Raw genomic sequence first — 226,442 nt, 5'->3', positions numbered from 1 at the left:
CAGCGACATCGCCGCCGCGCGGCGTGAGGCCGCATCGGGGGCATCGATGATCGCCTCGACATCAAGATCCAGGTCGCGCGGCCCCCAGGCGTAGAACAGCACCACGATGCCGAATACCAGACTGGCCAGCCCGAACATCGTCCCGTCGAGCGCGTACTGGAACAGCCCGATCAGCAACAGCGGCGGCGCCAGCGCAAGGACGACGCCCCAATGTCCGCTCCAGAAGCTGCCCTCCTCGAAGCGCTCGTCCAGCCAGCGCAGCCAGTCGCCGAACCAGCCATAGGCACGCAGCGAGGCAGCCAACGGCTGCGCCAGGTGCCCGAGCACGAGCGCGACAACGGTAGCGATCAGGGTGGTCGACATCAGGCAGAGCTCCGGCGCTGCAATTCGGGCATGCAGCGATTCTATCCTGTGCGGCGTGAGCACCGCGATTCCCGAGCCATGCCGGGCCCCGTCAATGCACTCCCATACCCCCATTCGCGCCTGCGGCACGAATCGCCCCCTACTCAGGGGGACGTTTACCAAGCCCTGCTTGGTAAACCCCAGAACCTGCTGCGCAGGTGCCGGGCCCCGTCAATGCACTCCCATACCCCCATTCGCGCCTGCGGCACGAATCGCCCCCTACTCAGGGGGCTTGGCGCCCTCACTTTCGTTGTTCGTGAGCCATTGGTCGATGAGCCAGCGCGAGATCGAGATCGGTGTCGACAACAACAGGTCGGCGCCCTCGGTCTGGCCCACGGCCTCACGGCGGGCGGCTTCGCGGATCTCGTCGGCGGTGAACCAGCGCGCGGCTTCCAACTCCTCGCCGACCTGGGGCTCGACCGGATCGGCCTCTGCGACGAAGCCAAGCATCAGCGTGCCCGGGAACGGCCATGGCTGTGAGGCCAGGTAACGACAATGGCGAATGCGCAGGCCGGTCTCCTCCTCGACTTCGCGCGCGACCGCCTGCTCCAGCGACTCGCCCGGCTCGACGAAGCCGGCGATCACCGAATGCCGGCCCGGCGGCCAGTCGCGCTGGCGGCCAAGCAACAGGCGCTCGCCGTCGCTCACAGCGACGATCACCGCGGGATCGGTGCGCGGATAGTGTTCCAGGCCGCAGCCGCCACAGCGGCGCAGCCAGCCGCCGCGCTCGACACTCATCTCCGCTCCGCAGGCCCCGCAGAACCGGTGACGCCGGTGCCAGTGCTGCATCGCCCGTGCCTGCGCGAACACCGCCGCTTCCTGCAGCGGCCACAATGCGGCCGCCGAACGCAGGTCGAGCGTGCCCGGGGCTGCATACGCGACAAGTTCGGCATCGAGCGAGAACCAGGCACGGCCATCCGCAGCCAGGCCGAGGAAGGTGGCCAGACCACTGCCGCCGGTGCCGCGGCTCAGTTCCGCACCACGCGGCGCAGCCGGTTGGCCATCGGCATCGGCCAACGCGCGGCCCGAGGCATCAAGCAGCAACACGCATGCTTCCGCCCACAGCCGGTCGAGGGCGGAGTTATCGCCACGCAGGCGATCGGCACGGTCAAGCGCGGCCGCAGGCAACTCGCCCGGCGCGGTGGGAATGAAGGCGAACGGGGATTGATCGGTCATCGGGCGGCGGTCGACGGGAGCTGCAGCGCCCCATTGTCGCCGATGCGGCGTTTGCCCTCACTTCCTTCTCCCGCGCGTGGGAGAAGGTCTGGGGCGGCGAGGGCAACACCTGGTCTTCTCTCACGTGAGGGGGAGCTCGCCTTCAGCGAAGGCATGGACGCTGCCGCTTGCGTTCGATCGCCGGTTCTCGCCGCCACTTCTCACCGCCACCTGGCTGTCCCGCCGCGACCTGCCGGCCTTGACGGCGAATGTCCCCCGGCCGCCGCCCGTGGCGGCGGCCTCCTCCTTGATTTCGCCGCCAAGGCCGGCAGGCCACGGCGGATCGCACGGTTACGCTGGAAAGCGAAGCAAGCCCTCCCCGGGATTCCGCTTCCAGGACCACCGGACATGTCGGAACGCCGGGGCGAAGGCCCTTGGGTGCGAAATAAAGGAGGAGGCGCCGGCCCTGGCCGGTGCCGGGGGACATTCGCACCCAAGGGCCTTCGCCCCCGGCGCCCCGGTCATCCAACAGACCCGGCGCTTTTCCCTCGATTGGGCGAACCAAAAAATCTCAGGCCGAGAACGAGGACCCGCAGCCGCAGGTGGTCTTGGCGTTCGGATTGCGGATCACGAACTGGGCGCCATGCAGACTCTCGGTGTAATCGACTTCGGCACCCATCAGGTACTGCAGGCTGAGCGGATCGACCAGCAGGGTCACGCCGTCGGTTTCCACCGCCAGGTCATCCTCGGCCTGGCTTTCGTCGAACTCGAAACCGTACTGGAAGCCCGAGCAGCCGCCGCCCTGGATGTACACACGCAGCTTGAGCGCGTCGTTGCCTTCTTCGGCGATCAGTTCGCGCACCTTGGCGGCGGCGGCCAAGGTGAAGCTCAGCGGCCGGTCGATCGACTGGTAGTCGGGGGTGGCCTCGGCCTTGGCGGTCGGGAGCGGGGTGATGTCCATGCGATCAGGATGGGGCGCGCGGCGGCTGTATTCAAGCGCGCTGGCGCGGAGGTTCAGCCCTTGTCGGAACGATCTGCGGCCTCGGCGCCGGTATTGCCGGCCGCCTCGCGGGTCGCATCGGCCCAGGTGAACGACTGCTCCACAGTGGCGCCGGAGCGCGACTGGAGTCGCGCTGTAACCCGTACCGGCTCGAAACCCTCGGGCAGGAACAGGTCGCCCTCGATCTGCTGGAAGTACTTGAACGAATATTCCAGCCCCGGCACGTCCTCACCCTGGCGCAGCGCGTCCCAATCGAGAATTTCGCGACGACCGTCCCGACTGCCCTCGACGGCCAGCGTCAGCTGCCCACTGCTGACCGCGCCGCGGTTGAGGTTCTGGGTCAGGGTCGAGGTGAAATGCCAGGCGGTATCGTTCTGCGCACGCATGCGGATGGCGTGCACGCTGAGACCGCGACGCTGCCCTGTGGCCCCGACCAGCCTCTCGTAGAAAGCGACATCGGCACGCAGGCCGGCGATCTCCTCGTCACGCTCCGACAGCGCGTTCTGCAGGTCGCGATTGGCGTCGCGGCTGATCTGATCGGAACGGGTCAGGGTCGCGACCCGCTGTTCGAAGTCCTCGACCGCCACCTGCAATCCGGCACGCGCCTTCTCACTGGCAGCCAGGCGGGCATGGATGTCCCCGGACTCCGGCGACAACAAACGCCACAGCCCCCATGCACCAAAGGCCAGTGACAGCAGGGTCAACGCGACCAGCGCCCCGGCCACGCGCCCACGCCAGCGGATCGGAATCAGGGGCGACAGGGGGATGCCGGCTTCGGATTCCGGCGGGACCGCCCCGGGGCGCGTGGAGTCGTTCATCGCTCCGATATAGAAGCGGCGAAGGATGGCGTCAACCGGCTCCGGGCAGGGCCGGCATGCGCGGTTCAGCTGACCAGCCGCATGCCGTGGTCGGCTCCGGGCAGGCCGGGACGGCTCAGGCTGCCTCGACAAACTCCTCGCGAAGAGGCGACGCGGTCTGCTCGGACAGGGTGCTGTCGGCATGGATCAGGCGGCCGGTCAGGGTCGAGCCGGCGCACATCTCCACAACCTTGTAATGGACATTGCCCTGTACCCGCGCCTTGGCGGCCAGCTCGACCCGATCGGCGGCGAACACATCGCCGGTCAGGGTGCCGTTGATCACCACCACGGGGGCATGCACCTCGCCCTCGATCGTGCCGCCCTCGGCCAGGGTCAGGGTCGCCTTCTCGCCCTGGTGGGCGATCACCTTGCCGATCACCTTGCCCTCGATGTACAGCCCGCCGCTGAACTCGAGGTCGCCGCGGAACACCACCTGCGGCCCGATCAGGGTGTCGACCTGGCCTTCGATATGGGCCGGTTTGTTCTTGAACATACTCATGATTCCCCATGTAGGACATTGGCCGTGCCGGCGGCACTGACCGCATTGGCAGACCTGCCGGGAGCAGCTCTGCCAGGAACAGGCCCACCGGAAGCGGACCTGCTGGAAACGGGCCTGCCGGAAACGGTATCGAGATCGGCATCCTGCCCTTGCCAAGCCACGGTCTGGTCGACCGAGCCCCCTGAGCCGCGCAGCCGTACCTTCACCCGTTGCGGGGTGAAACCGGCTGGCAGCATCACGCTACCGGCGAGCTGCTGGAAGTAACGGAACGAATACGGCTGCGCCGGTGCCCCCTTGGCCTGGTGCAGGGCATCCCAGTCCACCGAGGTGAGTTTGCCATTCTGCACGCCCTCGAGCGAAAACTGCAGCCGGCCTTCGCTGACCGCGCCGCGGTTGAGATTCTGGGTCAGCACGATCTCGTAGCGCCAGGTGCCACCGGCTTCACGGGTGAACTGGCTGGAATGGACATTCAGGCCCTTGCGCGGAGTGGTCGCGCCAACCAGGCGCTCGTAGAAGGCGACATCGCCGCGCAGCCCGGCGATCTCCTCCTCGCGCTCGGCCAGGCTGCGCTGGACCTGCTTGTTGGCGCTGCGGGTGATCTGGTCCGACTTCTCCAGGATCGCGGTGCGCTGCCGCAATGTCTCCAGCTCGCTGCGCTGCCGCTTGAGCACGCTGCGCGCCTCCGACAGTTCGCGGCTGACTTCAGGCAGCTGCGGCGCGGCGATATGCCTCGATCCGACCCAGGCCACCCCCAGCGACCCCAGCCAGACCAGAACCAGCACAGTCCACACCAGCGGCCGGCGATCCGGCCCCTGCTGGACGATGCGATAACGCGGTGGCGGTGTCTTCCCCGGTGAAAGGCTCATACAGGATGGCGACGGCACGCTCCCCGCGCGCCCGGTTTTATACTCGACTCCGGATTCTAGCCGGGACACGACGATGACAGATGCGCACCTGTTCGCAATTGGCGTGGTTCTGGCCTGGCTGGCAGGCATCCGTGCCTACCTGACGGTGTTCGGGGTCGGCCTGGCCGGTGCGCTGGGCTGGCTGGACCTGCCCGAGGCTTTGCAGGTCACCCAGTCGCCGTGGGTGCTGGGCGTGTCGGGCACGCTGGCGGTAGCGGAATTCTTCGCCGACAAGATCCCGGGTGTGGATTCGGGCTGGGACCTGCTGCAGACCCTGCTGCGGATTCCGGCCGGCGCCTTCCTCGCCGCCGCCACCCTGTCGTCCGACGGCCAGCTCGGCGCCGGCGCGCTGGCCACCGGGGCCGGGGTCGCACTGACCAGCCACGTACTCAAATCAGGCACCCGGGCGCTGCTCAACACCTCGCCCGAACCGGTCACCAACTGGACCGCTTCGGTCGGCGAGGACATCGCGGTGGTCGGCGCGCTGGCGTTGGTGTTCGCCTACCCGTGGCTGACCCTGACCGCCATCTTGCTGATCAGCCTTGGCATCGCGCTGGCGATCTGGTGGGTCTGGCGCAAGCTGTTCCGGCGCGCGCCGAAGCCAGCCTGATCAGCTCTCCATCTTCATGGCGAGGTAGTTCTGCTCGCCAACGCGCTCGATCAGGCTGAGCTGGGTCTCGATCCAGTCGACGTGCTCTTCCTCGGAGTCGAGGATGTCGGAGAACAGATCGCGGCTGACGAAGTCGGCGACCTTCTCGCAATGGGCGATCGCTTCGCGCAGCAGTGGCACCGCTTCCAGTTCCAGCGCGAGGTCGCAGTTCAGCACCTCGCGCGGGCTCTCACCGATGCGCAGCTTGCCCAGCGCCTGGAAGTTGGGCAGGCCGTCGAGAAAGAGGATGCGCTCCGACAGCTTGTCGGCGTGCTTCATCTCGTCAATCGACTCGTGGTACTCGTGCTCGGCGAGCTCCTTGAGTCCCCAGTTCTTCAGCATCTTGGCGTGCAGGAAGTACTGGTTGATCGCGGTCAGCTCGTTGTAGAGCGCCTTGTTGAGGAATTCGATGACCTTGGCGTCGCCTTTCATGGCCGTGCTCCGTGGGGGTTCAATGGCGGCACTCTAGCGCGTGACGCACAGCCATGACGGAACGCGAATCGGCCGCAGCCGCACTCGCGAATCAGTATCAGGAAGAAGTGCCAGTAAAAGGAGTGCGCGCCGGAACGGCGCAAGACGCTCAGGCTGCCTGTTGCAGCATCGGCAGCGGCAGTTCGCGGACCGGGCCATGGGCGTCGAGGATCTCGGCGGCGAGTTCCAGGCAACTGCCGCAGTTGGCACCGGCGCCGGTGCGCATGGTCAGCTCCGGCACGCTGCCGCAGCCGGCTTCGGCCGCCTCGCGGATGTCATGCTCGGTCACCCCATTGCAGATGCAGACGTACATAGGTGCGGAACGGCCCGTTCGCCACGCAGCCGGATCGGCTGCACGGATATTCCACTACGAATGAGAATGATTGTCAATCGTTGGCCGTATTCAGCCTGGAACCTCAACCCGATCCGCCGCGATCGTGCCCATGGGGTCGGCCATCGATACGGGCGCCGGGCTCGCGATTCCGCGGCCGCGGCCGGTTTCGACCGCGCTGCCAGCCGGCGATACGCGGGTCGGGTTCACGCACCGGCACCGCCTGGGTCCCCGCTATCTGGCGCGCGAACGGCGCAAGATGGTCCAGCGCGCGGGCATAGACGCCGCGCTTGAACATCACCACATGCTCGACCGGGTACCAGAAGTCGACCCAGCGCCAGTGGTCGAACTCGGGCGTGTCGGTCAGGTCCAGGCGCAGATCTGTTTCGCGTCCGACCAGCCGCAGCAGGAACCAGACCTGCTTCTGGCCGATGCAGACCAGCCGGTCGTTGCGGCGGATCGCCCGCTGCGGCAGTCGATAGCGAAGCCAGCCGGGGGTGGCGCCAAGCACTTCGACGTGCCCGGGCAGCAGGCCGGTCTCCTCGCGGAGTTCGCGATACATGGCCTCGATCGGGGTTTCGTCGCTGTTCATCCCGCCCTGCGGGAACTGCCAGCCGTCGCGGCGCACGCGGCGGGCCCAGAACAACCGGCCGTCGGGGCGCATCAGGATGATGCCTACATTGGGTCGATAGCCGTCCGGATCGATCACGATGCGGACTCCCGGAATTCATTTGACTTGCGTCACTGGCATCGACTCTGCCACGCCGCCGCCGGCACCACAAGCCGCCCTGCCGCGCACTTCACGATGATTGACAACATCCCCGATAACAGGAAAAATTCGCGGTTCGCCCCATGGCTATGTAGCTCAGCCGGTTAGAGCACGTCACTCATAATGACGGGGTCGGTGGTTCGAGTCCACCCATAGCCACCATCGCCCGACGACGCGGCGAAAGCCATGCGGCTACGAGCCCATCCAGCTAGAAGCATGCTCCGGCCCGCGGTCTCGCGGGCCTTGTCGTTTCCGGCCAAACTGTTTCGCGCAGCGTGACGGGCGCTTCGCCGATCCGAGGTTCCAGCCATGGACATCTTCAAGGTCTTCACGATCGAAGCCGCGCACCGCCTGCCCAACGTGCCGGAAGGTCACAAGTGCGCGCGCCTGCACGGGCATTCGTTCCGGGTCGAGATCCACCTGTCCGGCGAGTTGGACCCGACAGCCGGCTGGGTGATGGATTTCGCTGACGTGAAGCAGGCCTTCCAGCCGCTGTACGACCGGCTCGACCATCACTACCTCAATGACATCGAGGGCCTGGAGAACCCGACCAGCGAGCGTCTGGCGGTCTGGATCTGGGAACGGCTCAAGCCGGCCCTGCCACTGCTGAGCGAGGTCGTGGTGCACGAAACCTGCACCTCGGGCTGCCGCTACCGCGGCTGAGCGTCACACAACTCATTGATTCTTCAGCACTTTAGTGATCGAAGCTGAACGGCAATCCGACGGCCGCCTGCCGTTGTTGCATCGCAACAAAAAGGGGGATATGCTGCAACGCACAAACCGGCATCCCGTCGGTGTTCCCCCGAGCAGGAGTTCGTCATGTACCCGCAGTTCAATGAGCAGTTCATCGCCGCGACGCGCCAGTTCGCGGACACCGCCGCACAGATCAACCGCCTGACCCTCGAGAATGCCGAGGCCCTCTTCGGCCTGCAGCTGGCTGCGGTCGAGGAACGCGCCACCGCGACCTTCGCCTTCTTCGAAGAGGCCACCGAGGCCCGTGACTTCGACGGCCTCAAGGCCCTGTGGCCGAAGGGCGTGCAGGTTGCACGCGAGAACGTCGAGCGTGCAGTGAGCACCGGCCAGGAGGCCGTCGGCCGCACCCTGAAGACCAACGAGGCGATCGCCGAGCTGACCAAGGGCCAGTTCGAGTCGGCCGCCAAGACCGCGCAGGCCAACGTCGAGAAGGCCACCAAGGCAGCCGCCAAGGCCGCAAAGTAATAAAGCGACAAAGCGTACCGTTTCTCCAGGCGCACGGGCTCCCTCCCTCCGCCGCGTCTGGATCCAACCCGGCAGCTTCGGCTGCCGGGTTTTTTTATGGTTCTTCGCCTGATCGCGGAGATCGCCTTCAGCGAAGGCGTGGACGCTACCGTTTGCGTTCGACCGCCGGTACTCGCCGCTACCTGACTGTCCCGACGCGACCTGCCGGCCTTGACGGCGAATGTCCCCCGGCCGCCGCCCGTGGCGGCGGCCTCCTCCTTGATTTCGCCGTCAAGGCCGGCAGGCCACCTCGGGTCGCGCGGCCACGCTGGAACGCGAAGTCGGCCCTCCCCCCGGAAGTCCGCTTCCAGGACCATCATTCATGTCGGAACGCCGGGGGCGAAGGCCCTTGGGTGCGAAATCAAGGAGGAGGCGCCGGCCCTGGCCGGTGCCGGGGGACATTCGCATCCAAGGGCCTTCGCCCCCGGCGCTCCAGTCATCCAACAGATCCGGCGCTTTTCCCTCAATCAGGGGAAGAACTCTTCTTTATTGTCCGCGCACTACGTTTGCCTTTGCAGCATGTGTCTTTAGAGCCTGTTATTGGTTGCAGGATTGATCGCCGGCCGGTTCACCTCCACAATACTGGACCCATTGGTTCAGTAAACTAATGGGAGTGGGCGCCGTCCGGCATTGTCCGGACCATGGCGTCACCCCACCTGCTCCACCACTACCGGCGCCATCGCCGCGAGGCTTCCCCCATGCCGAAATATGCAGACAAGCGCCCCCCTTCCACGCGCAAGCGCATGATCCTGATGTTGATCGGCGCGATCGTCGTGTTCGGCGGCGTGTTTGCGGTCAAGGCGTTCTTCGCCGCGCAGACCAACAAGTTCTTCGACAACATGCCGCAGCCGGCGGTCGCGGTCAGCTCGGCCATCGTCCAGACCCAGCAGTGGAACGACGCGGGCGAATCCGTGGGTACCTTCGTCGCGGTCAATGGCACCGACGTCACCACCGAAGCCGGCGGCGTGATCCGCTCGCTCGAGTTCGACGCCGGACAACCGGTCAAGGCCGGCACGGTGCTGGTGCGGCTGAACACCGCCAACGAGGAAGCCACGCTGAAATCGCTGGAGGCGTCCGCCCGCCTGGCCGCCACGCAGCGCGACCGCTGGCAGCAGCTGGCCCGCGAGCAGTTGGTGTCGCGGGACGAGGCGCAGCAGCATGCCACCGCCGCAGCCACCGCACAGGCGCAGGCAGACGCGCAACGCGCGCTGATCGCACAAAAAACCATCCGTGCGCCGTTCTCCGGTGTGCTCGGCATCCGCAAGGTCAACCTGGGCCAGTACGTCTCGCCCGGCACGGCCATCGTCAGCCTGCAACAGCTGGACCCGATCTACCTCGATTTCAGCCTGCCGGAACAGCAGATGGGCAAGGTCAGGGAAGGCGGCAAGGTCCAGGCCACCGTCGACGCGTTGCCCGGCCAGGTGTTCGAGGGCGAGGTCACCGCGATCGAGCCGCTGGTCGATTCCAGCACCCGCAACTTCAAGGTGCAGGCCACGTTCCAGAACCCCGATGGCGCACTGCGTCCGGGCAGCTTCGCCAAAGTCGGCTTCTCCCTGGGCAGCGAGCGCGAGGTGATGGTGATCCCGCAGACCGCGGTCAGCTTCAACCCCTATGGCAACGCGGTGTTCGTGATCGACAGGACCCCGCGTGCGGAGGGCGAAAAGGACATGCAGGGCAATCCGCTGACCGGCGACAAGCTCACCGTGAGCCAGCGTTTCATCAAGACCGGCACGACCCGTGGCGACCTGATCGTGGTCACCGAGGGGCTGGAACCCGGCGATGAGGTCGTGACCAGCGGCCTGCTGAAGCTGCGCAACGATGCCGAAGTCACCCTCAACAACAAGGTGCAACCGGCTGCGGACGAGCAGCCACGTCCGGAGAACCGCTGATTTTCTGCCCGTCATCCCCGCGCAGGCGGGGATCCATGGACGTTGAACCCACCAACATCCAAGTCCATGGGCTCCCGCCTTCGCGGGAGCGACGAGCAGAAAGAGGCCTCACATCAGAATCCCACAGCGCCACCCCCACAAGGCCGCTCGCATGAAATTCACCGATATCTTCATCAACAAGCCGGTCCTGGCGATCGTCCTCAATCTGTTCATCCTGTTGTTCGGCCTGCGCGCCTACAGCGAGTTGAACGTGCGCCAGTACCCCGAGTTGCGCAACGCCGTGGTCACCGTCAACACCACCTACTTCGGTGCCGACGCCGACCTGATCGAAGGCTTCATCACCACGCCGCTGGAGCGCGAGATCGCCAGCGCCGAGGGCATCGATTACATGACCTCGACCAGCTCGGCCGGGGTCAGCTCGATCTCGGCCTACATCCGCCTGGACCAGGACCCGAACGAGGCGCTGACCCAGATCGCGGCCAAGGTCAACAAGATGCGTGGGCAGCTGCCGCCGGAATCCGAGGATCCCGTGATCGACCTGCAGCAGGGTCAGCAGATCGCGGCGATGTATCTGTCCTTCGCCAGCGAAACGCTCGACAACAACCAGATCACCGATTACCTGACCCGGGTGATCCAGCCCAAGCTGGTCACGGTGCCGGGCGTGCAGCGCGCCGACATCCTCGGCGCCGGCACGTTCGCGATGCGGGTGTGGCTCAAGCCTGACCGCATGACTGCACTCCAGGTCACCGCCAGCGACGTCTCCACCGCGCTGCAGTCGAACAACGTGCTGGCCGCGGTGGGTTCGACCAAGGGTCAGATGGTCGCGATCGACATGACCGCGCGCACCGACCTGCGCACGCCGGAGGAATTCCAGAAGCTGGTGATCCGCGAGCAGGACGGCGCGATCGTGCGCCTGGGCGACATCGCCGACGTGATGCTGGGATCGGAGAGCTACGGTACCTCGGTGCGCATGAACGGCGAGGCTGCGACCTTCGTCGGCGTCTTCGTGTCGCCGGACGCCAACTCGCTCGACGTGATCAAGGACGTGCGCACGCTGTGGGACGAGCAGATCATTCCGCAACTGCCGCAGGGCATCAAGGGCTCCGTCCCCTACGACAGTACCGAGTCGATCCAGGAAGCCATCGACGAGGTGGTGAGTACGATCGTGGAGGCGGTGATCATCGTGATCGTGGTGATCTTCCTGTTCCTGGGCTCGCTGCGCAGCGTGCTGATCCCGGCGATCGCGGTGCCGCTATCGCTGGTCGGCGCGCTGTTCCTGATGATGCTGATGGGCTTCACCATCAATCTGCTGACGCTGCTGGCAATGGTGCTGGCGATCGGCATCGTGGTCGATGACGCGATCATCGTGCTGGAGAACATCCACCGCCACATCGAGGAGGGCATGACGCCGCATGCCGCCGCGCTCAAGGGCGCGCGCGAGCTGGCCTGGCCGGTGGTCGCGATGACCACCACCCTGGTCGCGGTGTACATACCCATCGGCTTCCAGGGCGGTCTGACCGGCGTGCTGTTCACCGAGTTCGCCTTCACCCTGGCCGGCGCGGTGCTGCTGTCGGGCGTGATCGCGCTGACCCTGTCGCCGATGATGAGCGCGAAGATCCTCAAGGAGCACGATCCCGAACACCCGAAGGGCCGTCTCGAGGCCTGGCTGGACCAGAAGTTCGAGACGCTGCAACGCGCCTACCAGCGCAAGCTGCATGGCGCACTGGAAACCAAGTCGGTGATCGCCGTGTTCGGCGCCATCGTATTGGTGTCGTGCGGGTTCCTCTACGCCACCGCACCGAAGGAACCGGCGCCGGTCGAGGACGAGGGCTTCATTTTCTCGATCGCGATGGCGGACCCATACGCCACCCTCGACTACGTGGAGCGCTACACCGAGGAGATCACCGCGATCTCCAAGACCGTGCCGGAGGTCGACAATTACTTCCTGTTCAACGGCGGCTTCGGCAGCGGCGGCGGCGGCGCCAGCCCGTCGGCGATGGCCGGCTTCGTGCTCAAGCCCTGGAGCGAGCGCTCGCGCTCGACCAACCAGGTGCTGCAGCAGAGCCTGCAGCCGCAGATCAGCGAGGTCACCGGCCTGAACGTATTCGCGATGGTGCCACCCTCGCTGCCCAGCGCGGGCGGTGACGGCGGTGGCGAATTCGTGATCGGCGGCGTCGGCGACCTCAGCCAGTTGTCGGAACTGGCCGACGCGATCCTGCAGCGGGCGATGGAGAGCAAGCGCTTCATCTTCCTCGACAAGGACCTGAAGATCGACAAGCCGCGGATCGAGGTGGACATCGACCGCGACAAGGCGGCCTCGCTCGGCATCGACATGCGCACGCTCGCGGCCGACATGGCGGCGTTGCTGTCGGGCGGCTACACCAACCGCTTCGCGATGCAGAACCGCTCGTACCGGGTGATCCCGCAGGTGCAGCGCAGCGACCGCCTCAATGCCAGCGATCTGGAGAACTACTACACCCGCACCCGCGATGGTGAGCTGATCCCGCTGTCGACCGTGGTGACACTGAAGGAGAGCACGCAGCCGCAGTCGCTCAAGCGCTTCCAGCAGCTCAACGCGGTGGCGATCACCTTCGCCCCGCGCCCGGGCGTGAGCAAGGGCGAGGCGCTGGCGATCCTGGAGAAAGCCGCCAACGAAGTATTGCCGCAAGGCTACAGCGTCGACTACGCCGGCGAGTCGCGCCAGTTCAAGCAGGAAGGCTCGGCGATGCTGGTGACGATGGGGCTGGCGCTGATCATCATCTATCTGGTGCTGTCGGCGCAGTTCGAGAGTTTCCGCGATGCGCTGATCATGCTGTTGACCGTGCCGATGGCGATCTGCGGCGCATTGCTGACGCTCAACGTGCTGGCGCTGCTGTCGAACATCCTCGGTTTCTCCGGAATCGAGGCATTCCCGGGCATGAGCATCAACATCTACACCCAGGTCGGCCTGGTGACGCTGGTGGGCGTGATCTCCAAGCACGGCATCCTGATCGTGGAGTTCGCCAACAAGCTGCAGATCGAGCAGGGCCTGAGCAAGCGCGAGGCGATCGAGCAGGCCACCGGGATCCGCCTGCGCCCGGTGCTGATGACCACCGCCGCGCTGGTGTTCGCGATGTTCCCGCTGCTGCTCGCCAAGGGCCCGGGCGCTGCCTCGCGCTTCTCGATGGGTATGGTGATCGCCTCCGGCATGACCATCGGCACGCTGTTCACCCTGTTCGTGCTGCCGGCGTTCTACCTGTACCTGGCCCAGGACCATTCGGCGCAGCGGCACGGGGACGAGATCGAAGCGATTCCGGAACCGGTGACGTAACGATTCCGTAGCCCGGACAGGCAACACGACGAAGGCGGACGCAGCAATGCGTCCGCTTTTTTTGGTTCTTCGCCCAGTCGAGGGGAAAGCGCCGGACCTGCTGGATGACCGGGGCGCCGGGAGCGAAGGCCCTTGGATGCGAATGTCCCCCGGCACCGGCCAAGGCCGGCGCCTCCTCCTTGATTTCGCACCCAAGGGCCTTCACTCCCGGCGTTCGGACATGACTGGTGGCCCCAGAAGCGGAATCCCGGGAAGGGCCGGCTTCGCATTCCAGCCTCCGTAGCCCGGGTAAGGCAAAGCCGCACCCGGGATTCGGGCACACACGTCCCGGGTGCGGCTCCGCCTTGCCCGGGCTACCGTTATCGGTTATCGATCCAGCAGCGCCGACACGTCCAGCGGCACCTCGGCCAGCGTCTTTTCGGCCAGAATTCGCAGGTCGTCGAGGTGCGGCAGGCGCCCGAGACACGGCGCTTGCAGGCGACTCTGCAGCAACGCGAAGTTGTCGTCGGCCCGCGCCATTTCCGGGTCGATGCCGTTGGCGATCCAGCCGGCCAGGCGCAGGCCATCGGCCTCGATCGCGCGCGCGGTGAGTCGGGCATGATTGATACAGCCCAGCCGCAGGCCGACCACCAGCACCACCGGCAGGTCCAGCGCGCGCACCAGGTCGACCTGGTCCAACGTCGCCGACAGCGGCGCGGCCCAGCCGCCGACACCCTCGACCACCACGTGATCCGCACTTCGGGACAGACGCCCGAAGGCGGCAGCGATCGGATCCAGTGCGACCTCGACCCCGGCCGCACGCGCGGCCAATTCCGGCGCCAGCGGTTCGGGCAGCGCGAACGGGTTGACGTCGTCATAGCCCGGAACCGGATCGCTGGCTGCCTGAAGCAGCAACGCATCCTCGTTGCGCCAGCCGTCAACGGTCCGCTCGCAGCCGCTGGCCAGCGGCTTCATCCCGACCGCGCGCAGACCGCGCGCGCGCAGCGCGTGCAACAGGCAGGCGCTGGCCACGGACTTGCCGATACCGGTATCGGTGCCGGTGACATAAACGCCTTCGATCATGAAGCTCCCTTCTCCGATGCGTCGCGCTCGGCGAGGCGGGCATCTACCCGCCGCCCAACGCGGTAGCCATAAGCCGGCAGGATCACTGCCATCAGTCCGTAAGCCAACCCCGGCAGCGCCAGCCACCAGCCCTGACCTTCCGGCAGCAGCAGGGCAAGCACCATCGACAGCACAGCGCAGCCGATGTAGACCGCATGCACCACCACTTCCGAGCGCAGGATCAGTCGTTCGGCGGCATCCAGGCCCAATTCAGAAGCTTTCCGCAGGCCATGCCGGTTGAGTATCACAACCAACATCGCAAGCGTCGCAAAGCCCACGCCGTAGATCACGAAGATCAGGCGGAACTCGGCAAAACTCTCCACCCGGAACTCGCTCGGCGCCCAGCCCGCAGTCATGAAGTGCATCGCCGCCGACATCACCATCCGCAACGGGTACACATAGAACAGGGCCGTCGCGACCAGCGCCAGGCTCAGCACGACAACCCCGGTGTTCTCCAGCCCGAGCCGCCGGCAGAAGCGGTAATGGGCATGCCAGAACAGGGCCAGGATCGCGAACCCGGCAATGAAAGCCGGGAACCGGCGCAACGCCTCGTACAGTTCGGCGAAGGTTTCCGGCATCGCGCCGAAGGAAACCACCAGCAGGGTCACGGCAAAGGCAAAGGCCGCGTCGACGAAGGTCTCCACCCGCGTCACCGAGCTTCCACGCAGGCGGAACCCGTTGTCCACCGGCAGTTGGTGCAGGTCCATGGTCTCATCCCCCGGATCGGTTTCGACCGCACGAATGGTAAGCCTGAACGCGCCGCGGCGTACTGCTAGACTCCGGGGATGTTCGCCGCCACCGCCCTCACCGGCAGCAAGCCGGAACAGTATGCCCAACTCGCCGAGCAGGCCCGCGGCCTGGTCCATGGCGAGCACGACCGCATCGCCAATGCCGCCAATCTGGCCGCGCTGATGTTCAACAGTCTGCCGGACCTGAACTGGGTCGGCTTCTATTTCTTCGATGGCAACGAACTGGTGGTCGGCCCGTTCCAGGGCCTGCCGGCCTGCGTACGCATTCCGCTCGGCAAGGGGGTGTGCGGAGTGGCCGCGGCGAGCCGCGAAACCCAGCGCGTGGAAGATGTCGATGCCTTCCCCGGCCACATCGCCTGCGATGCCGCCTCACGCTCGGAGCTGGTGGTGCCGCTGGTCGACAATGATGGCGGCCTGATCGGCGTGCTCGACCTCGACAGTCCGTTGCGCGGCCGCTTCGATGCCGACGACCAGGCCGGGTTGGAAGCCATTGCCCGTATCTATATGGAACAAACCACGGGGAACGCACCGGCATGACTCTGCCCAAGCTCCGCAATATCGGCCCCAAGAGCGCGGCGTGGCTGCGCCAGGTCGGCCTGCACACGCGCGAGGAGCTGGAGGCGGCGGGGCCGGTGGAGGCCTACATGCGGATCAAGCGTGCCGGCTTCAAGCCGACCATGAACCTGCTGTACGCGATCGAGGGCGCGCTGTGCGACTGCCATTGGCAGGAGGTGCCCGAACCTCGGCGGCAACAACTGGTTGCCGAGGCCGAAGCCGCGATCGAGCAACTGCCGCCGCCGCGCTACAAGCCGGCCGCGGCACCGGTGCGCACGACGGTAATGACCGCCGATACGGTCGAGCCGCCGCCCCCGGGAGCAGTGGAGAGTGGAGAGGAGTGAGAAGCGAGTGGGGGAGAGCCTGCTTTTTCTCTCACTTCTTACTCCTCTCCACTCACTCCTCGCCTTTGGCGTAGACTACGCGCGCTTCGAGGTGACCCAGGGCCGACCGGCCCGGGTTGAAACGGGAAGCCGGTGACCTGCCGCGATCGACCACTGAATCGATCGGCGCGCAACATTCCGGCACTGCCCCCGCAACGGTAAGCAGGCAAGGTTTCCGACACGGGCCACCGTGCAGCGCGCGGGAAGGCGTCGGAAGCCGGGGCGTCCATCCGGCCGCCTGCCCTGCAAGTCCGGAGACCGGCCTCGTGGGCGGACCATGCCGATGACTGCACACCGGTCGCGGCAGGCCCATGACTGATTGCGATGCGGAGGGCATCGCGGCAGCGATGACGGCATGCTGCCGTCCGTCGACGCCTCGCTCCTCCCACGCGTAACCCGAACGCAATGCGTGGCCGCCAGGCCCGCGATGGAGAGAGCCCCCGATGTCCGCAAAGATCCTGTCCCTGGCCGTTGCCGCCGCGCTGGCTACCGCCGTATCGCCGGCCCGCGCCCAGAATGCGACCGACCTCGACGAGGTCACCGTCACTGCCAATCGCACCGCGATCAGCGTCAACGACGCACTGGTGCCGGTGGAGGTGATCGACCGCGAGGCGATCGAGCGCAGCCAGGCCCGCGACCTGCCCGATCTGCTGCGCGGCCGCGCCGGCATCACCATCGCCAACCAGGGCGGTGCCGGCAAGCTGAGCACGCTGTTCCTGCGCGGCGCCGAGTCCGACCACGTGCTGGTGCTCATCGACGGCATCCGCGTCGGTTCGCCGACCTCGGGCCTGGTCTCGTTCCAGGACCTGCCGCTGGCGATGATCGAGCGCATCGAGGTCGTGCGCGGCCCGCGTTCCAGCCTGTACGGCGCCGATGCGATCGGTGGGGTGATCCAGATCTTTACCCGCCGCGACCGCGAGGGCCTGCACATGCGGGGAAGTGCGACGGTCGGCAGCCACGACTATGCCCAAGGCACCGCCGGCCTCGGCGGCCGCAGCGGCAATGCCTGGTTCGGTCTCGACACCGCCTACACCAATACCGAAGGCTTCGACGCCTGCCGCGGCCGTGGCCCGGACCCGTCGGATCCGTTCGACTTCGGCGCCGGCTGTTTTGCCGACGAACCCGACGACGATGGCTACCGCAACCGCTCACTGTCGGCCCGCGCCGGTATCGACGCCACCGAGACCCTCTCGCTCGGTGTGCACGCGCTGCGCGCCGAGGGCCGCAACGAATACGACGGCAGCTTCCAGAACCTGTCCAAGATCACCCAGCAGGTGATCGGCGCCAACGCGCAATGGCAGCCGTCGGACGTGGCGGCGTTCAAGCTGGTCGTCGGCCGCAACAGCGATACTTCCGACAACTACAAGGACAGCAACCCCGCCGGCCGCTTCGACACCGACCGCGACAGCGCCACCGTGCAGGGCGACTTCACCTTCGCCCGTGACCAGATGCTGACTATCGGCTTCGACTGGCTGCGCGACCGCGTCGAGGGCAGCACCGAATATGCCGAGACCTCGCGCCGCAACCACGCCGGTTTCGTACAGTACCAAGGACGGTTCGGCGCACACTCGTTCGAGGCCAGCCTGCGCCGCGACGACAACGAGCAGTTCGATGGCCACACCACCGGCAGTGTGGCCTGGGGGATGGGCTTCGGCGACGGCTGGCGGATCACCGCCGGTTACGGCACCGCGTTCAAGGCACCGACCTTCAACGAACTGTACTTTCCGTTCTTCGGCAACCCCGACCTGAAGCCGGAAGAATCGAAGAGCTGGGAGCTGGGCCTGGCCCGGCGCGGGGACGCGATCAACTGGCGCATCGACGCATTCGACACCCGCGCCGACAACCTGATCGCCTACGACGCCGGCATCTTCCTGCCCAACAACATCGAAAGCGCACGCATGCGCGGTGCCGAGGTCGGCATGGACACCGAGCTGGCCGGCTGGGTCGTCAATGCCAGCGCCAGCTTCGTCGACACCGAGAATCGCGAAGGCTTCTTCGCCGGCAACAAACTGCCGCGCCGCGCCGACCACAACGCGCGCATCGACATCGATCGCGATTTCGGTGCCGTGCGCCTCGGCCTGACCGGCGTCGCCGAAGGCAGCCGCTACGACGATGTCGCCAACAGCACGCGCCTGGGCGGCTACGCGACCTTCGACCTGCGCGCCGAGTACGCCTTCCACCCCGACTGGACCCTGCAGGCCCGCGTCGCCAACCTGTTCGACCGCAAATACGAGACCGTGGCCTGGTACAACCAGCCCGGCCGCGAGTGGTTCCTGACCCTGCGCTACGCGCCGCAGTGAACCGGTCGCGTCCGCGGACACCATCGTCCACGGGTGCGGCAAGGCGGCTGCGTCGATGCAGGGCGCAGCGCCTCAGCCGTTGATCGGATGCCGGCGGCGGAACATCTTGTAGAGCTCCATCGCGAACAGCACGATGAGGGCGAGCGCACCCAGCTGCAGGCCCTCGGCGATGGTCATTGCCTGCAGCGAGAGCAGATCGCGCAGCGGCGGAATCGCGAGCACCGCGATCTGCAGCAGCTGGGTGCCGATCACGGCGGCGACCAGCAAGGGGTTGTGCCACAGCGGGATCCGAAATGCCGATTCGCTCTCGGAGCGGCAGTTGAAACAGTGTGCGTTCTCGCACCAGACCAGCAGCCACAACACTGCGCCTTGCGCGGCCACGTGCTCCATTCCGGTCGCCAGCGCGAAGTAATAGAACACGTAACCGATCGAGCCGATCACCGCCCCGCCCAGCAGCACTTGCTCGATCATCCGGCGATCGAACACCGGGGCATTGGCCGCGCGCGGGCGGCGCTGCAACACGTCAGCCTCACCCTTCTCGAATGCAAGCGCGACGTGTTGCATGCCGTTGGTGACCAGGTTCAGCCATAGCAGCTGCACTGCGGTCAGCGGCTGCGGCAGGCCGGTCAACGTGGCCACCAGCACCATCATGACCTCGGCCACGCCGGTGGAGATCGCCAGCGCGATCACCTTGCGCAGGTTGTCGTAGGCGATCCGCCCTTCCTCGATGCCGGAAACGATCGAGGCGAAGTTGTCATCGGCCAGGACCAGATCGGCGGCGTCGCGGGCGACATCAGTGCCGGCCTTGCCCATCGCCACGCCGATGTCGGCAGCATGCAGGGCGGGCGCATCGTTGACGCCATCGCCGGTGACCGCGACCACGTGCCCATCGCGACGCAGGGATTCGACGATCGCCAGCTTCTGCAGCGGCTCGGTACGGGCGAACACGCTGGCCCGGCTGGTTGCCGCATCGAACCCCTCGACGGGCAGCGCCGCCAGTTCGGCCCCGGTCACGACGGCATCCGGCGTCAGCTCCAGTCCGAGCTGGCCGGCAATGGCAGCCGCGGTGCGCGGATGGTCGCCGGTGACCATGACCACGCGGATGCCCGCGCTCTGCGCCGCGTGGACGGCACCGCGGGCCTCGGGCCGCAATGGATCGATCAGGCCGGCGAAGCCCAGCAGGCACAGTCCGCCCAGCCCGTCCTCATGTGCGTTCGCGACCCGGCCTTCGGCCACGGCGATCACCCGGTAGCCGGCACCGGACAGATATTCGACCGCCGTCTGCGCCGCGGGGGCGACATGCCCGCATAGCGAGAGGATGGTTTCCGGCGCCCCTTTGGCATACGCGACCAGCCCCTCCGCATCGGCGTGTATCGAGGCCGCGAAGCGCTTCTGCGGCTCATAGGGCACACGCGCGACGACCAGCGCAGGATCGTCGTCGTCCGGACACCAGCCGTGTGCCGCCGCGGCGTCGAGGAAGGCCAGGTCGACCGCATCGCCACTGACGCCCTCGCCGCTGCTGGCCGCACGTTCGCTGGCACGCGCGGCTGCGACCAGCAGCGACTTCGACGCGGCGGCATCTGGCGCGACCTCGCCGGCGCCGGCCACCCATAGCCGCTCGACCGTCAGCACGTTCTGGGTCAGCGTGCCGGTCTTGTCGGTCGCGATCAGGGTGCAGGCGCCGAGCCCCTCGACCGCCGGCAGATGCCGCACCATCACGTTGCGCAGGCTCATGCGATGGGTCGCGATCGACAGGGCTACGGTCATCGCCACCGGCAAGCCTTCCGGAATCGCGGATACCGCCAACGCCACCGCAAGCAGGAAAATGTCGCCGGCCGAAGCGCCGCGCATCAGTTCCAACGCGGTGATCAACGCGATCACCACTACTACCGCGACCACCACATGGCGGGTGAAGCGGGCCATGCGCCGGACCAGCGGAGGCGGTGCGTCGGGCCGCTCCAGTTCCGCCGCCAGCTGGCCGACCGTGGTCGAGTCGCCACTGGCCACCACCACTGCCAGGCCACGACCGACCTGGATCGTGGTTCCGGCATGCAGCATGGTCACGCGCTCGGGCAGCGGCGTCACGCTCTCCAGCATGGCATCGGCGTGCTTGAGCACCGCCGCCGATTCGCCGGTCAGCAGGCTTTCGTCGACGAGCAGGTTGCGTGCCTCGATCAGGCGCAGATCGGCCGCCACGCGTTCCCCGCTCTCGACCTGGACCACATCGCCCGGCACCAGCACTTCTGTCGGCAGCCGCTGCAGGCGGCCGTCGCGCCAGACGGCCACGGTGCCTTTGATCAATGCGCGCAACGCACGCGATCGCGTCTCCGCCCGCCATTCCTGGAAGCATCCGATGGCGGCATTGATCAGCAGCACGGCGAAGATGAAGACGGCATCGGCCATGTGCGACAACAGCAGCGAAACCAGGCCGGCCGCCAGCAACAGATAGATGAAGGGACTCCTGAACTGCGTCAGGAACACCTCCAGCACGGTCCGACTACGCCCTTCCGGCAACCGGTTCGGCCCGTGGCATGCCAACCGCGCCTCGGCGTCGGCCGCACTCAGGCCAGTCCGGGAACTGGACAGCCCTGCTAGAACGGCGTCCGTGCCCTGGCAATGGAATGGAGGTGTCTCGGGGGCCATCGGCTCGCGGCGATATCGACGGGAAGAGTGCCGCCACGTTAGATCCGCCGCTTGCGCGTGGAGTTGATCACGATCAATCGACCGGTTTCCCGGTATCCGCCAGCGGCGCGAGCGACACTTCCGGATGCGGGCCTGCGTTGATCCAGATCAAGCCCTTCGACCGCATACAGGGGTCCAATGACCGACATCAACCGATCCCACGAGCGGCTGGACGATGAAAGACCTGGTAATGCCCATGACCGGCAGCAACGGCGATGTGAACGCATTGGAAGCCGCCATTGCGCTTGCGTCGAGCGAGGGCGCACACCTGTCCGTCCTGGTCGCCCTGAAGCTGCCCATCCCGGATCCCTCTCCGGTCGGAATGGCGCAGGACAATGCCGTCCTGCAACTCCACGACGAGCTCAGGAACCAGGCCGAACTGAAAGCGGCGCGGATCCGGACCCGGCTGGACGAACTCCCGATCTTTGCCTCGGCGCAGGTGGTCGAATCGCTGGTCACCGAGCCGCCGGACGCCATCGCGTCGCATGCCCGCAACGCGGACCTGGTGGTGATGACGTCGGCCAACGGCAACGCCCATTCATCCGCCGTCATCCATTCCTACTTCGCCACACTGGTCATGAAGACCGGACGGCCGGTCCTGATGGTTCCCCCTCGCCTACTGATCCAGCCCCCTTTCCGGCGCGTCGTCATCGCCTGGCAGCCAACACGCGAAGCGGCCCGGGCGCTCCACGATGCGATGCCGCTGCTGGCACAGGCCAAGGCCATCGACGTCGTCATGGTGGAGTCGAGCGAAAGCGACCCGGAACTGCTGCCGGACACCGCCATCGCCAGCCATCTCGCCCGACACGGACTCAAGGTCGACCTCGTCCGTCTGCAGCGACCCGCACGTCATGAAACGGTGGAGACGGTCCTGCTCAGGCATGCCGCCCGCGTCGACGCGCAGTTGCTGGTCGCAGGCGGCTACGGCCATTCGCGCTTCCGCGAATGGGCCCTGGGTGGCACGACCCGCGGCCTGCTGTCGGCCATGCAGATTCCGATCCTGTTCTCCCACTGATCCCGGATCGACACACGCGAAGATCCTGATGCCGCACCCCGCCCTACTCATTCCGGAGAACCCACCATGTTCAAGGACATCCTGCTTCCGGTCGCGTCGGAAGACATCCACGAGTCGGCCATGCGCCGGGCGTGCGCGCTTGCTGCGGCCGACGACGGCCACGTCATCGCACTGGTGACGGTCAGTCTCGTTTCGCGGGCGCCATCCGCGTGGGCGTATCCGCCTGACGGAATCTTCGATTCGATCGATGAAACCGTGGCCGCCACGGAGCAGCGACTCACGAAGGCCGTCCAGCAGCGGCTGGCCCGCGAATCCGTCGCCCATGAAGTCCGGTTGTCGAAGTCGCGCTGGCTCGCGCCCGGCGAGATCTCCGCTTTCCATGCGCACCATGCCGACCTGGCAGTGATGGGCGTCGAGCGTCCCCTGCAGCCCGTCCAGCGGGCGCTTTTTGGCGACCTCCTGATCGCATCGGGCCGGCCGCTGCTGATGGTCCCGGATAGCGATGAGGGCCGGGCGTTCAACCATGTCGTCATCGCCTGGAAGTCCTCGCGCGAGGCCGCGCGCGCCGTGCACGATGCCTTGCCGTTGTTGCGGCGGGCGTCTTCGGTCGACGTGCTGATGGTCGAACGCGGCGACGGCAAGCGCGGCAGCGGCAATGGCGATGCCGAACGCCTGGACGCCTGCCTGATCGGACACCTCGAGCGTCACGGCATATCCGCCAGCCTGGTCCGGCGCCCGCGCGCACTCGGCTTCACCGGCGAAGCCATCCTCGGCCATGCCCTCGAAAGCCGGGCCGACCTCATCGTAGCCGGTGGCTACAGCCGCTCGCGGGCATTGGAGCGCGTATTCGGGGGCGTGACCCGGCATCTGCTCGAACAATCACCGATACCGGTGCTGTTCTCGCACTAGGGCAACGTCGGGAACCTTCGGATCGTTACGCCGGCCTCGGGCGCACGCTCACTTCAGCGTCTGATTGCGGTGTGGAGCATCTCCTGTGCAACGGGCACGCGCTCTTCGTGCGTCACCGTCACCGGCTGTTACAAACGGTTACGCGAACCACATCGTCGTGTGGAGCCGGCGGGCTAGCTTGTACCTGCCATTGGAGCCAGGACTGCCGCCATGCTGGACACGACCCCCGCTGTTGCCACTCTTCCACCTGCCGCGATCCATCACGGTCGGCTGGCCGGAATCCCCGCCGGAGCCGCCACCGATCTCGAAGGGCTGCTGGCCGGGCTGGCACCACAGCGGCGACGCTTGGAAGCCCGTGAATATCTGTTCCGCGCCGGGCAACCTCGCCACTCGCTGTTCTTCATCCATGCCGGCTTCTTCAAGACCTGCATACTCAGCGAGGACGGCCGCGAGAAGATCACCGGCTTCCGCATGCGCGGCGAGCTGCTCGGCATCGACTCGCTCGACATGCCCTGCTACACCTGCGACGCGGTCGCGCTCGACTTCGGCGAGGTATGGGAGCTCCCGACTGCCCGCCTGCACACCGACCTGCCCGAGTTCCACGAGCGGTTGACCGCGCTGCTGGCCAGCGAAATCCGCCGCGACTGGAGCTGGATGCTGGCCCTGGCCACCCTGAATGCGGAGCAGCGGGTGATCACCTTCCTGCTCGACCTGGCCAGCCGGCTCGAACGGCTGGGCTTCAGTGCGCGCGACCTGTTGCTGCGCATGACCCGCGCCGAACTCGGCAATTTTCTCGCCCTGCAACTGGAAACGGTGACCCGGGCGCTGTCACGGCTGCAGGCACAGGGATTGATCGACGTGCAGCGGCGCGCCGTCCGCATCGACGACGCCGATGGCCTGAGAAGGTTGCTGATGGAACCACGCTGAGGCCGGGACGCGGCTCAGCTGTCAGCTGCGCACGCCGTCGAGACTGCGGCGCAGGGCCTCGGCCAGGTCCTCGCGCCGGTAGGGCTTGCGCAACAGCTCGAACGCCTCGGCACCCGCTTCGGCCGCAGCATCCGCGTGGCCCGAGGTCAGCAGCACGGCCAGCTCCGGCCGGCGCCGGCGCGCAGCTTCCGCGAGCGCCCGTCCGTTCATGCCGGGCCCAAGCATCACATCACTGAAAAGCAGCGAGATCTGCGGATCCCGCGCCAACTGCTCCAGCGCCTCGCCCGCATTGCCAACCGCCAGCACCCGGTAGCCGAGCGACCCCACGAATGCCGCCGCGATGTCGCGCACGGCCGGCTCGTCCTCCACCACCAGCACGGTCTCGCCTTCTCCCGCAACGGTGCCGGGCGCCAACGGAGAGGGATCCACCTCCCCCCCGGGGATCGCGGATGGCAGATACAGTTCCACCCGGGTACCGCGGCCGGGCCGACTGTCGAGCCGCATGCTGCCGCCACTCTGTTCGACGAAGCCGTAGACCATGCTCAGGCCGAGCCCGCTGCCCCGGCCGGTCGGCTTGGTCGTGTAAAACGGCTCCACCGCCCGGGCCAGCGTCTCGGCCGACATGCCGTGGCCGGTGTCGGCGACGGTGAACACGATGTGGTGGCCGGCTCCCGGCCCGGTCACGGCCTGCCCCGGGATACCCGCACGCTGCCCGGCCGAGATGGCTATCTCGCCGCCTTCCGGCATCGCGTCGCGCGCGTTCAGCGCCAGGTTGAGCAGCGCCACGTCGAGCTGGGTCGGATCGGCGTAAACGGATGGCAGTCCCTCGGCGCATTCGATCCGGACCCTGATGCCGTCGCCCAGGGTCCGGCGGAGCATGTCGTCGAGCTCGTGCAACAACCGCGCAGGTTCGATCGCGCACGGGTTCAGCTGCTGCCGTCGCGCGAATGCCAGCAGCTTGCCGGTAAGCTCGCTGCCCCGGCCCACCGCCCGCAGGGCAGTGCCGATGAACCGGGTCGCTTCGGCATCGCCTTCGCAATGCATTTCCAGCAGTTGCAGGTTGCCCGACATCACGGTGAGCAGATTGTTGAAATCGTGCGCGATTCCACCGGTCAGCTGGCCGATCGCATCCAGACGCTGGACATGCGCGAGCTGCTCCTCCGAACGCCGCCGCTGGACCAGCGCGGCCACGATGTTGGCAACCGACTGCAACAGGTGCAGCGCATCGTGGTCGAAGTGCCCGGCATCGCACGACCACGCCATCAGGGCCCCCATCGGCCGGCCGCGGTCGAGCAGCGGCACGATGACGCCGCTGCCCTTGTCCTCGACCAGCGGCAGCGCACCGGGATCGTCCGCCAGGTCTTCGATGATCATCGGCCGACCCTCGACGATCCGCCGCCAGGCCTCCCGATCCTCGCTGATTCCGGTCGCGGCCGGGCCCAGTCCCGCCGCCGCGCCGACCTCGATTCCCCCCTCACCGCGAAGGAACAGCACCGCTACCGTGTCCACGGCGAGGGTTTCGGCCAGCAGCGCCGGCAACCGGTCGATCACATACGGATCGTCGATCGAGGCCAGCGCCTGCTGCCCGATGCGTGCGACCAGGGCGTCGTAGCGCGCACGGACCAGCGCCTGCCGGGCACGCTGGGTCTCGGAGATGTCGCGGACCGAAGCCAGGTAGCGCAGGCCCTCGTCGCTCTCCAGGGGGCTCAGGGCGATCTCGACCGGGAACGGCTCACCACTCCTGCGTTGCCCGGTCAGGGTCATGCCGCTGCCGCCCATGGGCCGCATCCGCGGCGCCTGCATGTAGGCGTTCCGATGCGAGCGATGCCGCTGGCGCGAGGCCTCGGGCATCAGCGTCTCCACCGGCAGCCCCGTCAGCCCCCCGGACGGATACCCGAACAGCCGTTCGGCCTGCCGGTTGGCAAGCAGGATGCGGCCGTCCTGGTCGACGACCACCAGCGCGTCGGGCACCATTTCGAACAGTTGGGGGAACATGTGCGCCTCGCCGGAGCGTGTTCGGAAGAGCGTGCCTAGAAGAGCATACTCAGAAGGGCCTGACCGGGGCGGCCAGCAGGTATCCTGCCCCGCGCACCGACTTGATGAGTTGTGGCCGGGCCGGGTCGGTCTCGATCTTGCGTCGCAGCCGGCCGATCTGCACGTCGATCGCGCGGTCGTACGGACCGGCATCATGACCGTGCAGCACGTTCATCAGCTGGTCGCGCGTCAGCACCTGGCCGGCGCGCTGCAGCAGCGCAAGCAACAGGTCGAATTCGCCGCTGGTCAGCTCGGTCTCCCCGCCATCGGAGCGAGTCAGGCGGCGGGCCCGGGCATCCAGTCGCCAGCCATCGAACTCGAAGCCGGGGCTGTCGCCGCCCTCTCCGGAAGGCCGTGCACGCCGCAGCACGGAACGGATGCGGGCCAGCAGCTCGCGCAGGTCGAACGGCTTGCTCACGTAGTCGTCCGCACCCAGCTCCAGGCCGATGATCCGCTCCACCGGTTCGCCGCGGCCGCTGACGATGATCACCGGCCCCTGCCATTGCCGGCGCAGGTCGCGCATCAGGTCGAGTCCGTCCTCGTCCGGCAATCCCAGATCGAGCAGCACCAGGTCGAAATCCGCCTCGCGCACGGCCTCGCGCAGCTGCCGGCCATCGTGGGCGGTGCGCACCGAAAGGCCCTGACCATCGAGGTAGCGCGACAACAGCGCGCCGATCTCGACATCGTCGTCCACCACCAGCACGTGTGGCCGTGCTCGACTGTTTCGGACAGATGATGTTCCCGATGCATTCATGATCCGCGGCTCTCTGGCGCCTCGACGCATGGTAACTGCCTTTCCCGGCTCCGGAACCGCGGGGCCGGAACGGGTGACGAGCGCGGACAAGGACTAAAATGGTTCTTCCAGCTGCCGTTCCGGCCTCGCCAATGTCCATGCCCGCCATGAATTCCAAGCACCGCAAGCCGCTCCCCGGCACGAAACTCGACTGGTTCGACGCCCGCGAGGCGATCGAGGCCATCCAGCCTGGCGCCTGGGACGGGCTCCCCTACACCTCGCGCGTCCACGCCGAGAACCTGGTCCGCCGTGCCGACCCGGAGAAGCTCGACGCCTACCTGACCCAGCTGATCGAGCGCCGCCGCGACCTCGACTTCCCGTGGTTCCCGGCACGCGTGGTCTGCCACGACATCCTCGGCCAGACCGCGCTGGTCGACCTCGCCGGCCTGCGCGACGCGATCGCCGACAAGGGCGGCGACCCGGCCCAGGTCAACCCGGTGGTGCCGACCCAGCTGATCGTCGACCATTCGCTCGCGGTCGAGGCGCCCGGCTTCGACAAGGAAGCGTTCGCGAAGAACCGCGCGATCGAGGATCGCCGCAACGCCGACCGCTTCGACTTCATCAACTGGACCAAGCTGGCGTTCCGCAACGTCGACGTGATCCCGCCCGGCAACGGGATCATGCACCAGATCAACCTGGAGAAGATGTCGCCGGTGGTCTACGTGGATCAAGCCGATAACGGCCGCGGCGTGGCTTTCCCCGATACCTGCGTCGGCACCGACAGCCACACCCCGCACGTCGACGCGCTCGGCGTGATCGCGGTCGGTGTCGGCGGGCTTGAAGCCGAGAACGTGATGCTCGGCCGCGCCTCGTGGATGCGGCTGCCGGACATCGTCGGCGTCGAGCTTTCCGGCAAGCCGGCGCCCGGCATCACCGCGACCGATGTCGTGCTCGCGCTGACCGAATTCCTGCGCCAGCAGAAGGTCGTGGGTGCCTACCTCGAGTTCCGTGGCGAGGGCGCCGCGGCGCTGACCGTCGGCGACCGCGCGACGATCTCCAACATGGCGCCCGAGTACGGCGCCACCGCGGCGATGTTCTTCATCGACGGCAACACCCTCGACTACCTGCGCCTGACCGGCCGCGACGAGGACCAGATCGCCCTGGTCGAAACCTATGCGAAGGCCGCCGGCCTGTGGGCCGACAGCCTCGCCAACGCCGAGTACGAGCGCACCCTGCACTTCGACCTGTCCACGGTCACCCGCAACATGGCCGGCCCGTCCAACCCGCATCGCCGCCTGCCGACCTCGGCACTGGCCGAACGCGGCATCGCCGGCCATCTCGATGCAGCGCGCGGGGAAGAAGCCGAAGGCAGATTGCCGGATGGCGCGGTGATCATCGCCGCGATCACCAGCTGCACGAATACCAGCAACCCGCGCAACGTGGTCGCCGCCGGCCTGCTTGCGCGCAACGCGAATGCAAAAGGGCTGATTCGCAAGCCGTGGGTCAAGACCTCGCTCGCGCCCGGCTCCAAGGCGGTGCAGCTGTACCTGGAGGACGCCGACCTGTTGCCGGAGCTTGAACAGCTCGGCTTCGGCATCGTCGGCTTCGCCTGCACCACCTGCAACGGCATGAGCGGCGCGCTCGACCCGAAGATCCAGCAGGAAGTCGTCGAACGCGACCTGTACGCGGTCGCCGTGCTGTCGGGCAATCGCAACTTCGACGGCCGCATCCACCCCTTCGCCAAGCAGGCCTTCCTCGCCTCGCCGCCACTGGTGATCGCCTACGCCATCGCCGGCACGGTGCGCTTCGACATCGAGAAGGACGTGCTCGGCTTCGATGCCGACGGCAATCCGGTCACGTTGAAGGACATCTGGCCGAGCGACGAGGAAATCGATGCGGTCATCGCCAAACACGTCAAGCCCGAGTTCTTCCGCCAGGTCTACGAACCGATGTTCAAGGTCCGCGTCGAACACACCGGCAGCGGCAACATCAGCCCGCTGTACGACTGGCGCCCGCAGAGCACCTACATCCGCCGTCCGCCGTACTGGGAAGGCGCGCTGGCCGGCGAGCGAGCGCTCAAGGGCATGCGCCCTCTGGCGGTGCTCGGCGACAACATCACCACCGACCACCTGTCGCCGTCGAACGCGATCCAGCTGGCAAGCGCCGCCGGCGAATACCTGGCGAAGATGGGCCTGCCGGAGGAGGACTTCAATTCCTACGCGACCCACCGCGGCGATCACCTGACCGCACAGCGCGCGACCTTCGCCAACCCGAAACTGGTCAACGAGATGGCGGTGGTCGATGGCGAGATCAAACAGGGCTCGCTGGCACGGCTGGAACCGGAAGGAGAAGTCATGCGCATGTGGGAGGCGATCGAGACCTACATGGCGCGCAAGCAGCCGCTGATCATCATCGCCGGCGCCGACTACGGCCAGGGCAGCTCGCGCGACTGGGCAGCCAAGGGTGTGCGCCTCGCCGGCGTGGAAGCGATCGTCGCCGAGGGATTCGAGCGCATCCATCGCACCAACCTGATCGGCATGGGCGTGCTGCCGCTGGAATTCGAGGCCGGCACCACACGCAGGACGCTGGCCATCGACGGCACCGAGACCTTCGATGTCATCGGCGAGCGCACCCCGCGCGCGAGGCTGACCCTGGTCATCCATCGCAAGGACGGCGCGACGGTCGAGGTGCCGGTCACCTGCCGCCTCGACACCGCCGAGGAAGTCTCGATCTACGAAGCCGGCGGCGTGCTGCAGCGCTTCGCCCAGGACTTCCTCGAATCGTCGAAGGCGGCCTGACATGGCGCATGCACCGCAGCACCCCGCTCCACAGATGCGCATCCCCGCCACCTACATGCGCGGCGGCACCTCCAAGGGCGTGTTCTTCAACCTCGACGACCTGCCGGCCGCGGCGCAGGTCCCCGGCGAGGCGCGGGACGCGCTGCTGATGCGGGTCATCGGCTCGCCCGACCCCTACGGCAAGCACACCGACGGCATGGGCGGGGCGACCTCGAGCACCAGCAAGTGCGTGATCATTTCGAAGGCCTCGGTGCCTGACCACGATGTCGATTATCTCTACGGCCAGGTGTCGATCGACACCGCCTTCGTCGACTGGAGCGGCAACTGCGGCAACCTGTCGTCGGCGGTCGGACCGTTCGCGATCGCCAATGGCCTGGTCGATCCGGCGCGCGTACCCGAGAACGGCATCTGCACGGTGCGGATCTGGCAGGCGAACATCGGCAAGACCATCATCGCCCACGTGCCGGTCGTCAACGGCGAGGTGCAGGAAACCGGCGACTTCGAACTGGACGGGGTGACCTTTCCCGCTGCCGAGATCGTGCTGGAGTTCGTCGATCCTGCGGATGAGGGCGGCGGCGCGATGTTTCCAACCGGCAATCTCGTCGACACCCTCGACGTGCCGGGCGTGGGCGCGTTCCAGGCGACGATGATCAACGCCGGCATCCCGACGATCTTCCTCGATGCCGCGGAACTCGGCTACGACGGCACCGAACTGCAACCGGCGATCAACGAAGACCCGGCCGCGCTGGCCCGGTTCGAGGCGATCCGCGCGCACGGCGCGGTGCGCATGGGCCTGATCGACAGCATCGAACAGGCCGCGACCCGCCAGCACACGCCCAAGGTCGCCTTCGTCGCCCTGCCGCGCGACTACGTCGCTTCCAGCGGCAAGCGCATCGCCGCGGGCGACATCGACCTCAACGTCCGCGCCCTGTCGATGGGCAAGCTGCACCACGCGATGATGGGCACCGCCAGCGTCGCGATCGCCACTGCGGCCGCGGTCCCGGGCACGCTGGTGAACCTCGCCGCAGGCGGCGGCGAACGCCAGTCGGTGAACTTCGGCCATCCGTCCGGCACCCTGCGCGTCGGCGCCGAGGCGCGCCAGGTCGACGGCCGCTGGACCGTCACCAAGGCGATCATGAGCCGCAGCGCGCGGGTGCTGATGGAAGGCTTTGTGCGGGTGCCGGGCGACGTGTTCTGAAGCGTCTCTCCCCGCAATCCGTCATCCCGGCGAAAGCCGGGATCCATTGTCAGCAACAAACTGGATCCTGGCTTTCGCCGGGATGACGAGCAAAGGCCAGCTCAAAGATTTTCTACTCCACTGTCACCGACTTGGCCAGATTGCGTGGCTTGTCGACGTCGGTGCCGCGCGCGAGCGCGGTGTGGTAGGCCAGCAGCTGCACCGGGATGGTGTGCACGATGGGGCTGAGCACGCCGACGTGGCGCGGGGTGCGGATCACATGCACGCCTTCGGACTCGCCGAAGTTGCTGTCCTGGTCGGCGAACACGAACAACTCGCCGCCGCGCGCGCGCACTTCCTGCATGTTCGACTTCACCTTCTCCAGCAGGCGGTCGTTCGGCGCGATCACCACCACCGGCATCTCCGCGTCGACCAGGGCCAGCGGGCCGTGTTTGAGCTCACCGGCCGGATAGGCCTCGGCGTGGATGTATGAGATTTCCTTGAGCTTGAGCGCACCTTCCAGCGCGATCGGATAGTGCAGGCCTCGGCCGAGGAACAGCGCGTTGGGCTTGCCGGCGAAGCGCTCGGCCCAGGCCATGATCTGCGGCTCGAGGTTCAACGCATGCTGCACGCTGCCCGGCAGCTGGCGCAGCTGGTCGAGATGGCCCGCCTCTTCATCGGCGCTGAGCCGGCCACGCAGCTTGGCAAGCACGACAGCGAGCTGGAACAGGACCGCGAGCTGGGTGGTGAAGGCCTTGGTCGAGGCGACGCCGATCTCGGCGCCGGCCCGGGTGTAGCAGACCAGCTCGCTGGCGCGCGGGATCGCGCTCTCGGGGACGTTGCAGATCGACAGCGTGTGCTCGTGCCCCAGCGACTTGGCGTACTTGAGCGCCTCCATCGTGTCGAGGGTTTCGCCGGACTGGGAAATCGTCACCACCAGGTGCCTGGGATCGGCGTAGGCGTCGCGGTAACGGTATTCGCTGGCGATCTCGACGCTGCACGGCAGGCCGGCGATAGCCTCGATCCAGTAGCGCGCGGTCAGGCCGGCGTAGTAGCTGGTGCCACAGGCGAGGATCTGCACGCCTTCGATGCCCTTGAGCACCGCCTCGGCGTTCCTGCCGAACAGCTCCGGCACGAAGCCACCGTCGATCACCGCCTCGATGGTGTCGCCGATCGCGCGCGGCTGCTCGTGGATCTCCTTCTGCATGAAGTGGCGGTACGGACCCAGCTCGAGCGAGGCCAGCGACACGTCCGAGAGATGTTCATCGCGCGCGATCTCGTTGTCCTGCGGATCGAACACGCGCACTCCTGCACGGGTGATCTCGGCAGTGTCGCCCTCCTCCAGGAAGATCACCCGACGGGTGGCCTGGATGATCGCCGACACGTCCGAGGCGATGAAGTTCTCGCCTTCGCCGAGGCCGACCAGCAACGGACAGCCCATCCGCGCGCAGACCATGCGATGGGGTTCCTTGCGGCTGACCACCGCCAGCGCATAGGCACCTTCCAGTTCCTTGACCACCTGCTGTACGGCCGCCAGCAGGTCGGCGCCGTTTTTGAGGTGGTGGTGGATCAGGTGGGCGATGACCTCGGTATCGGTCTGCGACTCGAATTCATAGCCCAGCGCGCGCAGCTTCTCGCGCTGCTCGTCGTGGTTCTCGATGATGCCGTTGTGCACCAGCGCCACGCCGTGGCTGATGTGCGGATGGGCATTGGCCTCGGTGACCCCGCCATGGGTCGCCCAGCGGGTGTGGCCGATGCCGAGCGTGGCGTGGAAACCCTCCGCCTCGGCTGCCCCGGCCATCTCGGCGACGCGGCCGGTGCGGCGCACGCGGCTGACCTCGTTGCCATCGACGACGGCGATGCCGGCGGAGTCGTAGCCCCGGTACTCAAGCCGCTTCAGCCCCTCGATCAGGACCGGTACCACGTCGCGATCGGCGATCGCGCCAACGATTCCACACATTGCGTGTACGACTCCGAGCCAAAGAGACATTATACCCTCCCCATCCCAGCGAGCCGGACGTCCGCAAATGTACGGCCGGACACAGGCGCGAAAGAAAAAACTTATACGTCAAATACTTATTTGTGGCACGAAACATGCATTAGAGGTTCTGGAAGGATGCAGATCCAGGCAAGCTGTCGTCACTCCAGCGGAACCGGGTATCCACTGCTTCATTAAGCCATTTCGAGATGGCACCACTGGATTCCCGCTTTCGTGGAAACAACGAACAAGACTGAGCTGTTCAGAACCTTCCGTAGAAGCCCCCCTTACGCCCCCAAAACCCAACGCCATGTCGATTCGCGATACTTCAGCCCAAGACGTGCATACGTCTCCTCCGCGCTCACGGCGTCTATTGCGTCGCTGGCTGCTGCCGGGCGTGGTCAGTGCGCTTGTCCTTATCGGCCTAGCCTGGGTCGTTTTCGGGTGGAGCGGGGCGGCACGCTCCGTCGATGCCACACGCCTGCGCATCGCCGAGGTAACGCGCGGCGATCTCGTTCGTGACATCAGCGCCGAAGGACGGGTCATCGCCGCCAACAGCCCTACCCTTTACGCCGTAGCCAGTGGCACGGTGGCACTAAAGGTGGTGGCAGGCGATGTCGTGAAACAAGGCCAGATACTGGCCGAGATCGACAGCCCGGAACTGCGTAGCAAGTTGGCGCAGGAAGAGTCCACCCTCGCCAGCCTGCAGGCCGAAGCGGATCGAACGGCGCTCGATGCACGCATTGCACGCGCCGAAGCACGCAAACTAGTCGAGCAGGCACAGGTCGAACGCACCGCTGCAGAGCGGGAGCTGCAGCGCTCCCAGCGCGCCTACGAGGCTGGCGTGGTGGCCGAGGTCGATTTCGCCAAGGCAAAGGACGCCCTCAAGAAGGCGGACATCGGCCTCGCATCCACGCGCGAGGACGCCAATCTACAAGGCCAGGGTGCGAATCTGGATGCGCGCAACAAACAGCTGTTGGCCGAACGCCAACACGCCGTCGTTACCGAGACGCGGCGTCAAGTCGACGCGCTCAGTCTGCGTTCGCCGTTCAATGGACAAGTCGGACAAATCCAGGTCGCGCAGCACAGCAACGTCGTCGCCAGCGCTCCAGTACTGTCAGTGGTCGATCTGGCACTGTTCGAGGTGGAGATCAAAGTACCGGAGAGCTTCGCCCGCGACCTGGGTATCGGCATGCCCGCTGAGATCCGCAGCGGTACCGAACTGTTTCCGGCTGAAGTGTCGGCGGTATCCGCCGAGGTGGTCAACGGCGAAGTCGCCGCCCGGCTGCGCTTCAGCGACCGCCAGCCCCCCGGCCTGCGACAGAACCAGCGTCTTTCGGCACGCATCCTTCTCGACACCCAGCGCGATGTGCTGATGGTGGAACGCGGCCCCTTCGTGGAACAGGGAGGTGGCCAGTACGCTTATGTTATTGACGGAAACTTCACCGTCAAGCGCCCGATCAGCATCGGCCGCAGCAGCGTCAGCGCTGTCGAGATCATCTCCGGCCTGAAAGCAGGCGACCGCGTCGTCGTGTTCGGGAGCGAGGCTTTTCAGAACGAACCCAAAGTACGCGTCTTTGGCTTATGACTTCCCTGTGTACTCACCACCCCGGCGTCCCACCGTTCGGCACCGCGGCTGAACCGTCCGCCCCCACCTACACATACTCCAATCTGCCCGGAGCCACTTCATGCTGAAAATGACAGGAATCTCCCAGATCTACCGCACTTCGGCCATCGAGACGCATGCGTTGCGAGGGGTGGACCTGCATGTCAGGAAAGGCGAGTTCGTCGCCATCACCGGGCCTTCCGGGTCAGGCAAGACCACCCTGCTCAACATCGCCGGACTGCTGGAGAACTACACGTCTGGCACCTACCTCTTCGACGGCCAGGATGTCAGTGGATTGTCCGATGGCGCCATGAGTCGCCTGCGCAACCGGAAGATCGGTTTCATTTTCCAGAGCTTCAATCTTATCCCGGACCTCAACTTGTTCGACAACGTAGCTGTGCCCTTGCGCTATAGAGGCATGTCGACAGCCGAGCGGAACCGTCGCGTCGAGGAATCACTACATAGTGTAGGTCTGGGATCCCGCATGAAGCATTACCCGTCCGAGCTCTCGGGCGGACAGCAACAGCGCGTTGCCATTGCGCGTGCCCTGGCAGGCGATCCGCTCTTGATTCTTGCCGACGAGCCGACGGGAAACCTGGACACGAGCATGGCGCGAAGCATCATCGAGATGCTCGAAAACATCAATCAACGTGGCACAACCATCATCATGGTCACCCATGATCCCGATCTGGCGGCGCGCGCGGCACGCAACGTACATATCGTCGACGGTATCGCGAGCGACTTCGATATCGAAACACCGGGCACCTCATTCCAGATCGTGGCCCGTGCCGAAACCCAACTGGTTACCTGATAACGCAAGGACATGCCGATGTTCGGTTACTACCTCAGAATGGCATTGCACAGTTTCGGCAGGAACCGACTGCTCACGCTGCTCATGGTGATGGCGATTGCGCTTGGAATCGGCGCCTGCATGTCCACAGTCACCATTCTTTACATCCTTTCCAAGGATCCCATCCCGACCAAGAGCTCCACCCTTTTCTACCCGCAGCTTGACGCTGCAGGGATGACCGGATACGTACCTGGTTCACCTCCACACGGACAACTCACGCGACACGACGCCGAAGCTCTCCTAAGGCATGAAGGAGGCCGACACAAGGCATTGATGACCAGCGGCATGGTCGCCGTAAAACCCGATAACGATCGCCTGGTGCCATCGTTTCAGGAGGCTCGCTACACCACCTCCGACTTCTTCGCCCTCTTTGACATTGCATTCCTGGAAGGAGGCCCTTGGAGCCAGGAGCAGGATGAGGAGCGAGCCCGCATCGCAGTGATCTCGAAGGAACTGAGCGATCGCATATTTGGAGGCGGAGGCGGCCTCGGCAAAACCGTAACCGTCAATGACACTTCCTTCCGCATCATCGGCGTCATCGAGCACTGGCGGCCTGTTCCCCAGTTCTACGATATGTATGTGCGCGATCTGTCCCATCAGGATCATATATTCATCCCTTTCCACACGGCGATGTCGCTGCAACTCCCCAGGATGGGAACCACATATTGTTGGGGCAGTGATGTCGAGGATCCCACAGAACCAAACGCACCCTGCGCCTGGATACAGTTCTGGGTTCAGCTCGATACCCGAGATGAAGTGGAGTCGTATCGCGCTTACCTCATGAACTACTCCCAACAGCAGCGCGAAGCCGGCCGTTTCGCCAGGCCGGTCAACATCCGGCTTCGTGACGTCAACGAATGGCTGGAGTTCAACCAAGTCATCCCGAAGGATGTTTGGCTGCAAGCCTGGGTCGCAGCCGGGTTTCTTCTGGTATGCCTGATCAATACAGCTGGCCTGCTACTTGCCAAGTTCTTGCGACGAAGCCCGGAAATTGGGCTCCGCCGCGCACTTGGAGCCTCCCGCAAGAGCATCTTCGTTCAACATCTGACGGAAGCAGCAACAATCGGCCTGGCAGGCAGCATCCCCGGACTTGCCTTGGCGGCGTTCGGTTTGTGGGTAATTCGACAGCTTCCCGGTGATCACGTCCAGGTTGCTCACTTGGACCCGGTCATGACAGCCGTCACTGTTGCGTTCGCGCTGACCGCCTCCGTACTGGCCGGCCTGCTTCCGGCATGGTGGGCAAGTCGGGCGCGGCCCGCCATTCAACTCAAGTCACCGTAGCGGCAACCGCGCCACCCTCGAACCAGGAAGCCAGTCCCGCCATGTCATTCCATCATGCCCTGTCCCTTCTCCGTCGCAGGAAAGCGTCCTCTGCGATCATAATCCTCGAAATTGCCATCAGCTGCGCAATCCTTTGCAATGCGGCATATATCATCGGGCTCAGGCTAGAACGCGCCTCCATACCTAGCGGGGTCGCCGAGCGGGAAGTTGTCCGTATCCAGCCGGTAGACCTGAAGGAAATGGAGAATCCGGACCAGATTACCCGGGCAGATATCGCCGCGTTACGCGCCATTCCAGGCGTGAGATCTGCCTCACTGACAAGCTTTGTTCCATTCGGACAGGCCGATGACGCCGTCCCGCTCAGACGAACCCCGGACCAGCAGGCTCCCACTCTGCAAGCCACTGCGTTCATCGGCGACACAGGCATCGCCGAGACTTTGGGACTGCGTCTCATAGCCGGACGGCTTTTCGACGAGAGCGATACTGTCGACTGGCCGCAACACCAGGAAACGAAACCGAGTCCGGGTGTTGCGTTGCTCACCCGAAGCGTCGCCGAACAGATGTTTCCCGAAGGGGATGCTGTTGGCAGGATTTTCTACATCTGGAGCAGCGATCCGGTGCGGGTTGTTGGTGTAGTTGAACACCTCAAGCGTGGGTACGTCGAAGGGAACCCCGCACTCTACGAGAACTCCGTTTTGCTTCCAATCCGTACTTCCTATAGCCGAATCTTCGGAAACTATGTGCTGCGCGCCGACCCTGGCCTGCGCACGGAGATACTGGACTCCGCGGCAAGGGCACTCATGTCCATCAACGGAAACCGAGCGTTTTTCAGCATCGATACATTCGAAGATATTCGCGACGAGTACTTCCGGAAAGATCTCGCCATGGCCTGGCTTCTGACTTCGATATGTTCCGCGCTGCTTGCTATGACCGCGTTCGGCATTGTCGGGATTGTCAGCTTTTGGGTACAGCAACGATTCCGCGAAATCGGCATCCTGCGCTCACTTGGTGCTGCCCGTACCGACATCATGAAGATGTTCCTGCTCGAAAGCTTCCTCCTGACCACGATAGGAATCGCAGTTGGCATGCTGCTGGCTTATGCCATCAATATTCGCCTGATGGACTACTACGAAATCGCGAGAATGCCGATTCACATTCTTCCGCTGGGCGCGACCATTCTTTGGTTACTCGGGGTGACCGCGGCGCTATATCCAGCAACGCGAGCAGCAATGATTCCGCCAGCAACCGCTACTCGTCTCGCCTGAGACAGGCGAAACTGCGCCTGATGATCAGCCCTCCCTGAGCCATATCATTTGAAGCTGTAAAGTCCGTCAACCACGAGGACGGACATGAAGAAGAGTCGCCGAGCAGATCATCAGGTTCATCAAGCAGGCGGATGCCCGCATGGCGGTGGCCGCGCTGTGCCGCCAGCACGGCTTCAGCCCGGCCAGCTTCTACCAGTGGCGGGCCAAATACGGCGGCATGGGGTAAAACGCCAGCCCCGCAATGCAAGCGCGAGGCAATCGGGCGCATGTGCGAGCGTACGTCGATCAGCGAGCGCCGGGCTTGCCGCCTTGCGGGGCTGCCCCGCGATGCTTTCCGCCACGCGCCGGCGCCCACGCCGGCGACGCAGGCGCTGTCGGCCAAGCTGATCGAACTGGCGCAGGCGCGCCGCCGCTTCGGCAATCGCTGCCTGCACGACCTGCTGCGCCCGGAGTTTCCCGCCGTGAACCACAGGAAGATCTACCACCTGTATTGCGAGGCGAAGATGAGCGTGCGTCGGCGCAAGAAGGCCAAGTTCCCGGTGGCGCAGCGGCGGAAGCTGTAGCCGGCGCGCTACCCGAATGAGGTGATCAGCATGGATTTCGTCTTCGATCAGTTGGCCAACGGCCGCCGCACCAAGTGCCTGACCGCCGCCGCCGATTACACCCACGAGTGCGTGGACATCGCGGTTGATCACGGCATCAGTGGCGCCTATGTGATGCCCGTGCCGGAGCAGATCGTCTGCTTCCGCGGCTATCCCCGTGCCGGTGAGCACGGACAATGGCCCCGAATTCACCAGTCGCGCCTTCATCGCTTGGGCGCACTAGCATGGCGTCGAACACATCCTGATCAAGCCTGGCAAACCCATGCAGAACGGCTACATCGAGAGCTTCAACGGCAAGTTCCGCGAAGAGTGCCTCAACGAGCACTAGTTCACGTCGCTGGCGCAGGCTCGCGAGGTCATCGTCGATTGGCGACGCGGCTACAACGAGGTTCGTCCGCACAGCAGCTGCGGCCGGATCCCACCGGCGCAGTTCGCCGCCAACCATCGCGCGCAAACCGACAACAACGCAGTACCCTTCAACCGTGACTTTGTCAGTAATCACTGGGTCTGTCTTCTGGCGCCCCTCAGCCCCTCAGCCCCTCATGCTGCACCAGCTATCTTGTGTGATAGCGCGACCGGCCTATTGAAGGAAACACCTGACGGCTCATCAAAAGACGAGTTGTCTCCTGAAGCAAGCGCCTCCAGCAATTCCACAAGCCCACGATTTCCCGGATATTGAAGACTACGGAATGTCGTCAGCAATCGCCGTTCAAGCTCACACTGGGCATACAGATGGAACTCAATCTCGACAGGCATTACCTCGCTGTCCTCCGACAGCACCATCTGTCCCCTGCCAGTGGCAAGCCATTCGTATGATACGCCACAACAACATGCCAGCTTGGCCATGTTCTCGCTGGTCGGACGGGGCCCTCCCAATCGCTCCCATTGTGCCACTGCGCTTCTAACTACTCCCACCTGCTTGGCCAATCGGCATTGCGACAAGCCGGCTCGCCGCCGCGCCATCCTGATCCTATCCGCGATTTTCACGCATCACCTTCTTCCTTGACCCCGATTCTATGGAAATTCCCACATAGTCTGATGTCTTGCTGAAGCCCCATTCCCGGCATCAAAAAGCTGGGCTGAAAGTTCCCGCGATGTGCTCCGGTGCCGCATAACTTCTACACACAGCCAAGGTCACAGTCAAATGACACTTGAACTCAACTTGACGGATCGCACCTTGGTGGAGGGTGCTAGAAACTTCGTTTCCGCAACCTTTCCCTCTACGCCCTCGTCGAAATCCCGCAGAATTCCCGCTTCCAGCAAGGCTGCAAGCTTCCCGCCCCTGCTGACAAGCTCATCATATGAGCCTTCCTCGATCAATCGCCCTCCGTCAAGCACGGCGACCCTGTCCGAAATCCGGATCGAATTCAGGCGATGCGTCACTATGATCGTGGTTATTCCCTCTCTTTTTCCCCACTCGATCACAGATGCCAATATCTTGTTCTCTATCGCATAGTCAACTCCAGATGTCGCCTCGTCCAGCAGGAGGATCTTTGGCTTGCGCAGGAAGGCGCGAGCGAGTGCGATCCGTTGTCTTTGTCCTCCGCTGAGCTTGACACCGCGATCGCCAACCTCGGTATCGTATCCTTCGTCAAGCTTCGCAACGAAATCATGTGCCTGCGCGAACCTGGCCGCACGCTCAACTTCCTTATCGTTTGCCTCCAAGTTGCCGTAACGTATGTTCTCCCGCACCGACCCGCTGAACAAAAATACGTCCTGAGACACCAGAGTTACTCGTTCCCGCAACCAGGCCAGCGGATACTCTCGGATATCGACTCCATCGATTCGAATCTGCCCGGCATTCACATCATATAGCCGCAGCAAAAGATGCAGGAGCGAGGACTTCCCGCAACCACTGTTTCCGACGAGAGCGACAACACTGCCACCACCCACCGTCATTCTCAAACCATCAATCACCTTGATGCCATTTGAGGTGTAACCAAACCCGACATCATCGAACTCGACTATTCCCGAACATGTACTTGCAACATCCGGCCGGGCTTCATCCGAAATTTTCGGCTCAATATCCAGAAGATCGAATACCCGTGATGATGCGCCTGCCGCTTGATTCAAGTCTGCATAAAGCTGGGCGAATGAAGCAAAACATCCGCTGATGTTCTGGACGTAAAACAAGAATGCCACCAGCTCGCCCGCCGAGATCTGTTCTGCCAACACCTGCATGCCGCCGAACCAGAAGATGGCAACGACAGCAAGGGACGTCGATACCGCCACCAGGCCGCGAAACCATGCGTCAGTACGTACCAGCAAGGTTCGCTCCTTCTGAAGCGCCTTGAGCGCAGCCTCATATTTGGCAACCTCGAAGTCGCGGCGCGACATCGACTTTACCAGCGGAATTCCAGAGATCGCTTCATGCGCGATGGCGTTCGACTCCGCATTGCGCAATTGCGCCTGACGCGATATTTCCTGAAAGAAAGTTCCGAACCGACGGGATAGCACGGTGGTGACCGGAGCCAGCAAAGTCACGATAAGCGCCAGCTTCCAGTTCAGGTAGACCATCACACCGGCAGACCCAACCAGCATAAGCCCCTGATTCAGCAAGCTTACCCCCGTGTCCGTCACCGCATGTCGAATCGATGCAGTGTCGGAGGTAAGTCTTGCCGTCAAGTCTCCGGCACGCTGGGAATGAAAGAATGCGAGATCCAGCTTCAGCAGGTTGGAAAGCAGCTTCTTTCTCAAGTCAAGGACGAGATACTCGCCAGTGCTGTCCAGAAGATAGTTGCCGGAGAACCCTACCACCGCGCCAAGCACGAACAATCCGAGCACGCAGATGGAGAACACGTGCAACAGGCGCTCGTCTCCGCTTCCAACCGCGGTATCCACGACCGCAGCGATACCGATCGGATACACCAGCGAGAACATGGTTCCAAGCAGAACCAGAACCACGCCCACCGTGATTCGACGTGTGTATGGCCGCGCATAAGCCGCTATGCGCAGCATCTGCGCTGGAAAACTCTTGCGTTGAGGTCTGCTCGAAGATTCGGGGGCACTCACTTCGCGCCCCCCTTTGCAATGTGAGTCTTTCGCCTTGTCCTCACACACTCCTCCATCAAACCACGACCAACTCGTCACCAGCATGCGTACCAGTCACAGCAGCACGCTCCACCTGCTGATATGGACCTGCTTCCAGCAGGTGATCAAGCATCAGCAGACGAGGCCCTCCTGCGAACAAACGCTGTAGAAAGATTCCAATGCCAGCAGATCCCCGGCCGAAATCACAGCATATTCTGTAGTGATCGCTACCTGCGAATGCGACCCCATTCTTTCGCTCTATCCGGTGTGGGATCAGGGCCTCCGCCAGATGGAATGCTGCGTTCCTGTAGTTTTCTTCGCCGAGGAGCTGATGCATATCGAGCATGAATTCTCCGAATCCAGCGATCCCCTCTACCTGCCACATCTTGTTCGTAAACCTCGAGGCTCCCGCCGTATGCGCGCACCTCTCGGCTATGCGCAGGAAGCGTTCCTCACCGGTAGCCCGGTAGTGCCGCAGGCACGCGCTCCCCACGCCGCTGGCGCCGAACCACGTATGCGGAGACTTGGCTTCCCCCGGTCTGGCATCGACGCGCGGCTGCCACAGAAGCTCCCCTCCCGACTCGATGCTGTGCGCGATCTCGAAATCCAGCGCATCGGATGCGTACTGAAGATATCGCTGATCGCCGGCCGCTTTGCCAAGATAGCTCAGAAACAACGCCACCCCGCTCTGGCCTTCTCCAAGCCCCAACAGGATGTCGCTCTCCGTTCTCCAGCAAACGCCTTCGGGTGTTCGAATGGAGGTCTCGATCAATCGATCGCCCACTTCGATTGCCCGCTCCAGATGGATAGGCGCATCCGTGGAAAGCCATAGATGTAGGCAGGCCAGTCCCCACCCGGCCGAACCGTAGAACAGACCCGGGGCATCGTGGATGCTCTCAAGAGCATGAGATGCTGCCATCAGATCTTCGGCCCGCTCCGTTCGCCCAGCCTCCACCAGGACAACCGCAACCCCCGCCAGCCCGGACAGCAACCCAGGCGGACAGGTCTTGACGTTTGCCCGCCGCTCGATCCAGTCCAGGCAGGTCGGCCCGACCCTTCCCCGAGCACGCTGCAGAAAGATAACTGGGCCAGCCGCCCCATGCTGCAGATTGACCGGGTTGGTCACGAACGCCTCGGCAGCGGTCGGCCACATCCTGTCATCCCTGTCCTGTACCGTGCTGTGCTCGATGTATGCACCTATCCCCTGCAGCAGACCGTCGAGCGACTCGCGCAGAGACTCTGCTGGCGGAGCAAACGCTTGCAGCTTCGTTCCAACATGGAACATAGATTCCGTCATCGATGGCACCGGGAGGGCATTCAGCGCGTCCGCGGCATCTTCCAGATTCCAGCGCTCCCCTGGGTCGGAAGCGGTCAAGCCTGCGACGATATCGTAGAGCCCAGGCGGAAATTTCAGCTCCTCGATGTTCTGCCGCAGCTTCTCGTACAACCCTTGACGATTCAACTCGAATCCGGGCGCACTGTAGGTCAGCATGTCCAGCAGCAGCACCCCGAAGGCATAATGATCGTCTGCAGGAACAGGGGTCTTGTTTGATATCTGATCGGCAGCCGCATAGCCGGGAGTCCAGCCATGCACCCACGGACCCTCATCGTCAATCTCGTGCGAGAATTCGAAGTCGATGAACTTGATCCCGCCGTCCCGGGTCACTAGAACGTTGTTCCTTGTAACATCACGCAGAACCACACCGGCTCGATGCACGGCCGATAGACCGGTAGCGATTCCGATCATGATCTCGCGCAGCTCCGAGAACGCCTCTCCCGGCGGCTTCCCCTCGCGCTCGAAATAGAAGTTCATGGAATGACCCCAGAGTGACTCCCCATCCACCTTTTCGGTGACGAGGAACCAGTTCTTCCATTCCTTGAATACGTCCACGAAACGCGGAACATAACCGGTCTCGGACAGCCTTTTGACGATCCTCGCTTCCTTCATGATCGCATCCGAATCGTCCTGGGCGTTCAGATCGAGGATGCTCATCCCACCTCGCTCTTCACGAATGACGACTTCATCGCCCGTCAACTGATCAATCGCTTCGTACACGCCGCCTATGGCGTTGAACTTGAGAGCAGCCGTTACTCGATAACGATCCTTTAGCAGTACACCATCCTCGCCCGGACCTTCCTCATCTTCTTCCACACCGAATGGATCCGTGATTCCCGGCGGGAGCCTGAAACCCGGCGCCCTGGAATCCGAATGCCAGGAACCGTCGGCAAGTCGGAAGCCTGATTCCTTGTTTCCATAGCGGTTGAGTCTGAACTCTCCGACATGCTCTCCATAGCGATAAAAAATGACGTTGCTGTCGCGATAGGGCTTGTCGGTCAACACGTAAGGGCCAGTGAAACTCCTCGTGCGCCGGTGCAGCGCATCCAGAAGCGATCTCATATCTCCCGCGTCGCGCGGATAGATAGTAACGAACTTGCCCGCCTGCACGCGCGACGCGTTCTTGTTGAACGTCAGCCTCAGCAGCCAAGGGTCGGAACAGAATTTGAATGCCGTCCCACTCTGTTCAAGCACCTCGGAAACAATTTCCAGTATCGCGCGCGCATCCTTTGTGGTGCTAGACACGTGGATCTTCCAACCGTGTGATATCGCCCGGTAGTCCTCCGGCGTGCAATGAGTCCAGAACCCATCGACGACGAGCTTCCAACCGCTGACAAGGCGTTTCCTGACGATGTCCAGATAGTCCGCTTTCGGCGCGTATCGGCTGATCGGCTCGTAGTGATCCCTATCGAGCAGCGTATGCATCATAAAGGGGTGATCATCGAAGTTCATTTGCTCCACCTTGTCCGTATCCAGTTCCCCTGCAGAGTCGGTACATATCGGACTGCACTCCCGAAGCAGCCCTCGCCTCAGACTCCATAAATGATGAATGGGCGCATTCGCGCCCATTCATCGAACCGCATCATTTCGCTCATTCGCGAACTGATGCCGCAGATCAGTTCTCGAGTTCCTGCTGCTGCATATTCGAGCTGGCCGACGACTGGCAGCTGTGCTTGGACAAGCATGCATCCAGCTCGGAACCGTTGGTCTTCAGTTGCTGCAGGGCGAGTACGTTCTTCATGCCTTGATCTCCTTAGGTGGATTGATTTCGTTCGTTAAAGAACTTCATTTCACTACCGATGCTCGAGTTTCATCGGCCAGCTGAATCTGCTCTTCATGATTCACATCGTCAATTTGCCCCGCGTCACACACAAGGCGAAATGCATGCCCTCATGTTCAAGAGCGCTGACATAGATGCGAGTACCCACACCCCACGAGACAAGAAGACCCGAACATCACTGTCAACCTGCCTCTCACCGGAATCACCCCTAATAAGACCCTTCTGATTGCACTCTTCTTGTGCCCCTCAATGCGGGGCGCTCTACGTACAGAGCTCTACCTTTTATGATCTGCCTCACGTTCAAGGACAGCAGTACTACACAGGCATTGCCAATATTTACTAACGTGTCATTCTTTATAACAATTCATCTCGGATCCACTGATACGCCCCATGGCTGTCGCGCCATGAAGACCGTCGCCACCATCTAACAAACCAACGGGCGCCGACGTGCTCGTCTCCATGGGTGACTGTACGATGCCCGCCTGAACTCTCGAATCCTTCTTGTCTCGATGCCAACCATTCTCGTTATAGATGACAACCCATCGGTCGCGATCGCACTGGAGGTGCTCTTCTCGCTCCACGGCATCCAGACCCTGCATGCGGAGAGCCCCTCGGAAGGGCTGGACATCCTGTCCCGTGCGTCGCCGGACCTGGTGATCCAGGATATGAACTTCCACGCGGACACCACGTCAGGCCATGAAGGCGAGACGCTTTTCAACGAAATCCGTACACGGCACCCGGGAATACCCATTGTATTGCTGACCGCGTGGACGCGCCTCGAATCTGCAGTCGAATTGATCAAGGCAGGCGCAACCGACTACATTGCCAAACCGTGGGATGATCATAAATTGATGATCACGTTAGGGAATCTTCTGGAGCTTTCAGCGAACCGGAGAGAGCTCCAGCGGCGGATTGCACGCGAACAGCACGATCGGGACGCTCTGGAGCGAGACCATGATCTATGTGGCATGGTATGGGCCGATGCGGCGAGCGAGCGTGTGCTTGCCATGGCAGTTCAGGTGGCACGCTCGAAACTACCTGTACTTGTAACAGGGCCGAATGGTGCCGGAAAAGAAAAAATCGCCGAGATCATTCACGCCAACTCCACGGCTCATTCTGGCCCGTTCGTCGCGCTCAACTGTGGCGCGCTGCCTGCGGATTTGATCGAAGCGGAGCTGTTCGGCGCTGATGCTGGCGCCTACACCGGAGCAAGCAGGGCACGCGAAGGCAAGTTCGAAGCAGCGGATGGAGGCACAATATTCCTGGATGAGATCGCCAACTTGTCGCTGGAGGGGCAAGCCAAGTTGTTGCGCGTGCTCGAAACCGGTCGTTTCGAACGACTTGGCTCCAATCGCGAAAAGCAGGTGCACGTGCGTGTGCTTAGCGCAACCAATGCCAACCTGTCTCTCCTGATCGAACAAGGCCGCTTTCGCGAAGACCTTTACTATCGTCTGAATGCAATCGAACTCAGGCTGCCATCGCTGGCCGAACGACCCGACGACATTTTGCCGCTGGCTCGCCATTTTCTCCCTCCCGGCAAGCTTCTGCTACGCTCCGCCGAGCAGGCCCTACTGCGCCACCGATGGCCCGGCAACGTTCGCGAGCTACGCAACGTGATGCAACGAGCAGCCCTTCTTTCGCCAACATGCCAGATCGACGCCAACGCACTCGGGATGCCAGCGCTCGACAGTTCCTCCGTGATCGCGCGAGAGCCTGACCGTTCGCAGATCCAGGCCGCTCTTGAACGTGCAGGAGGCGTGCTTGCACAAGCAGCCACTGAACTCGGACTGTCGCGCCAAGCGTTGTACCGTCGCATGGACAAGCTAGGGCTGCGGCGCAACTGATGCCCGTATCCCGGCTGCCGCTTGAGCTGTCGCTGACCCTTCTTGCGGCGTGCTTCATGATGGCGGTAGCGATCCTGGCGGGTTGGCTGACATCTTGGCTGTCGCCATGGAACGCTGCCCTGGCTGCGACTGGACTGACGCTGCCTTTTTTTATCTGGCGAATCCGGCGGTGGCACGCTCCGGTCCGCGCCCTCCTTCGTGCCCTGGCTGGTGCGGTCACAGCCTATCGGGACGGCGATTACAGCTTCGGTATTCGCTGGGCAGGGCGCGGCGAACTCGCCGACCTGGTAGACGCCCACAATCGCCTCGGCGATGCGTTGCGCGAGCAGCGCAACGCCCTCGTGCAACGCGAACTGCTGCTCGACACAATGGTGCACAACACGCCGGTGGCAATGATCCTGGTTGATCCGGCACGGCGCGTCGTCCACGCAAATCTCGCCGCACGCAAGATGCTCGGCGACGGACATCAGCTCGAAGGCCACGCGTTCGAGGATCTGGTCGCCCTTGCACCCGACGCCATGCGTGAGACGCTCGACCGCGGCGGCGACGGCATGTTCACGGTCGGTGACGAGGACAACGAGGACATCTACCACCTCTCGCGCCGGCAGTTCCGCCTCAACGGTCGCCGCCACGAACTGGTCATGCTGCGGCTGCTGACCGCCGAACTGCGCCGGCAGGAAGTGCAGACCTGGAAGAAGGTGATCCGGGTCATCAGTCATGAACTCAACAACTCGCTGGCGCCGATCGCCTCACTCGCCCATTCCGGCAGTGAGTTGCTGCGCCGCGGCCAGCTCGAGCGACTGCCGAACGCGCTGGCGACGATCGAGGAACGCGCGCGTCACCTCGAAGGCTTCATCCGCGACTACGCCCGCTTCGCCAAGCTGCCGGCACCACGTACCCAGCCGGTGCGATGGTCGCGCTTCGTCTCGCAGCTGCGCGACCAGGTCGAGTTTGTCGCCGAAGGCGTGCCGGACAACGGCCATGCCCGCTTCGATGCGGCCCAGCTCGAGCAGTGCCTGCTCAATCTGCTCAAGAACGCGCACGAATCCGGCTCACCTCCGCAGGACGTGAAGCTGTCGCTGCGCCGCCTGCCCGATGGCTGGCGAATCGACGTGCTCGATCGCGGCAACGGCATGAACGAGGCGGTGCTCGCCAACGCCCTGCTGCCGTTCTACTCGACCAAGCGCAACGGCACCGGCCTCGGCCTGGCGCTCGCACGCGAAATCGCCGAGGCCCACGGCGGCCGCATCGCCCTGCTCAACCGCGAGGGTGGCGGGCTGTGCGTGAGCATGGTGCTGCCGGATGCCGAATAGAGAGCCGTAGCCTGGGTAAGCGGAGTGCACCCGGGACGTTCCGACTTGTTGAGAAGGTCCCCGGGTGCGACCTTCGGCCTTACCCGGGCTACCCGATGAAGAGTAGAGAGGGAAAATGAGTGAGGAGTGAGAGAAGAGCAGGGACCCCGCGCCTCATGCTTCTACTCGTTTCTCACTTCTCCCCACTCCTTTCTCGCTTCACCGGCCGCTGCCAGCCATCGATGGTCTCCTGCCGCGCGCGAGCGACGGTCAGTTTGCCCTCGGGCGCGGGCCGGGTGATGACCGAGCCGGCAGCGATCGTCGCCTGTGCGCCAATCTCGACCGGCGCGACCAGCGAACTGTTGGAACCGATGAAGGCGCCATCGCCGATCCTGGTCTTCGACTTGTTCACGCCGTCGTAGTTGCAGGTGATCGTGCCGGCACCGATGTTGGCACCCGCACCGACCGTGGTGTCGCCGAGGTAGGTCAGGTGGTTGGCCTTGCTGCCGGTGCCGACGGTGGTGTTCTTGGTCTCGACGAAGTTGCCGATGCGCGCACCGTCGGCCAGCACCGTGCCCGGGCGCAGGCGCGCATACGGGCCGATCGCGGCAGCGCCTTCGACCAGAACGCCATCCAGGTCGCAATGCGCAAGCACCTGTGTACCCGCGCCGAGCCGCACGTCCTTGAGGCGACAGAACGGGCCGATGCGGACACCATCGCCCAGCTCGACCTCGCCCTCGAATACCACATCGACGTCGATCTCGACGTCGTGGCCGACCGTCACCGTGCCGCGGATGTCGCAGCGCGACGGATCGGCCAGGCGCGCGCCCTGTACGCACAGCGCGCGCGCGGCGCGCAGCTGGAACGCACGTTCGAGTTGGGCCAGCTGCCAAGGATCGTTGGCGCCTTCGACCTCGATCGGAGCATCGACGAACACCATCTCGGCCGCGTCGTATTCGCGTGCCGCGGTGCCGAACACGTCGGTCAGGTAGTACTCGCCCTGTGCGTTGTCCTTGCCCAGCTCCTGCAGCCAGCGCTTCAACGCGCCGGCATCGGCGACGAGGATACCGGTGTTGACGGTGCGGATCCCACGCTGCTCGGCATTGGCGTCCTTCTGCTCGACGATCGCGCCGACCTTGCCCTCCGCGTCGCGAACGATGCGGCCGTAACCGGTCGGATCGTCGAGTTCGGCAACCAGCACCGCCAGCGGATCGGACACCTCGAGCAGTCGCTGCAGGGTCGCGGTTGTGATCAGCGGCACATCGCCGTACAGCACCAGAACGCGGGCATCGTTCGGCACACCCGGCATGGCCTGCTGCACGGCATGGCCGGTGCCGAGGCGTTCGGCCTGCTCAGTCCAGCGCAGATCCTCCTGGTCGCCGAAGGCCTCGCGTACCTGCTCGCCACCATGCCCGTACACCACGTGGATGCCGGCCGGCTGAAGCGCGCGGGCGGTGTCGATCACATGCCCCAGCATCGGCTTGCCGGCGATCTTCTGCAGCACCTTGGGAACAGCGGACTTCATCCGCTTGCCCTCGCCGGCGGCGAGGATCACGACGTGGAGGGAATGGGTCATTGAACGGGTCCTTGCATCAATCTGGAAACGACAGCGGCTGATAGCATAGGCGGAATCGCCTTTCCGCCCCATATTCGGACCCGCAATCCCATGCAGTACACCTCTCGACGGATCGAAGCGGCACTGTTGTGGCTGGGCCCGGTGCTGCTTGCAGTCGGCTTTGTCAGTCATCGCTTGTGGACGCAATGGCCGTTCGGCCGCATGGGCGAGCTGCTGCTGATCGCGCTCGCCGGTCTGATCGGCTGGTTGTCACTCCTGCCCGTTCACCATGGGTGGGTTTCCGTCATTCTGCAGGCAGTCCCGCAGGTCATGTCCGAGCGCTCGGTGCTCGATCCCGACCACCCCCATTTCGCCGAGATCGGCAGTCGCGGATGTATCTCCGAGTGGTATTCGCCTGCATTGTCGACCGAGCTGAACATGTCGGTCGGCGAAGCGGAATGGTGGAGCCTGCCCAAGTGACCATGGTCTTGATGCGGCAAGGGTTCTGGTTCCTGCTGGTCGGTGGCGCGCTCGTCGTGGTCGATTCGCTGGTCACGATCGCGCTGAGCCGGGCCGGGATGTCGTTGGAAGCGGCCAACATCATCGGCCGGATCGCCGGCGCCCTGCTCGGCTTCTGGCTCAACGGAAAGATCACCTTCGCCAGCGGTGACCGCCGCCTGGGGCCCCGGCAGCTGATCCGCTTCATCATCGCCTGGCTGTTGCTGACCGCTGTCAGTACGCTGCTGGTCACGGGCATTGGCCACCACTTTGGGCTGAGCTCGGCCTGGCTGGCCAAGCCCGTGGTCGAAGCTTGCCTGGCCGTGGTCAGTTTCTTCACTTCGCGCCACTGGATCTATCGCCAGCCATGAGTCCTTCGCCCCGCATCGCCGCCGTGATTCCCTGTTGCCGGGTGCGTCATGCTGCTGATCGAGTCGATCGCGGCCTTCGGCCTTCGGCAATGGCTTGACTCTGCGGGTAGCGGCACGCCGGCCACCGCCGGCACGGTGATGCTGGCGGCGCTGCCTGTCATCCTCGGCGCGCAAATGCTGCTGTCATGGCTGAACTTCGATGTTTCTGCCGAGCCACGCCAGGCGATCCATCCGGTCCTGGGCGACCGCGAGACCCCATTTGCAGGTTCCGATTCCGGATAGGTACGTCGGGCCCCGGACTGGCCGGAAAGCAGAACGCCGGCACGAGGCCGGCGTTCACATGCAGTTGTGGCGCTGGAAGCGTCAGTGCTTCATGTTGCGGCGCAACCGCTCCAGTGCCTGCAACTGGGCCATCGCCTCGGCCAGCTTGGCCTGGGCTTCGGCCACGTCCATCTGCTCGCCGCGATTGGCCAGCACGCGCTCGGCCTCGTCCTTGGCCGCACGCACGGCAGCCTCGTCGATGTCCTCGGCGCGCACCGCGGTGTCGGCCAGCACGGTCACCACCTGCGGCTGCACCTCGAGGATGCCACCCGAGATCGCGAAGTCGAGCTGTTCGCCGTTGGGCAGGGTCACCACGACCTTGCCGGGCTTGAGGCGGGTGATCAGCGGCGCGTGGCGCGGCGCGATGCCGAGCTCGCCCATCTCGCCGGTGGCAACGACCATGCTGGCCTCACCGTGGAAGATCTCGTGCTCGGCGCTGACGATGTCGCAACGGATGGTGGTCATTTTTTGTCTCGCTTGGCTCGGTCGACGGGCTGGCTTATGCCTTCTCGACGATCTTCTTGCCCTTCTCCACCGCCTCGTCGATGGTGCCGACCATGTAGAACGCCTGCTCCGGCAGGTGGTCGTACTCGCCTTCCACGATCCCCTTGAAGCCGCGGATGGTGTCCTTCAGCGACACGTACTTGCCCGGCGAGCCGGTGAACACCTCGGCAACGTGGAACGGCTGGCTGAAGAAGCGCTCGATCTTGCGCGCGCGCGACACGGCCTGCTTGTCCTCTTCCGACAGCTCGTCCATGCCCAGGATCGCGATGATGTCCTTGAGCTCCTTGTACTTCTGCAGCGTCGCCTGGACCTTGCGCGCGACGTCGTAGTGCTCGCTGCCGATCACGTTCGGGTCGAGCTGGCGGCTGGTCGAATCCAGCGGATCGACCGCCGGGTAGATACCCAGCGAGGCGATGTTGCGGCTCAGCACGACGGTGGCGTCGAGGTGGGCGAAGGTGGTCGCCGGCGACGGGTCGGTCAGGTCGTCCGCGGGCACGTACACGGCCTGGATCGAGGTGATCGAGCCGGTCTTGGTCGAGGTGATGCGCTCCTGCAGCACGCCCATTTCCTCGGCCAGGGTCGGCTGGTAGCCCACCGCCGACGGCATGCGGCCCAGCAGCGCGGACACCTCGGTGCCGGCCAGGGTGTAACGGTAGATGTTGTCGACGAACAGCAGCACGTCCTTGCCCTTGCCGGACGCGTCCTTCTCGTCGCGGAAGTACTCGGCCATGGTCAGGCCGGTCAGCGCCACGCGCAGGCGGTTGCCCGGCGGCTCGTTCATCTGACCGTAGACCATCGCCACCTTGTCGAGGACGTTGGAGTCCTTCATCTCGTGGTAGAAGTCGTTGCCCTCGCGGGTACGCTCGCCCACGCCGGCGAACACGGACAGGCCCGAGTGCGCCTTGGCGATGTTGTTGATCAGTTCCATCATGTTGACGGTCTTGCCGACGCCGGCGCCGCCGAACAGGCCGACCTTGCCGCCCTTCGCGAACGGGCACATCAGGTCGATGACCTTGATGCCGGTCTCGAGCAGGTCGTTGGCCGAGGACTGCTCCTCGTAGGTCGGGGCCGAGCGGTGGATCTCCCATTCGGCGCTGGCCTCGACCGGGCCGGCCTCGTCGATCGGGCGGCCCAGCACGTCCATGATGCGGCCCAGGGTGCCGGCACCGACCGGCACCGAGATCGCCTTGCCGGTGTTGGTCGCGACCAGGTTGCGCTTGAGGCCGTCGGTCGAGCCGAGGGCGATCGTGCGCACCACGCCGTCACCGAGCTGCTGCTGCACTTCCAGCGTGATTTCGGTGTTGTCGACCTTCAGCGCGTCGTACACCTTCGGCACTTCGGCGCGCGGGAACTCGACGTCGACAACGGCACCGATGATCTGAACGATCTTGCCCTGACTCATGGTTGTTTCCTCGTAACTTTAAGCTTGCCTGCGGCCGCGACCTGCGTCCGCGTGATGGGGTTGGGATCAGACTGCCGCCGCGCCGCCGACGATTTCCGAGATTTCCTGGGTAATCGCCGCCTGCCGGGCCTTGTTGTAGACCAGCTGCAGGGTGTCGATCAGCTTGCTGGCGTTGTCCGATGCGGCCTTCATCGCGACCATGCGCGCGGCGTGCTCGGACGCCACGTTCTCCAGTACCGCCTGGTACACCAGCGACTCGATGTAACGGGTCAGCACGGTGTCGAGCACGTCGGCCGGAGCCGGCTCGTAGATGTAATCCCAGTCGTGCCTGGCGACCTGCTCTTCCGGCTTGGGCAGCGGCAGCAGCTGGTCGAAGGTCGCGCGCTGGGTCATCGTGTTGATGAAGTCGTTGTAGCAGACGAACACGCGCTCGAGGTTGCCGTCGCTGTAGCCGTCCAGCATCACCTTGACCACGCCGACGATCTGCTCCAGCTTCGGCTGGTCGCCCAGGTGGGTGACCGAGCCGACCATGTTGACCTTGAGCCGGCGGAAATACACCGAGGCTTTCTGGCCGATGGTCACCACGTCGATCTCGACGCCCTTGTCCTGCCACTCGCGGAACTCGCCCAGCAGCTTGCGGAACATGTTGTTGTTCAGGCCGCCGGCCAGGCCACGGTCGGAGGAGACGATCAGGTAACCGACCCGCTTGACCTCGGCACGCTCCTCGAGGAACGGATGCTGGTAGTCGGTATTGGCCTGGGCCAGGTGGCCGATCACCTGCTTCATCACCCGCGCATACGGGCGCGAGGCGCGCATCCGGTCCTGCGCCTTGCGGATCTTGGAGGCCGAGACCATCTCGAGCGCGCGCGTCACCTTGCGGGTGTTCTGCACGCTCTTGATCTTGGATTTGATTTCGCGTCCGCCTGCCATTTCGCTCGCTTCGCTCGCTTTGGGGGTTGGGGGCTAGGATCCAGGGGCTGGGGTCCGTCAGCTTTGGCCGTTACCAGCCCCTAGCTTCCAGCCCCCAGGCCTTCTTCACCAGGTACCCGTCGACTTGAACTCTTCGATGCCCTTCTTGAACGCGGCCTCGATATCGTCGTTCCAGTTGCCGGTCGAGTTGACCTGGTCGACCAGTTCGCCCTGGGTGTTGGCGAAGTGGGCGTGCAGGCCGTCTTCGAAGGCGCCAATCTTGTTGACCACGACGTCGTCGAGGTAGCCCTCGTTGACGGCATAGATCGACAGCGCCTGCATCGCGATCGACATCGGCTCGTACTGCCGCTGCTTCATCAGTTCGGTGACGCGCTGGCCGCGCTCGAGCTGCTTGCGGGTGGCTTCGTCCAGGTCCGAGGCGAACTGCGCGAACGCGGCCAGCTCACGGTACTGGGCGAGCGAGATGCGGATGCCGCCCGACAGCTTCTTGATGATCTTGGTCTGGGCCGAGCCGCCGACGCGCGACACCGAGATGCCGGCGTTCACGGCCGGGCGGATGCCGGCGTTGAACAGGTCGGTCTCGAGGAAGATCTGGCCATCGGTGATCGAGATCACGTTGGTCGGCACGAATGCGGACACGTCGCCGGCCTGGGTCTCGATGATCGGCAGCGCGGTCAGCGAACCGGTCTTGCCCTTGACCTCGCCGTTGGTGAACTTCTCGACGTAGTCGGTCGACACGCGCGCGGCGCGCTCGAGCAGGCGGCTGTGCAGGTAGAACACGTCGCCCGGGTATGCTTCGCGGCCCGGCGGGCGCTTGAGCAGCAGCGAGATCTGGCGGTAGGCCACGGCCTGCTTGGACAGGTCGTCGTACACGATCAGCGCATCTTCGCCGCGATCCATGAAGTACTCGCCCATGGTGCAGCCGGAGTAGGCACTGATGTACTGCATCGCGGCCGACTCGGAGGCGGTGGCGGCGACGACGATGGTGTGTGCCAGCGCGCCGTTCTCCTCCAGCTTGCGGACCACGTTCGCGACCGAGCTGGCCTTCTGGCCGATCGCGACGTAGATGCATTTGATGCCGGTGCCCTTCTGGTTGATGATCGCGTCGATCGCCAGCGCGGTCTTGCCGGTCTGACGGTCGCCGATGACCAGCTCACGCTGGCCGCGGCCGATCGGGATCATCGAGTCGACCGACTTGTAACCGGTCTGCACCGGCTGGTCGACGGACTTGCGCCAGATCACGCCCGGTGCGACGCGCTCCACCGGCGCGGTCAGCGAGGTGTTGACCGGACCCTTGCCGTCGATCGGCTCGCCCAGTGCGTTGACGACGCGGCCGAGCAGTTCGGGACCGACCGGCACTTCGAGGATGCGACCGGTGGTCTTGGCCACGTCGCCCTCGCGCAGGTGCTCGTAGTCGCCCAGGACCACGGCGCCGACCGAATCGCGCTCCAGGTTCAGGGCCAGTGCGTACGTGCTGTCGGGCAGCTCGATCATCTCGCCCTGCATCACGTCGGCCAGACCGTAGATGCGCACGATGCCGTCGGCCACCGAGGTGACGGTGCCTTCGTTGCGCGCCTCGGCGGTCAGCTTGACCTTCTCGATGCGGGTCTTGATCAGTTCGCTGATTTCGGACGGGTTGAGCTGGGTGGTTGCCATGGGTGGTTCCCTTGATCCGGCCAAAACCGGAGTGAATGCTTATGCGTGAATTCGGTTACTGCGTCAGCTGCGTCTGCAGACGCGCGAGCTTGCCCTTGAGCGAGCCGTCGATGACCACGTCGCCGGCATCGATCACCGCGCCGCCGAGCAGCGAGGCGTCGATCGCCGTCTCGACCTCGACCTCGCGACCGAAGCGCTTCTTCAGCGCGGCACGGATCGATTCGAGTTCGGTCGCGGGCAGTTCGCTGGCTGCGGTGACCTTGGCCTTGACCACGCGGTCGGCCTCGGCACGCAGGTCCTCGAACAGGCCGGCGATCTCCGGCAGCAGCGCCAGCCGGCGGTTGTCGGCGAGCAGGCCGAGGAAGCGGGTGAACGCTTCGTCGGCACCGTCGACCACCAGCAGGCCGGCGGCATCGGCCGCCGCCAGTTGCGGATGGCCAAGCAGACTGTGCACCTGCGGGTCGACGGCCACGCGCGCGGCGAACGCCAACGCCTGCGACCAGCCGGGCACGGTGCCGGCATCGCGCGCGGCAGCGTAGGCGGCGCGGGCGTAGGGACGGGCGATGGTGAGGGACTGTGTCATTCTGAAACGGCCTCGTGAATGCCATCGACGGTCGGCTTCGGCAACGCCCGGCCGCTTGCTGCGCAAACTGCTGCGGACGCCTGCCTCTGCATCCCCTGCATCATGGGCGAGCCACGCTGCAGCCCCCTCGATTCAAGGGGGCTGCGAAGAACCTGACGCATCGATCCGGCCATCATCAAATCTCGGCCGCGAGCTCGTCCAGCAACGCCTTGTGGACGTTGGGATCGATCTCGCGACGGATCAGCTTCTCGGCGCCGCTGACGGCCAGCACCGACACCTGCTTGCGCAGGTCCTCGCGGGCGCGGTTGGTGGAAGCGACGATCTCGTCCTCGGCCAGCGCCTTCTGGCGGGCCGCCTCGGTGATGGCTTCGCCCTTGGCCTGCTCGATGATCTGGTTGGCGCGCTGGTGCGCCTGTTCGATGATCTCGTTGGCCTTGGTACGGGCCGCGCGCAGCTCGGCGTCGACCTTCTCCTGGGCCTGGGCCAGGTGCTTCTGGCTCATGTCCGCCGCGGCGAGGCCCTCGGCGATCTTCTTCTGGCGCTCCTCGATGGCACTGAGCAGCGGCGGCCAGATCTTGGTCGCAATGATCCAGATCAGACCGGCAAAAGCCAGCGCCTGGGCGAATAGGGTCAGATTGATGCTCATACGTAAGGCTCTGCCAGATGGAATGGAGCGGACGGTACCGAGGGCACCGCCCCTTCATCTCCACACCGGGCACCCGTCTTCATGGGCACCCGGTGCGACGCTCGACGGTTATCAGCCGGCGATCCGGGCGGCTTCGCTCAGCAGCGCCGAGGCCAGCGGGTTGGTGAAGGCCAGCAGCAGTGCAACAGCGACGGTGATGATGAACGCGGCATCGATCAGGCCGGCGGTGATGAACATGCGGACCTGCAGGACCGGGATCAGCTCCGGCTGACGGGCGGCCGACTCAAGGAACTTGCCGGCCATGATGGCCAGGCCGAGACCGGCGCCGAGGGCGGCGAGGCCGATCATGATGCCGACGGCCAGAGCAGTCGAGGCCTGAACCGAAGCGAGGTGGGCAAGGATTTCCATGGTTGTCTCCGAACGGGTGCTTAAGGGTTGAAACGAGGAAGGGTTGAAACGGTAAGGACCTGGTAACCGGGGCTTGCGCCGAAGCGCTTAGTGGGCGTCTTCCGACAGGCTCAGGTAAACGATCGACAGCATCATGAAGATGAACGCCTGCAGCGGGATCACCAGCAGGTGGAACAGCATCCAGCCGAGGCCGAACACGCCGCCCGCGAGCGCACCGATGATGCCGGCGCCACCGAGTACCCAGATCAGCAGGAACACGATCTCGCCGCCGAACATGTTGCCGAACAGTCGCATCGCCAGCGAGATCGGTTTGCTCACCCACTCGACGATGTTGATGATCAGGTTGAACGGCATCATCCACTTGCCGAAGGGCGCGGTCAGGAACTCCTTGGTGAAGCCGCCGAAGCCCTTGGCGCGGATCGCGAAGAACAGCATCAGGAAGAACACGCTGATCGACATGCCCAGCGTCGCGTTGACGTCGGCGGTCGGGACCGGCTTCCAGTAGTGCACGCCGGCCAGTTCGAGCGGCTTGGCGATGAAGTCTGCCGGAATCATCTTCAGCAGGTTCATCATCAGGATCCAGAAGAACAGGGTGATCGCGATCGGCGTCACCAGCCGGCTCGGGCCGTGATAGGTGTCACGCGCCTGCTTGTCGACGAACTCCAGGCAGATCTCGACGAAGGCCTGCCACTTGCCCGGCACGCCGGAGGTGGCCTTGCGGGTCGCCGCCCAGAACGCGAACACGATCAGCAGGCCCATCAGGACCGCGGTGATCAGGGTGTCCAGGTGCAAGGTCCAGAAGCCACCCTCACCGACCGACGTGGTCAGGTTCTGCAGGTGGTGGTTGATGTACCCGGTGGGAGTCAGTTCGGCCTCGCCCGCCATCTATCCTGGATCCTGGTTAATGAAATGAATGAAGCAAAATCGGTTGGGTTGTCAGCGCCGGGACAGCGCCAGCATCTGCGCCACGAGGGCGGCAATCACACCGGCCAGCAACGGCACCGGTGGTAGTCCCCACACGGCCATGGCCAGCGGCACCACCACAAGCACCACCCCCCACTTGAGGATCACGCCGGCGAACCAGCGGATCACCACACCTGCCGCCGCCTGGACGCCGCCGCCGACCATCAGTCGTGCCGCGATCGCCCCGCCGACCAGCATGGCCGCCCCGCCAACCACCACCGCGAAGGCGTGCGGAACCCCCTGCAACAGGAACATCAGGGCCAGCAGCGCTGTTGTTCCGGCCTGCCAGACGGCCGTGCGGCGCGCCAGGCGATGGCCTGTATGCAAGGGGTCGTACACGCGGGACTCGATTGTGTTTGGACTAAAAGCGCCCGGGTGAGCCGCGAGAGTATAGATTGCGCCCTCCTTTCGGGCAACCGCCATCAGCGACGGACAGGCGGGACATCGGTCCGCTCATCTATCGATGAATCCTATCGAAGCAACAGGAATAATCACCTGGACATTGCTGCCAATTGACTTAATATTGAGAATCATTCTCATATAAAGCTGCAGACATGACCAAGACCCTGAGCTTTGCCGCGGTGCATTTCAGCGTCGCATTCGCGGTCGGCTACCTGATGACCGGCAGTGTCTGGGTCGGCGGCGCACTGGCGCTGGTCGAACCGGCCTGCAACACCGTCGCCTTCCACCTGCATGAGAGAGCATGGACGCGGATCGAGCGCCGCCGCGCGAAGGAAATCGACGATGGGCCATTGATGGTCTGAGCGGTTCGCCTGAATGCGGTTCGCCTGAATGCGGTTCGCCTGAATGCGGTTTGCCTGAATGCGGTCGGCGAACGGATCGCAGCGGGCGCGGAACTTCCGCCCGGTTCGCGCAGTCCGATCCTGCGAGTCCGCTGCGCCAACACCTTCCTCGTCAGAAGTGGCGGACCCGACGAAGCCCCGGTGGGACAGCCGGGGCTTCGGTTTGTCTGGCGGACCGTCCCCCACATGCGCGCGGCAGGCCTGATCGCGCCCGAGGGCGCTCCTACTTGCGTTTGGGGATGTAGAGGTCGGTGATCGTGCCCTCGTACACCTCGGCGCCCATCGCGACGCTTTCGCTCAGGGTCGGGTGCGGGTGGATGGTGTGGCCGATGTCGGCCGCCTCGCAGCCCATCTCGATCGCCAGCGCGATCTCGGAAATCAGATCGCCGGCATGCACGCCGACGATGCCGCCGCCGATGATGCGGTGGGTGGCTTCGTCGAACAGCAGCTTGGTGAAGCCCTCGGTACGGCCGATGCCGATCGCACGGCCACTGGCCGCCCACGGGAACTTGCCGACACCGACCTTCAGCCCCTTGGCCTTCGCCTCGGTCTCGGTGACGCCGACCCAGGCGATCTCCGGATCGGTGTAGGCCACCGACGGAATCACCCGCGCGACCCACTCTTTCTTCTCGCCGGCGGCGACTTCGGCCGCCAGCCTGCCCTCGTGGGTGGCCTTGTGCGCGAGCATCGGCTGGCCGACCAGGTCGCCGATCGCGAAGATGTGCGGCACGCTGGTGCGCATCTGCCGGTCGACCGGGATGAAGCCGCGCTCGGTGACCTGCACGCCGGCCTTGTCGGCGTCGATCTTGCCGCCGTTGGGCGCGCGTCCGACCGCGACCAGCACGCGGTCCCAGGTACCCGATTCCAGTGCCGGCTTCTGGCCTTCGCTGGCGCTCTCGAAACCGACGGTGATGCCCTTCTTCTCCGCCTTGACGGTCGCCGCCTTGGTCTTGAGATGAACCTGCACCCCCTGCTTCTTCAGCCGGTCGGCGAGCGGCTTGACCAGGTCCTTGTCGGCGCCCGGCATCAGCTGGTCCATGAACTCGACCACGGTCACTTCGCTGCCCAGCGCGCGGTACACGGTCGCCATCTCCAGGCCGATGATGCCGCCACCCACGACCAGCAGCTTCTTCGGCACCTCGGCCAGCTCGAGCGCATCGGTCGAATCCATCACCCGTGGGTCGTCCCACGGGAAGTTCGGCAGCTTCACCGCCTGCGAACCGGCGGCGATGATGCAGTGTTCGAAACGCAGCAACTGCGTCTTGCCGTCGCTGCCGGAAATCTCCAGCTCGTTCGCCGAGACGAACTTCGCCACGCCCTGCACGGTGCGCACCTTGCGCTGCTTGGCCATGCCGGCCAGGCCCTTGGTCAATTGCGCGACGACCTTGTCCTGCTTGAACCCGCGCAGTTTGTCGATGTCGATCTTCGGCTTGCCGAAGGCGACGCCGATGTCGGCCGAATGCGCGGCCTCGTCGATCAGCGCGGCGGCATGCAGCAAGGCCTTGGACGGGATGCAGCCAACGTTGAGGCACACGCCGCCCAGACTGTCGTAACGCTCGACCAGCACGGTGTCGAGGCCGAGATCGGCGGCACGGAACGCGGCGGTGTAGCCGCCCGGGCCAGCGCCGATCACGACCATGCGGCATTCGATGTCGGCCTTGCGGCCGCTGGCGGCGGCCGCCTGCGGTGCCGGCGTGGCATCTTGGCTCCTCTCTCCGCCTGCAGGGGAGGTCGGCGGCGAGGCGGCCTTGCCCTCGCCCGCCTCGCTACGATCGTCGGCCGAGGCCCCAGCCGAAGGGGGTGCGCCGCCTTCCGCTTCGGCCGCTTCCAGGATCGCGATCACCGCGCCCTCGGACACCTCGTCACCGAGCTTGACCTTGAGCGCCTTGACCACGCCGGCGGCCGGCGACGGCACTTCCATCGTCGCCTTGTCCGATTCCAGCGTGACCAGTCCCTGGTCGGCCGCGACGGTGTCACCGACCGCGACCAGCAGCTCGATCACCGGTACGCCATCGAAATCGCCGATATCCGGGACCTTGACTTCAACTTCTCGTGCCATTGCAGCTTCTCCAATCGTGCAGGCGATCAACGGTCGCGCGCATCGGTTTCTGAATCGGTATCGGGTTCGGCAGGGGTACCGCCCTGGACCACGTCACGCATGGCGTCGTTGGCCGAGGGCGCGGCACGGTCCGACGGCGGCCAGGCATGGTCGTCGTCACTCGCCGCGGGCGGCGTCTGGCCGAGGGCGGCCAGTGCATCGTCGCCGTGGCGTCCGAACACGCTGCGGATATGCAGATCGCGCTGCGGGAACGGGATCTCGATGCCATGTTCCTTCAGGGCGGTATCCAGCTCCCACAGGTAGGCGGCCTCGACCGCGGCATTGCGTCGCGCCGCGGTTTCGTTCAGCCAAACCGCGAGCACGTATTCGACCGCGCTGTCGCCGAAGCGGGTCAGCCAGACCTGCGGCGCCTGGGAGCCCTCCATCGACAGGGTGAACGGTACGCGCGCGGCGGCCTCGAGCGCCGCCTGCCTCACCCGCTCCTTGTCGGTGCCGTAGGCGACGCCGAACGGAACCCGTATCCGCCGGGTCGGCGAACCGTGGGTCCAGTTCACCACCCGCCCGCTGACGAACTCCGAATTCGGCACCAGGATGTCGATGCTGTCGTTGGTGGTGATCTGGGTGGCACGGATGTTGATCGCCTTGACCGTGCCGCGGGTGCCCTCCTCAAGCTCGACGAAGTCGCCGACCTTGAGCGACTTGTCGAACAACAGGATCAGGCCGGAAATGAAATTGTTGAAAATCGCCTGCAGGCCGAAGCCCAGGCCGACGCCGATCGCACCGGCGACCACGGCGAACTTGGCGACCGGAATGCCCACCAGCTCCAGCGCCAGCAGCAGGCCGAGCACGATCAGGATGTAGTGAACCACCCGCGACAGGGTGTACAGCGAGGCCGGGTTGACATTGAGGTGGCGCTCGCCGTAGCGCGACAGCGCGCGCCGCAGCAGCATCGATGCGGTCAGCACCACCAGCACCACCACCACCGCGGCCAGCAGGCCGGCCACGGTGACCGCGTCGTCACCGACCTTGAACAAGGTGAAGTCGAGCAGCGGCTGCAGCCCCTCGGAGCCCTTGCGCACGGCCGCATCGGCCGCCTCGAGGGCGTACTCGCCCGCAGCTCCCAGACGCTCGCTGGCGGACCCGGCCGTCATCGTTCAGGCGCCCCGCCGTCGGCGGCCCGCGCTTTGGCCATCCTGTCCAGCGAACGCTCCAGCTTGCCCCAGCGCTTGTCGAGCCTGGATTCACGGGTATCGGCAGCCTTGATCAGCAGTTCGGCCTGTTCGGCCATGAAGCCGGCTGCACCGCACCCCGGCACGGCGCCGCTCACGCGCTGGCCATCGATGACCAGCAGCCAGGTGTCGTCCTCGCTGAAAGGCGCATCACGCCCGGCCGGTACCGCGACCGCCAGGGTCTGCCGCCAGGCATCGACGAGGTGCTCGGCCAAGCCGGCGGGAATCTCCACCATCTCCCGCTTCGGCGTCTGTTCCACCTGCAGCTCACGCTGCATGGCGGCGCCGCTGCCGGTCCAGTTGAGCACGCGCTTCCTGGCGGTGACGTACTGCAGGGTCCAGTTGCCTCCAGCGCCGGGGACCAGCATCACCGCATCCTCGGTACCGCGCGCGGGCAGGCGGGTCAGCATCAGTGCGGGCGCGTCATCGTCGACCAGCAGGCTTTCGACCGCATTGCCGTAGTTCTCGGTCGCCGGCGGCCAGCCATGGCCGAGCGCAACCTCGCAATCACGGGCGGCCCACGCCGGCATGACGGCCACACCGGCCAGCAGGCCGGCAACCGCAACAGCCGCGAAGCGGCGCCCCTGGATGCGTCCGCCCCTCACAGCAGGCCGCGGCGCAGGTCGGCCATCAGCGCCGCCAGGTAGGCAGTGAAGCGGGCCGCGGAGGCACCGTCGATGACGCGGTGGTCGTAGCTCAACGACAGCGGCAGCATCAGCCGCGGCTGGAATGCCTTGCCGTCCCAGACCGGTTTGATCGACGACTTGGACACGCCCAGGATCGCGACTTCCGGCGCGTTGACGATCGGCGTGAAGGAGGTGCCGCCGATGCCGCCCAGCGAGCTGATCGAGAAACAGCCGCCGCTCATCTCGGCCGGACCGAGCTTGCCGTCGCGGGCCTTCTTCGCCAGCTCGCCGGTCTCCTGCGCGATCTGCATGACGCCCTTCTTGTCGCAGTCGCGCACCACCGGCACGACCAGGCCGTTCGGGGTGTCGGCGGCGAATCCGATGTGGAAGTACTTCTTCAGCACCAGGTTCTCACCGCTGGCGTCGAGCGAGGCGTTGAACTCGGGGTACTTCTGCAACGCGGCGACCGCGGCCTTCATCAGGAAGGCGAGCATCGTCAGCTTGACGCCGTTCTTCGCCTTCTCGTTCTCCTTGTTGAGAGTAACGCGCAGGTCCTCGAGGTCGGTGATGTCGGCATCGTCGTGCTGGGTGACGTGCGGGATCATCGCCCAGTTACGGGCGAGGTTGGCGCCCGACAGTTTCTTGATCCGCGACAGCGGCTTGCTCTCGGTCTCGCCGAACTTGCTGAAGTCGACCTTCGGCCACGGCAACAGGTTGAGTCCGCCACCGCCTGCGGCCGGCGCACCGCCGGGCACCGCACCCGACATCACACTCTTGACGAACTTCTGCACGTCGTCCTTGCCGATGCGGCCGCCGCGCTCGCTGCCGGTCACCTGCGACAGGTCGACTCCGAGCTCGCGCGCGAACAGGCGCACCGCCGGGCTCGCGTAAGGCACCTTGTCCGGCAGCAATTCGTCGGCGTTGAACGCCACCGGTGGCGATTTGGTGGGAGTCGACTGCGCAGCATCACCGCCGCCGTGCCCATCGCGGCGCTCGGACGGCGCGGGTGCGGAATCCGCTTCGGCCTTGTCCGGGGCCTTGTCCGGGGCCTTGTCGGGAGCCGGGGCCGGAGTTGGCGCAGGCGCTGGGGCTTCAGCTTGGGTACCGTTTCCGGCCGGTTCGATCAGCGCGACCACGCTGCCCTCGGACAAGTCGTCGCCAACCTTGACCTTGATCTCGCGGACCACACCGGCGAATGGCGCCGGCACCTCCATCGTGGCCTTGTCGGACTCCAGCGTGACCAGTCCCTGATCCTGGCTCACGGTATCGCCCACCGCGACCAGCAGTTCGATCACGGGCACGCCGTCGTAATCGCCAATATCGGGGACGCGCGCTTCCTTCAGGTCAGCCATGGTTCGAACTCGTCGTGGGGTTGGAAAACCCTATTGTGGCGGCTGAACGCAAACGCGCCAACCGGTGCAGTACGGCTGAAACCAATGTCCTGCGCGACTTCGCGGGACATCGAGCGCCCGATCGCAAACAAACGCCGGGGTACGGTGGGCCACGGCCGACCTGTATCTGCAATGAAAAGTTCATTCAGCCTGGGCCTGCGCGCCGGGGCGCATTCATGCGTCCGCGGATAGGGTGTGGCCGCCCTGGTTGCACACCCTCCCCCCTGCGCCAGGGCATTCCCCCGATCACAGGAGCCGTAGAAGCTCCAGGAGAATTCGAGATGCGAATCCATCAGACCCTGGCCCTGTTGGGCACCCTGGCCATCACCCCCGTCGCGTTCGCGCAGGACGCGCTCAGCTTCGGCACCTCCACCGGCAAGAACTTTGCGGTGGTAGGCGGCGTCGCCCTCGCCGAGCCGACCGAGAACACCTGGATCGGCGACGAGTCGCGGCTGGAACTGGACGGCAGCAACGCCGCCACCCTGAGCGCGAGCTGGTACGTCAACGACCACATCGCGGTCGAAGCCTGGGGCGCGGCCAGCAAGTTCGGCCACCGCGTCAACGGCGCCGATGGCAAGGCCGGCAGCGTCGACGCACAGCCGTACGCACTGAGCGCCCAGTACCACTTCCGTCCCGCCGACAGTCTGCTGCGCCCGTTCGTGGGTCTGGGCTACTACGAGCAGAACTTCGACAGCGAGACGGTCGAGCCGACCGGCGCTCTGACCGGCCAGCGCCTGGGCGTGGAGACCGCCAAGGGCGCGATGGCGACCGCCGGCGTCGACGTGGCGCTGTCGCCGAGCTGGTTCGCCCGCGCCGACGCGCGCTACCTGAGTGGCGACTCCGACCTGTACCTCGACGGCGAAACCGTCGGCAAGGCCAAGGTCAACCCGGTGGTGCTCGGGGTGGGTATCGGCGCACGGTTCTGATTCCCGGTTGATCTGCTGTTGCAATCGGACGCCCCGCTTCTTGCGGGGCGTTTTTTTTGGTTCTTCACGGATTGCCGGGGAAAGCGCCGGGTCTGTTGGATCACAAGGCGCCGGGGGCGAAGGCCCTTGGATGCGAATGTCCCCCGGCACCGGCCATGGCCGGTACCTCCTCCTTGATTTCGCACCCAAGGGCCTTCGCCCCCGGCGTTCGGACATGGGCGGTAGTTCCAGAAGCAGAATCCCGGGGAGGATCGGCTTCGCGTTTCGGCGTGGCCGCGCGATCCGACGAGGCCTGCCGGCCTTGACGGCGAAATCAAGGAGGAGGCCGCCGCCACAGGCGGCGGCCGGGGGACATTCGCCGTCAAGGCCGGCAGGTCGCGTCGGGACAGCCAGGTTGCAGCGAGAACCGGCGATCGAACACAAATACAAGCGGCAGAAGGCAAGCTCCCGTCACTTGGCAGAAGAAACGTTCTTCTGCCGCAGTGGGGGAAGAGCCCTTATTTCCCGCCGCTGCCTCGCGCGGCCTCGTATACGGCGATGTAGTCGTCCACCGGCATCGATGCGATGACTTCGGCAACCGGTTCGAGCAACAGTCCGTCGAGGGATTTGAAGCGCAGGCAGCACTTGCCCATATCGAACTTCAACCCGGCCTCGGCATAAGCCTCGCGCAGGCGGCGTTCCTGCGCCGAATCGGCATAGGCAGCCATCAGGTAGAGGGTGTAGTGGTTCTTCTGCGCAGCGAGGCTTGCGTAGCTCAACGGCTGTTTGTTGTAGGTCGCCGGATAGCGTGACAGCGGAATGTGCCAGCCGATCATGCCGTAGGCCATGCCCTCTTCGTACCCGGTCGGCATGGCCGCGTTGACGGCATCGCGCACCGTGACAACGATGGCGCGCCTCTCCGGGGGCAGCTCCGCCAGATATTCGTCCACGGTTGCAGCCTTGCTGGTAGCCATCGCGACACCCTTCGATGCAATTGCGGGTACGGCCGAAGATATCGCAATCAGGGATGCTCGGCCTCGACATGCACGCGCTCGCGGCGCAGCAGGTACAGGCCGCTGGCGACGATGATCGCCGCGCCCAGCCAGGTGATGGCATCGGGCAGCACGCCCCACAGGCTCAGGTCGAGCAGCACGCCCCAGACCAGGGCGGTGTATTCCAGCGGCGCGATCAGCGAGGCCTCGCCAACGCGGAATGCTTCGGTGATCGCGTACTGGCCGAGTGCGCCGGCCACGCCCACACCGAGGATCACCCAGCCGTCGGCGGCCCGGATCGGCACCCAGTCCGGCCACGCCAGCGCGCCCGCGCCAACCGCGATCATGGCCATCAGCCAGACCATCATCGACTGCATGCTGTCGGTCCGCCCCAGCACCCGCACCGCGATCGCGCTGAGCGCGTAACCGGTCGCCGCCACCAGCACCGCCAACGCGGCCACGCTGACCAGCCCTTCCCCGCTCGGCCGCAGCAACACCAGCACGCCGAGCAGGCCGATCGCGATCGCGGTCCAGCGCCGCGGCCCGACCCGCTCACCGAGCAGCGGCACCGACAGCGCGGTGATCAGCAGCGGTGCGACGAAGAAGATCGAATACGCGGTCGACAGCGGCAAGGTCTGCAGCGCGTAGACGAAACAGACCATCATGGTCACGCCGAGCACGCCGCGCAGCAGGTGCAGCGACCAGCGATGCACCCGCAGCGAAGCCACGCCGCCCGACCACAGTGCCCAGGCCAGCACGAACGGCAGCGAGGCCGCGCCGCGCAGGCAGGCGACCTGGAACGGTGGATAGCCGGTCGACAGGGTCTTCAACCCGGCATCCATCAGCGAGAAAAAGGCCACCGCGGCGAGCATGGCCAACGGGGCGCGGAGGGAGTAGGTCATTGCCGCAGGCTGGCGATGTCGATCACGAAGCGGTAGCGCACGTCGCCCTTCAACATCCGCTCATAGGCTTCGTTGATGTCGGCGATGTCGATCAGTTCGATGTCCGAGGCGATGCCGTGTGCGGCGCAGAAGTCGAGCATCTCCTGGGTCTCGCGGATGCCGCCGATCATCGAGCCGGCCAGGCGCCGGCGCCGGCTGGTCAGCACGCCGGCCGAGACCGGCATCGGCTCGTCGGGCAGGCCGACCAGCACCATGGTGCCATCGAGACGGAGCAGGTTGAGGTAGGCGTTGTAATCATGCGGCGCGGCGGCGGTGTCGAGGATCAGGTCGAATTGCCGGGCCAGGCGCCTGAACGCCCCGGGCTCGCGGGTGGCGGCGAATTCGTGCGCGCCCAGCGCGAGCGCGTCGTCGCGCTTGGATTCCGACGTGCTCAGCACGGTCACGTGCGTCCCCATCGCCACGGCGAACTTGACGCCCATGTGGCCGAGCCCGCCGAGACCGACCACGGCCACCTTGTCGCCCGGTTTGACGCCGAAGTGTTTCAGCGGCGAGTACGTGGTGATGCCCGCGCACAGCAGCGGCGCGGCGCGGTCGAGCGGGATGGCATCCGGAATACGCAACACGTACTCCGCATCGACGGTGATCCGGGTCGAATAACCGCCATATGTCGGGCGTGATTTGTCGAGGCGGCCGTCGGCGTCGCGATCGAAGCCGTTATAGGTCGCGCTGATGCCAAGGTCGCAGTACTGCTCCTCGCCAGCCTGGCAGGATGGGCAGCGCCGGCAGGAATCGACGAACACCCCGACGCCGACCACGTCGCCGGTCTTGTGCGTGGTAACTGCATCGCCAACGCGGACTACGCGGCCGACGATCTCGTGGCCGGGCACCATCGGGAATCTCGCCGCGCCCCAGTCGTCGCGCACCTGGTGGAGGTCGGAGTGGCAGACGCCGCAATAGAGGATGTCGATCAGGACCTCGTGCGGGCCGGGTTCGCGGCGTTCGATCGAGAATGGCGCCAGCGGCGAACGGGCATCGAGGGCGGCGTAGGCGGGGGTCTGGAGCATGGGGGCTTCCGGTGGGGTACGGCCGGGTCAAGTCTAATCGCCACGGCGCCCGCCGCGCGCGGCGGCCCGCGTGACAGGATCGGGCGACATCGCATGCGGTACCCTTTCGCCCCTGTCCCATCCATGGAGCGCGCCATGCCTTCCTTCGATATCGTTTCCGAAGTCGACAGCCACGAACTGACCAATGCCGTCGACCAGGCCAACCGCGAACTGGGCAACCGCTTCGATTTCAAGGGCGTGGACGCGAAGTTCGCGCTGGACGAGACGGTGATCAGCCTGTCGGCGCCGAGCGATTTCCAGCTCAAGCAGATGAGCGACATTCTCGATGCGCGGCTGATCGCGCGCGGGATCGACGTGCGCTGTCTGGAGCGCGGCGAGATCGAGACCAATGTCGCCGGGGCGCGGCAGAAGGTCACCGTGAAGCAGGGTATCGAGCGCGAGCTGGCGAAGAAGATCCAGGCCGCGATCAAGGCGGCCAAGCTCAAGGTGGACTCGCAGATCAACGGCGACAAGCTGCGGGTGAACGGCAAGAAGCGCGACGACCTGCAGGCGGCGATCGCGCTGCTCAAGGGCGGCGAGTTCGAGCTGCCGTTGCAGTTCGACAATTTCCGCGATTGAGGAGGGGATGGCCTTGCGGGGGCCGCGGTCGGGTATGCCGTGGCAGGACACGCCGTGAATACGTCCATGTAGGCTCTTCCGAAACATCCATGTTTCGGAAGGTCCTGCCACGGCATACCCGCCCGCGCCTGGACAGGCTAATGGCCGCCTCGGAAAGCCAACCCAACAGCAACATGCAGGCACGATGAGTCTGGAAGATCCCATCACTGCCACCCGCCGCTGGCTCGAACGCGCGGTGATCGGGCTGAACCTGTGCCCGTTCGCGAAGGCGGTGTACGTGAAGCGGCAGGTCCGGTTCGTGCCCAGCGAAGCCGACACACCGCAAGCCCTGCTCGAACAGCTCGGCGACGAGTTGCGCCTGCTGCACGCGACAGACCCGGACGAGATCGACACCACGTTGATCGTGCATCCGCAGGTGTTGACCGACTTCCTCGACTACAACGATTTCCTCGACGTCGCCGAGGGGCTGGTGGCGGAGCTTGGGCTGGAAGGCGAGATCCAGATCGCCAGCTTCCACCCCGATTACCGGTTCGCCGGCACCGATGACGACGACATCGGCAACTTCACCAACCGTTCGCCGTATCCGACCCTGCACCTGCTGCGGGAAGCCAGCATCGACCGCGCGGTAGCCGCGTATCCGGATCCGGACGTGATCGTGGAGCGCAATATCGCCACGCTGGAGAAGCTGGGGCGGGAGGGGTGGCGGAAGCTGATGCGGGAGTGAAGGGCACCGCGCGCGCCCGAGCGCCGGAAGGCTATGCCTGAGGGCCGGAGCGCGAAGCGAGGGTCGGAACGAGGGCCGTTTCGATCAGTACCCACGCATCATCCAGACTGTCCACGATGCGATGGCCTAACGCGCGCGTCGCCGTGTCCGGCGCCACCAGGTCGGGCACCTGGATCGGGGTCATCCCGGCCGCAAGCGCGGCGCAGACGCCGGCTGCCGAATCCTCCAGCACCACGCAGCGGGCGGGATCGACATCGAGGCGTTCCGCCGCGAGCAGGTAGATCTCGGGTGCGGGTTTGGACTCGCGGACCTCGTCGCCGGTCACCAGGGTGTCGAAATAACGCGCCAGGCCGCACCGGTCGAGCTTCTGTTCGGTGCGCCAGCGGTGGGTGGATGTCACCACCGCGCGTGGCAGGCTCCGTGCTGCGACCCGGTCGAGCATGCGCTTCACACCGGGACGCAGCGGCAGGCCGGCTTCGACCCTCCGGTCGTACAGTTCGCCCAGGCGCGTGGTCAGCGCTTCGGCCTCGTCGGCCGCAAGGCGGTCATGCAGCATCTGCCGGCAGACCTTGTCCGACAGGCCGACCATCGACAGCCACAGGCTGTCGTCGAGCATGAGTTGCAGCTCGTACGCCGCCTGGCGCCAGCATTCGAGCAGGTTGCGCTCGCTCTCGATCATCGTGCCATCCATGTCGAACAGCAGCGCGGCGGGGGTGAAGTCGATCAGTCGTTTCATCTGGTCGGAACTGCGGCAATCACGTGGCGCGGGCAAGGCCGCAGGCCGCACCCGGGGCGTGTGTCATCGCGGGTGCGGCCTGCGGCCTTGCCCGCGCTACGAGGAGGAGAAAAGCAGTTCCAGGTCATCGGTGTCGAGCGGTCGCCACGCGCCGGCCGGCAGGTCGCCGAGGCTGAGCCCGCCGATGCGGCTGCGGTGCAGCGCCTCGACGTGGTTGCCGACCGCGGCGAACATCCGCCGCACCTGGTGGTAGCGGCCTTCGGTCAATGCGAGCCGGGCGAAACGCGGTTCGACGATCTCCAGTTCGACCGGCGCCAGCGGGGTCTTCTCCGACTCCAGCATCAGCGTGCCGCTGGCGAAGGTTTCCGCCTCGTCGCCACGCAGGTCCGACGCCAGCTGCGCTTCGTAGACCTTCGCCAGCTTCGATTTCGGCGCGATGATCCGGTGCAGCAGCGCACCGTCGTCGGTCATCAGCAGCAGGCCGGTGCTGTCGCGGTCGAGCCGCCCGACCGGCGACAGCGCGGGCGAACGCAGACGGAACCGCGGCGGCAGCAGGTCGTATATGACGCGGCCCGGGTCGCGGGTCGAGCAGGTGTAGCCGGCCGGCTTGTGCAGCATCAGGGCCAGTCCGGCCGGCGGGTCGAGCGGCTCGCCGTCGATGCGGATGTCGGCGTGACCGACCTTGTCGTCGGCGTACAGCACGTCGCCCTCCGGGTCGGTGATGCGTCCCTCGCGGAACATCAGCGCGACCTGCTTGCGGCTGCCGTAGCCGAGGTTGGCGATCAGGCGGACCAGCTTCATCGCAGCGTCTCCGGGTCGACCGGCATGGCGGAGGCCATCACCGGCTACGCCCAGCGCGTGCTTTCACCGCTTTCACGGCTTCCACCACCTTGAAGCCGCCCTGCTGTGCATGCACGCGCACTTCGCCGAAAGCAGCATCGAGCACGTCCTCGTACGGCAGGTGACGGTTGGCGACCATCCACAAACGACCACCCGGCCTGAGCGCATCGGCCGCGACCTGGATGAAGCGGCAACCGATATCCGGCCGATCGCCGCGGCCCTGGGCATGGAACGGCGGGTTCATCACGATCACGTCGTATTCCTTCGACAGGCCGGCGGTTACGTCGTGCCAGTGGAAACCGGCCGGAACCCGGGCGCCGTCGAGATTGCGACGGGCGAGGTCGAGTGCACGCGCCTCGGCCTCATACAGGTCGAGGGCGGTGACGCCTGGGCAACGCGCCAGCAATTCGACCGACAGATAGCCGAAGCCGGCACCGAGATCGGCCACAGCACCGGACAGGTCGGCCGGCAGATGTTCGACCAGCAGCGCCGAGGCCGCGTCGATGCGGTCCCAGGCAAACACGCCGGGCCGGCTCAGGAAACGGCCTCCGGCCACCGAGCGCACCGCATCCAGTGCCGCCCATTCATTGGCCAATGCCGGATCGACCAGAGCGTGCCCGGCCGGATCTTCCAGCGGCGCGCTCCAGAACACCCGGCACTTGTGCTTGCTGTGCACGGCGACCTTGCCCACCAGCCGTCGCAGGTCATCCTCGGCCGAACGCGCACCTTCGCTGTTGGGCACGCAGGCCAGCACCCGGCCGCCCGGCGCGCAGGCAGCGACCGCTCGCGCGAACAGTGCACGCGATTCGTCGCGCTGGCGCGGCGGCAAGAGCATTACCAGGGGATAGCGGTGGCCGGCCGCGTCGGCTTCGGTTTGCACCTGAAGTCCGGAACGCTCCAACGCCTCGGCCTCGGGGCGAAAGCTCTGCTCGCAGACCAGCCCGGGCAATGCTCGCCGATGCAGCGGCCAGCCGTCGCGCGCGCGCAGGAACAGCGCACCCCCGGCCTCCGGCCACTCGAGCAGGCCGGATTCGAACGGCAACATCAGGGTCTGGACGGCATCGTCCTGCGGATTGGCGCGCATGCGGAAGGACAGCGTGGAGGTGCGCGCATTCTATCCGTAGATTGCGCCACCCCCCTCGCATCCGGGAGGCGGCCACGGTCAGCGCCAGCCGGCGGCGCGGGCGGCGCGTTCGCCTTCGGCGTCCAGCGGTTCGCCGTCAATACGTGCATCCACAGCGGCCAGTACGGCGGCCGGCAGCGGGGTCGACGCCAGGCGCAACTCGCCCGTCGGCATGGCATCTGTTTCCTCCAGCACCGGGACATGCCAGCCGGCGTCATCCCGACAGGCCAGGCCCGCCTGCACCCGTGCGCCCTGCAGCGCGAAGCTGCGGCAGTAGCGGCCATCGGTGTCGCGGAAACTGATGCCGATCGAGATGTCGTCATCCGCGCCCGGCGCGCTGGCCAGCCGGACGTCCAGCGCTTCGACCAGACGGCCGTGTGCCTGCAGTTGTCCGCCTGCATCCGCCATCAGCACGCCGCTTCCGCCGCGATCATCGCGCGCATGGAACCATTGCGCGACCAGCATGCCGAGCAGCAGCGACGCGGCCATCGCACCCCATTGCGGCCACGACCACTGCCGTCGAATGCGCACCTCGCGACGGCCGGCGGCGTCGCGGATGTCGGCCACGCCGCCGGCCATCGCAGCCTCGCCGCGCGCGGCGGCCAGCAGCCGCTCCGGCACCGGCTCGTCGGATACGTCGGCGAACGCTGCCGTCAGTCGTGATCGCAGCGCGCGATGCCGCTCCACCTTCGCCGCCAGCGCGGGGTCGGCCGCGATCGCCGCCTCGACCCGAGCGGCATCGGCCGGAGCCAGTTCGCCGTCGGCATGGGCCATCAGCATTTCGTCGTCGATCTTCATCACCTGCCCCGGTCGTAACCTTCAAGCATGTCCTGCAAGGCTTCACGTGCCCGTGCCAGACGGCTGGTCACGGTTCCGATCGGCACGTCCAGCGCCGTGGCCGCCTCGCGATAGGCCAGTCCTTCCACCAGCACCAGCGCGACCACTTCACGCTGTTCCGGAGACAGCCGCGACATCGCGGCCTGTACCGACATCGCCGCCACCTGGCCATCGACCGGCGAGGTACCGACGTGTTCGCCCGCCTCCTCCGGCGCGAACACCTGCTGCCGACGCCCGCGTGCGCGCAACTCGTCGATCCAGGCATTGCGCACGATGCCGAATACCCACGCATCCAGCGACCCGTCCGGGCGCCATTGCGCCCAACGCGCCAGCGCGCGTTCGAGCGCGACCTGGACCAGGTCGTCGGCATCATCCGGGTCGCCGGCAAGGGCACGCGCGAACCGCCGCAGGCGCGGCAGCAACTCGCACAGGTGAGCTTGCATGCGATGGGCGGAATCCATGTCTGTCATTGGATATACGTCCGACGTGCACGATTTCTTCCATGAACCGTGAATGGTTTCATGAACGCATGCCCGCGCAATCGACAAACGGGCATGAAGGCAAGGGCGCGGATGCTAGCATCCCCCGCCATGGGCACTCCGCGAGTACCCGCTCATCCACGGTCGTGACACGGATTCCATGCGCAACCGGCGACATCCCATCAGGCTCCTGGCCGCATTGACGCTGGCGGCATCGACGCTGCTGGCGATTCCGGCGGCGTCCGCGCAGCGGGGACCGCAATCGCTGCCGTTGCAGGCGCAACTGCGCAGCCTGCCGGCCGAGCGCCTTCGGACGCTGCCCGCCTCCCAGGCCGCACTCGACAAAGTGGCTGCGAATGCGTTGACCGCCACCCGCCGGCTCGAGCTCGAGCGCCTCGTGCGCGACCACCGCGACGCGATCGACACCGACCGCGCCGGCGCGCCAGTGGTGCGCAGCGAGATCGTCGCCATCGACCCGAGTGCCGACGCGCTGCAGCGCGCACGCGCCGCCGGTTTCACCGTCGCCAGCGAGCGCGGACTCGACGAACTCGGCCTGCGCATCGTGGTCCTGCGCGCACGCGAGGGCGTGGGCACCCGCGCCGCATTGCGCCGGATGCAACGCCTGGATCCGGACGGCCAGTACGACTACAACCATCTCTATCTCGGCTCGGCGTCCACCGCGAGCCTGCCGACGGCGGCGGTCTCGTCGGCCGGGGGCACTGCGGGCGGTCGCCACGTCCGGGTCGGCCTGGTCGACAGCGGCGTCGACGGTGCCCATCCAGCGCTGGCCGGGGTGGAACTGCAGCCCTGGGGCTGTGGCGGCAGACAACATCCCGACCGTCACGGCACCGCGGTCGCCTCGCTGCTGGCCGGCGACACCGGCCATGGATCGCGCGCTCCCGTGACACTGCTCGCGGCCGACATCTACTGCGGGCAACCGACCGGCGGCGCCGCAACCGGGCTGGCCGAGGCGATGGCCTGGCTGGCGCGGGAGCGGGTCGGCGTGATCAACCTGAGCCTGGTCGGCCCGCACAACCGCCTGCTGGAACGTGTGGTGCAGGCAATGAGCGGACGCGGCCACGTGCTGGTCGCCGCAGTCGGCAATGACGGTCCGGCCGCACCGCCGCTGTACCCGGCCGCGTACCCCGAGGTGATCGGCGTGACCGCGGTCGATGCGCGCCTGCGTGCGCTGCCGGAAGCCGGTCGCGGGCCACAGGTCGACTTCGCCGCTCCCGGCGCGGAGCTGCGGGTGGCGATACCGGGCGGCGGCTGGGACGTGGCCCGCGGCACCTCGTTCGCGGCACCGCTGGTTGCCCGCCTGGCCGCACAGATCGTGCCTGTTGCCAATGCCGATCACGGCGACGGGGTCCGCACCGTGCTGGCCGCACAGGCCAGCGACCTGGGCACGCGCGGACGCGACAACACTTACGGCCATGGCCTGGTCGGGGCCGCGCCGGGCTTCGCCAGCGCCGGTGCGCCGCGATGAACGCGGACTGACCCATCCGGGAAGAAACCCGCATCCCCGGGCGTAATCCCTCCTGAGAGCTGCGGATGGTCCGCGGCACGAAGGAGTCCCCGACATGACCCGCAAGCACCTGTTGACCACGGCGCTGCTTACCGCCCTCTTCTCCCTGCCACATGCGGCCCTGGCCCAGGACGCCGGCGTCGACGTCGAAACCGACATCGAGGCGGTCGCCCACGCAACCGTGCCCACCGGGCAGCTCGCCGACCGCTACGCCGAACTGGCCGGCTCGACCGAGGCCGCGACCGACCTGGTCCACTCGCTGCGAGAGGGTGGCGAAACAGCGGCGGCGATGGGCTATGGCGAAATCAACATGACCCTGGCAATGGCCGAAGCGTTGATCGACAGCGGTGCCGCCGCTGACCTCGACATCGCCCTCGCCGACGTGTTGGGGCTGCGCAGCGATGGCATGGGCTGGGGCGAGATCGCCCAAGAGCTCGGCTTCAACCTCGGCGAACTGGTCAGCGGCTCGGTTCGCGCCGATGCCAGTGCGGTCGGTCGCGCCGATGCCGGCCTGGAGACCGCCGATGAGGCTTCCGCCGGCCGCGCGGGCGCCAACGCCGGTGCCGCCACTTCGCTCGACGCCCGCGCCCAGGCCGCGGCCGGCAAGGACATTGCCGCCAATGCCCGCGTCAACGCACGGATCGACGCCGGCGCCCGTGGCGAAACCTCCGGCCGTCCGGAAGGCGTCGGCCAGCCGGTACTGCCGACCCGTCCGTTGCTGCCCGAACGTCCGCTGCTGCCCGAGCGCCCGCAGCGCCCCGAGCGTCCGCAGCGCGGTGGTCGCTGAACCCGCCTATCCGCTGATGATCGATCCCGGTGGGCGTCGAAGGACGTCCACCGTTTCCACATCTGCAGGACGACCACCCTCATCACAAGGCGAGCTCCTATGATCCGTTCCAGCGTTTTCCCTCTCACCCTGCTCGTGCTCGCCGCACCGGCCGCGGCCGCCGACGGTTTCAGCCTCGGCATCGGCGTCGACTACAGCAGTGGCGACTACGGCAGCGACACCACCACCGACATCCTCTCGATCCCGGTCACCACGCGCGTGGACGTCGGCGACTGGAGCTTCAAAGCCAGTCTGCCGTGGATCCGCGTGGACGGCGACCCGAACGTACTGCCGTCGGTCGGTCTGGTCGACAACCTCAACCCGGTCGGACGTGGCCGCGGCGGCCTGATCGGCGGTCCACCGGCCGACGACGACACCAGCGAGCGCGGCAGTGCGTCCGGCATCGGCGACCTCACCCTGTCGGCGACGTATGCGGTGCCGACCGGCAGTGCGCTCGGCGTCGACCTGACCGCCAAGGCCAAGATCGCGACCGCCGACGAGGACAAGGGCCTGGGCACCGGCGCCAACGACTACGGCGTCGCCGTCGACCTGTACCGCGACTTCGGCGGCACCCTGCTGTTCGGCGGCGTCGGCTACACCTGGCTCGGCGAATCGGACTTCATCGAGGTCGACAGCGTGCTCAGCGGCAACATCGGCCTCGGCTGGCGTACCGGCCAGGGCCGGGTCGGCCTGATGTACGACTACAAGGAGGCGGCCGCCAGCGGCTTCGACGACCGCAGCGACCTGGTCGGCTTCTTCTCCACGCCGACCGGCGAGGACGGCCGGTTCCAGGTCTACCTGAGCAAGGGCCTGTCCGATGGCAGCCCGGACTGGGGCGTCGGCGCCAATTTCCTGCATTCGTTCTGACTGCCGACTCCTGGACCGTCACGCCGCGCCCTGCTCGCCGGGGCGCGGCGCTTTCTTGCAGCGGCCATCGGGAGACCTCACGTCCCTCAATTGTCCAACTCGCGCAGCGTCACCGACGGCGGTGCGTCGAGTACGCGGCGGGTCGCGAACAGGCCGGCGGCCACCGCGGCGAGCAGGCCGAGGCCCCCGCCGAACGCGGCCATCGCCCAGTCCGGGCGCCACGGCAGGTCGAATACCTGCACCGCAACCACGCCGGACAGCAGCGAGGCGGCGAGCGCGGCGACCAGGCCGGCGAGCAGGCCGATCGCGGCGAACTCCGATGCCTGCGCCAGCCGCAGCTGGCGACGGCTGCCACCCAGAGCGCGCATCACCGCGCCTTCCTGCAGCCGCTCGTCCTGGCTGGCACTGACCGCGGCCATCAACACCAGCACCCCGGCCACCAGCGAGAAATAGAACACCACCCGTACCACGGTCGAGACCTGGTCGGCGGTGCTGCGGACCTGGTCGAGCACGGCATCGATATCGATCACCGACAGATTGGGGAACCTGCGCACCAGCTCGGCGGTGAAACGCGGTCGTTCCGGCGGCACGCTGATCGCGGTGATGTGGCTGGCCGGGTAGCCGTCGAGCGCGCCCGGCGAGGCGACCACGAAGAAGTTGGGCTGGAAGCTCTCCCAGTCGACGCTGCGCAGGCTGGTGATGGTGCCCTCGAACGGCTGGCCGGCGACATCGAAGCCGACGCGGTCGCCGATCGTCCAGCCGAGGTTTTCGGCAAACCCTTCTTCCACCGACAGCTCGGGCGCATCCACCGGTCCGCTCCAGAACGTGCCGGCGGTGACCTTGTTGTCGTCGCGCAACGTGTCGGCGACCGACAGGTTGAAGGTGCGCTCGGCCATGCGCTCGGCGCGGCTACCGCGCCCGGCGTAATCCTCGCCAGTCACCGCCTGGCCGTTGTGGGTGGCCAGCCGCGCCTGCACCAGCGGGAACAGTGTTGGCGGCGCCACGTCCTGCGCGGCGATGAATTCGCGCACGGCATCGAGCTGATCCTGCTGCACGTTGATGATGAAGCGGTTCGGCGCCTCGGCCGCGAGCGCGAGCTGCCAACGGTCGAGCAGGTCGGTGCGGACGAAGGTCAGCAGCAGCAGCGCCATCAGCCCAAGCCCGAGTGCGGTGACCTGGGCGATGCTGGTGCCGGCGTGGCGACCGGCATTGGCCAGCCCGTAACGCAGGCTGCCGCGCATCCGCGAGCGCAGGCGTCGGACGAGGAGGATCAGTGCCCATGCCAGCGCTGCAAGCACCGCGAAGGTGGCGAGCAGGCCGACCAGCATCGCCAGCGCCAGCGCGACCGAACCGGCCTGCCACCACAGCAGTGCGGCCAGGCCGAGCAGGCCCGAAGCGGCGACCAGCCACGCCGCCGGTTCGACCTTGTCGAGGTCGCGCCGCAGCACCCGCAACGCCGACACCCGCCGCAAAGCCAGCACCGGCGGCGCGCCGAATGCGAGCAGTACCACCAACCCCACCGCGAAACCGCGCAGTACCGGGGCGATGCCGGCCGAAGGTATCTCTATCTCAAGCGCGTTGGCCAACCAGCCGGCCACCGCCCACTGCAATCCGTAGGCAACCAGCACACCGACCGCGCACGCGGCCAGTCCGAGCATCAGCAGTTCGCCGACATGCACCGCGACCAGGGTGCGCTGTTGCGCGCCGAGGCAGCGCATCACCGCGCTTCCGGACAGGTGGCGCTCGCTATGACGGCGCGCGGCCATCGCCACCGCCACCGCCGCCAGCACCACCGACACCAGCGCTGCCAGGCCAAGGAAACGGCTGCCACGGTCGAGTGCGGAACGGACCTCCGGCCGGGCGTCCTTGATCGTCTGCAGGCGCTGGCCGCGACCGAGTTTCGGTTCAACGGCAGCGATGAAGGCATCCACCGCCTGCGGCGCGCCGGCCACCGCGAGCCGGTAGCGGATCCGGCTGCCTTCCTGGACCAGCCCTGTGTCGGGCAGGTCGGCGAGGTTCATGTACACCTTCGGCGAAATGTTGAAGTAATCGATCTGCGCATCCGGCTCCTGCACCACCACGCCTTCCAGGCGCAGCCGGCTGTCGCCGATGCCGAGCATGTCGCCTGGCCCCGCATCGAGGCGGTCGGCGCCGTCGCGGCTGAGCCAGACCGTGCCCGGCGCCGGGCCGCTTCCGAAGTCGCGATCGATGCCATCCGCATCACGGACGGTGAAGCCGCCTCGCAGGGGATAGCCGTCGCCGAGCACCTGCAGTTCACTCAACTGCAGGCGCATGTCCTCGCCATTGCCGACGGTGACCATGCTGTCGAGTTCGAGCGTCTCCGCGCTGTCCAGGCCTTCCAGCACGGCCGCTTCGCGGATCACGCCGTCGATCGGGGTATCGGCACGCACCAGCGCATCGCCACCGAGCAGGCGGTTGGCCTGCTGTTCCAGCGCGCGCTCGGCACGGTCGGTGACGAAGCCGACCGCGGTCACCGCCAGCACCGCCAGCACCAGTGCGGTGAACAGGATGCGCACGTCGCCGGCACGCAGGTCGCGCCGCAATTGCCGCCAAGCGAGTCCCGCCGTTCTCATGGCGCACTCGCCTGCTGCTCAATGGCATGCCGTTCAACGGCACGCTGTTCAACGGCATGCAGTTCATCGCCGACCAGTCGCCCGCTGTCGAGTCGCAATTGGCGGCGACAGCGGGTGGCGAGGTGACTGTCGTGGGTGACCAGCACCAGGGTGGTGCCGGCATCGGCATTGAGTTCGAACAACAGCTCGATCACCGCCTGGCCGGTATGGGTGTCGAGATTGCCGGTCGGCTCGTCGGCGAACAGCAGCGACGGCCGGGTCACGAACGCGCGCGCCAGTGCCACGCGTTGCTGCTCGCCGCCCGACAGCTGGCGCGGATAATGGCCAAGCCGTTCGCCGAGTCCGACCTTCTCCAGGATCGCGCGTGCCGGTACCTCGACCTCGCGGTCGCCGCGCAGCTCCAGCGGCAGCATCACATTCTCCAGCGCGGTCAGCGAAGGCAGCAGCTGGAAGCTCTGAAACACGAAACCAACCTTCTCGCCACGCACGCGGGCGCGGCCGTCCTCGTCCAGCGTCGACAGCGACGCGCCGTCGAGCCGCACCTCGCCGGTGCTGGGCACGTCCAGTCCGGCCATCAGCGAAAGCAGGGTGCTCTTGCCCGAACCGGAGGCGCCAACGATGGCGACGGTATCGCCGGCCGCGACCTCGAAACCGACATCGGCGAGGATGGTCAGATCGCCACCGGGCAGCGGCACGTGCTTGCCCAGTCCGGCCACCTTCAGGGCGGGCACGGGCGTGGACGTGAATGCGGATGCCGGAACGGCGGTGGCGCGGACTTCAGCTTGTGGTGTGGTGGCGTCGGCCATGATGATTCCCGTTCGCGTCCCGAGGGGACATCTGTAACAGCCCTCATCCCGGCGAAATCCGGGACCCATTGCCGAACCTGAAAGCGGATCCCGGCATTCACCGGAATGACGACAAAGCGAGGACAGAGCGTTGATGGAAAACCTGTCTCCACCATATGCGGCACCAACCGTCCCATCGCAATGGGCCATTCGTTGGGCAAGCCTCACATTACTGGCACTTGCCGCATGGCTGTCGATGCCGGCATTGGCGCAGTCATCGGCGGTTGCATCGGCCACCGCGCACAAGACCGTGCTGGTGATGGGCGACTCGCTGTCGGCCGCGCACAACCTTGCCACGGCCGAAGGCTGGGTGGCGCTGACCGCGGACCGCATCGCGCGGACCCGGCCGGGCTGGAAAGTAGTCAACGCCAGCATCAGCGGCGAGACCACCGCTGGTGGCGCATCGCGCATCGAAGGCGAACTCGCCCGCCATCGCCCGGCCGTGGTGGTGATCGAGCTTGGTGCCAACGACGGCCTGCGCGGCCTGCCGCTGGTGCAGAGCCGGGCCAACCTCGAGCGCATGATCCAGGCGTCGAAGGATTCCGGCGCAAGGGTGCTGCTGATCGGCATGCGCATGCCGCCCAACCTCGGCCGCGCCTATACCGAAAGCTTCTCGGCCAACTATGCCGCCCTCGCCAAGGCGCACGGCATCAGTCTGCTGCCGTTCCTGCTCGAACCCATCGCGCTCGACCGCAATGCATTCCAGGACGACAACCTGCATCCGGTCGCGGCAGCGCAGCCCAGGCTGCGCGATCACGTCTGGACCGCGCTTGAGCCATTGCTCGATTGAAGGTCCGGGCCCGGCTCAGGCGCTGTCGACGTTTGCCGGCAGGCAAGCGGAGCCGCGCCCCAGCTGAGCCTTGCAGCGGAACAGGTCGATATCGTTGATCCTGAGCGTGTTGCGACGTCTGCTGATCAGACCGGTCCGATGCCAGCACTGGAGCTGGGCATTGAGCTTCGGCCGACTGGCGTTGATCATCGCCGCCAGGATGCTCTGGGTCGGGGGCAGCGTCACCACGAACCGGTCCGGGGACGCCGCGGGGGCATCAGGCATGTGGTTCAGCAGGTGGCGCGCCAGCCGCGACTCCAGGCGATGCAGGCACATGGTCTCAAGGCTGTCCACCGCGCGCCGCAGCCGGGTGCACAGCACCGCATAGGCGCGTTCGATCATCGCCGGCTCCGCCACCAGCGCGGCGAAGTGGCGCCGCGCCAGCACCAGCACGGTCGCCGGGCCATAGGCGATCGCGGTGAAGCTGTGCCGACCGCGGTCCAGGAGCGCCGTTTCGCCCACGCTCTCGCCCGGTTCGATGCTGTCCACGATCAGCTCCTGTCCTTCCGGTCCGTACAGGATCTTGTAGACATGCCCGGCCACCACGACACCCATGAACTCGCACGGGTCGTTCTTGAAGAACAGGGCATCGCCATCCCTGAGCCGGCGTTCGATCGCGTAGCGCGCGACGTGCGTCACTATGTAATCGGGAACGCCTTGGAAGAACGCGGAAGCCGCAAGCTGGTGGCGGCGGGCTGCTTCCGCGTCGTCGGCGCCAGGCGCCTGCGGCCGGCTGCGATCACAACCCATGGAAGTGCCCGCCAACCGTTCGCGCGCGCGTTCGTGCGCCATCTGCTTCGACCGTGTTTCGCGGATCTCCCGCGATTCCCGCTGGCTGAGCACGTGTCCCTGTCATCGTGTCCATAGTCCCCTTCCCCAGGACGTGTCAGCAACGACACGGCAGCTCGTGTTGCCCCGACGCTGCGTGCGCGCATCGCCATGCCATCGTCCGGTATTGCATCGACATACATTCCCCCTTTCTTCCTTGCACGGCCCGCGCGCTCGCGAGCCGTCACCCGCCACTTCCGCGACAAGCCGCGCGATACCGGAAGGCCCGGCATCGCGCAGCTTGGGTGCTGGCCTTTGCAGGCCCTCCGACTACAGGCCCTTCGACTGCTGGGGGCCGGAGAACGACTGCAGCACCGAGAGCAGGCTGGTCAGGTTGTCCGAGACCCCGGTCTGGGCGATCTTCTCGGAAGCGCCCGCCGCGGCGGTGGTGTCGACGCTGTAGACCTGCATCACCCCCTGGTTGGTGGCGGCCTGCGACAGCGTGTTCTGCTGCTGCTGGGCCGAGACCGAATTCTCGAACAGGATGCCGGTCGAATGCGCCATCGTCTGGTACATGGACGCGATCGCCATGGCGGGCGCCTCGCCGACGATCTTCACATTGGACTGGGTCACCGCATCGGTGATCTGGTTGTTGACGGAAGTTGGAAATGCCATTTGACTTCTCCTTGCAGCTGGCCTTGTCGGCCACGGGAATGATGTTCACGCAGACAGCCGGCCCATCAGGGCCCGGCCTTCGTTCATCCGCGGAAGGCGTTGAGCACGGTGAGCAGACTGGTCAGATTGTCCGCCACGCCGGTCTGGGCGACCTTCTCGGTGGCGCCGGCAGCCGCCGTGGTGTCGAGGCTGTAGATCTGCATCACGCCCTGGTTGGCGGCGGCCTGCGACAGCGTGTTCTGCTGCTGCTGGGCGGACACGGCGTTCTCGAACAGGATTCCGGTCGAGTGCGCCATGGTCTGGTATATCGAACTCATCGCGAATGCGGGGGATTCGCCCACGACCTTGACGTTGGACTGGGTGACTGCATCGGTGATCTGGTCATTGACCGCGGTTGGGAATGCCATTGCTTCGACTCCTTGGAAGGTTGCGCACGGCCACTGCCGTACGTTTCAGAAAACGTTGCGGGGGCCCATTTGTGAAACCTGGTTCCGTGACACAGGGATGCGCGAAGTCGAACTCTGCGAGACGAAGTTCCATGAAGAGGAATCTCGCGAAACGGAATCGATGCAGCGCGCGAAGAGGCCCGGAACCTCGATCATGACGACGCGTCGGCCGGTCCAGTCTGTCCGGCCGACGATGTCGACGACGGCGATGTCCCCGTCGTCTCCGGAGGTGTTCTCGACAATGCGGCGAGTGCCTGTTCGAGCTGCCGTGTGAGGGGGCCGAACTGCAGCTGGAAGCGCGTCTCGACCTCCTGCTTCACCAAGTTGGCCAGGCGGTCCGCGATCTGCGCGATCACGACATGGCTGCGACCGGCTTCCTGGCCGGCAGGCAGGTGTGAGGGACGCAACGACCCCAGGTCCTCGGCCTTTTCCAGCAGGCGGGCCAGCGCGTGGGTTTCGCTGTCGGCGCCGGAACCCGCCCGCTCGATCTGCCGGGCCGCCTCTTCGCGTACCTGCGAGAGCACTTCTTCGATCGTCCGCTGTCCGGATCTCAGCGCATCGGCAACCACGGCGACCGGGTCCGCGCCGGAAACAGGCATTGGCGTCGCGCGCATGCCTCCGACCACCAGCCGGTCGAGCGTATCGCACTCTTCGGAGGTCAACGGGCGAGCGAGGTAACGCTCGGAGAAACTCCGGATCGCGGCTCGCGTCGGGTCGCTTGCGGACTCCACTGGAGGCGTTCCCGGTCGATTCCCCTCTGCCGGCTGTGGCCGGGCGCCGTCGTGGTCAGGACTTGCCACGACGGTTCGCCAGCAAGTCGGCGTACTTGGCGATGCTCTGATCGATCCGGTCGATCGCGAAGCTCGCCGATTCCGCCTCCATCGCGCCCGCGGCGGCCGCCACCGCGGCAGCCGCGCCCATCATCACGTCGGTTGCGAGCACGCCCACCGCATCCTCGGCCGCCTTCTCCAGCTGCTGGTTGACCAGGCTTTCGGTCATGTCCTTGAGCAGCACGCCCTGGCTGGCCAGAGCCAACTTGCTGACCCCGTCGAAATAGGCCGCCGCGGACTGCGCGACCAGTCCCGCCGCCTGACTGATCATCATGTTGGGCCCGATCGCGACCTGCGACGGCGCATAGGCGACCGTCTCGGCATTGCTCAACTGCACCGCCTGGACGATCTGAGTGTTCAGTGCGGACGTGTCGGGCCGCGCCGCCACCGACTGCGTCATCAGCCGGTCGGTCATCCGGCCAAAAGTCGAGCGCGGCGGGTTCGCCGACGGCTTCGAAGTCGCTTCGCTTGCATTGTCCTTTCCGGCACCCGTCGCGCCGCTCCCGGGCGATGTCGGACCCTCCGTCGCGTCGACCGTCGACGCGGTGGCCGCATCCGCCCCGGCCGTCCCGTCACCGCCCGACCCGGGCTTCCTGCGTCGTTTGAACCAGAATGCCATCGCGATTACCTCCCTTCGGCCCGAAAGGACCCGCCGTCACGGACGTTCGCAGCGATGATGCAAAGCAGCGGGCTCATGGCTTTTCTCCGATCGCCATGATCAGCGTCGCGGCCTTCGACACCACTGCGTTGGATATCTGGTTCAGTGCCTGCTGGCTGTGCACGGCATTCTGCAGCGACAGTCCGGTCGAATGACTCGATACCTGGTAGAGCATCGCGATGGCCTGGGCCGGCGCCTCAGCCACCACTTTCACGTTGGTCTGGGTAACGGCGTCGGTGATCTGGGTGTTGACGGGAAGAGGGTCGGCCATGGCGCAATCCTTGTGTCGGGAACTGGGTCGGGAGCTGGGTCGGGGACGGGACGCCCATCGCGCGGCCGGCTGGCGGGCCGCGCGATGGCCCCGCCTCAAAAGGAACGCCGGCTGCGGCACCTTGTGAACGCGGGAATCCTGGAGCTGGATCCCGATCGCATCGTCCGGGCGGGATATGGCCGCAACTCATGTGCCTGCCCTTCTCGACGTCGCGCTGGCGCACCTCATCTCTGCGCCTGGGGTGAAACGCTTCAGGACGCATCGCGTCCGGCCGGTGCGCTTCTGCGCAACCGCGCCCGTAGCAGTTGCACGCGCTTTCGCGCCAGGGCTTCGCTGATCTCCAGGCGCTCGGCGATAACGGGATACGACAGTTCCTGGACGAACCGGAACCCGAACAGCTGCCGCTGCTCTCGGGTCAGGTGACGGACCGCGCGTACCACGTCATCGAGTTGCTCCTGCAGCTCCAGGCGCTGCATCTGCGAGAGTGCAGGCGACTCCGATGCGGGTGTGTACTCGCTCTGCACATCGACGGCGTCGTCGATGACGGCGCGCTCTCGAAGCTGCTGGCGGACATTGTCGAGGAACACGTGGCGGAGCACGACGAACAGGAATCCGTCCGGGTCGGTCATCGCATCCGGCGATCTGCGCATGAACATCAACGCCTTGATCGCGGTGGCGGACATCAGATCGTCCGCCCTGTCCGGATGGCCATCGGCCAGGCGTCTCGCCCGTCGGAGGAGTTCGGGGTGCATGCGTTTCCATGCAGCTACGAACATGCGGTCCTCGGGACGCAGCGCATCGTTTCGAGACAAGTGGTTCTGCATCGACAACGCTCCGTGTCATGTCTTCCGTCCCGAGTCTGCGCAGGCCACGTCGTGCGCGCTGTCACCTGGGTGACACATCCCCGTGGTCGCACGAACCGCTCGGCGCCGACGAAAGGCGCTTGCATGCCGCGTGTCGACGGCGTATCGTTCGCCGCCTTCCGGTCAGCCGACCAATTCAGTTCCGTCCCGCGAGGACCTGTTTTCCCATGACTTCCATCCGGTACATCGCCAAGTCACCAGCGCTGCGGCCCCACGGCCTCGGCAATGGCGTGGCCATGCGTCCGGACTTCGGCGGTCATGCCGAACCGCGGCGCGACGCGCTGGCCTTGCACGACTGATCTCCAACCGGGAGGTCGGTCACCCCGACCTCCCGAGGAACGCGAACGCCCTCGGGTCTCCGATCCGGGGGCGTTTTCTTTTCCGCGTTCGCAAAGGATCAATCCACTCCACAACGATCATCGCGATTGCATCGCGTCCTCCCGAAGCATCCGTTGCTGCCGTCAATGCAGGCCGCGACGAGGCAGGGAATGCCGTGAAGCGCTGTAGCGCTGTGCCTGGATGCTTCGGCACGGGCGGCGACACGATGCGATCGCACACGAATTGGCGCCTTCGACGAGGCGCCAATGCGGAGCGCCATTCGAGTGATCTCCTGCGGTACGGGCTCACAGTCCCGGCCGGTGCGCGCGGCGCTGCCGTGGCGTATGCCCGAGGCCACGAGAGGGTGTTCCACGTCGGAAGCGATAGCTCAGAGGCAGAGCGGTGGCGCAAGCCACAGGACACGGGTTCGATTCCCGTTCGTTTCGCAATTGGATAGCTCAATTGGGTAGAGCATCGGACTGTTAATCCGAGTGTTGCGGGTTCGATTCCCGCTCCAAACAACGACCTGTCACGTCGTTACTACCGGGACGCAAGTCCCTGCCAGGAAACACCCCGTGCGGGGTTTCGCCAGGCGCGGCGCCATCGGTGTCGCGTGCGACGGAACACCGCAGCGGTGAGATCGCCGGGCCCGCGCCCTCGACGCGGCCGGCGGCGACGCATCGGCATCGCGGCAGCCATATCGCCGTGGTGCAGCGAGCTTCGTCGCCCGCTGCCGGCAGCGCGCCGACTCCGCGGCTTCAACGTCAGGGGTGTTTCCACCATTTTTGTTCTTCTCCCACTTTCGGGGACAACGATTTCGGAAGGAGCCGCTAGCCGGCGGAGTGGGGTCGTAGCTTCAGTGATTTTCCCCTGGACGCCGGCAACGCATCCAGAAGCAGGTGACCCTGCCTTTGCGGGACCGTCCGCGACATGGATGTCGCGGAAGAGCTCCATGGATGGATTTACGCGTGTCCCGCAAAGGCAGGGTCACCTGCTTCCTCGCAGATACACCCGCAGTTGGGAGAAGAACCATTTTTCTTGCTCCTCGCACATGCGGAGTTTCACAAACAGCATGCGGCAACCGGTTCCCCGCACTCAAGCGGACCGGAACACCAGAGCCAACAAGGAGGACATTCCGATGTTCTGGACCAAGAGGGTCGTGATCGGTGACGGCGAGCGCGGCCTGGTGTATCGCAACCGTCAATTCGAGCAGGTGCTGGCCGCGGGCGTGTACCGCTGGTTCGACCCGTTCGGGCGGATCGAAGTGAAGACGTTCAACATCGCCATGCCGGAGTACGCCGGGCACGATGTCGACGCCCTGATCGCACGCCTGGGCGAGCGCCTGGACGAGGTGTTCGTGCGCGTAGATCTCGAGGCCGATGAAGTCGGCCTGGTCATGCGCAACGGCAAGCTCGAGGACGTGCTCGCACCGGGCATGCGTCGGCTGTACTGGCGTGGCCTGGTCGAGGTGGCGGTGGAGCGCGTGTCGCTCGCCGACGGCCTCGAGCTGCGTGCCGACGTGCTGATGCGCCTGCGCCAGCTGGGTCTGTTGTCCAGGGTCGCGGTGGCGGTCGAGGTGCCGGCGGAATTTGCCGGCCTGGTCTTCATCGACGGCAAGCTCGCGCGCGTGCTCGAGGCCGGCAGCTACGCCTTCTGGAACTTCCGCAAGAACGTGGTCGCCCAGACCATCGATCTGCGCGTGCAGTCGATGGAGGTCTCCGGCCAGGAGCTGCTGACCCGCGACAAGGTCAGCCTGCGCGTGAATCTGGCGGCCAGCATCCGCATCACCGATCCGGTCGCGGCCGTGACCCGCGTCGCCAAGCACGGCGACTACGTCTACCGCGAACTGCAGTACGGCCTGCGCAAGGCGGTCGCCGCCAAGACGCTGGACGAGCTGCTCGGCGACAAGGCCTCGCTGGACGCCGACATCTTCGCCTACGTGCACGGTCGCGTCGGCGAGTTCGGCACCGAGGTGCTCGGCGTCGGCGTCAAGGACGTGATCCTGCCGGGCGAGATGAAGGACATCCTCAACAGCGTCGTGCAGGCGGAGAAGTCGGCCCAGGCCAACGTGATCCGCCGTCGCGAGGAGGCGAACGCAACCCGTTCCCTGCTCAACACCGCGAAGCTGATCGAGGGCAGCCCGGTGCTGATGCGCCTGAAGGAGCTGGAGGCTCTGGAGAAGGTGACCGAGAAGATCGGTTCGATGACCGTCTTCGGCGGCCTCGACGGCGTCGTGAAGCAGCTGGTCACGATGAAGCAGTAACGAAGCAGTAACCTCCGGGTAGCGCATGGACGCGTTGCCCGGAGCCTTTCGAGAAGGGAATCAGACAATGAACACACAACACGACAACTACGAGTTCCTCCATGCCGAGGGCGCGGCCACGCCGATCAAGGGCTGGGTGCGCGGCGTGCCGCTGGAGACGCAGGCCCACCGGCAGTTGCAGAACATCGCCGCGCTGCCCTTCGTCGGCCCGTGGGTCGCGGTCATGCCGGACGTGCACCTGGGCAAGGGCGCGACGGTCGGTTCGGTCGTGCCCACCCGCGGCGCGATCATCCCGGCCGCGGTCGGCGTCGACATCGGCTGCGGCATGGCCGCGGTGCGCACCACCCTGCGCGCGAGCGACCTGCCCGACAGCCTGTCGCAGCTGCGCAACTCGATCGAGCGCAGCGTACCAGTCGGCAATGGTCCCGGCGGCAATCACCGTCGGGTGCCGGACAGCATCAACACGCGGCTGGTGAAGTCGGGCCTGGCCGAGCGGCTGGCGCTGATCCGCCAGAAGCACCCGAAGATCCGCCCGGACAGGATCGACGTGCAGGCCGGCACCCTCGGGGGTGGCAACCACTTCATCGAGATCTGCCTCGACGAGTCGGGTGCGGTGTGGGTGATGCTGCACTCGGGTTCGCGCGGCACCGGCAACCTGGTCGGCACCTATTTCATCGAACTGGCCCGGCGCCAGCTGGAGAAGCGCTTGCTCGGCTTCCATCTGCCGGACAAGGACCTCGCGTTCTTCCTCGAGGGCGAGCCGCTGTTCGACGACTATGTCGAAGCGGTGTCGTGGGCGCAGGACTACGCCCGTGCCAATCGCGAGGCGATGATGGAGCGGGTGCTGCACGAGATGCGCCACCGCCTGCCGAAGTTCCAGCTCGAGAAGCTGGCGGTGAACTGCCACCACAACTACGTGCAGCGCGAGCAGCACGGCGGCGAGTCGCTGCTGGTGACCCGCAAGGGCGCGGTCAGCGCCCGCGAGGGCGAGCTGGGCATCATCCCCGGCAGCATGGGCACGCGCAGCTACATCGTGCGTGGCAAGGGCAACGCGGACAGCTTCCACAGCTGCAGCCACGGCGCCGGCCGGGTGATGAGCCGGACCGCGGCGAGGAACAGCATCACCCTCAAGCAGCACCGCGAGGCCACCGCCCATGTCGAGTGCCGCAAGGACGCCGGCGTGATCGACGAGTCGCCGGCAGCCTACAAGTCGATCGACGCGGTCATGGCCGCGCAGACCGACCTGGTCGAGGTGGTGCACACGCTGCGCCAAGTGGTCTGCATCAAGGGCTGAGCATGCTTGCTTGAAGCATGCTCGCTTGAAGCCGACCCACGTGAAGCCGGCCCATGTGATGCAGGCCCCATTCGGCACACGCGACGGCCGCCCCTGCGGGGGCGGCCTTTTTCATGGTTCTTCTCCCATTTCCGGGGATAGCGTCTCCGGAAGGAGTCGCCGCTTCGGGTGATTGTTCCAAGCACCGGCAAGGTGTCCAGAAGCCGGTGGCCATGGGTTTGTGGGACCTTCCGAAACATGGATGTTTCGGATGAGCCTACATGGACGTATTCACGGCGTGTCCCGCAAACCCATGGCCACCGGCTTTCACGCAGAGACTCCTGCATTTGGGCGAAGACCTTTTTTCATGCCCGCTGCCAGGCCGGTCTTCACCGCGGGCTTGCACGCCTCGCGTTACGGTCATCGGCAGGCCACCGTCTCGCCTGGAACCGCCATGGGCAAGTTCGCCGAACACATCTACACCGCACCCGGCGACATCGCGAAGCTGGAAGCGCTCATTCCCCAACTGCCCAACGATGCTCACGTGGAGCTGACCCTGGACGACGGCTCCGTGTTGCTCGGGACCGTCGCCGCGCGGCCGACGGTGCAGGTGTTCCAGAACGCCGTTGGCGACGAAGGCCTCAACGGCCTGGTACGGATCGAGGATGTCGCGCTGGACAGACCCGAAACCGCCGGCTTCCACGACGTCTGGCTCGACCGGATCGCCGCGATCAGGCAGCTCCCGCACGCCTGACGGCAGCGCTCAGGCGGTGTGGGCGAACCTGGCCAGTTGCCGCAGCGCCTGCTCGAACACCTCGACCGGCTGGCCGCCCTGGATCAGGTGCTGGTCGTCGAAGATCACCGACGGCACCGCGCGGATGCCGCGGCCGGCATAGAACTGCTCCTGGCTGCGCACATCATCGGCATGCGCATCGGAGGCGAGCACGGCACGCGCGGCCTCGAGGTCAAGGCCGGCCTCGCCGGCCACCTCCGCCAGCACATCGTGCGATGAAACATCGCGACCCTCACCCTGGTAGGCACGCAGCAGCGCATGCTTGAGCGCGCGTTGCGCTTCGGGGCCTTGCTCGCCGGCCCAGTGCAGCAGGCGGTGGGCATCGAATGTGTTGTGGATGCGGGTGCGCCGGCCAAAGCTGAAGCCGACCGCCTCGCCGCGCTCACGCAGCGTCTCGCGGTTCTTTTCCAGCTGTTCCGGCGTCAGGCCGTACTTGGCGGCCAGGTGCTCGTCGGCATCCTCGCCTTCCGGGGGCATCTGCGGATTGAGTTCGAACGGCTGGAAATGGAGCTCGACCACGACTTCATCGCCGACCCGCTCGATCGCACGCTCAAGCGCATTCAGGCCGACCGCGCACCATGGGCAGGCCACGTCGGAAACGAAGTCGATGCGAACGGAAACGGGCTCGGACACGGGGGTGCTCCACGGAATGGCACGGCGCCACGTCCGGAAGATGGGGACGCTGCCGGTCACCCGCAACAGTGGGCACGAACAAGGGTTCTTCTTCCAGGAGCGGGTATCTCCGCGGGAAAGCCGCCATTTCCGAAGATCGGGGGAAGAACAACGAAAAAGCCCGGCCGGAGCCGGGCTTTCGCGGTGTGGGCGCGCTGCCCTCGGGCAACGCGGCGACACTATGTGGCTTACAGCGCCTCGACGGCGTCGGCCTGCAGGCCCTTCTGGCCCTGGACGACGGTGAAGCTGACCTTCTGGCCTTCCTGCAGGGACTTGAAGCCCGAGCCCTGGATCGAACGGAAGTGGACGAACACGTCGTCGCCGTTCTCACGGCTGATGAAGCCGAAGCCCTTGGCATCGTTGAACCACTTGACGGTACCGGTTTCGCGGTTGGACATTTTGTATTGCTCCTTGAGCGTATGGTGTAAGCCGCTGAGAGGCGGCGATGGAGCTGGTCGCAAGGAGCAGACGAGGCGAAACATTCGGTGGATCGACAAGATGACGACACCGGGTCACGATTCAGAGTGACCCTTGACTAACGCAGCAACCGCTACGGTAGCCGTATCCGGGCCCGGACACAATCTCCAGTGTGAATCCGTTCATGTTCCAGGCGGCATGCGCCAAACGCCGCATGCCCGGTCCCGGGCAGGAGAGGCGACAATGTCCACATGGACCGCCCCCTCACTCCACGGCATGAGCGTCTACGTCGACGATGCCGTCACTCTCTGGCGAGGCCGTCGCTGGGCGCATCTGATGGCCGACACCCTGGATGAACTGCACGCCTTCGCCGAGCGCCTGGGCATCCCGCGCCGGGCGTTCCAGAACAAGACCAGCGGCGCCCATTACGACGTCCCGGCCGAACTGCGTGAACGGGCGTTGGAGCTGGGTGCGGTCGCGATTTCGCGCCACCGCGACCGCGAGCAGGTCCGCGCCGTGATCCGGGTCGCCAAGGCCCAGGGCCGCGGCGAGCACCAGTGAACACTGCCTCTTCCGCCCTCCCCCGGTCCCCATGGCGGGGCCGCCTGCTGGTGCTGGCCGGCATCGCCCTGTCCGCGTTCACCCTGCGCACCGCGGTCACATCGCTGACCCCGCTGCTGGACCGGATCGGCGAGGGACTGGGCTTCGGCACCACCATGACCGGCGTGTTCGGGATGGTGCCGACCGCCGCCTTCGCCGCATTCGGCGTCGCCACCCCGGCCATCGCCCACCGCCTCGGCCTCGAACGCACCGTGCTGCTGGCGATGCTGATGGCCGGCGCCGGACTGTTCCTGCGCGGCCTCGCGCCCGGTACCTGGACCCTGCTCGCCGCCTCGGCGCTGGCACTGTCGGGCATGGGCATCGGCAACGTGGTGCTGCCGCCGCTGGTCAAGCGCTACTTCCCGGACCGGGTCGGCGTGGTCAGTTCGGCCTACATCACCCTGCTCCAGCTGGGCACGATCCTGCCGGCGCTGGCGGCGGTGCCGCTGGCCGATGCCGCCGGCTGGCGGGTGTCGCTGGCGGCCTGGTCGCTGGTCGGGGTGGCCGCAATGCTGCCCTGGATCGGGGTGCTGTGGCTGGAACGGCGTGCCCACACCACGCCCGGCTGTTCGCAGCGGGCCAGGATGCTGGCCGAGGCCCACGACCGCGCGGTCGCCTCGGGCGACGCGGCGCCGGAACTGGCCCATCCCCCCGCCCGCGGTCGGGTCTGGCGTTCACCGGTGGCCTGGGGCCTGGCGCTGATGTTCGGCATGACCTCGCTGGTCACCTATTCGATGTTCACCTGGCTGCCGACCCTGTTCGCCGATGCCGGCGCCAGCCCCGCGTTCGGCGGCAACATGGTCGCGCTGTTCTCGACCCTGGGTCTGGCGACCGGGCTGGTGATGCCGATGATTGCCGTGCGCGTGGCCAATCCGTTCCCGGTGGTGCTGGCCTGCCTGGCCTGCTTCGTCACCAGTTTCCTCGGCCTGTGGCTGGCGCCGATGGCGGCGCCGCTGCTGTGGGTGGCCCTGCTCGGCCTCGGCCCCAGCACGTTTCCGTTGTCGCTGGTGCTGATCAACCTGCGAACACGCACGCCGGGCGGCTCGGCGGCGTTGTCTGGCTTCACCCAGGGGCTGGGCTACAGCCTCAGCTGCATCGGCCCGCTCGCGTTCGGCTGGCTGCATGACCTGAGCCATGCCTGGACCCTGTCGTTCGCCTTCCTCGGTCTGTGCCTGCTGATGCTGGCGACCGGCGGCTGGCTGGCATGCCGGCCGCGAATGCTTGAAGACAGCTGGTAGCTGGAGGACAGCTGGCAAGCGCCGCGGGGGGCGCTATCCTGTGCACCGGTTCTCAATACGCCACGCCCCATGTCCGACACCCCGCCCGACCGCCTCTCCAACGACCCGCGCAGCAAGTTCCATGACGAGGCCCTGCTCGAACGCGGCATCGGCATCCGCTTCAACGGCATCGAGCGGCACAATGTCGAGGAGTACTGCATCAGCGAAGGCTGGGTGCGGGTGGCGGCCGGCAAGGCGCTCGACCGCCGCGGCCAGCCGATCACGATGAAGCTCAAGGGTACGGTCGAGGCCTGGTTCCTGCTGCCGGCAGGCGGCGGCGAAGACTGATCCCGAACGACTGCCCACCGTGCGCGCCGACCGGCCGTTCATGCGTGGCGTGTCCTTCCACCACCCGCTCGCGTTCTGGGCCGGCTGCGCGCTGATCGTCGCCGGCGTGTTCGCGCACGCGCCGATGTTCCTGATGGGCCGGCATACCGGCTGGCTGATGGTCGGCATGCCGATGTCGACGGAGATGTGGCTGGGCATGGCGGCGATCCCGATGGGCCTGCTGCTGGCTTGCTACGGGCTGATGCCGCGGCTGGCACAGATGCGCCTGGCCATGCGGGGCGCGGGAGGCGGGGTCAACTTCCATGTCGCCGACGGCGTGCCGCTCAACCGCGAGCACTGGACCCTTGTCGTCGTGCTGGCGGTTGCACTGGTAGTCGACGTGATGAAGCCGGCCACGCTCGGCTTCGTGCTGCCCGGCATGCGCGACGAATACCGCATTGGCACCGAAACCGCCGGCCTGCTGCCGCTGGTCGCGCTGACCGGCACCGCCATCGGCTCGATCGCGTGGGGGCGGATCGCCGACCTGTTCGGCCGCCGCGCGGCGATCCTGCTGTCGGCGCTGATGTTCATCGGCACCGCGATCTGCGGGGCGATGCCGACCTTCGGCTGGAACCTGCTGATGTGCTTTCTGATGGGGCTGTCGGCCGGCGGCATGCTGCCAATCGTGTTCACCCTGATGGCCGAGACCATCCCCGCCGCGCACCGCGGCTGGTTGCTGGTGGCGCTGGGCGGGATCGGCACCTCGGTCGGCTACCTGGTCGCGGCCGGCGCGGCCGCCGTGCTGGAGCCGCTGATGAGCTGGCGGGTGCTGTGGCTGCTGGGGCTGCCGACCGGCGCGCTGGTGCTGCTGCTCAATCGCTGGATCCCCGAATCACCCCGCTTCCTGTCCAGCGTCGGCCTGCCGGACCAGGCACGCAAGGTGCTGCAGCGTTTCTCGCGCCGGCTCGAAGCCGACGATCCAGACCACCCCGGCCCACCGGTGATCGATGAAGGCCACCCGGTCTCGACCAGCCGCCAGTTGCTGCGCGGGTCGCATGCGCCGATCACCCGCGCGCTGGTGACCTGCGGCCTGGCCTGGGGCGTGGCCAACTTCGGCTTCCTGCTGTTCCTGCCGGTCAACCTGGTCGGCATGGGCTTTGAAAGCGAGGGCCTGGACGGTGCGCGCGCCAGCAGCCTGATCGCACGTTCGGCATTGTGGGCGATGCCCGGGATCGCGCTGGTGATCTGGCTCTACCACCGCTGGAGCAGCCTGCGTGCGCTGGTGCTGTTCGTGATGTTGAGTACGTTGGCGCTGCTGGCCTTCTTCGCGATGGGCATGGCCGGTGTGCGCTCGGCGACTGCACTGACGCTGGCAACCGCCGCGCTGCTGGTCAGCCTGAGCGGGGTGATCGCGATGCTGGTGCCCTACGCGTCGGAGATCTATCCGGTGCGGCTGCGCGGCACCGGTTCGGGCGTGGTCGCGGCCAGTTCCAAGGCCGGCGGGATCATCGGCGCGTTGCTCGGGGTGGCCGGTTTCTTCGGCCTGTTCGCGCTGTCGGCATTGCTGGTGGCGGTGCCGATGGCGGTGTCGGGGGTGATGCTGTTGCGTGCCGGGGTGGAAACGCGCGGGCGACGGCTGGAGGAGATCGAGGCGGCGTTTGCCGACTAGCGTCCGTGACGCCTGTGAAGAGCTCGGCTTTGGTGGTCCGCGTTGGGACGCCACCGCATGGGTTCGATCGCCGGTTCTCCCGCTACCTGGCTGTCCCGACGCGACCTGCCGGCCTTGACGGCGAATGTCCCCCGGCCGCCGCCCGTGGCGCCGGCCTCCTCCTTGATTTCGCCGTCAAGGCCGGCAGGCCACGTCGGGTCGCGCGGCCACGCTGGAATGCGAAGCCGGTCCCGCGGGATTCCGCTTCTGGAACCACCGGTCATGTCCAAACGCCGGGGGCGAAGGCCCTTGGGTGCGAAATCAAGGAGGAGGCGCCGGCCCTGGCCGGTGCCGGGGGACATTCGCATCCAAGGGCCTTCGCCCCCGGCGCCCGGTCATCCAACAGAGCCGGCGCTTTCCCCTCGCTTGGGCGAAGAGCCCTTTTTCAGCTCTTGAGCCGCCAGCCGGTGCGGAAGATCCACATCACCGCGCCCAGGCACAGCAGCAGGAAGCCGATGATCGCCGCCAGGCTGATGCCGACGTTGACGTCGGACACACCGTAGAAGCTCCAACGGAAGCCGCTGATCAGGTAGACCACCGGGTTGAACAGGGTGATCTTCTGCCACACCGGCGGCAGCATGCTGATCGAGTAGAACGCGCCGCCGAGGAAAGTCAGCGGGGTGATCACCATCAGCGGGATCACCTGCAGCTTCTGGAAGTCGTTCGCCCACAGCCCGATGATGAAACCGAACAGGCTGAAGCTCACGGCGGTCAGCAGCAGGAACACCACCATCCACACCGGATGCGCGATCTCGTACGGCACGAACAGCCGCGCCGTGGCCAGGATCAGCAGGCCGAGCATCAGCGACTTGGTCGCCGCCGCGCCGACGTAGCCGATCACCACCTCGATCGACGACACCGGCGCCGAAAGCAACTCGTAGATGGTGCCGGCCCACTTCGGCATGTAGATGCCGAACGAGGCGTTGGAGATGCTCTCGCCCAGCAACGACAGCATGATCAGGCCGGGGATGATGAAGGCGCCGTAGCTCACGCCCTCGATGTCGCCCATGCGCGAGCCGATCGCGGCACCGAACACGACGAAGTACAGCGATGTCGACAACACCGGCGAGGCGATCGACTGCATCAGGGTGCGGAAGGTGCGCGCCATCTCGAAGCGGTAGATGGCCTTGATCGCGTGGAAGTTGATCGAAACGATGTTCATGCATGCGCCTCCGTGGTCGTCGCATCGTCCCCGACGCCAGTCCCGCGCGTACCGTTGCGGACCAGGCTGACGAAGATCTCCTCCAGCGAACTCTCGCTCGAGTGCAGATCCTTGAAGTCGATGCCGTGCTCGTGCAGCCGGCGCAGCAGGCTGGCGATGCCGGTTTCCTCCGACTGCACGTCGAAGGTGTAGACCAGCGATTGGCCGTCGTCCGAAAGCTCCAGCGGCAACGTGGACAACTCGGTTGGGATCGCCGCCAGCGGTTCCTGCAGGCTCAGGGTCAGCTGCTTTCTGCCGAGCTTGCGCATCAGCGTGGCCTTGTCCTCGACCAGCACCAGTTCGCCGTGGTTGATCACGCCGATGCGGTCGGCCATCTCCTCGGCCTCCTCGATGTAGTGCGTGGTCAGGATGATCGTCACCCCGTCCTCGCGCAGTCGCCGCACCAGCTGCCACATGTCGTGGCGCAGCTCGACGTCGACGCCGGCGGTCGGCTCGTCGAGGAACAGGATCTCCGGCTCGTGCGCCAGCGCCTTGGCGATAAGCACGCGCCGCTTCATGCCACCCGACAGCGCCATGATCTTGCTGTCCTTCTTGTCCCACAGCGACAGCGCGCGCAGGACCTTCTCCAGGTGAGCGTCGTTGGGTGGCTTGCCGAACAGACCGCGACTGAAGCGCAGCGTCGCCCACACCGTCTCGAAAGCGTCGGTCGACAGCTCCTGCGGCACCAGGCCGATCTTCTTCCGCGCCGCACGGTAATCGCGGACGACGTCATGGCCGTCGGCGGTGACGGCGCCCAGGCTCGGATTGACGATCCCGCAGATGATGCTGATCAGGGTGGTCTTGCCGGCACCGTTGGGCCCGAGCAGGGCAAAGATTTCGCCGCGGCGGATCTCCAGGTCGATGCCCTTGAGCGCCTGGAAGCCGGAGGCATAGGTCTTGGTCAGGCCGCGGACTGTGATTATCGGGGACATGGATGACCTTCTGGTTGCGGGAATCGCCATGGCAGGCGGATACGGTAACGTCTTCACTACCCGCCGATAAGGCATTCCAGCGGGATGCTGCACCCCACATCGACAGGGCGCTCAGGACAGGACGGGCGAGACACGCGGTTTTCGACATCGCGCTGCGTCATGCAGGCAACGCGCGAAGCGGTTACCGTGTCGTCCTGGCCAAGCCCCAGCCCCGCGAGGACGCAATGAAATTCCTGGTCATGATCCACACCGACGACGCGCTGGTCGAAGCGCTGCCCGAAGGCGAGTTCGACCGCCTGATGAACGGCTGTTTCGCCAAGGCCGACGAGCTGCGCGCGGCCGGCAAGCTGCTCGATTCCCAGCAGCTCGAACACGGCAGCACCGCCAGGACCCTGCGCCAGCGCAACGGCACGCTGGCGATCACCGACGGCCCGTTCGCGGAGGCGAAAGAGGTGTTCGCCGGCTTCAACCTGATCGAGGCCGCCGACATGGACGAGGCGCTGCAGATCGCCCAGCTGCTGCCATGGGCACGCACCGGCCATATCGAAGTGCGCCCGGTGCGCGACATGGAGGCGGTGCGCCGCCGCGTCGGCGCCTGAAGCCCTCACCGGCTACGCAGCCCTGCCCTCGGCTGTCGCGCGCGACAGTTGCAGGCGCAGCCGCGCCCGTTCGATCGCGATCCGCTCCTGCGGCGTGATCACCCGCCACAGGTTGGCGAGGAACTCGTCGGCTTCGCCCTGCGGCATCGCCAGGGTGGATTCGGCGACCTTGGACAAGCCCACCTGTTCTCCGAGCAACGGCTGCACCGCACGCTCCTCCGCATCCATGTGCATCAGGCAGGCGGCAACGAAGCGATTCCAGTCGTCGTGCAGGCACTTGCGTAGGTCCGGCCGCCGGGATTCGGGCAACTGCAGCAACCGGTCCGCCGCAGCACAGATCTCGAGCAGCTGCCGGTCCAGCTCCTCGTGCTCCTGCTCGAGACGCCGGGCCAGTTCCGGCGCCGCCGCCTCCAGTTCGGGCAACAACCTTGCGTCCTCCTGTTCGGAATGCCCTTTCAGCATGCCGATCGCTTCATGGATGGCAGCATGCAGGCCGACATCGTCGCGTTCGCCGGCCGTCGCCAGGCGATGCGCGACCGCGAACAGCTTGTGCCGGACAAGCTTGTGGATGACGCTCAACGCATTCGATTGCATGGGGGGATCCTCGTGTCCTCGAGCCGCCGGCAAGACTACGACCTCAAGCAAGGTTGAGGTCAACCGTGCCGGAAGTCAGGTATCCCCCAGCGGGGTCACCAGGGCAATGGAGAACCGTTGGCATGCCAGAAGCCGCCGCTGTCGGCGCTTGCGAGGGTATCGAGACGTTCGACCAGCTGTGCGGCAGACGCCTCCGGACTGATCTCGCCGGCATTGTCGACCATGTCGGTGGAGACGAAGCCGGGATGAAGCAGGAACACGTCGATGCCGCGCGGCTTCAGGTCCATCGCCAGCGACTTGCCGACCGCGTTCACGGCCGCCTTCGAGGCGCGGTAGCCGTAGTAGCCACCGGAACCGTTGTCGGCCATGGAACCCATCCGGCTGGTGATGATGCCGACCCGGCTGCCCTCGCCCAGCCGGTCCAGCAGCGCCTGCACCGTGCGCAGCGGGCCAAGGGTGTTGACCTCGAACTGGTGGCGCATGGCGTCGAAGCCCGCATCGTCGATCCCGCCCAGCACCTCGCGCGCGAGGATGCCGGCATTGCAGACCAGCACATCGATGCGGGTATCGCCGAGGCGTTCGGCGAGCGCAGCCAGGGCGCCCGCATCGGTGACATCGACGCCGGCCTCGACCTGCGCACCGGTGGCTTCAAGCTCGGCGCTGGCCTTGCGACAGGCGGCAATCACCCTGTCGCCACGGGCGCTGAAACGACGGGCCAGGGCAAGACCGATGCCGCGATTGGCGCCGGTGACGAGAACTGTCTTCATGACGATTCCATGGTTGTTGGGGAAGGAGTTCCCATGATGGGGACACAGGCATCGGGTTTCACCCTCGTCGACCAATTGTGAATCCCGTCGCATGCCCGACCGCGATTTTCGCCTCGCGTGAATGTCGGTCGTGCTACCCGTACATGCACCGCGGAATCGACCGCAGCTGAACGGAGTCCGTCATGGCAACACCCCGTGCACGCAAGTCGACCGGCAGCAAGACCGCTGCGAAGAAGTCGACCACATCGAAAGTCCTCGCCAAGACAGCAAAGAAGGCCGTCGGCAGCGCGCGCAAGACGCTGGCCGCCGCCCGCACCGGCGCCAGGAAGCAAGCCGCCGCGCTCAAGGCGAAGAAGGCCCGCAAGACCACCAAGGCCGCCGCCAGCAAGACTACGAAGAAGACCGGCGCCCGCAAGACGGTGAAGACAACCGCCAAAGCCACGACCAGGAAGCCGACCACGAAGAAAGCCGTCACGAAGAAGGGAGCGGCGAAGAAGAGCGTGACGAGCAAGGCGACCACTCGCAAAGCCACGACGAAGAAAGCAACTGCGAAGAAGACGGTATCGAAGAAGGGGGCTGCGAGAAAAACCCCGGCGAAGAAGGCTGCTACAAAGAAGGTGGCTACAAAGAAGGTGGCTACGAAGAAGGTGGCTGCAAAGAAAGGGGTTGCAAAGAAAGGGGTTGCAAAGAAGGCCGCTGCGAAGAAGTCCACCGCGAGCCTGGCTCGAGGGAAGAAGACCGGCGTCAGAAAAGCAGCGAAGAAGCGCACAGCCGCCATCACTCCCGAGCAGGCATTGGCCAACACCCACAAACTGCTGGAGGCGAAGAAGACTCACAACCGCGAGACGCCGCCCTGGCACGAGGTCGGCACCCATCACAACCACGCGGGTGAGCCCGGCTTCCAGTCCGGCACGGCCCGCAGCAAGGCCGAGGAACTCCATGCCGGCGAAAGCAGGATGCAGGCGATCCAAGGTTCGATCAGCACCCACGACCGCCAGAACCAGGGCAAGCGCGACAAGCGCTGATCCGGATCATGGCCCGGTCGACCACCCCAGGCTGGCCGGGCGTATGATCGCGGCATAATCCTCAGGTCCTCCCCCCCGTTCCGGCTTTCCCGACGTGCCCTCCGGCACGTCCATTCGAAGGAGGTCGTCATGAACGAACTGGCCCAACTCTGGCTCCCGATCGTCGTTGCTGCCGTACTGGTGTTCATCGCCAGCAGCCTGATCCACATGGTGTTCAAGTGGCACAACAGCGACTACCGCAAGCTCGCCAACGAGGATGACGTGCAGGCGGTGATGCGCACCGGCGCACCGGCACGGGGGATGTATACGATTCCGCACTGCACCGACATGAAGGCGATGCAGGACGAGGCGATGCAGAAGAAGCTCAACGACGGCCCGGTCGTGTTCATGACCGTCATGCGCAACGGCCCGCCGCGGATGGGCGCGGCGCTGGGACTCTGGTACCTGCTCAACCTGGCGATCGCCGCCATCGCCGGTGCGGTCGCCCTGCATGCCTTTGGCCTGTCGATCGAGCCTGCCCGGGCCGCCTGTGCGGTCGGCAGCATCAGTTTCCTCGCCTATGGCGGCGGTGGCGTGCAGGCCGGTATCTGGATGGGCAAACCCTGGGGCAGCGTGGCCAAGGACCTGCTCGACGCGCTGATCTACGGCGCGGTCAGCGCGCTGGCGTTCTGGTGGTTGTGGCCGACGGGTTGAGCACGGCCGCGCGTTGCTGTCGCCACGCCAGCACGAACACCAGCAACCCTGCGACCGCGGTGGCGGCACCGACGTAGCCGGTCGAGGTCCAGCCCAGGCCGGCGGTGATCGCCATGCCGCCCAGCCACGGACCGAGCGCATTGGCGGCGTTGAACGCGGAGTGGTTCGACGCCGCGGCCAGCGTCTGCGCCTCGCCGGCAACGTCCATCAGGTGCGCCTGCAGCACTGGCGCCAGCGCGCCCATGGTGCCGACCGCGACCACCGCCGGCAGCAGCGTCCACATCGAATGCGCGGCCAGCGGGAACAAGGTCAGCAGCAGCGCCGACCACAGCAGGATCACCGCCACCGCACGGAATCGCAGGCGATCGAACAGCCAGCCGCCGGCCAGGCTGCCGAGGATGCCGCCGACGCCAAACGCGAGCATCCCGAACGGCGTCCACGCCTCGGGCACGCCGGTGACGTGGATCATGGTCGGCGCAAGGTAGCTGAAGACGCAGAACATGCCGGCGAAACCGATCGCGCCGATGCCCATCGCCAGCCACACCGGCGCACGATTGAAATCGCTCAGTTCGCGGATCGGATCGGCCCGCGGCTCGTCCGGATCCGGCGGCAGCGTGCGCGCGAGCGTTGCGACCGTCGTCACCGCGATCAGTGCCACGATCCCGAATGCATAACGCCAGTCGAAGCTCTGTCCCAACCAGGTCGCCAACGGATTGCCGACCAGCAGTGCGACCGCCAATCCCAGCAGCACCCGGCTCACCGCCTTGCCACGCTGCCCTGGCGGGCTGATCGACGCCGCCACCAGCGAGGCCACCCCGAAGTAGGCGCCATGCGGCAATCCGGCGACGAACCGGGCCAGCAGCATGCTCGTGTAGTTCGGCGCCAGCGCGGTGGCCAGGTTGCCGAACGCGTAGAACGCCATCAGCGCCAGCAACATCGGCCGCCGCTGCAACCGTGCGCCGAGGATCGCCAGCAACGGCGCGCCGACCACCACGCCCAGGGCATAGGCACTGATCACATGGCCGACCCGCGGCTCGTCGACACCCAGCCCGCGCGCGATGTCCGGCATCAACCCCATCACTACGAACTCGCTGGTGCCGATCGCGAATCCGCCCATGGCCAGCGCGAACAGGATCGCGCGGACGGTTGCAGGTGGCAGGACGCGTTCCGCGGGGACGGCGATGGCAGGGGAGCCGACAGCGGCCATGGACGGGCCTTCGATGGGGACTGTGCATTATTGTGCATTGCAACATCGCTGGATAGGGCTGCCGTGCACCACTGTGTTGCACGATCTGGCGGAAGTAGCTGTCATTCCTGCCGTCGCAACGCAGTGTCGATTTTCCTCCCTCACTTCCGACACTGTCGACACCATCGTCGGCACCGGACACTGATCTCCGGGATCACCCATGGAGCCAGGATGAACATCCATTCCATCCTGTCCGCCGCGCTGGCGGGCACGCTGCTTTTCGCCGCGTCGACGCACGCAGCCGAGCCGGAACACTGCCACTCCGGCGCTTATCGCTTCACCGACGGCGGCCAGATGCTGGTCCAGCCCAGCGACGAGGACAACCTCCGCTACCGCTGGCTCGATGGCGCGACCGGCAAGCTCTTCCCCACCGGCCCGCACCGCTACGAATCCGGCCCGGGATGGTCCGGCCGCGAGCCGGTCAGCCTGACGGTGGAATTCGGCGAATGCGACACCGGCACCGTCGTTTACGCACCTGTCGACGGCACCGCACGCGAAGGCCGGCGGATCGCGTTGCCGACGGTACCGATCACGTTCGAGAACGACGGCGCCAGCCTCTACGGCGAACTCGTGCTGCCCGAGCAGTCGGCACCGAAGGCGCTGGTGGTCCTCCAGTACGGCGGCGGCCGCGACTCCGCCGTGCTCAACAACTACGTGCAATACCTGCTGCCACTCAGCGACATCGCCGTGTTCCTGTACGACAAACGCGGGACCGGACGTTCCGGCGGCCAGTTCAACCTGCACATCGGCATGCAGGCCGACGACCTCGTCGCCGCGCTCGCGGCCGCGCGGCGCGACCCTCGCGTTGCCGGCATCCCGGTCGGACTGATGGGCGAAAGCCAGGGCGGCTGGGTGGCGCCGCTGGCCGCCACCACGGCGCCGGTCGACTTCGTGGTGGCCAGCTACGGACTGGCGGTCAGCATGCAGGAAGAGGACCGCCTCGAAGTGGAACAGCAACTTCGCTCGCGCGGTCACGGCCCGGAGGCGCTGGCCAAGGGTCTGGAGATGCACCGGATCGCCTTGCGCGTGGCGATATCGCGATTCACCGAAGGGGTCGAAGAATGGATGCAGGCCCGGAACGATCATGCCGGCGAAGCGTGGTTCCAGGACATCGGCGGCGACATCACCTCGACCCTGATGCTCACGCCCGAGGAGCAGTTGCCGGCGATCCGGGCGTTCCTCGATGTGCCCTACGACCTCGAATACGACCCGCTGCCCACCCTGCGTTCACTCGGCATCCCGCAGCTGTGGCTGCTGGCCGAGGACGATACCGAGGCGCCGATCGAGACCACCCTCGCCCGCCTGCAGATGCTCGCACGCGAAGGCAGGCCGATCGACACCATCGTCTTTCCACAGGCAGACCACGGCATGATTGCCATCGAGCCCGGCAGCGAACGCCGCCTTGCCGGCCGCACCGCACCGGGTTACTTCGAGCGCCTGAGTGCCTGGATACTGCGACAGGCGCGGGTCACCGCACGGGAGTGATTTCGCCAACACCGACATGCAGGTCATGAATCGTCCATTCCGCTGCGGACTGCTGGCCATGTTGCTGGCGGCCTCCGCCGCCACGCCGGCAGCCGAACCCGTCGCCAGCGTGCGCGTCACCTTCGACCGCGACGGCATCATCGATGTCGCGGCCCGCGGCCTCGCAGATGTCGCGGCGGGACGTGAAGTCGCCGACGACGACCCGGTGCGGATCGCATCGATCTCCAAGCTGGTCGTCGCGATTGGGGTGATGCGACTGGTCGAGGCGGACCAGCTCGATCTCGACGCCGATCTGTCCGAGCTGCTCGGCTGGTCGCTACGGCACCCGCAGTATCCGGACCAGCCCATCACCTTGCGCCTGCTGCTGTCGCACCGCGCCGGCCTGACCGACGCCGCCGGCTACTACGGCGTGCCGCTGGACGGCGACCTGCGCGACATCGTGAAGGATCCACGCGCGTGGGATAGCGAACATGCGCCGGGCAGCTACTTCCGCTACGCCAACCTCGGCTTCACCCTGGTGGCGTCGGCGATGGAGCAGGCGACCGGCGAACGCTTCGACCGGCTGATGGAACGGCTGGTGCTGCGCCCGCTCGGCATCGACGCCTGCTTCAACTGGGAGCTGTGCGACGACGCTACCCTCGCCCGCGCGGTGGTGTTGTACGACGGCCACCGCCAGCCGCTCCGCGACGATCTGCATGGCCGCAGGCCGGACTGTACCGTCAACCGCTCGAGCACCGGCGACTGCAATCTTTCGCAATGGCGGCCCGGCCGCAACGGCGCCTTGTTCTCGCCACAGGGCGGGCTGCGGATTTCCGCATCGGGACTGGCGAAGGTCGGCCGCCTGCTGCTGGGCGAAGGCGAGGTCGATGGCGTTCGCCTGCTCTCACCCGGATCGGTACGCAGGTTGACCCGACAGCAGTGGACATATGCCCCCGGCAACGGGCTCAGCATCGAGGAAGACGACAGCAGCCAGTCGCGACGCGGTTTCTACTGCCGCTACGGCCTGGCCATGCAGACACTCGCCACGCCGCACCCCGACTGCGGCGACGATCCGTTCGGCGACGGCATCGCCCGGGTCGGTCACGCGGGGTCGGCCTACGGCCTGCTGTCGGGATTGTGGATCGACACCGCCAGCGGCACCGGCGTGGCCTACTTCGCCACCGGCGTGCCCGGCGCCGGGGGCGGCGCACATTCGGCGTTCACCGCCATCGAGGAGAGTCTGGCGGCCGGGGGACGCGGCACTGGCAAGTAGCGAACCGCGGCAACACCGCCAGGCTCGCAATGTCGTGGCCGATTGCGGCGAGCATCGCCATCACACGCTGTCCAGACTGTGCGCTCTTCCTCACCCATTGGAGAGCACGACATGTCAGCACAGGCACTGGCCGGAAAGACCGCCATCATCACCGGCGCAAGCTCGGGCATCGGCCGCGCGGCGGCGTTGCGGTTCGCGCGCGAGGGTGCGCGACTGGTGGTCGGCGCGCGGCGCGGCGATGCGCTCGCACATCTTGTCGACGAAATCGGACGAGCGGGTGGCGACGCGGTCGCCTGCATCGGCGACGTGCGCAGCGAAGCCCATGCCGATGCCCTCGTCGACACCGCGCTCGACCGTTATGGCGGTCTCGACATCGCCTTCAACAATGCCGGCAGCACCGGCGCGATGGGACCGGCCACCGGCATGTCGCTGGCCGACTGGCGCGACACGATCGACACCAACCTGACCGGCATGTTCCTCGGCGCGCGGCGACAACTGGCGGCGATGCTCGATACCGGCCGCGGCTCGATCATCTTCACCTCCACCTTCGTCGGCCACACGGTCGGCATGCCGGGCATGGCCGCCTATGCCGCCGCCAAGGCCGGCGTGATCGGCCTGGTCCAGGTGCTTGCCGCCGAAGCCGGACCGCACGGCGTCCGCGTCAACGCCCTGCTGCCCGGCGGCACCGACACGCCCGGCGCGCGAGACTTCATCGAGGCGCCGGAGTCGCGTGCCTTCGTCGAGGGCCTGCATGCGCTCAAACGCATCGCCGAACCCGCCGAGATCGCAGAGGCCGCGCTGTTCCTCGCCTCCGATGCCTCCAGCTTCGTCACCGGCAGCGCGATGCGGGTCGATGGCGGGATCTCGATCACCCGCACCTGAGGCGGCCCAGCGCCGGCAGTGCGATCGCCGCATGCCGGCGCGCACGACCGGCACGGCCGCTAGCGCGGCGGCAGCGGCGTACCGACGGGCAGCAACGACAGGGTCAGGCCGTCGCCGTCGGGCGACATCGACAACGGCAGGCTGTAGTTCGGGAACGCCAACGCGAAAACCGCGCGTTCGCGCAACAACGCATGCAGCGCATCGTCGACCTGCACGGCATGACGCACGCAGCCCTGCGCATCGACCCTGCCGGATACCGCCAGGCGTTCGATGCCGCCCGACGATGGATAGGCCGCCAGCCGCCAGTTCGAATTCACACCGATGTTGTAGGCCGCCCCGTGTGGCTGCGTCAGACCCAGACCGCAGGCTTCGATCTCAAGCATGGCGCCGGTTTGCGGCAGCGATGCAGGCGAGGCCTCCCGCTGGCTGGCGAGGAACCGGGTCCACGCCAGGTGCTTGTCGAGCTTCGACAACTTGTACTCGCCGTACTCCGGTATTGGCCGCAGCGACTGCAATCGCTGCATGCCCTGTGCGAGTGCGTCCGGATCCTGCTCGTGCTCGAGCTGCCCGGCCAACAGATCGAATGCCGGCCGCATGGCCTCGGCGACACCCGCCGTCGCGGCCTGCTCGTACAGGCGCAGGGCGAGCGCAGGGTCGGGCGAGTCGTAGCCCTTGCCGCCGGCGGCCAGTCCGGCGAGATGGAACTGCGCCTGCGGAACCCCTTTCGTCACGCCGATCTCGAACGCCTCGCGGGCGCCGACGGGATCGCCCTCGTTCAACAGCAACGCGCCGTAGTTGGTCCAGGCGATGCCGCTGCCCGCGTCCATGCCCTTGCGAAGCCAGGCCAACGCCGGTTCGCGCAATGCGGTCAGCTCTTCCGGCGAGATGCCGTTGGCCTTCAGCGCCATCATGTAGGCACGCAGGTATTGCCGGGACGCCTCATCGATGCAGTCGGCGAGATCGGCGTCAGCCATCCGGGCGCAGGCGCGCGCGTAGTAATCGCCGGCGGTGCGTGCGCCATCGATGTAGGCGTGCAGGCCGAATACCGAGGAGGGATCCGGCGGGGTATAGGCCCGGCCCAGATTGTACAGCGTGGGCATCTCCAGGCCGCGGGCGAGCGCTTCCTCGAGCAGGTCGATGGCATCGCCGGTCTCGCCCGCATCCAGCGCGATGACGCCGAGGTTGTGGCTGGCCCGCGCGGAACCGAACTCACGCGCACGCGTATAGAAGTGGCGCGCAGTGGCTGTGTCCTGCCCGACGCCACGACCCAGCTGATACGCCTTGCCAAGCAGGAACAACGCATCGACATCGTCCTGGAACACGGCTTCGTGCGCCTGCAGGAGAAATGCCTCGTATTGCCGCTGCTCGAACAACTGCTCCAGCGACGGTCCGGCCGCGCGCAGCGGGTTGATCGACGCGGCGGCCAGCATGGCCAGCAGCCACAACTGCGGATGTTTCGAGGCAATACGCATGACGACCCTTGTCCACTCAAAGGCGCCGATTGTAGGGAGTCGAAAGCAATTGGCGTATGGCCGTATCGGGCGGGGCGCTCTGGTCGCGCGCGGACGGGCTCCAGTTCTCACACCGGCAGCGCGGTGGTCTTCTTCACCGTGCGCAGCGCCAGCGTCGACTGCACCCGCACCACGCCGGGGAGCTGGGTGAGGATCTCGGTGTGGATGCGCTCGAAATCCGCGGCATCGGCATAGGCGACGCGGACCATGTAATCGGCGGTGCCGGCCAGCAGGCAGCACTCGGTGACCTCCGGATGCTGCTGGATCTCGTCCTCGAACGCGTCCAGCGCGGCGCGCCCCTGCTGGTCGAGGGTGACCAGCACGAAGGCGGTGCCCGGCAGGCCAGCCTGTTCCTCGTCGAGCAGCATCACGTAGCGCGCGATCAGGCCGCGCTCTTCCAGCAGCTTGACCCGGCGCAGGCAGGCCGAAGGCGACAGGTTGATCCGCTGCGACAGCTCGATGTTGGTCAGCCGGCCGTCCTCCTGCAGCAGGCGCAGGATCGCGCGATCGCGCTCGTCGATGTCCGGTTCACCGGCCCGCTTTTTTGTTCGCATTTCGTGCGGCTGATTGCGTTGAACACACGTCAACAATGCGACAAACAACCGTTCATTTCAATGAAATTGGCGACAAAGTGCGCGATCCTTCGCCCATAATTCGCGTTTGACCCGTCGGCACCGCCGGCGCCCAACCCAGCCAGAGAACATCGCCATGCGCATCGGCGTCCCCACCGAAATCAAAGTCCACGAGTACCGCGTCGGCCTGATCCCCTCGTCCGTGCAGGAACTGGTCCATCACGGCCACCAGGTGACCGTGCAGTCCGGCGCCGGTCTCGGCATCGGCCTGACCGATGACGACTACAGCGCCGCCGGCGCGACCATCGCCGCGAGCGCCGACGAGGTGTTCGCCCAGGCCGACATGATCGTCAAGGTGAAGGAGCCGCTGGCCGAGGAACGCGCCAGACTGCGCCCGGGCCAGATCCTGTTCACCTACCTGCACCTCGCCCCCGACGCGCCGCAGACCCACGACCTGATCGCCTCCGGCGCGGTCTGCATCGCCTACGAGACCGTGACCGCGGCCAACGGCTCGCTGCCGCTGCTGACCCCGATGTCCGAGGTCGCCGGCCGCCTCGCCCCGCAGGTCGGCGCGCACGCGCTGGAGAAGGCCCAGGGCGGCCGCGGCATCCTGCTCGGTGGCGTGCCGGGCGTGCCTGCGGCGGAAGTCGTCGTGCTCGGCGGCGGCGTGTCCGGCACCCATGCCACCACGATCGCGGTCGGCATGGGCGCGAATGTCACTGTCGTCGACCGCTCGGCCGATGCGCTCAAGCGCCTGGCCGGCCAGTTCGGCACCTCGATCTCGACCGTGTTCTCGACCCGCTCGGCGATCGAGACCCTGGTCGCCCGCGCCGACCTGCTGATCGGCACCGTGCTGATCCCCGGCGCCGCCGCGCCCAAGCTGGTCACCCGCGAGATGGTCAAGACCATGAAGCCGGGCTCGGTGATCGTCGACGTCGCCATCGACCAGGGCGGCTGCGTGGAAACCTCGCGCGCCACCACCCACGCCGACCCGACCTACGTGGTCGACGACGTGGTCCACTACTGCGTCGCCAACATGCCCGGCGCAGTCGCGCGCACCTCGACATTCGCCCTCAACAACGTGACCCTGCCGTTCACCCTGGCGCTGGCCAACAAGGGCTGGATGCAGGCGCTGGCCGACGATGCGCACCTGCGCAACGGCCTCAACGTGTGCGAGGGCAAGATCACCTGCGCGCCGGTCGCCGAAGCGCACGGCCTGGAATACGTGAGCGCGGAGTCGGTGCTCGGGCTGTAAGCCGCGCACATCGCCAGAAACGAAGGAACGGCGCCACGATGGCGCCATTCTTTTTTGTCTGCACGGTAGCCAGCTACCTGCTTCCTCACCCGTCCGGCACGCGACTCCTGTTCGTAGCCCGGGTAAGCGGAGCGCACCCGGGATCGGAGCTGCCGCCGCACATTCCCCGGGTGCGGCTTCGCCTCGGGGCGGCCATGCGCCGCCGCGATGACGGCGCTCTTGTCGGGCTCAACTCTTGTCGGGCTCAACAAGATCTGTCGACCTACTTCTCCGCCCGCCCGGCGCGCTCCGCAGACGCCGCATCCGCCGCCAGTCGCGCCTCCAGCGCCTCGCGCAGCGCGGGGCCTGGCGGCAGGCGCAGCTCGAACTCATCACGCAGCACCTGCATCACGGCATCGGCATCCGGCAGTTCACGGCGCTGGCTCTCGGCGCCAAGGCGATGGATCGCGAAGCTGCCGTTGCGCAGGGTCTTGCGGATGCCGGGGCCGGTGCGGGCCACCCGCAACTGGCCCAGGAACGGCGAGTCGGGATGGGTGGAGACGTACCAGCTGCCGACCTCGAGGTCGATCTCCTGCTGCGGCTGCAGGTCGAATTCGTACATCCCACGCCACTCGCCCGCCACCTGCGCGCGCAGCAGGTACTGGCCGTCGCGCTCGACCAGCCGGTACGGCTCGTGCGGGGTGGACTGCACCGCGTCGGTGTCCAGCCGCAGCGGGCCGGTCGGCACCATGCCGCCGAAGCCGACATCGGCGGTGTAACGCACGCCATCGATTGTCACCAGCACCAGCAGGTGGGTGCGCGCGTTCACCGTGCCTTCGTCGCCATCGATCATCACCCGCCCGGTCAGCGCGCGGGCGTCGAAGCCGAGCCGCTGCAGCAGGGCCAGGAACAGGCGGTTGAGTTCGAAGCAGTAGCCGCCGCGGCCGTCGTGCAGCAGCTTGCGCTCCAGCGACGGCAGGTCGACCGGCACCGGAGCATGCAGCAGTGTGGAGATCGTCTCGAAGGTGAAGGCCGCACTGTGTCGGCGCTGCAGTTCGCGCAGCGTGTCCAGCGTCGGCGGTGGCGGCGCCTGCAAGCCCAGGCGTTGCAGGTAGAGGTCGAGGTCCTTGAGCGGTGCCATCGCGGCACTCCTATGGTTGGGATGGGCGACACGCTACGGCCTCAAGTCCGGTTGAGGTCAAGGAAGCGACGGCATCGCCAATGGAACAGTGTGGTGCGGCCCTGCAGTCCAGCCGTTCCGGCACCACCGTTCGCCGCCACGGTGCCGCCATCCCGAAGTTCAGCGAGTGCATTGGTCGCGTTGCTGGCGTACCACGGCCGAGCCGGTTCGCACCGAGCCGCTCCACGCGAAGGCTGAAGGCTCACCGCTGGCCGGACGCGCCTGGCCGAAGCGTTGGTTCCCATATCCCCCGGCGATTCGGCGCGCACCATGAACCTGATCTACTCGCACAACTACGCCACCGCACGCGCGTTCGCCATGCGCGAGGAGCTGATGCCCGGCGACTGGCAGTGGCTCCGCGACGCCGGCGTCATCCGCCAGTACCCACGCGCCAACGTCTTCAAGGTGCCCCGTTGGGAGGCCAACCCGCGCCGCGAGCAGATCGATCTCGCGCTGCAGCGTGCCGCCGAGTCGCATCGCCTCGGCACACTTACCGATGTCGGCGAGGGGTCGAGCACGTTGGGGATTTCGGGCGCCTGAACGGCGGCACGCACACGCAAGGACGGCGCTGCAATGGCGCCGTCCCTTTGCCGCCCCTTTCATGCCGTGCACTACATCTTCGATCGCAACTTCAATCGCAACGTACCGCCGGGTTCCAGTCCGCGAACAGGCCACTCGGGTTGCCCTGCCACAGCCACACGTGCAGCACCCAGGCGTCGATGCCGGGGTTGAGGTGGAACTCCTGGCCGAACAGCGTCGGCGGATTGGGCTGCAACTCGGTGAACACGATGTATTCCACCGCCACCAGCCGCTTGCCACCGTTGGCGGACGGCGCGTAGACCAGCACTTCGGGGCGCAACGCATCGACCCCGTCGTCGAACAGCAGGTCGCCGTTGCCGTAGTGGTAGCCCATCCCGCCTTCGGGCGAGGACAGACACTCGGTGAGTTGCACGTCCCAGCCGGCGTCGTTGGCCGTCTGCAGCGAATGGAACGCCGCGGTCGCCAGGCGCAGGTCGCGGAGATCGGCGTTACCCCTGGCATCTCCACCTGCCAGCGCGGCAGGTCCGTAGATCATGGCCGCCAATACCAGCGCGGCCGACAGCGATGTGCTTGTGGCCATGGGAAGATCCTCGTTGAGTGAAGACACGAACACCCCCCTCATGCCCGGTATTCGGCATCAACGCAGGTCCGATACACCCCCGGCCACCCTGGCACGCCGCACCGACGAACGGCGTGTAGCGTCAGCCCGCGGCGCAACCCAATCTGGACTTCCCAGCTACGGCCGCCCTTACGACGGCTCGTCGGCGGGATAGGCCGGCGCGGCCACACGATCGCGTGACGCGGCCCGCATGGCCTTGCTGGCACCCCATGCCAGCAGGACCAGTCCGGCCGCCGACGCCACGGCCAGCAACATGCTCGCCGCACCGAACACGGCGAGCATCCCGCTCACGCTTTCGTAGGCATTCTGGGCGTCGTAGATCAGCCACGTCTGGGTCACGCTCAGGAGCAGCCTCAGCACCGCCGAGCCCAGCAACACCGCCATGCCGCTGATCGCCAGTGCGCGACCCGGCCCCGTGGACGTCCATATCAACAACATCGCCATGCCGGCGATGCAGGCCAGCAGTTCGGGCAGCTGGTAGCCCAGCAGGGTCAGGAACTGGGTGACGAAAACATCCATGCGCAAGGTCCTTGGGCCACAGGTGAAAGTGCGGAAAGACTAACCCACATGCCGTCCGCGAAGCCGCGGCGGACATGCTCCTGGCGTCGCGCGCAGACCCGGCGCCTAGCGCAGGCTCATCGAAAGCGCCGCTTCCACCAGCGGCTTGGCCCAGTCCGGCGTGTTGCCGAGCGATTGCAGGTCGGCAGGCCAGACGAGCTTGCCCGACTTCATTTCCGCAACCAGCACGGGGTCCGGTATCGCCTGCCCGGCGCCGGCCTCGACGCTGTTGTCATACACCCGCAGGTGCGCCAGACAGGGCATGAGCGCAATCAGGTTCTGCAGCGCCGCCGGATAACGCTCGCGGACCTTGGCCTCGGGGATGTCGTGCCCGCCCACCGCCACCCGGGCCTTCACACGGGCCAGGTGCAGCTCCGGCGAAGACAGGCCGCAGAACCACATGAGCACGTCGTGCGTACTGGCGGCCGCCTTGATCCTGGCCGGAACGGTGCGGCCGCCCAGCGTGGTCTCGAAGGCATGGTGGGTGCCATTCGCGACCGCCTCATCCAGACGGCGCATGCCCTCCTGCCATGCGACCGCATTGGCCTCGACCGGGTCGCAGCCGGTTTCGGCACGCAGCTCGCGCGCAAAGGTGTCGGGGTTGAACCAGGCCAGCCCCGCCGCCTGCAACAGATGACCGCCGACCGAACTCTTGCCCGCACCGTTCACCCCGGCGAGGACAAAGAGAACGGGGCGCGCCGTCAATGCCCCGCCCCGGCCTTGACCTTGCCGCCGAGCCTGGCCGGCGCGTCCATCACCGAACGCAGGCGGCCGGCGGCATCGTCCGCCTGCAGCGACGCCAGGCGCTCGTCGAAGCGCTGGCGGAGCGTCTCCAGCACCGCATCACTGCTGGCGCCGGCTTCATGCAGGGCACGCACGATGGCGCCGTAATCCTCGATCGAGAGGATGACGGCCTCGGGCTCGCTGTGGTTGGTCACCACCACCCGGCCCTCGCGGCCGACAACCTTCATCACGCCACGCCAGCCGAGCTTCTTCACGTCGGAGGCCGGCGTGCGGGGCAGGTCTTCGATCGCATCGAGTTTCTGGATCAGGGCCATGGTCACTCCAGCGCCTTGAGGGTGAGGCCAATATACCCCTTTTTCCCTTTTCCAGGCCATCCGCAAGGAATGACCGCCCTGCACGCCGGATCAGCGCGGACGCCCTCGCCCATTCACTCTTCAGCACCCACCGGGTGCTACCGTCGGCCCGTCGTATCAGGGCATGGGGGGTGTCCGATGAAGACGATTCGATGCGTCACAACGGTGAGCGCCTGGGCAGGCATCCTGATCATCGCAAGCCAGCTCGCATGGCCGCATGCCGCAGCCGCACATGGCGGCGGGCTCAACGCCCAAGGCTGCCACAACGACCGCAAGAACGGCGGTTACCACTGCCATCGCAGCCCGGCCGCACCAAAACCGCCGGCAGGCAACACGCCGACTCCCACTGCGAACCGGCTTACCGGCAACCAGAGCGGACAGGTCTACTACGCCAACTGCAGCGCCGCCCGTGCCGCAGGCGCAGCACCGGTGCGCCGTGGCGATCCGGGCTACGGGCGGCATCTGGATCGCGACGGGGATGGCGTCGGCTGCGAGTGAGCGCCTTTATCCCCAGCAACAATTCGGCGACAGGCGCACGTCCCAGCGTCCTGCTGCCGTTTGCATGCGTACCAATAGCTCTGCAAGCGACCCAGTCACCTGCATAGACGCCAGCTCTTCGTCGTTGGCCACCCGTAGATCGACGAACTCGTGATAGGCATGGTCCAGATCCGACGGACCTTCACCAGTAGCCATGAAGTGCTCCTCGCACAGCGAAGGCACCTCGACCTGCTCGGCCACAAACAGATCACCCCACTCCAGGCACTTCCGCAGCTCTTCCTGGGAATCACCCGCATCGCCCGATAGCAGCAACGCCCCGTACGTCTTCCAGTTGCCGGCGTCGCGGTACATGTATTCGAAGACGCAGTGGCGCCCGTTCGTTTCGAATCGACCATGAGGCACGTGATCCAGCGCGCCTTCGGCGGCATCAGATATCTCGTTCATGCCACCAGCATCCGTCGCGACCGTCTCAGAACCAGAGATGCGCCTCGCCGTCTCAGCCAGATGAGCCGGGGTCGCTTACCTATTAGCAAGCCTGGTAGCCTGGTCTGCACGGGAGGGGGTCATGGCAAACGCAATATTCACCGCATCCGAAAGCTCTGCCTACGATGACCGCATCGAGGCGTGGTACCACTTTCCCAAGACTTACCTACGCCAGGTCGAACAGGCCAAGGGCGACTTCGTCCTGTACTACGAGCCGCGCCGTACAAGCGGGCCTAACAGTGCGACAGGGCGGCAGGCGTACTTCGCAATCGCACAAATCGTCGGCATCGAGCCCGACGGCAAGCGTCCCGATCACTACTACGCTCACCTCAAGCACTTCCTCGAGTTCGATCACCCTGTCCCTTTCCGCGAAGGCGACGAGTACTACGAATCCGCGCTTCGAAAAGATGATGGCTCGACCAATCGCGGCGCATTCGGCCGCTCTGTCCGCCTGATCCCACGTGATGAGTTCGCACGGATTGTGCAAGCGGGCCTATCGGCCCAACTGGAGGCATGGGAGCGTCCGAACCGGGTTGCCGAAGAGGTTCCGGAGTACGTCGTGCGCCCCATCGTCGAACAGGTCGTGTCCCGAAAGTTCCGCGACGCGGCATTCCGTCGTCATGTGCGAAATGCCTATGGCAACACTTGTGCCGTCACCGGCCTTCGGCTAATCAATGGCGGTGGCCGCCCCGAGGTGCAGGCGGCTCATATCCGTCCAGTAGAGGAAGATGGTCCGGACACGGTCCGCAACGGCATCGCGCTGACCGGTACCGTGCATTGGCTGTTCGACCGCGGGCTGCTTTCCTTCGATGACGATTACACCATTCTCCTGTCGCCTCACGGCGTCCCGAACGATCTGGACAAACTGATCCGGGCTGAAAGGAAGCTGCTGCTACCGGACAGCCCCGAATGGCGGCCGCACCCTACCTACTTGAACTGGCATCGATTACAGAGGTTCAAGGCATGAAGGAAATGAACCCGGCCCCATTCCTCACGACCCTATTCCTCACGCGCCTCATCAATGACCGCAACTTTCGTATGGACCTTCCCATCTACGAAGGGGTCTGGTCACTCCTTCCATGTAAATATTTCTGCAGAATGGATGCTAGTGCGCATCTTCGGAACAAGATCCTTCTCGTTGGGGATTGGACTCCAAATCGTCGAGCTACTCAAAATCGGGCGCCGCCGCAGTTGTCATCATCATGCCCTGTTCCCTATCTGGCTACAGTTCGACTCGCGAGAAGTGCGGGTAAAGCCGGTAGAACTTCTTGAACACGGCGACGGGGTCGACACCCAGCCTGGAATCGACGACCTCAGCCAAATCGAACCCGAGCTTCCGTAGGACGTTGCTGTTGGACTCCATCGTGAGCCGCTCAAGCGACGACAGCGCAGGTAACTCAATTCGGTGGGGGTCGTCGGGAGTCGCATAGAACTCCCAGTCCTTGATGAGCTTCTCGGCGGCAGAGTCTTCGCGAGAACAGACCACAAGAGCTGCAGTCACCATCGGCTGTCCATCAGCGTAATGCGTGGCCAACGCCCACTCGATGCGGCGGTCAGCAAAGCTGAGAGCCTGCTTCTCGACGGCTAGCTTAAGAACCCGGAGAATGGTCGGGCCGTACTTTCTGAATGTCATCGCGTCGGCGGAAACTCCACTCGGCACCAACTTCCCCAAACGCTCGTTGAACCGCTGAAAACGCCACTCAGCCTTCGTCGGCTTGTGTGCGCGGTCTGCAGATGCCTCGCCATCGACTTCGACCGAGAGGTTCTTGCCCGAGGGCGGCTCGCCCAACGAACCCGGGTCCGCGTTGAGCGTCACGCGGAGGATACTTCCGATCGGCATCGTCCCGACCGTTTCAGCGAAACGCTGAATCTGTAATGCAATGCCACGGGGTGTCGTGTAGTCGAACCAGATAATGGCGGGCGTGGTGAAGGTTGTCTGGTCCAGAAACTCCTCAAGAGTCGAGTGGACACATTTGATGGACGCCACTGGCCTGTTAAACCTTTGCCGCTTGTGGATCTCTAGCTCGGACTCCACGCAAGTCAGTCGCCCAACGGTGCGGCTGCCCTTCTTGCGCCCAATGCCAATGCGAGAGTGCAGGAGGCGGAAGTCCTCAAGGAACGGTCCCCCAAGGCCTACGTAGTGGTACTTCTCAAGTCCCAGCTTCGGGGTGAGACGCATCAACAACGAGAGGAACAGCTCTCTGTCAACCGCCTTGTTCGGCCGTAGCCGGTACGGCAACGAAGACCCACTCATCAATCAGCCCCCTTCTTCTTGGCCTTTACGAGTTGGATCTCGAAGCACTTGTCTCCGACGATACCCGGCTTCTCATTGGCATCATCGAAGAGCATCCTCGATACAATCCTCACCTCTTCGACCGGACGCGAGAAAATAATGCGTCGAGATGACGGAGTGCTGCCCTTGGGCTCGGGGAGAGCGCCTTTCACCTTACGGGGATCAAACTCCAGAACGGTGCTACCTTTCTTCATACTCGCACGTGGGGCCACCGCTTCGATCACCTTGCTCAGCGACATTGGTCGGGCATCAGCCCAGTGGCTCGCCTGATCCTCACGTGGGTGATTCTTCCACCGGTTCGTATACGTGATCCAAGCCCGCATGCCTTCCTTCATCTTCACAAGCGACTCAAGCCAGACGTCCGATGATGTATCAAGGGCGCGTTTCGTGGTCGTGACCGGCAACTTTTTCGCGTCCTTTGCGCGGAATTCGATGATGCCGGTGATAACGATGAACTGGTCGTGGTACAGCGGAATGCCATCTCCCCAGCCCGTGAGCCGGCTTTTGTCTCCGACGATGACTGCGCGATCGTTGCAAAGCACTGTCCAGCCGGCGGTAGCAGAGTTGCGCTGCCCTACGAAATCACCTTCAGCGTCTTCATCGTCAACATCGTACTGACGGCTCGTGTTCAAGCCAACTGTGATTGAAACGAGGACGCCATCGATCGTCTTTTGGTAGACGTACGGAGCTGGTCCGTCTTTACGCTTGGAGACGAGGACTTCGACGTGGACGGGCTTCACGGACTCGCCATTGACTTCGATCTTGAGGCCGCGCTGTAGGAACATCGTGAAGTGGTGTGAGATAGCAGTCTTTACCTCGTTCACGAATGCTGCGTTCTCGAAGTGCTTGGCGACACCTGGATGGAGATCCTTGACCAAGATCGTTGTACCGGGCTTCGAAAGCTTCTCGCTGTTGTTGCTCGGCTCCCGGATCGGCAGCTCGCCCCAGTCCTTGTCGTCGAGCCATTCGGAAGTGATCGCCACTTCGAACGTGTCATTGCCATGTCGCGTCTTCACGAGTGCATTCTTGCCCATCTTGAATAGCGCTCGCTTCATACCGACACCGTACATACCGATCGTCTCGGTGTCGGCATCGCGCGTGTCGTCGGCGTCACGCCCCATCTTGAACGCGTAGTTGATCGCAACGTTGCGAGGGATGCCGCCACAGTTGTCCTCAATGGAAAACTGCTCCTTCGACAGCTTGATCTTGACGAAATGCCTTCCGTAATTGACCTTTCCACCTTCGGCGAGGCGCAGAGCTCCGTCGAGGCAATTGTCGACCAGATCGAGGATCGCGTCGTCAAGACTGATGTCGCGAGTAAGCATCGACACAAAGAACTGTTTCGTCGGCACTGCCTTAGCGGTGTGTTTGCTGAGCTTCATCGGATCCTCCCTGTATTAATCTTCTTCGCCGGATCGGCAGCCTTCGTCTTGGGCACCATAGGTTGGACATAGCTTGCCCTCCACGAGGGCGAACGTGCCCGAATCAGGTGCCTTCGCGGATGGGACGGAGGTCATCGCTCACAAGCCTTCCGTCATGTTCGATTCCTGGCTTTGCGCTTCTCTACAATCTTCGCGATCCGTACAGCAGCTCGCTCAGGCGGCTCGTGCGCCCAGACGCGCACGACCCTCCAGCCGTCTGCCTGCAGGCGCTTATTGGTGTCGCGATCGCGCTCCATATTGGCGAGGATTTTTGCTCGCCAAAATTCGGCGTTCATTTTCGGCCATGTCGCATGTAGCGGGCACCCATGCCAGAAGCACCCGTCAACAAAGACAGCTACGCGCGGACCACAGAATGCGATATCTGCGACCCTACGTGGCTTGGTTAGAACCGGCACATGGATTCGGTAGCGAACGCCTCGCGCATAAAGTTCACGGCGCAAGATCGACTCGGCAGAAGTATTTTTCTGCCTAACCCGCTGCATGCGGCGAGTTACTTCAGGCGTGGACGGAATTGCCCGGCCGTGCGTCGACATTCCGTCCTCGACGAGGATTGGTTGGCGAGGAGGGCTGGTCGACGTGCTGTTTAACATGCTCAATGATGCTCTCCCCGATGACACGCCCAAGATCAACCGGGACAGCATTGCCGATTAAGCGGCCAAGCACCTTGAACTGAATGACCCCACCCTTGGGCACGAAGGAATAGTTCTCAGGGAAGCCCTGCAAGATAGCCCCTTCACGTAGCGAAAGGCCGCGTGCCTGTGAGGGATGACCGAACCGGCCATTGCCAAAACCGAAGAACTGTGTCGTCAGGGTCGGCGCGGGTTCATTCCACTTCATGCGGCCGTAGACACCTGAGTAGGTTTTGCCGGTCTTCTTCTTATGGCACTTGGCTACCAAGTGCTTCGGCCAATCACGCCATGTGCCCCCAGGCTTTGAGGCCTTGATCCTTTCGTAGTTCAGATGGGAAAGCCCTGATGCAGCATGAAGCGGATCATCCCTATTACTGCCACCATGACGAAGTACAGGCAACCCTCTGAGTACATCAGCGACAGTTCTCTGCTTCGAGTTCGATGGCGCTTTCAGCTCGATATTTCCGAAGCGCGACGCGAGAAGAACTGTGCGGCGGCGACGTTGTGGGAGCCCATACGCAGCGCAATCGATGACTTTGAACCAAACCTTGTACCCTTGCTCTTTCAATGTAGAGATGAAATCGTCGAACACCAGGTGCCTGGTGACAGTCGGAACATTTTCCATTGTCACCATGTCGGGTTTGGCTTCCCGAACCAAGCGCGCGAACTGATGCAGCAGCCCCCAGCGCTCTGTCCCGATCGTCTCGTATCGCTGCGAGTAACTTGAGAAGGGCTGACACGGCGCACATCCAGCCAAGATGCGCACTTGCGCATCGCCAAACCAAGAACTCAGGTCAGACGACGTCAGGTTCGCGACATCGATTGCGTGGAAGGCACTTCCATTGTTCGTTTCATAGGGGTGCTTGCACGCGTCGTCGAGATCAACACCCGCCACGACACGAATACCCGCATCAATAAGGCCTCGAGTCAGCCCGCCGGCACCGCAGAATAAATCGACGCATACAATGTCGTTCACGGGGGAGCTGTGCGTCCTGACATTACCTCTTTGCGGATGATCTGCGCTGTCCTTCTTCTTCATACGCGCCCCCTAGCCACGAAAATCGTCGCGCACTCCCTTACGTTGACTGATCGAAGCACAGTGCCCGGCTGTGGCCGCGTCCGAGCGTACCACTCAGACATAAGCCTCATCAACTCATGGGGAGGTGTGAGAAAGAAACCCCTATAAATCATGGATGATAGACAGATCTCACAGGACAGTACGGTTACTGATCTGATGGCACATGTGTGGATGGGACCACATCTATCGCTGATTTAGTTCCGTACGCCCATCCGGGAAGGACCAGATTCAAGCCACGCGCAAGTCCGAGGAGCCAGGTCAGGCTCTTTCCAACGTGACACGAGGCTACCCCCCCAAGGCTCAGTTATGACGATCTTTAGGATATTACGTGATCCTGGCTGGATTCCAGTGAAGAACGCACCGGCGGAGACGCCCGCCAATGTCGCCAGGCTCAGCGCACGATGGGTCAGCCGCTGATTGCGCTGGCGGGGCCGCCGCCGGTGATCATCGGCGAAGTGGACAGGGACAGATGAACCTGGAACCACTAGTGGTGCGGCCGCCCGCGATAGATCATGTACACATCCGCACGCTGGTAATGCGTACCCGGCTTCACCCCCGGCTGCAGTTCGAAACCCACGCTCTCGTACAGCCGCAGTGCCGGCTGCAGGCGCTTTTGCGATTCGAGGAACAGTTCGCGGCCGCCCAGCCGCTTGAACTCGGCGATCGCGGCTTCCATCAGCTTGCGGCCGATGCCCAGGCCCTGGTGGCGTTCGGTGACGGCCATCTTGGTGAGCTCGTACACGCCGGGGGCGTCCACCATCAGTGCGCAGGTGCCGACCACCTCGTCGCCGACCAGGGCGATCAGGATCGCGCCGCCCGGCTCGAGGACGTGCTTCTCCGGTTCGGACAGCACGGCGTGGTCGATCGGCTCGATCTGGAAGTACTTGGCCAGCCACTCGGCGTTGAGCCGGTAGAAGTCGCCGCGCCACTGCGGCGCGAACGGCACGATGCGCACCTGGGCGGCCTGGCGCTGGCGCAGTCGTCGCGCGACCTCGGCCGGCAGCGGTTGCTCGTCCAGGCTGGCCTCGTAGCGCGACAGGGCGTCGAGCAGGTCGACGCCGATGTCCATGAGCCGATGCTCAACGGTGTCGCGCATGGCCTGCCAGAGCGGACGGGCGGCCTTGAGCTCGGCCTGGCAGCGCTCGGTCAGGGCGAGCACCCGCTGCCGGCGGTCGTCGGGGGCGGGCTCGCGCCGCAGCAGGCCTTCCCGGGTGAGCCGGGTGGCCAGCTGGCTGATGGCGGAATGGGTCAGGCCGATCTCCTTGGCGATCTCGCCCACGCTCAGCGGTCCGCGCTCCTGCAGCAGCCGCAGCACCGGGAACCAGCGCCCCTGCAAACCGATGCCATGCTCGCGGTAGACCTGGTCGACCAGGTCGTAGCTGCGCTCACTGATCACCTTCAGGCGGCTGGCGAGGGCCAGGGTGCCCTGGACCGAAAGAAAGCTCATGGCGATATCCGACGGCGTTTACGTAAGTGCTAACATAAACGCCGCCATCGCGATCGGCAAGTCCCGGCTAGCGCAGGCGCTCCACGCTCAGCACCGGCGTCTCCACCAGCTGCGGCCCGAACCACTGCAGGATGTTCACCCCCTCCAGCGTGTACCAGGGCGCCTGGGTGCGCAGGTGCAGGTAGGTCCTGTGGGCGGGCCCGATGCCATCCGGGTCGACCCGAAGAAAAACCTTGCAGTCGGCCTGGCCATTCGACCCGTTCAACACCACCGCTGCATTCTCGGGAATGAGCACGGTCTGCGCATCACGCGCGATTGCCACGATTGCTTCGATCATCACGTTCTCCTTGGGCGCGTCACAGGGGCGCCCGTACTGCAAGGACGCTGCAGCCGGGTGGATGTGAACATCCGCCACCTGTCTGGCCGCGTGCCCATCGCCGATGCTTTCGCGCCAGTTCGGCGTCCTAGGGCAACATCGCCCGCTATCGGCCTGCGCGACTCTCTTGCTACAGACCCGCCCGGCAGCGGGGTGACGTGTTTCAAGGGGAGATGGGAGGACCCGACTCAGGCGTCAGCGTCACCAGCACGACATCGTTGCTGCGCATCGGAATTTCGAGCGTGTGCTCGCCTGCGGGTCCGATCTCGATCCTGCGGTCGGTCTCCGGTAAGTCGCGCGTCAGCTCATGCAGCTTTTCGAGCTGGCTGTCGCTCAGGGAAGCGGGAGCCCCCATCTCGATATAGGCCGAGTACGCGTCGTTGGCGCGGAACCCGGTGCGCTTGACCTGAAGCCGGTAGGCGCCCGCCGTGAGGTGCTTGAACGTGAGCCGCGCCGCGGGTACCGGCGAAGCGGGAACGAGCCGGGTGTAGAACGGGCGATTGCTGACGTCCTGCTCGGGGTATGTCCAGTTCCAGATCAATGCCGAAGTGCTGGCGCCATCGGTCGCCAGCAGCGACTCGGCATCGGAGGATGGAATCTCCTTGCCGCGGAGCGCATGCAGGTACTTGTAGGCGAAGAACGCCGGCTTGCGGACGCCTTCGCGATTGATCAGTCCGAAGCCGCCGTGGAACGGCGTCGGCGGCGGGCCGGGTTCCTCGAACAGGTCGGTGTAGGCCCAGTAGCTCATGCCCTGCGCCAGTCCCTGCGCCGCCTTGATCTTGTCGAGAATGTACGGCGCACTGACATACGAATCGTGCACGGCGTCGCGCGGCGTGTAGCTCGTGCTCCATTCCGTGATGTACAGCGGCAGCGACGGGAAGGGCGATGCGTCGATCTGCTCCCTGACCCTGCGCACGTCGCCGACGATGGCGTCCGGCGACGACAGAAGCTTGGTGTCGGACTCGCCGTTCTCGTCCAGGAAACCGCCGTCGACGCCGTAGGTATGAGTCGTCACGAAGTCCACCGGCACGCCGTTCTCATGCGCGTACTCGAGGAATTCCGGCACCCATGCAGCGCCCGCGGTCGCGGGTCCGCCGACCTGCAGCGTGGGATCGATCGCCTTGATCGTCCTGGCAGTGACGTCGTAGAGCTTGAAGTAGGCCTGCTGGTCGGCCCGCTCCCAGAAGTCGCCGAGATTCGGTTCGTTCCAGACCTCGAAGTACCAGTGCCGTACTTCCGCCACACCGTAGCGCTCACGCAGGTGGCGAACGAACGCGTCGACGAGGTCGCGCCACGGCTCCAGTTTCGGATGCGATGTATTGCCCTTCCAGTAGAAGAGGGTCTGCTCGGACGTGGTCATCGCCTTGGGCGTGAATCCGAGTTCGATGAAGGGCCTGATCCCTTTCGACAGCAGGTCGTCGTAGAGCTGGTCGATCCTGGTCCAGTCGTACACGGTACGACCGTCGACGACCTGCACGGTGCCCAGCGCATCGTGGAAGATGTCGTGGAACCGGATGTAGCGAAAGCCCAGCTCATCGACGGCGAGCTTCAGGTGTGCCTGACTGTCCGGCCGTATCAACGTGCCCGGGAAGTCCGAGCCGACCGATTGGTTGAAGAACCGGTCCAGCGGCCGTTCGGCCAGGGCGAGGTCGATCGTGATCTCGCGCGAGGAAACCTCGGCAGCGTCGGCCACGCCGGATGCGGCGCTGCCGAAAGCCGCGGCCCAGATCACAAGCGGCAGGCTGACCCGCCGCAGATTCGACAAGACTCCGTGCATCCCATTCCCCGCCGGCCGAGCCCGCGTTCGCGGTCGATGCCCGTTGAACTCGAGGCTAGGACGGGCGGTGACCGTGGGTCCAATGAAAAAATCCGCAGAAGCTATACCAGGTCGGCATGGCTCATTGTGGTGGCGCGGAGTGGTTGGCGGTGCCATCGCAGGAGGCGCCTGCGACGCCACTCGTCGAGGATGCGTCCGGCCCCGTTGTCATTCAGCGGCCTTGCACGTCGCCATCGCTACACTCGCGGCTCTGCCCGAACCCGTCGTATATCGCATGTTTCGCGTACGCCCGTTCTGCCGTTTCACGGTGCTCGCCGTCGTCCTGACGTCCTCGCTGGCCGCCTGCGGCTGGAACCGCAAGGCGGAGCCACCGCCCTCGGGCGAGACTTTCGGCGCCGGGGACACCTATTCGCGCACCTACCTGGTGCCGCCGGCCATGGCCTGCGAGGCAACGCGGCGTGCGCTGCTGGGACAGGGCTACGTGATCAGCAAGTCCGCCCCCGACGCGCTGGAGGCCACCAAGAGCTTCCAGCCCGAGTCCGACGTCCATACCCAGCTCAACGTGCGCTCGACCTGCCTGCCGCAGCCGGGCGGCGGGTCCATCGTGTTCGTCAACGCGGTCCAGGACCGCTACGTGCTCAACACCACGGTCAAGTCCGCCAGCGTCGGCGTGAGCATGCTCGGCTCAGTGTCGCTGCCGATCGGCAGCAGCGGCGCGAACCTGGTGCGGGTGGCCAGCAACACCGTGCAGAACCAGGACTTCTACCGCCGGTTCTTCGAACTGGTGGCGTACTACGTACCCAGCACCGAAGGCCTGGCCCCGCCCCCACCGCCGCCGGTATTCGAACCCCTGCCCGATCCGGAGCCGCCTGTGCCGACGCCGATCGCGCCGTCGTTGCTCGATGAGGCATCGGATCCGCCTGCAGGAGCGACGGATCCGTCGTGACTCGCGAAGGGTCAGGTCCGTTCATCGCATGAGAAACAAATGAACCTGACTTCCTTTTCTCTTTTCTCCGTCTTTGCCGCTTATTGCGCCTTCCCGGTGCCGGGCTGCATTTGACGCTCCACCGAGCGCTGCATGCTGGGGAGTGCCGCTGCCGGCAGGCGGCCCAGCAACAGTGGAGTCGCCTGTGGTTTTACGTAGGCGTGGCCACGGATGCGTACGTATTCTTCGTGAAACGTCTTCCACTTCGACTCCGAAGAATTGGTCACGATCCCGCCATGAACCTGATGAAAGGTCGCCTCGCCCAGCAACAGGATGACCTGACCGGTCGGGTCCGCACAGGCGCGCGCCCAGGTGTCGAGATTTACCAGTCCGCCGCCGGGTGCAACAAATCCCGGCTCGTAGCCGCCGAGTCTCTCCCAGTGCTCGCGGGTCAGGAATAGCGCGCTGGTTTCTGCCGGAACACTGAACCAGCCGTCGGCCGACGAGGCTGCAAAGACCGAGATGGAAAACAATCGGTAGCCGTCGGTGACCCAGTCCACCGAGGCCAGGAGTTGATCCTCCACTTCCTGGCAATAGCCACTCAGCATGCTTCGTCGTTGCACGTCGGGCCCGAGGTGAAACGCGAGTGTCCCGATCACGGGGCGCGGATGCAGCCGCGCCGCCTCGAGTGCGGTGGCCAACAGACGGGGCGAAGCCATGCGCGCGCCATCGATCATCACACCCACCAGCTCGCCGCGAGCCAGCGCCAGGCCGCGATTGATCGCCTCGACGGGCGAAGGCGACGCGTCGGGAACCGTGTGGGTGCTGATGTTGGCGCCCAACTGCCGGAGTTGCTCATGGTCGAAAGGCTGCGTCGAACCGTTGTCGACGATGATGATCTCGTAGTCTTCCTCCCCGATATCCCGCTGGAAGGGCAGCGCCAGCGAACGAATCGTACGAGGCAATTCCCTCGCCATGTTGTAGCTGATGACGATTATCGAGAGCTTGGGGGAACTCATTTCTCCCCCTGTCCGGAAGGAAGCTTCTCGCGCAAGCCGGCCAGAACCTGGCTCCTGGGCGTTCCGGTCCGGTAGTTCTGCTTGAGGATCGCGAGCAGCTCCGCCACCAAGGGGTGATCGGCCTCGATCGCTCCCCTACGCTCGAGAATCTCAGGCGGTGGCGCCTGATCCATGCTGTATTTGCGCACGGTGGGATTGTAGTGGTTCCACAGCACCCGGTTCTTCGGATCCAGGCCAGCGATCAGAAGCAAGCCGGTAGGAGCGGTATCGAGCGGCAGAAGAAACAGGTCCGGCCGCATCTTTGCAAGGCACTGCTGCAGCTTCCAGACATCACCGGTCCACACTCGGGTTCGACGATCGCGTTCCGCCTGGGACGGGTGGGACGGGTAGATATCGTCGATCACGACCAGCGTCCCCGGATCGGCCAGTCGCTCGACGTGCATGAAGTCCCTCAGGACGTATTCGAAGAGGTGCATGCCGTCGATGAATACGAGTCCCGGAGGCTGCGTCAGCTCCTCGGCGGCCACATCCATGAAGAAGTCGTCGCTGGTCATGGCCAGCAACCGGGTCGTTGGCGACAGGGGCCCGACCTTGATGTCCGGAGCGGGATCCACGGCAACCGCTGCGCCCCGTGCAAGTGCCAGGCTGCGCCCGTGGCGGACGCCTATTTCCAGATAGAGATCGGGTTCCAATGCCTTGTGCAGGGACGCCAACGCGTCCAGATAATGAACGCCGCCTCGTGTCGCCTCCTCCTCGGCAGTGCCAGACGGCAATGTGGCAGGATCGATGGGAGCGTGCTCGACTCGCACGATGCTGCCTGCTGCAGGCACGGGAACGGATTGCCTGGAAAAAACACCGACCAGGTCCTGCCATGGCCCGCGCTCGTCCCTCCATACCTCGATCAACTGGCAGTTCGCATATTTCGCCAATGCGCCATATGCGTCGGGATAGAAGCGGTAGCAATCGACGGGATAGCGATGTATGGGGCCGGCGGAAGGGGCGATCATGAAAAGATAGCCGTCGGGCTTCAGCACCCTGATCATCTCGGCGAATGCCAGCCAGAAGAACTCGCAGTGTTCCAGCATCTGGCCGGACACCACGATGTCCACCGATCCATCCTCAACCGGCAGTCGGTACGGGTCTTCGAGCACGATGTCGACGCCGTCCCCGTCAGCCAGGTCGGCTGTCAAGTAACGGTAGCGGGCATCCTTGAAAACCTGGCGGTAACCGCCGTTGATATCCGCACCGCCGACGTCCAGCACCGTGACGGATTCTTGATCGTGCAGGGCGCCGGAACGCACATAGCGCTCGTAGCACCTGTGCATGTTCTCAAGGGAGGAAGCGTGCATGGATCATTCCCGAAGCAACTGACGTGAGCATCCAACTCCCGATGCAGCCCAAGGAAGCATCCCTGGACCGTACTCGTTCCGACCCACCCGGTCTCAAACCCCAATCGGATTCGGCTTCTCCACGTCGATCTTGTACTCCTTGATCGCGCGGGTGACGTCCTTGGCGGCCATCTTGCCGTCCTTCGCCAAGGCTTCGATCGCCGCGTGGGCGATGTGGAAGCGGTCGACCTCGAAGTGGCGGCGCAGGTTGGCGCGGGTGTCGCTGCGGCCGAAGCCGTCGGTGCCCAGGACGGTGTAGCGCATCGGCACGAACTCGCGGATCTGGTCGGCGTAGGTGCGGATGTAATCCGTCGCGGCAATCGCCGGGCCCTGGCGGCCTTCGAGCAGTTCGGTGACGTAGGGCTTGCGCGGCTTTTTGTCTTCGGGGTGCAGGCGGTTGTGGCGGATGGCGTCGGTGCCGTCGCGGCCGAGCTCATTGAAGCTGGGGCAGGACCAGATGTCGGCGGTCACGCCGAAGTCCTTGTCGAGCAGTTCGGCGGCGGCGATGACCTCGCGCAGGATGGTGCCGCTGCCGAGCAGCTGCACGCGCAGTTCGCTCTTCTTCGGCTTGCCGGCGTCCTTGAGCAGGTACATGCCCTTGATGATCCCCTCGGCGCTGCCCTCGGGCATGTCCGGGTGGGGGTAGTTTTCGTTCATCAGGGTGACGTAGAAGTACTCGTCGCGCTGCTCGGCGATCATGCGCTGCATGCCGTACTGCATGATGGTGACCACCTCGTAGCTGAAGGTGGGGTCGTAGCTGCGGCAGTTGGGGATCAGGCCGGCCTGGACCATGCTGTGGCCGTCCTCGTGCTGCAGGCCCTCGCCGTTGAGCGTGGTGCGGCCGGCGGTGGCGCCGAGCAGGAAGCCGCGGGCGCGCATGTCGGCGGCCTGCCAGGCGGAGTCGCCGATGCGCTGGAAGCCGAACATCGAGTAGTAGATGTAGAACGGCAGCATCTGCAGGTCGTTGGTGCTGTAGCTGGTGGCGCAGGCCAGCCAGCTGGAGAACGCACCGGCCTCGGTGATGCCCTCTTCCAGCACCTGCCCGGCAGCGTCCTCGCGGTAGTACATGAGCTGGTCGCGGTCGACCGGCTTGTACTTCTGGCCCTGCGGGGCGTAGATGCCAAGCTGGCGGAACAGGCCTTCCATGCCGAAGGTGCGCGCCTCGTCGGCGACGATCGGCACGCAGCGCGGGCCGATCTGCTTGTCGCGCAGGGTGATGTTGAGCATCTGCACGAAGGCCATGGTGGTGCTGATTTCGCGCTCGCCGGTGGACTTGAGCAGGCGCTCGTAGGTCTCGAGCTTCGGCACTTCCAGCGAGGTGCTGGCCTTGCGGCGGCGCTGCGGGAGGAAGCCGCCCAGCGCCTTGCGGCGCTCGAGCATGTACTGCACTTCCTCGGAGTCCTTGCCCGGGTGGTAGAACGGCACCTGGCCGTCGGCGAGCTGGGCGTCGGTGACCGGTACGTTGAAGCGGTCGCGGAACAGCCTGACCGCCTCGTCGTCCATTTTCTTGGTGCCGTGGGTCGGGTTGAGCGACTCGCCGGAGGCGCCCATGCCGTAGCCCTTGACCGTCTTGGCGAGGATGACGGTGGGCATGCCCTGCATCCTGGTCGCCGCGTCATAGGCCGCGTACACCTTGTGCGGGTCGTGGCCGCCGCGATTGAGGCGCCAGATGTCGTCGTCGGACAGGTTGGCGACCATGCGTGCGGTCTCCGGGTATTTGCCGAAGAAGTGCTCGCGGGTGTAGGCGCCACCGAAGGCCTTGCAGTTCTGGTACTCGCCGTCGACGGTTTCCATCATCAACTGGCGCAGCTTGCCTTGGGTGTCGCGGGCCAGCAGCGGGTCCCAGTAGCTGCCCCAGACGGTCTTGATGACGTTCCAGCCGGCGCCGCGGAACTGGCCTTCCAGCTCCTGGATGATCTTGCCGTTGCCGCGCACCGGGCCGTCCAGGCGCTGCAGGTTGCAGTTGATGACGAACACCAGGTTGTCCAGACCCTCGCGGCCGGCGACGCTGATCGCGCCCAGGCTCTCGGGCTCGTCGCACTCGCCGTCGCCCAGGAAGCACCAGACCTTGCGGTCGGTCTTGGGCAGCAGGCCGCGGCCTTCCAGGTACTTCCAGTTGCGGGCCTGGTAGATGGCGGCGATCGGGCCCAGGCCCATCGATACGGTCGGCACCTGCCAGTAGTCGGGCATCAGCCACGGGTGCGGGTAGGAGCTGATGCCGCGGCCGTCGACTTCCATGCGGAAGTGGTCGAGCTGGGATTCGCTCAGGCGGCCTTCGAGGAAGGAACGCGCGTAGATGCCGGGCGAGCTGTGACCCTGCACGCAGATCAGGTCGCCGGGGTGGTCACCCTCGGGGCCGCGCCAGAAGTGGTTGAAGCCGACGTCGTAGAGCGTCGCGGCGGAGGCGAAGCTGGCGATGTGACCGCCCAGGTCGCCGGGCTTGCGGTTGGCGCGCACGACCATCGCCATCGCGTTCCAGCGGATCAGCGAGCGGATGCGCCACTCCATGGTCTGGTCGCCCGGGGTCTTGGGCTCCAGGTGGACCGGGATGGTGTTGATGTACTCGGTGGTCGGCGCGAACGGCAGGTGGGCGCCGGCACGGCGGGTGACCTCGACCATGCCCTGCAGCAGCTGGTGGGCGCGTTCGGCGCCGTCATGCGCGATGACGGCCTGGACCGACTCGATCCATTCCTGGGTCTCGGTCGGGTCCGGGTCGTTATGCAGCAGGTCGGCGAAGGGGCTTTCGTAGGTCTGGCTCATGCGTTCCGCGGCCCCATGGCCGCGCCTCGTGACGATATGGGGAGTTAGAGTCGGGATTCTAACAGGGCGGTATTGCCGTTCCCGGGCTCCGGTTTCGGCTGCAACCTTCGCCTTTGGTCGGTGGTATGCGATGTCCGCGGCCATCGCATACCAGTCGGCGCGGACGGGGTCCCGGGTGCGGCTTTGCCTTGCCCGGGAGCCGCCAAAGCGCGACTCAAGCCTTGTGCCCGGCCTCCCGCGCGGCGCGGATCTGGGCGTCGACGGCCGCGATCGCGGTCATGTTGACGAGCCGGCGCGAAGTCGAGTTCGGGGTCAGGATGTGCGCGGGCTTGTCCAGGCCCATCAGGATCGGGCCCAGCGCGACGCCGTCGGTCATCATCCGGATCATGTTGTAGGTGATGTTGGCCGCGTCCAGGCTGGGCATCACGAACAGGTTCGGCCGGCCGCTGAGGGTGGTGTTGGGGAAGATGCGCTGGCGCAGTTCCTCGTCCCAGGCGGTGTCGGCCATCATCTCGCCATCGACCTCGAGTCTGGGCATGCGCCTGGCGAGGATCTCGCGGACCTTGCGCATCTTGGCCGCCGAGGGGTTGTCGTGACTGCCGAAGTTGGAGTGCGACAGCAACGCGACCTTGGGCTCGACGCCGAACAGCTTGAGCCGGTAGGTCGCCTGCAGGGTTGCCTCGGCGATCTGCTCGGCCGGCGGGTCGACCTGGACATGGGTGTCGAGGAAGAACCACACACCCTTGTCGTTGATCACACCGGTCATCGCCGCGGTGCCGGTGACGCCCTTGTCGAAGTCGAACACGCTGCGCAGGTAGCCGAGCTTCTTGTGGAAGCGCCCGACCAGGCCGCAGATCATCGCGTCGGCCTCGCCGCGCTCGACCATCAGCGCCGCGATCAGGGTCGGCCGCGAACGCAGCAGGTTCTTGGCCGCGGCCGGGGTGACGCCGCGGCGCTCGGTCAGGGCGTGGTACTGCTGCCAGTAGTCGTCGAAGCGCGGGTCGGAGTTGATGTTGGTCAGCTCGTAGTCGATGCCGGCACGCAAGCGCAGGCCGAGCCGCTCGATGCGCGACTCGATGACCTCGGGGCGACCGATCAGGATCGGGAACGCGAGGCGCTCGTCGACCACCGTCTGCACCGCGCGCAGCACGACCTCTTCCTCGGCTTCGGCGTAGACCACGCGTTTGCGGTCGCTGCGGGCACGGTCGTAGACCGGCTTCATCACCAGGCCGGTGCGGTGGATGAACTGGCCGAGCTGCTCGACGTAGGCCTCCACGTCCTCCAGCGGGCGGGTCGCCACGCCGGACTTCATCGCCGCCAGGGCGACGGCCGGCGCCAGCATCACCAGCAGGCGCGCGTCGAACGGACGCGGGATCAGGTAGTCGGGGCCGAAGGTCGGGACGTCCTCGCCGTAGGCGCTGCCCAGGTCGCTGGCTTCCATCCGCGCCAGTTGCGCGATCGCACGCACGCAGGCCAGCTTCATCTCCTCGTTGATGACGGTGGCGCCGACATCGAGCGCGCCGCGGAAGATGTACGGGAAGCACAGCGCGTTGTTGACCTGGTTCGGGTAGTCCGAACGGCCGGTGGCCATGATCACGTCCGGGCGCACCGCGTGGGCGTCCTCCGGCAGGATCTCGGGGTACGGGTTGGCGAGCGCGAGGATGACCGGCTTGTCGGCCATGGTCGCGACCATCTCCGGCTTGAGCACGCCGCCAGCGGACAGGCCGAGGAACAGGTCGGCACCGGCGACGATCTCGGCCAGCGAGCGGGCATCGGTGTCGCGCGCGTAGCGGGCCTTGTCCGGGTCGAGGTTGGGCCGGCCCGAATAGATCACGCCCTCGCGGTCGAATGCGGTGATGTGCTCCTTCTTCACCCCCAGCGCGACCAGCATGTCGAGGCAGGCGATGCCGGCGGCGCCGGCGCCGGTGGTGGCGACCTTGACCTCACCGATGTCCTTGCCGGCCACTTCCAGTGCGTTGAGCACGGCCGCGCCGACGATGATCGCGGTACCGTGCTGGTCGTCGTGGAACACCGGGATCTTCATCCGCTCGCGCAGCTTGCGCTCGACGATGAAGCACTCCGGCGCCTTGATGTCCTCCAGGTTGATGCCGCCGAAAGTCGGCTCCAGGCTGGCAATGATGTCGACCAGCTTGTCGGGGTCGCGCTCGTCGACCTCGATGTCGAACACGTCGATGCCGGCGAACTTCTGGAACAGCACGCCCTTGCCTTCCATCACCGGCTTGCCGGCCAGTGCGCCGATGTCGCCCAGGCCGAGCACCGCGGTACCGTTGCTGACCACCGCCACCAGATTGCCGCGCGCGGTGTAGTCGCGGGCAGTGTTGGGATCGGCGGCGATCTCCTCGCAGGCATAGGCGACACCCGGAGAGTACGCCAGGGCAAGGTCGCGCTGGGTCAGCATCGGCTTGGTCGCGGTGACCTTGATCTTGCCGGGCGGGCTGAGGCGGTGATAATCGAGCGCGGCTTGCTTGAAAGCGTCGTTGTCGGGCATCGGGAGGCGGCGATGAAAGCGGAGACGGGCTGGTGATTCTACCGGTGATGGCTGAACCCGGCTCGCCGCGGCGGGCGGATGCCCGCACGCGCGTGGCCATTCGCCAGCGCACGGTCCGCGTCCGGTATCCGGCAGCGCCTGCGTTTGGATCAGTTGATCAGCGTCCCTGCTTCCCGGCCTGCCCTGGATGACACTCCATCCCGCTCCCGACGGCCCCGTCCAGCGGCAGGCCTACCGCTTCGGCGACTTCGAGCTGCGCCCGCACAGCCGCGAACTGCTGCGCCACGGCCGGGCGGTGGAGTTGCAGCCGAAGGTGTTCGACTTCATCGCCTGCCTGCTCGTCCACCGCGGCCGCGTGGTCGACAAGAACGAGCTGTTCGACGTGGTCTGGGCCGGCCAGGTGGTCACCGAGGCGGCGCTGACGCGCTGCGTGATGAAGGCGCGGCGTGCGCTCGACGACGAGGCCGACAACCCGCAGGTGATTCGCACCGTGCACGGGCACGGCTACCGGTTCGTCGCACCTGTGGTGCCCGTGGAAGAACCGCTGGCGGATGCGCCTGACGACCTGTCTGCGATCCCGGGGAAGCCCGCCGCCGACACGCCGACGGCCAGTGCACCGACGGCCATCAACAGTCCCGACCTGCCTGCGACACGCCGCACACGGCGAAAGCGCCTGGTCGGACTCGGCCTGGCCCTGTGCGCGCTTGCCCTCGTCGCCATCGGCGGATGGTGGTACGGCAACGAGCGCGGCATGCCGACAGACGGCCCGGTGCGGCTGGCGGTACGACCGTTCGAGAATGGCACTGGCGAGTCCCGCCTCGACTGGGCCGGACTCGGCCTGATGGGCGCGATCGGCGACATCCTGCGCAGCGGCGGCCGGGTCGGCGTGCTCGGCGCACGCGAGGTGCTCGACCTGGAGCCGCGACTGGACGGGCTCGATGAGGCGGGACGACTGGCACGGCTGCGCGACATTTTCGGAGTCACCCATCTTGTCGAGGGCCGGATCGAACGCCGCGGTGGCCAGCTGCGCCTCGACTACGTCCTCGTCGATCCCGATGGCCGTCGGCGCGTACGCACCGCGGTCGGTGCCGATGTCACCGCGCTCGCACATGCCGTCGGCGCCGATCTCAGCGTGATCCTCGGCGATTCCACCCAGCCACCGGCCTCCGAGGACAGCTTCGCCAACGAGGCCTACCTGCGCGGCCGTGCGCTACGGCTGCAGGGCGACATCCCGGGTTCGGTCGAGTATTTCCGCCTCGCCAGCGAACAGGCGCCGGGGGCGTTCTGGCCGCGCTACGAACTGGCGCTGGCGCGGCGCGACCTGGGCGAGCGCGAGGAGGCGAGCGTGCTGTTGCGCGAACTGCTCGAAGAAGCCGACGCCAACGACGACGCCCGCCAACGCCTTGGCGCACGCAACGCGCTGGCGATCCTGCTCTGGCGCGCCGGCGAGGACGCGGAGGCCGAGCGCCTGCTCGACGAGGCTCTGGCCATCGCCGACCGGCATGGCGATCCCGAGCGCAGCGCGACGGTGCTGGTCAGTCGCGGCATCATCGCGACCTACCGCAACGACCTCGAAGCCGCCCGCGACTACCTGACCCGCGCGATCAGCGCCGAGGCGGCGGCCGGGCATGAGGGCCCTACCGGCAACGTGCTCAACTCGCTGGCCCAGGTCGACCTGCGCGCGGGCGACCTGGTCTCCGCCGGGCGCCACCTGGAGGGCGCGCTGGCCCGGTTCCGGCTGACCGGCGATCGCCGCAACGAGGCCGTCGTGCTCAACGGGCTCGCCGACCTGCGCCGGCGCGAGGGCCGCTTCGAGGAGGCGCGCGACCTGGCCGGCAACGTGCTGGCGGTGCATCGTGCGCTCGGCAACCGGACCGCCGAGGCCTCGGCGCTCAACGGCCTGGCGATGGCAGAAGCGCAGCTGGGGCATCTGCGGCTGGCCATGGAACATGCAAGCGCGGCGCTGCAGCTGGCCGAGTCGATCGGCGACCGCCCGACCGTCGCCAACGCCCGGTCGCTGCTGGGCCAGTTCAGCCTCGATCTGGGCGACCATGCCGCGGCACGGAGGTGGCTCGAAGGCGCCCTCGAGGCATGGCTGGCGATCGACGACACCACCGGCGCCAGGCGCCAACGCCGCCATCTGGCACGTCTCGATCGCGCCGAAGGCAAGCAGGCCAGCGCCGAACGCCAGCTGCTCGCGCTGCACCAGGAGCTGGTTGCGGATGGCCCGACGCCATTCGTGATCGATGTGCTCTTCGATCTGGCCCGGCTGCGGCTCGATGCCGGCGACCCCGATGGCGCCGCGCGCAGGCTGCGGGAAGCGCTCGTACTGGCCGAACCGCTTGGCAACGCGCGCCGGCTGCAGCAGCTGCATGCCGGCCTCGCCGAGGTCGCGCTCGCCGGCGGCGACATTGCCGCTGCGGAAGCCGAACTCGCCCGGGCCGGCGACACCCTTGCCGGCGATCCCGACCTGCTGCGCGTGCACGCCGCGATGGCCGCCGCCCGCGGCGACGCCAGCGATGCGCTGCACTGGGAGCAGGCGGCCCGGACTGCCGCCGGTGAACGCTGGCGGCCGGAGGACGAGGCACGGCTGACGACCCGGCAGAGGGCGGCGCGGCAGTAGAGATCCGCGCGTCTTTCATTCCAAGCCATTGATTCCACTACGGGTCATGGAATGGTCAGAACACGGTCCGGCAACGGTCAAGACGGTGCGCCTGGCGGAGACGAGACTGCGCGCCCACTCCCCGCTTCGCACCGGAGCCCGCATGAAACGCACCCTGATCCTGCTCTACGGCGTCGTCAGTTACGCCATCTTCTTCGCCTCCTTCCTGTACGCGATCGGCTTCGTCGGCAACCTGTTCGTGCCGCGCTCGATCGATTCGGCCGCGGTGGTGCCGTTCGGCCAGGCGCTGCTGGTCAACCTCGGGCTTCTCGCCGCCTTCGCGGTGCAGCACAGCGTGATGGCGCGGCCGGCATTCAAGCGCTGGTGGACGAAGTTCATTCCCGAGGCCGCCGAGCGCAGCACCTACGTCCTGTTCTCGAGCTTGGCGCTGATCGCGCTGTTCGTGCTCTGGCAACCGATGGGCGGGGTGATCTGGAACGTCGAGAACACCCTCGCCGTCGGCGTGATCCACGTCCTGTACGCGTTCGGCTGGGCGCTGGTGCTGGTCAGCACGTTCCTGATCAACCACTTCGACCTGTTCGGCGTGCGCCAGGTCTGGCTCGAGTTCCGCGGCAAACCCTATACCCCGCTGAAATTCGACACCCCGATCCTGTACCGCTGGGTGCGGCACCCGCTCTATGTCGGCTGGCTGTTCGCGTTCTGGGCGACGCCGACGATGACCGTCGCCCACCTGGTGTTCGCGCTGCTGACCACCGGCTACATCCTGGTCGCGATCCAGCTCGAAGAGCGCGATCTGATGGATGCGCACCCGGAGTACGCCGACTATCGCCGCGAGGTGCCGATGCTGGTACCCGGCATCAAGCGTGGAAGCAGCGCCCGCCGCGCGCTCGCCCGCTGACCCCCTCCCCCAGCGCCAGGGATGGCGCACTTTCGGCGCGGTTCACAGCTCCAGCGGCTCGTCGCCAGTGGCGATCGCGTCCAGGCGGATGCGATTGGCGAACAGCGAGAACGCCAGCATCCCGGCCAGGCCATTGGCGCGGGTGATCCAGTGCGGCATCCAGCGCGCGGGCACCAGCACGCCGTCGGCGAACAGCGGCTCGAAGCGCTGCACGTCGGCCAGGGTCATCTTGCCGGCGAACAGCCAGCGGCACAGTTGCAGCTTCTGCTCGCGCAGCGCCCAGCGGAAGAAGGTATGCACCGACACCAGCCCGCGCAGGTAGACGGTGTCCTTGGTGAACGCCGCGTCACCGGTCACCGGTACCCCGCGGAACACGCGCTGGGCGGAGGCGAAGCTGTCTTCCGCGGACTGCTCCTCGTCCATGAAATAGCGGAACACCTCGATGAAGTCGGCGCCGCGCAGGGCCATGTCGACCGCCTCGATGCGCAGGCTGAGCCGCTTCATCCGGCCGATATCGATGCTGCCGGTGATCTGCTCGGCGAAGGTCGCCAGTCCCTCCTGAGTCTCGGTACTGCGCGGCGACGACAACGCCAGGCTCGGCAGGATCGGTTGTTCGCGGCCGTTGAGCGCGGTCAGCGAGTGGACGAAGGCCTCGTGCTGCAGCAGCTGGTCGCGATCGTAGTCGCTGAAGGCGGCATTGCTGCGCAGGCGGATGCGGGTGGCGCCGGCGGCGGCCTTGGCGATCAGCTCGGGATCGAGCTCGACATCGATCACGCGCTCACCGAAGAAGGTGTCGAGATCGCGCTGCAGCTGCAGTTGCAGCGCGGTGGCCGAGACGGTGACGTGCTCGGCCGGGGCCATCAGTTCGCGGTCGAGTTCATCGGCGATGGTGATGAAGTGGTGGGCCGCCTCGCACGCAGTCGGGCCGTTGCCGGGCAGATGCTCGTCCGGGCGACCGAACAGCGCCACCGAGTGCGTCGTCACCGCCGGCGTGCCGAGCGATTCGAGCAGTTGCGCGGCGATGGCCCAGCTGCGGGCGGATTCCTGCAGGTACTGGCCGAGCGGATGGTCGGGATCGGCTCCTGAGGCGATCGCGTCGAGCTCGGCGCGCGCCTCACCGAAGTCGTGGCGCGGGTATTCGATCTTCGGCAGTACGAGCCGGCCGGCGTGAAAGCCGTCAAGGAAGCGAGTTTCCTGCCCCGCCGGCCAACTGGTCAGGGTCAGCAGCCGGATCCCACGCACAGCCCTGACCATGCGCTCGTCAAGCGCGGCATGGTGGGCGATGGCGGGGTCATCGTTTCCCATATTTATCTTCCAGCCGCTTGTTCAGCGTCTTGCCCTGCACTTTCGCGTCCTGCTTCTGCGCCAGGCGATTGGCGAGTTTATCGGCGGCGCCGGCGACTTCGTCGCGCAGCTTGAGGTAGTTGGCGAAGCGCTGCGGATCGAGTCGTCCCGACTCGATCGCGGCACGCACCGCGCAGCCGGGTTCGCGGGCGTGGGCGCAGTCGCGGAACCGGCATTGCTCGGCCAGCGCCTCGATGTCGGCGAAGCTCTCGGTGACGTCCTCCTCGCCGGTCGGCTTGAGTTCGCGCATGCCGGGGGTGTCGATCAGGCAGGCACCCGACGGCAGCGGTATCAACGCTCGGTGGGTGGTGGTGTGGCGGCCCTTGGAATCGCGCTCGCGGACCTCGCCGGTCTTCATCCGCTCGATCCCGAGCAGGCTGTTGGTCAGGGTCGACTTGCCGGCGCCGGAGCTGCCGACCAGGACCACGGTCCGACCCGGCGCCAGCCATTCGCCGAGGGCCCTGGCGCTGGTGGTATCCCTGGCGTTGACCGTGCGCACCGCCAGCGTGTCGTCGCCGAGTGCGCGCAGTTCGGCAACCGCGGCCTCGACCGCGCCGGGGGTCGCCGCTTCGGCGAGGTCGGTCTTGGTCAGCACGACCACCGGTTCGGGGCCATCGCCGGTACCGCGGACCAGCAGCAGGTAGCGTTCGATCCGGCGCGGGTTGAAGTCGTCGTCGAGCCCACAGACGACGAACACCGTGTCGATGTTGGCCGCGATCAACTGCTGTTTGTAGTGTTCGCCGGCCGCGCCGCGCTTGATCGCGCTCCAGCGCGGCAACAGGGCGACGATACGCGCTTTCGGCACCTCGCCCTCGACCAGCACCCAGTCGCCGACCGCGGGCCGCTCTTCCGGCGCCACCTCGCCCTTGCGGTAGCGGGCCGGACGGGTCCATTCCGGCAGCGATTCGGCCCGATAGCTGCTAACGGGCGACTCGCCGTCGTCGGGCGCCTCGGCGACCACGTAGCCGCTGCGGTGCTGCTCGATGATGCGGGCCGGGCGGGCTTCGGGATGGGCCTTGAGCAGGGCCGCCCAACCGGCCGGCAACGGATCGGCAGGGCCGACCAGCGGCCAGCCGATCGCCTGCAGTTCGGCGCTGGTGGAGGTCAAGATCGGTCGAGGTCGTGATGCATGGCCGGATTCTAGCCGCATGGCGGGCCCACGCCCGCTGGACACGGCTACGCATTCGGATAGTCTGGCGGAAATTTCGCCCATCCACCCCACGCCACACCGCCGATGCCGCCCTCCAGCCTCAAGACCCGCGAACGCCTGTCCGAAGTCCGTTACGAAATCCGCGGCGAGCTGGCCCGCCGCGCCCGCGAGCTGGAGGCCCAGGGCCGGACCCTGATCAAGCTCAACATCGGCAACCCGGGCGCGTTCGGCTTCCGCGCCCCCGAGCACCTGCAGCGCGCGATCGCCGACCATATCGCCGACACCGATCCATATACCCACCAGCAGGGTCTGCCGGAGGCGCGCGAGGCGATCGCCGCTTTCCACAAACAGCGCGGCACGCCGAACGCGACCGCGGAGCGGGTATTCATCGGCAACGGCGTCAGCGAGCTGATCGACCTGTCGCTGCGCGCCCTGCTCAACCCCGGCGACGAGGTGCTGCTGCCCTCGCCCGACTACCCGTTGTGGTCGGCAGCCACGATCCTCAACGACGGTCGCCCGGTCTATTACCGCTGCCTGCCGGAGAACGGCTTCCTGCCCGATCCGGACGAGATCGAGGCGCTGGTATCGAGCCGCACCCGCGCGATCGTGCTGATCAACCCGAACAATCCGACCGGTGCCAACTACCCGCGCGAGCTGCTGGAGCGGATCGTCGCGATCGCGGCGCGCCACGGGCTGCTGCTGCTGTGCGACGAGATCTACGACTCGGTGCTCTACGACGGCGCGACGTTCGAGCCGATCGCGCCACTGGCCGGCGAGGTGCCGTGCCTGAGCTTCGGCGGCCTGAGCAAGGTCCACCGCGCCTGCGGCTGGCGGGTCGGCTGGGCGATGCTGTCGGGCGACCCGTTGCAGGTCGGCGATTTCCACCACGCGATGGACCTGCTCGGCGCACTGCGGCTGTGTGCGAATGTGCCGGGCCAGTTCGCGGTCGAGGCCGCCCTGCACGGTCCCAACACCATCGACGCGCTTTGCGCACCCGGCGGGCGCCTGTACGAGGCACGCCGCGCGGTGATCGAAAGCGTTGCCGCCAGCCGCTACCTCGAACTGGTCGAGCCGGCCGGCGCGCTGTATGCGTTCCCGGCGGTGACCGGCGCCGCCGCGGAAGGCTTCGACGACCACCGCTTCGCGCTGGAATTGCTGGAGACCGAGAACGTGCTGGTGGTGCCGGGCAGCAGCTTCAACGTCGCCTTCCGCAACCACTTCCGCGTCACCCTGTTGCCACAGCCCGACGAGCTGCGCGAGGTGTTCCGCCGCATCGAACGCGTGCTCGAGCGCCATGCGGAACTCGCCACGGGCCGCGGGACCGCGCGTGCGGCGCTGGCCTGAACCGGTACGCTTGCTGATTGCCGGCGCCTGCACGGCGCTGCTGCTTTGCGCCTGTGCCGGCGCGACCTTCAAGGAATCGACGATGACGACCTACCTCGCCCTCGGCGACAGCTACACCATCGGCGAGGCCGTGCCCGAATCCGGGCGCTGGCCGGTGCAACTGGCGGCCGCGCTGCGCGCAGAAGGGGTGCCGCTCGCCGATCCGCGCATCATCGCCACCACCGGCTGGACCACCGACGAGCTGGCGGCGGCGATGGACCAGGCCGAACCGCTCGGCGAATGGGGCTTCGTCAGCCTGCTGATCGGGGTCAACAACCAGTACCGCGAGCGCAGCCTGGACAACTACCGCAGCGAGTTCGACGCCCTGCTGGCGCGTGCGATCGCCCATGCCGGCGGACGGGCGGAGCGGGTGATGGTGCTGTCGATCCCGGACTGGGGGGTGACCCCTTTCGGCGAGGCCCACGACCGCGGCGTCGACGTGATCGGCCGCGAGATCGACGCCTTCAACGCCGCCGCGCACGAACTGTGCACGGCACGCGGCGTCGCCTTCGTCGACATCACCCCGGTCTCGCGCGAGCGCGGCGCCGAGCCGGCGATGGTCGCCGGGGACGGCCTGCATCCATCGGCGGCGATGTACGCCGAATGGACCCGGATCGCGTTGCCGGTCGTGCGCGGCATGCTGTCAGACCGCCGGCCACCACGCTGAGCCTCCCGTACATGTCCGCCACCATGAGAGACGATGCCCGCCCATTGCCGGCCGCCAGCGTGCGCCGGATTTCCGGCGCCTTCTCGCCCGACCGCTGGTGGAGCTACCGCGGGGACTACTTCTATACCCGCAGCAAACTCGGCAGCGACCCGCTCTACCCCGGCGTCATCGAGGCTCTGCGCGGCACTCGCGCGCCACTGGTCGACCTCGGTTGCGGCCTCGGCCTGCTTGCCCATGCCCTGCGCGATGCCGGCCTTTCGATGCCCTATCACGGGGTCGACAACGACGCAGGCAAGATCCGGCGGGCCGGCAGGGCAGCCGCGCGCGCCGGGCTGGATGCGGTCTCGTTCGACACCGTCGACCTGGCCGTCGGACTGCCATCGCACCGCGGCAGCGTGGCGATGCTCGACGTGATGCAGTTCATCCCGCGCGAAGCGCATGCCGATGTCCTCGACACGATGGTGGCGATGCTCGAACCCGGCGCGCGGCTGGTGATCCGGACCGGCCTGGACGACGGCAGCCGCCGTGCCCGCGTCACCCGTGCGGTCGACCTGCTCTCGCGCATGCTGGGCTGGATGAAAACGACCCCGCGGCACTACCCCGACCGCGACCTGCTGCACGACCGCCTGGCCGGCGCCGGCCTGGAGGTGCGGATCTCCTCGCTGTCCGGCAACACGCCGTTCAACAACTGGCTGGTGGTGGCGCGCGCTCCATAGGAGCGCGATGCCCCGGCCGTGCCCGGCCAAAGCGAAACCGCACCCGGGGACGCGGTACGCCTTGAAAACCCGGGTGCGCTCGGCTTGCCCGGGCTATGTGCTGGATTCGAATTCTTCGGGGAGCACGGTGCGGTAGCCGAGCTCGTCCATGCGCCGCAGCCACAACGCCAGGGTCTCGACGCTGCGGCCATGCGCGGCGCCTTCGTGCAGCAGCACGATCGCGCCGGGCTTCAGCCCGCCTTCCAGCCGGGTGACCACGATCCCGGGATCGTCCTCGACTGCGTCAAAGCCACGTGCGCACCACGCCACCCGCGCCAGTCCGTGCCGTTTCAATGCCGCCGCGGCAAACGGGTTGGCCATGCCGACCACGGCACGGAACCAGCGCGGCGGAGCGCCGACCAGTCCGCTCAGCACCTCCTGCGCACGGTCGATCTGCCGTCGCATCGCCGCCGGCCCCAGCGCCCAGAACATCGCCGAAGGATGATCGAAGCTGTGGTTGCCGATGCCATGGCCGCGGCGCACGATCTCGCGCACCCGCTCCGGCCGCGCCGCGGCACGCGCGCCGACGAGGAAGAAGGTCGCTTTCGCACCATGCGCTTCGAGCAGGTCGAGGATGCCTGCGGTGTCGTCCGAGGGACCGTCATCAATGGTCAGCCAAAGCACCTTCTCATCGGTCGGCAGCCGGTTGAGCACCGGGCTGAACAGGCGCGAATGCGGCCACAGCGTGCCCCAGAACATCGCGCCGTGGCTGGCCAGCATCGCCGGCAGCCCCCAGCGCCAACCCCAGGCCCACCAGATACCGATCACCGCCAGCTGCGAGGCGGCGAACAACCAGGCCCAGACCCGGGGACGCCGCGGCGGGCGATGCGGAAACGGAACGGACATGAGCGCGATGATGACACGTCGATACCCGCCGGACCCGGCCCCTGCAGGGATCGGGGCAGGTAGAATCGCCGGATCTTCCATGGACATGAAGGAATGCAGGCCATGCAGGGAATGCCCGGCTGGATCGTACTCGCGCTCGCCCTGATGTCACCGCAGGCGCTGGCCGCCGACACCGGAATCGGCTTTGGCCACCACGACTGGCTGCTGGCGTGCGACAACACCGGCACCTGCCGCGCGGCCGGCTACCAACCCGACAGCGACACCCTGCCGGTATCGGTCCTGCTCACACGCCGGGCCGGACCGGAGCAGCCGGTGACCGCCGAGGTCCAGATCGCAGAGGCATGGGACGCCTCCGGCGAGTCCACGGCGCAGGCGTTTCCGCTGTCCCTGCGGATCAACGGACAGGACCTTGGCCCAGTTTCCGCAGGCAGCGATGACGCCGTGTCCGGCGCACTGACGCCGGCGCAGACCAGCGCGCTGCTGGAGGCACTGACACGCGACAGTCGCATCGAGTGGACGTCACCGGGCGGCGAGGTCTACAGGCTGTCGGACCGGGGCGCCGCCGCGGTGCTGCTGAAAATGGACGAGGCGCAGGGCCGGCTCGGCACCCGCGGCGCATTGGTGCGCAGGGGTCCGCGCGACGAATCGAGGGTGCCGCCACCGCGTCCACTTCCGGTGATCCACATGCCCGCAACGGACGATGCCGACATCGCCTTGCCGCCCCGCGAGATGGCCGCTCTGGCCCGCGAACTGAGGGCACAGCTGGATGCCGACACGTGCATGGATCTGCCCGCTGGCCACGACGAGAATGGGGACGCATCGGAATTCACCGTCACCGGGCTGTCGCACGGCAAGCTCCTGGTATCCACGCGCTGCTGGCTCGCCGCGTACAACGCCGGCAGCGTCTACTGGGTGATCGACGCACAACCGCCCCATCAACCGGTGCTGGTGACCACCAACGGCAGCGGTTATCGGCGTGGCCAGATCGATGCCGGGCACAAGGGGCGCGGCCTGGGCGACTGCTGGAGCTCGCAGACCTGGACCTGGAACGGCAGCGAGTTCATCGCCAGCCACGAGCAATCCACGGGGCTGTGCAAGGGCTTTCCAGGCGGTGCGTGGCCGCTGCCGATTCTGGTAAGCGAGGTCCGTGCGGATGCTCCGGTCGCCCTGCCCGGCGATCGATAGCAAAGGAGGCGTAAAATAGCGGGCTCCCCCGCTCCACGGAACCGTATCCATGTCCCTCGATCCCGCCGTGCGTTCGCGCATCGAATCCCTGCTGCAATCGAACCGCGTCGTGCTGTTCATGAAGGGCGTGCCCGACGCGCCGCAATGCGGCTTCTCGGCCAAGGCCGTCGGCGTGCTGAACGCGCTGCTGCCGGAAGGCTATGCACACATCGACGTGTTGTCCGACCCGGAGATCCGCGAGGGCATCAAGGAATACGGCCAGTGGCCGACCATCCCGCAGCTGTACATCGGCGGCGAGCTGGTCGGCGGCAGCGACATCGTCGAGCAGATGGTCAATTCCGGCGAACTGCACGCCGCGCTGGGCGTGCCGGCGCCGGACCGTACCCCGCCAACCGTCAGCGTGACCCCGGCCGCGGTGCAGATGCTGCGCGACGCCGCCGCCAACGCCGGCGAAGGCTACGCGGTGCAGGTCGAGGTCGACCCGCGCTTCCAGACCCGCCTGCAGCTGGCCCCGGCCGACGCGAATGCGATTGCGGTCGAAGTCGACGGCCTGCGCCTGCAGTTCGACCTGGCCGGCGTGCGCCGTGCCGACGGCCTGTCGATCGACTGGGTCGACGACGAGCGCGGCCGCGGACTGGTGATCGAGAACCCGAACGCGCCGCCGAAGGTCAGGCCTATCAGCCCGGCCGAGGTCGCCCAGCGGGTCGCCGCCGGCACCCTGACCCTGGTCGACGTGCGCCCGGCCGAGGAACGCGCGCTGGCCTCGGTCAACGTCGCCTTCGAGACGATCGATGACGGCGCGCTGCAACGCCTCGAAGCGCTGGACAAGTCCACTCCGCTCGCTTTCCTCTGCCACCACGGCAATCGCAGCATGCAGGCTGGCGAGCATTTCCGCGGCCTCGGTTTCCGCGAGGTCTACAACGTCGAGGGCGGCATCGACGCCTGGGCGGACGTGGACGGGGCGATTCCGAAGTACTGAGCGCTACACCGCCTTCTTTTCCGCAAGCCGAAAGGCGTCGGGATCATCCCCGGCGCCTTTTTTCTTGCTACTTCTCCCGGGTGCGGGGGGCTTTGCGGAGACGCCGGCGGCCATGCCACCGGCGTCCTCAGACTCAGCCCTTGAACCCGCCCGCATCCAGCCAGGCCTGCTCTTCCGGCGTGGTTTCACGGCCGAGCACGGCGTTGCGGTGCGGAAAGCGGCCGAACTTCTCGATGATCTCCAGGTGCAACACCGCCCACTTGTCGGCGTCCTCGCCGGGCAGGTTGCGGTGCAGCTCGACCGAGCGTCGCTGGTCCTCGATGTCCTCGGAGTGCTCGAACGGCAGGTAGAAGAACGCCCGCAGCGCCGGTTCGACTTCGGCGTCGTAGCCGCGATCGACCGCCTCGGCCGCATGGCGGCGGGCCAGTTCGTCGAACGCGAAGGCCTTGGCGGTGCCACGGTGGATGTTGCGAGGCATCTGGTCGAGCAGCAGCACCAGCGCGAGTGCGCCCTCGGCGGATTCCATCCAGCCCTCGGCCTTGCCGGCGGCAGCGTCCTCGACGGCATCCTCGAACGCCATCTCGCACATGTCGTCGAAGGTCTCGTCCTTGGAGAACCAGCGTTCCGGGCCGGCATCGCGCCAGAAGTCGACGACTTCCTTCGGGGTTACATTCACTACGGTAAACCTCTCGATCGAGTGGGCGCCCTACCCTAGCAGGTGCACAGCGATATCGCTCAGGCCGCGTCTTCGGCTTCGGCTTCGGCATCGATATCGGCGTCGGCGTCGGCGTCTTCATCCTCGTCGCCGAGCTGCATTTCCAGTTCGCTGATCCAGGCCAGGGTCACGCTCTCCAGCGTCACTGCGTGGATCAACGGTCGCAGCGCGCCGCCGGAATAACTGGTGGCGATGAAGCGGGCGTAACGCTCCCGGTAGTCGAGCCAGCGCGCGTGGGCCTTTTCGAAATCATGCAGGGACTCACCGTCGAGCTGCTGGCGCAGGTGCGCCACGAGCTGTTCGAGTTCGGCATTGGCACGGCGGAAGGCGGCGATCGCCTCACGGTCGATGTCCGAGGCGGTGTCGTCCTCGCGCGTATGGCGGGCCAGTTCCTCGGCCTTGGTGAAGTAGTTGTCGGCGATGCGCGCGGCGATCTCGGCCCGGCCGATCAGGCGGTGCTCGAAACGGCGCAGCTCGTCCAGGCTGGTTTCGGCGTTCTTCAGGTCCTGCTGCAGCGCGAGCAGCTTGCGGTGACGCTCGATCGCATCGACGGTGCCACGACGCTCGACCCGGCGCTGGATGAAATAGAACGCCCAGGTCAGCAGCGCGCCGACGATGAGGTAGACCAGTTTCTCGACCATGTCCTGCTCCGCTTGTGCCGTCCGTGTCCGGCAGGAAAGTGTGCCCTGATGGGGTCTCAGTCGCTGCGAACCCTGCCCGGAACGGGCTATTCGTCGAAACGCAGGTGCCGGACCGATTTGCCGTGACGGCGGATCAGCCGTAGTGCCTCGATGCCGATGTTGATGTGGGCGTTGACGAAGCTGGCGCTGACCTTGGCGTCGGAGGCCTCGGTCTTGACGCCTTCCGGGATCATCGGCTGGTCGGACACCAGCAACAGCGCGCCGCAGGGGATCCGGTTGGCGAAGCCGGCGGCGAATACGGTCGCGGTCTCCATGTCGATCGCCATGCAGCGCATCGCGCGCAGGCGCTTCTTGAATGCGTCGTCATGTTCCCAGACCCGGCGATTGGTGGTGTAGACGGTGCCGGTCCAGTAGTCGTGCTCGAGATCCCGGATCGTGGTCGACACCGCGCGCTGCAGGGCGAACGCGGGCAGCGCCGGCACCTCCGGCGGCAGGTAGTCGTTGCTGGTCCCCTCGCCGCGGATCGCCGCGATCGGCAGGACCAGGTCACCGAGCCTGTTCTTGCGCTTGAGCCCGCCGCACTTGCCGAGGAACAGCACCGCCTTCGGGCCGATCGCCGAGAGCAGGTCCATTACCGTAGCCGCGTTGGCGCTGCCCATGCCGAAGTTGATCATGGTGATGCCGTCGACGGTCACGCTCGGCATGGGCCGGTCGCGGCCGACCACTTCGGCACCTGTCAGGCTGGCGAAGATATCGAGATAGCCGCCGAAGTTGGTCAGCAGGACATGCTCGCCGAAGCCGTCCAGAGGGACGCCGGTATAGCGGGGAAGCCAGTTTTCGACGATCTGGTGTTTGGTTTTCATCGCGACATATTACCCACCATGACCTTCGTCAGGGTTGGCACCGGTCGCGGTGCCGTCTACGGTCAGCAGGTTGTCATCCGCGCCACCGGGGAATCCCTGACCATGATCCGATCCTTGAACGCCACACTCGCCGTGGCGCTTGCCACGACGCTTGCGTGCGGCCCGGCCCTGGCCGCCGGTGCGGCGAAGTCGCCTGCCGCTAAACCACGCTTCGTCGACGACCCCTACCCCAGCACCTACCAGCGGATCGCCTCGCCACCGGTGCTGATCCGCGGCGCCACCGTGCTGACCGGCACCGGCGAGCGCCTCGACAATGCCGACGTACTGATGCGCGATGGCCGCATCGAGGCGGTCGGCACGGGCCTGTCGGCCGACGGCGCGAGCGTGGTCGACGGCAGCGGCAAATGGGTCACCCCGGGCATCATCGATGTCCACTCGCATCTGGGCGTCTACCCCAGCCCCAGCGCCCACGCCCACGGCGACGGCAACGAGATGACCAACCCGGTCACTGCCCACGTCTGGGCCGAGCATTCGGTGTGGCCTCAGGACCCGGGCTTCGCCGCGGCGCTGGCCGGCGGCGTGACTTCGCTGCAGATCCTGCCCGGCAGCGCCAACCTGATCGGCGGCCGCGGGGTCACGCTGAAGAACGTGGCGGCCACCACCGTCCAGGCGATGAAATTCCCGGACGCGCCGTGGGGGCTGAAGATGGCCTGCGGCGAGAACCCAAAGCGCGTCTACGGCGGCCGCGGCTCGGCGCCGGGGACCCGTATGGGCAACGTCGCCGGCTACCGCGCCGCCTTCATCGACGCCGCCGAGTACCTGGCCAAGAACAAGCCCGCCGACAGCGGCAGGCGCCGCGGCAAGTCGTCAGACCGCAAGTCGGACAATGGCAATGGCAACGGCAAGCGCGACCTCAAGCTCGACACCCTCGCCGGCGCGATCAACGGCGACATCCTGGTCCATATCCACTGCTACCGCGCCGACGAGATGGCGACCATGCTCGACCTGGCCGACGAGTTCGGCTTCAAGGTCGCCGCCTTCCATCACGGCGTGGAGGCCTACAAGCTCGCCGACCGGCTCGCGGCCGAGGACGTCTGCGGCGCACTGTGGGCGGACTGGTGGGGCTTCAAGATGGAGGCCTTCGACGGCATCCAGGAGAACATCGCCCTGGTCGACCGGCCGGAGGGCAGCTGCGCGATCGTGCATTCGGATTCGGCCGAAGGCATCCAGCGCCTCAACCAGGAGGCGGCCAAGGTGATGGCGCAGGCCGGCCGGGCCGGCATGGACATCGCGCCCGAGCGCGCGATCCGCTGGCTGACCTCCAACGCGGCGAAGTCGCTCGGCGTCCTCGACCAGACCGGCACCCTGGAGCACGGCAAGATGGCCGACGTGGTGCTGTGGAGCGGTAATCCGTTCAGCGTCTATGCCCAGGCCGAGCAGGTCTGGATCGACGGCGCGCGCGTGTACGACCGGGGCGACCGCAGTCGCCAGCCGGCCTCGGACTTCATGCTGGGACAGGGCGCGACCGCGCAGGGAGGTGTGCTGTGAGGATGTTGAAGATAGCGGCCTTTCTCCGTCGTCGCCCTCGCGAAGACGAGAGTGAGGGCGGGCTGATTGCGAGTCATTGGCTCGCGCCCGCTCGAACACCCGAGCGCTGTACGCAAAGGCCGGGGATCGAAGATCCAAGGACGTTCACTGCGCACGCCCGGAACCAGAATCGACGTCCATGGATCCCCGCCTTCGCGGGGATGACGGCGTTGTTCTTGGTCAGCGCCGCCGTCAACGCCCAGGATCTGCTGATTCGCAACGCCCGCATCCACACCGCCACCGCGCAGGGCACGCTGGAGAATGCCGACGTGCTGGTGACCGCTGGCGTGGTGCGCGCAGTCGGCAGCGGACTGTCGGCACCGGCTGGCGCGCAGGTGATCGAGGCCGGCGGCCGCCCGCTCACCCCGACCCTGTTCGGTGGCATCAGCGGGATCGGCATCGAGGAAGTCTCCGGTGAGGAAAGCACGGTCGATGCCGCGCTCGCACTCGGGGCGGAAACCAAGGAAATGGTGGTGCGGCCCGAGTTCGACGTGACCCTGGCCTACAACCCCGACTCGGTACTGGTGCCGGTCAGCCGCATCGAGGGCATCGGCTGGACCCTGCTCGGTGTCGGCAGCACGATGGGAGGTTCGATCGTCGGCGGTCAGGGCGGCGTGGTCCGCCTCGACGGCAGTGCCGATCCGGTCGGCGGCCGGGTGCTGTTCGTACAGCTCGGCGGCGGTACCGCGGGCCTGACCGGCAAGTCGCGCGCGGCGCAGTGGATGCTGCTCGACCAGCTTGTCGACGAGGCCCGCGGCCGCATCCCGACCGGCGCCAACGGGACCCTGCTGACTCCGGCCGGCCGGCGTACCCTGCTGCGGTATCTCGACGGAGGCGGCCGGGTGATGGTCGGCGTCAATCGTGCCGCCGACATCCGCCAGTTGCTGCGCTGGGCGAAGCGGCAGAACGTGAAAGTGGCGATTTCCGGCGGTGCCGAGGCCTGGAAGCTGGCCGGCGACCTCGCCGCGGCGCAGGTGCCGGTGTTCGTCGATCCGCTCGGCAATCTGCCGTCGAGCTTCGATTCGATCCATTCGAACTTCGAGAACGCCATGCGACTGGCCGCGGCCGGGGTGCAGGTCGGCTTCAGCCAGGCCGGCGACGCCTCGCACAATGCGCGCAAGATCCGCCAATTGGCCGGCAATGCCGTTGCCCACGGCCTGCCGTGGGAAAAGGGCCTGGCGGGACTGACCTCGGTGCCGGCACAGGCGCTGGGCGTGGCCGACAAGGTCGGCAGTATCGCGGTCGGCCAACGCGCCGACCTGGTGCTGTGGAACGGCGACCCGCTTGAGGTCAACGCGGTCGCGTTGCAGGTATGGATGGGGGGGCGTGCGCTGCCGATGCGCAGCCGCCAGACCGAACTGCGCGACCGCTACCTGCGCAGCGAAACGCCACGCGAACAGGGCGGCCTGCCGCGGGCGTATCCGGCGATAGACGAATAGCGCGAGGAGAAGTGTGAGGGGAGAGGAGTGAGAAACGAGGGGTGAGCCGGCGTCTGTTTTTCCTCACGGCTCGCTCCTCTTCACTCTTCACTCGCCACTTGCCCCGCTACGCCGCGGCGAGTACGACCACCCGATTGCGACCGGTGCGCTTGGCCTCGTACATCGCCTCGTCGGCACGCTGGATCAGCGCGTCCACCGTCTCCCCGGGCCGGTATTCGACCACGCCGATGCTCAGGGTCAGCGCCACCGGCGCACCCATCACCTGCCGGCAGCGCGACTCGACTTCCAGTCGCAGGCGCTCGGCGGTGCCGCGCGCGGCAGCCAGGGTCGCGCCGGGCAGGTAAAGCAGGAATTCCTCGCCCCCGACCCGGCCAAGCTGGTCGCCGAGCCGGGCCTGGTCGCGGATCATCGCGACCACCGTGCGCAGACAGGCATCGCCGACCGCGTGGCCGTAGTTGTCGTTGATGGCCTTGAAGTGGTCGAGGTCGAGGAACAGAACCGACACCGGCTGGTGGCTGCGGGCGACTTCGGCCACGGCCCGGCGCAACCGCTTGATGATGCCGTCGCGGTTGAAGGCGCCGGTCAGGCCATCGTGCTCGGCGTGCTGCTTGGCGGCATCGCGCTCGCGACGGAAGGTCAGCATGCGATCGGCGAGGCCGAGCACCAGCACCACCGAGGCGAAAGCCAGCAGCAGCGGCAATCCGTATTCCAGCCAGGGCGTCAGCGGGACGCCTGCGGCCAGCTGCACGGTACGCGCGGTGGAGGCGACGACCATGGGGACCCAGGCGATCAGCACCAGCCCGGCATGGCGCCCGCCGCCCAGCCACACCCGCAGCAGGGTGACGATGGCGACCGCGTTGGCCAGCAGCAGCAGGCTGTTGCCCATCGGCGGGAACCACGACTTGTCGGCCGGCCATGGCAGCAGCAGGCCGACCAGCAACACCGACGGCAATGCCACCCCGACCCAGAACAGGGTGAAGCTCAGCGCCGGCGCCCGCGGCCGCAGCTCGGCGAAGTCGAGCAGGAACAGCACCGCCACCATCGTCGAGCAGGTGGCGATGAACCAGATCCCCTCCACGCCGAACCGCGCCAGCCACGCCAGCCCTGGCACGCTGTAGGCCTCGCCATACGCGCACAGCACGTACAGCAGCTGCAACGCCATGCTTGCCGAGAACAGCAGGTAGACCCGTTCGCGCAGCAGACACCAGAACAGCAGCACCGCCAGCGACACGCCGACGAGGATCCCACCGCTGCCCCACAGCAGGCGCATGTGGTTGCGGTCCCGTGCGGCGTATTCGTGCGCATCGGCGATCTCGACCGGCAACGGATAACGCGCGCCGCGCACGCCGACATGGATGGGCCCGTCGCTATCCAGCGGGAACACCAGCGCACGGCGCGACCAGGCCGGGTCGAGCCCGGATTCGAAGATCGACGCGGTAACCGGTTCTCCGGCCGACCGCATCAGCACGGTCACTTCGGCGCTGTAGGGGTAGTAGAGCAGCAGCAGGCGCTGGCGGCCGGCCCCCGCGTCCGCTGGCGGTGCTGGAGCCGGGGTGATCCGCCACCAGCCGCTGCCGGCCATCGCCTCGGCCAGGTGCGAGGTCTCGGGCAAGGGGCGGTAATCGATGTCGCGTGCCGCCGCCACGGTCTGCGGCGAGTCCGGCGGCAGGCTGCCGAGGTGGCGATCGATACGCTCGATGCCCGCCCCGCCCTGGCCTGGGGAGCAGGCGCCCAGCAACAGGATCGGGACCAGGAGGACTGGCAGCAGGAATGCCCGCAGCGCGGCCCCCCTTCGGTGCATGATCAACCCCTGAATCGACGCAGCCCGTGCCTCCAGTCTCTGCCCACACCGTCGCTGCCGCAAGTCCGCGCCGTGCAGACCATTACGTGATGGCGATCACACCCGTCAGGTGACGCGACGCAACATGAGCCCTTCACCCCATCGGCGCTATGCTGCCGCCCGAATGCCTTCCCTGACCGGGATTCCCCCATGCGCATTGGACTTGTCGTCGATTCCGCCTGCGACCTGCCGCTGGACTACCTGCAGCGGCACGACGTCACCATCCTGCCGATCACCGTGCGCATCGGCGAGGCGGTGCTGGCCGACCACCGCAACGAACAGGCCACGCTGGAGTTCCTGCATGCCCACGTCGCCGAGCGTGGCGCCGAGGCCGAAACCATGCCGTTCACGGTCCAGCAGATCCATGACCTGTTCCTGGAACGGCTGGTGATCGACTACGACCATGTGTTCTGCATGACGATCACCCGCTCGCGCAGCCCGATCTTCGACAACGCCACCCAGGCCGGCTTCTCGATCCTCAACGACTACCGGCCGGTGCGTTCCGCGGCCGGCCACGACACCCCGTTCGCGCTGCGGGTCATCGACACCCAGAACCTGTTCGCCGCCCAGGGCATCACCGCGGTGGAGGCGATCCGCCTGCGCGAGGCCGGCGAAGGCCCGCCGAAGATCCGCGCCCGGCTGGAACACCTGGCCCTGCACACCCACGGCTACATGATCCCGCGCGACCTCTACTACCTGCGCGCGCGGGCACGCAAGAAGAACGACCGCAGCGTCGGCCTGCTCAGCGCCGCGCTCGGCAGCGCACTCGACATCAAGCCGGTGCTGCGCGGCTACCGCGGCGAAACCGGGCCGGTGGCCAAGATCAAGGGCTTCGAACCGGCGGTGGAGAAGCTGTTCGCGTTCACCATCGCGCGCATCCACGCCGGCCTGATGACCCCGACCGTGTGCCTGAGCTACGGCGGCGAGCTCGAGGAGATGCGCATGCTGCCCGGTTACCACGACCTGGAGCGTACCTGTGCCGACAACAACATCGAACTGTTCGAGAGCGTGATGAGCCTGACCGGCATGGTCAACGTCGGCAAGGGCGCGCTTGTTGTCGGCTTCGCCGCGGAGAATTCGCCGGCGTTCGGTTGAGAAACCCGTTCCCGTTTCCCGTAGCCCGGGTAAGCGAAGCGCACCCGGGACCGTTCCCGGGTGCGGCTTCGCCTTACCCGGGCTACGAATCTGGGCAGTTCAGGGATAGCGGACACGACTTTCGGCCCGGTGCCGTCGGCCCGCCGGCAGGTTAGGCTGCGGGGTCTTTTGCCCGTGGAAGCGATCCGCCGATGAAGCACCACCGACCCAGCCGCCTTGCCCTGGCCGCCGCGCTCGCCAGCGCCCTGTCCCTCATCGCCGTGCCCGCCCTGGCCCAGGATCCACAGCCGGCCGAACAGCAGGACGACCTGCAGCAGGAAGACGAAGCGCAGCTGGAGCAGGACGCGCTGGACCCGGTCGGCAGCGATCCCGCCAAGGCTTCCGTACAGACTGCGCGCGGCCGCGGCGAGGCCGACAAGGACGAGGCCAAGTGGGACGTCAGCGCACCGCACGGCCCGGTCAAGACGGTCCGCTTCGAGACCGACGAAGGCACCTGGATGGACGTGGACGTGTCGCCGGACGGGCGCAGGCTGGCGTTCTCGCTGCTCGGCGACCTCTACACCCTGCCGGTGGCCGGCGGCAGCGCGACCCGGATCAGCTCCGGCCCGGCCTGGGACGTGCAGCCGCGATGGTCGCCGGACGGCCGCAGGATCGCCTTCACCTCCGACCGTGGCGGCGGCAACAATCTCTGGCACGTCCGCGCCGATGGCAGCGACCCGGTGCAGGTGACGAAGGAGGATTTCCGCCTGCTCAACAACCCCGCATGGACGCCGGACGGGCGCTTCATCATCGGCCGCAAGCACTTCACCTCGACCCGCTCGCTCGGCGCCGGCGAACTGTGGATGTACCACGCCAGTGGCGAGGCCGGCGGCGGCGTGCAGCTGACCGAGAAGAAGAACGACCAGCAGGACCTGGGCGAACCGGCGGTGTCGCCGGACGGGCGTTACGTGTATTTCTCCGAGGACGTCAGCGACGGCCCGACCTTCCAGTACAACAAGAACCCGCACGGGGTGATCTACGCGATCAAGCGCCTGGACCTGGAAAGCGGCGAGGCCGAGACGGTCATCGCCACTCCCGGTGGCGCGGTGCGTCCGCAGCCGTCGCCGGACGGCAGGTCGCTGGCCTTCGTCAAGCGCGTGCGCGACAAGTCGGTGCTGCACGTGCTCGACATCCGCAGCGGCGAGGTCCGCCCGGTCTGGGACGGCCTGTCGCACGACCAGCAGGAGGCGTGGGCGATCTTCGGCCCGTACGCGAACTTCGACTGGATGCCGGATTCGAAGTCGGTGGTGGTCTGGGCGCAGGGCAAGCTGTGGCGGGTCGACACCGCCACGGGCAACGCCAGCGACATCCCGTTCACCGCCAGCGTCGAGCAGGTCGTGGCCGAGCCGCTGCGCTTCGAACAGGCGATCGATGAAGGATCGTTCGCGCCGAAGATGATCCGCGACGTCGCCACTTCGGCCGACGGCCGCACCCTGGTCTTCCACGCGGTCGGCCAGCTGTGGCGCAAGCGGCTGCCGGACGGACGCCCGGAGCGGCTGACCTCCAACAGCAATGTCCACGAGTACCAGCCCAGCTTCAGCCCCGACGGCAGCAAGCTGCTCTACACCACCTGGTCCGATGCCGGCATGGGCGCGATCTACGTGCGCAGTGCCAGCGGTGGCGGTACCGGCACCCGCCTGACCCAGGAAAAGGGCTTCTACTACGGCCCACGCTTCTCGCCCGACGGCAGGCGCATCGTCTACAGCAAGTCCGGCGGCGGCGGCCTGACCGGTTCGCTGTGGTCGGGCGATCGCGGCATCTACGTGATGTCCGCCAACGGCGGCAACCCGGTGCGCGTGGCCGACGAAGGCGAGGCGCCGCAGTTCAGCACCGACGGCAAGCGCATTCTTTTCCTCACCGGCGGCGGGTTGAAGAAGAAGCTGATGTCGGTCGGCCTCAACGGCGAGGACGAGCGCGAGGTGTTCGACCTCAAGTACGTCGATTCGGTCAGCCTGTCGCCGGACGGGCAGTGGGTCGCCTTCACCGAGCTGTTCAACGCCTACGTCGCGCCGATGCCGGTCGCCGGCAAGGCGATCGAGCTGAACAAGGACAGCAAGGCGGTGCCGGTCAGCAAGGTCACCGAGAACGTCGGCAGCTACCTGCACTGGAGCGCGGATTCGAAGTCGCTGCACTGGATGGTCGGCGACCGCTACTTCTCGCGCGGTCTGCGTGACAGCTTCAGGTTCGTGGACGGCGCACCCGATGACCTCCCCGAGCCGAGCAACAACGGCGGCATCGCGATCGGCCTGCAAGTGCCGGTCGATGCGCCGAAGGACGTGGTCGCATTCACCAATGCCCGCATCGTCACCATGCGCGACGCCGAGAACCGCGAGGAAGTGATCGAGAACGGCACCGTGGTCGTGCGCGGCGACGTGATCGAGGCGGTCGGCCGCGATGTCGCCGTGCCGGCCGGCGCACGCGTGATCGACGCCAGCGGCAAGACCATCGTGCCCGGTTACATCGACGTGCACGCGCATGCCGCGCACTTCGGCCAGGGCGTGGTGCCGCAGCAGAACTGGGCCTATTACGCCAACCTCGCCTTCGGCGTCACCTCGATGCACGACCCCTCGGCGACCACCGAGTTCGTGTTCTCCGAGGCCGAGCTGCAGAAGGCGGGCAAGATGGTCGGCCCGCGCGTGTTCTCGACCGGCACGATCCTGTACGGCGCCGACGGCGACTTCAAGGCGGTGGTCAACTCGCTCGACGACGCCCGTGGCCACCTGTCGCGGATGAAGGCCAATGGCGCGTTCTCGGTCAAGAGCTACAACCAGCCGCGCCGCGACCAGCGCCAGCAGATCAACCAGGCCGCGCGCGAGCTGGGCATGCTGGTGGTCGAGGAAGGCGGCAGCACCTTCCATCACAACATGACCATGATCCTGGACGGCGCCACCAGCATCGAACACAACCTGCCGGTCGCGCCGCTGTACAAGGACGTGGTGCAGCTGTGGTCGCAGACCGACGTGCGCAACACGCCGACCCTGGTCGTCTCCTACGGCGGCCTGTCCGGCGAATACTGGTGGTACGCACGCGACAACGTGTGGGAAGATCCGAAGCTCAACCGCTTCTTCCCGCGCGAGACGCTGGACGCGCGCAGCATCCGCCGCGAAACGGCACCGGACTGGGACTACTGGCACATCGAAGTGGCGAAGGCCACGAAAGTCCTGCGCGACGCCGGGGTGAAGATCACCGTCGGCGGCCACGGCCAACTGCAGGGCCTGAGCCCGAACTGGGAAACCTGGATGCTGGTCCAGGGCGGCTTCAGCAACTTCGAGGCGCTGCGCGCGGCGACCATCGACGGCGCCGACCTGATCGGCCTGTCCAGGCAGATCGGCTCGATCGAGACCGGCAAGCAGGCCGACCTGGTAGTGCTCAACTCCAATCCGCTGGAGAACATCCGCAGCACGATCGATACCCGCTACGTGATGGTCGATGGCCGCCTGTTCGACGTCGATGCCGACATGGCCGAGGTCGGCAACCGCGGCGAGGCCGCTCCGCAGTTCTATTGGCAGCGGCATCGCGACGGCCAGACCTTCGGCCTGGAGTTCGGCCCGACCGCGATCTGCCATTGCCCGAAGGGCCATGGCGCGCCGGGCGGGCATGGCCATACGCATTGACCAGGCATCACCATGCCCGTGAAGGCTAGGGTCGCCCGGGCGACCCTAGCCGGAATGACGTTGCAACCGTTTAACGCCCTCCGAACGCCACATCACCTAGCCTAGTAAAAGCCAACGCGCACAAGGACCCCATGGCGGCCCGCTACTACCTCACTCTTCCCGACGGCGCCACCGCACGCGGCGATGAACCGTCGTTGTCATTCACCGCCCAGGGCGGCGATGCTTTCGCCGAACAGCTGCAGGACGCCTTGCGTCACGACACCCTGTTCGAACGCTGGCGACTGATGCAGGACGAACCGGACGAGGTCGACCCCTCGCTCGGCGCGACCGATCCGGATGCCACGGTCAAGGGTGAGCAGCACCACCTGCGCATCAACCTGGTGGTCACCACGGCCCTGTCCGGCAGCGTGCTCAAGCATCGCATGCGGCTGCTGGCCGGACGGCATTGGGAATTGCGCGACGTGACTGCGGCAGCCTGATCGCTCAGGGCGTCCAGTCGATCCGGTCGAGCCGGTAGACGAAGCAGTCGTCCGCACCGAACCAGCGCCGCTCGACGAAGCGGAAGCCGAACCTCTCGTAGAACGCATGCGCCCGGACGTTGGACGCCAGCGGATCGATCAGCACCGCTTCCACGTCGTCCGCGGCGAAACAACGCGCCAGTGCCTGCCGCATCATTTCGGTGCCGAAGCCACGACCCAGGTCATCGGCCTCACCGATCCAGATGTCGATCGCGCGCAAGCGCTCAGGCACCTCGCCCCAGTAATGGCTGTCCTCGCGGGCCGGGTCGATGATCTGGAGGAAGCCGAGCGGCCGCCAGTCGTCGCCCGGCGCCTCACGCACTTCGGCGATCAGCAGCTCGCGCCAGTCCGGATTGCGCTGCAGTTCGGTTTCCCAGCCCCAGTCGTCGTTCGGATCGGCGGCGACCACGTGCGGCTGTTCGTCCCAGTGGCGCAGCAAACCGAGATCGTCTGGCGTCGCATCGCGCAGGCGGATCGGAATCTTCATGGATCCAGCATTCCCATCCGCTCAGACCGGCTTGCGCCACTCGCCCAGCGGTACCAGCACGGCCGGCTCGCGCGGCCGCTGCAGCAATTCGGGCAACCGCGCGTCGTAGGCCTCACGATAGGGCTTGGCCTGACGCTCAAGGAACACCTCGACCGAAGGTTCGGCCCAGCGTTCGTACAGGGTGAACAGGGTCGGATCGTTCGCATCCCGGTGCAGATGGCAGGACACGAACGTGTCCTCCTTCGACATCTTCTCGATCACCTCGGTCACCGCCTGCCGCCACTCATCGACGCGTTCGGGCCTGACGTGGCATTTGACGTAGAAAACAAGATCTTCGCTGGACATGGGTTCCCTGTCGTCGGGCAAGGCGCTCAACGATACAGCGCCTTTGCGTGATGCGCGATGTGCTCGCCGATGAAACTGGCGATGAAGTAGTAGCTGTGGTCATGGCCGGGCTGCATGCGCAGTTGCAGCGGATGGTTCGCCGCTTCGCATGCCGCCTGCAGGCGGGTCGGCTGCAGCTGGCTGTCGAGGAATTCGTCGGCCTCGCCCTGGTCGACCAGCAGCGGCATCTTTTCGCCATCGGGCTTCGACTCGATGATCAGTTCGCAGGCGTCCCATTGGCGCCAGCTTTCCGAATCAAGCCCGAGATAGGCGCCAAACGCCTTGTGCCCCCACGGCACCCGGGTCGGGGCGACGATCGGCGAGAACGCCGACACGCTGCGATAGCGGCCCGGGTTGCGCAATGCGATCACCAGCGCGCCGTGGCCGCCCATCGAATGGCCGCTGATCGCGCGCGCGGTGGACGTCGGGAAATGCGCATCGACCAGCGCCGGCAGTTCCTCGACCACGTAGTCGTACATGCGGTAGTGCTTCGACCACGGCGATTCGCTCGCGTTGACGTAGAAGCCGGCACCCTGGCCGAGGTCGTAGCTGTCGGCATCGGCCACGTCGTCGCCGCGTGGGCTGGTGTCGGGCGCGACGATGATGATCCCGTGCTCGGCCGCGTAGCGCTGCGCGCCTGCCTTGGTGATGAAATTCTGCTCGGTGCAGGTCAGGCCGGACAGCCAGTACAGCACCGGGCACTCGCCATCGGCGGCCTGCGGTGGACGGTACACGCCGAAGCGCATGTCGCAGCCGAGCACGCCGGACTGGTGTTGCCAGACTTCCTGGGTGCCGCCGAAGCTGGCGTGGGATTCGATCAGTTGCATGGGGTTCCTCTCGGCCCCTCTCCCGTCTGCGGGGTGAAGAGGCACGTCTGCGAGCCACAGGCTCGTGTGCCGATGAACGCCCGAGCGCTATGCGCGAGGGCCGGGGTGGGGGTGGGGTGAGGGCAAACACGGTGGCCCGGCCCTCACCCGCCCTTCGGGCACCTTCTCCCGCAAGCGGGAGAAGGAAGATTGTCTTCAGTAATGGATCACCGTGCGGATCGACTCGCCGGCGTGCATCAGGTCGAAGGCCTCGTTGATCCGATCCAGCGGCAAGGTATGGGTGACGAAGGGCGCAAGCTGGATGTCTCCCCGCATTGCATCCTCGACCATGCCCGGCAACTGGCTGCGGCCCTTGACGCCGCCGAACGCGGTGCCCATCCACTTGCGGCCGGTGACCAGCTGGAACGGACGCGTGCTGATCTCCTGCCCCGCGCCGGCCACGCCGATGACGACCGACTGGCCCCAGCCGCGGTGCGCGCACTCCAGCGCCGCGCGCATCACGTTGACGTTGCCGATGCACTCGAAGCTGTGGTCCACGCCCCAGCCGGTCATCTCGACGATCACCTGCTGGATCGGCTTGTCGTGGTCCTTCGGATTGACGAAGTCGGTCGCGCCCATCTCCTTCGCCATCGTGAACTTGTCCGGGTTGGTGTCGATGGCGATGATCCGCCCCGCCTTCGCCTGCCGCGCGCCCTGGATCACCGCCAGCCCGATCCCGCCGAGGCCGAACACGGCGACGGAATCGCCCTCCTGCACCTTGGCGGTGTTGTGCACCGCGCCGATCCCGGTGGTCACGCCGCAGCCAAGCAGGCAGACCTGCTCATGGTTGGCCTCGGGATTGATCTTCGCCAGCGACACCTCGGCGACCACGGTGTACTCGCTGAAGGTCGAGCAGCCCATGTAGTGATGGACCGGCTGGCCGTTGTAGGAAAAGCGCGAAGTGCCATCCGGCATCACGCCCTGGCCCTGGGTCGCGCGCACCGAGGTGCACAGGTTGGTCTTGCCCGACTTGCAGAACAGGCACTCGCCGCACTCGGCGGTATACAGCGGGATCACGTGGTCGCCCGGCTTGACGCTGGTCACGCCCTCGCCGACCTCGACCACCACGCCCGCGCCCTCGTGGCCGAGCACGGCCGGGAACAGGCCTTCCGGGTCATCGCCGGACAGGGTGAACGCATCGGTGTGGCAGACGCCGGTGTGGCTGATCTTGACCAGCACCTCGCCCTTCTGCGGCGGAGCGACGTCGATCTCGACGATCTCCAGCGGCTTCCCGGGGGCGAAGGCGACGGCGGCACGGCTTTTCATGGGGGACTCCTGTGGCATGTGCGATGCCGGTCTCTCAAGGCGCCGGCATGGAAGCTGCGGAAGATCCGAACGTGTTCGGAGGTTCCTCGGGGATCTATTTCAGATAGGCACGGATCAGATCGGTGACCTCGGCCACGCGCGCGCTGCGCTCCTTGTCGGACGTCGCGGCATGGCCGAATTCCTCGCGGATGTGCGACTCCAGCACCTCCGACATCAGCCCGTTCACCGCACCGCGGATCGCCGCGATCTGCTGCAGCACCGCGACGCATTCGGCACCGCCCTCCAGCGCGCGCTCCAGCGCCTCCGCCTGCCCGCGGACCCTGCGGATCCGGGCCAGGACCTTCTTCTTTTCTTCGGGGGAGTGCGGCATGGACGCGGCGCCTGCAACGGCTAATGAACAATACTGGGGTACAGTATATTCATTTCCGGGCGCGGGTACAGTCCACCGCCGATTTCGGCGGCCTCAGCCTCATGTCCGCAAGGCGCTGGCGGCGGCCTCCCTCATGAGCTGGCTGATTTTCTGCAGCGTGCTCGAACGCACTGCGGCGTACTGCCAGTACAACGGAACATCGAGCCAGCGCGACGGATCGACGATCACGATCCGCTTCGCGTGCAGGGCCGGCTCAATCAGCGATTCAGGCGCAAGGCACCAGCCCAGTCCACGCGCAGCGGCATCAACGAATCCGGTGGCCGTAGGCAGATAATGAACGGGTGGTGCCAGCCGGGCGCGGGTGATACGGCGGACGAAGCGCCATTGCAGCGCATCCTTGCGGTTGAACACGATCATCGGCGCATGCGCGAGCGCGGCGGCATCGACGCCACCGGAAAAGTAACGCGCGGCAAACTCCGGCGAAGCGATTGCGCGGTAGCGCATCGTGCCGAGCGCATGGACATTGCAGCCCTGCAGCGGTTTCGCCTCGGCCGTGACCGCACCGAGAACGGAGCCGTCACGCAGCAGGTCGAGCGTGTGGTCCTGGTCGTCGACGCGCACATCGAACAGATACCCATGCTGCCGGTGCAGCCGCGCCAGCGCGGCCACGAACCAGGTTTCCAGCGAGTCATCGTTGACCGCAATCGCGATCGTGCGCGCAGACGCGTCCGTACTTCCCTCCGGCAGGAAATCGGCCAGCGCCTCCGCTTCCAGGGCCAGCATCGGCCGGACCCGACGCAACAAGCGCTCGCCCGCCGGCGTCGGCCGGCATGGGGCCTGGCGCGCGACGAGCACCTGCCCGAGACGGTCTTCCAGCACCTTGATCCGCTGCGAGACGGCCGACGGCGTGACCGAAAGACGGCGCGCCGCGGCCTCGAAGCTGCCCTCCTCCAGCACGGCAGCGAACGCGGCAAGTTGAGGATGGATAAGGTCCATGACGCGACCCTTGATCAGTTTTGCTTAACAACATACAGGAAAATTAGTTTTCCTTATGCGAAGAAGCACGACAGGCTGTTCGCCCCACCCTCCATGGCTTGGTCATGTTTCTCGCTGCAGCAATCGCCGGCTTTGTCGCCAGCGCCGGCCTCATCATCGCCATCGGCGCGCAGAACGCCTTCGTCCTGCGCCAGGGCCTGCAGCGCCGCCATGTCGGCCTCGTCGTCGCGATCTGCATGCTGGGCGACATCGCATTGATCCTCTGCGGCGTCGCCGGCATCGGGGCGTTGACGCACGAATGGCCCGGACTGTTGCAGGCGCTGCGCTTCGGCGGCGCCGCCTTCCTTGGCGTCTACGGCCTGATGGCGATGCAGCGGGCATGGCGGGGTTCCGGGGCACTCGATCCGACGGCCGGCAGCGATGTGAGCTGGCGTCGGGTGATGCTCGCCTGCCTGGCGTTCACCTTCCTCAACCCGCACGTCTACCTCGACACGATGGTGTTGCTCGGCAGCCTGTCCATGCGCTATCCGGACATGGCGCGCTGGGCGTTCGCGGCCGGTGCCTGCAGCGCCAGCGTGGTGTGGTTCTCGACCCTCGGCTACGGCGCACGCCTGCTGCTGCCGGTGTTCCGCAATCCGCTCGCGTGGCGCGTGCTCGATGCACTGATCGCCATGTTCATGCTGGTGCTGTGCCTGCTGTTGCTGCTGCATCCTCTCGATTGAGCGGCTATTCCCGAAGCCGGTAATGAAAGACCTTCGCGACGATCTGCCAACGTCCATCGAGCTTCACCAGCGTCAACAGGTCGGTGAAGAACTTCGGCGGGATCGAGCACTCGACCCGGGCCAAGGCCGTGACCGGCCCCTCCAGTTCGACCGAAAGGATCCGGTCGCTGCGCTCGCAGCCGCGACTGGCCGGCGACGGACGCGCATCGACGATGGGAAAGTACTGTTCCATGTCCAGGTGCAGCAGCGCACCGTCCGTGGCCGAGAAGTAGTGTGCCTGCGGATGGAAGGCCCTGCGCAGGCGCCGGGTATCGCTGAAATGCAGCCCGTCAAAATAGTCCTGCAGCACCGCGGCAATGGCACCCTTTTCCCCGCTCTCATCCATTCCGCTCTCAGCCATTGCCGCGCTTCCGGAATTCCTCCACCGGCAGGCCGCCCAGCCCCCAGTTCTCGAGGTCGACCTCATCGATGACCACGTGGGTGGTCTCGGGATTCTTGTCGAGCACCCGCACCAGCAGTTCGGTGACGCCGGCGATCAGCTCGGCTTTCTGCCGGCGCGTGGCACCGGGAGTGATACGCATATTGACGTAGGGCATTACTGGACTCCCGCATGGAACAGACGGCCGACCTCGACGATCCGCGTGCCGAAGCCGCGTGCCGTCGCCAGATCCCCCGCGACCATCTCGTCTGCGGACGCATCGGCGGGCGTAGCCGCCATCAGGCCCGAGAACGACGCGAGATAGTTCAGGTCGTCGCGCGTGGCAGCCTGGGTATTGCTCGGCATCATGCCGGTGCCGAGCCAGATCATCCCGTGCTGCTGCGACAAGGTGAACAGCGCCTGCAGCGTGGACAGCTTGTCGCCATTGATGCCCGCGCTGTTGGTGAAGCCGGCCGCCAGCTTGTTCTTCCAGCCCTGCCGGGACCAGACCGCCGCGCTGGCGTCCAGGAACTTCTTGAACTGCCAGCTCACGTTGCCCATGTAGGTCGGCGAGCCGAACACGATCGCGCGGGCGCGCTCGAGGTGCTGCCATCCATCATCGGCCAGTTCGCCGTCCCCGCCGATCTCCAGCAGCCTGCCCTGGCAGCCATCAGCGATGGCCTCGGCAATCCGCCGGGTATGGCCATAACCGCTGTGAAACACGATGCAAATGTCCTGACTCATGCCTGTTCCCAAGTTTCTGTGTACGGGAACAGGCTATTGCCCAATCTTTTATTGATAAACACAATTCACAAACCAACAGAATTTACACAAGGTAAAAGATGAGCCGCCAGTTCAGCGCCGTCTCCCTCGGCAGCATCGAGCTCTTCTGCCTGGCCGCCGAGCTGGAAAGCTTCACCGCGGCGGCGGCGCAGGCCGGGCTCACCCCGGCGGCGGTGAGCCGCACGATCGCGCGGATGGAGGAGCGCCTGCAGGTACGCCTGTTCACCCGGAGCACGCGCAGGATCCGGCTGACCGACGGCGGGCGCGCCTACTACGAGCAGTGCCGGCAGGCCTTGGGGCAGATCGTGGACGCCGAGCGCGAATTGACCGGCACACAGGCCGAGCCCACCGGCGTGCTGCGGATGAGCCTGCCGACACCGCTCGGGCACCGTCGGGTGCTTCCCTTGCTCCCGCGCTTTCGCGAGCTGTATCCGAAAGTCCGGATCGAGGTGCAGCTGAGCAATCGCAACGTGGATTTCGTTGCCGAGGGATTCGATGTCGCCATCCGCGCACGGACGCAGCCGGACTCTGGCCTGGTCGTGCGCAAGATCATGGATGCCGAACTGGTCGTGGTTGCGACACCCAGCTACCTGCGGCGTCACGGCGTCCCGCGATCGCCCGACGAACTCCGGCAGCACGACTGCATCCAGTTTCTGTTGCCGAATACCGGGCAGCCGGTGCCCTGGCTGTTCAGGACCGAAGAAAACGATCTGGAGATCGCGACAACGGGTTCCTACACGTGCATGGAGGACCTGCTCGGCATCTCCACGCTGGCAGGCAGCGGCGCGGGGCTTGTCCAGACCTACCGCTTCATCGTGGAAGAGGAGTTGCGTGATGGCCGCCTGGTCGAGGTTCTGCAGCCATTCGGCGGCCGTTCGCGGCCCTTCTCGGTGGTGTACCCCGGCACCCGCCACATGCCGCTGCGCCTGCGCGTCTTCATCGACTTTCTCATGCGCGAACTGGATGGCGGGCATGGCCCAGCCGGCTGATTCCGTCATCAGCCGGTGTTCTGTATCCCCGCCGAAATCCCGCTCCACCATCGCCACTGGCGCGGCGCCTGCAGAAGGCGCCTTCGACCGCAAGGCCACGCCCCTCCCGTGATTACGGGTGCCCCGGGTCCGTTCCGGCCATTCCCGGACGAAGACAGGCAATGGTGGCCCGATCGAACCCGTTCGGCTGCAGCCGATGCCCGTCACTCGTCGCGACGGAAACGGCCAATGCCGCCGTCGGGCCTCAGTGTTTCCAGTGCGATCACCTGCTCGTCCGGGTCGCGTTCGAAACGGATGCGGAAGCCCGGATCGTCGGCCGACGTGAACAGGTCGCCGCCGAGCGGGCGCAGCGGCATCGGCGGGCGGCGGCCGTTGCGCAGCAGCAGGCCGCTCTCCCGGGCCTCGATCTCGATTACACCGTAGCGACCGGTGTAATCCGCCAGCGAGGCCGGCGCGGGCGCAGCCGATTCGGCCTGCAATGCCTCCAGTGCCCAGCGGGCCCCGGTCGCCTCGGGCAGGCCGGTTTCCAGCACCGATTCCAGCGCCCGCGCATGGGCCATGCGCAACGCGTCGGCAGGCGGCCCGTCCACATCGGGCTGCACGCCTTCGGTCTCCCAGTTGCCGCCGGTGACCGGGCTCACCGGTGAACCGGTCGAGACGAACACGTGGAAACCGTCGCCGGCGTCGAACTCGTCGCCCGGGTTGGCCGCACCCGCAGTGGCTTCGCCGACGACCACGGCCCGGCCGGCGTTCTTGAGGGTGTAGGCGAAGGATTCGGCGGCCGACCCGGTGCGGGCGCTGACCAGCAGATACAGGGGCAGCTCGAGCCGTGGCCGGGCATGGGGCTCGCGCGGCGCTTCGCTGGACGTGCCGGAGCGGCTGATGAACGTGTTGTAGATGTCCGCATCCGGTGGAACGAAAGCACTCGCCAGGTAGCCGACCATCGCCGGGGAGCCGCCGCCGTTGGCACGCAGGTCGATGATCAGCGCATCGACGTCCGCCAACAGCGCCAGTGCGGCATCGATCGCATCCCTGGCCGGCTGCCCGGGACAATCGTATTCGAAGTGCGCGAACTGCCGAAGATCGAGATAGCCCACCTTCCCCGGCAGCACCTCGACCCGGCGGATGCCGTGGTTCCGCTTGCGATCGCAAGCCTCGGGCGATGGCCGCGCACCGGCGCCCTGGCGTGGCGCAGGCGTCCCCTCAGTCGGCGGCCGCCAGCTGACGGAAAAGTGGCGGTCGAGCGGTTTCAGGCGGGCAGTCAGCGCGGTGGCCAGTTCGTGACGATCCCGAAAAGCATCGAACTCGCCACGGCGAGCCTCGTCGCGCAGCTCGTCGGCGATGAGGCGACCGCGCTCGGCATCGAAATAATGCGCCTCGATGACCCGCGCCACGCCGTCCGTGTACTGGCGCGGGTCGGCCGGCGGGGCGGCATGGCCGTGAAGCAAGGGAAGAAAAGCAATCAGGCAGGCAAGGATCGGGGTGAATGGACGCATGCGTGCAAGCCTTGGGATGGCGTTACGGAATCCGATGCTCGCAAGGGCAAGACCGTTGCATCCCGATCAGCCGGTGTTCTGGATCCCCGCCGAGATCCCGTTCACCGTCGCCACCAGCGCCTGCAGACGGGCATCTTCGATCCCGACTGCCTTCGGCGGCACTCCCGCAACGAAGATGGCGCTGCTCTTCAACCGCCTGTCAGCTAGCGGTTGCGTTCGCGCGGTGCCACGGCATCGCGCGGGGTCGATGCGGACTCCGCCCCGATTTCCTTCAACGGCACCTCACCCACTTCCAGTGCGCGCTCGATCCGCACGCTGCCGCCCGTGTGGTGCAGGTGTTGTTCCAGTTGCCGGTAGTCGGTGCACCACAGGGTTTCGATGTCGCGGTCGCGCCCCCGGTCGCGCTGGCGGTCGAAGGTCACCGCGCGCATCTGCATGCGACCGTCGGCGGCGCGGCCGCCCAGCTCGACCCCGTAACCGGGCGTGGCGGTCTTGCGCAGCGCCAAACGGCCGTCCTCGGCCCAGGCGGTTTCCATGCCTTCATGGACCTCGTAGCCAAGCCCGGCCAGCGCCTCCAGCACGGCCTGGCGGCAGCTGCGCGCGGCATGCGCTTCGACCTCCTCGGTGATCATCGCCTCGATGCGGGCCTGCAAAGCCGCAATCCGCGCAGGGTTGCGCGCGGCCACGGCCGCCTCGAACGCATCGCGCAGTTCCGCGACCACGGCCGGATCGAGCACGGCAACGGCATCGGCGATCTGCAGTTCGAGTTCGGCCCGTTGCCGGCGCCACTGCGCGTCGGCCCGGCAGGCCTCGCCCAGGTCCAGCAGCAGGCTGTCCAGCAGCAGGTTGCGGCGGACGCGATCGGGCTCTCGCTCCAGCGATTCGATCCGCGCCAGGAACGGGGCGGCGACCGCTTCGCCGGCCAGCAGTTCCAGTTCGGCGACGTGGCGGTCGAGCCGGTGCAGGCGCGGATCGCGCTCGGCCTCGGTCTGCGCCGCCCGCCATTGATCGAAGCTTTGCTGCGCTTCGCCGGATTTCAGCGCTTCGGCCAGCTCTCGCTGGGCGTCGCTCAGTCCTGCTTCGGTTCCGGTCGCGGTATCGGCATTGCGCGAGAGCCAGGCGAAACCTTCGCCCAGCATCGCGTCCAGCCCATCGCCTTCGCCGGCCGCACGCACACGCTCGGCCAGCGCGGTCGCGGCATCGGACGTTTGTGCCGACAGCGCCTGCAACAGCTGCTTGCGGTGCTCGCGTCGCCGGCGCCGGGTCGTTTTCGCATCGGCGGCGCGTTCGACCAGACGCAGCTCGCGTTCGGCAAGGTCTTCGCGCAGGAAGGCCAGCTCCTCGTCCGCCGCACGGTGCATGGCGGCGACCTGGCGTGCGTACTTTGCCGAACGCTCCCCACTGAGCGCACCGTCGCCAAAACCGGACTCGTCCGACATCGCTCGCAATGCGGTGATGCGCTCGGCCATCGCGGCACGCACGCTCTCGTCAGCCTCGCCCAGCGCCTCGACCCGCTCCAGCCAAAGTTCCGCGGCACGCTCCACCTGCCGCAACCGGCGCAGGCACTCGGCGCGCAACTGCGCACGGGTCTTGACCGTGACCACCTTGGGGCCGCTCATCGTCCATCTCCTTTCAATGCGCCCGCGATCGCCTCGGTAAGCTCGGCCTGTGCCGCCGCCGGATCGTGGTACCAGTGCCGGGCCGAGACACGATGACGCCGGACGATGGTCCGGCCCAGTATCTGCGGGCGCCAGATCTCGCGCGCCCGCGCGTGCGCGAGCAGCGAATGACATGGACTGTCGCACTCGATGCCGATCGCGTACAGCCCGGTCGCCGGGTCTTCGATGGCGAAGTCGAGCGCGAACGCATCCTCACCCCCTGCCGCCACCGGCTCATGCCCCAGCGAACGGATGTACGCCTCGACCGCGCGATGGAAACCGTCATCGGTACGCGACCCGTCCGCTCCGGCCTCGTCGCGGCCGCGGCGCAGGCGGTCGAGCAGGCCCTTCGCGCCGGCGAAATCGCCGCCGCTGATCATCCGCGCATAGGCCAGCCAGCCCTGCAGATAGTCGCGCGGCGTGGCCGGCGGGCGCCGGGTGGCGAGGAAGTCGGATACGTCCGCGACCGGCATCGAGCTCATCACCAGCATCTTCTGCCGTGCACGGGTCACCGCCACGTTCAGGCGCCGCTCGCCACCAGCCTGGCCGAGCACGCCGAAGTTGCGCCGGAACACACCGCGCGGATCGCGGCCGAAGGTGGTTGAGAACACGATCACGTCGCGCTCGTCGCCCTGGACGTTTTCCACGTTCTTGACGAACACGGCCATGTCCTCGCCGTCCTGCAGGCGTTCGCGCTCCAGGTTCCAGGCCTGGGCGAAGTTGGCATCGGTCTCGGCGCGCTGCTCGATCAGCTCCTCGATCAGGTCGGCCTGCTTGCTGTTGAAGGTCACCACACCGACCGAGGGGCGCGCGTCGGCCGGGCGCTGCCACAGTCCGGCCAGCCATTCGACCACCGCACGCGCCTCGTCGGCATTGGTCTGCTGCGCATACACGCCATCGACCTGGTGCCAATCCAGCGGCCGCCACGCACGTACGGTCTGCTGCGGATGGCGCGCCGGCACGTGCAGGCGGCCACGGTAGAAGGCGGCGTTGGAGTAGCCGATCAGTTCGCGATAGACGGAACGGTAGTGGACCTGCAGGATCGTGCCCGGCAGGCTGCCGCGGGCGAGCTGCAACAGGTCGGGGCAGTCCTTGATCTCGCGCAGGTTGCCGCTGTGTTCGCGCGCCTCGCGCAAGGCGTCCTCGTCGAGTTCGTCCAGCTCGTCGAGTTCGTCCTCCTCGTCCTCGACCCGGCTGGAAAAGAATGCGCTGGGTGGCATCTGCTTTTCGTCGCCGCTGACCACCACGGTGCGGCCGCGATAGAGCGTGGGCAGGGCGTACTCGACCGGCATCTGCGAGGCTTCGTCGTAGACGACGATGTCGAACAGGCCCGGCTGCAACGGCAGCACCCGGCTGGCGACGTCGGGATTCATCAGCCAGACCGGCCGCAGCTGCATCAGGCCGATTGCCGCGCCTTCCTCGACGAACTCGCGCAGGCGCCGGGCGCGAGCGCCGCGCAGGCGGGAAATGTCCTCCCATTGGCGAACCGAGCCGAACCGGCCAAGATCGATCAGGCCGGCCAGATGCGCGCGGTTGAGCGCGCGCATGCGCGCGTCGGCTTCGGCCAGTTGCTCGATGCGGCGGGAGAACTCCTCGTCATCGAGCAACAATTCGGGGTGTTGCTGTTCGATCGCCAGCTTCCACGCCAGCCGCGCCTCGCGGTTGAGCAGACGGCGGCAGGTCGCCTCCAGTCGCTCCGGCGCGATCGCATCCAGTTGCGCCTGCAAGGGCCGCAACCGTGCCAGCAGGGCAAATGCATCTTCGTCCAGATGTGCGGCGCGGACACGGAACCTCTGGTAGGCGGCCAGGCTCGGCAATGCGTCGTGGATGGGGCCGCGCAGCAGGGCGGTCCCGGTGTTGTTACGGATGTGATCGCGCAGTTGCGCGGCCAGCGTGTCCTGCAGCCACGGTTGCAGGACGGTCAGTGTCTGCAGGCTGGCTTCGCGAGCGGCCTGCCGGCGCAGGGCGGCCTCGACCTCGTCCAGCCAGCGCGCCAGTGCGACACGGTCGCTGCCGGCCGCGGCATCGGCCCGCGACGGCTGCGGTGCGCTGGACAGCCGGTGCGCGGCCTCGCGGGTTTCGCGCAGGTGGCGCAGCGATTCCGCCGCCTGCAGCAGCAGGCCGGGGCCGCTGTCGGCGGACGGTGGGTCCAGCTGGAGTTGCCGGTGCAGCGCCGCCAGTCGCTCGCGCAACGGCCGCCATGCGGCTTCCAGACCGGCGGCCGCGGCCATGCGCACAAGGGTCGTGGCATCGTTGCCGGTCTCGCCGTGCGCGCGCAGGAAGCGACGCAGGCGGCGCTGGCCGAGCCAGCGTGCCGGATTCAGCCGTTGCAGGAACGAGGCCGGCGATACCGCCCGTTGCGCATTCCGATGCATGTCGGCGAAGCGCGGCCCGGGCAAGGCGCCCAGCGCGGCCGATAGCTGTGGCTGCCAGGGACCGGCGTCGATCGCCTCCAGCGCGCCGACGATGTCCTGCAGGCGGGCGATCAGTTCATCGCCGACCGCCTCGCCGCGAAACAGCGGCAGCCAGCGCGCCAGTCGCCGGCGTTGTTCGTCGCGCAATCCGCGCAGCGCTGCGGCGTGTTGCGCCAGCCAGTGGCGATGCGGCGCCGGGTCGTCGATTTCGAACGAAGCCGGGCTGTCGGCCAGCACCTGCTCGCGCGCGTCCTCGACCCGTTCGAACGCCTCGAAGGCCTGCACGAAGCCGGCACAGGTCGTGTCATCGGCGGCGAACGCACGCAGCTGCGCCAGCGCACTGCCCTCGAAGCGGGCCGGCAGCCAGCCGCGGATCAGCGGTGCGCACTGCTCTTCCAGCCGCGCCAGCGCGCCGCGATCGAAGGCGTCCAGCCAGGGACGCAGGGCCGGGAAGTCCGGCGGCGGCGCTTCCGCTTCGAGCTCGATCAGTTCGCCCAGCAATTGCCGCCAGCTCAGGCCGCAGCCGTCGTCGATGCGGTGCAGGGCCTGGTGGTGGCGATCGAGTTCGCCTTCCAGGGTTTCGATCCGCGCCGCCAATCGCTCGCGTTCGCCGGCCGATGCGAACGGCGGCGGGTTGCGCAGTAGCGTCAGGGCCTGTTCGCGCACCTCGCGGATGACCGGCTCGCGATCGCGGTTGACGTCGTTGAGCATCACCACCCGATCGCCGAGCCCTTCGGCGACCAGCCGCTTGTGCACCACCTCGAGCGCGGCATGCTTCTGGCACACCAGCAGCAGGCTGCGGCCGTTGCCGATGGCGTCGGCGACGATGTTGACGATGGTCTGGCTCTTGCCGGTGCCGGGCGGACCTTCGATGACCAGCCCCGGGCCGCTGCCGGCCGCGAGCACGGCGGCCTCCTGAGACGGGTCGCTCGGCGCGGTCAGGAACCGCTGCGATTCGCCCGGCCGGGGCACGGCGCCGCTGTCTTCGTACTCGCGCAGGCGCAACAGGATCTCCAGCCCGGTGCCACCGGGCGAGCACTGCTGCAACTGGCGCAGCTCCTCGCCGATCGCCTGGCCCATGAAGGTGGCGTTGAACAGCACCGCCGCGCAGGCCAGGGCCTGCTGGCCGGGTTCGAGTTCGACATCCAGCGGCGGCAGGGCCGACAGGCTGCGCTCGCGCGCGGGCGCCAGCATGCCGAAGGCGTCCATCACGTCGGCGACGGTCACGGCCGAGCGTTGCAGCAGGTCGTCGGCCACCTTCTGCCAGCGCTCGCGCTCGTCGTGGCCGAGCAGGCCTTCCAGGGCCGGGTTCAGGCGCACTTCCTCGCGTCCGCTGTCGAAGCCGATGCGGACCCGGGCGCGCTCGCGGACCGGCAGCTCCATCCGCGCCGGCCACAGCAGCAGCGGCGCGATCCGGGTGCGGACGTGTCCGCGCGGATCGCGCAGCAGCAGGAACGGGAAGCCGACGTAGAGGCCGTCGATGCCGGTGTCGCGCTGGTACAGGCTGCGGTTGCGCTCCAGCGCGTGCAGGCGTCGCCACAGCAAGGTCTCCTCGAACACCGCCGGGTCCAGCGTCAGCGCCTGGTTGCCGCGTTGCAGCAGGGTATCGAGCAGGGTTGCGGCCGGGCGTCGCGGGGTGTCGAGTTCGGTCAGGTCGATGCGGCTGCCGGCGCGGCTGATCCCCATCCGCACCAGCGGGCCGCGCAGCGCGGCATTGACGACCTTCTTCTCGAAGAAGCCGAACAGTTGCGCGATGTACTGCTGCTGCCTGGGCTCGATCCAGCGTTCGGCCGGCAGTGCCAGCAGCACCAGCGCATCGGCCAGCGGCAGCCTTCGCTGCAGCCGGTACTGGCCGGCCCAGCCGTCGAGTTCGCCGATGCCGCAGCTGGCGAAGCCTTGCAGGCGCTGGTCGATCGCCTGCCAGATCGCGCGGCGCCCCTGTTGCAGCCACTGCTCAGCCCGTTCGCGCTCGAACCCGCCGATGCCGATGCGGCGCGCGCTGCGGGCCGCGGCATCGAGCAGGTGGTCGGCGGACTGGAACTGGCCGATGTCGGCCGCCAGCAGCACGACCAGGTCTTCCTCATCCAGCATCGCCCGCTCGGCCAGCGACTGGATGCCCGGATGCGGGCTGTCGGGCAGCAACGATTGCCGTGCCTGCCATTGCGCCGCCAGCCGCGCGCGCGAGGTGGACAGGGCGAGAATGCGAAACTGCGCTTCGTCCAGCGCGATGCCGCGGTGGCGGGCACGCTCGCGCAAGCGCTCGGCGCGCGCCTTCATCCTCGGCAGCCAGTGATCGGGCTGGCGCCGTGCCAGCAGATCGGGGACTTCGCCGGCAAGCAGTTGCCAGCCTTCCTCGGGGTGGTCGAGCAGCCAGCCGGGGCTGACGATCCGGCCGCGCCGGATCAGCGGCATCTCGGGATTGAGCCAGGTCAGCGCCAGCATCAGCCGGAAGTCGTCTTCCAGCGCCTCGTGCCGCGCCAGGTGCCGCAAGGCGGCCAGCGCCTGCGCCTCCAGCCCGGCCTGCTCGGCCCAAGTGACCAGCGCGCCGCGACGCAGATGTTCCAGCGCCTCCTCCCAGTGCTGCGGCTCGCCCGCGGCCAGCGCGAACAGCCGCGCGCTGCGGTGGCTGCGTCCACCCAGTTCGATGCCGGCGCCACGCGCGTCATCGCCGGCCTGCCCGCGCAGCGGCGGCGCCGGCGGCGATCCGCCCGCCAGCCAGGCTTCGACCTCGCGCCACTGCCAGCGTTGATGGTGGTCGTGCGCGAGCAGGCCGCGGAACAGCAACTCCAGCTGCGGCGGCAGGTCGTCGGGCAGCGGCACGCCATGGCTGAGGATGTGGATCAGCCAGGCATTGGGATGGATGTCGCCGAAGCATTCGCCCGCGGTTACCTGCTCCAGCAGCAGCATGCCCAGGCTCCACCAGTCCGAGGCCGCAGCAACGCCGCCGGCCACCGCCTCCGGCGCCATGTAGCGGCTGGTTTCCAGCGGCGCGACCAGGTCGAGGTCGAAGTCCGACAGCCGCGCAGAACCAAAGCCGCCAATCACCAGATCCAGCGGTTCGCGCTCGCGGACCAGCACCGCCGCCGGGCGCAGGTCGCGATGGCGCAGGCCGGCCTCGGCAAAGACATGCAGGGCCCGGCCCAGTTCGCGCAGGACGTGGCGGATCGCGTCGATGTCGCGGGCATGGATGCCCAGCCCGGCCAGGGTGCCGCCCGGCAGCGCCTCCATCACCTCGTAGGGCCGATCGTCCCAGCGCCCGGTGGCGATCAGCTCGGGCACGTGCAGCCGCGGCAGCCGCGAGACCGCCGCGTACACGTCAGGATCGGGCTCGGCGCCGGCGTGGTAGAGGGTCAGCACCGCCCGCCGTCCACTCTCGACATGCTCGGCGTAATAACGCTCGCGCACGCCGGCGGTTTCGGCCATGCGGGCCTGCAGCCGCCAGCCGTCGATCACCGTTTCCGCAGCGGCGGCCGCTGCCGTCCCCTCTCCCTGCGCAGGATCGGTGCGGTCATTCGCAGCATCGGCGGCCGGCCCGGCACCGCACGCCATGCAGATCAGGTCGCCGGGCTCCATCGGGTGGCCGTTCTCGCAGCGCGCTTCCGCCGCCGGCACGGGAGGTGTGGCAACCGCCTCCTCTTCGGTCACCACCGGTGCCGGCCGCCAGCCGCGCGGATGGATCGGCTCGCCGGCCAGCACCCAGCCGCAGGCCTGCGCGTCTACGGTCATGCCGGCGCAGAAGTGCTCGTCGAGCGGACGCTCGCTTTCGCAACTCGGGCACCAGCGCATCAGCTCCATCAGGCCGCTCCGGGGTTGTGCTGACTGGTTCGCGCGTGGTGCCCGGCCGTTTCCAGCACGGCCCGCAAACGCTTGAGGTCGTCCGGACGCGGGATGCCGGCCATCCACACGCTGCCGTCGGCATCGAACATCACATCGAGCGTCGGCGCGGCGCCCTGCCGTGGCGCATCGAAGCCGGCGAAGCGTTGTTCGCCCAGTGCGGTGAGCCGGTGCAGTCGCTGGTTGTCGCTGCCGCGCAGCGGCAAGGTCTGCGGCTCCGCCTGCCGGTACGGGCCGCTGATCAGGACATCGACCAGGCCGGGCATCCCGGCCAGCATCGGTTGCAGTTGCTCGAACTCATGGCCGCTGTAGACCAGGATGTCGGCCCCGCTGCGGGCGCGGATGCCGGACAACAGTGCGCGCAGGGCGTCGAACTGCTCGAACGGCTCGCCGCCGGACACGGTCACGCCATCGGCTTCAGCCAGCCACGGAACGATGTCCGCGAGCAATGCCTCGACCTCGATCCGCCGCCGCCCCGGGCCCCATGTATCGGCCGACACACAACCCGGACAGCGGATGCCGCAGCCCTGGAACCAGATCCCGAGCCGGCGCCCGGGCCCGAGCGCGGTCACCGGGAAATGCACGCGCGAAAGCGAAACCGTCTGCGTCACCGCCGCGCCAGTTCCAGTGCGCCTGCATCGAGCCGGACGATCTCGAATGCCTCGCCGGCAGCCGCATCCATGTCGAACAGGCTGCGCGCCAGCGGATTGATCAGGCAGGCCTCCAACTGGTTGCGGATGCCGCGGCCGCCGTGAGACAGATCGGCTAGGCACAGGGCACGCAGGCTTTCGCGCGCCTGCGGCGCCAGCGCCACCTGCAACGACTGCGCGGACAGGTCGGCCAGCGTGGCCTCGACCATCTGTTCGAAGATCTGCCCGCCCACGTCGGGACGGATGAAATCGAAGACGATGATGTTCTCGCCGATGCGGTTGAGGATCTCGGGCCGGTTCAACACCAGCTTGAAATGCTGTTCGATCTCGTCCCGTATCCTGGCCTGCACGCGTTCGAACGGTGCGTCCGGGGTGACGTTGGCGACCCGCTGTCCGGTTTCGTCCAGACGGTAGATGCCGAGATTGGAAGTGAATACGATCAGGCTTTCGGAGAAGTACACCCGGTCGCCGCGTCCCGAGGTCAGCACGCCGTCGTCGAGGATCTGCAGGAACTTGTCGAGGATGCGCGGGTGCGCCTTCTCGATCTCGTCGAACAGCACCACGCTGAATGGCTTCTCGCGGATGGCATTGGTCAGCTCGCCGCCGACGTCGTAACCGACATAGCCCGGTGGCGCGCCGAGCAGGCGTTGGTCGGCATGCTCGGCGCTGAACTCGGACATGTCGAAGCGGATGTAGGCGCCCTCGTCGCCGAACAGCAGCTGGGTGACGGTCTTGGCCAGTTCGGTCTTGCCGACACCGGTCGGCCCGGCGAGGAAGGCGACGCCGCGCGGCCGGTTGCCCTTGCGGCTGCCGCCGACGCCGGTCACCGCCCGCTTGATCAGGTCGAGCATGTGGATCACGGCATGGTCCTGTCCCTTGACTCGCCTATGGATGAAGGCATCGGCGTTGCGGATGCGCGCGCGGTCCAGGCGCAGCCAGGGGTCTTCGGTCACGCCGACCTTGTAGCGGCGCACCGCATCGCCGATGCGGGTCACCGGCAAGGCTTCCACCCGCGCCAGCTGGGCGATGGCATGCAGGTCGGCCAGCAACAGGCCCTCGGTGCTCTCGACGAAGTCCTGCCCCGCCTGCTGCAACCGGCTGGCATCAAGCGTGCCGGCATCGGCAAGACCGCGCAGCAGACCGGGCACCAGCGCGCGACGGATCTGCTGGTCGGGCCGCGACACCGGCACATGACGGAGCCGGGGATTGCCCACGGTCAGCCAGTCGGGCAGGTCGCCTTCCTTTTCCACCACCCAGAACACGTTGTTGAAGAACGGCCGGCGCTCCGGCCCCGCCGGACGGCTGCGGGCGCGGTGCGACAACACCAGGGCCTGGGTGAACATACGGTGCTCGGCCTCGCTGAGGCTGTCGTTGCGCACCACCAGCCGCGAGGCGAAGTCGACCACCAGCGCCACCGGCTCGCCGGGATGCTCGACCAGCCGCTGCAAGGTCGCGCCCAGCAAATCGATCCCGGCCGGCGTGCCCGCCTCGCCCGCCACCAGTCCCAGGGCACGCAGCAGCGCCCGCCCCTCCGCCGCATCCTCGCCCGGCCGGTCCAGCACCTCGAAACCGGCCAGCGGGCTCCACATCAGCACGTGGCGCACACCTGCCTCGCGCAGCGCATCACGCAGGCACAGCTCGAACGGCTGCGCTGCCACCACCTCCGGCGCGACTTCCGACGCTTGTAGATCGCGCACGTTGCCCGACAGCACGAACTGGCTCTTGAGCGGCAGGAAGCGCAGCAGGTCGCGCAGCCAGCGCGGCTTCTCGAACGATTCCGTTTTGTCCATGCGCCGATTCTAGGTCAACTTGCCGGCGCGCTGATTCCAGAGTGGAGCCGGTGCTGGAACTGGCGTGGTACCCGCAGCTACCCGGAACGAGGCAAGCGCCAGAGTTCGAGAGTGTCCTCGACATCCCCCTGTTCGAACTGTCGATCCAATTCCTGCAGGGAAAAGCCGGGCAGTCGCACTTCCAGCGCCCCCAGCACGCTACGCGCGCCCCATGCCCTCCCTTCGATCATGAGACTGCATCCATGACGGGACACAAGCTCCCATACGCTGACAAAACCGACCACGGCGTGGTAGTGGAAACGGATCGCTCGGATGTCGGCCACTGCAATCGATTCCAAGCGCAGACCACGACGGACAACGATGCGATCGCCGCGAAGACGCACGCGCTCGGGCAACGCCACGATCGCTCCCCACAGGACGGCAACCGCAATCAGCAACGGGATCGACGCTGACATCGCTACTTACCCGGTGTTCTGGATCCCCGCCGAAATCCCGTTCACCGTCGCCACCAGGGCCTGCAGGCGTGCGTCGTCGGGGCGGCCGGCGTTGCGCCAGCGGGCGAGCAGGTCGACCTGGAGCAGGCTGATCGGGTCGATGTAGGGGTTGCGCAGGCGGATCGACTGGCGCAGGCGATGGTCGTGGGCGAGCAGGTCGTCCTCGCCCTTGATCGCAAGTACCGCGTCGCGGGTGCGTTCGAACTCTTCGGCGATACCGGGGTGCAGCCGGTCGTGCAGGTCGCCGGCCAGTTGCGAGTAGCGCTCGAAGATGGCCGGGTCGGACTTGGCCAGCACCATCTCGACGTCGTCGACCAGGGTGCCGAAGTACGGCCAGTCGCGGGCCATCTCGGCGAGGGTGTCGCGGCCGTGGGTGCCGAGCGCTTTTTGCAACGCGGTGCCGACGCCGTACCAGGCGGTCAGGCCGGCGCGGTTCTGCGCCCAGGCGAACACCCACGGGATCGCGCGCAGCGAGCCGATGCCGGGCGCCTTGTCGCCGCTGGGGCGCTTGCTCGGGCGCGAACCGATGCGCAGGCGCTCGATCACGTCGATCGGGGTGGCGGCGCGGAAGTAGGCCGGGAAATCAGGATGCTCGTGGACCAGCGCGCGGTAACGGGCGCGGGCGTCGTCGGCAAGTTCGGCGGCGATCCTGCGCCAGCCCTCCTCTCGCGGTTCGGGCGGGCGCGGGCGCAGGGTCGCGCGCAGCACCGCGCCGGTGGTCTGCTCGAGGTTGCGCAAAGCGATCGCGCGGATGCCGTACTTGCGATGGATCACCTCGCCCTGCTCGGTCAGGCGCAGGATGCCGTCGACCGAACCGCGCGGTGCGGCGATCACCGCACGCTCGGTCTTGCCGCCGCCGCGACTGATCGAGCCGCCGCGGCCATGGAAGAAGGCGATGCGGATGCCGCTCTCGTGCGCGAGCTGGGTCAGCGCGATCTGGGTCTGCTGCAACGCCCAGCGCGAAGCGACGATGCCGCCATCCTTGGCGCTGTCGGAATAGCCGAGCATGACCATCTGGCGATTGTCGCGGGCCTGCAGGTGGGCGCGGTAGAGCGGATCGGCGAACAGCGCCTTGAGCGTGTCGGGCGCGGCAGCGAGATCGTCGACGGTCTCGAACAGCGGCGCGATGTCGAGCGGCACCTGGCCGTCGTCGTCGATGCATCTGGCGACCCGGGCCAGCGCCAGCACCGCCAGCGCATCGGCGGCGCTGCGGCTCATGCTGATGATGTAGGGGCCGAACGCACGCGCGCCGAAGAGCGGCCGCAGTTCGGCGACGGTGCGGAACACCGCCAGCACCGGCGCCGCCGGTTCGGGTTCGACCGCGGGCACCTCGACCTCGCCTTCGACGATCTCGTGCAGGCGTGTGGCGCGCTGTTCCGGCGAACGTTGCGGCCATTGCGGGTCGTTGAACAGCGCCGCCAACGCGGCATCGTGCACAGCCGAATCCTGGCGCAGGTCGAGCGTGGCCAGGTGGAAGCCGAAACACTGCGCGCGCCGGCGCAGGCGGCGCACGCCGAACAGGCCGGCGTGGGCGCCGCCGTTCGCGGCGAGGCTGGTTTCGATCATTTCGACATCGGCGAGGAAGGCAGCCGCGTCCTGGTAACCGCCCGGTGCCTCGCGCGCGGTCAGTTCGAGTCGCTCGGCCATCAACGCCAGCAGGTTGCGGTACGGCATGTCGGCGTGGCGCGGACGCAACCGCTCGGCCGCCAGTGGCAACAGCTGCCGGTAAGCCTGCAGCCGCTCCAGCACCGCCGCGTCCACGTTCACCCGGTGCACGGACTGGCTCAGCATCCCGGCCAGTGCGCCGAGGTCGCGCTTGTATGCCGTCAATACCAATCCACGCTGGCCTGTGAGGGCTGCGACGATGGTGTCGGCGCCGACATTGGGATTGCCGTCCATGTCGCCGCCGACCCAGGTGCCGAAGCCAAGCAGTGGCGGCAGCACACCCTCGAACGGCATGTCCTTGGAACCGTAGCTTTCGTTCAAGGCCTCGTCGAAGGCCTCGTGGAACACCGGCAGGACCTTGTACAACACCTCCGACAGGTAGAAACCGACGTGCTCGAACTCGTCGGCGACACTGGGCTTGGCTGCCGGCGCCTCGGCGGTCTGCCAGCTCGCGGTCAGGGCCTGGCGGATGCGGTCGCGGTCGGCGCGGCGCTCGGCCGGGGTCAGGCCGCGGTCGATGTCGTCGACCAGGCAGCCGACGATCAGGCGCTCCTTCTCCAGCAGCGCGCGGCGCACCGCCTCGGTCGGATGGGCGGTGAACACCGGCTCGATGCGCAGCCGCGGCAATAGTTCGAGCAGTTCCTCGGCGCCGACGCCGGAACGCGCCAGCGAACCGAGCACCTCACGAAGACTGCCCGGTTGCGGGCTGGCGCCGGCGCGCTCGTAATCGCGCCGACGACGAATGCGATGCACCCGTTCGGCCAGGTTGACCGCCTGGAAATAGGTCGCGAACGCACGCACCAGGTCGCCGGCCTGATCCAGTTCGATACCCGACAAAGCGGCGGCCAGTTCGTCGACCGGCGACCCGGACTCGCGGCGACGGATCGCGGTGCGGCGCAACTCCTCGACCTCGGCGAGGAAATCCTCGCCACGCTGCTCGGCCAGGATCTCGCCGACCAGGGCGCCAAGCGTTTTCACGTCTTCGCGCAGCAGCGCATCGGTGGGCGCGAATTCGACGATGCGCAACGGCTCCTCGGCCGGTTCGGTGGACTCAGTACGTGGGGCCGTGCGGGAGGGGGTGCGAGATGGGGCTGACGGGGTCATCCGTCCAGCCTACCGCACTGCAGCAACGACTGCGCGTCGGTTGCGGCTGCAACGGATGATGCATTGCGGCCCGATCCGGCCCGTCCCGACCAACACCGATCGGATGAGTGTGTGGACACGATGGCAGCCGGATTTGATGTGCAGGCTGGCGCACAGCCGCATCCCTGTGGAACACTCCCGCCCGCATCGCATCTGCGAAGGATCCCACCCATGCCCATCGGACTCGGCCTGCACGTCGTCATCGCTCTGTTCTTCGCCGTCCATGCCGCGCGCAGCGGCCAGGATCGCTACTGGCTGTTCGTGCTGTTCGCGTTTCCGCTGCTCGGCAGCATCGTGTATGCGGTTGCGATCTGGCTGCCCGAACAGCGCCACTCACCGCAGGCGCGGGTCTTGCACCGGAAAATGCGCCGGGTGGTCGACCCCGAGCGCGAACTGCGACTGGCAATGGAGGCGTTCGAGGACTCGCCCACCACCGAGCACCGCCTGCGCCTGGGCGACGCCCTGCTCGACGGCGGCCGGGCGTCGGAGGCGATCCCCCACTACCAGGCCGCCCTGCGCGGCATCCACACCGACGATCCGGACATCCAGTCCCGCCTCGCCCGCGCCTTCCTGGAGGCCGGACACGCCGGTCAATCGCGCGAACTGCTCGACCAGCTCATCGCCAGGCACCCCGACTACCGCTCGCAGGACGGCCACCTGACCTACGCACGCGCAGTCGCGGCCGAGGGCAATCGCGACAAGGCGCGCGAGGAGTTCGAGACGCTGATCGACTACAGCGGCAGCTACGAGGCCATCGCCTGCTATGTCGAGCAGTTGTTCGTCTGGGGCGAGGCGGCCCGGGCCATCGAAGTGGGCGAGGCCGCACTGTCACGTGCGAAGCGCCTGCCCGGCTACTCGCGGAAACTGCACAAGCCACACCTGACCCGTATCGAACGCGCACTCAGGCAGGTTCCGGCCCCCGCCTGAGCGCCGTCGCGCAGACTTCGCTCAATACGCGAACTCGCGGAACACCGGATCGATGCTGCCGTTCCACGCGCCGTGGAACAGCTCGAGCTTGCGTTCGGCCGGAGTGATGCCGGCTTCGGCGAACTCCATCAGCGGTTCGAGGTAGACGGTTTCATCGGCGCCGCTGGCATTGACGTTCGCGCGCCGTTTCAGGCCGTACGCGGAGATCTCCAGCGCGCGGCGGGCCAGGTCGAGCACGGTGCCGTTGCGGAACGGCAGCTTGAGCGCATGCTTCGGCACGCCATCGCGCAGCGCATGCAATTCGGCGAGAGTGAAATCCTTGACCAGGTCCCAGCCGGCGTCGAGCGCGGTGGCGTCGTAGAGCAGGCCGACCCAGAACGCCGGCAATGCGCAGATGCGGTTCCACGGACCGGAGTCGGCGCCGCGCATCTCCAGGTACTTCTTCAACCGCACCTCGGGGAAGGCGGTGGTGCTGTGGTCGGCCCAGTCGCGCAGCAGCGGACGCTGGCCGGGATATGCGGGCAGCCTGCCGTCGAGGAAATCGCGGAACGATTGCCCGCTCGCATCGATGTACTGGCCGTCGCGATAGACGAAATACATCGGCACGTCGAGCAGGTAGTCGACGTAGCGCTCGTAGCCGAAGCCGTCCTCGAACACGAAGTCGAGCAGACCGGTGCGGTCCGGATCAGTGTCGGTCCAGATGTGCGAGCGGTAACTGAGGAAGCCGTTGGGCTTGCCCTCGGTGAACGGCGAGTCGGCGAACAGCGCGGTCGCCACCGACTGTAGCGCCAGCGAGACACGGAACTTCTTCACCATGTCCGCCTCGTCGGCAACGTCCAGGTTGACCTGCACCGTGCTCGTGCGGGTCATCATGTCGAGGCCGAGCGAGCCGACCTTCGGCATGTACTCGCGCATGATCTTGTAGCGGCCTTTCGGCATCCACGGCATCTCGTCGCGACGCCATTTGGGCTGGAAGCCCATGCCGAGGAAGCCGAGCCCGAGCGGTTCGGCGACCGCGCGCACCTCGCGCAGATGGCTGGTCGCTTCCTGACAGGTCTGGTGCAGGTGTTCGAGCGGCGCGCCGGACAGTTCCAGCTGCCCGGCCGGCTCCAGCGATACCGAGGCACCGTCGCGCGACAACGCAATGACCCGCCCCGGCTGTCCGGGCAGGTGCTCGCTGACCGGCTCCCAGCCGAACTGCACCAGCCCCTTGAGCACGGCCTCGATGCCGCGCTCGCCATCGAAGGCGGGCGGACGAAGATCATCGGTGCGGAAACCGAACTTCTCGTGTTCGGTACCGATCCTCCAGTCGCTGGCCGGGCGGGTGCCGCCGCTCAGGAACTCGAGCAGGTCGGTGCGGCTTTCGATAACGGCATCCTTGGCGTCGCTGGGACCGGACACATGCACCTCGTCGGAAGGAAGGGCGGCCTCGGCAACGGCCTGCCATGCAGATGAGGGCGTCGCGCCGGACTGCAAGATTCAAAGTGTAGTCGCGGATGATGAACGGGCAACTTCACCCGCGGAACACAGTGGCTCGAATGCATCACCGGTGCCGTCATGCCGGCGTCCGCCGAGGATGACGCGCGACCCTGCCTAGATCTCCAGCCAGCCGTTCACCACCGCGCGCGCCTCGTCGACGCCGAGCTTGGCCGCACCGGAAAAGACCTGCACGCCGACGGTATCGCCGAAGGCGGCCTTCAACTCCTTGCGCACCGCCTGCAACGCCTGTGTCTGCTGACCGCGGCCGAGTTTGTCGGCCTTGGTCAGCAGTGCGTGCGCGGGCAGGCCGCGGCTGACCGCGTAGCCGAGCATCTGCCGGTCGTAATCCTTGAGCGGATGGCGGATGTCCATTACCACCACCAGCCCCTTGAGCGCGTGCCGGGTCTGGAACCAGCGGTCGAGGAAGGCCTGCCAGTGCGCCTGCAGGTCCTTGGGCACCTTGGCGTAGCCGTAGCCGGGCAGGTCGACCAGGTAACGGTCTGCATGCGGGGGAATATTGAAATAGACCAGCTGCTGGGTCCGCCCCGGCGTCTTCGATACCCGCGCCAGCGCATTCTGCTGGCACAGCGCGTTCAGGGCGGTGGACTTGCCGGCGTTGGAGCGGCCGGCGAAAGCGACCTCGAAACCGCCATCCGCCGGCAGCTGGGCCGGGGTATGCGCGGCCAACAGGTATTGCGCTCGGGCCAGCGGATTGGACGGTCTGGCGGCCGCGACGGGCTTGGAATCGGTGGGATTGGCCATGCCCATAGCATCGCACGGCGGATCGTACGGCGCGCCATCCGGCGGGGGCCGGGGCCGTGCCGACGACCGCCCGGCATTCAGCCTCCGTTGACCCGCTCCCGGCCGGCAACGATAATTCCGCGGTTCCGGCGCCGGATTCCGCGCGCCACCCTAGAAGTTGTTTCGGAGCCCAGCCTGATGAGCCAAGCCCGCATCCTCGGCCTGATCGGCATCGCCACCCTGGCGGTCGCCACGGTCGCCTATGCCGCCCAGACCACGGTCAACCCGATCCCGGACAACGAGCCGGTCGAAGCCGCGCCTCTGGTCACCGCCGCGGAGCTGGCCGCCGAGCCGGTCGCCTGGGGCAACGCCGAGGCAGGCGCCGCCAAGGCCGGCACCTGCGCCGCCTGCCATGGCGTGGACGGCAACCCGAGCGATCCGCAGTATCCGCGCCTGGCCGGCCAGAACGAGCGCTACATCGCCCATCAGGTCGCGCTGTACAAGACCGGCGAGCGCAGCGGCGCCATGGCCGCGGTGATGAAGCCGTTCGCCGACGAGCTGTCGGCGCAGGACGCGCGCGACATCGGTGCGTTCTTCGCGACCCAGAAGGCCGGCGCCGGCGTGGCCGACGACACCGTCATCGCCAGCGGCCCGAACGAAGGCCTGAAGTTCTTCGAAGTCGGCGAGAAGCTGTTCCGTGGCGGCGACACGGCGCGCGGCATCCCGGCCTGTCTGGCCTGTCACGGCCCGGACGGCACCGGCAACCCCGGCCCGGCCTACCCGCATATCGCCGGCCAGATGGCCGATTACACCCAGCGCCGGCTGGAGGAGTATCGCTCCGGCGTGACCGCCGAGCAGGAGCCGCACCTGTTCAACGTGATGGCCGCCGTTGCCGCACCGCTGACCGACGAGGAAATCGGCGCCCTGTCCAGCTACCTGCAAGGCCTGCACCCGCGCGCGGACGACTATGTGGCGGCCGATGCGCCGGCGTTGCCGTCCGCTCCGGCGCAAACCGAAGCCGAAGCGGCCAGCGGGTCCTGATCCGGAGATGGCGGGAACTTCCCGCCGGCCACTGTGGTCATGACCCATGCAACGCCGACCGCCGACCGCGGTCGGCGTTGTTGTTTTGGACGGCTGGATTCGTTCAGCGTTACCTTTGCGCAAACTGGATCCCGAACGCTTACGACGAGACCGACCGATGACCTCACCGCTCCGCACCTCTCCTCGCGCCCGCCTGTTCGCCCTGTCCGGCCTGCTCGCGGCACTCACCGCCGTCACGATCCTGCTGCTGCCCGGCCAGGCCAGCGTCCAGACCACCGCGCCGGTCGCGGGCAAGGACTACATCGAGATCCCGGACGGCAAGCGGCTGGGGCCGGACGACGGCAAGATCGAAGTGGTCGAGGTGTTCGCCTACGCCTGCCACCACTGCGCCAGCTTCGCCCCGACACTGGAAGCCTGGAAACAGAAGCAGGGCCGCGACGTGCGGGTGACCTACCTGCCCTTGCCGTATGGCGCCCAGGACCCGCTGGCGGCGGCTTACTTCGCGGCCGAAAAGATGGACGTGCTGTCGCGCACCCATGACGCGACCTTCCGGGCAATCCACGACGAGCGCCTGCTGCCGCGCAACCCGAGCGCCGACGAGATCGCGACCTTCTACGCCGATAAGGGCGTGGACGCCGCGCGCCTGAAGGCGCTGATGACCTCGCAGGACATCCTGGACAGGCTGTCGCCGGCGCGCGACTTCGCGATCCGCAGCGGCGTCGAAGGCACCCCGACCCTGATCGTCAACGGTCGCTACCGCATCGCCGGCCGCACCTTCGATGACCAGCTGCGCACCGCCGACCACCTGATCGCGCGTGAACGCGCCGCCACACGCTGAACCCGGGCCTGAACCGCAACCTGCATTCGCCCGCCAGACGGGAACAGGCCAGTATCCTTGCCACTCGAAGCGGCGCCCGCGTCACCCCATACTGATTGCGGGCTGCTCGCAAAAATCCCGCCAACCATGTGCGGACTTGCATATCCTGAATTGCGAATCCCTCGCAACAACCCGCACATCCCCGCACATCCATGTGCCGACTTTTCTTTTTCTTCGCGGAGAACATCCGATGACCGCATGCCAGACTGCTGCCCGCCTGCTCCCGATGCTGCTGCTCGTGTCCATGCTGGGCGCCTGCTCCTCCGAGACGCCGACGCCACCGGCCGCACAGCCCGAGCCCACCGCCATGCCGGCTGAAGAGGCCACACCCGGCGAAGCCACGGAAAGCGACGCACCGGCCGCAACCGGCGAAGCCACCGATGGCGAAGCCGCGAACGACGAAGCCGCGGCGCCGGCCGAACCTGCCGAAGCCGCCACCGCCAACACCAATCCGGTGCTGCCACCGCAGGGCCCGGCGCCGGTGCGGGGCACCGACTATGTCGAGATCGCCAACGGCCAGCCATTCGCCCCGGTCATGGGCAAGATCGAGGTGGTCGAGGTATTCGGCTATACCTGCCCGGCCTGCGCCCAGTTCGAACCGAGCTTCAAGGCCTGGAAGGCCCGCCAGCCAGCCGATGTCAACGTGCTGCCGCTGGCCGCGCCGTTCGGCGGCTACTGGGAACCGTACGCACGCGCCTTCTACTCCGCCGAAACGCTGGGCGTGCTCGAACAGAGCCACGACGCGGTGTTCCGCGCAATCCACGTCGAGCGCAAGCTGCCGCCGCCGCCGACCGTGGCCAAGCCCGAACAGCTCGGCGCGTTCTACGCCGCCTATGGTGTCGATGCGAAGAAGTTCGCCAGCACCATGAACAGCTTCGCCGTCGACGCCAGGATCAAGCGCGCCGGCCAGTTCCTGGCCCGCAGCGGCGTCGATTCGACCCCCTCCCTCGTGGTCAACGGCAAGTACCGCATCACTGGCGGCCGCACTCATGACGACCAGCTGCGCATCGCCGACCACCTGGTTGCGATGGAGCGCACCGCAACCCGGTCGCCCGCGGAGTAGACGGCACGACCGTCCCCGGTACGTCATGTCCAAGCCGCCCCCCCCACGGCATCGCCTCCGACTGCTGAGCGCGAACATCCAGGCCGGCTCCAGCACGCGTCGTTACAGCGACTACGCGACCCGCAGCTGGTCGCACGTGCTGCCGGCCGGCAACAAGCGCGGTGCGCTCGACACCATCGCGCGGCTGGCCGGCGAGCACGATATCGTCGGCCTCAACGAGAGCGACCCCGGCAGCCTGCGCTCGGGATTCACCAACCAGACCCACTACCTGGCCCAGCGCGGTGGCTTCGACTACTGGAGCCACCAGCCCAACCGCCGTGTCGGCGCGGTCGCTTCCAGCGCCAACGGCCTGCTCAGCAAGCTCGAACCGATCGAGGTCAGCGACCACACCCTGCCCGGCCGCATCACCGGGCGGGGCGTGCTGCTGGCGCGTTTCGGCGACGGCGACGAGGGCCTCACGGTCGCCGTCGCGCACCTGTCGCTGGGCCGTCAGTCGCGGGCCTCGCAGCTGGCCTTCATCGCCGAGCTGCTGCACGACCACCCGCACGCAGTGCTGATGGGCGACTTCAACTGCCCGGTCGACAGCCCCGAGATGCAGCGCCTGTTCCGCGAAACCCGCCTGCAGCTGCCGGCCTGCGTGGTCCCCACATTCCCGAGCTGGCGCCCGCAGCGCGCGATTGACCACATCCTCGCCAGCGACGGGCTGGTCTGCGCCGAGGCGATCGCGTTGCCGGCGGCGCTGTCCGACCACCTGGCGCTGTCGATGGAGCTGCACATCCCCGACGAGGCATTGCGCCGAGGCTGAAGCGCCTGCGGCGCGAATCGCCCCCTGACTCAGCAGGGGGCTGAATCCAGAACCGTGCAAGGGGATTGCGCATGACCATCGAGTACCGCGATGACGCCGACATCGGCGTCGACGAAGCCATCGAGCTCTATCGGCGCTCCACCCTCGGCGAACGCCGGCCGCTCGACCGGCCCGACATCTTCGAAGCCATGCTGGCCAATGCCAACCTCACCGTAAGCGCCTGGGACGGCCCGCGGCTGGTCGGCATATCGCGCACGCTGACCGACTTCGGCTACGTCGCCTACCTCGCTGACCTCGCGGTGGACGCCTCATGCCAGCGGCAAGGCATCGGCAAACGGCTGATCGAGGAGACCCGGCGTCGGCTGCGACCCGAATGCATGATCGTGCTGCTGGCCGCGCCGAAGGCGAACGACTACTACCCTGCGCTGGGCTTCGAACACAATCCGCGCGCCTGGGTGCTGCGCGGCGATTGAAGTCCGTTTCAGCGACGGACGTGGAAACCGTCTTCCGACAGGAAAGCCTCCACATCCTCCACTCCGACCAGGTTGAAATCGCCCGGCACGGAATGCTTGAGGCAGGCCGCGCCGAAACCGAAGCGCAACGCGTCGCCCGCGGCCATGCCGGTCACCAGCCCATGCAGCACACCGGCCGCGAACGCGTCGCCACCGCCGATGCGATCGACGACATGGGCCAGTGTGCAGGACGGTGTGGTGTGCACGCTGCCATCGCGCTCGACCAGCATCGCCGACAGCACGTGGTAATCGACATCAACCTGCCTGCGCTGGGTGCAGGCCATGTAGCGCACGTGCGGAAACGCCTTGAACGCCTGCGTCGCCGCCTGCACCACCTTGTCCTCGATGCTGTCGGCATCGCACTCGGCGCCAAGCACCACGGCCATGTCGCGATGGTCGGCGAACAACACGCTCGCCGTACCCATCAGCCGGCGCAGGATCGCCGGCGGATCGGCGTCCCAGGCCCGCCACAGCAGGCTGCGGAAGTTGCCATCGAAGCTGACCTCCGCCCCGGCTGCGCGCGCGGCTTCGGCCGCCGCGATCGCCGAGTCGGCGCAGGCCAGACCCAGCGCCGGGGTCACGCCGGACAGGTGCAGCCAGCCGGCACCCTCCAGGCAGGTCTTCCAGTCATAGTCGGTGTGGCGGGTGAAAGCGGAATCGGCGCGGTCGTACAGCACCCGGCTCGGCCGTTGCAGGGCGCCGGCCTGGATGAAGTACAGGCCCATCCGCCCCGGCCGGCTGCGCATGAAGCGGGTATCGACGCCATGGCGACGCAATTCGCCGATCGCGCTTTCGCCCAGTGCGTTGTCCGCCACGGTGCCGACCGCCCCCACCCGATGACCGAAGCGGGCCAGCGAAACCGCCACGTTGGCCTCGGCTCCGCCGACATGCACGTCCAGCGACGGTGTCTGCAGCAGCAGGCCGCGGCCGGGCGCACTGAGCCGGAGCAGAAGCTCCCCGTAACAGATTATTGTGCTTTGCGACATTTCATGCCTCGCGATGTTTTCCTTTCATATCAATGCGTTATTCGCAACGAGCTGGGGTTTGCGCAACGCAGCATGATGTTTGGAAGACGTTTTGTTAGGGTTTTGACCAGCGGTGTCATTGCTCAATATCAATCACCATACCAAGCGCCGCGTACGAGTCAATCAAGGCATTTCGATGCCCACAAGCCCGTCGGGAGGGGCTCCCATGCAATTGCAACGTTCGGCAAAAAAGACACCGGTTACCGTTCTCGCCGGCGCCATCGCCGTGGCGCTCCAGATGATGCCGCAGGCCGCGCTGGCCCAGGACCCTGCTGACACGGACGCCACTTCCGCCAGTCCCCGGACACAGGCCGCCACCGACCTGGACACCGTCACGGTGACCGGCTTCCGCGGCAGCCTCGCCGAAGCACTGAACATGAAGCGCGACGCGGTCGGCGCGGTCGATGCGATCGTCGCCGAGGACATCGCCGACTTCCCGGACCAGAACATCGCCGAATCGCTGCAGCGTATCCCCGGCATCACCATCACCCGCGATTCGGGCGAGGGCCGCTCGATTTCAGTGCGCGGCCTGTCGGGCGACTTCACCCGCGTGCGCATCAACGGCATGGAGGCGATCGCCGCCACCGGCGGCGAAGGTGGCCCGAACCGCGGCCGCGACTTCGACTACAACGTGTTCGCCTCCGAGCTGTTCAATTCGGTGGTCGTGCACAAGACCGCTTCGGCCAGCCTCGACGAGGGCTCGCTGGGCGCGGTGGTCGACCTCAACACCGGCGCACCGTTCAGCCACAAGGTCGGCCACACCTTCCTGGTCTCCGGCCAGGCCCAGTACAACGACGTGACCGAAGACACCACGCCGCGCCTGGCGGCGCTGTACGCGTTCCGCTCGCCGTCGGACATCTGGGCGGTGGCATTCTCGGCCGCCTATTCCGACGGCAGCACCAAGGAGCTTGGCCAGAACACCGTGCGCTGGCAGCAGGCCGCGTTCAACTCGGTGCGTGGGGTGGACTGCGCGACCAGTCCCGGGGATGCCGGTTGCACCGAGGTCGCCAACGGCTTCCACGCGCGCATCCCCCGCTACGGTGAGATCGAGGTCGAGCGCGAACGCCTTGGCCTGACCGGTGCGCTGGAGCTGCGCCCGGCCGAGGGCACCCGCCTCAACCTCGACCTGCTGTATTCCAAGCTCGATGCCTCGCGCAGCGAGAAGTGGCTGGAAGTGCTGTTCCGCGGCAACGAAGGCGGCATGGACGTGACCGATTACGTCCTCAACCCGGCCACCAATACCCTCGACATGATGGCGGTCGACAACGCCTGGGTCCGCAGCGAGAACTTCAAGAAGGCCTGGACCACCGAGTTCAAGCAGTGGACGCTGAGCGCCGAACAGGTGTTCACCGACACCATCACCGGTCATGCCCTGATCGGCAGTTCCAGCTCCGAGCTGAACTTCCCGTACGAAATCACCTTCATGTACGACGACCGCAACTACAACGGCTTCGTCTATGACTACAGCAACGACAAGTTCCCGCTGATCGCCTACAACGGCGCCGACGTCACCGATCCGGCGACCTTCCAGATGTCGGAATTCCGCGACCGCCCGAGCAATACCCGGCACGAATTCGACACCGTCATAGCCGACGTGGAGTGGGCGTTCCATCCCGACTACGCGTTGAAGGCCGGCGTCAACTACCGCAAGTTCAGCTTCACCACCTGGGGCGGAATCCGTGATTCTGGCGTGTGTGCGGCAGGTCTGCACGATTGTTCCGCGGAAGGCGTCTACGGCATTCCGGCCACCGGCGACCTGTCGGACATCTACCATTTCAACGGCAAGGCCGGCGCCGGCTCGACCACCCGCTGGGTGATACCCAACCTGCGCGCCTGGAGCGACTTCATCGGCCTGCCGGGCCTGCCGGCGCGCCTTGACACAGGCAACGTCCGCAGCGTCAGCGAAAAGGACTCCGGCGTATTCGTGCAGTTGGACGGCTATACCGACATCGCAGGACATGACCTGCGCTGGAACGCCGGCGTGCGCTATGTGGAAACCGAACAGAGCTCGAGCGCTCTCGTCAGCGTGGGAGGAGAATTCAATCCTGTCACCATCAACCGGCCCAAGTACAAGGACACCCTGCCGGCGATCAACGCGGCGTTCTCGATCACGCCCGACCTGATCTGGCGCGCGGCAGCGGCCAAGGTGATGACCCGTCCTGGTTTGGGCAGCCTGTCGCCGGGCGGCAGCGTGGACAGCTTCAACTACCGCGTGACCTACCAGAACCCGTTCCTCGACCCGACCCGCGCCAAGACCTTCGATACCTCGCTGGAGTGGTACTTCGCCCCCGAATCGATCATCTCGCTGGCGATCTTCTACAAGGACATCGATTCGCGCCCGCTCCCGACCGAGCGCGAAGGTACCTACGCCTCCACCGGCCTGCCGCTGGACCTGCTGGTGCCGACCTCGCCGGCCGCCGAGAATCCGGAAGGCCGGCCATGGACGATCCGCTCGATCGAGAACGGCCCGGGCGGCAAGCTCAAAGGCTACGAGATCGGCTTCCAGATGCCATTCTCTGTCATGACCGAGAGCGTGCCGGTGATCCGAAACATGGGCATGATTGGCAACTACACAAATGTCGATTCCGAGGTGGACTATCCCATCGGCACCGAGCGCCTGTTCGGCCTGTCACGACATTCCTACAACTTCACCCTGTACTACGACACTGAGCGTTTCCGCGCCCGCGCCTCGGCCGCCTACCGCGACGGCTACCTGAGCGGTACCAGCGGCACCGGCAACCGTTTCGAGGGCTACGGCAGCACCTTCAATGTCGACGCCTCGGCGACCTACAAGGTCGACGACAACTGGGAGGTGACCTTCGAGGCGCTGAACCTTACCGACGACTACCAGGACCGCTGGACCGACATCGATACCCTGCGCCGCTACGAGTACGACCACACCGGGCGGACCTACAAGCTCGGTTTCCGCTACAAGTTCTGATCCGTCCACCGGCCCGGCCACCCGCCGGGTCGGTACGACATCTCAATCGATCACACAGGGCCTGTCCGGTTTCCCGGGCAGGCCCTGCTGTCTTCCGGCCAATGGCCTGAAAGGCACTGGATGCGGGCTCCCCTCCGACGCAAGCGTTCGGGGGCAGGCTTTGCGGGCATGGCAAGGGTTTTCGAGGCTTGCTTCATCGGGCCGCCCCATTCCGGATATGCCGAGGGCAACCTCGATGTCCCTGCTGTCCTGCAGCACACACGCCCATTCAGAATAAATCCTGCATATCAATCGCTTGCACACGAAAAGCGCGCTTTTTGCGATGCAGCATGATGCTATGAAATCGTTATGTTACGTTTTTGACCATCGGTGTCATTTTTCGCTTTCAATGCCGGATCTGGTCGGCATATTCCACAAGAACGCTGGTTTCCAGCATGAAGACCCATCGGAGAGGATCGAATGCAGTTGCAGCACTCATCAGGAAAGACACCGGTTACCTTGCTTGCGACGGCCATTGCCATGGCGCTGTCCACCCCGGCGTTCGCACAACAGCCCGAGCTCGCGCAGGCAGCAACCGGGCAGGCCGGGAACGTGTCGGCCGAGAACGTGCAGCCGACCGAGCTCGACAAGGTCACCGTCACCGGCTATCGCGAAAGCCTGCAAAAAGCGCTGGACGAGAAGCGCTACACCGTCGAACAGATCGACGCGATCTTCGCCGAGGACATCGGCAAGTTCCCCGACCAGAACCTGGCCGAGTCGATGCAGCGCATCGCCGGTGTGTCGATCGACCGCGAGGGCGGCGAGGGCCAGCGCATCTCGATCCGCGGCCTGGGTTCGGATTTCACCCGTGTGCGCCTGAACGGCCTTGAGGCGCTGGCCACCGCCGGCACCGGCTCCGGAGGCGTCAACCGCAGCCGCGGGTTCGACTTCAATACCTTTGCCTCCGAGCTTTTCAGCCAGATCAAGGTCAACAAGAGCCAGTCCGCACAGATGGACGAGGGGTCGCTGGGTTCCACGGTCGACCTGCGCACCGCGCGCCCGTTCGACTACGACGGTTTCAAGGCCGCCGCCAGTGCGCAGATGGGCTACAACGACCTGTCCACGGAGTACGACCCGCGCCTGTCGGCCATGCTCAGCAATCGCTGGATGGACGGCCGCCTCGGCGGCCTGCTGTCGGTCGCCTACAACCGCCGCCACATCCAGGAAGAAGGCTACAACCCGGTGCGCTGGGAGCATGGCAACCACCGCAACGCCAACCAGAGCAACGCCAACAACAACGGCACCTACGGTTTCTGCAGCCCGGTCGGCTACGACCCGCAGACACCGCGCAATCCAACCGAGTCGGAGTTGGGCAACCCCAGTTCCAGCAATGGCTGGGGCACCTGGGGCATCGATGCCGAGAACTGCGGTGCCGGCCTGCCGCGCCCGGAGAACACGCCCGAGAATATCGCCGCCTACGAGACCGCGACCAACGCCTGGCACCCGCGCTATCCACGTTACGTCCGCACCGCGCACGAGATCGAGCGCCTGGGCGTGACCGGCTCACTGCAGTTCCGCGTCTCCGACGACACCCTGCTCACCTTCGACGGCATGTACTCGAAGCTGGACAAGAACCAGCGCGAGGATTCGCTGGGCGCCAATCTGCACCGGAGCGCCAACCTGGGCGGCAAGACCCAGATCATCGTGCGCGAGGCCGAGGTCGACGGCCAGAACCGGCTGGTCTACGGCCGGTTCGACAATGTCGACTTCCGTACCGAGTCGACCGAGATCGTCGAGAGCACCGAGTTCCAGCAGTACACCCTGGACCTGGACCATTGGCTCAGCGAGAACGTGCGCATCAATGCCCAGGTCGGCCATTCGCAGTCCAAATACGAGCGCCCGTCGTTCACCCTGGTCAGCTTCGACAATTCCAACCTCGATGGCTTCGAGATCGACCTGCGTGGCGGCGGCGTACCGGACATGGTGTTCCCGTTCGACCTCAACGACCCGGCGGCATGGTCGTGGTTGGGCTACGGCAACGCGCCGGTCAACGAGAACGGCACCGCTCGTGGCGGCAACATCAGCGAAGTGCGCCTGAATCCCCAGTACGTCGACAATACCTTCGACACATTCAAGTTCGACCTGCAGTGGACGCTTACCCCGACGTTCTCCCTCCGCTCCGGCCTGGCGTTCAAGGACTACGACATGACGTCGGAGGAATATCGCCACATCAGCTATGGCCGGTTGGCGCAGGCACTGCCGGGAGGCCTGAGTGTGGCCGACCTGAGCACGACCCTGTCCGGGTTCGGCAGCGGCCTGGGCGCCAACGTGCCATCGAGCTGGCTGGCACCCGACTTCAACAAGATCGCCGAACTGCTCGACATCCACTGCAACTGCGACAACGGGCTGCAGGGCGGCGACTACCGCCTGGCCGGCGTGGGCCATTTCGGCGCCTCGAACAACAATTTCGAGGTCAACGAGAAGACCACGGGCATATACCTCCAGCTCGACTTCAACACCGACCTGCTGGGCCGCGCATTGCGCGGCAACCTCGGCGTGCGCTATGTCGACACCGACATCACCGCATCGGGCTGGGCACCATGCACGGCATCCAACGCCGACGACCGCTCGCAGGACTGCGTGGCCTTCTTCGGCGTCGCCAACGCGACCTCCGCCCCGGGTGACCGCTATCTTGTGCGCAGCATCGTCAAGCACGGCTATGACGATGTACTGCCATCGTTGAACGTCGCCTGGGACGTTGCCGACAACGTGGTGCTGCGCTTCGGTGCGGCCAAGACAATGGCGCGCCCGACCCTGACCTATCTGTCACCCAGCGTGAGCGGTGGCCCAAGCGCCTACTTCGACGACGGCCGTACCTATTCGATCAACCTCGGCAACCCGAAGCTGGATCCGTTCCGCTCGACCAACTACGACCTGAGCGCGGAATGGTACTTCCAGGAGGGCGCCCTGCTGTCGGCGGCGGTGTTCTACAAGGACATCGAAAGCTACATCCAGCGCACCCGCCTGATCAGCACCTGGGAGGACATGGGCTATTCGCTGGACCTGCTGCCGGAAGGCTTCACGGCCGACACCCAGTTCAACGTGCAGAGTTACTACAACACCCCGGGCGGGCCGTTGAAGGGCTATGAGCTGACCTACCAGCAGCCGTTCACCTTTCTGCCGGGCTTCTGGAGCAAGTTCGGCGTGCAGGCGAACTACACCCATGTCGAGTCGAAGATCCAGTACATGTTCAGCAGTGCGGCGAACAGCAACACCACGATCGTCACCACGCTGACCGAGAACGATCTGGTCAACCTGTCGCCCAGCTCATGGAATGCGACCGTGTACTACGATGACGGCAAGTTCAGCGCGCGCGTGTCCGGCAGCTACCGCGACGGATACATCAGCGACGTACTCAGCCGCGAGAACGTCTGGGACCTGGATGGCAACCCGCTCACCACCGCCGACGTGACCGGCAAGTACAGCGTCAAGAACGTCGACTTCAACATGTCGTACAAGGTCAACGACAGCCTGTCGCTGACCTTCGAGGCGATCAACCTGCTCGACACCGAGGATCGCCGCTACGTCGATTCCGACCTGTCGATGCCCGACAAGTGGGCGCACACCGGCCGGCAGTACTACGTCGGTGCGCGCTACCGCTTCTGACGGATCGGCAATGCTGGCCTCGATGCGCCCGTCGGCAGTCGGCCTCCGGTTTCTCCCCGGGGCCGTCCTGCTGTCGGGTGTGTTGCTGACGGACGCGCTGCTGGCAGGCGCGCTGATGATGGGCAAACCGCTGTCGGATCCGTTGCCGACGGACATACCACCGTCGTCCCAGCTGGCTGCCAGCCCACCGGTGAGGGCCCTCGACGACCCGGTCGCGGAGAACATGCTGCTGATGCAGACCGCTTCCGGTGGCTGGCCCAAGCACCATCGCGGCCGCAACGTCGATTACGAGCGCCGGTACGATGCCAGCGAGGTCGCTGAGCTACGCGATCCCGCCCGGCATGACGACGCCACGCTCGACAACGACGCCACCACTACCGAGATCCGCTATCTCATCGGCGTCTGGCACCGCACCGGCCAGACGCGCTACCTCGATGCCGCCGGTCGCGGCGTCGAATACCTGCTGGCGGCGCAGTATGCCAATGGTGGCTGGCCGCAATTCCATCCTGATCGTTCCGGCTACCGTCGCCACATCACCTTCAATGACGATGCGATGGTGCAGGCGATCGCGTTGCTGCAGGACGTGGCCGAAGGCCGGGGTGACTTTGCGGTGCTGCAGGGCCGATATGGCGTGCGTGCGCTGGAAGCGGTCCAGCGCGGTATCGACTGCATCCTCGCAACCCAGGTCGTGCTCGACGGCGTGCCAACGATCTGGGCCCAGCAGTACCACGCGGACACCCTGCAGCCGGCTCACGCCCGTGCCTACGAACTGCCCTCGTTGAGCACCTCGGAGTCGGTCGGCATATTGCGCCTGCTGATGCGCCAGCCCGATCCCTCGCCGCGCATCCGGCAGGCGATCGTAACGGCGACGCAGTGGCTGCAGGCACACCGCCTGCCCGACCTGGCGCTGCGCCGCATCGATGATCCCGCGCAGGAGACCGGTCGCGACGTGATCGTCGTGAAGCAACCCGGCGCCTCGCTGTGGGCGCGCTATTACGACCTGGAGACACAGCAGCCGCTGTTCGCCGATCGCGACGGCCTGCCACGCACGACGTTGGCCGAGGTATCCAACGAGCGCCGCACCGGTTACGCCTGGTATGGCACCTGGCCGGAACCGCTGCTGCGCAAGGCATTGCCGCGCTGGCAGGCGGCCAACCCCGAGGGGAGCGGGATGGAAGGCCTCCAGAAGTGACATGGCGCCCGCCGGCTCGCCGGAGACGGCCGGCATCGCCTCGATCATCGCGGCAGCACCGGGCAGCTGCCAGTAGACGACCGCCGTTGCGTTATCGGTGATGGACGCCGGCTCCGGCCGAAGCGGCGTCCATCGCCATTCTTTGTCCAGACGACCGTCAGGGATACATCCGTTCGCGCAGGTCGGGCACGACCCGAGTCAGTTCGTCGGCGACGATGGCGGCGAAGAAGTTGGCGCCATCGACACCAAGGTGGGTGTAGTCGAACTGCCACTTGGGCTGGCCCAGTGGCGGTCGACCCAGCGGATCGGGCGGCGCCACCGGCAGTGGCGGCACCTCATGGCCGACAGTGGTGCCGGTCTGCGCGGCGGCATGCATCCATGAAGGCGCCGGGACCTCTGCCAAGCGCATCGACTGGACCGGCCCGAGCGCCTGTACCGCAGCGGTACTGCGTGCGTGCAGATCGACCAGCGGCACGTCCATGTCGTTCGCGATTTCACGAATGGCGTCGGCCCAGGGTTCAAGGTCGTCGTCGAGTCGGCCGTCCCTGAACATGCGCCGGGTCAGCGGCGTGACCAGCACCGGCCGTGCGCCGGCGGCACGGATTTCCTCGACGTAGCGGCGCATGTTGGCCGGGAACTCGGTCTCCAGGTCGGTCGAACGCCCCGGCTTGCCGGGCTGGTCGTTGTGGCCGAACTGCACCAGCACCCAGGTCCGCTCATAGGCGCCTGTCTTCATCTCCGCCAGCGCGATGTCCCACGAGCCCTCGGCGCGATAGCTGTAGCTGCTGCGGCCGCCACGGGCGAGGTTGAGGCAGGCGATGAACGAGCTGACGTGGTGCGAGCAGAACGACGCCCCCCACCCGCTCTGGACCGCGGTGGTCGAGTCGCCGACGAGGATTATCTTGTCTGCGCGGATCGGCGTCGCCGCTGGCCGGACGTCCTGTGCGGCGGCGATGCCCGTAGCGAGCAGGAACGGGAGGGAGAGCAATGATTTCATCGGGTCACCTTAGGAAGAATCTGGAAGTTCACGTATTGGTTCTTCATCCTGCGCGACAGCGCTCGCCGTAGCTCACATCGTTCCGCGCTGTACGAACGGCACCTGCTCATACAGCCTGCGTTCGCCGCCACGCGGGTCGTGTTCGAGCCGGCTGGTGTGGTCGAAGACCATCGTCTCGCGTCTGTCGATCGAGTACGGCGCCCACGTTGGGATGCCGGCATGGTTCGGATCGCCCGTGCGCGCGAACGCGACCAGCGCCTCGCTCATTTCACTGGCCGCGCGGCGCGCATCGGCGCTGCTACCGGTACGAGCCCCGGGCTGGTCCAGGGTGTCGAACACCAGCGGGATGTCGAGGGTGTGGAAGGCGCGGAACTTCCGACCTTCCTCGGTATGCGGGTGCCAGTCGAGCTGGTAGGCCCAGGTCGGCGCATGGCTCGGAACCGCCTGCCGCGCGCGTACTTCGGCCTCCTCGACCGCGCCGCGCCAGGAGCGGCCGGCGGTGGTCGCGGCGAAGAACACCTCCGATGGCGTGTAGTCCGGGTACAGGCGTCGGTATTCGGCGATCACGGTGTGCGGGTCGATGTCGACGAACTGCTGTTTCTCCAGCCTCGCCGGCAGCTCATCCCAGTCCAGCTCGAAATTGCGCGGGTCGTTGCCGAGGAACGCGCGGGTCTCGTCGCGGGTATTGCCGATCACCATCGGGATGTGTGCGGACTGCGCCGGCGCCTCCGGCCAGAACGGGTGCACCGGCAGGCTGTCGCTGTCCATGACCGGGCCGAAGTACAGGCTGCTGTCCTCGACGCGCGAGAAATCGCGCACCTTGGCCGCTTCCAGCAGACGTTCCGGCGACAACCGCAACAGGCCGTCGATGTCGCCCGGCTGCAGCCCTGCCGCCTCGATGAAACGCTCGGCGCGCTGGGTCGCGGCGCGCGGACCGGCCGCGGTGACCTGCTGGCCGCTCATCGTCCAGGCGCGATGGAACAGGCCCCTCGCCGCCGGCATCGCCATCAGGGTGGCGATCTTGGCGCCGCCGCCGGACTGGCCGAACACGGTGACGTTACCGGGGTCGCCGCCGAACTCGATCGCGTGTTCGCGCATCCATTGCAGCGCCTGCACCAGGTCAAGCTGGCCGACGTTGCCCGAACCGGCATACTCCGGCCCGCCAAGGCTGCCGAGGTGGAGATAACCGAAGGCGTTGAGGCGATGATTGACCGTCACCACCACCACGTCGCCGCGACGGCACAGGTTGACGCCATCGTAGAGCGGGTCGCTGCCGGAGCCGTTGTTGAAGCCGCCACCGTGGATGTAGACCAGCACCGGCCGCTTGCCGCCGTCGCGCAACGCGGGTGTGGTCACGTTGAGGAACAGGCAGTCCTCGCCGGTCGGCTCGCTGCTGTTGTGCTGCGGCGTGGCTGGACCGAATTCGAGCGCATCGCGCACGCCCTGCCACTCGGCTTCACGCAGGGCCGGGCGGAAACGCCGCGGCGCGGTGTCGGCGCCGTAGGGAATGCCGCGGAAGACGTGCATGCCGCGATCGTTGAAGCCACGCACCGGACCGCTGCGCGTGGTGGCGACGGGATGGATGGCGCCGCTTGCGGCATGGGCTGCGAACGGCAGCGCCGTGGCCGCGCCAACGGTCAGGCCGGCCTTCAGCAGCGCGCGGCGTTGTGGATCGGCTCCACGGTGCGCGTCAGTCATGGTTGCTCGACTCTCGTCATCTCTTGCTGTCCATCCTCCACCTGCGTCCTTATCCAGGCATCGGCCAGGGTCGGCCACAGTGCCAGCGAGCCGCGGGTGTCGCGCGTGCCGAAACCGTGTCCACCCCGCGGATACAGGTGCAGTTCGGACGGCACGCCGGCACGACGCAGTGCATCGAAGAACAGTTCGCTGTTGGCGACCGACACGCTGGCGTCGTCGAGCGCATGCAGCAGGAACGCCGGCGGCATGCCGGCGTGGACGCGGTTCTGCAGCGAGTACGCCATCACGTCGTCGGGCGATGGCGACGGGCCAATCAGGTGCTCGCGCGAGACCGCGTGGGTGTCCTTGCCCATGTCGATGACCGGGTACATCAGCAACAGGAAGTCGGGACGGGCATCGATACGGTCGATATCGTCGACAGGATCGCGCAGGGCTTCACCGTAGCGGGTACCGAGGCTGGCGGCGACATGGCCGCCGGCGGAAAAACCGATCGCGCCGATGCGCCGGGGATCCAGCCGCCACTCGTCCGCGCGCGAACGGATCAGCCGCAATGCGCGCTGGGCATCGGCCAGCGGGGCATCGCTCGCATCGTCATGGCCGTCCCCCGGCAGCCGGTAGCGCAACACGAACAGGGTGTAGCCTAGCCGGTCGACGAACTCCGGCACCAGCGCCGTGCCCTCCTTGTCGAGCACGATGCGGCGGTAGGCCCCGCCCGGCATCACCAGCAGCGCGGCGCCGTTCGGCTGCGGCGGCCGATACACGACCATGTACGGCGCGGTGACGCCAGTGACCAGGCGGTCGGGCAGCGTCGGGTCGTCGCTGCGCTCGATGATGTGCTGTTCGATGTCGATGCCTTCGGAACCGGGCGCAACACCGCCCGGCCACAGGGCGATGCGCGAAGCGGCCTCGGTGCTGGTATCGGATGAAGGACGTCCCTGCTGTGCGGATGCCGGCGTCGGTGCAATCGCGACGCCCAGCAGACATGCGAACAGGATGACCCGGGATGTCGGTGCCATGTACTTGCTCCTGGCATGCAGAGAATCCGGCCCCGCCATCATCCCCGCGCAGGCGGGGGTGAGCGGGCGTTTGCGAGCCACGGGCTCGCGTCCCTGGATGCCCGCCTGCGCGGGCATGACGAACAGAGAACCGTCGGCGGGGTTATCGCAAGGGTTCGCCCCGCGGCAGCTCCTTCAGCGGTTCCATGGTGTCGATGTCCCATTCGGCCTCGACGAAGGGCTGGCGGGTCTCCGCCATCTGCGGGTAGCCGCCGACCTCGTCCTGACTGTCGATGATGTAGCCGCGGCCCTCGATCACGTCGGCGACAATGCGGCGATCGTGCGCATCGCGATCCCACGGGCGCGCGCCGACGTTGGCGATCACCGCGTCCTGAACCTGCGCGGCAGGCAGCAGCTCGACACCGAACGGCAGCGCCGGCGCCTGCTTCATCGCCTGCACTTCCATCGGCGCGGTGGTGTAGCTGCCCTGCTGCTGGATCGGGTTGCCGACGCGATCGACGGCGATGTTGTCGTCGAAGTACACGTCGATGTCGCCGGAACCGCCCGCCATGAACAGCGCCAGCGGCTCAGTCGACATGCCGGCACGCATGACGTTGCCGCGTGCAATCAGCGCACCACGCGAGTACTCATGACCCAGCCACTCCTCGGCGATCAGGTTGTAGTGCATCGCGCGCTGGCCGGGGTTGTAGATCAGGTTGTTGATGAGGTGCGCGCGGGCGCCACCCTTGATGAGGGGGCTGCGCTCGTAGTTGTGCGCGTACAGGTTGCCGACGATCAGGATGTCGTTGACGTGGTCGTGGATCAGCGAGCCCTTGGAATGCTCGCCCTTGGCATGGGTCGAGTCGGCCAGACCCTCGGCGATGATGTTGTTGCTGAAGGTGATCCGGCGCGAAGCATTCTTCATCCATTCGGTCTCGTCTTCGCCGAAGAACCGGGTGCTGGACGCCGACAGGTTCTCATCGGTGGCCCAGCTCAGCGAATTCTGGTCGATGATCACGTCGCGCGCGCCCCGCAAGGTGCTGATCGCGTCGATGTCGCCGGAGCGCTTGGGCCGATGGCCGTCGCCGGGACGGATGCGCAGGTGGCGCACGACCACGTCGTGGGTGGCGATGCCAAGCCCGCCCTTGATGAGGGTGATGCCCGGTTGCGGAGCGGTCTGTCCGGCGATGGTCAGGAAGGGTTCGTCGATGCGCAACTCCTTCATGCCCAGATCGATCACGCCACCGACCTCGAACACCACGATGCGCGGCCCCTTGGCCTGCACCGCTTCCGCGAACGAGCCGGGGCCTTCGGCATCGAGGGTGGTGACGCGGATGATGCGCCCGCCGCGGCCGCCTGGCGTCTGTGCGGCCCAGCCCATGGCGCCCGAAAATGCCAGCGTGCCCCCTTCGGGCAATTGTTCGACCGCGGTTTCAACCCCCGCGGTGTCGGCAGCGCCGGCATCGGCGTCCGCCACGGCGGTGTCCGCGCGCTCTGCGCAGGCCGTTACCAGCAGCAGCGAAAGCAACAGGGCAAGGGCGCTCAAAGCGGGCGCCCGCAATGACTTGTACGACTGCATGAATTCCTCCGGGAACATGGCGGCCGCCATCCTGACAGGACGATTGCCGCACTGCACATTGAAAATGACACCGGTTTACCATATACGAATACAGAGCCGGGCCGCCATGTGCACCGCAACATCGCAGCAGGACCCGCAACACCGACATCCCATCCAGAAGGGGAACAGCTTGAGCATGGACAACGACAGCAAGGACAACGACAGCGCGGGCGCCGCACCGCACCGTGAAACCAACGCGGCAGCGGTCGCCGCCGCCTTTGTCCAGGCCCGCCGCGAGGGACATTCGCTCCCGGACTTCCCGGGCGAGATCCCGGACGACCTGGTCGCCGCCTACGGGGTGCAGGACATCGCCATCGGCCAGTGGCCGGATGAGGTGATCGGCTGGAAGGTCGGCTTCATCCCGCCCGACCGCCGCGACGGCTCCGGCGACGACCGCCTGCTCGGGCCGATCTTCGCCCGCGCGTTCTGGCCGGCCACCGGATGCGTGGATTTTCCGGTCTATACAGCCGGTTTCGCCGCGGTCGAGGCCGAATACGTGCTGCGCCTGGAAGCTGACGCACCGGTGGATAAAACCGATTGGACCCCGGAGGAGGCCGCTGCGCTGCCGGCCCGCCTGTTCACCGGCATCGAGGTCGCCAGCAGCCCGCTGGCGACGATCAACCAGCTCGGCCCGCGGGTGGTGATATCCGACTTCGGCAACCACAACGGCCTGCTCCTCGGCGGCGAGATCCCGGGCTGGCTCGACATCCCCGAACCGGAGCTGCGCGCGGAAACCCTGATCGACGGCGAGGTGGTCGGCACCGGCGGCGCCACCACCCTGCCCGGCGGCCTGCGCGCGGCGTATGCGTTCGCGCTGTCGCGTTCGGCCCGTCGCGGCCGCCCGCTCAAGGCCGGCACCCTGATCGCGACCGGGAATGCCACCGGTATCCATGACATCGTCGCCGGCCAGGTAGCGACAGTGCGTTTCGAAGGCTACGGTGAAATCCAGGGCCGCGCGGTGGCGGCGGGAGGTGACGCGGCATGATTCCCGGCAACAACAGCCGGCGGCGCTTCCTGGCCGCCAGCCTCGGCGCCACCAGCCTGGGTATCGCCAGCACCATCCCGATTCTGCCGGCGCTGGCCAGGACCCCGGATGGCGTGCTGACCGCCACTGACGTCCATGTCGACGGCTACCCGACGGTCGAAGCGGTCAAATGGATCGGCGAGACGCTCGAGCGGGAGACCGATGGCCGCCTGCGAATCCGCCTCTACCACTCCGGCCAGCTTGGCCGCGAATCGGAGGCGATCGACATGGCGCGCTTCGGCGCGATCGACATCACCCGCGTCTACACCGGTGCGCTCAACAACGCCTTCCCGCTGACCCAGGCCCTGTGCCTGCCGTACGTGTTCGACTCGGTCGAGCACATGCGCCGCGTGTGCGACGGCGAGGTCGGCGACACCGTATTGCGCGGCTTCGAGTCGCGCGACCTGGTCGGGCTGGCGATCTACGACAGCGGCGCGCGCTGCTTCTACAACACCCAGCGGCCGCTGGTGACGCCGCAGGACATGCGCGGATTGAAATTCCGCGTGCCGGCCTCGGACATCTTCATCCAGTTGCTGAAGCTGTTCGGTGCCAACCCGACGCCACTGGGCTACGGCGCGGTGTTCTCGTCGCTGGAGACGCGCCTGATCGACGGCGCCGAGAACAACATGCGCAGCTTCCATTCCAGCCGCCACTTCGAGGTGGCGCGGCACTGGTCGCAGAGCGAGCACTCCTATGCACCGGACGTGCTGCTGATCTCGCGACGCAGCCTGGAGGCACTGTCGCCGTCCGACCGCGCGCTGGTCATGGACGTCGCGCGCAGCTCGGTGGCGGTCATGCGCAAGCTGTGGGACGCCTCGGAAATCGAGGCGCGCAAGGCCGTTGCCGAGTCCGGCGTGAGCTTCAACGAGGTCGACATGCAGGCCTTCGAGGCCGCCGCTCGCCCGCTGCTCGACGACTACCTGAACCGTGAGCGGATCGCCCCGCTGTACCGCCTGATCCGCGAGCAGGCGGCCCGCGACCGAGCCTGAGGAGAACGATGAACAACGCCACATCCCCGGACACCGTCGACACGCCGCGCCCGTTGCATGCGCGCGTGCTCGATCGCATTGCCTCCCTGTCCATCGGCATCGCCGGCGCCTCCCTGCTCGGCCTGGTCGTGGTACAGGGCTGGCAGGTATTCGCACGCTACGTGCTGAACAGTTCGCCGAGCTGGACCGAGCCGGTGACCCTGCTGTTGCTGGCCACCTGCATGAGCCTGGGCGCCGCCGCCGCGGTGCGCGAGGATCGCCACTTCCGCTTCCACCTGCTGGTGCAACTGCTGCCCCCGTCGCTGCACCGCGCCGCCGATGCGCTGGCCGCGCTGGTGGTGATCGCGATCGGCGGTGTGCTGGCGACGTGGGGCGCACGGCTGCTGGTGGATGGCTTCGACATCCGCATGGCCGGCGCACCGCTGCCGCAGAGCATTCCGTTCCTGCCACTCACCGTCGGCGGCGTGCTGATGGTGGTGTTCGCCGCCGCGCGCCTGCTCGCCGGAGGCACCGCCCCGACAAGCGCCGCCAGCCCGGAAAAGGAGGCCTGAGCATGGATATCTTCCTTCTGTTCGGCGTGTTCATGCTGCTCCTGCTGCTCGGCGTGCCGGTGGCCTACTCACTCGCCGCGGCCGCGCTGGTGGTGCTGCTGTATCTGGACCTGCCGTCGATCGTGCTGGTGCAGCAGGTCGGCGCCGGGATCGGCACCGCATCATTGATCGCGATCCCGCTCTTCATCTTCGCCGGCGAGCTGATGATGCGCGGCGGCATTTCCGACCGCCTGATCAGTCTCGCCGCGGCGCTGGTCGGCCGCATCCGCGGCGGTCTTGGCCAGGTCAGCATCCTGTCGTCGCTGTTCTTCGGTGGCGTGTCGGGCTCGGCGATCGCCGACGTCTCCGCGGTCGGCGGCACGATGATCCCGCAGATGGTCAACCGCGGTTACGACCGCGATTTTGCGGTCAACGTCAGCATCACCGCCGCTCTTGTCGCACTACTCGTGCCTCCCTCACATAATTTGATCCTGTACTCGGCCGCGGTCGGCGGCGGCATCTCGATCGCCGACCTGTTCGCGGCCGGCATCGTCCCCGCGGTGCTGATGACGGTGGTGCTGATGTTCACCGGCTACCTGGTCGCGCGTCGTCGCGGCTACGGCACCGAGCCGTTCCCGGGCATGCGCGCGGTGCTGGTGCGGCTGGTGGCGGCGTTGCCGGGGCTGGGGCTGGTGGCACTGATCTTCGTCGGCATCCGCGCCGGCATCTTCACCGCGGTGGAGAGCGCGGCGATGGCGGTCCTGTACGCGCTGCTGGTAACGATCGCGGTCTACCGGATGATGAGGTGGAAAGCCTTCATCGGCGCCGTCGCGCACGCAGCACGCACCACCGGTGTGATCCTGTTCGTGATCGCCACGGCGGCACTGTTCGGCTGGCTGCTGGCCTATCTGGAGGTGCCGGCGGCAGCGGTCGAGTTGCTGCAGGCACTGGCCGACAACCGGTACGCGGTGCTGCTGCTGATCGTGCTGATCCTGTTGTTGCTGGGTACCTTCATGGACCTGGCGCCGATGATCCTGATCTGCACGCCGATCTTCCTGCCAGTGGCGAAGGCATTCGGCGTCGACCCGCTGCATTTCGGCACGGTGCTGGTGCTGGCCGGCGGCATCGGCCTGGTGACGCCACCCGTTGGCTCGGTTCTGTTCGTCGGCACCGCGATCGGCAAGATCGGTATCGGCGAAAGCATGAAGTCGATCTGGCCGTTCTGGCTGGCAGCGATCGCGGTATTGCTGCTGGTGACCCTGTTCCCGCAGCTGTCGCTGTGGTTGCCGGCGTTGTTCAGGGGCTGATCTCTCTCCGGCCCGCTGGACTGAACAAGGGCGCGATGTCCGCATCGCGCCCTTGTTGTTGGTTACAAATCAAATCGTTCCAATTGAGTATCCTGCCGGGCACCGGGCCCACTCGGGGCTCCATGCAAAGGGGACGGGGATGACCACACACAGCACTTGGCTTCGCGGTGTCGCCGTATGGCGCGCCCTGCTGCTCGGCGTGCTGCTGGCCCTGCCGGGGCTGGCGCCGGCAGGCGAGGACCGCAGCGGTTTCGTGCGCGTCGAAGGCACGCGCTTCATGCTCGATGGCAAGCCCTACCGGTTCGCCGGCGCCAATTTCTGGTACGGCGCCTACCTCGGCACGGCGGACGGCATCGGCGACCGTGAGCGGCTGCGCGCCGAGCTCGACCAGCTCAAGGCCGCCGGCATCGACAACCTGCGCGTGCTGGCGATGTCCGAGGCCAGCGGCTTCAAGCGCGGCGTCGATCCCGCGATCATGACCGTGCCGGGACCGCTCCACGAGGGGGTGTTCGACGAAGCCCTGCTGCAGGGCCTGGACGTATTGCTCGACGAGATGGCCCGGCGCGACATGAAGGCGGTGCTGTACCTCAACAATTTCTGGCAATGGTCCGGCGGCATGTCTCAGTACGTGTCGTGGTTCACCGGCGAGCCGGTGTTCGACCCCGACGAGACCGGCGACTGGAACGGCTTCATGCAGAATTCGGCGCGCTTCTACGCGATCCCCGAGGCACAGAAGCTGTACCGCGACGTGATCAGGACCGTCATCACCCGCCGCAACAGCGTCAACGGCAGAGCCTATGCTGACGATCCGACCGTGATGTCCTGGCAGCTTGCCAACGAACCGCGCCCGGGCAGCGATGCCGACGGCCACCCCAACTTCCCCGCCTACCGGCAATGGATCCACGACACCGCGGGCTACATCCGCAGCCTGGCGCCGAAGCAACTGGTCAGCACCGGCAGCGAAGGCGCGATGGGTTCGCTGCGCGACGATGACCTGTACATCATCGCGCACGCCACTCCGAACGTGGACTACTTGACCTTCCACCTGTGGCCCTCGAACTGGAGCTGGATCGACCACGATGATCCGGCCGCACGGCTGGAATCAGGACTGGAAACATCGCTGGCCTATATCGACCGCCACATCGACATCGCCAACAAACTCGACAAGCCGACCGTGCTGTCGGAGTTCGGCCTCAACCGCGACGGCGGTTCCTACGACCCGGCCTCGACGGTCACCGCGCGCGACCGTTTCTACCGTGCGATCTTCGCCCGCCTACTCGAACGCGCGCGGGCCGGCGACGCCATCGCCGGCTCCAATTTCTGGGCCTGGGGCGGCCGTGGCCGCACCACGAATCCTGATTTCATGTGGAAGACCGGCGACCCGTTCACCGGCGACCCGCCACAGGAACCGCAAGGGCTGTTCTCACTGTTCGACAGCGACGCCTCCACACTGCAGCTCGTGTCGGAACACGCCAGGGCAATGGAGATGCTCGACTGAAGCCGGCGAGGGTGGAATGTCGAAGCTGCCGTTCGCCTCCACCGAGGAAGCCGGTGGCCCTGCCATTGCGGGACACGCCGTGAATACGTCCATGTAGGCTCTTCCGAAACATCCATGTTTCGGAAGGTCCCGCAATGGCAGGGCCACCGGCTTCTGGACACGTGGCTGGCGCCTGCAAGCAAGCCCACCCGAAGTGGCAGGCCTCCTCGCTCGCGAAGGCGACGACCGGCGGGGTGGGGTGGCGGAGAGCAGGCCATGGATGGCCTGCGACCCGACTTGAAGACACGACGTCGTCAGGAGGGTGGAGCCACCCCCCCCCGGCGGGCGGCGACTGCGTCCGGAGCCGATGATTCCGGCTACCCTCAGCCCTCCATCTGCTCCAGCTCACGCCCGCGCGTCTCGTGCACGAACCTGAGCACGAAGAAGATCGACACCACCGCCGACAGCGCATAGAAGCCGTATGTCGCCGCCAGGCCGATGCCCGCCAGCATGATCGGGAAGGTCATCGTGATCGCGAAGTTGCTGCCCCATTGGAACAGCCCCGCCACCGCCAGGCCCGAGCCGCGGATCTGGTTCGGGAACATCTCGCCCAGCATCACCCACATCACCGGGCCCCACGACAGGTTGAAGAAGATCACATAGACATTGGCCGCCACCAGCGCCAGCACACCCATGGTGTCGCTCAGCACCAGCTTGCCCGGCCCCACTTGGCCATGCTCCAGGTTCCCGCTGGCGAACGCGACCGTCACCAGGCCCAACGACACCGCCATGCCGGCCGAGCCGATCCACAGCAGTGGCTTGCGGCCGATCCGGTCGATCAGCAACACAGTCAGGATGCAGGCGCCGATGCTCAGCGCCCCCGACAGCACGTTGATCAGCAGCGCGTCGCTTTCCGAGAAGCCCACCGCCTGCCACAGCACCGCGCCGTAGTAGAACACCACGTTGATGCCGACCAGCTGTTGGAACGTTGCCAGGCCGATCCCGACCCAGACGATCGGCCGCACCCGGCCGGTCGCCTTGCTGATCAGGTCCGAGAGCCGCGGACGGTGATGGTCCGCCGCCAGGCTGGCTTCGATTTCGGCCAGCTTCGCCTTGCCCGCCGCCTCGCCGTACAGCCGGATCAGCACCGCCTGCGCCTGCGCCTTGCGCCCCTTCACCACCAGGAAGCGCGGGCTCTCCGGGATGAACAGCAGCGCCACGAAGAACACCGCCGCCGGCACGATCTCGATCCAGAACATCCACCGCCAGGCATCGAAGCCCGCCCACAGCGGCCGGGTCGAGGCGCCGGCGAACTTGGCCAGCAGGTAGTTGCTCAGGAACGCCGCGAACAAGCCGGTGATGATCGCGATCTGCTGCATCGTCGCCAGCCGTCCGCGATAGCGCGCCGAGGACACCTCGCTGATGTAGGCCGGCGACATCACGCTGGCCGCGCCGACGGCCAGCCCGCCCAGCACGCGGTAGAACACGAACTCGAACGAGCCCCCGGCCACGCCCGAGCCCCAGGCCGAGACAAGAAACAGCAGCGCGGCTACGATCAGTACCGTCCGGCGGCCGTAGTAGTCGGCCAGGCGGCCGGCAAAGAACGCACCGATCGCACAACCCAGCAGCATCGAGGCGACGTTGAAGCCGGTGCCGATCGAATCGGAGTCGAACGCGGTTCGCAGGCCGTCCACGGTACCGTTGATGACGCCGCTGTCGAAACCGAACAGGAAACCGCCGATGGTGGCGACCAGGCTCACCATGACAATGAAGCGGGTGTTGTCCGCCGGAGCCGCCGATGGGGCGGCGGTGGTGATCGTGCTCATCGAATCCCTCCCAGGATTGCCGGTCGTTCGAGTGTGGCCGCAATCAGGGCGCTCAGCGGGGCAGGACCCGGTTGAATAGGTTTTCATAACGCTCGCGGTGGCCGCTGACCCGACCCGGCTCGCCATTGGCGAGCGCATCTCGATGCCCTGCAGGGCCTTGTTGCATTGCACGATGCCCGGACAAGGAGGCTTTGCTAAGTTGGAATGACCATCGGTGTCATATTTCTTCCGGACACCTGTCCCATCCCCACCAACGAGGACCGCCATGCACCGACTGGCCCGGTTTCGCGGACGTGCCCGCCTTCTGACCACCCTGCTGCTGGCCGCCGGCCTCGGCTTTGCCGCAAGCTCCTGCAGCAGTGCCACCGACCCCGGCGGCAAGGCCACCAACGCCACTCCCGACGCGTATGGCTGGGCCCGAGGCGTCGAGAACCAGCGCAAGGCCGATCTCGGTGACGGCACCTTCCTCAACCCGATCCTCGCCGGCGACCACCCGGACCCGTCGGTGCTGCGCGACGGCGACGACTACTACCTGACCCTGTCCTCGTTCGACGCCTACCCCGGCCTGCCGCTGTGGCACTCGCGCGACCTGATCAACTGGGCGCCGATCGGTCACGCGATCACCACCAGTGTCGGTTCGATCTGGGCACCCGACCTGATCAAGCACGAGGGGCGCTACTACATCTACTTCCCCGGCCGCACCGACGAAGGCCGCAGCAACTACGTGGTCTGGGCCGACAACATCAACGGCCCGTGGAGCGAGCCGATCGACCTGCACCTGCCCGACCATATCGATCCCGGCCACGCGGTCGGCGAGGACGGCAAGCGTTACCTGTTCCTCAGTGCCGGCGACTACGTACAGCTCAGCGACGACGGTCTGCGCACGGTCGGCGAGATCAGGCACGTCTACGACGGCTGGCACTACCCGGAGCAATGGGTGGTCGAAAGCTATTCGCAGGAGGGCCCGAAGATCACCCGCCGCGGCGACTGGTACTACATGATCACCGCGGTTGGCGGCACCGCCGGTCCGCCGACCGGGCACATGGTGATCGTGGCACGCTCGCGCTCGATCCACGGCCCATGGGAGAACGATCCCAACAACCCGGTCGTGCGCACGCAGACGCGCGACGAGCAGTGGTGGTCGCGCGGCCACGCGACCCTGGTCGAGGACACCGCCGGCCAGTGGTGGATGATGTACCACGGTTACGAGAACGGCCTGTGGACGCTGGGCCGCCAGGCCCTGCTCGATCCGATCGAGTGGACCGACGACGGCTGGTTCGTCGCCAGCGGCGGCGACCTCAGCAAGCCGCTGCCGATGCCGGCCGGCGAACCGGTCGATGCACACGGACTGCCGTTGTCCGATACCTTCGACGGCCCCGCGCTCGGCCCACAGTGGGCGTTCTACGACCCGGCACCGGGCGAGATGGCGCGGATCGGCTTCGAAGATGGCGCCCTGGTGCTGCAGGGCAAGGGCGAGGTGCCGCGCGATGCCTCACCGCTGACCGCGATCGCAGGCGACCACGGCTACGAGTTCGAGATCGAGATGGAGATCGCGCCCGGTGCGATCGGCGGCGCGCTGCTGTTCTACAGCGACCGCCTGTATGCCGGCCTCGGCAGCAACGGCAGGGACTTCATCATGCACCGCTATGGCGAGGAACGGCCGAAGCGGCTTGCCCCGGGCCCGGGCGGCACGCTGTGGCTGCGGATGCGGCTGGAGGACCAGGTGCTGACCATCCACCACAGCCGCGACGGTCGCGAGTGGACCAAGTACGGCGTGCAGATGGAGGTCTCCGGCTACCACCACAATGTCGCCGGCAAGTTCCTGTCGCTGCGACCGGGGCTCTATGCCGCCGGCGATGGACAGGTCCGCTTCCGCGATTTCCGCTACCGTGCACTGGATTGACAACCGGCTAGAATCGGACGCGATTCCCGACTCCCCCCACACCAGGCCCGGACCGACTGCGGATGCCCGCCTCCAGCAAACCCAAGAAGAGCACTGCCGGCATCGCGCTGCCGCACGGCAAGAACGCGACTATCAACGATATCGCGCGTCTGGCAGGCGTCTCCAAGAAGACGGTGTCGCGCATCATCAACCACTCGCCGCTGGTCCGCCAGGACACCCGCGAACGGGTCGAGGCGCTGATGCGGGAAGTCGGCTACGTGCCCGATCCACTGGCACGCGGACTGGCCTTCCGTCGATCGTTCCTGATCGGCATGGTCTACGACAACCCGACCGCGCAGTTCATCGTCAACATGCAGTACGGCGCCCTGGATGCCCTGCGCGATTCCGGCTTTGAGCTGGTCGTCCACCCCTGCGACAGCCGCAGTCCCGGCTACATCGACGGCGTGCGCCGCTTCGTCCAGCAGCAGAAGCTGCATGGCGTGATGCTGGTCCCGCGCGTCTCCGAGGACCAGGCGCTGGCCGACATGCTCGACGAGATCGGCTGCCGCTACACCCGCATCGCCGCGCTGCCACTGGGCGAGAAGTCGAAGATGGTCGTCACCCACGACCGTGACGGCGCCGCCGAGGCCGCCGACTACCTGCAGACGCTTGGCCACCGCGACATCGCGATGATCACCGGTCCCGGCCACTACCGTTCGGCCGTGGAGCGCACGGCCGGCTTCACCGGCGCGCTCGCCAACCGGGGCATCGAGCTGCCGAAGTCCAGGATCATCGAAGCCGGTTATACCTTCGAGTCCGGCGTCGCCGCCGCCGAGAAACTGCTGTCGGCGAAGAAACGACCGACCGCGATCTTCTGCGCCAACGACGAGATGGCCGCCGGCGTGTACCGGGTCGCACTGCGCGCCGGCATCCGCATCCCGCAACAGCTCTCCGTCATCGGCTACGACGACAGCCCGCTGGCCTCACGGCTGTGGCCGCCGCTGACCTCGGTCCGCCGCGACACCCGCGACACCGGCCGCATTGCCGCGGCGATGCTGATCCAGCCCGACGAGGGCAACCATGGCACCCGCACGGTCGCCAGCGTGCGCCCGCACCTGGTCGTGCGCGATTCCTGCCAGCCGCCCGAGGACTGAGCCCCGATCGATCCGCCGCTCCCCCCCGACCCCGGCCGGGACCCATGTCGCAATGCGAAATGACACCGGTTAACCAAAAGGGTAGGATCACCCTGCCAGACATCCAGACGCACGCCCGACCGCGACACGCGGCGAGGCAGGAAACAACGGAGGCTTCAACCGCATGTTCCGCAAGACCTATCACGCCACCCATCCGGACATGATGGAAAGCGTCAGCAACCAGCAACTGCGCGACCGCTACCTGGTCGGCGACCTGTTCCAGCCCGGCCAGGTGACGCTGAACTACTCGCACAACGAGCGCTTCGTGATCGGTGGCGCCGCGCCCACCGACACCCCGATCAGCCTGCCCGCGCAGACCGAGCCGGCCTCGGCCGCCGGCAAGCCGTTCCTGGAGCGACGCGAACTGGGGGTGGTCAACGTCGGCGCCGGTGCCGGCACGGTCACCGTCGACGGCACCGATCACACCCTGCAACCGAAGGACGGCCTGTACGTGCCGATGGGCAGCGAGGTCAGCTTCGCCTCCAGCGACGCCGCCAACCCGGCGCTGTACTACCTCGCCTCGACCCCGGCCCATGCCCGCCTCGAGGTCAAGCACATCTCGATCGCCGACGCGGTGCCGCTGGAGCGCGGCGCGCTGGAGACCAGCAACGAGCGCACCATCTATCAGTACATCGTCCCGGCCACCTGCAAGTCCTGCCAGCTGCTGCTGGGTCTGACCATCCTCAAGCCGGGCAGCGTGTGGAACACCATGCCGCCGCACCTGCACGACCGCCGCTCGGAGATCTACTTCTACTTCGATCTCGGCGAGGACCGGGTCATGCACTTCATGGGCGACCCGGCCGACATGCGCCACCTCGTGATCGCCAACAACGAAGCGGTGATCTCCCCACCGTGGTCGATCCACATGGGCTCGGGCACCAGCAACTACTGCTTCATCTGGGCCATGGGCGGCGAGAACCTCGACTACACCGACATGAACCAGCTGGATATCTGCCAGCTGAAGTAATCCGATCACCGCGTCATTCCCGCGAAGGCGGGAATCCATGGACGTTCTCGCGACAAAGCAAAGTCCATGGATCCCCGCCTTCGCGGGGATGACGAATTGAGACAACGCATAGCGAAGAGGAAAAGCACATGTCCAATCCGTTCAGTCTCGAAGGCAAGGTCGCGCTGGTCACCGGCGCCAACACCGGTCTGGGTCAGGGCATCGCCCTGGCGCTGGCCGAAGCCGGCGCCGACATCGCTGCCGCCGGCATCGTCCCGGCCGATGAAACCGGCGAGAAGGTCAAGGCGCTCGGCCGCCGCTTCCTCAACATCGATGCCAACCTGATCAGCATCGAGCCGGTAGGCCGCATTGTCGAGGAAACGGTGGCAGGCCTCGGCCACCTCGACATCCTGGTCAACAACGCCGGTCTGATCCGCCGCGCCGACGCGGTCGAGTTCAGCGAGAAGGACTGGGACGACGTGATGAACGTGAACATCAAGTCGGCATTCTTCATGTCGCAGGCCGCCGGCAGGCACTTCATCGCCAACGGCGGCGGCAAGATCATCAACATCGCCTCGATGCTGTCGTTCCAGGGCGGCATCCGGGTGCCGTCGTACACCGCCAGCAAGAGCGGCATCGCCGGCATCACCAAGCTGCTGGCCAACGAATGGGCCGCCAAGGGCATCACCGTCAACGCGATCGCGCCCGGCTACATGGCCACCGACAACACCGCCCAGCTGCGTGCCGACGAAGCGCGTAGCGCCGAGATTCTCGGCCGCATCCCGGCCGGGCGCTGGGGCACCCCGGCCGACCTTGGTGGCGCGGCGGTATTCCTGGCCTCCAAGGCCTCGGACTACGTCAACGGCGCGGTCATCCCGATCGACGGCGGCTGGCTGGCACGCTGAGACGCATGTGAATGCCCCCGTAGCCCGGGTAAGCGGAGCACACCCGGGATCGATGAACCCGGGTGCGGCTTCGCCTTACCCGGGCTACGAGGGTAAAGCCCCATGAACATTCGAGTCATTGTTTCCTTTGCCATTCCCGCGCTCGCCGCCTGCGCATACGCCGGTGAGCCACGCAGCGATTCCTACGTCGAACAGGAACGCGACATCGCGGTGCAGCAGCCGGGCCCGCACGAAGGCACCGGCACCACCACCGCGTATCCGTTCTTTGCGGACGCCGAGGGCTTCGAGACCGTCTTCCGCAAGCGTGCCCTGCACCCGGGCGCGAGCATCGGCGAGCACCGCAACGACAAGGACGAGATCTACTACGTCCTGTCCGGCGAAGGCGAGCTGATGCTCGACGGCAATCGCCGCAAGGTCGGTCCCGGCGACGCAATCCTGACCCGCGACGGCAGCACCCACGCGCTGTACCAGCGCGGCAGCGAAGACCTGGTGATCTTCATCGTTTACCGCAAGCGCGAACAACCGGCGCCGTAAGCGCCCCCTCCCCCGCGCAATGCGAACGGCCCCGGTGGAGACCGGGGCCGTTTTTTTACATGACAGGCCTCAGAACTGCAGGTTCGCGCGGACGTAGAAGAACCGCCCGCCCGGGATGTCGTAGGTCGACGCGTCGTAGCCGTTCAACGAGCACGACAGGCAGATCGGCGGATCCTTGTCGAACACGTTGTTGGCGCCGGCGGTCAGGTTCAGCCCCTTCAGCCAGTCGAAGCGATAGCCCACCTGCAGGTCGTGGTAGGTGGTCGCATCGAGGGTGTTGGTGCCCGCGGCCGGATCGCTGCAGAACGGCGAGAACGACGCATCGCCGCACTGCTCCTTCAGCTCGCTGATGTGGCGCACGGTCCACGATGCGTTCCAGGCGTTGCGCGTCCAGTCGACCACGAAGTTGCTGGTCCAGTCCGGAACCGCACTGTCGTTGACCTCCACGCCGATCCGGCGCGGCTGCACCTGGCCGGCTGCGCCGACCGCCTCGTAACGGGTCACCCAGGTGTTCTGCCAGGCGACCTTGAAGCGGCCCGCGGTGGTCTCGGGCAGGGTCCAGAACACATCGAAATCCCAGCCGTCGGTCTTGATCGAACCGAGATTGGTCAGGCGGTTGTTGAAGCTGCTGATGCCGCCGGTGCTGGCGCGGGTGATGCCGCCGCAGAACAGGGGATCGAGCGTCGCCACGCACAGGTCGAGCTGGGTCTGGGCATCGATCGCCTGCACCGCACCTTCCAGGTTGTGACGGTAGAAGGTGACTTCCAGGTCCAGCCGCTCGGCGATGCCCGCGTCGACGACGAAGGCCGGGCTGTAGACGAAGCCGGTGCTGAAGCTGCGCGAGCGCTCCGGCTCCAGGTCGGGATTGCCGCCGGTGACCACCGAGATCTGCGGGTTGACCTGGATCGCGCCTGTCGGCACGCCGAGGGCGGCACAGTTGGCCGCGTTGCCGGTCGGCGGCGAGCCGTCGGTACCGATCAGGCAGGGGTCGCGCAACTGGGCGTCGAAACGGCTGTCGGAACCGAACAGTTCGCCGATTGACGGCGCGCGGAAACCTTCGGCATAGGTCGCACGCAGCACCAGCTCGTCGGCCACCTGCCAGCGCAGGCCGTATTTGGGCGTGAACTCGCCGCCGAAGGTGGAGTAGTCCGAATAACGCCCGGCCAGGCTCAGGTCGAGCTTCTGGCCCGCACCATTGTCGAACAGCGGCACACTGAACTCGGCATAGAGCTCGTTGACGTCGTAGTCGCCCGCGGTCGGCAGCGAAGGCACGCCGTTGTAGTGGCCGGCCACGGTCAGCGGATCGGGCCGGTACCAGCCCTCGTACTTGCGGTACTCGTAGCCGGTGGCGAATGCCACCGTGCCGGCCCAGTTGTCGAACAGGTCGCCGGACAGGTTGGCCGAGAACAGGCTCAGCTCCTGCTCGCTGCGGTCGCGCACCACCGGCTGGATGAAGGCCAGCATTTCGTTGGTGATGGTGCCCTCGCCGAAGATGTCCAGCGGCACGCAGCCGGCCACCGCCGCGCAGGCGGCCGGGTCGCCGAGCGCCAGCGCGATGTTGAAGATGTTGTAGCTGCCGTAGTTGGTCTGCTCGGCCTTGTTCTTGCTGTAGGCCAGGTTGACGTCCCAGAACCAGCTGCGCGTGCCGACATCGAATGTGCCTTCCAGGCCGGTGGCGAGGTACTGGGTGTCGACCTCCTGCTCGAACACGCGCGGCCCGCCTTCGACCGGGCGGCGACCGATCAGGACCAGGTTACTGGACGAGTCGAGATCGATACCGAACGGGTTGTACGGATTCGCCGCGGAAATGACGATGTTGTCCGACAGCGGATTGCCGGTGCCGGCGGCGGGACCGAGGAAGATCGGCTCCGGCGCGGCCTGATTGGTCGACTCGCGGCGATTGCCCAGCGCCTTGACGTACCACTGCAGGTTGTCGGTGATGTCGAAGCGGAACTGACCGAACAGGCCGGTGCGTTTGGACGGGGTCAGCAGCAGGTTGTATGGCGAATAGTTGAACCGGTCGGCGGTGCTGAACTGATGAAAATCACCGCCGTTGGGATCGTTCGGGTCAAAGACAGGCGATGTGACGCCAGAGTCTGGCGTGATGTCGTACGCCATGCCCGGATTGTCGTCATCGCCACAAAACCCGGGGGTTCCAGCCGCGCGTGCGGGATCGCAGAAAATGAAACGCCCGGTCGGCGTGCCCGAACTGCCGAAGGCCAGCCCGGTCCCCGGCACCGGGAATCGCGACTGCTCGCGGTCGGCGGCGCTGATCCGCCTCTGGTCGACATGGCTCAGCCCGAGGAACAGGCTGCTGCGGTCGGTGGTCATGCCCCACGACAGGTCGATGTTGGTGTTGCCACCGTCGCCCTTGCCGTATTCGCCGTAGCCGACGCTGATCTGGCCACCGTCGAGGTTGCGGCGGGTGATGATGTTGACCACGCCGGCAATCGCGTCGGAGCCGTACAGCGACGAGGCGCCATCCTCCAGCACCTCGATGCGCTCGACGATGGCCAGCGGGATGGTGTTGAGGTCGGTCGAGGCGCCCACGCCCGATGCCGAGGCCTCACTGACCCAGCGCACGCCGTCGACCAGCACCAGCACGCGCTTGGAGCCGAGATGGCGCAGGTCGACCTGGGCCGAACCGGCACCGACGCCACCGCCGTCGGGCGGGAAGCCGAAGTTGCCGGACGAGTTGAACTTGGTGTTGAGCGCGGAGCCCGAACCGGTCAGCTCCTGGATGATGTCGCCGAGCGAGGTCAGGCCGGTGCGGTCGAGGTCCTCGCGGGTGATGGTGTTGATCGGCACCTGGCCTTCGATCTCGGCCTTCTTGATGCGGGTGCCGGTGACGGTGACCGTATCAAGGGTCCTGGCCTGTTCGCCGGCCTCGTCCTGGGCCACGGCCAACATCGGCATCGCCAGTCCGGCCAGCAACGCCGCCTGGATGGCGTGCGTCAGAGTATTGCGTCGTCGCGCTTTCATCGAATCTCTCTCCCTAAGAAATGCAGATGGGCCACATATCGAAATGCACGCCGCTCCCCTGTTGCGTCCCTACGGCGCCAATGCGTTTGTAAACTTTCTGTAAACAAGCCACAACGGGCAAAAGCGCTCCCTGAGCCCGGCAGACAGGCTGGTCGTGACTGCCATCACAAATATGGCGATGACCGGGCCTCTGCGCTGCACATCAAGGGCCGGCACGCGCCCTCTCAGCCGCCCAGCAGCAGACTGATGCCGACCAGCACCATGAAGCCGGCGAACACGCGCCTGAGCGTCTCGCCGGACAGGTAATGGGCCAGCCGGGTGCCATACGGCGCCGCCAGCACCGAAGCCGCGGCCACGCCGATCGCGGCCGGCAGGTAGACATAGCCGACCGCATGCGCGGGCAGCGCGCCCGGCGGTGCATGCAACGCATAGCCGGCCGCGCTGGCGAAACCAATCGCGACCCCACATGCCGACGAAGTCCCGACCGCACGCACCGGCGCCGTGCCCAGCGCGACCAGCAACGGCACGGTCATGCTGCCGCCGCCGATGCCCACCACCGCCGACAGCGCGCCGATGCCGGTGCCGGCCACGCTCATCCCGAGCCCGCGCGGCGGCGGCGTGCCATCGGGCCGCTGCGGGCGCCGACGCCCGAACGCCATCTGCGCGGCCGCCAGCAGGCAATAGCCGGCCACGATCCAGCGCAGCACGCCGTCATCTATCCGTACCGCCAGGCCGCTGCCGAGCCAGCCGCCGAGCAGCAGTCCCGGCACCATCCAGGCCACCGTCGGCCACAGCACGCTGCCACGCCGGTGGTGTGCGCGCGCCGAGGCCGCGGCGGTCAGCACGATGCTCGCCAGCGAACTGGCCAACGCCGCATGCATCGCCGCCTCCTGCGGCACCCCCATCAACGGCAGCAGCCAGGCCAGCGCCGCCACCAGCACCAGCCCGCCGCCGATGCCGAGCAGGCCGGCCAGCACGCCGGCGACCGCACCGAGGCCAAGGAACAGCAGCAGCGATAGCGGAAGCGACATCGACAACCCTTGCGTGGCAGGACAGGAAACGCAGGGTAAGCGATCGGTGGCTTGCCAAGGCAATGCCGAAACGGTTGCCGCCCCGGCGACAGCCGGGGTGACGGCTTCTTCAGCGTTGCACTGAGCCGGTCGGCCGCGGATCGCCATACACTGCTGTCGATTTCCTCGTGCGTCGTCGACTTGAACATCACCACCTTCATCACTTTCGCCGGCGGTATCGGCCTGTTCCTGCTCGGAATGCGGCTGATGAGCGACGGCCTGAAGGTCGCGGCCGGACCGGCGCTGCGCGAGCTGCTGGCACGCGCGACGAAGTCGCGCCTGCGCGCACTCGGTTCCGGCGCACTGATCACCGCCCTGGTGCAATCCTCCAGCGCGATGATCTTCTCCACCATCGGCTTCGTCAATGCCGGCCTGCTGACGCTGGGACAAGCGATCGGCATCATCTTCGGCGCCAACCTCGGCACCACGCTGACCTCGTGGATCGTCGCCATCGCCGGATTCAACGTGAACCTGCAGGCACTGGCATTGCCGGCGGTGGCGATAGGCATGGCCGGCTGGATCGCAGGGCGTGGGCGCGGCGTCGCGATGGGGCAGGCGCTGGTCGGCTTCGGTGTGTTCTTCCTTGGCCTGGATGTGCTCAAGGGCGCGTTCACCGGGGCCGAAGGCATGTTCGCGCTGGCCGAGCGCGCCGGCGATGGCCCGCTGCGGATTGGCCTGTTCACCGTCATCGGCGCGCTGATGACCCTGCTGATGCAGTCTTCGAGCGCGGCGCTCGCGGTCACCCTCACCGCCGCCGCGAGCGGCATGCTGCCGTTGCCGGCCGCGGCCGCGATGGTGGTCGGCGCCAACGTCGGCACCACCTCGACCGCGGTGTTCGCCACCATCGGCGCGACCTCGCCGGCGCGCCGGGTCGCCGCCGCGCATGTCGCGTTCAACCTGGTCGCGGCGCTCGGCACGCTGGCAACGCTGCCATGGCTGCTCGCCCTGGCCAAGATGATCGCCGGGCATGACGGCCCGCCCTCGACCCTGCTCGCGATCTTCCACACCCTGAGCAACCTGCTCGGCGTGCTGCTGATCTGGCCGTTCACCGACCGGATGGTCGCCATGCTCGAACGGCATTTCGGCGAACGCGAACGGGACCCGGCCGTGCCGCACCACCTCGATCGCGCGGTCGCCGCGACCCCGCGACTGGCGATCGACGCGTTGGTGCTCGAAACCGGCAGGATGGGCGGCCTCGCCCTGCAGATGGCCCGCAGCGCGCTCTCCACGGGCACCGCAGCCGGTGACGACACCGGCCTGCAGCGCCAACAGCGCACCATCGAAAGCCTCGGCACCGCCGCGATCGAGTTCACCAGCCGGGTCAACAGCGGCGGCGATCCGGAGGTGGATGCCGCGCTGCCGGACGCGGTACGGGTGGTGCAGTACTACCGTGCCGTCGCCGAACTGGCGCTCGAACTGGCGCGGATGCCGCTGCCCTCGCCCGCGCCACCCGCACAGCTGGCCACACCCCTGCAGGCACTGCAGGACATGGCCGCGCAGGTCCTGGCCGCATCGGACCCGACCACCGATGCGCCACTGGACAGGGCGGCCATCGACACCGCGGCGGGCAGGTTCGAACAGGTCTACCAGGACGCCAAGGCGGAACTGCTGCGCGCCGGCAGTCGCGGCATGCTGCCGGCCACGTCACTGGTGCGCATGCTGGACCGGATCAGCATGACCCGGCGCATGGTAGAGCAGGCCTGCAAGGGCGGACGGTTCCTGGCGCGCCTGGCACCACAACCGGCAGCGATCTGAAGCAGGCGCGCAACGCATCGCCGATGCGTTCTACATCTCGGTGGACGCCTGCTCCGATGCAAGGCGCGGCCCTTCGCCACCCTCACCGGCCATTCCGATTCGCTCGGCTATATTCGGTCCCCATGCATCCCCACCTCCTTCTCCCCACCCTCGCCATACTCGTCGCCGCCGCCTGCGCACAGTCGGCGCCAGCTGCCGAACCGGCCACCGCCGCACCATCGATGGCCGCACCCGCCGCCCGGCCGGGCAATACCATGGCGCCTCTGTCCGACCCGCGCCTGCCGCGCGTCGGGCAGGCGATCGAAGCCGCCGAAGCCGGACGTTTCGATGCCACCGCATACGGCGACCTCGCCAACCACCCGCTGTACGGCTGGGTCGAATTCGCCAGCCTGCGCCGCAACCTCGATGCGCTGCCGAGCGCACAGGCGCAAGCCTTCCTCAAGCGCCGTGCCGGCGAGCCGGCCGGCGAAACCTTCCGCAGCGCGTGGCTGGCCCAGGTCGCCAAACGCGAGGACTGGCCGAGCTTCCTCGACGCCTGGCGCGAGGGCATCGACAGCACCGCCCTGCAGTGCCACGCGCTCAATGCCGAGCTGGCTACCGGCAAGGTCGGCAACGACTGGGGCGCGCGCGCGCAGGCGCTCTGGCTGAGCAGCGGCGAATCCCTGCCCAATGCCTGCGACCCGGTGTTCAATGCGCTCGCCGCGCGTGGCGGACTGACGCCCGAGTTGCGCTGGCAGCGTTTCGACAAGGCCGCCGAAGCCTGGCAGCCGGGGGTGATGCGCAGCATCGCGCGCGGCCTGCCGGCCGATCAGCAGGCATTGGCGAACGACTACGCGGCCTTCATCGACAACCCGCACCCACGCGCGTTGAACTGGCCCAAGACCGACCGCAGCCGGCATGTCGCCTCGCACGGGCTGGCGAAACTGGGCAAGGCCGACCCCGACCGGGCCGAACAGCTGTTGCCGCAGTACGCGCAGGCGCTGCAGTTCACCGAGGCCGACCGCGGCCGCGCGCTGTACCAGATCGCACTGTGGACGGTGGCCTCCTACCTGCCCGACTCGGCGCGCCGGCTCAACGCCGTCCCCGAGGCCAGCTACGACCCGCGCCTGCACGAATGGCGTGTACGCGAAGCGCTGTCGCGTTCCGACTGGTCGGCCGCACTGGCCGCGATCGGCAAGATGGGCGACGAGCAGCGCAACCAATCGCGCTGGGCCTACTTCCAGGCACGCCTGAGCGAGAAGACCGGAGACACCGCCACCGCGCAACGGCTGTTCCGCCAGGTCGCACTGGAAAGCGACTTCCACGGCTTCATGGCCGCCGACCGTCTCGAGCGGCCCTACACGTTGTGCCCGTGGCAGCCGGATGCCGGCACGGCCGCGATGAACAAGGTCATCGCCGATCCGGCACTGCAGCGCGCGGTGTCGCTGGCGCGGCTGGAGAAGGCCGGCTGGGCCGCCGCCGAATGGCGCGACGCGCTGACCCGCTTCAACGAGACCGAACGCGTGCTCGCGGTGGACTACGCGCAGGCCAACGGCTGGCACGACCGCGCGGTGTTCGGTCTTGACCTGTCCAGCCCGGACCAGCGCCGGTTGTACGACCTGCGCTTCCCGTTGCGCCACGACGCCACGATCCGTCGCGAGGCGGCGAAGAACCGCCTCGACCCGGCCTGGGTCGCGGCCCAGACCCGCGCCGAGAGCACGTTCAATCCGCGCGCGCGCTCGTCGGCCAATGCGATGGGGCTGATGCAGATCCTGCCCGCCACCGGCGCCGCTGTCGCCCGCCGTCTTGGCCTGCCCTGGGGCGGCGCGTCGAGCCTGTACGACCCGGACACCAACATCATCCTCGGCACCGCCTACCTGCGGCAGATGATCGACGACAACGGCGGCATGCCGTATTTCGCTATCGCCGGCTACAACGCCGGCCCCACGCCGCTGCTGCGCTGGCGCACCCAGCGCCCCGGCATGGACCCGGACTTCTGGATCGAGACCATCAGCTACAAGGAGACCCGCGAATACGTCGCCCGCGTGCTCGCCTTCAGCGTGATCTACGACTGGAAACTCGACAACAGCGCGCGCACCCTGGCCGACCGCCTTCGCGGCCGCGTTGACGGGCCTCGCAAAAACTTCATCTGTCCAGCGACGTCCGCGGACCCGGCCGCTACCATCGAAGCCACGCCCCCGCCCGCAGGTTGAATCATGAGCACCGCGTCCCGGCCCGAACCAGGCACGCCCGAACCGAGCAGGCGAGCCTCGATGCAGCATGTCGTCGTCCTCGGCGGCACCGGCTTCGTCGGCCGGCCGCTGGTGCAGCGCCTGCTCGACGACGGCTACCGGGTCACCGTACTCAGTCGCGGCCCCGGCTCCGATCCGCACGCACACCAGGCGAAAGTCGCCCAGCTGAGCCGCGACGCCAGCCGGCTCGAAGGCGACGTGCATGACGTCGACTTCCTGCGCGCGGTGCTCGACGACGCCGACACGGTGGTCAACCTGGTCGGCATCCTCAACGAGAAGGGCGACAGCGGTGAAGGCTTCGAGCAGGTATTCACCGAATTGACCCGCTCGCTGCTGACCGCCATGCACGACAATGGCGTGCGCCGGCTGCTGCAGATGAGCGCGCTCAACGCCGGCCTCGGCGACAGCCACTACCTGCAGGCACGCGGCCATGCCGAACGCGAGGTGCGTGCGTCAAGGCTGGACTGGACGATCTTCCGCCCCTCGGTGATCGCCGGCCCCGGCGACGGCCTGTTCTGTCGCTTCGACAAGCTGCTCAAACTGGCGCCGGTACTGCCGGTCGGACGCGCCGAGGCGCGCTTCCAGCCGGTCTGGATCGGCGACGTGGTCGAGGCCTTCGCCCGCGCCATCGACGCCCCGGCCACATACGGCCAGACCTACCCGCTGGTCGGTCCCGACGTCCTCAGCCTCGCCGACATCATCCGCCTGACCGCAAAGGCCCGCCGCCGCTGGCGCATGGTGCTGCCGCTGCCGGAAGCCCTCGGCAAGCTGCAGGCCGACATCGGCGAACTCCTGCCCGGCAAACCGATCAGCCGCGACAACTGGCGCTCGCTGCAGCTGGACTCGATCAGCATCGAGGATGGCTTGGCGCGGCTGGGAATCAGTGCCACGCCGGTGGCGGGCCGGGTGGAGGAAATCCTCGGACTCGAAACTGCGGCATCCGGACCCCGGGACCCCGACTCCGAAGCATGACCACGCCCACCATCGTCAAGGCAAGATGCAAAAATCGTTGCGCTACCGCCGCAAGGGACTGGGCCTGACCCAAGTCCAACTCGGCGAACTGGTCGACGTGACCCAACAACAGATCGCCTCGTTCGAGACCGGCCGCCGACGCACGCCGATCTCGACGCTGCCGCTGCTGGCGCGGGCGCTCGGTGTCAGCATCGAAGGACTCGTCGGCATACCCCCCCGCACGCGGCAAGCGCGGCCCGGCACCGAAGCTGCAGCAACAACTCGAACGTCTGCAGGCATTGCCCAAGTCCAAGCAGCGCCTGGTCAGCGAAGTCCTCGACTCGCTGCTCGCACAAGCCGGGCGTTGACATCCACACCCCAACAATGACAAGGCCCGCAATGCGGGCCTTGTGTTTCATGGGATCGGATTAATTGCCTCCGTTCCGTTTGTTCTTGGCTATGTCGAATGAACCTGACTCTGAGGTTGCCTTGGATTTCATGCGCTTGCCATCGCCGACGACGAGTATGATGGCGCTCAACGGAGAGGGCATGGCGTTGGTGGCGGAATGAATGGAGCCGGTGCGGATTCTAGCGGGCATCAGAAGAGACGGGGTCGGCGCACATGACGACCACAACCAGTTTGCGAGGCGCCGACGGTGACGCTTCGGTATCCGAGGACGCGTGCGCCATCGCTGCGAGCTCTCCCCGCTCGCTTGCCGCGATTGCGTTGATCGCGAGCGGCCCGGTCGCGCTCGCGATCGGCTTCGTCCATGCACGGATGTGGCAGGTGCTGCCGTGGGAGCGGCTGGTGCTGACGCTGGTACTCGCGCTGACGGCCTCGGCGATCGCCTGGCCGCTGCGACGTTACGCAAGGCTGCCATGGGCATTGGCGCTGGCCCTGGTCTGGCTCGCGGCATTGCCGCTGTTCGCCGGCCCGCTTCCGGTCCTCGCGGTGCTGTTGCTGGCCTTGGCGGCGCTGGCCCTGGGTACGTGGCTGGTACCGGCAGGCATGCCGGCACGGGCAGCGGTCGCCTTGTGCGTGGGGCTGGTGCTGATCGCCGGCCTCGCCGGCTGGACCTTGAGCTGGCCGGTCCACTCGACGCCGGCCTGGGCGGTTGTGCTGCTGGCCCTGGTCCTGCTGCGCCGTCGTAGCCTCGTGTCCACGCTCGGCGATGCGGCCCGCAGGCTGCGCGAAGCGGTCGAACAGGCGCCACGCTGGGCCACGTTCGCGACGACTCTGTTCGGCCTGGCATCGACCGCGTGCTGGATCCCGACGATGCAGGTCGACGACCTCGCCTACCATCTCGGCCTGCCCAGCCACCTGCTGCTGTACGGACACTACCGGCCCGACCCCGCGCACCAGGTCTGGTCGTTCGCACCCTGGCTCGGCGACGTGCTGCAGGCCGTCGCCGCCCTGTTGGCCCGCGAGGACGCACGCGGCGCGGTCAACGCGCTGTGGCTGGCGCTGATCGCGCCGCTGTCGTGGACGGCCAGCGCGGCGATCGGCGCGAAGCCGGCCGAGCGCTGGGCCTGCGCCGCCCTCGTCGCCAGCTTTCCGCCGCTGGTGTGGATGGCCGCGGGTATGCAGACCGAACTGCCGGCCACCGTGCTGCTGCTGGCGGCGATGGTGGTGGCGACCTCGCGCGAGCCGCGCTGGCTGTTGCCGGCCGCGGTGCTGTTCGCCGGCATGGCCGCACTGAAGACCATGCATTCGTTCGCCGCCGCCCCGCTCGCCGTCTATGCGTTGTGGCACCACCGCACGCGCCTGGACTGGAAAACGGCCGCAGCTGCCTGTGTACTGGCGCTGCTGGTGGCCGCCTCCAGCTACGTCCAGGCTTGGTGGCATACCGGCAATCCGCTGATGCCGCTGTTCAATAACCTGTTCCACTCGCCATACCTGCCGGACGAGGCCTATCGCGACCCGCGCTGGTTCACCGGTTTCAGTCTGGCATTGCCGTGGCTGATGAGCTTCGATACCCCGCGTTATGTCGAGGCGTTCAACGGCGGCCTCGGCTTCACCCTGGTCGCACTGGCTGGCGTCTGGCTGCTGGCGCTGGCGCGACGTTCGGGCCGCGGCATCGCGATCGCGGTCACCCTGGTCGCCTGGTTGCCGCTGGTGCCGATGCAGTACGTCCGCTACGCGTATCCGGGCTTGATTCTACTCTCGGCGCTGCTCGTCGTTCGTGGTGAAGGCACGCTCGGCCGTCGCGGCTTCGCGTGGCTGCTCGCCGGCGTGTGCGTGCTCAACCTCGCCTTCCAGGCCAATTCGAGCTGGCTGCACCATTCCGCCGCGCTCAAGCGCACCATCCGTACGCTTGGCGACGCCGAGGCGATCTTTCCGCACTACGTACCGGAACGGACCCTGATCGGGCGCCTGCCGCGGGGCGACGACGGCATCGTGCTGGCCACCGAGCCGGGCCGTGCCTACATCGCCGAGCTGGGGCTGCGCGGTCGCAGCGTGCTCGACCACGACCCGGAACTGAGCGCCGCACGCATGCGCGCCGAGGCCGATCCCAGCGGGCAGCAATGGCGGGGCCTGCTCCAAGCCAGCGGAGCGCGCTGGGCCCTGGTGGTGCCGGCGAGCGCGTCGCCACCGCTGCACAAAGGGCTAGCCTTGGCCGGCGCACAGCGGGTCGATGCGGTCGGCGACGCCGAGTTGTGGCGCATCGGCGCCGAGGCCATCGGTACCGAAGCATCGACGCGATGAGCGTGCTGAGGCGCGCGCGGTAGTCGCCGAGCCACTGGATGCGCTGTGAAAACCAAGGTTACACAGTCCGTTTGACAGACCCGGTGATCACAAGACAGTTGCTCCGTCCCGTTTGTTCTCGCAGCTAAACAAGAAGCCCCGCCGGGCGAGGGCCGGGCTTCGTTGGGGTCGGTTAATTGGCTACGTCCCCTTTACTCCGCACGCACGGCGGTGTTCGAGTATGTCGAGCTCTTCTACAACCGCATCCGCATGCACTCGGCACTGGGCTACCAATCACCGGTGCAGGCGGAGAGGAACTATCTATCGGTCAGGCTTGTATCCTGACTACCTGTCTGTGGAAGCCGGGGCAGTCCAATCTGGCCCTTTTCCGCTCAATACTGGAAGACGAATAAATCGCGAGAACCGAGCCATTCTGAATTAAGGTAGGCCAATGCGCCTTGATAGTCAGCCTCAATCGTTCCGCGTTCCGAATACCAGCCTTTTGCTCCATCCACGTCATAACCATGAGCAGTCGCACGCCAAAGCTCGATACCTAATGGCCTAATGCGGCACTCCCTCAATAGACCCAAGAACAAGCGAGCATCAGAATTTGTCAAGCCCGTAACAGGAAAATCGTCCTCCACAAACTTTCCGTGCGTGCCAATAAAATCCGCCAGCACAGAGTAGCAATTGCTCTCCTTAACCATTATTTCACCTTATCCGGCTTAAAGAGACGATGGTATATCTCATTTTTCTGATTCTTGACGTATTCAAAAGTTCCTCTTACCCACCCTTTCGAACCCTCCATCTGGCCTCGCAATGTCAGCTTCTCCACTGTTACGCCACGACTATCCTTTGAGAAAGTGACCTTACCGAACTCGCGCGCAAACCCATCAACTGACTTTGGAAACGCATGGTACTTATCCGTCTGAGACAGTGTTCGCTCAGAGTACTTTGCGCCCTCAAAGAACCTCTTTGACCAAGAGCCGACCCCAGCAGAGAAATACCTGGCGCCTTGCGCTTCGGCTGTCACACCTGCCAAACCCGGGAGGAAGAGGGTTTGCGATATCAGGATTGCATCCCCTGCCTTTTCATACTGTTCAACTAGCGCGCCCTCCGGCGCCGCTTGGGTTCCGAATGCAGCGTTTACGCTTAAGTCACGAGTCTCGGCGAACCAGTTCCCTACGTGCGCAGGAATATTCCACCACGAAATATCTTTCCGATGTCCAAAACTTTGTCGCCCATCAGGATCAGTGAACCCATAAGGGTTGTTGTTGGCGTAACGATAGCGATTAAACGCGATCACGGGTTGGTCATACGGCGTCACCGGATCGACACTCAGGAACCTTCCGATGTCATCGTCATAGTAGCGCTGCTGCGCATAGATCAACCCCGTCGCCGCATCCTCCACATGCCCGGTGTACCCCGGCCCGTCCTTCAATGGCCGGTTCAGCACCTTGCCATAGGGCTCGTACTCGCTGCGCTCGATGACGACACGGCTTTCATCCGTCACCGCCACCGGGCTGCCCAGTGCATCGGTATGCTGGTACTTGATGGCTTCGGCGTTGGTGCTGCTGTCTTTCTCGTGTACCGCCACCAAGCTGCCGCTCAAGTACACATACCAATGGCGCTTTTTCTGGCGGCTGTTGAAGTCGTAGACCAGCTTGCCGTCCTGTATGTACGCGCTGAACTTGTCGCCATTGACGCTATCACGCATCCGGCGCCCTTGGCCGTCGTACACGTAGGCCGAAGTCGTACTACCCACCTTCGCGCTGCGCAGGCGGTTGCCGTAGTCGAAGCTGAAGTTATGGTTGTCCTTGCTCTTCAGATTGCCCTGCACGTCGTAACTCAACGCATGCACCGCCGGGCTAGCTGAACTGCCCGAGCACACCGAGCCACTGCGCACGAAGGCCAAGCGGCTCCCACTGCCATAGCAGTAGTAGTGATCCCGCGCCGCCGCACCTCCGCTCAGCTTGACCCGGGTCAGGTCGTCGAGCACGTTGTAGGCATACGTGGCGGTACCAAACATGGGCGAGGACACGCTGGTCAGCCGGTTCAGCCCGTCATAGACCATGTCACGGTTGCCGCGCTGGTTGCGGCCGGTCGCTCCGTCGGTGATCGCGGCGACATTGGCGTTGCCGTCGTAGTCGTAACTGTCGGCCAGGAACTTGGTGGTGCCATAGGCATCGGTGCTGGTATCCGGCAGTCCCCGTGCATTCTGGGTCAGGGTGTGGGTGATGCCATTGCCATAGGTGAACTGCGCGATGGCCCCATTGGGGTGATAGGAAACGCCACTGGCATAGTTCGCGCCGCTGCTGTTGTATACCCGCGTGGTCTGACCCAGTGCATTGACTGCGTACTTGATGGTCTGTCCGGCGGGGTAGCCCTGTTCGATCAAGTGACCGTTGGCGTTGTACCGATACGTGTTGGGCCACGAGAAGGCGTTCAATGCCATTTGTTCGCTGGTCAGCAGCCGGCGGCGATTGTACCCGTAGGTCGTGGTAACAATCTGATCGCTTCCGCCGTTGTTGTTGACGGTGACCGTGTCGGGCAAGCCATCCGCGGTATAGGTGTGAGTAGTGTTGCCGTTGTTGTCCGGGAAACTCAGCGACTTGATCCGATTACGCTCATCGTAGGTGCGGATTGCCCGCCGGGCGCTGATCGCGGTGGTGTTGCCGGTCGCATGGCAGGCGGTGCTGGCGGGCAGGCCAGCGGCCGACCAAGCCAGGTTGCCGGCCGCGTCGTAACCCATCAGAGTCGCACCGGTTTCCGGTTCAACGACACGGCACAGTTCTTGGTTGCTGTTGTAGGTATAGGTGCGATCGAGGGCAACCGTACCGTCGGTGGCGCTGTTGCTGTTGCTGCGCCGGATCTTGGTCGGCTTGCCGAACACGTCGCGGGTGATGTGGG

Annotated in this window: 198 protein-coding genes, 2 tRNA genes, 4 pseudogenes and 1 riboswitch (2 of these 205 running past the window's edge); of the genes and pseudogenes, 92 read left to right on the top strand and 112 right to left on the bottom strand. The window is 66.6% G+C overall.

Annotated elements, in window-relative coordinates:
• The 6 genes and pseudogenes from FKV23_RS02250 to FKV23_RS02225 form a co-directional block, all read right to left on the bottom strand.
• Positions 1–363 carry the beginning of a cobalamin biosynthesis protein gene (locus FKV23_RS02250; protein ID WP_141622395.1) on the bottom strand. Its footprint begins 549 nt before the window's first position, so 363 of the gene's 912 nt are visible here — the first part of the coding sequence; the start codon lies at positions 361–363; the stop codon falls past the left edge of the window.
• Positions 364–621: 258 nt separating this feature from the next.
• On the bottom strand, positions 622–1,578 hold the full coding sequence (gene nudC / locus FKV23_RS02245; protein WP_141622394.1) for an NAD(+) diphosphatase: 957 nt from the start codon (positions 1,576–1,578) through the stop codon (positions 622–624).
• A gap of 550 nt (positions 1,579–2,128) precedes the next feature.
• Positions 2,129–2,518, bottom strand: a complete 390-nt coding sequence (gene erpA / locus FKV23_RS02240; protein WP_141622393.1) for an iron-sulfur cluster insertion protein ErpA — start codon at positions 2,516–2,518, stop codon at positions 2,129–2,131.
• A gap of 53 nt (positions 2,519–2,571) precedes the next feature.
• A complete protein-coding gene (locus FKV23_RS02235; protein WP_244244075.1) occupies positions 2,572–3,375 on the bottom strand; it encodes a DUF6776 family protein in 804 nt (267 codons plus the stop codon).
• A gap of 115 nt (positions 3,376–3,490) precedes the next feature.
• A complete protein-coding gene (locus tag FKV23_RS02230; protein ID WP_141624993.1) occupies positions 3,491–3,907 on the bottom strand; it encodes a bactofilin family protein in 417 nt (138 codons plus the stop codon).
• A gap of 155 nt (positions 3,908–4,062) precedes the next feature.
• A pseudogene (locus FKV23_RS02225) lies at positions 4,063–4,779 on the bottom strand (DUF6776 family protein); the annotation flags it as partial.
• 73 nt (positions 4,780–4,852) lie between these two features.
• Here FKV23_RS02225 and FKV23_RS02220 point away from each other — a divergent pair.
• On the top strand, positions 4,853–5,428 hold the full coding sequence (locus FKV23_RS02220; RefSeq protein ID WP_141622392.1) for a DUF4126 domain-containing protein: 576 nt from the start codon (positions 4,853–4,855) through the stop codon (positions 5,426–5,428).
• Here the strand turns inward: FKV23_RS02220 and bfr are convergent, their stop codons facing one another.
• The 3 genes from bfr to FKV23_RS02205 all read right to left on the bottom strand — a co-directional run bounded on the left by bfr (position 5,429) and on the right by FKV23_RS02205 (position 6,978).
• Positions 5,429–5,899 carry a bacterioferritin gene (gene bfr / locus FKV23_RS02215; RefSeq protein ID WP_141622391.1) on the bottom strand — a complete coding sequence of 157 codons (471 nt, stop codon included), beginning with the start codon at positions 5,897–5,899 and terminating at the stop codon, positions 5,429–5,431.
• Between the two features lie 148 nt (positions 5,900–6,047).
• On the bottom strand, positions 6,048–6,251 hold the full coding sequence (locus FKV23_RS02210; RefSeq protein WP_141622390.1) for a (2Fe-2S)-binding protein: 204 nt from the start codon (positions 6,249–6,251) through the stop codon (positions 6,048–6,050).
• A gap of 103 nt (positions 6,252–6,354) precedes the next feature.
• Complete coding sequence (locus FKV23_RS02205; RefSeq protein WP_141622389.1) at positions 6,355–6,978, bottom strand: RNA pyrophosphohydrolase; 624 nt, start codon at positions 6,976–6,978, stop codon at positions 6,355–6,357.
• Between the two features lie 145 nt (positions 6,979–7,123).
• On the opposite strand from FKV23_RS02205, the gene FKV23_RS02200 reads away from it, so the two are divergent.
• The 5 genes from FKV23_RS02200 to FKV23_RS02180 all read left to right on the top strand — a co-directional run bounded on the left by FKV23_RS02200 (position 7,124) and on the right by FKV23_RS02180 (position 13,494).
• Positions 7,124–7,200: transfer RNA gene (locus FKV23_RS02200), tRNA-Met, on the top strand.
• Positions 7,201–7,347: 147 nt separating this feature from the next.
• Positions 7,348–7,701: a 6-carboxytetrahydropterin synthase QueD gene (gene queD / locus FKV23_RS02195; RefSeq protein ID WP_141622388.1), complete on the top strand. Its 354-nt coding sequence runs from the start codon at positions 7,348–7,350 to the stop codon at positions 7,699–7,701.
• Between the two features lie 156 nt (positions 7,702–7,857).
• Positions 7,858–8,256 carry a phasin family protein gene (locus FKV23_RS02190; protein ID WP_141622387.1) on the top strand — a complete coding sequence of 133 codons (399 nt, stop codon included), beginning with the start codon at positions 7,858–7,860 and terminating at the stop codon, positions 8,254–8,256.
• Positions 8,257–8,993: 737 nt separating this feature from the next.
• Positions 8,994–10,184, top strand: coding sequence for an efflux RND transporter periplasmic adaptor subunit (locus FKV23_RS02185; protein ID WP_167284900.1), 1,191 nt, complete (start codon positions 8,994–8,996; stop codon positions 10,182–10,184).
• Positions 10,185–10,335: 151 nt separating this feature from the next.
• The gene (locus tag FKV23_RS02180) at positions 10,336–13,494 is read left to right on the top strand and encodes an efflux RND transporter permease subunit (RefSeq protein ID WP_141622385.1); all 3,159 of its coding nucleotides are present in this window, start codon (positions 10,336–10,338) and stop codon (positions 13,492–13,494) included.
• A 366-nt stretch (positions 13,495–13,860) separates the two neighbouring features.
• On the opposite strand, the gene bioD is transcribed toward FKV23_RS02180, so the two are convergent.
• Entirely contained in the window at positions 13,861–14,556 is a 696-nt protein-coding gene (bioD, locus tag FKV23_RS02175) for a dethiobiotin synthase (protein WP_141622384.1), read from the bottom strand.
• Positions 14,553–15,302 carry a TMEM175 family protein gene (locus tag FKV23_RS02170; RefSeq protein ID WP_167284897.1) on the bottom strand — a complete coding sequence of 250 codons (750 nt, stop codon included), beginning with the start codon at positions 15,300–15,302 and terminating at the stop codon, positions 14,553–14,555. Before FKV23_RS02170 ends, bioD begins: the two co-directional genes overlap by 4 nt.
• A 78-nt stretch (positions 15,303–15,380) precedes the next feature.
• On the opposite strand from FKV23_RS02170, the gene FKV23_RS02165 reads away from it, so the two are divergent.
• The 3 genes from FKV23_RS02165 to btuB all read left to right on the top strand — a co-directional run bounded on the left by FKV23_RS02165 (position 15,381) and on the right by btuB (position 18,582).
• Positions 15,381–15,881, top strand: a complete 501-nt coding sequence (locus FKV23_RS02165; RefSeq protein WP_141622382.1) for a GAF domain-containing protein — start codon at positions 15,381–15,383, stop codon at positions 15,879–15,881.
• A complete protein-coding gene (locus tag FKV23_RS02160; RefSeq protein ID WP_141622381.1) occupies positions 15,878–16,243 on the top strand; it encodes a TfoX/Sxy family protein in 366 nt (121 codons plus the stop codon). Before FKV23_RS02165 ends, FKV23_RS02160 begins: the two co-directional genes overlap by 4 nt.
• Positions 16,244–16,314: 71 nt before the next feature.
• Positions 16,315–16,563: riboswitch (cobalamin riboswitch) on the top strand.
• A gap of 162 nt (positions 16,564–16,725) precedes the next feature.
• Positions 16,726–18,582 (top strand): TonB-dependent vitamin B12 receptor, encoded by a 1,857-nt coding sequence (gene btuB, locus FKV23_RS02155; protein ID WP_141622380.1) that lies wholly within the window; start codon positions 16,726–16,728, stop codon positions 18,580–18,582.
• A 72-nt stretch (positions 18,583–18,654) separates the two neighbouring features.
• Here btuB and FKV23_RS02150 read toward each other — a convergent pair whose 3' ends face one another.
• Positions 18,655–21,225, bottom strand: coding sequence for a cation-translocating P-type ATPase (locus tag FKV23_RS02150; RefSeq protein WP_141622379.1), 2,571 nt, complete (start codon positions 21,223–21,225; stop codon positions 18,655–18,657).
• A 214-nt stretch (positions 21,226–21,439) separates the two neighbouring features.
• On the opposite strand from FKV23_RS02150, the gene FKV23_RS02145 reads away from it, so the two are divergent.
• The 3 genes from FKV23_RS02145 (at position 21,440) to FKV23_RS02135 (ending at position 24,115) form a co-directional block, all read left to right on the top strand.
• Positions 21,440–22,279 carry a universal stress protein gene (locus tag FKV23_RS02145; protein WP_141622378.1) on the top strand — a complete coding sequence of 280 codons (840 nt, stop codon included), beginning with the start codon at positions 21,440–21,442 and terminating at the stop codon, positions 22,277–22,279.
• A gap of 66 nt (positions 22,280–22,345) precedes the next feature.
• A complete protein-coding gene (locus FKV23_RS02140; protein WP_141622377.1) occupies positions 22,346–23,188 on the top strand; it encodes a universal stress protein in 843 nt (280 codons plus the stop codon).
• 210 nt (positions 23,189–23,398) lie between these two features.
• Positions 23,399–24,115 carry a Crp/Fnr family transcriptional regulator gene (locus tag FKV23_RS02135; RefSeq protein ID WP_141622376.1) on the top strand — a complete coding sequence of 239 codons (717 nt, stop codon included), beginning with the start codon at positions 23,399–23,401 and terminating at the stop codon, positions 24,113–24,115.
• A 21-nt stretch (positions 24,116–24,136) separates the two neighbouring features.
• Here FKV23_RS02135 and FKV23_RS02130 read toward each other — a convergent pair whose 3' ends face one another.
• Positions 24,137–26,110, bottom strand: a complete 1,974-nt coding sequence (locus tag FKV23_RS02130) for a PAS domain S-box protein (RefSeq protein WP_141622375.1) — start codon at positions 26,108–26,110, stop codon at positions 24,137–24,139.
• Between the two features lie 49 nt (positions 26,111–26,159).
• Complete coding sequence (locus FKV23_RS02125; protein WP_244244073.1) at positions 26,160–26,852, bottom strand: response regulator; 693 nt, start codon at positions 26,850–26,852, stop codon at positions 26,160–26,162.
• Positions 26,853–27,049: 197 nt separating this feature from the next.
• Here FKV23_RS02125 and acnD point away from each other — a divergent pair, with 197 nt between their 5' ends.
• Together acnD and prpF are read left to right on the top strand one after the other, a co-directional pair.
• Positions 27,050–29,680, top strand: coding sequence for a Fe/S-dependent 2-methylisocitrate dehydratase AcnD (acnD, locus tag FKV23_RS02120; protein WP_141622373.1), 2,631 nt, complete (start codon positions 27,050–27,052; stop codon positions 29,678–29,680).
• A gap of 1 nt (position 29,681) precedes the next feature.
• Positions 29,682–30,878, top strand: a complete 1,197-nt coding sequence (gene prpF / locus FKV23_RS02115; RefSeq protein WP_141622372.1) for a 2-methylaconitate cis-trans isomerase PrpF — start codon at positions 29,682–29,684, stop codon at positions 30,876–30,878.
• A 112-nt stretch (positions 30,879–30,990) separates the two neighbouring features.
• Here prpF and glmS read toward each other — a convergent pair whose 3' ends face one another.
• Positions 30,991–32,817, bottom strand: coding sequence for a glutamine--fructose-6-phosphate transaminase (isomerizing) (gene glmS / locus FKV23_RS02110; protein WP_141622371.1), 1,827 nt, complete (start codon positions 32,815–32,817; stop codon positions 30,991–30,993).
• Between the two features lie 328 nt (positions 32,818–33,145).
• Here glmS and FKV23_RS02105 point away from each other — a divergent pair, with 328 nt between their 5' ends.
• From FKV23_RS02105 to FKV23_RS02085, 5 genes and pseudogenes are all read left to right on the top strand, one after another.
• Positions 33,146–34,423: an efflux RND transporter periplasmic adaptor subunit gene (locus tag FKV23_RS02105; protein ID WP_141622370.1), complete on the top strand. Its 1,278-nt coding sequence runs from the start codon at positions 33,146–33,148 to the stop codon at positions 34,421–34,423.
• A gap of 100 nt (positions 34,424–34,523) precedes the next feature.
• Positions 34,524–35,252, top strand: a complete 729-nt coding sequence (locus FKV23_RS02100) for an ABC transporter ATP-binding protein (protein WP_141622369.1) — start codon at positions 34,524–34,526, stop codon at positions 35,250–35,252.
• 18 nt (positions 35,253–35,270) lie between these two features.
• Positions 35,271–36,572 (top strand): ABC transporter permease, encoded by a 1,302-nt coding sequence (locus FKV23_RS02095; RefSeq protein WP_141622368.1) that lies wholly within the window; start codon positions 35,271–35,273, stop codon positions 36,570–36,572.
• Positions 36,524–37,837 carry an ABC transporter permease gene (locus FKV23_RS02090; RefSeq protein ID WP_141622367.1) on the top strand — a complete coding sequence of 438 codons (1,314 nt, stop codon included), beginning with the start codon at positions 36,524–36,526 and terminating at the stop codon, positions 37,835–37,837. Before FKV23_RS02095 ends, FKV23_RS02090 begins: the two co-directional genes overlap by 49 nt.
• Before the next feature lie 139 nt (positions 37,838–37,976).
• Positions 37,977–38,920, top strand: a pseudogene (locus FKV23_RS02085) (IS3 family transposase); the annotation flags it as partial.
• A gap of 59 nt (positions 38,921–38,979) precedes the next feature.
• Here FKV23_RS02085 and FKV23_RS02080 read toward each other — a convergent pair.
• From FKV23_RS02080 to FKV23_RS17645, 4 genes are all read right to left on the bottom strand, one after another.
• Positions 38,980–39,426, bottom strand: coding sequence for a helix-turn-helix domain-containing protein (locus FKV23_RS02080; protein WP_141622366.1), 447 nt, complete (start codon positions 39,424–39,426; stop codon positions 38,980–38,982).
• Between the two features lie 153 nt (positions 39,427–39,579).
• On the bottom strand, positions 39,580–41,535 hold the full coding sequence (locus tag FKV23_RS02075) for an ABC transporter ATP-binding protein (RefSeq protein WP_141622365.1): 1,956 nt from the start codon (positions 41,533–41,535) through the stop codon (positions 39,580–39,582).
• The gene (gene lanKC, locus FKV23_RS02070; RefSeq protein ID WP_167284895.1) at positions 41,507–44,257 is read right to left on the bottom strand and encodes a class III lanthionine synthetase LanKC; all 2,751 of its coding nucleotides are present in this window, start codon (positions 44,255–44,257) and stop codon (positions 41,507–41,509) included. Before lanKC ends, FKV23_RS02075 begins: the two co-directional genes overlap by 29 nt.
• Before the next feature lie 163 nt (positions 44,258–44,420).
• Positions 44,421–44,546: a hypothetical protein gene (locus tag FKV23_RS17645; protein ID WP_279633028.1), complete on the bottom strand. Its 126-nt coding sequence runs from the start codon at positions 44,544–44,546 to the stop codon at positions 44,421–44,423.
• A gap of 548 nt (positions 44,547–45,094) precedes the next feature.
• Between FKV23_RS17645 and FKV23_RS02065 the strand changes: the two genes are divergently transcribed.
• Together FKV23_RS02065 and FKV23_RS02060 are read left to right on the top strand one after the other, a co-directional pair.
• On the top strand, positions 45,095–46,429 hold the full coding sequence (locus FKV23_RS02065; RefSeq protein ID WP_141622363.1) for a sigma-54-dependent transcriptional regulator: 1,335 nt from the start codon (positions 45,095–45,097) through the stop codon (positions 46,427–46,429).
• Positions 46,429–47,742, top strand: a complete 1,314-nt coding sequence (locus tag FKV23_RS02060; RefSeq protein ID WP_341867570.1) for a sensor histidine kinase — start codon at positions 46,429–46,431, stop codon at positions 47,740–47,742. The genes FKV23_RS02065 and FKV23_RS02060 overlap by 1 nt, the downstream gene beginning before the upstream one ends.
• 172 nt (positions 47,743–47,914) lie before the next feature.
• Here the strand turns inward: FKV23_RS02060 and glmU are convergent, their stop codons facing one another.
• Positions 47,915–49,297 carry a bifunctional UDP-N-acetylglucosamine diphosphorylase/glucosamine-1-phosphate N-acetyltransferase GlmU gene (glmU, locus tag FKV23_RS02055; protein WP_141622362.1) on the bottom strand — a complete coding sequence of 461 codons (1,383 nt, stop codon included), beginning with the start codon at positions 49,295–49,297 and terminating at the stop codon, positions 47,915–47,917.
• A gap of 90 nt (positions 49,298–49,387) precedes the next feature.
• Here glmU and FKV23_RS02050 point away from each other — a divergent pair, with 90 nt between their 5' ends.
• From FKV23_RS02050 to FKV23_RS02040, 3 genes are read left to right on the top strand one after another with little or no spacing between them, the layout of a single operon-like run.
• Positions 49,388–49,756, top strand: a complete 369-nt coding sequence (locus FKV23_RS02050) for a hypothetical protein (protein ID WP_141622361.1) — start codon at positions 49,388–49,390, stop codon at positions 49,754–49,756.
• 2 nt (positions 49,757–49,758) lie between these two features.
• Positions 49,759–50,145, top strand: coding sequence for a GtrA family protein (locus FKV23_RS02045; protein WP_141624991.1), 387 nt, complete (start codon positions 49,759–49,761; stop codon positions 50,143–50,145).
• A 48-nt stretch (positions 50,146–50,193) separates the two neighbouring features.
• Positions 50,194–50,427: a hypothetical protein gene (locus tag FKV23_RS02040; RefSeq protein WP_141622360.1), complete on the top strand. Its 234-nt coding sequence runs from the start codon at positions 50,194–50,196 to the stop codon at positions 50,425–50,427.
• A gap of 81 nt (positions 50,428–50,508) precedes the next feature.
• Here the strand turns inward: FKV23_RS02040 and FKV23_RS02035 are convergent, their stop codons facing one another.
• The 9 genes from FKV23_RS02035 to FKV23_RS01995 form a co-directional block, all read right to left on the bottom strand.
• Positions 50,509–50,931: a F0F1 ATP synthase subunit epsilon gene (locus FKV23_RS02035; RefSeq protein ID WP_141622359.1), complete on the bottom strand. Its 423-nt coding sequence runs from the start codon at positions 50,929–50,931 to the stop codon at positions 50,509–50,511.
• Positions 50,932–50,965: 34 nt separating this feature from the next.
• Positions 50,966–52,372, bottom strand: a complete 1,407-nt coding sequence (gene atpD, locus FKV23_RS02030; RefSeq protein ID WP_141622358.1) for a F0F1 ATP synthase subunit beta — start codon at positions 52,370–52,372, stop codon at positions 50,966–50,968.
• Positions 52,373–52,438: 66 nt separating this feature from the next.
• Positions 52,439–53,302 (bottom strand): F0F1 ATP synthase subunit gamma, encoded by an 864-nt coding sequence (atpG, locus tag FKV23_RS02025; protein WP_141622357.1) that lies wholly within the window; start codon positions 53,300–53,302, stop codon positions 52,439–52,441.
• 105 nt (positions 53,303–53,407) lie between these two features.
• Positions 53,408–54,958: a F0F1 ATP synthase subunit alpha gene (atpA, locus tag FKV23_RS02020; RefSeq protein ID WP_141622356.1), complete on the bottom strand. Its 1,551-nt coding sequence runs from the start codon at positions 54,956–54,958 to the stop codon at positions 53,408–53,410.
• A gap of 55 nt (positions 54,959–55,013) precedes the next feature.
• A complete protein-coding gene (locus FKV23_RS02015) occupies positions 55,014–55,541 on the bottom strand; it encodes a F0F1 ATP synthase subunit delta (RefSeq protein WP_141622355.1) in 528 nt (175 codons plus the stop codon).
• A 175-nt stretch (positions 55,542–55,716) separates the two neighbouring features.
• Positions 55,717–56,187, bottom strand: coding sequence for a F0F1 ATP synthase subunit B (locus tag FKV23_RS02010; protein WP_141622354.1), 471 nt, complete (start codon positions 56,185–56,187; stop codon positions 55,717–55,719).
• A gap of 111 nt (positions 56,188–56,298) precedes the next feature.
• Positions 56,299–56,595, bottom strand: a complete 297-nt coding sequence (gene atpE, locus FKV23_RS02005; RefSeq protein ID WP_141622353.1) for a F0F1 ATP synthase subunit C — start codon at positions 56,593–56,595, stop codon at positions 56,299–56,301.
• 87 nt (positions 56,596–56,682) lie between these two features.
• Complete coding sequence (gene atpB, locus FKV23_RS02000; RefSeq protein ID WP_141622352.1) at positions 56,683–57,480, bottom strand: F0F1 ATP synthase subunit A; 798 nt, start codon at positions 57,478–57,480, stop codon at positions 56,683–56,685.
• A 51-nt stretch (positions 57,481–57,531) separates the two neighbouring features.
• The gene (locus tag FKV23_RS01995) at positions 57,532–57,897 is read right to left on the bottom strand and encodes a hypothetical protein (protein WP_141622351.1); all 366 of its coding nucleotides are present in this window, start codon (positions 57,895–57,897) and stop codon (positions 57,532–57,534) included.
• Positions 57,898–58,112: 215 nt separating this feature from the next.
• On the opposite strand from FKV23_RS01995, the gene FKV23_RS01990 reads away from it, so the two are divergent.
• Positions 58,113–58,322 (top strand): DUF2061 domain-containing protein, encoded by a 210-nt coding sequence (locus FKV23_RS01990; protein WP_141622350.1) that lies wholly within the window; start codon positions 58,113–58,115, stop codon positions 58,320–58,322.
• A 262-nt stretch (positions 58,323–58,584) separates the two neighbouring features.
• Here FKV23_RS01990 and lpdA read toward each other — a convergent pair whose 3' ends face one another.
• The 4 genes from lpdA to aceF are packed head-to-tail and all read right to left on the bottom strand — an operon-like array spanning position 58,585 to position 63,627.
• On the bottom strand, positions 58,585–60,420 hold the full coding sequence (lpdA, locus tag FKV23_RS01985; protein WP_141622349.1) for a dihydrolipoyl dehydrogenase: 1,836 nt from the start codon (positions 60,418–60,420) through the stop codon (positions 58,585–58,587).
• Between the two features lie 26 nt (positions 60,421–60,446).
• Complete coding sequence (locus FKV23_RS01980; RefSeq protein WP_141622348.1) at positions 60,447–61,571, bottom strand: mechanosensitive ion channel family protein; 1,125 nt, start codon at positions 61,569–61,571, stop codon at positions 60,447–60,449.
• Positions 61,568–62,254 carry a hypothetical protein gene (locus FKV23_RS01975; protein WP_167284894.1) on the bottom strand — a complete coding sequence of 229 codons (687 nt, stop codon included), beginning with the start codon at positions 62,252–62,254 and terminating at the stop codon, positions 61,568–61,570. Before FKV23_RS01975 ends, FKV23_RS01980 begins: the two co-directional genes overlap by 4 nt.
• Entirely contained in the window at positions 62,251–63,627 is a 1,377-nt protein-coding gene (gene aceF, locus FKV23_RS01970) for a dihydrolipoyllysine-residue acetyltransferase (RefSeq protein ID WP_141622346.1), read from the bottom strand. Before aceF ends, FKV23_RS01975 begins: the two co-directional genes overlap by 4 nt.
• Before the next feature lie 320 nt (positions 63,628–63,947).
• On the opposite strand from aceF, the gene FKV23_RS01965 reads away from it, so the two are divergent.
• Complete coding sequence (locus FKV23_RS01965; RefSeq protein ID WP_141622345.1) at positions 63,948–64,592, top strand: OmpW/AlkL family protein; 645 nt, start codon at positions 63,948–63,950, stop codon at positions 64,590–64,592.
• 497 nt (positions 64,593–65,089) lie between these two features.
• Here FKV23_RS01965 and FKV23_RS01960 read toward each other — a convergent pair whose 3' ends face one another.
• The 3 genes from FKV23_RS01960 to FKV23_RS01950 are packed head-to-tail and all read right to left on the bottom strand — an operon-like array spanning position 65,090 to position 67,529.
• Complete coding sequence (locus FKV23_RS01960) at positions 65,090–65,545, bottom strand: DUF1801 domain-containing protein (RefSeq protein ID WP_141622344.1); 456 nt, start codon at positions 65,543–65,545, stop codon at positions 65,090–65,092.
• 47 nt (positions 65,546–65,592) lie between these two features.
• The gene (locus tag FKV23_RS01955; RefSeq protein WP_244244072.1) at positions 65,593–66,465 is read right to left on the bottom strand and encodes a DMT family transporter; all 873 of its coding nucleotides are present in this window, start codon (positions 66,463–66,465) and stop codon (positions 65,593–65,595) included.
• On the bottom strand, positions 66,462–67,529 hold the full coding sequence (locus tag FKV23_RS01950; protein ID WP_141622343.1) for an NAD(P)-dependent alcohol dehydrogenase: 1,068 nt from the start codon (positions 67,527–67,529) through the stop codon (positions 66,462–66,464). Before FKV23_RS01950 ends, FKV23_RS01955 begins: the two co-directional genes overlap by 4 nt.
• Before the next feature lie 135 nt (positions 67,530–67,664).
• Here FKV23_RS01950 and FKV23_RS01945 point away from each other — a divergent pair, with 135 nt between their 5' ends.
• Together FKV23_RS01945 and FKV23_RS01940 are read left to right on the top strand one after the other, a co-directional pair.
• A complete protein-coding gene (locus FKV23_RS01945; RefSeq protein WP_141622342.1) occupies positions 67,665–68,147 on the top strand; it encodes a YajQ family cyclic di-GMP-binding protein in 483 nt (160 codons plus the stop codon).
• A gap of 184 nt (positions 68,148–68,331) precedes the next feature.
• A complete protein-coding gene (locus FKV23_RS01940) occupies positions 68,332–68,871 on the top strand; it encodes a DUF1415 domain-containing protein (protein WP_141622341.1) in 540 nt (179 codons plus the stop codon).
• 31 nt (positions 68,872–68,902) lie between these two features.
• On the opposite strand, the gene FKV23_RS01935 is transcribed toward FKV23_RS01940, so the two are convergent.
• From FKV23_RS01935 to FKV23_RS01915, 5 genes are all read right to left on the bottom strand, one after another.
• The gene (locus FKV23_RS01935) at positions 68,903–69,607 is read right to left on the bottom strand and encodes an HAD family hydrolase (RefSeq protein ID WP_141622340.1); all 705 of its coding nucleotides are present in this window, start codon (positions 69,605–69,607) and stop codon (positions 68,903–68,905) included.
• A gap of 96 nt (positions 69,608–69,703) precedes the next feature.
• Positions 69,704–70,408 (bottom strand): pseudouridine synthase, encoded by a 705-nt coding sequence (locus tag FKV23_RS01930; RefSeq protein ID WP_141622339.1) that lies wholly within the window; start codon positions 70,406–70,408, stop codon positions 69,704–69,706.
• 37 nt (positions 70,409–70,445) lie between these two features.
• Complete coding sequence (locus FKV23_RS01925; protein WP_141622338.1) at positions 70,446–71,531, bottom strand: class I SAM-dependent methyltransferase; 1,086 nt, start codon at positions 71,529–71,531, stop codon at positions 70,446–70,448.
• Positions 71,532–71,609: 78 nt separating this feature from the next.
• Positions 71,610–72,368 carry a hypothetical protein gene (locus tag FKV23_RS01920; protein ID WP_141622337.1) on the bottom strand — a complete coding sequence of 253 codons (759 nt, stop codon included), beginning with the start codon at positions 72,366–72,368 and terminating at the stop codon, positions 71,610–71,612.
• A complete protein-coding gene (locus FKV23_RS01915; RefSeq protein WP_244244071.1) occupies positions 72,368–72,850 on the bottom strand; it encodes an RNA polymerase sigma factor in 483 nt (160 codons plus the stop codon). The genes FKV23_RS01920 and FKV23_RS01915 overlap by 1 nt, the downstream gene beginning before the upstream one ends.
• 196 nt (positions 72,851–73,046) lie before the next feature.
• Here FKV23_RS01915 and FKV23_RS01910 point away from each other — a divergent pair, with 196 nt between their 5' ends.
• The 3 genes from FKV23_RS01910 (at position 73,047) to FKV23_RS01900 (ending at position 76,104) form a co-directional block, all read left to right on the top strand.
• A complete protein-coding gene (locus FKV23_RS01910) occupies positions 73,047–74,372 on the top strand; it encodes a S8 family serine peptidase (protein ID WP_141622335.1) in 1,326 nt (441 codons plus the stop codon).
• Between the two features lie 94 nt (positions 74,373–74,466).
• Entirely contained in the window at positions 74,467–75,198 is a 732-nt protein-coding gene (locus FKV23_RS01905; RefSeq protein WP_141622334.1) for a hypothetical protein, read from the top strand.
• A 99-nt stretch (positions 75,199–75,297) separates the two neighbouring features.
• Positions 75,298–76,104 carry a transporter gene (locus FKV23_RS01900; protein WP_141622333.1) on the top strand — a complete coding sequence of 269 codons (807 nt, stop codon included), beginning with the start codon at positions 75,298–75,300 and terminating at the stop codon, positions 76,102–76,104.
• Between the two features lie 86 nt (positions 76,105–76,190).
• Here the strand turns inward: FKV23_RS01900 and FKV23_RS01895 are convergent, their stop codons facing one another.
• Together FKV23_RS01895 and FKV23_RS01890 are read right to left on the bottom strand one after the other, a co-directional pair.
• Entirely contained in the window at positions 76,191–78,698 is a 2,508-nt protein-coding gene (locus FKV23_RS01895) for an ABC transporter permease (RefSeq protein ID WP_141622332.1), read from the bottom strand.
• The gene (locus FKV23_RS01890) at positions 78,695–79,504 is read right to left on the bottom strand and encodes an ABC transporter ATP-binding protein (RefSeq protein WP_141622331.1); all 810 of its coding nucleotides are present in this window, start codon (positions 79,502–79,504) and stop codon (positions 78,695–78,697) included. Before FKV23_RS01890 ends, FKV23_RS01895 begins: the two co-directional genes overlap by 4 nt.
• Before the next feature lie 235 nt (positions 79,505–79,739).
• Here FKV23_RS01890 and FKV23_RS01885 point away from each other — a divergent pair, with 235 nt between their 5' ends.
• Positions 79,740–80,333 carry an arylesterase gene (locus tag FKV23_RS01885; protein ID WP_141622330.1) on the top strand — a complete coding sequence of 198 codons (594 nt, stop codon included), beginning with the start codon at positions 79,740–79,742 and terminating at the stop codon, positions 80,331–80,333.
• 15 nt (positions 80,334–80,348) lie between these two features.
• Here FKV23_RS01885 and FKV23_RS01880 read toward each other — a convergent pair whose 3' ends face one another.
• From FKV23_RS01880 to FKV23_RS01850, 7 genes are all read right to left on the bottom strand, one after another.
• Positions 80,349–81,011 carry a Crp/Fnr family transcriptional regulator gene (locus tag FKV23_RS01880; RefSeq protein WP_167284893.1) on the bottom strand — a complete coding sequence of 221 codons (663 nt, stop codon included), beginning with the start codon at positions 81,009–81,011 and terminating at the stop codon, positions 80,349–80,351.
• A 459-nt stretch (positions 81,012–81,470) separates the two neighbouring features.
• Complete coding sequence (locus tag FKV23_RS01875; RefSeq protein ID WP_141622328.1) at positions 81,471–81,815, bottom strand: RebB family R body protein; 345 nt, start codon at positions 81,813–81,815, stop codon at positions 81,471–81,473.
• Between the two features lie 83 nt (positions 81,816–81,898).
• Positions 81,899–82,222: a RebB family R body protein gene (locus FKV23_RS01870; protein WP_141622327.1), complete on the bottom strand. Its 324-nt coding sequence runs from the start codon at positions 82,220–82,222 to the stop codon at positions 81,899–81,901.
• 191 nt (positions 82,223–82,413) lie between these two features.
• Positions 82,414–82,992, bottom strand: coding sequence for a hypothetical protein (locus tag FKV23_RS01865; RefSeq protein WP_141622326.1), 579 nt, complete (start codon positions 82,990–82,992; stop codon positions 82,414–82,416).
• Between the two features lie 55 nt (positions 82,993–83,047).
• Positions 83,048–83,710 carry a hypothetical protein gene (locus tag FKV23_RS01860; protein ID WP_141622325.1) on the bottom strand — a complete coding sequence of 221 codons (663 nt, stop codon included), beginning with the start codon at positions 83,708–83,710 and terminating at the stop codon, positions 83,048–83,050.
• Between the two features lie 73 nt (positions 83,711–83,783).
• Positions 83,784–84,020: a RebB family R body protein gene (locus tag FKV23_RS01855; RefSeq protein ID WP_141622324.1), complete on the bottom strand. Its 237-nt coding sequence runs from the start codon at positions 84,018–84,020 to the stop codon at positions 83,784–83,786.
• A 251-nt stretch (positions 84,021–84,271) separates the two neighbouring features.
• Positions 84,272–84,772 carry an RNA polymerase sigma factor gene (locus tag FKV23_RS01850; protein WP_167284892.1) on the bottom strand — a complete coding sequence of 167 codons (501 nt, stop codon included), beginning with the start codon at positions 84,770–84,772 and terminating at the stop codon, positions 84,272–84,274.
• Positions 84,773–85,050: 278 nt separating this feature from the next.
• On the opposite strand from FKV23_RS01850, the gene FKV23_RS17640 reads away from it, so the two are divergent.
• The 5 genes from FKV23_RS17640 to FKV23_RS01825 all read left to right on the top strand — a co-directional run bounded on the left by FKV23_RS17640 (position 85,051) and on the right by FKV23_RS01825 (position 89,491).
• Positions 85,051–85,182: a hypothetical protein gene (locus tag FKV23_RS17640; protein WP_279633025.1), complete on the top strand. Its 132-nt coding sequence runs from the start codon at positions 85,051–85,053 to the stop codon at positions 85,180–85,182.
• A 396-nt stretch (positions 85,183–85,578) separates the two neighbouring features.
• Positions 85,579–85,647: transfer RNA gene (locus FKV23_RS01845), tRNA-OTHER, on the top strand.
• 692 nt (positions 85,648–86,339) lie between these two features.
• On the top strand, positions 86,340–87,464 hold the full coding sequence (locus FKV23_RS01835; protein WP_167284891.1) for a slipin family protein: 1,125 nt from the start codon (positions 86,340–86,342) through the stop codon (positions 87,462–87,464).
• 67 nt (positions 87,465–87,531) lie between these two features.
• Entirely contained in the window at positions 87,532–88,758 is a 1,227-nt protein-coding gene (locus FKV23_RS01830; protein ID WP_141622321.1) for an RtcB family protein, read from the top strand.
• A gap of 346 nt (positions 88,759–89,104) precedes the next feature.
• Complete coding sequence (locus FKV23_RS01825; protein WP_407067638.1) at positions 89,105–89,491, top strand: DUF3247 family protein; 387 nt, start codon at positions 89,105–89,107, stop codon at positions 89,489–89,491.
• A 9-nt stretch (positions 89,492–89,500) separates the two neighbouring features.
• On the opposite strand, the gene FKV23_RS01820 is transcribed toward FKV23_RS01825, so the two are convergent.
• The gene (locus FKV23_RS01820) at positions 89,501–90,163 is read right to left on the bottom strand and encodes a DsbA family oxidoreductase (RefSeq protein WP_141622320.1); all 663 of its coding nucleotides are present in this window, start codon (positions 90,161–90,163) and stop codon (positions 89,501–89,503) included.
• Between the two features lie 227 nt (positions 90,164–90,390).
• Positions 90,391–90,600, bottom strand: coding sequence for a cold-shock protein (locus tag FKV23_RS01815; protein ID WP_141622319.1), 210 nt, complete (start codon positions 90,598–90,600; stop codon positions 90,391–90,393).
• 295 nt (positions 90,601–90,895) lie between these two features.
• Between FKV23_RS01815 and FKV23_RS01810 the strand changes: the two genes are divergently transcribed.
• The 4 genes from FKV23_RS01810 to FKV23_RS01795 all read left to right on the top strand — a co-directional run bounded on the left by FKV23_RS01810 (position 90,896) and on the right by FKV23_RS01795 (position 94,432).
• A complete protein-coding gene (locus FKV23_RS01810; RefSeq protein WP_141624988.1) occupies positions 90,896–91,180 on the top strand; it encodes a DUF4031 domain-containing protein in 285 nt (94 codons plus the stop codon).
• Positions 91,177–92,457, top strand: coding sequence for a CynX/NimT family MFS transporter (locus tag FKV23_RS01805; RefSeq protein WP_244244070.1), 1,281 nt, complete (start codon positions 91,177–91,179; stop codon positions 92,455–92,457). The genes FKV23_RS01810 and FKV23_RS01805 overlap by 4 nt, the downstream gene beginning before the upstream one ends.
• Before the next feature lie 69 nt (positions 92,458–92,526).
• A complete protein-coding gene (locus tag FKV23_RS01800) occupies positions 92,527–92,784 on the top strand; it encodes a DUF3297 family protein (protein WP_141622318.1) in 258 nt (85 codons plus the stop codon).
• 19 nt (positions 92,785–92,803) lie between these two features.
• Complete coding sequence (locus tag FKV23_RS01795; RefSeq protein WP_244244069.1) at positions 92,804–94,432, top strand: MFS transporter; 1,629 nt, start codon at positions 92,804–92,806, stop codon at positions 94,430–94,432.
• A gap of 424 nt (positions 94,433–94,856) precedes the next feature.
• Here FKV23_RS01795 and FKV23_RS01790 read toward each other — a convergent pair whose 3' ends face one another.
• Positions 94,857–95,618: an ABC transporter permease gene (locus tag FKV23_RS01790; protein WP_141624985.1), complete on the bottom strand. Its 762-nt coding sequence runs from the start codon at positions 95,616–95,618 to the stop codon at positions 94,857–94,859.
• Positions 95,619–95,629: 11 nt separating this feature from the next.
• A complete protein-coding gene (locus FKV23_RS01785; protein ID WP_141622317.1) occupies positions 95,630–96,604 on the bottom strand; it encodes an ABC transporter ATP-binding protein in 975 nt (324 codons plus the stop codon).
• 224 nt (positions 96,605–96,828) lie between these two features.
• On the opposite strand from FKV23_RS01785, the gene FKV23_RS01780 reads away from it, so the two are divergent.
• Positions 96,829–97,203 carry a YciI family protein gene (locus FKV23_RS01780; protein ID WP_141622316.1) on the top strand — a complete coding sequence of 125 codons (375 nt, stop codon included), beginning with the start codon at positions 96,829–96,831 and terminating at the stop codon, positions 97,201–97,203.
• A gap of 12 nt (positions 97,204–97,215) precedes the next feature.
• Here the strand turns inward: FKV23_RS01780 and FKV23_RS01775 are convergent, their stop codons facing one another.
• Complete coding sequence (locus tag FKV23_RS01775; RefSeq protein ID WP_141622315.1) at positions 97,216–97,797, bottom strand: hemerythrin domain-containing protein; 582 nt, start codon at positions 97,795–97,797, stop codon at positions 97,216–97,218.
• A gap of 95 nt (positions 97,798–97,892) precedes the next feature.
• A complete protein-coding gene (locus FKV23_RS01770; protein ID WP_141622314.1) occupies positions 97,893–98,564 on the bottom strand; it encodes an SDR family oxidoreductase in 672 nt (223 codons plus the stop codon).
• A 182-nt stretch (positions 98,565–98,746) separates the two neighbouring features.
• On the opposite strand from FKV23_RS01770, the gene FKV23_RS17735 reads away from it, so the two are divergent.
• Complete coding sequence (locus FKV23_RS17735) at positions 98,747–99,589, top strand: histone H1-like repetitive region-containing protein (protein ID WP_141622313.1); 843 nt, start codon at positions 98,747–98,749, stop codon at positions 99,587–99,589.
• Positions 99,590–99,718: 129 nt separating this feature from the next.
• The gene (locus tag FKV23_RS01760) at positions 99,719–100,282 is read left to right on the top strand and encodes a hypothetical protein (RefSeq protein ID WP_141622312.1); all 564 of its coding nucleotides are present in this window, start codon (positions 99,719–99,721) and stop codon (positions 100,280–100,282) included.
• On the opposite strand, the gene FKV23_RS01755 is transcribed toward FKV23_RS01760, so the two are convergent.
• Positions 100,242–101,399: an MFS transporter gene (locus FKV23_RS01755; protein WP_244244142.1), complete on the bottom strand. Its 1,158-nt coding sequence runs from the start codon at positions 101,397–101,399 to the stop codon at positions 100,242–100,244. The two genes, FKV23_RS01760 and FKV23_RS01755, sit on opposite strands and share 41 nt — an antisense overlap.
• 300 nt (positions 101,400–101,699) lie before the next feature.
• Between FKV23_RS01755 and FKV23_RS01750 the strand changes: the two genes are divergently transcribed.
• The 3 genes from FKV23_RS01750 to FKV23_RS01740 all read left to right on the top strand — a co-directional run bounded on the left by FKV23_RS01750 (position 101,700) and on the right by FKV23_RS01740 (position 105,147).
• Positions 101,700–103,013 (top strand): alpha/beta hydrolase family protein, encoded by a 1,314-nt coding sequence (locus tag FKV23_RS01750; protein WP_141622310.1) that lies wholly within the window; start codon positions 101,700–101,702, stop codon positions 103,011–103,013.
• Positions 103,014–103,038: 25 nt separating this feature from the next.
• Positions 103,039–104,265 carry a serine hydrolase domain-containing protein gene (locus FKV23_RS01745; RefSeq protein WP_141622309.1) on the top strand — a complete coding sequence of 409 codons (1,227 nt, stop codon included), beginning with the start codon at positions 103,039–103,041 and terminating at the stop codon, positions 104,263–104,265.
• 111 nt (positions 104,266–104,376) lie between these two features.
• Complete coding sequence (locus tag FKV23_RS01740; protein WP_141622308.1) at positions 104,377–105,147, top strand: SDR family oxidoreductase; 771 nt, start codon at positions 104,377–104,379, stop codon at positions 105,145–105,147.
• Positions 105,148–105,206: 59 nt separating this feature from the next.
• On the opposite strand, the gene FKV23_RS01735 is transcribed toward FKV23_RS01740, so the two are convergent.
• Together FKV23_RS01735 and FKV23_RS01730 are read right to left on the bottom strand one after the other, a co-directional pair.
• Entirely contained in the window at positions 105,207–106,619 is a 1,413-nt protein-coding gene (locus FKV23_RS01735; RefSeq protein ID WP_141622307.1) for a tetratricopeptide repeat protein, read from the bottom strand.
• A gap of 107 nt (positions 106,620–106,726) precedes the next feature.
• Positions 106,727–107,212 carry an Lrp/AsnC family transcriptional regulator gene (locus FKV23_RS01730; RefSeq protein ID WP_141622306.1) on the bottom strand — a complete coding sequence of 162 codons (486 nt, stop codon included), beginning with the start codon at positions 107,210–107,212 and terminating at the stop codon, positions 106,727–106,729.
• 154 nt (positions 107,213–107,366) lie between these two features.
• Here FKV23_RS01730 and ald point away from each other — a divergent pair, with 154 nt between their 5' ends.
• Positions 107,367–108,485, top strand: a complete 1,119-nt coding sequence (ald, locus tag FKV23_RS01725) for an alanine dehydrogenase (protein ID WP_141622305.1) — start codon at positions 107,367–107,369, stop codon at positions 108,483–108,485.
• Between the two features lie 262 nt (positions 108,486–108,747).
• On the opposite strand, the gene FKV23_RS01720 is transcribed toward ald, so the two are convergent.
• Positions 108,748–109,605 (bottom strand): arylamine N-acetyltransferase family protein, encoded by an 858-nt coding sequence (locus FKV23_RS01720; protein ID WP_141622304.1) that lies wholly within the window; start codon positions 109,603–109,605, stop codon positions 108,748–108,750.
• Positions 109,606–109,914: 309 nt separating this feature from the next.
• On the opposite strand from FKV23_RS01720, the gene FKV23_RS01715 reads away from it, so the two are divergent.
• Positions 109,915–110,184: a hypothetical protein gene (locus tag FKV23_RS01715; RefSeq protein ID WP_141622303.1), complete on the top strand. Its 270-nt coding sequence runs from the start codon at positions 109,915–109,917 to the stop codon at positions 110,182–110,184.
• A 91-nt stretch (positions 110,185–110,275) separates the two neighbouring features.
• On the opposite strand, the gene FKV23_RS01710 is transcribed toward FKV23_RS01715, so the two are convergent.
• The 4 genes from FKV23_RS01710 to FKV23_RS01695 all read right to left on the bottom strand — a co-directional run bounded on the left by FKV23_RS01710 (position 110,276) and on the right by FKV23_RS01695 (position 112,419).
• The gene (locus tag FKV23_RS01710) at positions 110,276–110,764 is read right to left on the bottom strand and encodes a hypothetical protein (RefSeq protein ID WP_141622302.1); all 489 of its coding nucleotides are present in this window, start codon (positions 110,762–110,764) and stop codon (positions 110,276–110,278) included.
• Between the two features lie 168 nt (positions 110,765–110,932).
• Complete coding sequence (locus tag FKV23_RS01705; RefSeq protein WP_141622301.1) at positions 110,933–111,322, bottom strand: hypothetical protein; 390 nt, start codon at positions 111,320–111,322, stop codon at positions 110,933–110,935.
• A 105-nt stretch (positions 111,323–111,427) separates the two neighbouring features.
• The gene (locus FKV23_RS01700) at positions 111,428–112,066 is read right to left on the bottom strand and encodes an AAA family ATPase (RefSeq protein WP_141622300.1); all 639 of its coding nucleotides are present in this window, start codon (positions 112,064–112,066) and stop codon (positions 111,428–111,430) included.
• Positions 112,063–112,419, bottom strand: a complete 357-nt coding sequence (locus tag FKV23_RS01695; protein ID WP_167284889.1) for a type II toxin-antitoxin system prevent-host-death family antitoxin — start codon at positions 112,417–112,419, stop codon at positions 112,063–112,065. The genes FKV23_RS01700 and FKV23_RS01695 overlap by 4 nt, the downstream gene beginning before the upstream one ends.
• Before the next feature lie 204 nt (positions 112,420–112,623).
• On the opposite strand from FKV23_RS01695, the gene FKV23_RS17435 reads away from it, so the two are divergent.
• Positions 112,624–112,956 (top strand): excalibur calcium-binding domain-containing protein, encoded by a 333-nt coding sequence (locus FKV23_RS17435; protein WP_244244068.1) that lies wholly within the window; start codon positions 112,624–112,626, stop codon positions 112,954–112,956.
• Positions 112,957–112,962: 6 nt separating this feature from the next.
• On the opposite strand, the gene FKV23_RS01685 is transcribed toward FKV23_RS17435, so the two are convergent.
• Positions 112,963–113,400 carry a hypothetical protein gene (locus tag FKV23_RS01685; protein WP_141622298.1) on the bottom strand — a complete coding sequence of 146 codons (438 nt, stop codon included), beginning with the start codon at positions 113,398–113,400 and terminating at the stop codon, positions 112,963–112,965.
• Between the two features lie 121 nt (positions 113,401–113,521).
• Between FKV23_RS01685 and FKV23_RS01680 the strand changes: the two genes are divergently transcribed.
• Positions 113,522–114,406 (top strand): HNH endonuclease, encoded by an 885-nt coding sequence (locus FKV23_RS01680; protein WP_141622297.1) that lies wholly within the window; start codon positions 113,522–113,524, stop codon positions 114,404–114,406.
• Positions 114,407–114,661: 255 nt separating this feature from the next.
• Here the strand turns inward: FKV23_RS01680 and FKV23_RS01675 are convergent, their stop codons facing one another.
• The 7 genes from FKV23_RS01675 to FKV23_RS01645 all read right to left on the bottom strand — a co-directional run bounded on the left by FKV23_RS01675 (position 114,662) and on the right by FKV23_RS01645 (position 122,445).
• Positions 114,662–115,693, bottom strand: a complete 1,032-nt coding sequence (locus FKV23_RS01675; RefSeq protein WP_141622296.1) for an O-methyltransferase — start codon at positions 115,691–115,693, stop codon at positions 114,662–114,664.
• On the bottom strand, positions 115,693–117,114 hold the full coding sequence (locus FKV23_RS01670) for an ATP-binding protein (RefSeq protein WP_141622295.1): 1,422 nt from the start codon (positions 117,112–117,114) through the stop codon (positions 115,693–115,695). The genes FKV23_RS01675 and FKV23_RS01670 overlap by 1 nt, the downstream gene beginning before the upstream one ends.
• Before the next feature lie 152 nt (positions 117,115–117,266).
• Entirely contained in the window at positions 117,267–117,656 is a 390-nt protein-coding gene (locus FKV23_RS01665; protein WP_141624983.1) for a very short patch repair endonuclease, read from the bottom strand.
• Between the two features lie 13 nt (positions 117,657–117,669).
• On the bottom strand, positions 117,670–118,842 hold the full coding sequence (locus tag FKV23_RS01660; RefSeq protein WP_141622294.1) for a DNA cytosine methyltransferase: 1,173 nt from the start codon (positions 118,840–118,842) through the stop codon (positions 117,670–117,672).
• A gap of 523 nt (positions 118,843–119,365) precedes the next feature.
• Positions 119,366–120,328, bottom strand: a complete 963-nt coding sequence (locus FKV23_RS01655; protein WP_141622293.1) for a bifunctional helix-turn-helix transcriptional regulator/GNAT family N-acetyltransferase — start codon at positions 120,326–120,328, stop codon at positions 119,366–119,368.
• Positions 120,329–120,395: 67 nt separating this feature from the next.
• The gene (locus FKV23_RS01650) at positions 120,396–120,665 is read right to left on the bottom strand and encodes a hypothetical protein (RefSeq protein WP_141622292.1); all 270 of its coding nucleotides are present in this window, start codon (positions 120,663–120,665) and stop codon (positions 120,396–120,398) included.
• Positions 120,666–120,867: 202 nt separating this feature from the next.
• The gene (locus FKV23_RS01645) at positions 120,868–122,445 is read right to left on the bottom strand and encodes a GH39 family glycosyl hydrolase (RefSeq protein WP_407067662.1); all 1,578 of its coding nucleotides are present in this window, start codon (positions 122,443–122,445) and stop codon (positions 120,868–120,870) included.
• Positions 122,446–122,755: 310 nt separating this feature from the next.
• Between FKV23_RS01645 and FKV23_RS01640 the strand changes: the two genes are divergently transcribed.
• Positions 122,756–123,427 carry a DUF2242 domain-containing protein gene (locus FKV23_RS01640; protein WP_141622290.1) on the top strand — a complete coding sequence of 224 codons (672 nt, stop codon included), beginning with the start codon at positions 122,756–122,758 and terminating at the stop codon, positions 123,425–123,427.
• Between the two features lie 80 nt (positions 123,428–123,507).
• On the opposite strand, the gene FKV23_RS01635 is transcribed toward FKV23_RS01640, so the two are convergent.
• The 4 genes from FKV23_RS01635 to FKV23_RS01620 form a co-directional block, all read right to left on the bottom strand.
• Complete coding sequence (locus tag FKV23_RS01635; RefSeq protein WP_141622289.1) at positions 123,508–124,425, bottom strand: glycosyltransferase family 2 protein; 918 nt, start codon at positions 124,423–124,425, stop codon at positions 123,508–123,510.
• Entirely contained in the window at positions 124,422–125,774 is a 1,353-nt protein-coding gene (locus FKV23_RS17080; RefSeq protein WP_167284887.1) for a methyltransferase domain-containing protein, read from the bottom strand. Before FKV23_RS17080 ends, FKV23_RS01635 begins: the two co-directional genes overlap by 4 nt.
• 93 nt (positions 125,775–125,867) lie before the next feature.
• Positions 125,868–128,573: a pyruvate dehydrogenase (acetyl-transferring), homodimeric type gene (aceE, locus tag FKV23_RS01625; protein WP_141622288.1), complete on the bottom strand. Its 2,706-nt coding sequence runs from the start codon at positions 128,571–128,573 to the stop codon at positions 125,868–125,870.
• A 214-nt stretch (positions 128,574–128,787) separates the two neighbouring features.
• Entirely contained in the window at positions 128,788–131,082 is a 2,295-nt protein-coding gene (locus FKV23_RS01620; RefSeq protein ID WP_141622287.1) for an NADP-dependent malic enzyme, read from the bottom strand.
• A gap of 187 nt (positions 131,083–131,269) precedes the next feature.
• Between FKV23_RS01620 and FKV23_RS01615 the strand changes: the two genes are divergently transcribed.
• Together FKV23_RS01615 and mddA are read left to right on the top strand one after the other, a co-directional pair.
• A complete protein-coding gene (locus FKV23_RS01615; RefSeq protein WP_141622286.1) occupies positions 131,270–133,705 on the top strand; it encodes a tetratricopeptide repeat protein in 2,436 nt (811 codons plus the stop codon).
• Between the two features lie 142 nt (positions 133,706–133,847).
• The gene (gene mddA / locus FKV23_RS01610) at positions 133,848–134,603 is read left to right on the top strand and encodes a methanethiol S-methyltransferase (RefSeq protein WP_141622285.1); all 756 of its coding nucleotides are present in this window, start codon (positions 133,848–133,850) and stop codon (positions 134,601–134,603) included.
• A 42-nt stretch (positions 134,604–134,645) separates the two neighbouring features.
• Here the strand turns inward: mddA and FKV23_RS01605 are convergent, their stop codons facing one another.
• Positions 134,646–135,908 (bottom strand): flavohemoglobin expression-modulating QEGLA motif protein, encoded by a 1,263-nt coding sequence (locus tag FKV23_RS01605; RefSeq protein WP_141622284.1) that lies wholly within the window; start codon positions 135,906–135,908, stop codon positions 134,646–134,648.
• Positions 135,895–137,055, bottom strand: a complete 1,161-nt coding sequence (rsgA, locus tag FKV23_RS01600; RefSeq protein WP_244244067.1) for a ribosome small subunit-dependent GTPase A — start codon at positions 137,053–137,055, stop codon at positions 135,895–135,897. Before rsgA ends, FKV23_RS01605 begins: the two co-directional genes overlap by 14 nt.
• A 126-nt stretch (positions 137,056–137,181) precedes the next feature.
• Between rsgA and FKV23_RS01595 the strand changes: the two genes are divergently transcribed.
• The 3 genes from FKV23_RS01595 (at position 137,182) to FKV23_RS01585 (ending at position 139,863) form a co-directional block, all read left to right on the top strand.
• On the top strand, positions 137,182–138,441 hold the full coding sequence (locus FKV23_RS01595) for an aminotransferase class I/II-fold pyridoxal phosphate-dependent enzyme (RefSeq protein WP_141622282.1): 1,260 nt from the start codon (positions 137,182–137,184) through the stop codon (positions 138,439–138,441).
• 82 nt (positions 138,442–138,523) lie between these two features.
• Positions 138,524–139,147: an SGNH/GDSL hydrolase family protein gene (locus tag FKV23_RS01590; RefSeq protein ID WP_141622281.1), complete on the top strand. Its 624-nt coding sequence runs from the start codon at positions 138,524–138,526 to the stop codon at positions 139,145–139,147.
• An 11-nt stretch (positions 139,148–139,158) separates the two neighbouring features.
• Complete coding sequence (locus tag FKV23_RS01585; RefSeq protein ID WP_141622280.1) at positions 139,159–139,863, top strand: class I SAM-dependent methyltransferase; 705 nt, start codon at positions 139,159–139,161, stop codon at positions 139,861–139,863.
• 93 nt (positions 139,864–139,956) lie between these two features.
• On the opposite strand, the gene FKV23_RS01580 is transcribed toward FKV23_RS01585, so the two are convergent.
• Entirely contained in the window at positions 139,957–140,748 is a 792-nt protein-coding gene (locus FKV23_RS01580; protein ID WP_141622279.1) for a polysaccharide deacetylase family protein, read from the bottom strand.
• A 102-nt stretch (positions 140,749–140,850) separates the two neighbouring features.
• Here FKV23_RS01580 and FKV23_RS01575 point away from each other — a divergent pair, with 102 nt between their 5' ends.
• Positions 140,851–141,933: a DUF1176 domain-containing protein gene (locus FKV23_RS01575; RefSeq protein WP_244244066.1), complete on the top strand. Its 1,083-nt coding sequence runs from the start codon at positions 140,851–140,853 to the stop codon at positions 141,931–141,933.
• Positions 141,934–141,982: 49 nt separating this feature from the next.
• The gene (grxD, locus tag FKV23_RS01570; protein WP_141622278.1) at positions 141,983–142,912 is read left to right on the top strand and encodes a Grx4 family monothiol glutaredoxin; all 930 of its coding nucleotides are present in this window, start codon (positions 141,983–141,985) and stop codon (positions 142,910–142,912) included.
• Between the two features lie 133 nt (positions 142,913–143,045).
• Here grxD and FKV23_RS01565 read toward each other — a convergent pair whose 3' ends face one another.
• From FKV23_RS01565 to FKV23_RS01555, 3 genes are all read right to left on the bottom strand, one after another.
• Entirely contained in the window at positions 143,046–143,588 is a 543-nt protein-coding gene (locus tag FKV23_RS01565; protein ID WP_141622277.1) for a DUF924 family protein, read from the bottom strand.
• A gap of 59 nt (positions 143,589–143,647) precedes the next feature.
• Positions 143,648–144,268, bottom strand: a complete 621-nt coding sequence (locus FKV23_RS01560) for a lysozyme inhibitor LprI family protein (RefSeq protein ID WP_141622276.1) — start codon at positions 144,266–144,268, stop codon at positions 143,648–143,650.
• An 86-nt stretch (positions 144,269–144,354) separates the two neighbouring features.
• A complete protein-coding gene (locus tag FKV23_RS01555) occupies positions 144,355–145,131 on the bottom strand; it encodes an AMP nucleosidase (RefSeq protein ID WP_141622275.1) in 777 nt (258 codons plus the stop codon).
• 102 nt (positions 145,132–145,233) lie between these two features.
• Between FKV23_RS01555 and FKV23_RS01550 the strand changes: the two genes are divergently transcribed.
• Complete coding sequence (locus tag FKV23_RS01550; RefSeq protein WP_167284884.1) at positions 145,234–146,679, top strand: amidohydrolase; 1,446 nt, start codon at positions 145,234–145,236, stop codon at positions 146,677–146,679.
• 200 nt (positions 146,680–146,879) lie between these two features.
• The gene (locus FKV23_RS01545; protein WP_141622273.1) at positions 146,880–148,157 is read left to right on the top strand and encodes an amidohydrolase family protein; all 1,278 of its coding nucleotides are present in this window, start codon (positions 146,880–146,882) and stop codon (positions 148,155–148,157) included.
• 106 nt (positions 148,158–148,263) lie between these two features.
• Here FKV23_RS01545 and FKV23_RS01540 read toward each other — a convergent pair whose 3' ends face one another.
• Positions 148,264–149,958 (bottom strand): sensor domain-containing diguanylate cyclase, encoded by a 1,695-nt coding sequence (locus FKV23_RS01540; protein WP_141622272.1) that lies wholly within the window; start codon positions 149,956–149,958, stop codon positions 148,264–148,266.
• 189 nt (positions 149,959–150,147) lie between these two features.
• Here FKV23_RS01540 and FKV23_RS01535 point away from each other — a divergent pair, with 189 nt between their 5' ends.
• The 3 genes from FKV23_RS01535 (at position 150,148) to FKV23_RS01525 (ending at position 155,224) form a co-directional block, all read left to right on the top strand.
• On the top strand, positions 150,148–151,092 hold the full coding sequence (locus FKV23_RS01535; protein ID WP_141622271.1) for a DegV family protein: 945 nt from the start codon (positions 150,148–150,150) through the stop codon (positions 151,090–151,092).
• Positions 151,093–151,283: 191 nt separating this feature from the next.
• Entirely contained in the window at positions 151,284–154,745 is a 3,462-nt protein-coding gene (locus FKV23_RS01530; RefSeq protein WP_208543215.1) for an amidohydrolase family protein, read from the top strand.
• A 131-nt stretch (positions 154,746–154,876) separates the two neighbouring features.
• Positions 154,877–155,224, top strand: coding sequence for a hypothetical protein (locus FKV23_RS01525; RefSeq protein ID WP_141622270.1), 348 nt, complete (start codon positions 154,877–154,879; stop codon positions 155,222–155,224).
• 4 nt (positions 155,225–155,228) lie between these two features.
• Here the strand turns inward: FKV23_RS01525 and FKV23_RS01520 are convergent, their stop codons facing one another.
• The 6 genes from FKV23_RS01520 to FKV23_RS01495 all read right to left on the bottom strand — a co-directional run bounded on the left by FKV23_RS01520 (position 155,229) and on the right by FKV23_RS01495 (position 159,632).
• A complete protein-coding gene (locus FKV23_RS01520; protein WP_141622269.1) occupies positions 155,229–155,750 on the bottom strand; it encodes a GNAT family N-acetyltransferase in 522 nt (173 codons plus the stop codon).
• 21 nt (positions 155,751–155,771) lie between these two features.
• Positions 155,772–156,095: a putative quinol monooxygenase gene (locus FKV23_RS01515; RefSeq protein WP_141622268.1), complete on the bottom strand. Its 324-nt coding sequence runs from the start codon at positions 156,093–156,095 to the stop codon at positions 155,772–155,774.
• Positions 156,096–156,121: 26 nt separating this feature from the next.
• Positions 156,122–156,961 carry an S-formylglutathione hydrolase gene (gene fghA, locus FKV23_RS01510; RefSeq protein WP_141622267.1) on the bottom strand — a complete coding sequence of 280 codons (840 nt, stop codon included), beginning with the start codon at positions 156,959–156,961 and terminating at the stop codon, positions 156,122–156,124.
• A gap of 195 nt (positions 156,962–157,156) precedes the next feature.
• Entirely contained in the window at positions 157,157–158,266 is a 1,110-nt protein-coding gene (locus tag FKV23_RS01505) for an S-(hydroxymethyl)glutathione dehydrogenase/class III alcohol dehydrogenase (protein ID WP_141622266.1), read from the bottom strand.
• Between the two features lie 94 nt (positions 158,267–158,360).
• Positions 158,361–158,636: a formaldehyde-responsive transcriptional repressor FrmR gene (gene frmR / locus FKV23_RS01500; RefSeq protein ID WP_141622265.1), complete on the bottom strand. Its 276-nt coding sequence runs from the start codon at positions 158,634–158,636 to the stop codon at positions 158,361–158,363.
• Between the two features lie 99 nt (positions 158,637–158,735).
• Positions 158,736–159,632, bottom strand: a complete 897-nt coding sequence (locus FKV23_RS01495; RefSeq protein ID WP_141622264.1) for a LysR family transcriptional regulator ArgP — start codon at positions 159,630–159,632, stop codon at positions 158,736–158,738.
• A 104-nt stretch (positions 159,633–159,736) separates the two neighbouring features.
• Between FKV23_RS01495 and FKV23_RS01490 the strand changes: the two genes are divergently transcribed.
• Positions 159,737–160,354: a LysE/ArgO family amino acid transporter gene (locus FKV23_RS01490; RefSeq protein ID WP_141622263.1), complete on the top strand. Its 618-nt coding sequence runs from the start codon at positions 159,737–159,739 to the stop codon at positions 160,352–160,354.
• A gap of 4 nt (positions 160,355–160,358) precedes the next feature.
• Here FKV23_RS01490 and FKV23_RS01485 read toward each other — a convergent pair whose 3' ends face one another.
• Genes FKV23_RS01485 through FKV23_RS01475 form a run of 3 tightly spaced genes read right to left on the bottom strand, consistent with a single transcriptional unit; the run spans position 160,359 to position 161,516 of the window.
• Positions 160,359–160,754: a nuclear transport factor 2 family protein gene (locus FKV23_RS01485; RefSeq protein ID WP_208543214.1), complete on the bottom strand. Its 396-nt coding sequence runs from the start codon at positions 160,752–160,754 to the stop codon at positions 160,359–160,361.
• The gene (locus FKV23_RS01480; RefSeq protein ID WP_141622262.1) at positions 160,747–160,950 is read right to left on the bottom strand and encodes a tautomerase family protein; all 204 of its coding nucleotides are present in this window, start codon (positions 160,948–160,950) and stop codon (positions 160,747–160,749) included. Before FKV23_RS01480 ends, FKV23_RS01485 begins: the two co-directional genes overlap by 8 nt.
• Positions 160,950–161,516, bottom strand: coding sequence for a flavodoxin family protein (locus tag FKV23_RS01475; RefSeq protein ID WP_141622261.1), 567 nt, complete (start codon positions 161,514–161,516; stop codon positions 160,950–160,952). Before FKV23_RS01475 ends, FKV23_RS01480 begins: the two co-directional genes overlap by 1 nt.
• 98 nt (positions 161,517–161,614) lie before the next feature.
• On the opposite strand from FKV23_RS01475, the gene FKV23_RS01470 reads away from it, so the two are divergent.
• Positions 161,615–162,544 (top strand): LysR family transcriptional regulator, encoded by a 930-nt coding sequence (locus FKV23_RS01470; RefSeq protein WP_141622260.1) that lies wholly within the window; start codon positions 161,615–161,617, stop codon positions 162,542–162,544.
• Positions 162,545–162,747: 203 nt separating this feature from the next.
• Here FKV23_RS01470 and FKV23_RS01465 read toward each other — a convergent pair whose 3' ends face one another.
• From FKV23_RS01465 to ppc, 8 genes are all read right to left on the bottom strand, one after another.
• Positions 162,748–164,040, bottom strand: coding sequence for a S41 family peptidase (locus tag FKV23_RS01465; RefSeq protein ID WP_141622259.1), 1,293 nt, complete (start codon positions 164,038–164,040; stop codon positions 162,748–162,750).
• A gap of 66 nt (positions 164,041–164,106) precedes the next feature.
• Positions 164,107–164,232, bottom strand: a complete 126-nt coding sequence (locus FKV23_RS17430; RefSeq protein WP_141622258.1) for a phosphoenolpyruvate carboxylase — start codon at positions 164,230–164,232, stop codon at positions 164,107–164,109.
• Positions 164,233–164,243: 11 nt separating this feature from the next.
• Entirely contained in the window at positions 164,244–165,659 is a 1,416-nt protein-coding gene (locus FKV23_RS01455) for a hypothetical protein (protein ID WP_141622257.1), read from the bottom strand.
• The gene (locus FKV23_RS01450; RefSeq protein WP_244244065.1) at positions 165,656–171,907 is read right to left on the bottom strand and encodes an AAA domain-containing protein; all 6,252 of its coding nucleotides are present in this window, start codon (positions 171,905–171,907) and stop codon (positions 165,656–165,658) included. The genes FKV23_RS01455 and FKV23_RS01450 overlap by 4 nt, the downstream gene beginning before the upstream one ends.
• Positions 171,907–172,557 carry a 4Fe-4S single cluster domain-containing protein gene (locus tag FKV23_RS01445; RefSeq protein WP_141622256.1) on the bottom strand — a complete coding sequence of 217 codons (651 nt, stop codon included), beginning with the start codon at positions 172,555–172,557 and terminating at the stop codon, positions 171,907–171,909. Before FKV23_RS01445 ends, FKV23_RS01450 begins: the two co-directional genes overlap by 1 nt.
• Complete coding sequence (locus FKV23_RS01440; RefSeq protein ID WP_141622255.1) at positions 172,554–174,386, bottom strand: AAA family ATPase; 1,833 nt, start codon at positions 174,384–174,386, stop codon at positions 172,554–172,556. The genes FKV23_RS01445 and FKV23_RS01440 overlap by 4 nt, the downstream gene beginning before the upstream one ends.
• 77 nt (positions 174,387–174,463) lie before the next feature.
• Positions 174,464–174,841: a hypothetical protein gene (locus tag FKV23_RS01435; RefSeq protein ID WP_141622254.1), complete on the bottom strand. Its 378-nt coding sequence runs from the start codon at positions 174,839–174,841 to the stop codon at positions 174,464–174,466.
• Positions 174,842–174,847: 6 nt separating this feature from the next.
• Complete coding sequence (ppc, locus tag FKV23_RS01430) at positions 174,848–177,571, bottom strand: phosphoenolpyruvate carboxylase (RefSeq protein WP_407067637.1); 2,724 nt, start codon at positions 177,569–177,571, stop codon at positions 174,848–174,850.
• A gap of 288 nt (positions 177,572–177,859) precedes the next feature.
• Between ppc and FKV23_RS01425 the strand changes: the two genes are divergently transcribed.
• Positions 177,860–178,615, top strand: a complete 756-nt coding sequence (locus FKV23_RS01425; RefSeq protein ID WP_167284882.1) for a tetratricopeptide repeat protein — start codon at positions 177,860–177,862, stop codon at positions 178,613–178,615.
• A gap of 21 nt (positions 178,616–178,636) precedes the next feature.
• On the opposite strand, the gene FKV23_RS01420 is transcribed toward FKV23_RS01425, so the two are convergent.
• Positions 178,637–180,016 (bottom strand): glutamate--cysteine ligase, encoded by a 1,380-nt coding sequence (locus FKV23_RS01420; RefSeq protein WP_141622251.1) that lies wholly within the window; start codon positions 180,014–180,016, stop codon positions 178,637–178,639.
• 192 nt (positions 180,017–180,208) lie between these two features.
• Entirely contained in the window at positions 180,209–180,856 is a 648-nt protein-coding gene (yihA, locus tag FKV23_RS01415; RefSeq protein WP_141622250.1) for a ribosome biogenesis GTP-binding protein YihA/YsxC, read from the bottom strand.
• 177 nt (positions 180,857–181,033) lie between these two features.
• Between yihA and FKV23_RS01410 the strand changes: the two genes are divergently transcribed.
• From FKV23_RS01410 to FKV23_RS01390, 5 genes are all read left to right on the top strand, one after another.
• Entirely contained in the window at positions 181,034–181,876 is an 843-nt protein-coding gene (locus FKV23_RS01410) for a c-type cytochrome (protein ID WP_141622249.1), read from the top strand.
• Positions 181,877–182,033: 157 nt separating this feature from the next.
• The gene (locus FKV23_RS01405) at positions 182,034–182,714 is read left to right on the top strand and encodes a thiol:disulfide interchange protein DsbA/DsbL (RefSeq protein WP_141622248.1); all 681 of its coding nucleotides are present in this window, start codon (positions 182,034–182,036) and stop codon (positions 182,712–182,714) included.
• 229 nt (positions 182,715–182,943) lie between these two features.
• On the top strand, positions 182,944–183,816 hold the full coding sequence (locus tag FKV23_RS01400) for a thioredoxin domain-containing protein (RefSeq protein WP_141622247.1): 873 nt from the start codon (positions 182,944–182,946) through the stop codon (positions 183,814–183,816).
• A gap of 25 nt (positions 183,817–183,841) precedes the next feature.
• Positions 183,842–184,621 carry an endonuclease/exonuclease/phosphatase family protein gene (locus FKV23_RS01395; RefSeq protein ID WP_141622246.1) on the top strand — a complete coding sequence of 260 codons (780 nt, stop codon included), beginning with the start codon at positions 183,842–183,844 and terminating at the stop codon, positions 184,619–184,621.
• A 71-nt stretch (positions 184,622–184,692) separates the two neighbouring features.
• Positions 184,693–185,094 carry a GNAT family N-acetyltransferase gene (locus tag FKV23_RS01390; RefSeq protein WP_141622245.1) on the top strand — a complete coding sequence of 134 codons (402 nt, stop codon included), beginning with the start codon at positions 184,693–184,695 and terminating at the stop codon, positions 185,092–185,094.
• 8 nt (positions 185,095–185,102) lie between these two features.
• Here FKV23_RS01390 and FKV23_RS01385 read toward each other — a convergent pair whose 3' ends face one another.
• Positions 185,103–186,119: a sugar kinase gene (locus FKV23_RS01385; RefSeq protein ID WP_141622244.1), complete on the bottom strand. Its 1,017-nt coding sequence runs from the start codon at positions 186,117–186,119 to the stop codon at positions 185,103–185,105.
• Positions 186,120–186,324: 205 nt separating this feature from the next.
• Here FKV23_RS01385 and FKV23_RS01380 point away from each other — a divergent pair, with 205 nt between their 5' ends.
• The 3 genes from FKV23_RS01380 (at position 186,325) to pelA (ending at position 193,936) form a co-directional block, all read left to right on the top strand.
• A complete protein-coding gene (locus FKV23_RS01380) occupies positions 186,325–189,099 on the top strand; it encodes a TonB-dependent receptor (RefSeq protein ID WP_141622243.1) in 2,775 nt (924 codons plus the stop codon).
• Positions 189,100–189,618: 519 nt separating this feature from the next.
• On the top strand, positions 189,619–192,744 hold the full coding sequence (locus tag FKV23_RS01375; protein ID WP_244244064.1) for a TonB-dependent receptor: 3,126 nt from the start codon (positions 189,619–189,621) through the stop codon (positions 192,742–192,744).
• A gap of 10 nt (positions 192,745–192,754) precedes the next feature.
• On the top strand, positions 192,755–193,936 hold the full coding sequence (gene pelA / locus FKV23_RS01370; RefSeq protein ID WP_244244063.1) for a pectate lyase: 1,182 nt from the start codon (positions 192,755–192,757) through the stop codon (positions 193,934–193,936).
• Between the two features lie 157 nt (positions 193,937–194,093).
• On the opposite strand, the gene FKV23_RS01365 is transcribed toward pelA, so the two are convergent.
• The 4 genes from FKV23_RS01365 to FKV23_RS01350 all read right to left on the bottom strand — a co-directional run bounded on the left by FKV23_RS01365 (position 194,094) and on the right by FKV23_RS01350 (position 199,223).
• Positions 194,094–194,933, bottom strand: coding sequence for a rhamnogalacturonan acetylesterase (locus FKV23_RS01365; RefSeq protein WP_141622241.1), 840 nt, complete (start codon positions 194,931–194,933; stop codon positions 194,094–194,096).
• 72 nt (positions 194,934–195,005) lie between these two features.
• Complete coding sequence (locus tag FKV23_RS01360; RefSeq protein WP_141622240.1) at positions 195,006–196,631, bottom strand: carboxylesterase/lipase family protein; 1,626 nt, start codon at positions 196,629–196,631, stop codon at positions 195,006–195,008.
• Positions 196,628–197,647: an alpha/beta hydrolase gene (locus FKV23_RS01355; RefSeq protein WP_141622239.1), complete on the bottom strand. Its 1,020-nt coding sequence runs from the start codon at positions 197,645–197,647 to the stop codon at positions 196,628–196,630. Before FKV23_RS01355 ends, FKV23_RS01360 begins: the two co-directional genes overlap by 4 nt.
• A 142-nt stretch (positions 197,648–197,789) precedes the next feature.
• A complete protein-coding gene (locus FKV23_RS01350) occupies positions 197,790–199,223 on the bottom strand; it encodes a pectate lyase family protein (protein ID WP_167284879.1) in 1,434 nt (477 codons plus the stop codon).
• A 157-nt stretch (positions 199,224–199,380) separates the two neighbouring features.
• On the opposite strand from FKV23_RS01350, the gene FKV23_RS01345 reads away from it, so the two are divergent.
• The 5 genes from FKV23_RS01345 to FKV23_RS01325 all read left to right on the top strand — a co-directional run bounded on the left by FKV23_RS01345 (position 199,381) and on the right by FKV23_RS01325 (position 204,592).
• Positions 199,381–200,229, top strand: a complete 849-nt coding sequence (locus FKV23_RS01345) for a 2-keto-4-pentenoate hydratase (RefSeq protein WP_141624977.1) — start codon at positions 199,381–199,383, stop codon at positions 200,227–200,229.
• Positions 200,226–201,257, top strand: coding sequence for a TRAP transporter substrate-binding protein (locus tag FKV23_RS01340; protein WP_141622237.1), 1,032 nt, complete (start codon positions 200,226–200,228; stop codon positions 201,255–201,257). Before FKV23_RS01345 ends, FKV23_RS01340 begins: the two co-directional genes overlap by 4 nt.
• An 8-nt stretch (positions 201,258–201,265) precedes the next feature.
• Positions 201,266–201,808 carry a TRAP transporter small permease gene (locus FKV23_RS01335; RefSeq protein ID WP_141622236.1) on the top strand — a complete coding sequence of 181 codons (543 nt, stop codon included), beginning with the start codon at positions 201,266–201,268 and terminating at the stop codon, positions 201,806–201,808.
• A gap of 2 nt (positions 201,809–201,810) precedes the next feature.
• On the top strand, positions 201,811–203,094 hold the full coding sequence (locus FKV23_RS01330) for a TRAP transporter large permease (RefSeq protein ID WP_141622235.1): 1,284 nt from the start codon (positions 201,811–201,813) through the stop codon (positions 203,092–203,094).
• 139 nt (positions 203,095–203,233) lie between these two features.
• Positions 203,234–204,592, top strand: a complete 1,359-nt coding sequence (locus tag FKV23_RS01325; protein ID WP_141622234.1) for a glycoside hydrolase 5 family protein — start codon at positions 203,234–203,236, stop codon at positions 204,590–204,592.
• Between the two features lie 362 nt (positions 204,593–204,954).
• On the opposite strand, the gene FKV23_RS01320 is transcribed toward FKV23_RS01325, so the two are convergent.
• The gene (locus FKV23_RS01320) at positions 204,955–206,397 is read right to left on the bottom strand and encodes a sugar porter family MFS transporter (protein WP_141622233.1); all 1,443 of its coding nucleotides are present in this window, start codon (positions 206,395–206,397) and stop codon (positions 204,955–204,957) included.
• Positions 206,398–206,662: 265 nt separating this feature from the next.
• On the opposite strand from FKV23_RS01320, the gene FKV23_RS01315 reads away from it, so the two are divergent.
• The 5 genes from FKV23_RS01315 (at position 206,663) to FKV23_RS01295 (ending at position 211,857) form a co-directional block, all read left to right on the top strand.
• Positions 206,663–208,300 (top strand): family 43 glycosylhydrolase, encoded by a 1,638-nt coding sequence (locus FKV23_RS01315; RefSeq protein WP_141622232.1) that lies wholly within the window; start codon positions 206,663–206,665, stop codon positions 208,298–208,300.
• A 62-nt stretch (positions 208,301–208,362) separates the two neighbouring features.
• Entirely contained in the window at positions 208,363–209,433 is a 1,071-nt protein-coding gene (locus FKV23_RS01310; protein ID WP_141622231.1) for a LacI family DNA-binding transcriptional regulator, read from the top strand.
• Between the two features lie 163 nt (positions 209,434–209,596).
• Entirely contained in the window at positions 209,597–210,439 is an 843-nt protein-coding gene (gene kduI / locus FKV23_RS01305; RefSeq protein ID WP_141622230.1) for a 5-dehydro-4-deoxy-D-glucuronate isomerase, read from the top strand.
• A 128-nt stretch (positions 210,440–210,567) separates the two neighbouring features.
• Positions 210,568–211,323 (top strand): 2-dehydro-3-deoxy-D-gluconate 5-dehydrogenase KduD, encoded by a 756-nt coding sequence (gene kduD, locus FKV23_RS01300; protein WP_141622229.1) that lies wholly within the window; start codon positions 210,568–210,570, stop codon positions 211,321–211,323.
• A gap of 102 nt (positions 211,324–211,425) precedes the next feature.
• Positions 211,426–211,857 carry a cupin domain-containing protein gene (locus FKV23_RS01295; protein ID WP_141622228.1) on the top strand — a complete coding sequence of 144 codons (432 nt, stop codon included), beginning with the start codon at positions 211,426–211,428 and terminating at the stop codon, positions 211,855–211,857.
• A 69-nt stretch (positions 211,858–211,926) separates the two neighbouring features.
• On the opposite strand, the gene FKV23_RS01290 is transcribed toward FKV23_RS01295, so the two are convergent.
• The gene (locus FKV23_RS01290) at positions 211,927–214,773 is read right to left on the bottom strand and encodes a TonB-dependent receptor (RefSeq protein WP_244244140.1); all 2,847 of its coding nucleotides are present in this window, start codon (positions 214,771–214,773) and stop codon (positions 211,927–211,929) included.
• Between the two features lie 290 nt (positions 214,774–215,063).
• Entirely contained in the window at positions 215,064–215,870 is an 807-nt protein-coding gene (locus FKV23_RS01285) for a sulfite exporter TauE/SafE family protein (RefSeq protein WP_244244062.1), read from the bottom strand.
• A 180-nt stretch (positions 215,871–216,050) separates the two neighbouring features.
• Here FKV23_RS01285 and FKV23_RS01280 point away from each other — a divergent pair, with 180 nt between their 5' ends.
• The 7 genes and pseudogenes from FKV23_RS01280 to FKV23_RS01255 form a co-directional block, all read left to right on the top strand.
• Positions 216,051–217,664: a Na/Pi cotransporter family protein gene (locus FKV23_RS01280; RefSeq protein WP_141622226.1), complete on the top strand. Its 1,614-nt coding sequence runs from the start codon at positions 216,051–216,053 to the stop codon at positions 217,662–217,664.
• Positions 217,665–217,885: 221 nt separating this feature from the next.
• Entirely contained in the window at positions 217,886–219,856 is a 1,971-nt protein-coding gene (locus FKV23_RS01275) for a transglycosylase SLT domain-containing protein (protein WP_141624975.1), read from the top strand.
• A gap of 60 nt (positions 219,857–219,916) precedes the next feature.
• Positions 219,917–220,867 (top strand): complex I NDUFA9 subunit family protein, encoded by a 951-nt coding sequence (locus FKV23_RS01270; RefSeq protein WP_244244061.1) that lies wholly within the window; start codon positions 219,917–219,919, stop codon positions 220,865–220,867.
• Positions 220,755–221,009 (top strand): annotated as a pseudogene (locus tag FKV23_RS17730) (helix-turn-helix transcriptional regulator); the annotation flags it as partial. The gene FKV23_RS01270 and the pseudogene FKV23_RS17730, both read left to right, overlap by 113 nt.
• A gap of 40 nt (positions 221,010–221,049) precedes the next feature.
• Entirely contained in the window at positions 221,050–221,214 is a 165-nt protein-coding gene (locus FKV23_RS17425; protein ID WP_244244060.1) for a hypothetical protein, read from the top strand.
• Positions 221,215–221,468: 254 nt separating this feature from the next.
• Positions 221,469–223,553, top strand: a complete 2,085-nt coding sequence (locus tag FKV23_RS01260; RefSeq protein WP_141622223.1) for a hypothetical protein — start codon at positions 221,469–221,471, stop codon at positions 223,551–223,553.
• Between the two features lie 198 nt (positions 223,554–223,751).
• A pseudogene (locus tag FKV23_RS01255) lies at positions 223,752–223,877 on the top strand (IS3 family transposase); the annotation flags it as partial.
• 47 nt (positions 223,878–223,924) lie between these two features.
• Here FKV23_RS01255 and FKV23_RS01250 read toward each other — a convergent pair.
• Positions 223,925–224,239, bottom strand: a complete 315-nt coding sequence (locus FKV23_RS01250) for a hypothetical protein (RefSeq protein ID WP_141622222.1) — start codon at positions 224,237–224,239, stop codon at positions 223,925–223,927.
• Positions 224,239–226,442: the final stretch of an RHS repeat domain-containing protein gene (locus tag FKV23_RS01245; protein WP_167284874.1), read on the bottom strand. Its footprint extends 2,554 nt past the window's final position; only the last 2,204 of its 4,758 coding nucleotides appear in the window; its start codon lies off the right edge, out of view; it ends in the stop codon at positions 224,239–224,241. The genes FKV23_RS01250 and FKV23_RS01245 overlap by 1 nt, the downstream gene beginning before the upstream one ends.

Origin of the sequence: Lysobacter alkalisoli, assembly GCF_006547045.1 — a bacterium.
Taxonomy (GTDB): domain Bacteria; phylum Pseudomonadota; class Gammaproteobacteria; order Xanthomonadales; family Xanthomonadaceae; genus Marilutibacter; species Marilutibacter alkalisoli.
The sequence above is the reverse complement of the archived record's forward strand: the minus strand, read 5'-3'. Positions and strand labels throughout refer to the sequence as shown.

What these genes read in the sequence shown, in the direction of transcription:
- nudC (WP_141622394.1), bottom strand. Translation starts at nt 1,578, where the DNA reads ATGACCGATCAATCCCCGTTCGCCTTCATTCCCACCGCGCCGGGCGAG.
- erpA (WP_141622393.1), bottom strand. Translation starts at nt 2,518, where the DNA reads ATGGACATCACCCCGCTCCCGACCGCCAAGGCCGAGGCCACCCCCGAC.
- FKV23_RS02235 (WP_244244075.1), bottom strand. Translation starts at nt 3,375, where the DNA reads ATGAACGACTCCACGCGCCCCGGGGCGGTCCCGCCGGAATCCGAAGCC.
- FKV23_RS02230 (WP_141624993.1), bottom strand. Translation starts at nt 3,907, where the DNA reads ATGTTCAAGAACAAACCGGCCCATATCGAAGGCCAGGTCGACACCCTG.
- FKV23_RS02220 (WP_141622392.1), top strand. Translation starts at nt 4,853, where the DNA reads ATGACAGATGCGCACCTGTTCGCAATTGGCGTGGTTCTGGCCTGGCTG.
- bfr (WP_141622391.1), bottom strand. Translation starts at nt 5,899, where the DNA reads ATGAAAGGCGACGCCAAGGTCATCGAATTCCTCAACAAGGCGCTCTAC.
- FKV23_RS02210 (WP_141622390.1), bottom strand. Translation starts at nt 6,251, where the DNA reads ATGTACGTCTGCATCTGCAATGGGGTGACCGAGCATGACATCCGCGAG.
- queD (WP_141622388.1), top strand. Translation starts at nt 7,348, where the DNA reads ATGGACATCTTCAAGGTCTTCACGATCGAAGCCGCGCACCGCCTGCCC.
- FKV23_RS02190 (WP_141622387.1), top strand. Translation starts at nt 7,858, where the DNA reads ATGTACCCGCAGTTCAATGAGCAGTTCATCGCCGCGACGCGCCAGTTC.
- FKV23_RS02185 (WP_167284900.1), top strand. Translation starts at nt 8,994, where the DNA reads ATGCCGAAATATGCAGACAAGCGCCCCCCTTCCACGCGCAAGCGCATG.
- FKV23_RS02180 (WP_141622385.1), top strand. Translation starts at nt 10,336, where the DNA reads ATGAAATTCACCGATATCTTCATCAACAAGCCGGTCCTGGCGATCGTC.
- bioD (WP_141622384.1), bottom strand. Translation starts at nt 14,556, where the DNA reads ATGATCGAAGGCGTTTATGTCACCGGCACCGATACCGGTATCGGCAAG.
- FKV23_RS02170 (WP_167284897.1), bottom strand. Translation starts at nt 15,302, where the DNA reads ATGGACCTGCACCAACTGCCGGTGGACAACGGGTTCCGCCTGCGTGGA.
- FKV23_RS02165 (WP_141622382.1), top strand. Translation starts at nt 15,381, where the DNA reads ATGTTCGCCGCCACCGCCCTCACCGGCAGCAAGCCGGAACAGTATGCC.
- FKV23_RS02160 (WP_141622381.1), top strand. Translation starts at nt 15,878, where the DNA reads ATGACTCTGCCCAAGCTCCGCAATATCGGCCCCAAGAGCGCGGCGTGG.
- btuB (WP_141622380.1), top strand. Translation starts at nt 16,726, where the DNA reads ATGTCCGCAAAGATCCTGTCCCTGGCCGTTGCCGCCGCGCTGGCTACC.
- FKV23_RS02150 (WP_141622379.1), bottom strand. Translation starts at nt 21,225, where the DNA reads ATGGCCCCCGAGACACCTCCATTCCATTGCCAGGGCACGGACGCCGTT.
- FKV23_RS02145 (WP_141622378.1), top strand. Translation starts at nt 21,440, where the DNA reads ATGAAAGACCTGGTAATGCCCATGACCGGCAGCAACGGCGATGTGAAC.
- FKV23_RS02140 (WP_141622377.1), top strand. Translation starts at nt 22,346, where the DNA reads ATGTTCAAGGACATCCTGCTTCCGGTCGCGTCGGAAGACATCCACGAG.
- FKV23_RS02135 (WP_141622376.1), top strand. Translation starts at nt 23,399, where the DNA reads ATGCTGGACACGACCCCCGCTGTTGCCACTCTTCCACCTGCCGCGATC.
- FKV23_RS02130 (WP_141622375.1), bottom strand. Translation starts at nt 26,110, where the DNA reads ATGTTCCCCCAACTGTTCGAAATGGTGCCCGACGCGCTGGTGGTCGTC.
- acnD (WP_141622373.1), top strand. Translation starts at nt 27,050, where the DNA reads ATGAATTCCAAGCACCGCAAGCCGCTCCCCGGCACGAAACTCGACTGG.
- prpF (WP_141622372.1), top strand. Translation starts at nt 29,682, where the DNA reads ATGGCGCATGCACCGCAGCACCCCGCTCCACAGATGCGCATCCCCGCC.
- glmS (WP_141622371.1), bottom strand. Translation starts at nt 32,817, where the DNA reads ATGTGTGGAATCGTTGGCGCGATCGCCGATCGCGACGTGGTACCGGTC.
- FKV23_RS02105 (WP_141622370.1), top strand. Translation starts at nt 33,146, where the DNA reads ATGTCGATTCGCGATACTTCAGCCCAAGACGTGCATACGTCTCCTCCG.
- FKV23_RS02100 (WP_141622369.1), top strand. Translation starts at nt 34,524, where the DNA reads ATGCTGAAAATGACAGGAATCTCCCAGATCTACCGCACTTCGGCCATC.
- FKV23_RS02095 (WP_141622368.1), top strand. Translation starts at nt 35,271, where the DNA reads ATGTTCGGTTACTACCTCAGAATGGCATTGCACAGTTTCGGCAGGAAC.
- FKV23_RS02090 (WP_141622367.1), top strand. Translation starts at nt 36,524, where the DNA reads ATGGTGGGCAAGTCGGGCGCGGCCCGCCATTCAACTCAAGTCACCGTA.
- FKV23_RS02075 (WP_141622365.1), bottom strand. Translation starts at nt 41,535, where the DNA reads ATGCTGGTGACGAGTTGGTCGTGGTTTGATGGAGGAGTGTGTGAGGAC.
- lanKC (WP_167284895.1), bottom strand. Translation starts at nt 44,257, where the DNA reads ATGAACTTCGATGATCACCCCTTTATGATGCATACGCTGCTCGATAGG.
- FKV23_RS17645 (WP_279633028.1), bottom strand. Translation starts at nt 44,546, where the DNA reads ATGAAGAACGTACTCGCCCTGCAGCAACTGAAGACCAACGGTTCCGAG.
- FKV23_RS02065 (WP_141622363.1), top strand. Translation starts at nt 45,095, where the DNA reads ATGCCAACCATTCTCGTTATAGATGACAACCCATCGGTCGCGATCGCA.
- FKV23_RS02060 (WP_341867570.1), top strand. Translation starts at nt 46,429, where the DNA reads ATGCCCGTATCCCGGCTGCCGCTTGAGCTGTCGCTGACCCTTCTTGCG.
- glmU (WP_141622362.1), bottom strand. Translation starts at nt 49,297, where the DNA reads ATGACCCATTCCCTCCACGTCGTGATCCTCGCCGCCGGCGAGGGCAAG.
- FKV23_RS02050 (WP_141622361.1), top strand. Translation starts at nt 49,388, where the DNA reads ATGCAGTACACCTCTCGACGGATCGAAGCGGCACTGTTGTGGCTGGGC.
- FKV23_RS02045 (WP_141624991.1), top strand. Translation starts at nt 49,759, where the DNA reads ATGGTCTTGATGCGGCAAGGGTTCTGGTTCCTGCTGGTCGGTGGCGCG.
- FKV23_RS02040 (WP_141622360.1), top strand. Translation starts at nt 50,194, where the DNA reads ATGCTGCTGATCGAGTCGATCGCGGCCTTCGGCCTTCGGCAATGGCTT.
- FKV23_RS02035 (WP_141622359.1), bottom strand. Translation starts at nt 50,931, where the DNA reads ATGACCACCATCCGTTGCGACATCGTCAGCGCCGAGCACGAGATCTTC.
- atpD (WP_141622358.1), bottom strand. Translation starts at nt 52,372, where the DNA reads ATGAGTCAGGGCAAGATCGTTCAGATCATCGGTGCCGTTGTCGACGTC.
- atpG (WP_141622357.1), bottom strand. Translation starts at nt 53,302, where the DNA reads ATGGCAGGCGGACGCGAAATCAAATCCAAGATCAAGAGCGTGCAGAAC.
- atpA (WP_141622356.1), bottom strand. Translation starts at nt 54,958, where the DNA reads ATGGCAACCACCCAGCTCAACCCGTCCGAAATCAGCGAACTGATCAAG.
- FKV23_RS02015 (WP_141622355.1), bottom strand. Translation starts at nt 55,541, where the DNA reads ATGACACAGTCCCTCACCATCGCCCGTCCCTACGCCCGCGCCGCCTAC.
- FKV23_RS02010 (WP_141622354.1), bottom strand. Translation starts at nt 56,187, where the DNA reads ATGAGCATCAATCTGACCCTATTCGCCCAGGCGCTGGCTTTTGCCGGT.
- atpE (WP_141622353.1), bottom strand. Translation starts at nt 56,595, where the DNA reads ATGGAAATCCTTGCCCACCTCGCTTCGGTTCAGGCCTCGACTGCTCTG.
- atpB (WP_141622352.1), bottom strand. Translation starts at nt 57,480, where the DNA reads ATGGCGGGCGAGGCCGAACTGACTCCCACCGGGTACATCAACCACCAC.
- FKV23_RS01990 (WP_141622350.1), top strand. Translation starts at nt 58,113, where the DNA reads ATGACCAAGACCCTGAGCTTTGCCGCGGTGCATTTCAGCGTCGCATTC.
- lpdA (WP_141622349.1), bottom strand. Translation starts at nt 60,420, where the DNA reads ATGGCACGAGAAGTTGAAGTCAAGGTCCCGGATATCGGCGATTTCGAT.
- FKV23_RS01980 (WP_141622348.1), bottom strand. Translation starts at nt 61,571, where the DNA reads ATGACGGCCGGGTCCGCCAGCGAGCGTCTGGGAGCTGCGGGCGAGTAC.
- aceF (WP_141622346.1), bottom strand. Translation starts at nt 63,627, where the DNA reads ATGGCTGACCTGAAGGAAGCGCGCGTCCCCGATATTGGCGATTACGAC.
- FKV23_RS01965 (WP_141622345.1), top strand. Translation starts at nt 63,948, where the DNA reads ATGCGAATCCATCAGACCCTGGCCCTGTTGGGCACCCTGGCCATCACC.
- FKV23_RS01960 (WP_141622344.1), bottom strand. Translation starts at nt 65,545, where the DNA reads ATGGCTACCAGCAAGGCTGCAACCGTGGACGAATATCTGGCGGAGCTG.
- FKV23_RS01955 (WP_244244072.1), bottom strand. Translation starts at nt 66,465, where the DNA reads ATGACCTACTCCCTCCGCGCCCCGTTGGCCATGCTCGCCGCGGTGGCC.
- FKV23_RS01950 (WP_141622343.1), bottom strand. Translation starts at nt 67,529, where the DNA reads ATGCTCCAGACCCCCGCCTACGCCGCCCTCGATGCCCGTTCGCCGCTG.
- FKV23_RS01945 (WP_141622342.1), top strand. Translation starts at nt 67,665, where the DNA reads ATGCCTTCCTTCGATATCGTTTCCGAAGTCGACAGCCACGAACTGACC.
- FKV23_RS01940 (WP_141622341.1), top strand. Translation starts at nt 68,332, where the DNA reads ATGAGTCTGGAAGATCCCATCACTGCCACCCGCCGCTGGCTCGAACGC.
- FKV23_RS01935 (WP_141622340.1), bottom strand. Translation starts at nt 69,607, where the DNA reads ATGAAACGACTGATCGACTTCACCCCCGCCGCGCTGCTGTTCGACATG.
- FKV23_RS01930 (WP_141622339.1), bottom strand. Translation starts at nt 70,408, where the DNA reads ATGAAGCTGGTCCGCCTGATCGCCAACCTCGGCTACGGCAGCCGCAAG.
- FKV23_RS01925 (WP_141622338.1), bottom strand. Translation starts at nt 71,531, where the DNA reads ATGCGCGCCAATCCGCAGGACGATGCCGTCCAGACCCTGATGTTGCCG.
- FKV23_RS01920 (WP_141622337.1), bottom strand. Translation starts at nt 72,368, where the DNA reads ATGAAGATCGACGACGAAATGCTGATGGCCCATGCCGACGGCGAACTG.
- FKV23_RS01915 (WP_244244071.1), bottom strand. Translation starts at nt 72,850, where the DNA reads ATGCAAGCTCACCTGTGCGAGTTGCTGCCGCGCCTGCGGCGGTTCGCG.
- FKV23_RS01910 (WP_141622335.1), top strand. Translation starts at nt 73,047, where the DNA reads ATGCGCAACCGGCGACATCCCATCAGGCTCCTGGCCGCATTGACGCTG.
- FKV23_RS01905 (WP_141622334.1), top strand. Translation starts at nt 74,467, where the DNA reads ATGACCCGCAAGCACCTGTTGACCACGGCGCTGCTTACCGCCCTCTTC.
- FKV23_RS01900 (WP_141622333.1), top strand. Translation starts at nt 75,298, where the DNA reads ATGATCCGTTCCAGCGTTTTCCCTCTCACCCTGCTCGTGCTCGCCGCA.
- FKV23_RS01895 (WP_141622332.1), bottom strand. Translation starts at nt 78,698, where the DNA reads ATGAGAACGGCGGGACTCGCTTGGCGGCAATTGCGGCGCGACCTGCGT.
- FKV23_RS01890 (WP_141622331.1), bottom strand. Translation starts at nt 79,504, where the DNA reads ATGGCCGACGCCACCACACCACAAGCTGAAGTCCGCGCCACCGCCGTT.
- FKV23_RS01885 (WP_141622330.1), top strand. Translation starts at nt 79,740, where the DNA reads ATGCCGGCATTGGCGCAGTCATCGGCGGTTGCATCGGCCACCGCGCAC.
- FKV23_RS01875 (WP_141622328.1), bottom strand. Translation starts at nt 81,815, where the DNA reads ATGGCATTTCCAACTTCCGTCAACAACCAGATCACCGATGCGGTGACC.
- FKV23_RS01870 (WP_141622327.1), bottom strand. Translation starts at nt 82,222, where the DNA reads ATGGCATTCCCAACCGCGGTCAATGACCAGATCACCGATGCAGTCACC.
- FKV23_RS01860 (WP_141622325.1), bottom strand. Translation starts at nt 83,710, where the DNA reads ATGGCATTCTGGTTCAAACGACGCAGGAAGCCCGGGTCGGGCGGTGAC.
- FKV23_RS01855 (WP_141622324.1), bottom strand. Translation starts at nt 84,020, where the DNA reads ATGGCCGACCCTCTTCCCGTCAACACCCAGATCACCGACGCCGTTACC.
- FKV23_RS01850 (WP_167284892.1), bottom strand. Translation starts at nt 84,772, where the DNA reads ATGCACCCCGAACTCCTCCGACGGGCGAGACGCCTGGCCGATGGCCAT.
- FKV23_RS17640 (WP_279633025.1), top strand. Translation starts at nt 85,051, where the DNA reads ATGACTTCCATCCGGTACATCGCCAAGTCACCAGCGCTGCGGCCCCAC.
- FKV23_RS01835 (WP_167284891.1), top strand. Translation starts at nt 86,340, where the DNA reads ATGTTCTGGACCAAGAGGGTCGTGATCGGTGACGGCGAGCGCGGCCTG.
- FKV23_RS01830 (WP_141622321.1), top strand. Translation starts at nt 87,532, where the DNA reads ATGAACACACAACACGACAACTACGAGTTCCTCCATGCCGAGGGCGCG.
- FKV23_RS01825 (WP_407067638.1), top strand. Translation starts at nt 89,105, where the DNA reads ATGCCCGCTGCCAGGCCGGTCTTCACCGCGGGCTTGCACGCCTCGCGT.
- FKV23_RS01815 (WP_141622319.1), bottom strand. Translation starts at nt 90,600, where the DNA reads ATGTCCAACCGCGAAACCGGTACCGTCAAGTGGTTCAACGATGCCAAG.
- FKV23_RS01810 (WP_141624988.1), top strand. Translation starts at nt 90,896, where the DNA reads ATGAGCGTCTACGTCGACGATGCCGTCACTCTCTGGCGAGGCCGTCGC.
- FKV23_RS01800 (WP_141622318.1), top strand. Translation starts at nt 92,527, where the DNA reads ATGTCCGACACCCCGCCCGACCGCCTCTCCAACGACCCGCGCAGCAAG.
- FKV23_RS01785 (WP_141622317.1), bottom strand. Translation starts at nt 96,604, where the DNA reads ATGTCCCCGATAATCACAGTCCGCGGCCTGACCAAGACCTATGCCTCC.
- FKV23_RS01780 (WP_141622316.1), top strand. Translation starts at nt 96,829, where the DNA reads ATGAAATTCCTGGTCATGATCCACACCGACGACGCGCTGGTCGAAGCG.
- FKV23_RS01775 (WP_141622315.1), bottom strand. Translation starts at nt 97,797, where the DNA reads ATGCAATCGAATGCGTTGAGCGTCATCCACAAGCTTGTCCGGCACAAG.
- FKV23_RS01770 (WP_141622314.1), bottom strand. Translation starts at nt 98,564, where the DNA reads ATGAAGACAGTTCTCGTCACCGGCGCCAATCGCGGCATCGGTCTTGCC.
- FKV23_RS17735 (WP_141622313.1), top strand. Translation starts at nt 98,747, where the DNA reads ATGGCAACACCCCGTGCACGCAAGTCGACCGGCAGCAAGACCGCTGCG.
- FKV23_RS01760 (WP_141622312.1), top strand. Translation starts at nt 99,719, where the DNA reads ATGAACGAACTGGCCCAACTCTGGCTCCCGATCGTCGTTGCTGCCGTA.
- FKV23_RS01755 (WP_244244142.1), bottom strand. Translation starts at nt 101,399, where the DNA reads ATGGGCGGATTCGCGATCGGCACCAGCGAGTTCGTAGTGATGGGGTTG.
- FKV23_RS01750 (WP_141622310.1), top strand. Translation starts at nt 101,700, where the DNA reads ATGAACATCCATTCCATCCTGTCCGCCGCGCTGGCGGGCACGCTGCTT.
- FKV23_RS01745 (WP_141622309.1), top strand. Translation starts at nt 103,039, where the DNA reads ATGAATCGTCCATTCCGCTGCGGACTGCTGGCCATGTTGCTGGCGGCC.
- FKV23_RS01740 (WP_141622308.1), top strand. Translation starts at nt 104,377, where the DNA reads ATGTCAGCACAGGCACTGGCCGGAAAGACCGCCATCATCACCGGCGCA.
- FKV23_RS01735 (WP_141622307.1), bottom strand. Translation starts at nt 106,619, where the DNA reads ATGCGTATTGCCTCGAAACATCCGCAGTTGTGGCTGCTGGCCATGCTG.
- FKV23_RS01730 (WP_141622306.1), bottom strand. Translation starts at nt 107,212, where the DNA reads ATGCGAACAAAAAAGCGGGCCGGTGAACCGGACATCGACGAGCGCGAT.
- ald (WP_141622305.1), top strand. Translation starts at nt 107,367, where the DNA reads ATGCGCATCGGCGTCCCCACCGAAATCAAAGTCCACGAGTACCGCGTC.
- FKV23_RS01720 (WP_141622304.1), bottom strand. Translation starts at nt 109,605, where the DNA reads ATGGCACCGCTCAAGGACCTCGACCTCTACCTGCAACGCCTGGGCTTG.
- FKV23_RS01715 (WP_141622303.1), top strand. Translation starts at nt 109,915, where the DNA reads ATGAACCTGATCTACTCGCACAACTACGCCACCGCACGCGCGTTCGCC.
- FKV23_RS01710 (WP_141622302.1), bottom strand. Translation starts at nt 110,764, where the DNA reads ATGGCCACAAGCACATCGCTGTCGGCCGCGCTGGTATTGGCGGCCATG.
- FKV23_RS01705 (WP_141622301.1), bottom strand. Translation starts at nt 111,322, where the DNA reads ATGGATGTTTTCGTCACCCAGTTCCTGACCCTGCTGGGCTACCAGCTG.
- FKV23_RS01695 (WP_167284889.1), bottom strand. Translation starts at nt 112,419, where the DNA reads ATGGCCCTGATCCAGAAACTCGATGCGATCGAAGACCTGCCCCGCACG.
- FKV23_RS01685 (WP_141622298.1), bottom strand. Translation starts at nt 113,400, where the DNA reads ATGAACGAGATATCTGATGCCGCCGAAGGCGCGCTGGATCACGTGCCT.
- FKV23_RS01680 (WP_141622297.1), top strand. Translation starts at nt 113,522, where the DNA reads ATGGCAAACGCAATATTCACCGCATCCGAAAGCTCTGCCTACGATGAC.
- FKV23_RS01675 (WP_141622296.1), bottom strand. Translation starts at nt 115,693, where the DNA reads ATGAGTGGGTCTTCGTTGCCGTACCGGCTACGGCCGAACAAGGCGGTT.
- FKV23_RS01670 (WP_141622295.1), bottom strand. Translation starts at nt 117,114, where the DNA reads ATGAAGCTCAGCAAACACACCGCTAAGGCAGTGCCGACGAAACAGTTC.
- FKV23_RS01665 (WP_141624983.1), bottom strand. Translation starts at nt 117,656, where the DNA reads ATGCAGCGGGTTAGGCAGAAAAATACTTCTGCCGAGTCGATCTTGCGC.
- FKV23_RS01660 (WP_141622294.1), bottom strand. Translation starts at nt 118,842, where the DNA reads ATGAAGAAGAAGGACAGCGCAGATCATCCGCAAAGAGGTAATGTCAGG.
- FKV23_RS01655 (WP_141622293.1), bottom strand. Translation starts at nt 120,328, where the DNA reads ATGAGCTTTCTTTCGGTCCAGGGCACCCTGGCCCTCGCCAGCCGCCTG.
- FKV23_RS01650 (WP_141622292.1), bottom strand. Translation starts at nt 120,665, where the DNA reads ATGATCGAAGCAATCGTGGCAATCGCGCGTGATGCGCAGACCGTGCTC.
- FKV23_RS01640 (WP_141622290.1), top strand. Translation starts at nt 122,756, where the DNA reads ATGTTTCGCGTACGCCCGTTCTGCCGTTTCACGGTGCTCGCCGTCGTC.
- FKV23_RS01635 (WP_141622289.1), bottom strand. Translation starts at nt 124,425, where the DNA reads ATGAGTTCCCCCAAGCTCTCGATAATCGTCATCAGCTACAACATGGCG.
- FKV23_RS17080 (WP_167284887.1), bottom strand. Translation starts at nt 125,774, where the DNA reads ATGCACGCTTCCTCCCTTGAGAACATGCACAGGTGCTACGAGCGCTAT.
- aceE (WP_141622288.1), bottom strand. Translation starts at nt 128,573, where the DNA reads ATGAGCCAGACCTACGAAAGCCCCTTCGCCGACCTGCTGCATAACGAC.
- FKV23_RS01620 (WP_141622287.1), bottom strand. Translation starts at nt 131,082, where the DNA reads ATGCCCGACAACGACGCTTTCAAGCAAGCCGCGCTCGATTATCACCGC.
- FKV23_RS01615 (WP_141622286.1), top strand. Translation starts at nt 131,270, where the DNA reads ATGACACTCCATCCCGCTCCCGACGGCCCCGTCCAGCGGCAGGCCTAC.
- mddA (WP_141622285.1), top strand. Translation starts at nt 133,848, where the DNA reads ATGAAACGCACCCTGATCCTGCTCTACGGCGTCGTCAGTTACGCCATC.
- FKV23_RS01605 (WP_141622284.1), bottom strand. Translation starts at nt 135,908, where the DNA reads ATGGGAAACGATGACCCCGCCATCGCCCACCATGCCGCGCTTGACGAG.
- FKV23_RS01595 (WP_141622282.1), top strand. Translation starts at nt 137,182, where the DNA reads ATGCCGCCCTCCAGCCTCAAGACCCGCGAACGCCTGTCCGAAGTCCGT.
- FKV23_RS01590 (WP_141622281.1), top strand. Translation starts at nt 138,524, where the DNA reads ATGACGACCTACCTCGCCCTCGGCGACAGCTACACCATCGGCGAGGCC.
- FKV23_RS01585 (WP_141622280.1), top strand. Translation starts at nt 139,159, where the DNA reads ATGTCCGCCACCATGAGAGACGATGCCCGCCCATTGCCGGCCGCCAGC.
- FKV23_RS01580 (WP_141622279.1), bottom strand. Translation starts at nt 140,748, where the DNA reads ATGTCCGTTCCGTTTCCGCATCGCCCGCCGCGGCGTCCCCGGGTCTGG.
- FKV23_RS01575 (WP_244244066.1), top strand. Translation starts at nt 140,851, where the DNA reads ATGCAGGGAATGCCCGGCTGGATCGTACTCGCGCTCGCCCTGATGTCA.
- grxD (WP_141622278.1), top strand. Translation starts at nt 141,983, where the DNA reads ATGTCCCTCGATCCCGCCGTGCGTTCGCGCATCGAATCCCTGCTGCAA.
- FKV23_RS01560 (WP_141622276.1), bottom strand. Translation starts at nt 144,268, where the DNA reads ATGGTCGAGAAACTGGTCTACCTCATCGTCGGCGCGCTGCTGACCTGG.
- FKV23_RS01555 (WP_141622275.1), bottom strand. Translation starts at nt 145,131, where the DNA reads ATGAAAACCAAACACCAGATCGTCGAAAACTGGCTTCCCCGCTATACC.
- FKV23_RS01550 (WP_167284884.1), top strand. Translation starts at nt 145,234, where the DNA reads ATGATCCGATCCTTGAACGCCACACTCGCCGTGGCGCTTGCCACGACG.
- FKV23_RS01545 (WP_141622273.1), top strand. Translation starts at nt 146,880, where the DNA reads ATGACGGCGTTGTTCTTGGTCAGCGCCGCCGTCAACGCCCAGGATCTG.
- FKV23_RS01540 (WP_141622272.1), bottom strand. Translation starts at nt 149,958, where the DNA reads ATGCACCGAAGGGGGGCCGCGCTGCGGGCATTCCTGCTGCCAGTCCTC.
- FKV23_RS01535 (WP_141622271.1), top strand. Translation starts at nt 150,148, where the DNA reads ATGCGCATTGGACTTGTCGTCGATTCCGCCTGCGACCTGCCGCTGGAC.
- FKV23_RS01530 (WP_208543215.1), top strand. Translation starts at nt 151,284, where the DNA reads ATGAAGCACCACCGACCCAGCCGCCTTGCCCTGGCCGCCGCGCTCGCC.
- FKV23_RS01525 (WP_141622270.1), top strand. Translation starts at nt 154,877, where the DNA reads ATGGCGGCCCGCTACTACCTCACTCTTCCCGACGGCGCCACCGCACGC.
- FKV23_RS01520 (WP_141622269.1), bottom strand. Translation starts at nt 155,750, where the DNA reads ATGAAGATTCCGATCCGCCTGCGCGATGCGACGCCAGACGATCTCGGT.
- FKV23_RS01515 (WP_141622268.1), bottom strand. Translation starts at nt 156,095, where the DNA reads ATGTCCAGCGAAGATCTTGTTTTCTACGTCAAATGCCACGTCAGGCCC.
- fghA (WP_141622267.1), bottom strand. Translation starts at nt 156,961, where the DNA reads ATGCAACTGATCGAATCCCACGCCAGCTTCGGCGGCACCCAGGAAGTC.
- FKV23_RS01505 (WP_141622266.1), bottom strand. Translation starts at nt 158,266, where the DNA reads ATGAAAAGCCGTGCCGCCGTCGCCTTCGCCCCCGGGAAGCCGCTGGAG.
- frmR (WP_141622265.1), bottom strand. Translation starts at nt 158,636, where the DNA reads ATGCCGCACTCCCCCGAAGAAAAGAAGAAGGTCCTGGCCCGGATCCGC.
- FKV23_RS01495 (WP_141622264.1), bottom strand. Translation starts at nt 159,632, where the DNA reads ATGGACCTTATCCATCCTCAACTTGCCGCGTTCGCTGCCGTGCTGGAG.
- FKV23_RS01490 (WP_141622263.1), top strand. Translation starts at nt 159,737, where the DNA reads ATGTTTCTCGCTGCAGCAATCGCCGGCTTTGTCGCCAGCGCCGGCCTC.
- FKV23_RS01485 (WP_208543214.1), bottom strand. Translation starts at nt 160,754, where the DNA reads ATGGCTGAGAGCGGAATGGATGAGAGCGGGGAAAAGGGTGCCATTGCC.
- FKV23_RS01480 (WP_141622262.1), bottom strand. Translation starts at nt 160,950, where the DNA reads ATGCCCTACGTCAATATGCGTATCACTCCCGGTGCCACGCGCCGGCAG.
- FKV23_RS01475 (WP_141622261.1), bottom strand. Translation starts at nt 161,516, where the DNA reads ATGAGTCAGGACATTTGCATCGTGTTTCACAGCGGTTATGGCCATACC.
- FKV23_RS01470 (WP_141622260.1), top strand. Translation starts at nt 161,615, where the DNA reads ATGAGCCGCCAGTTCAGCGCCGTCTCCCTCGGCAGCATCGAGCTCTTC.
- FKV23_RS01465 (WP_141622259.1), bottom strand. Translation starts at nt 164,040, where the DNA reads ATGCGTCCATTCACCCCGATCCTTGCCTGCCTGATTGCTTTTCTTCCC.
- FKV23_RS01455 (WP_141622257.1), bottom strand. Translation starts at nt 165,659, where the DNA reads ATGAGCGGCCCCAAGGTGGTCACGGTCAAGACCCGTGCGCAGTTGCGC.
- FKV23_RS01450 (WP_244244065.1), bottom strand. Translation starts at nt 171,907, where the DNA reads ATGGAGCTGATGCGCTGGTGCCCGAGTTGCGAAAGCGAGCGTCCGCTC.
- FKV23_RS01440 (WP_141622255.1), bottom strand. Translation starts at nt 174,386, where the DNA reads ATGGACAAAACGGAATCGTTCGAGAAGCCGCGCTGGCTGCGCGACCTG.
- FKV23_RS01435 (WP_141622254.1), bottom strand. Translation starts at nt 174,841, where the DNA reads ATGTCAGCGTCGATCCCGTTGCTGATTGCGGTTGCCGTCCTGTGGGGA.
- FKV23_RS01425 (WP_167284882.1), top strand. Translation starts at nt 177,860, where the DNA reads ATGCCCATCGGACTCGGCCTGCACGTCGTCATCGCTCTGTTCTTCGCC.
- yihA (WP_141622250.1), bottom strand. Translation starts at nt 180,856, where the DNA reads ATGGCCAATCCCACCGATTCCAAGCCCGTCGCGGCCGCCAGACCGTCC.
- FKV23_RS01410 (WP_141622249.1), top strand. Translation starts at nt 181,034, where the DNA reads ATGAGCCAAGCCCGCATCCTCGGCCTGATCGGCATCGCCACCCTGGCG.
- FKV23_RS01405 (WP_141622248.1), top strand. Translation starts at nt 182,034, where the DNA reads ATGACCTCACCGCTCCGCACCTCTCCTCGCGCCCGCCTGTTCGCCCTG.
- FKV23_RS01400 (WP_141622247.1), top strand. Translation starts at nt 182,944, where the DNA reads ATGACCGCATGCCAGACTGCTGCCCGCCTGCTCCCGATGCTGCTGCTC.
- FKV23_RS01395 (WP_141622246.1), top strand. Translation starts at nt 183,842, where the DNA reads ATGTCCAAGCCGCCCCCCCCACGGCATCGCCTCCGACTGCTGAGCGCG.
- FKV23_RS01390 (WP_141622245.1), top strand. Translation starts at nt 184,693, where the DNA reads ATGACCATCGAGTACCGCGATGACGCCGACATCGGCGTCGACGAAGCC.
- FKV23_RS01385 (WP_141622244.1), bottom strand. Translation starts at nt 186,119, where the DNA reads ATGTCGCAAAGCACAATAATCTGTTACGGGGAGCTTCTGCTCCGGCTC.
- FKV23_RS01380 (WP_141622243.1), top strand. Translation starts at nt 186,325, where the DNA reads ATGCAATTGCAACGTTCGGCAAAAAAGACACCGGTTACCGTTCTCGCC.
- FKV23_RS01375 (WP_244244064.1), top strand. Translation starts at nt 189,619, where the DNA reads ATGGCGCTGTCCACCCCGGCGTTCGCACAACAGCCCGAGCTCGCGCAG.
- pelA (WP_244244063.1), top strand. Translation starts at nt 192,755, where the DNA reads ATGCTGGCCTCGATGCGCCCGTCGGCAGTCGGCCTCCGGTTTCTCCCC.
- FKV23_RS01365 (WP_141622241.1), bottom strand. Translation starts at nt 194,933, where the DNA reads ATGAAATCATTGCTCTCCCTCCCGTTCCTGCTCGCTACGGGCATCGCC.
- FKV23_RS01360 (WP_141622240.1), bottom strand. Translation starts at nt 196,631, where the DNA reads ATGACTGACGCGCACCGTGGAGCCGATCCACAACGCCGCGCGCTGCTG.
- FKV23_RS01355 (WP_141622239.1), bottom strand. Translation starts at nt 197,647, where the DNA reads ATGGCACCGACATCCCGGGTCATCCTGTTCGCATGTCTGCTGGGCGTC.
- FKV23_RS01350 (WP_167284879.1), bottom strand. Translation starts at nt 199,223, where the DNA reads ATGTTCCCGGAGGAATTCATGCAGTCGTACAAGTCATTGCGGGCGCCC.
- FKV23_RS01345 (WP_141624977.1), top strand. Translation starts at nt 199,381, where the DNA reads ATGGACAACGACAGCAAGGACAACGACAGCGCGGGCGCCGCACCGCAC.
- FKV23_RS01340 (WP_141622237.1), top strand. Translation starts at nt 200,226, where the DNA reads ATGATTCCCGGCAACAACAGCCGGCGGCGCTTCCTGGCCGCCAGCCTC.
- FKV23_RS01335 (WP_141622236.1), top strand. Translation starts at nt 201,266, where the DNA reads ATGAACAACGCCACATCCCCGGACACCGTCGACACGCCGCGCCCGTTG.
- FKV23_RS01330 (WP_141622235.1), top strand. Translation starts at nt 201,811, where the DNA reads ATGGATATCTTCCTTCTGTTCGGCGTGTTCATGCTGCTCCTGCTGCTC.
- FKV23_RS01325 (WP_141622234.1), top strand. Translation starts at nt 203,234, where the DNA reads ATGACCACACACAGCACTTGGCTTCGCGGTGTCGCCGTATGGCGCGCC.
- FKV23_RS01320 (WP_141622233.1), bottom strand. Translation starts at nt 206,397, where the DNA reads ATGAGCACGATCACCACCGCCGCCCCATCGGCGGCTCCGGCGGACAAC.
- FKV23_RS01315 (WP_141622232.1), top strand. Translation starts at nt 206,663, where the DNA reads ATGCACCGACTGGCCCGGTTTCGCGGACGTGCCCGCCTTCTGACCACC.
- FKV23_RS01310 (WP_141622231.1), top strand. Translation starts at nt 208,363, where the DNA reads ATGCCCGCCTCCAGCAAACCCAAGAAGAGCACTGCCGGCATCGCGCTG.
- kduI (WP_141622230.1), top strand. Translation starts at nt 209,597, where the DNA reads ATGTTCCGCAAGACCTATCACGCCACCCATCCGGACATGATGGAAAGC.
- kduD (WP_141622229.1), top strand. Translation starts at nt 210,568, where the DNA reads ATGTCCAATCCGTTCAGTCTCGAAGGCAAGGTCGCGCTGGTCACCGGC.
- FKV23_RS01295 (WP_141622228.1), top strand. Translation starts at nt 211,426, where the DNA reads ATGAACATTCGAGTCATTGTTTCCTTTGCCATTCCCGCGCTCGCCGCC.
- FKV23_RS01290 (WP_244244140.1), bottom strand. Translation starts at nt 214,773, where the DNA reads ATGCCGATGTTGGCCGTGGCCCAGGACGAGGCCGGCGAACAGGCCAGG.
- FKV23_RS01285 (WP_244244062.1), bottom strand. Translation starts at nt 215,870, where the DNA reads ATGTCGCTTCCGCTATCGCTGCTGCTGTTCCTTGGCCTCGGTGCGGTC.
- FKV23_RS01275 (WP_141624975.1), top strand. Translation starts at nt 217,886, where the DNA reads ATGGCCGCACCCGCCGCCCGGCCGGGCAATACCATGGCGCCTCTGTCC.
- FKV23_RS01270 (WP_244244061.1), top strand. Translation starts at nt 219,917, where the DNA reads ATGCAGCATGTCGTCGTCCTCGGCGGCACCGGCTTCGTCGGCCGGCCG.
- FKV23_RS01260 (WP_141622223.1), top strand. Translation starts at nt 221,469, where the DNA reads ATGACGACCACAACCAGTTTGCGAGGCGCCGACGGTGACGCTTCGGTA.
- FKV23_RS01250 (WP_141622222.1), bottom strand. Translation starts at nt 224,239, where the DNA reads ATGGTTAAGGAGAGCAATTGCTACTCTGTGCTGGCGGATTTTATTGGC.